The sequence below is a fragment of the Clostridium sp. C8-1-8 genome (genome assembly GCF_009928445.1).
Classification (GTDB): domain Bacteria; phylum Bacillota; class Clostridia; order Clostridiales; family Clostridiaceae; genus Clostridium_AR.
In genome coordinates this window covers 1-165,042 of record NZ_JAABNO010000012.1, presented here as the reverse complement: position 1 = coordinate 165,042, position 165,042 = coordinate 1, and the positions used below count along the sequence as shown (strand labels likewise).

General features: G+C 32.0%; 138 protein-coding genes, 3 pseudogenes and 1 riboswitch. Of the genes and pseudogenes, 109 read left to right on the top strand and 32 right to left on the bottom strand.

The genetic code is table 11. The features are described from left to right. Positions 1-304: 304 nt before the first annotated feature. The 3 genes from GXK57_RS14025 to GXK57_RS14015 all read left to right on the top strand — a co-directional run bounded on the left by GXK57_RS14025 (position 305) and on the right by GXK57_RS14015 (position 1,126). The gene (locus tag GXK57_RS14025; protein ID WP_160677493.1) at positions 305-643 is read left to right on the top strand and encodes a hypothetical protein; all 339 of its coding nucleotides are present in this window, start codon (positions 305-307) and stop codon (positions 641-643) included. 129 nt (positions 644-772) lie between these two features. Then, entirely contained in the window at positions 773-940 is a 168-nt protein-coding gene (locus GXK57_RS14020; RefSeq protein WP_160677490.1) for a hypothetical protein, read from the top strand. 30 nt (positions 941-970) lie between these two features. After that, positions 971-1,126, top strand: a complete 156-nt coding sequence (locus tag GXK57_RS14015; protein WP_160677487.1) for a hypothetical protein — start codon at positions 971-973, stop codon at positions 1,124-1,126. Positions 1,127-1,274: 148 nt separating this feature from the next. Here GXK57_RS14015 and GXK57_RS14010 read toward each other — a convergent pair whose 3' ends face one another. Beyond that, positions 1,275-1,658 (bottom strand): L,D-transpeptidase, encoded by a 384-nt coding sequence (locus GXK57_RS14010; RefSeq protein WP_160677484.1) that lies wholly within the window; start codon positions 1,656-1,658, stop codon positions 1,275-1,277. A gap of 455 nt (positions 1,659-2,113) precedes the next feature. Between GXK57_RS14010 and GXK57_RS14005 the strand changes: the two genes are divergently transcribed. The 18 genes from GXK57_RS14005 to GXK57_RS13920 all read left to right on the top strand — a co-directional run bounded on the left by GXK57_RS14005 (position 2,114) and on the right by GXK57_RS13920 (position 21,543). Further along, positions 2,114-4,267 carry a family 2 glycosyl transferase gene (locus GXK57_RS14005; RefSeq protein ID WP_160677481.1) on the top strand — a complete coding sequence of 718 codons (2,154 nt, stop codon included), beginning with the start codon at positions 2,114-2,116 and terminating at the stop codon, positions 4,265-4,267. A 109-nt stretch (positions 4,268-4,376) separates the two neighbouring features. Next, entirely contained in the window at positions 4,377-5,531 is a 1,155-nt protein-coding gene (locus GXK57_RS14000; RefSeq protein ID WP_160677478.1) for a HEAT repeat domain-containing protein, read from the top strand. After that, positions 5,528-6,961 carry a glycosyltransferase gene (locus GXK57_RS13995; protein WP_160677475.1) on the top strand — a complete coding sequence of 478 codons (1,434 nt, stop codon included), beginning with the start codon at positions 5,528-5,530 and terminating at the stop codon, positions 6,959-6,961. The genes GXK57_RS14000 and GXK57_RS13995 overlap by 4 nt, the downstream gene beginning before the upstream one ends. Before the next feature lie 308 nt (positions 6,962-7,269). Beyond that, a riboswitch (cyclic di-GMP riboswitch) is annotated at positions 7,270-7,356 on the top strand. Between the two features lie 43 nt (positions 7,357-7,399). Further along, positions 7,400-8,305: an amidase gene (locus GXK57_RS13990; RefSeq protein ID WP_160677472.1), complete on the top strand. Its 906-nt coding sequence runs from the start codon at positions 7,400-7,402 to the stop codon at positions 8,303-8,305. A 325-nt stretch (positions 8,306-8,630) separates the two neighbouring features. Continuing rightward, positions 8,631-8,963, top strand: coding sequence for a cupin domain-containing protein (locus tag GXK57_RS13985; RefSeq protein WP_160677466.1), 333 nt, complete (start codon positions 8,631-8,633; stop codon positions 8,961-8,963). Between the two features lie 777 nt (positions 8,964-9,740). Further along, positions 9,741-10,526, top strand: a complete 786-nt coding sequence (gene motA / locus GXK57_RS13980) for a flagellar motor stator protein MotA (RefSeq protein ID WP_160677463.1) — start codon at positions 9,741-9,743, stop codon at positions 10,524-10,526. 12 nt (positions 10,527-10,538) lie between these two features. Then, complete coding sequence (locus tag GXK57_RS13975) at positions 10,539-11,363, top strand: flagellar motor protein MotB (RefSeq protein ID WP_160677460.1); 825 nt, start codon at positions 10,539-10,541, stop codon at positions 11,361-11,363. 183 nt (positions 11,364-11,546) lie between these two features. Next, entirely contained in the window at positions 11,547-12,152 is a 606-nt protein-coding gene (locus GXK57_RS13970; RefSeq protein ID WP_160677457.1) for an FMN-dependent NADH-azoreductase, read from the top strand. 300 nt (positions 12,153-12,452) lie between these two features. Beyond that, positions 12,453-13,325 (top strand): hydrogenase small subunit, encoded by an 873-nt coding sequence (locus GXK57_RS13965; protein ID WP_160677454.1) that lies wholly within the window; start codon positions 12,453-12,455, stop codon positions 13,323-13,325. Further along, positions 13,322-14,722, top strand: a complete 1,401-nt coding sequence (locus GXK57_RS13960) for a nickel-dependent hydrogenase large subunit (protein WP_160677451.1) — start codon at positions 13,322-13,324, stop codon at positions 14,720-14,722. The genes GXK57_RS13965 and GXK57_RS13960 overlap by 4 nt, the downstream gene beginning before the upstream one ends. Next, positions 14,719-15,192, top strand: a complete 474-nt coding sequence (locus GXK57_RS13955) for a hydrogenase maturation protease (RefSeq protein ID WP_160677448.1) — start codon at positions 14,719-14,721, stop codon at positions 15,190-15,192. Before GXK57_RS13960 ends, GXK57_RS13955 begins: the two co-directional genes overlap by 4 nt. Continuing rightward, complete coding sequence (locus GXK57_RS13950; protein ID WP_160677445.1) at positions 15,185-15,427, top strand: hydrogenase maturation nickel metallochaperone HypA; 243 nt, start codon at positions 15,185-15,187, stop codon at positions 15,425-15,427. The genes GXK57_RS13955 and GXK57_RS13950 overlap by 8 nt, the downstream gene beginning before the upstream one ends. A gap of 15 nt (positions 15,428-15,442) precedes the next feature. Further along, positions 15,443-16,120 (top strand): hydrogenase nickel incorporation protein HypB, encoded by a 678-nt coding sequence (hypB, locus tag GXK57_RS13945; RefSeq protein ID WP_160677442.1) that lies wholly within the window; start codon positions 15,443-15,445, stop codon positions 16,118-16,120. Positions 16,121-16,149: 29 nt separating this feature from the next. After that, on the top strand, positions 16,150-18,438 hold the full coding sequence (gene hypF, locus GXK57_RS13940; protein WP_160677436.1) for a carbamoyltransferase HypF: 2,289 nt from the start codon (positions 16,150-16,152) through the stop codon (positions 18,436-18,438). Between the two features lie 3 nt (positions 18,439-18,441). Continuing rightward, positions 18,442-18,672 (top strand): HypC/HybG/HupF family hydrogenase formation chaperone, encoded by a 231-nt coding sequence (locus GXK57_RS13935; RefSeq protein WP_160677433.1) that lies wholly within the window; start codon positions 18,442-18,444, stop codon positions 18,670-18,672. After that, the gene (gene hypD / locus GXK57_RS13930; protein ID WP_160677430.1) at positions 18,669-19,706 is read left to right on the top strand and encodes a hydrogenase formation protein HypD; all 1,038 of its coding nucleotides are present in this window, start codon (positions 18,669-18,671) and stop codon (positions 19,704-19,706) included. The genes GXK57_RS13935 and hypD overlap by 4 nt, the downstream gene beginning before the upstream one ends. A gap of 133 nt (positions 19,707-19,839) precedes the next feature. Then, positions 19,840-20,844, top strand: a complete 1,005-nt coding sequence (hypE, locus tag GXK57_RS13925) for a hydrogenase expression/formation protein HypE (RefSeq protein ID WP_160677427.1) — start codon at positions 19,840-19,842, stop codon at positions 20,842-20,844. A gap of 111 nt (positions 20,845-20,955) precedes the next feature. Beyond that, positions 20,956-21,543 carry a nuclease-related domain-containing protein gene (locus GXK57_RS13920; RefSeq protein WP_160677424.1) on the top strand — a complete coding sequence of 196 codons (588 nt, stop codon included), beginning with the start codon at positions 20,956-20,958 and terminating at the stop codon, positions 21,541-21,543. A 121-nt stretch (positions 21,544-21,664) separates the two neighbouring features. On the opposite strand, the gene GXK57_RS13915 is transcribed toward GXK57_RS13920, so the two are convergent. After that, positions 21,665-23,215 (bottom strand): helix-turn-helix domain-containing protein, encoded by a 1,551-nt coding sequence (locus GXK57_RS13915; protein WP_243156435.1) that lies wholly within the window; start codon positions 23,213-23,215, stop codon positions 21,665-21,667. Positions 23,216-23,577: 362 nt separating this feature from the next. Between GXK57_RS13915 and GXK57_RS13910 the strand changes: the two genes are divergently transcribed. From GXK57_RS13910 to GXK57_RS13900, 3 genes are all read left to right on the top strand, one after another. Continuing rightward, positions 23,578-24,531 carry a flavodoxin family protein gene (locus GXK57_RS13910; protein WP_160677421.1) on the top strand — a complete coding sequence of 318 codons (954 nt, stop codon included), beginning with the start codon at positions 23,578-23,580 and terminating at the stop codon, positions 24,529-24,531. A 423-nt stretch (positions 24,532-24,954) separates the two neighbouring features. Further along, positions 24,955-26,079, top strand: a complete 1,125-nt coding sequence (locus GXK57_RS13905; protein WP_160677418.1) for a glycoside hydrolase family 5 protein — start codon at positions 24,955-24,957, stop codon at positions 26,077-26,079. 1,053 nt (positions 26,080-27,132) lie between these two features. Then, positions 27,133-28,485: a L,D-transpeptidase/peptidoglycan binding protein gene (locus GXK57_RS13900; protein WP_243156434.1), complete on the top strand. Its 1,353-nt coding sequence runs from the start codon at positions 27,133-27,135 to the stop codon at positions 28,483-28,485. Positions 28,486-29,041: 556 nt separating this feature from the next. Here the strand turns inward: GXK57_RS13900 and GXK57_RS13895 are convergent. Next, the gene (locus GXK57_RS13895) at positions 29,042-30,169 is read right to left on the bottom strand and encodes a glycoside hydrolase family 27 protein (protein ID WP_160677415.1); all 1,128 of its coding nucleotides are present in this window, start codon (positions 30,167-30,169) and stop codon (positions 29,042-29,044) included. 249 nt (positions 30,170-30,418) lie between these two features. Between GXK57_RS13895 and GXK57_RS13890 the strand changes: the two genes are divergently transcribed. The 9 genes from GXK57_RS13890 (at position 30,419) to GXK57_RS13850 (ending at position 41,295) form a co-directional block, all read left to right on the top strand. Further along, entirely contained in the window at positions 30,419-31,216 is a 798-nt protein-coding gene (locus GXK57_RS13890; protein ID WP_160677412.1) for an AraC family transcriptional regulator, read from the top strand. Between the two features lie 253 nt (positions 31,217-31,469). Continuing rightward, a complete protein-coding gene (locus GXK57_RS13885; RefSeq protein ID WP_160677409.1) occupies positions 31,470-33,368 on the top strand; it encodes an ABC transporter substrate-binding protein in 1,899 nt (632 codons plus the stop codon). A gap of 340 nt (positions 33,369-33,708) precedes the next feature. Beyond that, positions 33,709-35,607, top strand: coding sequence for an ABC transporter substrate-binding protein (locus tag GXK57_RS13880; protein ID WP_160677406.1), 1,899 nt, complete (start codon positions 33,709-33,711; stop codon positions 35,605-35,607). 154 nt (positions 35,608-35,761) lie between these two features. Further along, positions 35,762-36,736, top strand: a complete 975-nt coding sequence (locus tag GXK57_RS13875; protein WP_160677403.1) for an ABC transporter permease — start codon at positions 35,762-35,764, stop codon at positions 36,734-36,736. A gap of 2 nt (positions 36,737-36,738) precedes the next feature. Continuing rightward, on the top strand, positions 36,739-37,659 hold the full coding sequence (locus GXK57_RS13870) for an ABC transporter permease (protein WP_160677400.1): 921 nt from the start codon (positions 36,739-36,741) through the stop codon (positions 37,657-37,659). A gap of 13 nt (positions 37,660-37,672) precedes the next feature. Beyond that, positions 37,673-38,692, top strand: a complete 1,020-nt coding sequence (locus tag GXK57_RS13865) for an ABC transporter ATP-binding protein (protein ID WP_160677397.1) — start codon at positions 37,673-37,675, stop codon at positions 38,690-38,692. Position 38,693: 1 nt separating this feature from the next. Beyond that, on the top strand, positions 38,694-39,704 hold the full coding sequence (locus tag GXK57_RS13860) for an ABC transporter ATP-binding protein (protein WP_160677394.1): 1,011 nt from the start codon (positions 38,694-38,696) through the stop codon (positions 39,702-39,704). Further along, complete coding sequence (locus tag GXK57_RS13855) at positions 39,650-39,904, top strand: hypothetical protein (RefSeq protein ID WP_160677391.1); 255 nt, start codon at positions 39,650-39,652, stop codon at positions 39,902-39,904. Before GXK57_RS13860 ends, GXK57_RS13855 begins: the two co-directional genes overlap by 55 nt. 29 nt (positions 39,905-39,933) lie before the next feature. Then, positions 39,934-41,295 carry a glycosyl hydrolase gene (locus GXK57_RS13850; RefSeq protein WP_243156433.1) on the top strand — a complete coding sequence of 454 codons (1,362 nt, stop codon included), beginning with the start codon at positions 39,934-39,936 and terminating at the stop codon, positions 41,293-41,295. Between the two features lie 96 nt (positions 41,296-41,391). Here GXK57_RS13850 and GXK57_RS13845 read toward each other — a convergent pair whose 3' ends face one another. Next, positions 41,392-43,164, bottom strand: coding sequence for a sensor histidine kinase (locus tag GXK57_RS13845; protein WP_160677388.1), 1,773 nt, complete (start codon positions 43,162-43,164; stop codon positions 41,392-41,394). A 135-nt stretch (positions 43,165-43,299) separates the two neighbouring features. Between GXK57_RS13845 and GXK57_RS13840 the strand changes: the two genes are divergently transcribed. The 5 genes from GXK57_RS13840 to GXK57_RS13820 all read left to right on the top strand — a co-directional run bounded on the left by GXK57_RS13840 (position 43,300) and on the right by GXK57_RS13820 (position 48,577). Continuing rightward, positions 43,300-44,532 (top strand): helix-turn-helix domain-containing protein, encoded by a 1,233-nt coding sequence (locus GXK57_RS13840; protein WP_160677385.1) that lies wholly within the window; start codon positions 43,300-43,302, stop codon positions 44,530-44,532. A 63-nt stretch (positions 44,533-44,595) separates the two neighbouring features. Further along, a complete protein-coding gene (locus GXK57_RS13835; protein ID WP_160677382.1) occupies positions 44,596-45,906 on the top strand; it encodes an extracellular solute-binding protein in 1,311 nt (436 codons plus the stop codon). Between the two features lie 258 nt (positions 45,907-46,164). Next, entirely contained in the window at positions 46,165-46,542 is a 378-nt protein-coding gene (locus tag GXK57_RS13830) for a GntR family transcriptional regulator (RefSeq protein ID WP_160677379.1), read from the top strand. Positions 46,543-46,560: 18 nt separating this feature from the next. Then, complete coding sequence (locus tag GXK57_RS13825; protein ID WP_160677376.1) at positions 46,561-47,691, top strand: DUF5808 domain-containing protein; 1,131 nt, start codon at positions 46,561-46,563, stop codon at positions 47,689-47,691. Between the two features lie 112 nt (positions 47,692-47,803). Beyond that, the gene (locus tag GXK57_RS13820) at positions 47,804-48,577 is read left to right on the top strand and encodes a YhfC family glutamic-type intramembrane protease (protein ID WP_160677373.1); all 774 of its coding nucleotides are present in this window, start codon (positions 47,804-47,806) and stop codon (positions 48,575-48,577) included. Positions 48,578-48,763: 186 nt separating this feature from the next. On the opposite strand, the gene GXK57_RS13815 is transcribed toward GXK57_RS13820, so the two are convergent. Continuing rightward, positions 48,764-49,834, bottom strand: a complete 1,071-nt coding sequence (locus GXK57_RS13815) for a diguanylate cyclase (protein ID WP_160677370.1) — start codon at positions 49,832-49,834, stop codon at positions 48,764-48,766. 565 nt (positions 49,835-50,399) lie between these two features. On the opposite strand from GXK57_RS13815, the gene GXK57_RS13810 reads away from it, so the two are divergent. Next, positions 50,400-51,752: an MATE family efflux transporter gene (locus GXK57_RS13810; protein ID WP_160677367.1), complete on the top strand. Its 1,353-nt coding sequence runs from the start codon at positions 50,400-50,402 to the stop codon at positions 51,750-51,752. A gap of 122 nt (positions 51,753-51,874) precedes the next feature. Here GXK57_RS13810 and GXK57_RS13805 read toward each other — a convergent pair whose 3' ends face one another. Then, complete coding sequence (locus tag GXK57_RS13805; protein ID WP_160677364.1) at positions 51,875-53,041, bottom strand: serine hydrolase domain-containing protein; 1,167 nt, start codon at positions 53,039-53,041, stop codon at positions 51,875-51,877. A 357-nt stretch (positions 53,042-53,398) separates the two neighbouring features. Between GXK57_RS13805 and GXK57_RS13800 the strand changes: the two genes are divergently transcribed. Beyond that, positions 53,399-54,160 carry a DUF554 domain-containing protein gene (locus tag GXK57_RS13800; protein WP_160677361.1) on the top strand — a complete coding sequence of 254 codons (762 nt, stop codon included), beginning with the start codon at positions 53,399-53,401 and terminating at the stop codon, positions 54,158-54,160. Positions 54,161-54,342: 182 nt separating this feature from the next. On the opposite strand, the gene GXK57_RS13795 is transcribed toward GXK57_RS13800, so the two are convergent. Then, positions 54,343-55,233, bottom strand: a complete 891-nt coding sequence (locus GXK57_RS13795) for a copper oxidase (protein WP_160677358.1) — start codon at positions 55,231-55,233, stop codon at positions 54,343-54,345. A gap of 978 nt (positions 55,234-56,211) precedes the next feature. Here GXK57_RS13795 and GXK57_RS13790 point away from each other — a divergent pair. Then, positions 56,212-57,054, top strand: coding sequence for a PRD domain-containing protein (locus GXK57_RS13790; protein ID WP_160677355.1), 843 nt, complete (start codon positions 56,212-56,214; stop codon positions 57,052-57,054). After that, entirely contained in the window at positions 57,051-58,943 is a 1,893-nt protein-coding gene (locus tag GXK57_RS13785; protein WP_160677352.1) for a beta-glucoside-specific PTS transporter subunit IIABC, read from the top strand. Before GXK57_RS13790 ends, GXK57_RS13785 begins: the two co-directional genes overlap by 4 nt. Positions 58,944-59,058: 115 nt before the next feature. Here the strand turns inward: GXK57_RS13785 and GXK57_RS13780 are convergent, their stop codons facing one another. Further along, positions 59,059-59,880 carry an alpha/beta hydrolase gene (locus GXK57_RS13780; protein ID WP_160677517.1) on the bottom strand — a complete coding sequence of 274 codons (822 nt, stop codon included), beginning with the start codon at positions 59,878-59,880 and terminating at the stop codon, positions 59,059-59,061. Positions 59,881-60,317: 437 nt separating this feature from the next. Here GXK57_RS13780 and GXK57_RS13775 point away from each other — a divergent pair, with 437 nt between their 5' ends. Together GXK57_RS13775 and GXK57_RS13770 are read left to right on the top strand one after the other, a co-directional pair. After that, positions 60,318-60,887: a sigma-70 family RNA polymerase sigma factor gene (locus GXK57_RS13775; protein WP_160677349.1), complete on the top strand. Its 570-nt coding sequence runs from the start codon at positions 60,318-60,320 to the stop codon at positions 60,885-60,887. Continuing rightward, positions 60,887-62,362 carry a DUF4179 domain-containing protein gene (locus GXK57_RS13770; RefSeq protein ID WP_160677346.1) on the top strand — a complete coding sequence of 492 codons (1,476 nt, stop codon included), beginning with the start codon at positions 60,887-60,889 and terminating at the stop codon, positions 62,360-62,362. The genes GXK57_RS13775 and GXK57_RS13770 overlap by 1 nt, the downstream gene beginning before the upstream one ends. A gap of 68 nt (positions 62,363-62,430) precedes the next feature. On the opposite strand, the gene GXK57_RS13765 is transcribed toward GXK57_RS13770, so the two are convergent. Beyond that, complete coding sequence (locus GXK57_RS13765; RefSeq protein ID WP_160677343.1) at positions 62,431-63,138, bottom strand: YjgB family protein; 708 nt, start codon at positions 63,136-63,138, stop codon at positions 62,431-62,433. A 434-nt stretch (positions 63,139-63,572) separates the two neighbouring features. Continuing rightward, a complete protein-coding gene (locus GXK57_RS13760; RefSeq protein ID WP_160677340.1) occupies positions 63,573-64,052 on the bottom strand; it encodes an S-ribosylhomocysteine lyase in 480 nt (159 codons plus the stop codon). 331 nt (positions 64,053-64,383) lie between these two features. Here GXK57_RS13760 and pdxS point away from each other — a divergent pair, with 331 nt between their 5' ends. From pdxS to GXK57_RS13745, 3 genes are all read left to right on the top strand, one after another. Continuing rightward, positions 64,384-65,253, top strand: coding sequence for a pyridoxal 5'-phosphate synthase lyase subunit PdxS (gene pdxS / locus GXK57_RS13755; RefSeq protein WP_160677337.1), 870 nt, complete (start codon positions 64,384-64,386; stop codon positions 65,251-65,253). Between the two features lie 2 nt (positions 65,254-65,255). Next, entirely contained in the window at positions 65,256-65,837 is a 582-nt protein-coding gene (gene pdxT / locus GXK57_RS13750; protein WP_160677332.1) for a pyridoxal 5'-phosphate synthase glutaminase subunit PdxT, read from the top strand. Between the two features lie 343 nt (positions 65,838-66,180). Further along, positions 66,181-66,864 (top strand): pseudouridine synthase, encoded by a 684-nt coding sequence (locus tag GXK57_RS13745; protein ID WP_160677329.1) that lies wholly within the window; start codon positions 66,181-66,183, stop codon positions 66,862-66,864. A gap of 266 nt (positions 66,865-67,130) precedes the next feature. Here the strand turns inward: GXK57_RS13745 and GXK57_RS13740 are convergent, their stop codons facing one another. Together GXK57_RS13740 and GXK57_RS13735 are read right to left on the bottom strand one after the other, a co-directional pair. After that, complete coding sequence (locus tag GXK57_RS13740) at positions 67,131-68,096, bottom strand: methyl-accepting chemotaxis protein (RefSeq protein ID WP_160677326.1); 966 nt, start codon at positions 68,094-68,096, stop codon at positions 67,131-67,133. A 404-nt stretch (positions 68,097-68,500) separates the two neighbouring features. Then, a complete protein-coding gene (locus GXK57_RS13735) occupies positions 68,501-68,842 on the bottom strand; it encodes a cupin domain-containing protein (protein WP_160677323.1) in 342 nt (113 codons plus the stop codon). 351 nt (positions 68,843-69,193) lie between these two features. Between GXK57_RS13735 and GXK57_RS13730 the strand changes: the two genes are divergently transcribed. The 6 genes from GXK57_RS13730 to GXK57_RS13705 all read left to right on the top strand — a co-directional run bounded on the left by GXK57_RS13730 (position 69,194) and on the right by GXK57_RS13705 (position 74,575). Continuing rightward, entirely contained in the window at positions 69,194-70,159 is a 966-nt protein-coding gene (locus GXK57_RS13730; protein ID WP_160677320.1) for an NAD(P)H-dependent glycerol-3-phosphate dehydrogenase, read from the top strand. A 213-nt stretch (positions 70,160-70,372) separates the two neighbouring features. Further along, the gene (locus GXK57_RS13725) at positions 70,373-71,008 is read left to right on the top strand and encodes an accessory gene regulator B family protein (protein ID WP_160677317.1); all 636 of its coding nucleotides are present in this window, start codon (positions 70,373-70,375) and stop codon (positions 71,006-71,008) included. Beyond that, positions 70,980-71,135 carry a cyclic lactone autoinducer peptide gene (locus GXK57_RS13720; protein WP_160677314.1) on the top strand — a complete coding sequence of 52 codons (156 nt, stop codon included), beginning with the start codon at positions 70,980-70,982 and terminating at the stop codon, positions 71,133-71,135. The genes GXK57_RS13725 and GXK57_RS13720 overlap by 29 nt, the downstream gene beginning before the upstream one ends. A 420-nt stretch (positions 71,136-71,555) precedes the next feature. Then, on the top strand, positions 71,556-72,860 hold the full coding sequence (locus GXK57_RS13715) for an ATP-binding protein (RefSeq protein ID WP_160677311.1): 1,305 nt from the start codon (positions 71,556-71,558) through the stop codon (positions 72,858-72,860). Between the two features lie 52 nt (positions 72,861-72,912). Continuing rightward, positions 72,913-73,635, top strand: coding sequence for a LytTR family DNA-binding domain-containing protein (locus GXK57_RS13710; RefSeq protein WP_160677308.1), 723 nt, complete (start codon positions 72,913-72,915; stop codon positions 73,633-73,635). A 451-nt stretch (positions 73,636-74,086) separates the two neighbouring features. Continuing rightward, entirely contained in the window at positions 74,087-74,575 is a 489-nt protein-coding gene (locus tag GXK57_RS13705; RefSeq protein WP_160677305.1) for a hypothetical protein, read from the top strand. Between the two features lie 201 nt (positions 74,576-74,776). Here the strand turns inward: GXK57_RS13705 and GXK57_RS13700 are convergent, their stop codons facing one another. From GXK57_RS13700 to GXK57_RS13690, 3 genes are read right to left on the bottom strand one after another with little or no spacing between them, the layout of a single operon-like run. Next, positions 74,777-75,445: a DUF4829 domain-containing protein gene (locus tag GXK57_RS13700; RefSeq protein ID WP_160677302.1), complete on the bottom strand. Its 669-nt coding sequence runs from the start codon at positions 75,443-75,445 to the stop codon at positions 74,777-74,779. Positions 75,446-75,501: 56 nt separating this feature from the next. Continuing rightward, complete coding sequence (locus tag GXK57_RS13695; protein WP_160677299.1) at positions 75,502-76,884, bottom strand: HAMP domain-containing sensor histidine kinase; 1,383 nt, start codon at positions 76,882-76,884, stop codon at positions 75,502-75,504. Then, the gene (locus tag GXK57_RS13690; protein ID WP_160677296.1) at positions 76,868-77,539 is read right to left on the bottom strand and encodes a response regulator transcription factor; all 672 of its coding nucleotides are present in this window, start codon (positions 77,537-77,539) and stop codon (positions 76,868-76,870) included. Before GXK57_RS13690 ends, GXK57_RS13695 begins: the two co-directional genes overlap by 17 nt. A 283-nt stretch (positions 77,540-77,822) precedes the next feature. Between GXK57_RS13690 and GXK57_RS13685 the strand changes: the two genes are divergently transcribed. From GXK57_RS13685 to GXK57_RS13655, 7 genes are all read left to right on the top strand, one after another. Next, a complete protein-coding gene (locus GXK57_RS13685) occupies positions 77,823-78,629 on the top strand; it encodes a Cof-type HAD-IIB family hydrolase (RefSeq protein WP_160677293.1) in 807 nt (268 codons plus the stop codon). 98 nt (positions 78,630-78,727) lie between these two features. After that, a complete protein-coding gene (locus tag GXK57_RS13680) occupies positions 78,728-81,490 on the top strand; it encodes a sigma-54-dependent transcriptional regulator (protein WP_160677290.1) in 2,763 nt (920 codons plus the stop codon). A 482-nt stretch (positions 81,491-81,972) separates the two neighbouring features. Further along, positions 81,973-82,389, top strand: coding sequence for a mannose/fructose/sorbose PTS transporter subunit IIA (locus tag GXK57_RS13675; protein WP_160677287.1), 417 nt, complete (start codon positions 81,973-81,975; stop codon positions 82,387-82,389). Position 82,390: 1 nt separating this feature from the next. Further along, on the top strand, positions 82,391-82,885 hold the full coding sequence (locus tag GXK57_RS13670; RefSeq protein ID WP_128215123.1) for a mannose/fructose/sorbose PTS transporter subunit IIB: 495 nt from the start codon (positions 82,391-82,393) through the stop codon (positions 82,883-82,885). Positions 82,886-82,905: 20 nt separating this feature from the next. Beyond that, positions 82,906-83,676 (top strand): PTS mannose/fructose/sorbose transporter subunit IIC, encoded by a 771-nt coding sequence (locus GXK57_RS13665; RefSeq protein WP_160677284.1) that lies wholly within the window; start codon positions 82,906-82,908, stop codon positions 83,674-83,676. Between the two features lie 12 nt (positions 83,677-83,688). Next, a complete protein-coding gene (gene manZ, locus GXK57_RS13660; RefSeq protein WP_160677281.1) occupies positions 83,689-84,510 on the top strand; it encodes a PTS mannose transporter subunit IID in 822 nt (273 codons plus the stop codon). 532 nt (positions 84,511-85,042) lie between these two features. Continuing rightward, entirely contained in the window at positions 85,043-85,747 is a 705-nt protein-coding gene (locus GXK57_RS13655; protein WP_243156432.1) for a GDSL-type esterase/lipase family protein, read from the top strand. Between the two features lie 60 nt (positions 85,748-85,807). Here the strand turns inward: GXK57_RS13655 and GXK57_RS13650 are convergent, their stop codons facing one another. Continuing rightward, positions 85,808-86,449, bottom strand: a complete 642-nt coding sequence (locus GXK57_RS13650; RefSeq protein ID WP_160677278.1) for an MBL fold metallo-hydrolase — start codon at positions 86,447-86,449, stop codon at positions 85,808-85,810. Between the two features lie 210 nt (positions 86,450-86,659). Here GXK57_RS13650 and GXK57_RS13645 point away from each other — a divergent pair, with 210 nt between their 5' ends. Then, positions 86,660-87,001 (top strand): hypothetical protein, encoded by a 342-nt coding sequence (locus tag GXK57_RS13645; RefSeq protein WP_160677275.1) that lies wholly within the window; start codon positions 86,660-86,662, stop codon positions 86,999-87,001. Positions 87,002-87,363: 362 nt separating this feature from the next. After that, the gene (locus GXK57_RS13640) at positions 87,364-87,996 is read left to right on the top strand and encodes a nitroreductase family protein (protein ID WP_160677272.1); all 633 of its coding nucleotides are present in this window, start codon (positions 87,364-87,366) and stop codon (positions 87,994-87,996) included. Between the two features lie 67 nt (positions 87,997-88,063). Here GXK57_RS13640 and GXK57_RS13635 read toward each other — a convergent pair whose 3' ends face one another. The 3 genes from GXK57_RS13635 to GXK57_RS13625 all read right to left on the bottom strand — a co-directional run bounded on the left by GXK57_RS13635 (position 88,064) and on the right by GXK57_RS13625 (position 90,806). Beyond that, positions 88,064-88,660: a hypothetical protein gene (locus GXK57_RS13635; protein WP_202127727.1), complete on the bottom strand. Its 597-nt coding sequence runs from the start codon at positions 88,658-88,660 to the stop codon at positions 88,064-88,066. A gap of 278 nt (positions 88,661-88,938) precedes the next feature. Then, positions 88,939-89,364: a cytidine/deoxycytidylate deaminase family protein gene (locus GXK57_RS13630; protein ID WP_160677266.1), complete on the bottom strand. Its 426-nt coding sequence runs from the start codon at positions 89,362-89,364 to the stop codon at positions 88,939-88,941. Between the two features lie 110 nt (positions 89,365-89,474). Beyond that, on the bottom strand, positions 89,475-90,806 hold the full coding sequence (locus GXK57_RS13625) for a methyl-accepting chemotaxis protein (RefSeq protein ID WP_160677263.1): 1,332 nt from the start codon (positions 90,804-90,806) through the stop codon (positions 89,475-89,477). 336 nt (positions 90,807-91,142) lie between these two features. On the opposite strand from GXK57_RS13625, the gene GXK57_RS13620 reads away from it, so the two are divergent. The 5 genes from GXK57_RS13620 (at position 91,143) to GXK57_RS13600 (ending at position 98,600) form a co-directional block, all read left to right on the top strand. Next, positions 91,143-93,434, top strand: coding sequence for a formate C-acetyltransferase (locus GXK57_RS13620; RefSeq protein WP_160677261.1), 2,292 nt, complete (start codon positions 91,143-91,145; stop codon positions 93,432-93,434). Between the two features lie 11 nt (positions 93,435-93,445). After that, positions 93,446-94,288, top strand: coding sequence for a [formate-C-acetyltransferase]-activating enzyme (locus GXK57_RS13615; RefSeq protein WP_160677258.1), 843 nt, complete (start codon positions 93,446-93,448; stop codon positions 94,286-94,288). A gap of 225 nt (positions 94,289-94,513) precedes the next feature. Continuing rightward, positions 94,514-95,380, top strand: coding sequence for an NAD(P)-dependent oxidoreductase (locus tag GXK57_RS13610; RefSeq protein WP_160677255.1), 867 nt, complete (start codon positions 94,514-94,516; stop codon positions 95,378-95,380). Positions 95,381-95,705: 325 nt separating this feature from the next. Then, positions 95,706-96,158, top strand: coding sequence for a YhcH/YjgK/YiaL family protein (locus GXK57_RS13605; protein ID WP_160677252.1), 453 nt, complete (start codon positions 95,706-95,708; stop codon positions 96,156-96,158). 444 nt (positions 96,159-96,602) lie between these two features. Next, positions 96,603-98,600, top strand: coding sequence for a fructose-1,6-bisphosphatase (locus GXK57_RS13600; RefSeq protein WP_160677249.1), 1,998 nt, complete (start codon positions 96,603-96,605; stop codon positions 98,598-98,600). A 69-nt stretch (positions 98,601-98,669) separates the two neighbouring features. Here the strand turns inward: GXK57_RS13600 and GXK57_RS13595 are convergent, their stop codons facing one another. Continuing rightward, complete coding sequence (locus GXK57_RS13595; protein ID WP_160677246.1) at positions 98,670-99,443, bottom strand: MurR/RpiR family transcriptional regulator; 774 nt, start codon at positions 99,441-99,443, stop codon at positions 98,670-98,672. A gap of 305 nt (positions 99,444-99,748) precedes the next feature. Between GXK57_RS13595 and GXK57_RS13590 the strand changes: the two genes are divergently transcribed. The 6 genes from GXK57_RS13590 (at position 99,749) to GXK57_RS13565 (ending at position 106,916) form a co-directional block, all read left to right on the top strand. After that, complete coding sequence (locus GXK57_RS13590; protein WP_160677243.1) at positions 99,749-101,659, top strand: beta-glucoside-specific PTS transporter subunit IIABC; 1,911 nt, start codon at positions 99,749-99,751, stop codon at positions 101,657-101,659. 159 nt (positions 101,660-101,818) lie between these two features. Next, a complete protein-coding gene (locus GXK57_RS13585) occupies positions 101,819-103,297 on the top strand; it encodes a sulfatase-like hydrolase/transferase (protein ID WP_160677240.1) in 1,479 nt (492 codons plus the stop codon). After that, positions 103,297-104,076: a sulfite exporter TauE/SafE family protein gene (locus GXK57_RS13580; RefSeq protein ID WP_160677237.1), complete on the top strand. Its 780-nt coding sequence runs from the start codon at positions 103,297-103,299 to the stop codon at positions 104,074-104,076. Before GXK57_RS13585 ends, GXK57_RS13580 begins: the two co-directional genes overlap by 1 nt. Before the next feature lie 15 nt (positions 104,077-104,091). Beyond that, positions 104,092-105,219, top strand: coding sequence for an anaerobic sulfatase maturase (locus tag GXK57_RS13575; protein ID WP_160677234.1), 1,128 nt, complete (start codon positions 104,092-104,094; stop codon positions 105,217-105,219). 827 nt (positions 105,220-106,046) lie between these two features. Then, positions 106,047-106,259, top strand: a complete 213-nt coding sequence (locus GXK57_RS13570; RefSeq protein WP_160677231.1) for a hypothetical protein — start codon at positions 106,047-106,049, stop codon at positions 106,257-106,259. Positions 106,260-106,394: 135 nt separating this feature from the next. Continuing rightward, positions 106,395-106,916, top strand: coding sequence for a hypothetical protein (locus GXK57_RS13565; protein WP_160677228.1), 522 nt, complete (start codon positions 106,395-106,397; stop codon positions 106,914-106,916). A gap of 124 nt (positions 106,917-107,040) precedes the next feature. Here the strand turns inward: GXK57_RS13565 and GXK57_RS13560 are convergent, their stop codons facing one another. The 4 genes from GXK57_RS13560 to uxaC form a co-directional block, all read right to left on the bottom strand. Next, positions 107,041-107,694: a bifunctional 4-hydroxy-2-oxoglutarate aldolase/2-dehydro-3-deoxy-phosphogluconate aldolase gene (locus GXK57_RS13560; RefSeq protein WP_160677225.1), complete on the bottom strand. Its 654-nt coding sequence runs from the start codon at positions 107,692-107,694 to the stop codon at positions 107,041-107,043. A 139-nt stretch (positions 107,695-107,833) separates the two neighbouring features. Beyond that, a complete protein-coding gene (locus GXK57_RS13555; protein WP_160677223.1) occupies positions 107,834-108,691 on the bottom strand; it encodes an SDR family oxidoreductase in 858 nt (285 codons plus the stop codon). A gap of 1 nt (position 108,692) precedes the next feature. Further along, complete coding sequence (gene uxuA, locus GXK57_RS13550; RefSeq protein WP_160677220.1) at positions 108,693-109,748, bottom strand: mannonate dehydratase; 1,056 nt, start codon at positions 109,746-109,748, stop codon at positions 108,693-108,695. A 4-nt stretch (positions 109,749-109,752) separates the two neighbouring features. After that, positions 109,753-111,147 (bottom strand): glucuronate isomerase, encoded by a 1,395-nt coding sequence (gene uxaC / locus GXK57_RS13545; protein WP_160677217.1) that lies wholly within the window; start codon positions 111,145-111,147, stop codon positions 109,753-109,755. 365 nt (positions 111,148-111,512) lie between these two features. On the opposite strand from uxaC, the gene GXK57_RS13540 reads away from it, so the two are divergent. The 7 genes from GXK57_RS13540 (at position 111,513) to GXK57_RS13510 (ending at position 121,384) form a co-directional block, all read left to right on the top strand. Continuing rightward, complete coding sequence (locus GXK57_RS13540; RefSeq protein WP_160677214.1) at positions 111,513-112,373, top strand: AraC family transcriptional regulator; 861 nt, start codon at positions 111,513-111,515, stop codon at positions 112,371-112,373. Positions 112,374-112,587: 214 nt separating this feature from the next. After that, entirely contained in the window at positions 112,588-115,278 is a 2,691-nt protein-coding gene (locus GXK57_RS13535) for a sigma-54-dependent transcriptional regulator (protein WP_160677211.1), read from the top strand. Between the two features lie 209 nt (positions 115,279-115,487). Next, positions 115,488-115,805, top strand: a complete 318-nt coding sequence (locus GXK57_RS13530; protein ID WP_160677208.1) for a PTS lactose/cellobiose transporter subunit IIA — start codon at positions 115,488-115,490, stop codon at positions 115,803-115,805. A gap of 78 nt (positions 115,806-115,883) precedes the next feature. Continuing rightward, positions 115,884-116,189, top strand: a complete 306-nt coding sequence (locus tag GXK57_RS13525; RefSeq protein ID WP_160677206.1) for a PTS sugar transporter subunit IIB — start codon at positions 115,884-115,886, stop codon at positions 116,187-116,189. A 47-nt stretch (positions 116,190-116,236) separates the two neighbouring features. After that, complete coding sequence (locus GXK57_RS13520; RefSeq protein ID WP_160677203.1) at positions 116,237-117,526, top strand: PTS transporter subunit EIIC; 1,290 nt, start codon at positions 116,237-116,239, stop codon at positions 117,524-117,526. A 410-nt stretch (positions 117,527-117,936) separates the two neighbouring features. Further along, the gene (locus GXK57_RS13515; RefSeq protein ID WP_160677200.1) at positions 117,937-120,222 is read left to right on the top strand and encodes a glycoside hydrolase family 2 TIM barrel-domain containing protein; all 2,286 of its coding nucleotides are present in this window, start codon (positions 117,937-117,939) and stop codon (positions 120,220-120,222) included. A gap of 214 nt (positions 120,223-120,436) precedes the next feature. After that, positions 120,437-121,384, top strand: coding sequence for a sugar kinase (locus GXK57_RS13510; RefSeq protein ID WP_160677197.1), 948 nt, complete (start codon positions 120,437-120,439; stop codon positions 121,382-121,384). A 349-nt stretch (positions 121,385-121,733) separates the two neighbouring features. On the opposite strand, the gene GXK57_RS13505 is transcribed toward GXK57_RS13510, so the two are convergent. From GXK57_RS13505 to GXK57_RS13495, 3 genes are all read right to left on the bottom strand, one after another. Then, positions 121,734-122,690: an endo-1,4-beta-xylanase gene (locus GXK57_RS13505; RefSeq protein ID WP_160677195.1), complete on the bottom strand. Its 957-nt coding sequence runs from the start codon at positions 122,688-122,690 to the stop codon at positions 121,734-121,736. A 53-nt stretch (positions 122,691-122,743) separates the two neighbouring features. After that, the gene (locus GXK57_RS13500; RefSeq protein WP_279285505.1) at positions 122,744-124,429 is read right to left on the bottom strand and encodes a glycoside hydrolase family 43 protein; all 1,686 of its coding nucleotides are present in this window, start codon (positions 124,427-124,429) and stop codon (positions 122,744-122,746) included. Positions 124,430-124,907: 478 nt separating this feature from the next. Beyond that, the gene (locus GXK57_RS13495) at positions 124,908-127,988 is read right to left on the bottom strand and encodes an MMPL family transporter (RefSeq protein ID WP_160677192.1); all 3,081 of its coding nucleotides are present in this window, start codon (positions 127,986-127,988) and stop codon (positions 124,908-124,910) included. A gap of 347 nt (positions 127,989-128,335) precedes the next feature. On the opposite strand from GXK57_RS13495, the gene GXK57_RS13490 reads away from it, so the two are divergent. The 13 genes and pseudogenes from GXK57_RS13490 to GXK57_RS13430 all read left to right on the top strand — a co-directional run bounded on the left by GXK57_RS13490 (position 128,336) and on the right by GXK57_RS13430 (position 144,411). Beyond that, positions 128,336-129,541 carry a sensor histidine kinase gene (locus GXK57_RS13490; protein ID WP_243156431.1) on the top strand — a complete coding sequence of 402 codons (1,206 nt, stop codon included), beginning with the start codon at positions 128,336-128,338 and terminating at the stop codon, positions 129,539-129,541. Then, complete coding sequence (locus GXK57_RS13485; protein WP_243156430.1) at positions 129,531-130,187, top strand: response regulator transcription factor; 657 nt, start codon at positions 129,531-129,533, stop codon at positions 130,185-130,187. The genes GXK57_RS13490 and GXK57_RS13485 overlap by 11 nt, the downstream gene beginning before the upstream one ends. 302 nt (positions 130,188-130,489) lie before the next feature. Then, positions 130,490-131,605, top strand: coding sequence for an alpha/beta hydrolase (locus GXK57_RS13480; protein WP_160677183.1), 1,116 nt, complete (start codon positions 130,490-130,492; stop codon positions 131,603-131,605). Positions 131,606-131,805: 200 nt separating this feature from the next. Further along, complete coding sequence (locus GXK57_RS13475) at positions 131,806-132,654, top strand: polysaccharide deacetylase family protein (RefSeq protein ID WP_160677180.1); 849 nt, start codon at positions 131,806-131,808, stop codon at positions 132,652-132,654. Positions 132,655-132,922: 268 nt separating this feature from the next. Then, on the top strand, positions 132,923-133,642 hold the full coding sequence (locus GXK57_RS13470) for an MBL fold metallo-hydrolase (protein ID WP_160677177.1): 720 nt from the start codon (positions 132,923-132,925) through the stop codon (positions 133,640-133,642). A gap of 342 nt (positions 133,643-133,984) precedes the next feature. Beyond that, entirely contained in the window at positions 133,985-136,666 is a 2,682-nt protein-coding gene (locus tag GXK57_RS13465; RefSeq protein ID WP_160677174.1) for a sigma-54-dependent transcriptional regulator, read from the top strand. A 129-nt stretch (positions 136,667-136,795) separates the two neighbouring features. Next, positions 136,796-137,113: a PTS lactose/cellobiose transporter subunit IIA gene (locus GXK57_RS13460; protein WP_160677171.1), complete on the top strand. Its 318-nt coding sequence runs from the start codon at positions 136,796-136,798 to the stop codon at positions 137,111-137,113. A 167-nt stretch (positions 137,114-137,280) separates the two neighbouring features. Beyond that, entirely contained in the window at positions 137,281-137,583 is a 303-nt protein-coding gene (locus GXK57_RS13455) for a PTS sugar transporter subunit IIB (RefSeq protein ID WP_160677168.1), read from the top strand. Between the two features lie 39 nt (positions 137,584-137,622). Beyond that, positions 137,623-138,894, top strand: coding sequence for a PTS transporter subunit EIIC (locus tag GXK57_RS13450; RefSeq protein WP_202127726.1), 1,272 nt, complete (start codon positions 137,623-137,625; stop codon positions 138,892-138,894). Positions 138,895-138,976: 82 nt separating this feature from the next. Then, positions 138,977-141,181 carry a beta-glucosidase BglX gene (gene bglX, locus GXK57_RS13445; protein WP_160677165.1) on the top strand — a complete coding sequence of 735 codons (2,205 nt, stop codon included), beginning with the start codon at positions 138,977-138,979 and terminating at the stop codon, positions 141,179-141,181. Between the two features lie 109 nt (positions 141,182-141,290). Further along, positions 141,291-142,814 (top strand): glycoside hydrolase family 43 protein, encoded by a 1,524-nt coding sequence (locus tag GXK57_RS13440; protein WP_160677162.1) that lies wholly within the window; start codon positions 141,291-141,293, stop codon positions 142,812-142,814. Between the two features lie 151 nt (positions 142,815-142,965). Further along, a pseudogene (locus GXK57_RS13435) lies at positions 142,966-143,506 on the top strand (family 1 glycosylhydrolase); the annotation flags it as partial. 71 nt (positions 143,507-143,577) lie between these two features. Next, entirely contained in the window at positions 143,578-144,411 is an 834-nt protein-coding gene (locus tag GXK57_RS13430) for an alpha/beta hydrolase family protein (RefSeq protein ID WP_160677159.1), read from the top strand. Positions 144,412-144,622: 211 nt separating this feature from the next. On the opposite strand, the gene GXK57_RS13425 is transcribed toward GXK57_RS13430, so the two are convergent. Then, positions 144,623-145,165, bottom strand: coding sequence for a hypothetical protein (locus tag GXK57_RS13425; protein ID WP_160677156.1), 543 nt, complete (start codon positions 145,163-145,165; stop codon positions 144,623-144,625). A 326-nt stretch (positions 145,166-145,491) separates the two neighbouring features. Then, the gene (locus tag GXK57_RS13420; RefSeq protein WP_160677153.1) at positions 145,492-146,019 is read right to left on the bottom strand and encodes a hypothetical protein; all 528 of its coding nucleotides are present in this window, start codon (positions 146,017-146,019) and stop codon (positions 145,492-145,494) included. 310 nt (positions 146,020-146,329) lie between these two features. Here GXK57_RS13420 and GXK57_RS13415 point away from each other — a divergent pair, with 310 nt between their 5' ends. The 8 genes from GXK57_RS13415 (at position 146,330) to GXK57_RS13380 (ending at position 154,131) form a co-directional block, all read left to right on the top strand. After that, positions 146,330-147,034, top strand: a complete 705-nt coding sequence (locus tag GXK57_RS13415; protein WP_160677150.1) for a PHP domain-containing protein — start codon at positions 146,330-146,332, stop codon at positions 147,032-147,034. A gap of 215 nt (positions 147,035-147,249) precedes the next feature. Beyond that, positions 147,250-147,984 (top strand): chitin disaccharide deacetylase, encoded by a 735-nt coding sequence (chbG, locus tag GXK57_RS13410; RefSeq protein ID WP_160677147.1) that lies wholly within the window; start codon positions 147,250-147,252, stop codon positions 147,982-147,984. Between the two features lie 246 nt (positions 147,985-148,230). Next, positions 148,231-148,479: an acyl carrier protein gene (locus tag GXK57_RS13405; RefSeq protein ID WP_160677144.1), complete on the top strand. Its 249-nt coding sequence runs from the start codon at positions 148,231-148,233 to the stop codon at positions 148,477-148,479. Continuing rightward, the gene (locus GXK57_RS13400) at positions 148,476-149,816 is read left to right on the top strand and encodes a hypothetical protein (RefSeq protein WP_160677141.1); all 1,341 of its coding nucleotides are present in this window, start codon (positions 148,476-148,478) and stop codon (positions 149,814-149,816) included. The genes GXK57_RS13405 and GXK57_RS13400 overlap by 4 nt, the downstream gene beginning before the upstream one ends. A gap of 32 nt (positions 149,817-149,848) precedes the next feature. After that, positions 149,849-150,949, top strand: coding sequence for a UDP-glucuronosyltransferase (locus GXK57_RS13395; RefSeq protein ID WP_160677138.1), 1,101 nt, complete (start codon positions 149,849-149,851; stop codon positions 150,947-150,949). A 13-nt stretch (positions 150,950-150,962) separates the two neighbouring features. Beyond that, on the top strand, positions 150,963-152,129 hold the full coding sequence (locus GXK57_RS13390; RefSeq protein WP_160677135.1) for a radical SAM protein: 1,167 nt from the start codon (positions 150,963-150,965) through the stop codon (positions 152,127-152,129). 9 nt (positions 152,130-152,138) lie between these two features. Next, the gene (locus GXK57_RS13385; protein WP_160677132.1) at positions 152,139-153,152 is read left to right on the top strand and encodes a Gfo/Idh/MocA family oxidoreductase; all 1,014 of its coding nucleotides are present in this window, start codon (positions 152,139-152,141) and stop codon (positions 153,150-153,152) included. Continuing rightward, positions 153,145-154,131 (top strand): hypothetical protein, encoded by a 987-nt coding sequence (locus GXK57_RS13380; RefSeq protein ID WP_160677129.1) that lies wholly within the window; start codon positions 153,145-153,147, stop codon positions 154,129-154,131. Before GXK57_RS13385 ends, GXK57_RS13380 begins: the two co-directional genes overlap by 8 nt. Positions 154,132-154,352: 221 nt before the next feature. On the opposite strand, the gene pcp is transcribed toward GXK57_RS13380, so the two are convergent. Then, positions 154,353-154,994 carry a pyroglutamyl-peptidase I gene (gene pcp, locus GXK57_RS13375; RefSeq protein WP_160677126.1) on the bottom strand — a complete coding sequence of 214 codons (642 nt, stop codon included), beginning with the start codon at positions 154,992-154,994 and terminating at the stop codon, positions 154,353-154,355. 381 nt (positions 154,995-155,375) lie between these two features. Between pcp and GXK57_RS13370 the strand changes: the two genes are divergently transcribed. The 3 genes from GXK57_RS13370 (at position 155,376) to GXK57_RS13360 (ending at position 157,732) form a co-directional block, all read left to right on the top strand. Beyond that, positions 155,376-155,708 carry a PadR family transcriptional regulator gene (locus GXK57_RS13370; RefSeq protein WP_160677123.1) on the top strand — a complete coding sequence of 111 codons (333 nt, stop codon included), beginning with the start codon at positions 155,376-155,378 and terminating at the stop codon, positions 155,706-155,708. After that, the gene (locus GXK57_RS13365; protein WP_160677120.1) at positions 155,701-156,879 is read left to right on the top strand and encodes a DUF2812 domain-containing protein; all 1,179 of its coding nucleotides are present in this window, start codon (positions 155,701-155,703) and stop codon (positions 156,877-156,879) included. Before GXK57_RS13370 ends, GXK57_RS13365 begins: the two co-directional genes overlap by 8 nt. A gap of 256 nt (positions 156,880-157,135) precedes the next feature. After that, positions 157,136-157,732 (top strand): zinc dependent phospholipase C family protein, encoded by a 597-nt coding sequence (locus GXK57_RS13360; protein ID WP_160677117.1) that lies wholly within the window; start codon positions 157,136-157,138, stop codon positions 157,730-157,732. Positions 157,733-157,839: 107 nt separating this feature from the next. On the opposite strand, the gene GXK57_RS13355 is transcribed toward GXK57_RS13360, so the two are convergent. Together GXK57_RS13355 and GXK57_RS13350 are read right to left on the bottom strand one after the other, a co-directional pair. Beyond that, positions 157,840-159,450, bottom strand: coding sequence for an alpha-amylase family glycosyl hydrolase (locus GXK57_RS13355; protein ID WP_160677114.1), 1,611 nt, complete (start codon positions 159,448-159,450; stop codon positions 157,840-157,842). Between the two features lie 236 nt (positions 159,451-159,686). Continuing rightward, positions 159,687-160,583, bottom strand: a complete 897-nt coding sequence (locus tag GXK57_RS13350) for an AraC family transcriptional regulator (RefSeq protein ID WP_160677111.1) — start codon at positions 160,581-160,583, stop codon at positions 159,687-159,689. 248 nt (positions 160,584-160,831) lie between these two features. Between GXK57_RS13350 and GXK57_RS13345 the strand changes: the two genes are divergently transcribed. The 5 genes and pseudogenes from GXK57_RS13345 to GXK57_RS13325 form a co-directional block, all read left to right on the top strand. Beyond that, complete coding sequence (locus GXK57_RS13345; protein WP_160677108.1) at positions 160,832-162,097, top strand: glycoside hydrolase family 27 protein; 1,266 nt, start codon at positions 160,832-160,834, stop codon at positions 162,095-162,097. Positions 162,098-162,594: 497 nt separating this feature from the next. Then, a complete protein-coding gene (locus GXK57_RS13340; protein ID WP_160677105.1) occupies positions 162,595-163,353 on the top strand; it encodes a glucose 1-dehydrogenase in 759 nt (252 codons plus the stop codon). Positions 163,354-163,446: 93 nt separating this feature from the next. After that, positions 163,447-164,091, top strand: a complete 645-nt coding sequence (locus GXK57_RS13335) for an HAD family hydrolase (RefSeq protein ID WP_160677102.1) — start codon at positions 163,447-163,449, stop codon at positions 164,089-164,091. Positions 164,092-164,115: 24 nt separating this feature from the next. Next, positions 164,116-164,322, top strand: a pseudogene (locus tag GXK57_RS13330) (IMP dehydrogenase); the annotation flags it as partial. An 89-nt stretch (positions 164,323-164,411) separates the two neighbouring features. Further along, positions 164,412-165,042: pseudogene (locus GXK57_RS13325) on the top strand (M14 family zinc carboxypeptidase); the annotation flags it as partial.

Genomic DNA, 165,042 nt, shown 5'->3' with positions numbered 1-165,042 from the left:
AGGACGGGAAGTAGGAAAGATCGAAGGAATGGCTGAAGGAAAAGAGGAAGCTGCACGAAACTTTTTGAAATTAGGAATTAGTGAAGAAGTAATTGCACAGGGAACTGGCTTAAGTATTAATAAAATAAGAGAAATTAAGTCTAAATTAGAAAAATGATATGGAAAACTAATAATTGATAAAAATTAGTGGTAGCAGTCTTTTTTATTGCTACCACTAAAATTTTATAGCAAGACTTAATATTAATAGCCTAAATCCACAAACCTTGGTTTATGTGGGTAAAGGTATGATACCGAGACTGGATTAATGAAATGGACATACTTCGGTGAAAGATTAGGTATAGCATTGTTGATACCTGCATTAATTGGATTATTTTTCAGTAAAATCTTGGTAGGCGCAGTGATGTTAGGCGTTTCTTCTGCATTATCAATGATTATACTAAACATAGTAGGATTTGCTAAAAAAGAGGTGGATGTTAAAATATTTATTTTGGGTGATATAACTACTTTGCTTTTAGTTGCTATGTTGTTATCTATATATTATTTCAAGAGAGAAGATATAACAACATATATAGTTATAAGTATATTGGCTTTTATAGCTATTTTTAGCATTATTAATGCTATTCAGAAAAGAAGAAATAGTTAAAGATTGGCCCAATATTGACTGTTTTACATGTCGTATACCAAGCTAATAGATAATAGCTGCAAAGAGTAGATGAATTAGTGTTTACCAAAGTTTTTAGACGAAAAACCAGAACTCAATAACAGTTTAGATATGTGGCTTGCATTTTTAACTAAACCAGAAAAGTGTGTATGTGAAATGGTAGAACCAGCAATAAGAAAAGCGATAACTGTACTGGATATGCTAAGCAGAGATCCAGTAAAAGTAAGACTTTCTGAGCTTCGAATGAAGCAAATACTAGATGGAAAAAAGTATGGTTGAGGGAGCAAGGGAAGAAGGTAAGATTGAAGAATGACTGAAGGAAGAGCTGTAGGAAAGGCCGAGGGAATGAAAGAGATTGCAAAAAATGCTCTTCGTAAAGGAGCAGATATTTCTTTTATAGTTGAAATAACAGGATTGAAAGAAGAAGATGTAACTACATTAAAAGATGAAATGGATAATCAATAAAGATTCTTATGGTGGTAGCTAATTATAATAATAGCTACCACCATAATTTTAATCTTGAAATAAAATTGAGAGATTAAAACTAACAACCTTGCTTTATGAGAGGATAGGTATAATATCGAAACCAGACAGTTAAGGTTTTAGCTTATAACTACACTATCTTCACCACAGTCCCTATTGGTACCAAATTAAACAATTCAATAACATTATTATTGAACATACGAATGCACCCATTTGAGATGTTCTTTCCTATGGAGCTTGGATTGTTGGTTCCATGGATTCCGTAGTCTCCACTTGTAGCGTTAAGGCCCATCCATCTTGATCCAAAGGGGCCACCAGGATTTACGGCTTTATTAATTATCTTGAAAGTACCTTTTGGTGTTGGGGTTGATGCTTTACCTACGGCAACGGGGTAGCTCTTGAATACTATATCATTCTTGTAGAGGGTTAGCGTGTGATCAGCGGTATTGATTGTGATTCGATAGGTTGCTCTGTAATAGTCATAGTAGTCTTCTGAAAAACGGTATTCAGACATTGATGTGCTCCTAAAATAAAATTGATATATTATATAATATTTATATTAGAGGCTTTAAGTGAGTAAATAACAAGTCGCAACGGTAAAAAAGTACACATGGCATATTTAGGATTAATATTCTTAAATATGCCATGTTTTTTGCTGTAAATAACTAATTTTGAATAATAATAAGGTCTTTCATAATAAAAGTATAAAATGAAAGCGATGTCAATAATGATTATCAAATAAATATAATATATATAGCTAATTAGGAATTGATTATGATATTATAGATATATTAAGTAATAGTTATTATTATTTAATAATTATGGTATTATATGTTTTGATTTTATTTATAAGCTATGTTTAATTTCAACATGGTATTTTAACAGAGACTGTTTATATAACATTTATGAGCAGAGATTGTATCTATTAAAAGTTAGTAAGCATTTAGTTTGGCATCTGGGGGGAAGAACATGAAAAAGTTCATATTGTTTTCAATTGTTATGGTTTTAGCTATATTCTTAGGCTATAACTATTTATTTCTAGCTAGAAATAAAATTTCTACTTATACGAATGACGGAGTTTCCTATGTATCAAAGGTTGATAGTAAATCATTCTATGTGTATGGGTATGGTAAATGGGAGAAGTCTTTCATTAAAGGGGTAAATATAGGGGCTGCGAAACCAGGAACATTTCCGGGGGAATTAGCTATAACCAAAGATGAGTATTTAAGATGGTTTAAGGAAATAGCTGCTATGAATGCTGATTATATAAGAGTTTATACAATTCTTAAACCAGAGTTTTATGATGCTTTATATGAATACAATAGAACTGCTATTAAGCCAATGTACATATTTCAAGGGGTTTGGGTTAATGAAGAGGACATAGCAAAGTATAATGATGCCCATAACCCTGCTATAAAAAATGGATTTGAGGAAGATATAAAATCTCTTATAGATATAATTCATGGAAATGCAAAGCTGCCTGAGAAAAAAGGTCATGCTAGCGGTGCTTATACGAAAGATATTTCTCCTTATGTTGTGGGGTGGATCTTGGGAATAGAGTGGGATCCTAATTTAGTAGAGAACACAAATAAGGTTAATAAGAACTTAACTAGCTATAAGGGGAAATATCTATATACAGAAAATGCATCTCCTTTTGAGGTTTTTTTATGTGAAACTGGTGATTATACCATACAGTATGAGACTGAGAAGTATAATATGCAAAGACCTGTTAGTTTTACTAACTGGGTAACTACAGATACCTTAAAGCATCCAAATGAACCTCTGGATAAGGAAGATATGGCAGAGGTTAACACTGAACATATAAAAAGGTTAGAAAGCTTTAAACCAGGGCTTTTTGCTTCATATCATATTTATCCATATTATCCTGATTCCATGAATTATCAGCATGAATATGAATCTTTTAGGGACTCTAATGGTAAGGTAAATACATATAAGGCTTACTTAAAGGATTTAATTAAAGAGCATACAGTACCAGTTTTAGTTGCTGAATTTGGTATACCAGCCTCTAGAGGTATGGCACATAGGAGCATATATATGGGGTATAACCAAGGAAATGTTGATGAAAAAAGTCAAGGCTATATGGATGCCTCAATGCTTAGGGATATATATGATACAGGCTATGCCGGAGGGTTAGTATTTACTTGGCAAGATGAGTGGTTTAAGAGAACTTGGAATACTATGGATTTGGATATAGCAGATAGAAGAGCCTATTGGCCAAACACCCAAACCAATGAACAAGAGTTTGGATTAATGGCTTTTGAACCTGGAGAAAAGAAGAGTATTGTCTACGTAGATGGGGACGTATCAGAATGGAACAAAGATAGGCCATTAGTTAATGATAATAAGCTTAAATTATATGCTAAAAGTGATGAAAAGTATCTATATTTAATGGCACAGATTAAGGACTTCGATTTTAATAAAGACAAACTGCTTATACCTATAGATATAACACCTAAGTCTGGTAATGTAAAAGATTTAAATTACAGAGTAGAGTTTAAAAGACCAACAGATGTGTTAATACAGCTTGACAAAAATCAAGGTTCAAAAATAACAGTGGATTCATACTATGATTCATTTTATTATATGTATTCACACAAGGCTACAAAGTCAAATGGTGAACCTATGCTTGCTAGAAATTCTATTTATGAAAATAAGAATAGCAGAATATTTAATGCAATCTACTTATGCCTAAACAGAGAACTATTTTTACCACAAGATAAAAAGGAGCTTCCTTTAGAGAGCTATGAGACAGGTAAATTGGTAGAAGGAAACGGCAATCCAGATAGTAAAAACTTCAATTCCTTAACTGACTTTTCTATTAATAAGGATAATATAGAAATAAGAATACCTTGGCAATTACTAAATGTTATGGATCCTTCAACAAAGATGATAATGGATGATTTTTATGAAAAGGATAGTATAAGTCCTTTGAAGATAAGTGGCTTATATGCTGGAGGCATAGTAATAAGGGGAAATGCTGTGGTAGAGAACAGTGAAATGAAGCTTTATAGCTGGGAAAAGTGGGATAAACCTACATACCATGAAAGACTTAAGCCTTCATACTATATACTGCAGGATGAATTTAAGAAAATAGGAAACTGATATGATTTTCAACGTAACTTACTTCAATATACTAACCTTTTGGAGAAGTATGGGCGAATTACATTTAAAACAGATACTTAAGACGAAGATAACAAAGGAGAAATGGAAAATGGGACAATACGTATATGTGTCTATAATATTTTTTTCTACTATAATATTTTTTCTATATATTTATATATTATATGAAAAGACTATGCAGACCTATAAGGTGAAAAAGGTGAAAAAGTATTCCAAAGAAGTAATTCCTTCAGTAGATTCTGTAATTAGAGTAATAACACAGGAGGAAGGCTCTGTTGCTGGGCAAAGAAGTATTAAAGCTGTTTGTAAGAATAAAGTTAAAAGAGAAATTGTGGAGGAAAGGTTATTATTTCATCTGGGAAATGCAGATGTAAGTTCTAGATCTAATATCATAAACTTATCTGAGCGTATTGAAGTTATCAAATATGAGATTGAGAACTTGAACAATAACAATTACTTTAAGAAGGCCTATGCGGCAAAAAGATTAGGAGACTTTAGAAGTAAGTTAGCAGTGGAACCACTTCTTGCTGAAGTAGATACAAAGAATAGCGACGTAAAGTATAACATTCTATTAGCTCTTGCAAAGATTGGAGATGAAGAAGCTTTTATAAAGGCTTTTGAAGATATTGACTCAGCCATAATTTTAAGTGAGAGAAGTCTAATAGAGATAGTAGATAGCTTCGAAGGAAATAGGGACAAGATTTATAGACATATGATAAGTTCTAGTAATAGCTTTATAGCTTCCGTGTTTATAAAATCAGCAGGAAACTGTAAGTATACAGAATTAAGTAAAGAGATTTCTAATTACTTATATAGCTTGGATAAAGAGCTAAGGATAGCCTCATTAAAAGCTTTGGGAAATATGAGAAGTAAAGAATACTTAGTAGATATGATAAAGGCTTTGGAAGATAGTGAATGGGAAGTAAGAGCAGTAGCATCAAGGGCTCTTGGTAACTTTTCAGAGGAAGATGTATTACTTCCGTTAGCTAAATCACTTTCAGATCAGCAATGGTATGTAAGATATAATGCTGCAACAGCTATATTAAACCATAATAAGGGCATGAGTATAGTTTCTTATGTGTTCCAAGGAAATGATAGATTTGCTAAAGACATTATAATTTCTGCGATAGACAATTCTCCTAAGGGAATTCAGCTTTATGAAAGTTCTGAGAATCCGGAACAAATTGCTTTAGCTGCTGTTATAAATGATTATAGACAGATGAACGCTAGGGAGGAAATAGCATGACCTTAGAAATATTAAGACAAATAATCTTACATTTTAATAACTTCATACTTTATTATGTACTAGCTATTAATTCTATATATTTTATACAGCTTATATTGTCAGCCTTTAGCCTTTATGATTATATAAGAAAGATGAATTATTCTGACTATAAGAAATATACTACCTCGGACAACATGATTCCTATTTCAGTGCTAGTGCCTGCTTATAACGAAGAAAAGACCATAGTAGATAGTATTAAGTCTTTACTTGCACTTAACTATCCATCCTTCGAGGTTATAGTGATTAATGATGGTTCTAATGATGAAACCTTTAAAAGGATTATAGAGGCCTATGATCTGAAGGAGATAACTCAACCAGTTAGATATCTTATAAAAACAAAAAAAGTTAAAGGTATATATAAAAATTTGGACATACCTAATCTTACCTTAGTTGATAAAGATAATGGCGGAAAAGCAGATGCTTTAAATGCTGGTATAAATATATCTAAATATCCTGTATTTACATCTATAGATGCAGACTCAGTGCTTGAGGGAGATTCCTTAGTAAGAGTAATAATGCCTTTTATAGAGGATAAGGAAACTGTGGCTGTAGGTGGAATAGTAAGGATTGCTAACGGAAGTAATATAGAAAATGGAAAAGTACAGTCTATAGGACTTCCTAAGAATAGATTGGCAATGTTTCAAGTAATAGAGTATTTAAGAGCGTTCCTCAGTGGAAGAATGGGATGGAATGCTTTAGGATGTCTTCTTATTATATCTGGAGCTTTTGGAGCTTTTAAAAAAGATGTAGTTGTAGAAGCTGGTGGCTATGTAGATGATAGTATTGGTGAAGACATGGAGCTAGTGGTAAAGATCCATAAGAGTTTAAGAAAGAAAAAGATTAAATATAAGATAAAATTTATACCTGATCCTGTTTGCTGGACTCAAGCACCGGAAAAAGTAAAAGATTTGAGAAGTCAAAGAAGAAGATGGCAGATAGGTCTTATGGACAGTCTATTCCGTCATAAAGAATTGATACTAAATCCTAAGTATGGAGTTATTGGCATGTTTGGAGTACCATACTTTTGGATTTTTGAAATGATAGGACCTATAATAGAAGTTTTAGGATACATATTTATTCCTTTATCATACATATTCGGACTTTTGAATACTTCATATTTTATTCTATTCTTAGTTGCATCTATACTATATGGAGTTGTACTTTCTATCGGAGCGGTATTATTAGAAGAATATACTTTTAGTAAGTATCCTTCGGTAAAGCAATTACTTAAGCTTTCTTGGTATGGCGTGCTAGAGAACTTTGGATATAGGCAAATGACCACCTTCTTTAGAATGGATGCCATCATAAGATTTAAGAAATTCAAAAATGAATGGGGAAAAATAAAGAGAAATGAATTTAGTGAAAAAACCTCTGATAATACAGAACAATAGATAAATGATACTATATTACGGTATCTTATTAAAATTAAGTGATCAGTCATCATATGATTATATGAGCTTGCTCTAATTGCTCGCTCATATAGAATATCTTTCACAACTACTTGATTTTAATAATATTGCAAAGCATGGTAATTAATGTATAGAGTGTAATTTAAGTATTTTCAATCTATGGAACTATATGTAACTGCGCCCAGTGAAACACTAGTATATTCCTGCTTTTTTATCATGAAAGAGGCTTACGTAATTGATTTGTTTGTACGATAATAGAAATACCGCTGATATTAACAGCGGAATAAAATACTTGAAAAAGGCAAATTTGTCGAAAGGCAAAGACGCAAAGCTATGGGCCTAAACGATTATTATCGCATGGTTGCCAGGTTGCCAGGACTCCTTTTTGGACCATCCCGGCTTTCATAGGGAGGAATTTATATGTCATTGTCAAAGTTTTTCTTATCATTATTTGTAGCAGTAGCTTTAATTGTCCCAACAGAGGCAATAGCAGCAAATAAAAATAGTGGTAAGGTAACAACAAGTCCAGTTGTGAGCGCGCAAAATTCAACTTGGTTGTGGGATACTCAGCAGATAGTAACAAATGCAGATAATATCCTAAATTTTGCCGCTTCAAACAACGTAAAGAACATATATCTTCAAGTAAACTATAGCTTAAATTTTGATTACTATAAGGCTTTTATAAGAAAAGCTTCATTAAAGAATATTGGTGTACAAGCTCTAGATGGAGCTCCAGATTGGGCTTCAGATGGAATGTCTTACAAGCAACAGGCACTTTTTGATTGGGTAACCAAGTATCAAAATGCAGCTCTTGTAGGTGAGAAGTTTAATGGTGTACACTTAGATATCGAACCATATTTAAATTCACAATATAGTCAAAATATGAATGGCGTATTAGCTAACTACCAAAGTCTGTTATTAAGTGCTATTAATAATTGTAATGCTTTGGGCATTAGTTTAGCTGTAGATATGGCATTTTGGTTTGACGGAGTGACTTATAGCAATAAATATGGTACTGGTAACTTAGCTGAGTGGGTTATAAAGAACGTAAAGAGTGTAGTTATTATGGCTTACAGAGATACTGCTACTGCAATAACAAGTGCAGTTTCAAAAGAATTAAGCTTTGGTAAGTTATATGGAGCTACTGTTACAGTTGGAGTAGAAACTCAGAAATCAAGTGAAGGCGGTACTATAAGCTTTTATGAAGAAGGTCAAACTTATATGAATCAAGAATTGAGCAAAGTTTACACAAGCTGTAGTGGAAATCCTAGCTTCGGCGGGTTTGCAATTCATCACGTGATGAGTTGGATGGTTTTAAGGAAATAGTCCTAATGATAAAGCAGGCACCCTAATTATGGGGTGTCTGTTTTTAATTTATCCTTTATATGATTACATTTCAATATAAAAGACAGATGCCTCAAAAATCGATATTTTATTTGTAGGGAATAAATTCATATTACTTAGTAGTTACTGTCAAGTGAGACCTAGACTTTCAGTGTGATATAATTTTAGTGGATATAAAAATGTGTCACTGACTCAAATTAGAAATCTATTTTTGAATATCTTCTTGGGTTTTCTAGGAGAGATTGAAGATATAACTTTAAGTATAAAGTGGTACAGTTATAGAAAAGTGAAATGGAGGATAAAGAAAATGGACAAAGCTTTCGTTTATTCAGAGGATTGCAAGTTTGAACCTGCAGGTGAAGGAGTTAAGAGAAAAATATTAGCATATGGTGAGCAGCTTATGGCTGTGGAAGTGCACTTTGAAGAGGGGGCAGTTGGCTCGCTTCATAGTCACCCACATACACAACTTTCCTACGTTCTTCAAGGCGAGTTTGAGTTCGAGATAGATGGGGTAAAGAACATTGTAAAAAAGGGAGATACTCTGTATAAGCATCCTACTATAGTACATGGCTGCAAATGCCTTAAAAAGGGCGTATTGTTAGACGTATTTACTCCTTACAGAGAAGATTTTATAAAGTAGATATAAAAAAATATTAAGCTTAAGAACTCACTGAAGCAGCTACTTCAGTGAGTTTCTTTATTATAAATTAGGTATTCTTTTCAATTTAAGTTTTTTAGTAATTATCCGATATATTTAACTAGAAGCACAGTATTCCTGTGGCAAGATCCTACCATTTCATATTTCAATTTTGCTATGATTTAGAATGATTTTAAAGGGAGATATTAATAGCATGTAAAAGTTGTTTTTTAGAACTCAGAGAAATTAGGAAAGTAGTTTTGGTTTGAAATGGTATATTGTTAGAACTATTAATTTATATATGTTTAAATGTGAAATTATAAGTGTTTGATCTTTAGTGAGTTTAGCTTGAATTAGTGTAAATGTATTTTATATAAGCTAAACATTTATTTATAAAGCTAAAGAGATAAAGCAACTAATGACTAGCTACAATAGTTTTAACTAGTTGGGAAAAAAGAGCGTGAAAATGACTGGTTAAGATGATATAGTGGTTTTTAAATATTTATAAGTTAAGTTTCGACATAGGAAGACTAAAAGATGTAGAAGGTAAAGTTATTTTTATAGCTGATATTATTGATAAATTCTCTGATTTGTATTAATTCAGTAATTGGTTTTTCTATGGTTTCATTGGAAGATTGCTAAAGTTTATATTAAAAATTCCACTGAATTATTTGATAAAATCTAGTTTTAAATTAATATTTACTATGATATGATAACTTTATGAATAGTGCAAAAATACTAAATAATTGTCGAATATAAAGTAACAAGGGGGATGAAATTTTGGATATTTTTCTAATAATAGGTGTTATTACAGGGCTTCTTGCCATTGTTGTAGGTATGATAGTAAAAGGAGCAAACGTAGCAGTACTATTAAATCCAGCAGCAGCAATCATTATACTTGTAGGTACAGCAGCAGCAGTAATGAATTCCTTTCCAAAGAAAGAATTTTTAAATATTCCTAGATTGTTTGGAATTCTTTTTAAAGGGGAAGGAAAGGACGACCCTGCAGAAGTTATAAAGCAGATTGTAGAAATGGCTCAAACTACTCGTAAGAATGGTTTGTTAGCACTTGAAAGTACTGTGCAAACAATGGAAAACAAGTTTATGAAAAAAGGTCTTGAAATGGTCGTAGACGGTGTTGAACCGGATGATATAGTAGAAGCTCTAGAAATAGAAATTGATGGTACTGAAGAAAGACATAGATTAGGAGCATCCGTATTTACTACAGCAGGTGGTTCAGCTCCTACACTTGGAGTTCTTGGAGCCGTTGTTGGTCTTATAGGAGCTCTTGGTAATCTTAATGATACTGAAAAGCTAGGACACATGATAGCTGGAGCCTTCGTTGCTACGCTTTATGGTATATTCTTCGGATACGTTGTGTTCCATCCATTTGCATCTAGACTTAAGAGAAAATCACATGAGGAAATAAGTATGATGAAAATCATTCTTGAGGGGATACTAGCTATTCAAGCAGGAAAGAACCCTAAGAGTATTGAGGCTAGACTAGTAGGTATGCTAGAGCCTAAAGAGAGAGAAAAAGTAGTTGGTCAAAATGCTGAAAAATAAAGGAGATAAATGATGAAGAAGAAAAAAGAACATCATGAAGAGCATGTTGATGAAACTTGGCTTATTCCATATGCGGACATGCTTACGCTCCTATTAGCACTTTTTATAGTTATGTTTGCCATGAGTAAAGTAGATCAACAAAAGCTTCAAAGACTTAGTGCAGAGTTTAGCGTTATATTTTCTGGTGGTTCTTCAGTAATGGCAGAAGGTGGAACTAGCTCAACAGCAGTTGTCCAGTCCGAGGCGGCTAATGCTGGTACAGCCACTGAAAAGTCCAATAAGGAAAAAGAAGAAGACGCTATGAATGAAGTAAAGAAAAATCTAGAATCAGAAATTCAAAGTAAAGGATATTCTGACAAAGTAAAAATAGAGCTTAATAAAGAAGGATTAGAAATATCTATACAGGATGCAGTACTATTTAATTCTGGAGATGCACAGGTGCTTAAGACTGTAAATCCACTGCTAGTTGAGATATCAAAGATGATTAAAGGCTTAGATAATGAAATAAAAGTAGTTGGACATACTGACAATGTACCTATAACTACTAGTAAGTTTAGATCTAACTGGGATTTAAGTGCTATGCGTGCTATAAATGTAATGAACTTTATGGTTGGATCTGGAGGAGTAAGTACTGATAAGATTTCTATTCAAGCTTATGGAGAACACAGGCCTAAGTACAGTAATGATACTGCAGAAGGCAGAGCAAAGAATAGAAGAGTTGAAATATTTATAATCCGTAAATATGCTCAACAAGCTCAAACTACTACAACTAATCAAACTCAAACTAATACTACTAGTAAGACAAGTGAAACACAAACTACAACTTCACATGAATAATAGGAAATAGGCTAGCCCTTAATAGGTTAGCTTATTTTTTATATACATTTAAAAAAGTATACGTGCAAATAAATTACTGAGAATTTTTTATGAAATCTTTACGTAATTTATAACGACCAGTGTATTTATTTCAGAAAGGTACATCCTAATACAGTGAATACTATTAAAAAGGAGCTGAGTAACATGAGTAAAGTGTTGTATATTAAAGCAAATGCAAAGCCAGAAGGAGTATCGAGAACTTATAAGATTTCAGATAGTTTTATTGTGGAGTATATAAAAGCTCATCCAGATGATGAGGTAATAACCCTAGATTTATATAAGGAGGACATTAATTTTCTGTCAGCAGAAGATTTATCAGAGGTTTTTGGGCCTAAGACTGAAGAAAGTAGAAAAAATTCAGTTTTAAAGTATACATATCAGTTTGCTGAGGCTGATAAATATGTAATTGCTGCACCATTATGGAACTTAAGTATTCCAGCAATACTAAAAGCTTATATAGATTATATTAGTGTTACTGGAATAACCTTTAAGTATACTGAACAAGGGCCAGTTGGACTTTTACAGGGAAAGAAAGCAGTTCATATAGTTGGAAGAGGCGGTGCTTATTCCGAAGGTCCCGCAGCAGCTTTTGAAATGGGAGATAGATATCTAAGAACCATATTAGGCTTCCTTGGAATAACTGATTTTACTACTATAGCAGCTGAGATGCTTGATGTTATTGGGCAAGATGTTGATGCAATTGTAGGAGATGCAATAAACAAAGCAAAGGAATTAGCAAAGAACTTCTAAGTAGTGCAAATTTCTGAATATATTAAAAAGCAGCTAATTAATAGATTAAGTTTATTAATTAGTTGCTTTTTATATTTTTATCTCTATTGGTGATTATCCTCTAATTAATATGATTTCGAAGACAGGTAAGAGTTAAATTAAAAGCTGTTTTCAAGATAACTTTTCCTTGATAGATGAAATTCGACGGTACATATTTTCTGAGAAAAGGGATACCTTTATACATAAGTAGCTTTAAAAAAGTCTAAAAACTTAAAGTAAAGAATACAATTTATCAAGCAATTAATTGGATAAGAGGATAAAGTGTCTAAGAAAAGATGTCAAAGAGAACTTTTACAGGCTACTATAGATGGAATAAAGAATGATTCCATAAAAAAGACTAAACTTATTTGGCTAGAAGCTTGCGGATGCTCAGGTAATATAATCTCTCTTTTGGATGCAAATAACCCTGATGCTATATATTTTCTTAGTGAGATGGTAGAGATAACCTACAATAATAGTGTAATGGGGGCTGAAGGACAGAGAGCCTTTGAAAAATTTCTTGAAACTTTAGATACTGAGTTTATTTTAGTGGTAGAAGGTGCTGTAACCTCAAGAGACAATGGTTTTTATAATATTATAGCTGAATATAACGGAAAACTCATATCAGGAGCTGAGGCAGTGTCTTTGGCAGCTGGAAAAGCTAAGTATATACTTTCAGTAGGGACTTGCGCTTCTTATGGGGGACCATCAGCTGCTAGCCCCAATCCATCTCAAAGCAAGAGCGTACCTGACTTTTTATCAGATCAAAAGGTAAAAGTCATAAGGATTCCAGGATGTCCTGCTCATCCACAATGGGTGATAAGCACCATTGCACATTTAATTCTCTATGGTTTGCCAGATTTAGATACTGAAGGAAGACCTTTATTTCTATATGAAGCTACTATTCATACTTATTGTTCTAGAAGGTCATATTTTGATAAGAAGGTCTTTGCAAAAAAACTTGGAGACAAAGAGTGTATGTTTCAACTTGGATGCAGAGGTCCTATCACTAGATCGGATTGCCCTTTAAGAAAATGGAATGATAGGGTAAACTGGCCTGTTGAAGATAATACACCATGTATTGGATGTGTGAATAGTGGATTTCCAGATAGTATGGAACCCTTTATTAATTTTCAGTCTGGAGAAAAGCAATGAGTGAAAAAGTAGTAATCAATCCTATAACTAGAATAAGTGGTTTTATGCAGATAGAAGTGACCATAGATAAGAATGTAGTGGTGGATGCTAGGACAAATGGGCATTTATTTAGAGGCTTCGAAGAAATGATAAAGGGAAGATCACCTTTTGATGCAATATATTTCACAGAAAGAATATGTGGTATATGCTCCACAGCTCACGGGTTTGTATCTTCTATCGCAGTGGAGAACGCAATGGGAGTGGAGCCTGATAATAATGGCAATATAATAAGACAGATAATGCACGGCTGTGAGTTTTTACAAAACCATATAAGACATTTCTATCAATTCACTGTACCTGACTATGCTCAGATTGAGGTTAATCCGGCTAAGGATCAAAGAAAATATAAGATACCTAGAGAAGTAAATTCAAAAATAAACAATCATTATATAGAGGCTTTTAAATATAGCAGGGCGGCTCATAGGATGCTTGCTCTTTTGGGAGGAAAAGCTCCTCATACTCACGGAATTTTTGTAGGAGGAGTAACTGTCAATCTTGATGTATCAAAACTAATAGAGCTTAAGGCTACTTTAGCATCCATAAAGGATTTCATAAATAATATAATGTTTGAAGATATAGCTACGATTTCTAAGTATTATTCAGAAGATTTTAAAAATGGAGCGGGATATGGTAACTTCTTAAGCTATGGGGCATTTGATAGAGATTTTAATGGTTCTATGTTATATTGCAAAGCTGGAGCGATTATTGATAATAAAAAGCAAGCTTTTGACCCAGCAAAAATAAATGAAGATATAGTTCACTCCTATTACTCAGCCTCAAAAGAGCTTTTAAAGGAAGACGATGTAGCATGGCAGCCCAATATAACCAAAAAAGATGCATATTCTTGGGTTAAAGCTGCTAGATATAATGGTGTTCCTATGGAGGTTGGACCGCTAGCTAGACTTTGGATTAGTGGAAGATATAATAAAGGAATATCAACTCTTGATAGGGTTACAGCTAGAGTAATGGAAACTAAGATAGTTGCAGATATAATGGAGGATCTTTTAGAAAAAGTAAAACTCATACCTGCTGTACAAAACTCCTGGGAAATACCTGTGACTTCTAAAGGAGTAGGTCTTAGAGACACCACGAGAGGTGCTTTAGCACACTGGATAACCATCGAAGACAAAAAGATAAAGAACTACAACATAATAACACCATCTGGATGGAACATATCTCCTGAGGACTCTAATGGAAATAAAGGAGTTATAGAAAAAGCTTTAATTGGAACTTATATAGAAGATGTAAAAAATCCTTCAGAGCTAGGACGTATAGTGAGATCCTTTGATCCATGCGTTTCCTGTGCTACTCATATTATAAGTGATAAATCTGATGATTTTGTTATAAGGCTTGTATGAGATTTAAGGTGATTGCCATAGGAAACATACTTATGGGAGATGATGGGGTGGCTCTTAAGATAATTGATTCTATTGAAGAAAGATCGAAGCTGAGTTCATTTGATCTAACCTGTGTAAAAGCTGAGACTGATATTGACTTTGCTTTGGACCATATAGAAGATGGAGATTATGTATTTATTTTAGATAGCACATCCTTAGGTGAATATTATGGACAAATAACTTTGTTGTCTTTACAGCAGGCTAAGAACCATTGTGATGAATTATCATATATGCACAATTTCAGTTTAGTTAGTGTTATTAATAAAGCCAATTTGAACGTAGATGGAACTATAATAGGGATTAAAATAGCAAAGATTAGTTTCAACTTGGAGCTTTCAGAAGAGATTAAGAATAAGTTGGATGATATATGTAATGAAGTTTATAAGATAATTGAAGATAAATGTATGAAACTTGGTGAAAGCTATGCATGAAGCCTCCATAGCCTTTGAAATATATAAAATAGTTACTGATAATGTTAAAGCTTATAATTTGAAAAAGGTCGATGCGATATATATAAAGGTGGGGAGCTTCAATGGAATATTTGAAGACTCCCTTAGATTTGCCTTTAAAGCCATAAGTAAAGCTTCAGAATGTGAAGAAGCAGCTTTGATAATAGAGCATACTGAAGGCTTTGAACTATTAGTAAATAGAATAGAAGGACAGTAATTAAGGGAGAGAGTTATGAAGAATATAGTGATAGAAAAAAGAATTCTTCAAGCTAATGATGAGTTCGCAGAAGATAACCGAAGAAGGTTTGCAGCTAATAATATATTTGCAATAAATATTTTTGGTTCTCCTGGGGCTGGAAAGACCACACTTCTTGAAAAAACCTTAAGCTTGATTAAATATAATACATCTATTGGGGTAATAGAAGGAGATTTGTATACAACCAAGGATGCAGAGCGTATAGAGCAAGAAGGTATCAATGTAGTTCAAATAAACACCTGTGGAGCTTGTCACTTAGATGCCTCTATGATAGAAGAGGCTGTAAACGTAATGAAAATGGATGAACTTGAAACAAGGTTACCTAAGCTTATGTTTATAGAGAATGTTGGAAACCTAGTTTGTCCTGCTTCTTATGATTTAGGTGAAAATAGAAAGATTACGGTACTTAGTGTTACAGAGGGAAATGATAAACCGTTAAAATACCCCTTTATGTTTAAGATTTCTGACATAGTGGTATTGAATAAGCTTGACCTTATTAGCTTTACTGATTTTGATATAGAGGAATTTCGTGAAGATATATATTTACTAAATAAAAATGCTAAGATTTTTGAAGTTTCTTCTAGGACAGGAGAAGGAGTAGAAGACTTTGCGTCTTATTTAATAAAGCTTATTAATAACAAGGATAATTACTAAAAATAGTTTTATAAAACTAAGGTGATAGTGTGATAAGAAAATTGATTGTGGTAAGAGGATTAGTACAGGGAGTTGGGTTTAGGCCTTTTGTATATCTAGTAGCTAAAGCGCAGCAGTTAAGTGGTAAGGTTAAAAATACCAGCGAAGGTTTGCTGATTGATGTTGAAGGCAGTAAAGAAGCTATTGATAAGTTTATATATACTTTAGAAAATAATGCACCAAAGAATTCGAGAATAGATGAAATAATACAGCAAGATAAAAATATATGCAAATATGAAGGTTTTAAGATAGAGGCAAGTACATCACAGACAAATGGCTTTACATATATTTCACCAGATTTGGGTACTTGCAATGCATGCTATGAAGAGTTGTTTAATAAAGATAAGCGTAGATATAGCTATGGATTTACAAACTGCACGGATTGTGGCCCAAGATATTCGGTGATAGAAGCTATTCCTTATGAAAGAGCAGTTACTACTATGAGCAATTTTGAGCTTTGTAGTTCTTGTGCCTCTGAATACACAGCTGTTAAGGATAGAAGATTTAATGCAGAGACAAACTGTTGCCCTGAATGTGGACCACAGTTAGCATTAATAAATTCTATTACAGGACAGCTATATGAAGATGAGGTCATATCTAATTCTATAAAGTTAATTAAGGAGGGAAAAATTCTATCTGTTAAAGGTATAGGTGGCTTTAACCTAGTATGTGATGGAAGCAATGAAGAAGTTATCCTAAAGCTTAGACAAAGGAAGAATAGAAGAACCAAACCTTTTGCTTTAATGATGAAAGATATTGAAACTATAAAAAACTACTGTCAAGTATCATCTGAAGAGGAAGACGCTCTTAAAGGTAGCATAAGACCTATAGTTATACTAGACAAACGTCATAATAACCTTCCAGAAGCTATTGCTCCAGGAAATAATACACTAGGTGTTATGCTGCCATATACTCCACTTCACTATCTTCTATTTCAAGAAGGTGTTGAAATTCTTGTAATGACCAGTGGCAATATAAATGGCACTCCTATAATTTATACTAATAAAGGAGCTATTGAGCATTTATCTAAAGTAGCTGATTATCACTTGATTAATGATAGAGAAATATATAATTCTGTAGATGATTCAGTTATAAGATTTATTTTAGGTAAAGAAAGGGTTATTAGAAGGGGAAGAGGGTATGCTCCAACTTATTATAATAAATTAGGTTTTAAAGAAAGTATTAGCCTAGGCTCATATCTAAAGAATAGCTTCTGTTTTTATAAAGAAGAACATATTGGACTTAGTCAATATATAGGAGATATGGACAACACTGAAACCTTTACAAGGTATGAAGATACAATGAAAAAGTTAACTGACATTTATAACTTGGCACCTAAACTTATAGCTTATGACTTGCATCCTAACCACCCTTTTTATAAATACTTAGACAAACTACCTGGAAGGAAAATGGGAGTCTATCATCATCATGCACATATTGCAAGTGTACTTTTTGAAAATCAAGTTAGAGGAAAAGTTATTGGTGTAGCCTTTGATGGTTCTGGTTATGGGGAGGATGGCACTGTCTGGGGCGGAGAATTTCTGATAGCGGATTGTAAGGAGTTTAAAAGATGTGGACACTTGAACTTAGTTGCTATGCCAGGAGGGGATAAGGCTACCAAGGAGCCACTTAGAATGGCTGTAGCATATCTTTATAAGACTTATAAAGCAGAAGCAGAAGAGCAGCTGTTAAGTCTACCTCAAAGATATATAACATCTAAGGAGAAGCTACATATAAGAAACTATTTGGACATGATTAAGAAAGATATAAATTGCCCTAAGACTTCAAGCATGGGAAGGCTTTTTGATGCAGTTGCCTATATACTAGGGTTTAGTGGTGATATAAGCTTTGAAGGTGAGGCTGCTATTTTTTTGGAGAATGTAGCTTGTAGTATTACGAAAGCTGAAGCAGATGTAGCAGGCTATGCTTTTTATATAGACAAACAAGGTGAAGCTTATGTGGTTAATACAGATAATATGATTAAAGGCATTATTGAAGATGTAAAAGGTAATATAAGAAAAGGTATAATATCAAGAAAATTTCATAATACAGTGGCAGAGTTTACAGAGATTATATGCATAAGCTTATCAAAAGACTACGGTATTAAACAAGTAGCACTTAGCGGGGGAGTATTTCAAAATAAGCTATTACTAGAAGAGGTTCATGAAAGGTTAATTAGAGATGATTTTCAGGTTTATCTAAATAGTCAAATTCCTTGCAATGATGGAGGAATTTCAGTTGGACAGATAGTCATAGCAAATGAAAGGGAGATGGAATAATTTATGTGTATTGCAGTTCCTCTTGAAGTTATAGAGCTATATGAGGAAGAAGCCTTGGTATTGTACAAAGGGGTAAAAATGAAGGTTAATATATTTCTCTTAGAAGAGGTTGCAGTGGGAGATTATGTGCTTGTGCATGCAGGTTGTGCCATAGAAAAGCTAGATAGAAAGGAAGCAGAAGAAACTAAACTACTATTTGAACAAATACTTTCTGATGAGGTAGGAAAGCTATGAAAGCTATAAGCCTTGATAGAGATATTAGAATAATGGAGATTTGCGGAACTCATACTAGCTCTATTATGAAAAGTGGTATTAAGGGTGTACTGCCTAGCAAGGTAAAACTTGTTACTGGACCAGGATGTCCAGTATGCGTTACTCCTCAAGGATACATTGATGCAGCTATTGAACTAAGCCAAAGAACAGAAGTAATAATTACTACCTTTGGAGACATGATCAATGTGCCTGGGACTTATAGTTCCCTAAGGCTTCAAAAAGCTTTAGGCAAGGACATAAGAGTAATATATTCACCTTTGCAAGCCTTAAAAATAGCCTTAGACAATCCATCGAAGGAAATAGTGTTTCTTGGTATAGGTTTTGAAACCACGGCTCCAATAACTGCTCTTGCTATACATAAAGCTAGTATACAAGGAATAACAAATTTTAGTGTGTTTTGCACATTAAAAACTATGCCAGAGATCATAAAACATCTAGTAAATTCGGAAGATTTGAGACTAGATGGGATTTTATGTCCAGGACATGTTAGCACCATTATAGGTGAGAGATCCTTTAAGTTTATACCAGAGCAATTAGAACTTCCATCAGTGATAGCTGGATTTGAAGAGGAGGATGTTGTATCAGCGATATTTTTATTAATTGATATGATAATAAAGAAAGAAATCAGAATGGAGAATATCTACAAAAGATTCGTACAGTATGATGGAAACAGGAAGGCTAAAGAAATTATTAGTACTGTTTTTAAGAGTTGCGCTGCCAATTGGAGAGGACTTGGCAACATTGAAAATAGTGGATTAAAGATAAGAAATGAGTATGAAAGCTTTGATGCAGAAAAGAAGTTCAATATAAAAGTAGAAGAAAGATCTTTATCAAAAGGCTGCCTTTGCGAAAGTATACTAAGAGGAAATAAAACTCCAGAAGATTGTAGTTTTTTTGGAAAGCAATGTACTCCAAGTACTCCTATAGGAGTGTGTATGGTTTCAAGGGAAGGAAGCTGTGGGATACATTATAAATATAATGAATTTAGGCTATGATAAAGTACTGTGTTGAAATTAAGTGGTCAGTCATCCGATGCTTAGATGAGCTTGCTCATATATCAGCTAATTCATAACTACTTAATCTCAGTAATAGTATTAAAACTAGACTAAGATAAAAGAGGGGAGATATATGAATATAATTACTTTATATCATGGAAGTGGGGGAAAAGGTACTCATGAGCTTATAGATAACATTTTTTATAAGTACTTTCACAATGAGATACTTGATCAACAAGGAGACTCTAGTATTATAAATAACATAAATGGGAAAATTGCAATTACCACAGATTCATATGTAATAGAACCTATATTCTTTCCAGGAGGAGATATAGGTAAATTATCAATATGTGGAACAGTAAATGACCTAGCTGTAGTTGGATCAATCCCCTTATATCTAACTGCAGGATTCATAATAGAAGAAGGCTTTGATATCAATGCGCTAGAGAAGATTGCAATATCTATGGCTGAAGCTGCTAAAGAAGCTGGAGTAAAGATAATTGCGGGAGATACAAAGGTGGTTGAAAAAGGTAAAGGGGATAAAATATATATTAATACTACTGGAGTAGGTAGCTTAAGAAATGATGTGAATTTAGGTATTGCAAATATTGAAGTTGGTGATAAGATTATCGTCAGCGGAACCATGGGGGATCATGGCACCGCTATACTTTGTAAGAGACAAGATTTGAATTTTCAGACCGAAATAGAAAGTGATTGCAATGCTTTAAATGGTTTGGTTGAAGAAATATTAAATAGCAAATTACAAATTAGATTTATGAGGGATATAACAAGAGGTGGACTAGCTACTGTACTTAATGAGATAACTAACAATAGGGAACTAGGAATATTGTTAGATCAGTACTGTATTCCAGTAAGAGACGAGGTTAGTGGAGTTTGTGAAATTCTGGGGTTAGACCCTTTATATATAGCAAATGAAGGGAAAGTTTTAGTTGTAGTAGCTAGTGAACATGGTGAAAAAGTATTGGATATCATTAGAGATAACCCTTTAGGAAAAGAAGCTGCTATCATCGGAGAAGTTATAAAGGACAAGTATGGGAGGGTGCTATTACAAACCAATATAAGAGGAACTAGAATTTTGGATATGGCTGAAGCAGAGATCATTCCTAGAATATGTTGATAAAGAAGTACCCTTCATTCTGATTTCTATAGTTTACAATATAAGATGATTTATTGCATACAATTTGGTAATATATTATTAAAGCTACTTACAGAGGGAGAGTATACCTAAATGAATGCAGTAATAGAATTTATAACTAAGTTTTGGTACTTAATTGTTTTAATACTGGCAGCAGGTATTTTAGATCTTTTTATGCCTAAGATAAAAAGAATACTTGGTGAAAAGTCAGTAGAAGCTTATTTATCTAGTTTAGATGAAGAAAAGTATAAGGTGATAAATCATATTAGTTTTGAAATAAAAGGTAAAGCTATAGATATAGATCATGTTGTCGTATCCAATTATGGAATCTTTGTTATTAAGGATAATGACTATAAAGGAACCATTGTTGGGGATGAAGCTGATGGAAGTTGGAAGCAAAAACTTCCTACAAAAAGGGGAAGAATATCTAATCCTATACATGAAAACTATGAAAATATACAGTGGCTAAAACGAGTTACTAGTGAGTTTGGAGATTTAAGATATGTTTCAATAATAGACTTCACAACTAATGCAAGATTACAGGTGAAAGCTGAGAGTAAAGTTGTGTATACAATAAACTTAGTAAGTGAAATAAAGAAATATAATGATGAAGTAATAAGCAATATTCACAAGGAAAAAATTTATACTAGGCTCATGGAGTATGGTAAAAACCAGCAATAGAGCATTGACCATAACTAAATATTAAAATATAAATACCATGAATTAAGGTAAAGTGTTTTATTGTAATTCATGGTATTTGTTTTGTGTGATAATTAAATTATGTATTTTAATTAAAGTAATACTATCTTAAAGAGTTGATGTATTTATTAATTTTTAAAGATAATTCCAGTTTAAATAAGAGCTTACTGTCGCTAAAGGTACAACTAAGTAAGTTTTCTATTTTATGAAGCCTATAAAAAAAGGTACTTGGATGAACATTTAGTTTTTTTGATGAAAGAGCGGAGTTTCTATCACTTTCTAAATAACACTCTAAAGTATTTAGGAGTTCACTATTAGTTTTGGCATCATGCTCAATCAGCTTAGTTATAAATGGGTGAATTAGGGTTTTCAGTGTTATGGCTTCTTTCTTATATTCCTCTAGATTATAAAATAAGTAATATTCTATATAGTCTTCAAAATACAGCATGTTGTCGCTACTATTTAGCCTGTCTGACAGTGTTAAGCAATAATTTGATTGGTTATAGAAATCTTTTATGTGGTGTATATTGTTAAAAACTATACTTATACCGGCTTTTAATTTGTTTAATCTTAGTAAATCCTTGAATCTTGTTTTTTGCTCTAAAGAGATAACCGTATCTGAAGAACTGCTCAATAAGAAAATAATCTTACTGTCATAGTATGCGGCTATGCAATTGCCTAATATAAGCTTACAATTTTGAATTAATTGATTTAATCCAAAGTTATGTCTATAGTCAGCGTATTTTTTGTAGAAAGGCACTGTAATAATCAAAAAGTTAGCTTTAAGTTTAAAGTTAACAGCATTTAATCTTTCTTCTAAATAATTAATAGAATAAGAGTTAGTAATAAGCATATCTATAACATAATATTCTTCCTCTAGTCCAGAACTGCTTATAAATTGATCACTTTTTTCAATGAATATTGATAGTGTTTTTGATAACTCATTTATAATTTCTAAATCCATTTCTACAAAAGGTCTTAATTCTTGTAGTACACATATGTAGCCTACAGTAATATTATTAATACGAACTCCACAAAAAATAAGATTTTTATCTGCAAGATGAAAAAATGCTTTGTCTAAGTTATAAATATCATCTATACATTTATCTCTTTTCATAGTTTTTACTGTATCTAATACAAGATAACACTTGCCATCTTGCTTATCTAAGGATGAATCTTTGGATGAGGCAGCAAGATTAGACTGCCCTAATATGCGATAGCTTGTATCTAAGAGAAAAATAGGATTATTAATATATTGCTCTGATACATTAAGAATTTTATTTATATTATCACAATGATGAAGACTATTATTAATAGTATACTTTTTTTCGTATAAGCTATATTGATTCAATAGGAACTCCATTGAGAGTTTGTAAATTTCCTCTATACTTTTTTCTGTTAATAAATATAGTGTGGAGTTTTGAGCGTTTTCAAGAATGTCCTTTGATAATATTAACAGCTTACGGTTGTTTTCTAGTGTCAATTCATTTTGATAAGTAGTGTAATAAGCTAAATATAAAGTATTAGCCAAAGCCTCTTTTCTCATATCAAAAAAATCTATATTTTCAATATTATCCTCAGGATTAAAGCTTCCATAAATTTTACTGCCACACGTATTTTCCAAATGAATAAATAAATCTTTTAAGATAATCAAAATATAAACCTCATTTCAATGAAAAAAATTCTAAAAATACTATGATATTTTAGATTTTTTTCGTAAATTTATTGGATGTTTCTGCTGAAGCAGAATGTTAATATTAATGTGCTATGACTTAAAGATGTCCAGTTCCAGAAAAATAAATATTTTTGAAAAACAATCATATATGTGCGATAAAGATTGAATATACCTCTAATGCTAGAACTGGAATGCCTTTATAAGTCTATCAAATAAAAAAAAATTATGTAATATTTTTTTTAGTATCAATGAAGATATAATATGCTTAAGTTTTTGGAAACAGTTTTTAGAGTAGTATATTAAGCTATTTAAATTTTGTAAAGAAAAGAGGAGAGGTTATTATGGCTTTTAATGTGATGGGAGTTACTGCTGGAAGAAAAGATTCAAATTCTGAAATTCTACTAAAAGAAGCACTGTTAGCTTGTCAGGAGCAAGGTGCAGAAATTACTATGATTAATTTAAGAGATTATAATATTGTAGACTGTACAGGTTGCACAGCATGCACACATGGTATGACAAATGGTAAACATGTTGGATGTACTTTGGATAAGAAGGATGACAAGAAAGCTATTATGGAAGTCATGTTAAATCAAGATGCTGTTATTTTCTCAGCACCGACCTATGATTTAATGCCAACTGCTACTTTCTTGAAATTTATGCATAGAAACTTAAGTTATGAATCATCTTTCTTAGAAGCTATTGGTGCAGTTGAACATAAAGATAGAGTAGGAGCATTAATTGCAGTTGGTGGTTCTACTAGATCTTGGCAGTCTATGGCTTTAGAAGCTATGCAAGCAACATGTTTTACTAATGATTTCAAAATTATTGACATGTATCTTGCAAAACGTGTGCCAGCACCGAGACAATGTTTAATACATGATGACATGATTGAGAGAGCTCATAAAATTGGGGAAAATATAATGGAGTCTCTAAATACTTCAGCTGATAAGAGGAAATGGTTAGGAGATGAGGATATGGGATGGTGCCCTAATTGTCATTCCAATGCCTTAGTATTAGGAGAGGTGCAATGGGATGGACTTCATTTTCCAGTAGAATGCCAAGTGTGTGGAGCCGGTGGAGATTTAGAAAAGACTGAAGCTGGAAAGTGGAAATTTGTTATTGCTGAAGATGGCCTGTGTCGTGATAGAACAACTGTAGAAGGAAGAGAGCATCATTTAAGAGAAATAGGACATACTCAAGGTGGGTTCTATACTGATGAGAATATAGCTATAGTAAAAGAAAAAATCAATAAGTATAAAGATTTAAAATTTCCAACCATAAAAATAGAGAAATAGAATCTTTGTAAAAGAATCACTAATGAAATAACGTTAGTGATTTTTTCTTTGATTAAAATTAATCGGATGTTTTTACTATAAACTCAGATTAAAATTCTACTCTATAGAGAATTGATAATATCTTATAAGTATTTTTAGAGAAAAATATAAAAAAACTTATGGTAAATATATACATTTGGTAAATGGTGGTGTATAATATGTATCAGATCATATTAAAATGTGTTTATAAAGTAAATATATAATAACTAAGTGTAATAAATATGTTTACCTTGACTACAAATCTCGTGTTGCAGACTTTAATTAAAATTTTGACTTGAAGATACATTCTATAAATACTTATTAGAAGGAGGGGGATACTCAAATAATATATTTAGAATGTATATTAAAGTATATTAAAGTATTAATTTCTTAGGGGATGAGAATATGGGAAAAAGATTAAAATCTATAGTTAAAACTATTTGCTTGAGTGTAATCGTTTCGACCGCTGCTTTGGGTACAAATACAAATGCAAAAGCTTGTTCTACAACTTCATGTCTTAAAAACATAAGTTCCTTGCAGGTAGTAAAAGAAATGAAGATAGGATGGAATCTGGGTAACACTCTAGATGCAAGTCCTACTGAGACTAGCTGGGGAAATCCTGTTACTACAAAGGCTATGATAGATAAGATAAAGGCTGCTGGCTTTAATACTGTAAGAATACCAATAACTTGGAAAGATCATATAGGTGTAGCTCCAGAATATAAGATTGATAAAAATTGGCTTGATAGGGTCGAACAGGTGGCAGATTATGCTTTAGACAATAACATGTATGCAATAATTAACATTCACCATGAGGATACATGGTTAGTACCTACCTATGCAAAGGAAAAGGAGGTAACTAGTGAGCTTACTAAGCTGTGGAAACAAATAGCTGATAGATTTAAAAAATATGGAGACCATTTAATATTTGAAACAATGAATGAACCACGTTTAGTTGGATCGGATTCTGAATGGACAGGTGGAACTGCAGAAGGTAGGGATGTTGTTAATAGATATAATATTGCTGCAGTAAATACAATCAGAAATACTGGTGGAAATAATAAGTATAGGTTTATTATGATACCAACCTACGCAGCAGCAGCTCTTCCTGTAACTTATGACTCTCTTGTAATACCTAATAATGATAGCAGAGTGATTGTTTCACTCCATATGTATTCACCGTATTCATTTGCAATGGATATAAGTGGTACATCTTATTGGGGAAGTGACTCGGATAAAGCTCAGTTAGACTCTCAATTTGATGCAATATATAATAAGTTTGTGAAGAATGGAATAGCAGTAGTTTTAGGTGAATTTGGTTCTATAAATAAGAATAATCAGCAGTCTAGAGCGGCATTAGCTGAGTATTATGTTAGGGATGCTAAAAATAGAGGAATTACAACAATATGGTGGGATAATGGTATCTCCACAGCAGGGCAAGCTGATACCTATGGAATATTTGATAGGCAGAATTTGACTTGGTCATGCCCAGAGGTTAAAGATGCATTAATTAGAGGGACTTCAAACTAGTATCTAAATAAAGGAATAGTTTTCTGTAGAATATTGGTATAAAGTATGCCTATTCCTTTAAAGAGTTCCTACACCAACTTAATTTATACGTGATCCGAAATCGTTGGTCATAGGCATTATCGGAGATATATTAATTGATAGATGAGTTGGGAACTCTATAAAATAAGAACTCTTTAAGATAATATATAAATATGTTTATTATTTCGCCGATATAAAAGTTATTGGCGATTTTTTCTATGCTAAGTTATATTGATTATATAAAGTTCTACATTATATAATAAGTTTAGAAAAGCGCTTCAATAAACATTAATTATTTATCTAAAGATATTAAGTGAAAGTATTTATTTGCAAGATAGAGGAATGAAGTAGTGTATCTTTAATAGAGAAAAATAAAAATTGATATTAAATACAAAATATGGTAAAAATATTGTATAGGCATAAAATTATTAGTTTTAATTTTTTTCTATGTATAAGCAAAATTTCTATCTTTATGTTTAAAGAAATAATAATTTATATTTTTAGATATATTAGTTAAAAAAAAGTGTAAATTTCTGATATAATAGACGAGGACTATTTTATAATAATTTGAAATAGTGAAATCTAAAAATTAAAAAAAAGGTAGCAAATTTGAAGATTAAAACGTAATAATTATTGATCAATTAAATACTTCTAGATATCAGCTTAGATTCATACAAAAATATTATAAGATAGAGGGTTCAAAGAACTTGACTATATGGTATTTACCTAACTCTAAGTTGACCTTCAATAGGTTTTTTGAGAGTAGGTTATTTTTTTATGTTTAGAAATATTTATGATCACCACATACAATAATTGTTTTAAAAATTAATCCTAAAACATAGAATGAAATATACCTTTAGAAAGGAGGCATGAATTTAAACCTATAGTAAAATTTTGCTGCGATTATATTGATGTATCACTGGATTACTTTTCAGGCTATTTTAAAATAAGTTAAAAAATGCTTTTGAGATAAGTGCTACGTCTTCAAGAGGAGATGGTATTACGGATAAGAAGAAGAAAAAACGCAATAAAATTGTGATAGGTAGTATAAGTTCTGTTTCTGCTTTGCTTGTAATATATTTGGGTATGACAGCATACTTCACAAATCATTTCTATTTTGGTACTGAAATAAATAGTGTTAGTGTTTCAGGTAAAACTGTCAGTGAAGTAGAAAAAGAAATGCCAGCGAAGGTAGAAGCCTATAAGTTAGAGCTGGATGGAATTGATGGTAAGAAAGAGCAAATAACTGCGTCTGATATTGGATTAAAGTATAATTCAAACGGACAAGTTAAGAGTTTAAAAGATAAAGAAAATCCTTTTGGATGGATTACAGCAGTTTTTAAGTCCAAGGATTATAATGTTACAGCAGGGGTTTCTTTTGATAAGGAATTGTTAAAAAAGAAATTAGATAGCATATCCTTTTTTGATGGCAGCAAGGTAATTGAACCTAAAAATGCAAGCTTTAAATATGAAAATGGAAGCTATAGTATTGTAAATGAGGTTTATGGTAATAAGATTAATAAAGATGTCTTTGTTAACAAAGTTTCAGATGCAATTCTTAAAGGACAAGAAAAGATAAATTTAAAAGATGAAGATTGTTATGTGAAACCACAATATACTTCAACTTCTCAGCAAGTGACTGAGGCTAAAAAGGCTCTTGATAAATATGTAGCTTCAAAGATAACATATACTTTTGGAAAAAATACAGAAGTTCTAGATGGTTCAACAATAAGTACCTGGCTAAAAGTAGATGACAAACTACAAGTTACATTAGACGAGACAAAAGTAAAGCAATATTTAAATAAACTTTCAAGTACTTATGGTACTGTAGGAAAGACAAGAGATTTTACTACTACTTTAGGGAATAAGATAAAAATAAGTGGTGGAGATTATGGCTGGGCTATAAATAGTGCAAAAGAGTCTCAAAGCTTAATAGATGATATAAAAAATGGTAAGGTTGAAACTAAGGAACCTATATATGCACAAAAAGGTGCATCTTTAGATGGTAATGATATTGGAAATACTTTTGTAGAAGTAGATATGTCAAAACAACATTTATGGTATTATAAAAATGGATCTCTAGTAGTGGAAGGAGATGTAGTTACTGGTAATATAACTGCAAACCACTCAACTAGAGTAGGTGTTTATAGAGTCAAATATAAAGAGAGAAATACAAGCTTAAAAGGTGAAGATTATAATGTTCCAGTTAGCTATTGGATGCCTTTTGATCAGGGCATAGGACTTCATGATGCAACATGGAGAACTACATTTGGTGGTCAATACTACAAGACAACTGGCTCACATGGATGTGTAAATATGCCATTAGCTCTTGCTAAAACTATATACGAAAATATGGATGTAGGTACACCAGTTCTTTGCTATTATTAAGTTTTCATAAAGCAACTTTCAGTATTGTTTTTTACTGTCTAGGAAAGTGAAAAAGGTTCACTTCATCAACTTTTTTATTGTTATACAGGAATTTTTAGTTTATATTATATGGGATTATAAATTTATATGATATTGAGCTGTTTGATTATATACATTGTCAAGCAGCTTTTTACTTTATAGACAAGTAGTTAAAGTTTTTTTTAGCTGAGCCTACTAAATTTAAAGGCCTATAATAGCTAGTTATAACATAAAGAAAAAAGCCAAGGATTTGTAACTCCTTTGGCTCTTAGGTAATTTATATTAATTCTGAAAGGCAGATTTGCAAAAAAATCTCATAGAAGAAGGTCACTTCAGCGGTTTTTCTATTTGCAGAATAAAGTGCAGCCAATTTCTTTAAAATGTTCTATACGTTCTAGTATTAAAGTTCTAGTACACCTGAAATGTTTAGAGAGACAATCTATGCAAAGATACTTTGTAGCACCCCTGTTGACTAATCTGCGATAAATAGCTATCTCGTCTCCTTCAAGTTTCTTATTGCATTCAAAGCAACATTCGTTCATGGCTTAACTACTTTAGCTCTAAATACAGCACAGCTATGAGGTTCTAATTTTAAAGTATAGCTTTCAGTAAAGGTTCCAATATCTTCATGTTTCCAAAGATCTCTTAAGCTTAATCCAAAACCTGAGGAGGTTGGAAGTCCTATATCCCAAAATTGAAGTGACATTTCCCCTGAATTATCTCCAAAGTTAAAGAAGCCAATAGCATAGTCTCCGTTAGTTAAGGTCTTTATATATGCCATACAATTGGAATTGTTCCATTGAGGAATTGTGTAAGCTTGCCTTCCTTCTATATCTTGATTGATTTCTATAATTTCTTTATTTGTAAGTATATTTTTAGTAGCTTCGCTCATTTTTCTTATATCTGATCCTATCATGAGAGGAGAATCCATTAAAGCCCATAGGGAGAAATGAGTTTTGTATTCCTCATCAGTACATCCTCCTAATGCTACATTACCTTTTCCATACATTCCAACTACTAGCATATCAACATCATTGTAACAATAAGGCCCGCTATAACATTCTTTGTGCATTTGTTGAAGCGCTAGATTTTTTATTGATTCCCAATTGTCTTGTATATCTCCAGTAGATCTAAATATATGAGCGCCAGAAGCTCTCATCCAGTTAAAGGAGTCATCGTTGCCCCAGTTGCAGGCACTAAATAAGATATCCCGTCCGCAATTACGTAAGGCCATGGCCATTCTTTTGTAAAGTATATGCCCAGGGATACCATCTGGCTTATAACAATAGTCATACTTTAGGTAGTCTACTTCCCAGGAGGCAAAGGTTTCTGCATCAATAAACTCATGTTCAAAGCTTCCAGGGTAACCTGCACATGTCATTGTTCCAGCACAAGAATACATACCAAACTTTAAACCTTTACTATGGATATAGTCAGCTAAAGCCTTCATGCCACTTGGGAACTTTTCTTCATCTGGTACTAATCTACCGTCACTATCTCTTTGTTTTTTTGACCAGCAATCATCTATTACTATATATTCATAGCCTGCATCTTTTAGGTTTTGCTCAACAAAAACGTCAGCAATTCCTTTAATTAAATTTTCTGAGATCTGCCAGCCAAAGGTATTCCAGGAGTTCCAACCCATAGGTGGTGTCTTTCCTAACATTATAAAACCCTCTTTCACTTTAAAATATTGTATATTTATAATGTGTTTTTGTATTTGGTTAATACTTGAAATACTAAGGATAAGTAGTATTATTAGTATTAAAGTAATAGTAAAATGGCTACTACTCCAGTAAATAGTAACAATTTATTTCCTATATATCCATTGATAAATGAAAGGTTTATTTGTCATTTTGTAACTATTTATGATTTGAGTTTTTTATATTATTTGAAATGTAAGAGGTTTAAAAATATGAAAGAAGATATTATATTATTGAATCAAAACTTTAAGGAAATTAATCCACTGTTGTGTGGGGTTGAAGAATGCTACAGTGGTCATGGCTTTGGTCCAGCGTCTAGAGAGTATTATCTACTTCACTATATTGAAAAGGGAAAGGGGACATTTACCATTAAGGAAAAGTGCTATAGCCTAAGAAAGGGTAACATTTTTGTTATAAGACCTGAGGAGATAACTTATTATGAGGCTGATAAGAATGATCCTTGGAAGTATATTTGGATAGGCTTTCAGTGTAATACAGAAAGTAATTTATTCAAAAAAGCAACCTTTCTGAAAAAAGATATATTGTATTCACAAGCAGCAGAGTATATTTTTAAAGAAATGCTAGAGGCAAGTAAAATAGAGCAGACTAAAGAAATATTCTTAACTGCAAAGCTATATGAACTGTTTTCTTTGTTAATAGAAGCTGAGAATACTGAAGATGCAGTTGGATTTCCTAAGATATATGTTCTCAAGTCTGAAAGTTATATAATGGCAAATTATATGAATGATATAACAGTTGAAGATATATCAAAATATCTAGGTATAAATAGAGTTTATTTTTCAAATATATTTAAGAGATTTACAGGAAAATCTCCTAAACAATATATTATTGATGTAAGACTTGAAAAGGCGGCAAAACTTATTGTTAAGAATAACTTTACACCTAGTGAAGCTGCTAGAAGCTCAGGGTACAAGGATATATTCAATTTCTCTAAAATGTTTAAAAAGAAATATGGAGTAGCACCTCTTTATTATAAAAGCTCAATATAATGGTGATTAAATTCAATAAGAATATTAAGATGTATAACTTTATCCTAAAAGATAATTTGCATTGAAGTGGTACATCTTTAAATATAGTTTTTATAAAAGTAAGGTTATATATAGCAAAAGTATATACAATTATTACTAAATACAAACTATATTTCATGCGAATACCTATAAACGTTTACAGGTAAAATATCCCTTAATATAATCAAAACATGAAGACAATTTATTAAAATTTATGGATCATGGAGGGGGAAAAATGAAAAAAGCAAAGCTATTTAAGACCTTAGCTGTAACCATGGTATTATCCATGAGTACAGCTTTATTTGTGGGATGTGGAGGTGACTCTAGTAAGAGTGCATCCACTGACACTTCTTCAAAAAGCATAGAAGACAGTGTAACTAAAATCAAAACTAAATTGACAAATGCAAAATTGGATGGAGAGAAAGCACCTGTAGAAGGAACAGTATTTACTACAATGGTATCCTTTACTCCGCCACCAGCAGGACATGGTAATCCATCTGTAAATGGAGGACCAGACTGGTCAATGGAACCAATAATTTATGATTATTTATGTGACTATAGTTCACAACCTCAAAAAACCTTTAAACCATCATTACTTGAAAAGTATGAGTTTAAGGATAAGGTATTAACAATGACCTTAAAAAAGGATCTAAAATGGAGCGATGGAAGTCCTATTAATGCAGATGATTTAATCTGCAATACCTTTATAGATATGACAGTAAATAAGGTAGCATATTTTGCTGATAGCGTAACTAAAAAAGATGATTTGACAGTAGAAATAAAGTATAACAAGGATGCAAATTTGTTGCTTGACTATATATTAAAGTCTTCAGTAAAATATTCAGCTTCTGAATATGGAAAGTGGGCAGAACAGTTTAGAGTTGCTTTTGAAAAATATAGAGAGTTTGATGATAACAAAAATTATAAGTTTAATAAAGATGGGGATAAATTAGTGGCTGATACAACAAAGGAATTTAACAACTATCTTCCAGATATCCTTAAGATTAAGTGCTCAGGTGCATATGTACCAACTAAGGTAACCTCCTCAGAGATGATATTTGACAGAAATAAATACTTTAGGGCTCCAGTTCCAATAGAAAAGATAAGAGGGGTAAGACCAACAAGTACTGAATCAACCGCGATAGCTCTAATGAATAAAGAGTATGACGCTGAAGGTATGGGAGTTTCTCCTGATTTAGCTAAGAAGGTTGCAGAAAATAATAAAGATACAATAAGACAATTATTAGTACCTGAGTATGGATCTTTTGGATTTTGCTTTAACATTAATAAGGCTCCAACTGATGATGTGAAAGTAAGAAAGGCAATAGCTTACATTATAGATAAAGCTCAGATTGCGCCAGTGTCTGAACCAGGTATGAGGCTTGGAGATGAATATGGAGTGGCTCTTCCACCTTCAATTAGAGATAAATACTTATCAAAGGATTTTCTTAAAACTTTAGCTAACTATACTATGGACAAAGATAAGGCTACAAAATTACTAGAAGAAGCTGGTTGGTCCAAGAAAGGCGGAAAATGGGTTAATTCAAAGGGAGAATCTCCAGAAATAAAGATTGCAGGTGTTGGAGAATACCCTGCCTTTGTAGTTATGGGAGAAGCAGCTGCTAATATGTTAAAGGACTTCGGGTTAAATGCTACATTTACTCCTAAAGAAGCTGCGGCTTACAACGATTACTCTACATCAGGTGATGCTCATATGGTTGTAGATAGCTTTGGGGGCGCTGGAAATACTCAACACCCTTATGAAGCATATGATGGAATATGGTGGTATGGAAAGAAAATGAATATAAAGTTCCCTACAGCAGGAGGACTAGTATTTAAGGATGAAGTAACTGGTAAAGACTTTAAGTATTCAGAAAAAGAAATGGAGCTTTTCAGTGCTAAAGACGATAAAGAGATTTCTGCTAAAACAGAGGAATTTGCTAAGTTTTTTAATGATAATATGTGGTATCTCCCTATGACTGAAAAATACTATATATTCAGAATACACAATCCAAAGCTCTCAATGCCACAAGCTAACACCGGAGAAGAGCTAAAAGATTTCTATTGGTCAGGTACAATGGCTGCAGTAATTGGAAAATCTTTAAGATCAGGAGAGATGTATTATATAAAATAACTTAACAAAATAAAAAAATCATATATTTCATAAGTAATGGGGCAAAGAATTTTTGCAACATACTAAAATAAGGAGGTACAACTCTAAAACTCACTCTATGTGGAAGATATATCGAAATATCTAGATATAAGTAAGGGGTATTTTCCAATAGAGGAGTAGTCATTAATAAACCACTTTATATAAAGATAAGTCTATATATTTAAAAAGTATATACAATTATTACTAAATATAAACTATATTTCATATAAATACCTATAAACGTTTACAGGTAAAATATCCCTGAATATAATCAAAACATGAAGACAATTTATTAAAATTTGTGAATCATGGAGGGGGAAAAATGAAAAAAGCAAAGCTATTTAAGACCTTAGCTGTAACCATGGTATTAGCCATGAGTACATCTTTATTTGTGGGATGTGGAGACGATTCTAGCAAAAATGCATCTACAGACACTTCTGCAAAAAGCATTGAAGACAGTGTAACTCAAGTCAAAACCAAATTGACTAATGCAAAATTAGACGGAGAGAAAGCTCCGGTAGAAGGAACAGTATTAACTACAATGACATCCTTTACACCACCGCCAGCTGGACATGGTAATCCTGCTGTAAACGGAGGACCTGACTGGTCTGTAGAACCAATAATATATGATTATTTATGTGACTATAGTTCACAACCTCAAAAAACCTTTAAACCATCGTTGCTTGAAAAGTATGAGTTTAAGGATAAAGTATTAACAATGACCTTAAAAAAGGATCTAAAATGGAGCGATGGAACTCCTCTTAATGCAGATGATTTAATCTGTAATACCTTTATTGATATGACAGTAAACAAGATTGCATATTTTGCTGATAGCGTAACTAAAAAAGATGATTTGACAGTAGAAATAAAGTATAACAAGGATGCAAATTTGTTGCTTGACTATATATTAAAGTCCTCAGTAAAATATTCAGCTTCTGAATATGGAAAATGGGCAGAACAGTTTAGAGTTGCTTTTGAAAAATATAGAGAATTTGATGATAACAAAAATTATAAGTTTAATAAAGACGGAGATAAGTTAGTGGCTGATACAACAAAGGAATTTAACAACTATCTCCCAGATATCCTTAAGATTAAGTGCTCAGGTGCATATGTACCAACTAAGGTAACCTCCTCAGAGACAATATTCGAAAGAAATAAATATTTTAGGAATCCACCACTAATAGAAAAAATAAGAGGTCTAAGACCAACAACTACAGAATCTACAGCAATTGCCTTAATGAATAAAGAGTATGATGCTGAAGGTATGGGAATTTCTCCAGATTTGGCTAAAAAAGTTGCTGAGAACAATAAAGATACAATAAGACAATTATTAGTACCAGAATACAGTTCATTTGGTTTCTGCTTTAACATAAATAAAGCTCCAACTGATGACGTTAGGGTAAGAAAGGCTATAGCTTATATCGTAGATAAAGCTCAAATCGCACCAGTATCTGAACCAGGCATGAGACTTGGGGATGAATATGGAGTTGGACTTCCTCCTTCAGTTAGAGATAAATACTTATCAAAAGACTTTCTTAAAACTTTAGCTAACTATACTATGGACAAAGATAAGGCTACAAAGTTACTAGAAGAAGCTGGTTGGTCAAAGAAGGGCGGAAAATGGGTTAATTCAAAGGGAGAATCTCCAGAAATAAAGATTGCAGGTGTTGGAGAATACCCTGCCTTCGTAGTTATGGGAGAAGCAGCTGCTAATATGTTAAAGGACTTCGGGTTAAATGCTACATTTACTCCTAAAGAAGCTGCAGCTTACAATGATTACTCTACATCAGGTGATGCACATATGGTTGTAGATGGCTTTGGAAGCCCTACAAATACTCAACACCCTTACGAAGCTTATGATGGAATATGGTGGTATGGAAAGAAGATGAATATCAAGTTCCCTACATCAGGCGGATTGATATTTAAGGATGAAGTGACAGGTAAGGACTTTAAATACTCAGAAAAAGAAATGGAACTTTTCAGTGCTAAGGATGATAAGGAAGTTTCAGCTAAGACAGAAGAGTTTGCTAAATTCTTTAACGATAATATGTGGTATCTTCCTGTAACTGAAAAATACTATATATTCAGAATACACAATCCAAAGTTATCAATGCCAGAAGCTAAAACTGGTGAACAATTAAAGGATTTCTATTGGTCCGGTACAACTTCCGCAATACTTGGAAAGTCCTTAAGGTCTGGCCAAATGTACTATATAAAATAATTAAATAGAAAGTAATAATAGTATGCCTCAAAAGTAAATTCTTTGAGGCATACTCAAATACATAAGACATGAAAAATAGATAGTAAAAGTACATTCAATGTCTTATAGGGTGTAATGAAGAGCTTAATCCATAAATGAGGGAGGTAAATGAAGAATGAAAAAAATAATATCCTGTGTATTAACAATGCTAGCATCCCTATTATTAGTATTTTTCGTAATACAAGCAATGCCAGGAAATCCTGTAGATACATTGGCACAAGAATATATAAGGACTAGTCAGATGCCATATGATCAAGCTTTAAGTAAAGCAAAACTTGCTCTAAACTATGATCCAGATGTACCTGTAGTTAAAAGATTTGTAACTTATGTAAAGAATATATCTACAGGTAATTTAGGACAATCAATGTCCTATAAAGGTCAAGTTAGCTCCATAGTTTTAGGGGCGCTACCTTGGACTCTATTAGTATGTTCGGTATCATTATTATTATCTTTCTCTGTTGGAGTAATACTAGGAATTTATGTGGCGTGGAAGAGAAGTAATATATTAGACGGTGTTGTAACTGCATATCAAGCAATATTTGGTTCTATTCCAGACTATATAGTGGCTTATCTATTAATTGTGTTATTTTCAGTAGCTTTAGGCTTATTTCCATCTAAAGGAGCGTACAGCTCCACGGTAGAGGTAGGATTCAATGCACCTTTCATAATAGATGTTTTACACCATGCTGCTCTTCCTGTACTTGCATATTTTGTAACGACTCTTGCTGGATGGATTATGGGAATGAAGGCAAGCTGTATGTCTGTACTTGGAGAAGACTATATAAATTATGCAAGGGCTAGAGGTCTTTCTAATAAACGTATTGTTTTTAGCTATGTAGGAAGAAATGCTGTACTTCCTATGGTTACAAGCGTTGCCATTTCTTTTGGAATGATGTTTGGTGGTTCACCACTTATTGAAAATCTTTTTGTTTATCCAGGGGTTGGCTATTACTTATCTACAGCTATATCTAGAAGAGATTATCCATTGATGCAAGGTATGTTCTTAATGATTATTGTTATGGTTTTACTATCAGGCTTGGTAGCTGAATTTCTATATACAGTATTGAATCCAAGGTTAAGGGAGAAATAGATATGATGAATAGTATTAGAAAGAATGATAATGATGGATTACTAGATAGATATAGTAAAGAAGGTACTTTTATTAATTCACTTAAGGAATTTTTTCAGGTAATCTGGAAAAACAAAATGGCAAGAGTAGGTTTCTTGATATTAATTTTCTTTTTGATTCTATCAATATTTGGTCCTATGATAGTAAAAGCTCCGGTATCCAATTATTTTGATAGATTGAAGCCTCCTTCTTCGAGGCATTGGCTAGGAACTGATTATGCAGGAAGAGATATATTTTCTCAATTTATTACAGGGTCTAGGTCAGTTTTACTGGTTGCTTTTTATGCTGCACTTTTTTCAATAGTATTTGCTTGTACCATGGGAATACTTGCAGGACTTGTAGGTGGAAAGACTGATGAGGCTCTAATGATGATTACAAATATAATTTTGACAATGCCAAGCTTCCCTGTAACTATGGTTCTTTCCATGGTAATAAATGTTACTAATAATGTGCTATTTGGGTTAGTTTTAAGTCTTTGGTCTTGGGCAGGGCTTGCAAAAGCCATAAGATCTCAAGTTCTGGTTATAAGGCACAAAGATTTTATAGAAGTTAGCAGAATAATGGGTATAAGTACCTTTAATATAATAGTAAAAGACATTATCCCTAATATAACATCATTTATAGCTATAAACTTCATTGCCATTATGAAAGGTGCAATAATTACTTCAGTTGGACTTATGGTATTAGGATTAGTTCCATTTCAAGGTAGTCATTGGGGTATGATGATGCAGATGGCTATGTCTCAATCAGCAGTTTTATATGGTGGTCTTGGGCCAATAGTTTATTTCCTAACTCCTATAATGGGAATATTATTCTTCCAACTAGGCTGTTATCTATTTGCAAATGGCTTAGATGAAGCTATGAATCCAAGATTACGTAAATAGGAGGGAACAATAAATGAAACCATTGATAGAAGTAAACAACTTAACAATTGATTTTATGCTGAACAATGGAAAGCTAAGAGCTTGTGATAACGTATCTTTTACCATATATAAAGGGGAAATCTTAGGAATAATTGGTGAGAGTGGTAGTGGTAAGTCAACTCTTGCTTCTGGAATATTAAACTTAGTCAAAAACCCAGGAAAAATAACTTCAGGAGAAGTATATTATTATACTGAAAATGATGAAAAGGTAAACCTTTTAGAATTGAGTAAAGATGAATTTAGTGAATATAGATGGAGTGAAATAGCTACAGTATTTCAGGCGGCACAAAATGCATTGAATCCTGTACTAAAAATTAAAGAACATTTTATAGAAACTGTACATGCTCATGATGCTAATATGACAGAAGAGCAGATAATAACAAGATCTGGAGAGGTACTTCAATATGTAAGACTGGATAAAGGTGTTTTAGAATATTATCCACATCAGTTAAGTGGAGGCATGAAGCAAAGAGTACTAATAGCCTTAAGCCTTATATTAGATCCTAAGATAATCCTATTAGATGAGCCAACTACAGCGTTAGATGTAATAACTCAATGGTATATCTTAGACTTATTAAAGCAAATACATGATGATCTAGGAGTAACCTTAATATTCTTAACTCATGATATTTCTGTAATATCAGGTATAATAGATAGAATTGCAGTAATGTATGCTGGAGAAATTGTTGAGTATGGAGAGGTTGGAGATGTGTTCGAGGAGCCTTCTCATCCTTATACTAAAGGGCTTTTAAATGCTATTCCTACGTTAACTGATGATATAACCAAGCGTAAGGCTATTCCAGGGTCACCTCCAAATCTTATACAGGACTTTAAACAGTGTAAATTTGCCCCTAGATGTACTTTATACTTGAGTGGACAATGTGAAGGTGAGAAAGATAAGACAGAGCAATTGTACCTAGTAAATGATAATAAATGCAGTAGATGCTGCAAGTATGCAGATTTAATAAAGAATGCAGCAAAGGAAGGTGCATAAAATGAGTTTACTGAAGGTTGAAGATACCTCTATGTACTTTGATAATAGAGTAAATAGAAAACAAAAAGTATGTGTTTTATCAAAGATTAATCTTGAAATAGAAGAAGGTGAAATTATTGCTGTTGTTGGGGAGAGTGGCTGTGGTAAAACTACCTTAGGTAAAATGATTGTAGGTATTCATAAGCCAACCCTTGGGAAGATAGTTTATAAAGGAAAAGATATTTCTAAGTTAAGAAGAAGTGAATTCAGAGACTATAGGTTAGGAGTGCAGATGGTTCACCAAGATTCTTTTGCAGCTTTAAATCCTAATAGAACAATCTTTCAATCCTTATCGATGCCTTTATTACAGCATAAAATAGCAAGAAATAAACAAGAAGCTGAAACTATATTAAAGGAATATTTTGAAGAGGTAGGATTAGTTCCTCAGGAACAGTTTTTATATAAATATCCACATCAACTTAGCGGTGGACAAAGACAAAGAATACTCTTAGCAAGAGCTTTATCTGTAAAGCCAAAGCTAATTGTAGCGGATGAACCAGTGTCAATGGTTGACGTATCCTTAAGAATTTCTCTTATAGATTTAATGACTAAGATGAATAAGAAATATAATATTTCTTTTGTATATATAACTCATGACTTAGCTACAGCAAGGTATATAGCTAAGAATGGAAGACTGGTGGTTATGTATTTAGGAAAGGTGATAGAGCTTAATAATATTTATGATGCTATAGACAATCCTAAACATCCTTACTTCCATGCACTTTTAGCAGCAGTTCCACAAAGTATTGGAAAAAGAAGAGATGGTGGATCAAAAGGACTTCCTTTAAGAACCTTAGATATGCCAAGCATAATAAATCCACCTTCAGGCTGTAAGTTTCATACCAGATGTCCTTATTATACAGAAAAATGTGAAAAGGAAGAGCCTGAGTTAGTGGAATATAAGGGAGGATATGTAGCATGTCATTACGTGCAACAAATAGAAAAAAAGCGATTAGAAAGCAAGATAAAATAGAGCTGTCAGCTATACTAAAGTTTATAAGGTTTATTCAGGCAGTTTCTTGCGGAATGCTTGGAATATCGGTCATAGGACTTTTACTTACTAGAGATAATGAAGCTGCAAAAGTGGTTTATTGTATGGTAATTGTAGTTAATCTAATAATTATCCTTGGAGGTATAATCCCTATTAGATATTTAGCTAAGAAAAATATGTAGGATACTGTGTCTTATATAAAGGTGGAGAGATGATGAAAGAATTTAAGAATATAATATATGCAACTGATGCTAACTTTTCTAAAGGCGAAATGAACAACTTAATTAAAGGGTATAGAGGAAATTCCTATTTAAAGACCTTAGTGAGTGAAGGTGATTTTATAGACTTTCAGGTTCATATACCTCAAAGTGGGTTTTATAAAATACAAATCAGTTATGCTCTACCAGGAGAGCAGTCACTTCATAGGCTTTCTATAAATGATAAATGTTACGGTAGTCTGAAGTTCGATGCAGCGGAGAGTTTCACCATTGAGGAAATATCAAGTTTAAAGTTAGAAGAAGGTATGAATAGTATAAAGCTATCAAAACAATATGGTTATATAAATTTGGATTATATAGTTATACAAGAAGATAAAAATTATTGTGTGAGCAGGCCAGAATTTACACTTTCAAATCAAAATTCTACTGTTGAGTGTAAAAGCTTAATGAGTTTTTTCTCAAAGATATATGGAAAAGGAATATTAAGTGGACAACACTGCAATAAAGCTAGTGGCAGTGATCTGGAATATATAAAAAGAGTCACAGGAAGATTACCAGCAATATTAGGCTTTGACTTATTAAGTTACTCCTCAGCAACTGAAACTGAGAGTAGTGATTTTCAATGTATAGACGAAATTATAAATAATAGAGGTAGTGTGGAAACGGCTATTAACTGGGCAAGAAATACAGATGCAATAATAACTTTGTGCTGGCATTGGTTTTCGCCTATGAATGGTAGAGATAAGAGCTTTTATACTAAAAATACAGATTTTGATTTAAACAGAGCATTAATATCTGGAACAGATGAAAATATAATAATGATAAAAGATTTAGATCTAATAGCTGAACAGTTAAAGAGGTTTAGAGACAATAATATTCCTATATTGTGGAGACCACTGCATGAAGCCTGTGGAGGTTGGTTTTGGTGGGGAGCCCATGGAAAGGATGCATATATAAAGCTTTACAGGCTTATGTACGATAGATATGTACATCTCCATGAATTAAACAATTTAATATGGGTCTGGAACTCGCCAGATAAAGATTGGTACCCAGGAGATGATGTGGTGGATATAAATAGTATAGACTACTATGCACCGCTTGGAGACCATGGACCTCTAACTGTAGAATTTATTAATACTGCTAGAATGGCTAGTGCTTCCAAGCCTTTAGCTTTAGGTGAAAATGGACCTATTCCTAATCCGGGAATATTAAAAACTACAGAAACCAACTGGCTGTGGTTTATGACATGGAATAATGTTATTAACGAAGTTCAATGGAATACTAAAGAGGAACACATTGATTTTTTTAACCATCCATACATGATTAATTTGGAAGATATTAAAAAGTATAAATAAGCTAATTAATTTATAAAGGGGCTGTTGAACTAAAAGATTAGTGCAACAGCTTTTTTTATGAAAAATCAAGCAACAAATATGTTATTAGATTACATACTATTCTCTTGTAATATAAGGAAGTGTCAGTTCCATGGATGTACCTTTTCCAACCACACTGTATATTGTAAGTCCATATTCTTCACCATAATTAAGCTTTAATCTCTTATTTATATTTCTTAAAGCAATGCCTTTATAGTCGTTATTTTTATCATTTATATAATCATTTAGACTTTGAAGTTTTTCTTCTTCAATTCCTATACCATTGTCAGATATGGTCAATACTAAGTTATCCAAAAGATGTTCTCCTTGAATGATTATTTTGCCATTGCTACTGCATTCACTTAAACCGTGATAAATAGCATTCTCGATTAGAGGCTGAATTATCATTTTTATTATCTCACAGTTTAGAACTTCTGGAGATATTAAGTTTTCAATAGAGAATAATTGATCAAATCTAATTTTTTGAAGATAAATATAGTGCTCTATAACTCTTATTTCCTCTTTTAGAGTTACAATATTTATTTTTCTATTCATGCTGTAACGTATAATTGAACCAAAATATTGAGCCATTATTGAAGTATCTAAGTCATCATTTATCTCAGCCATCATATGTATTGATTCTAACGTATTGTATATAAAATGCGGATTGATCTGGTTTTGTAGTTGCTTAAGTTCCAAGTCTTTCTGTTCTAACTGATTCTTATAGTTAATATTAATAAGGTCATTTATTCTTCGCTTCATTTCATTGTATGACTTTATAAGTATTCCTACTTCATCTTTTTTGTTATAAGCAAAATCAGTAAGTAGGTTATTTTCTACATTCCTATTCATATTTGCAATTAATGATTTTAGTGGATTAAAGATTCTTCTGTTAAAAAACATGTATAACACTAAAAAAAGAATCATAAAAAATACTATGTTTATGATAAATACAACTATAAATAGACTGTTTATACGAGAAGCATCAAATTTGGCTACTGAGTTAACTAATGTCCAATTTGTGTTAGGGATAGCATTGTAGGAAATAAGATAAGGTTCATTATTTATATATTGTATTGTCGGCCTGTTTTTGTAATTTAATGTGTTTTTACCTTGTGTTTGTGTAAATTCACTGCTGTCGCTATTTAAGGTGGTAAGGATTACTAAGCCCTTTTTATCATAAATAGAAACTATCTGATCAGTAAAAGGGAGGTCTTTTTTTACTATGTTAAGCAACTCATCTTTAGATATAGTAATTAGAAGTAAGCCTGTAACTTGCTTAGTCTTAATATTTATTATTTTTCTACATAATGCTATTAGCTCACCATCATTTGAAGATGGTGATTGATATATGTTAGCAGTTATGATTTCAGGAAAGATAGAAGTATTATTGCTTGATTCCAGGGTGTCTATAAACCATTTCTCCGTAGCAGGATTTTTGAGCTTATCATTTGTATTATTTCTCGTAGAGCATACTCCACGACCTTTCAAATCATAGAGATAAGCTCCATTTATAGAGTCGTTTTGTATTAGGATCATATCACATAAGTACTTCAAGTAATTATATTGCTCGATATCATTGACTTTGTTGCTTAGAAGTATTTCGTGAAGTTTGTCTATGTCTGGAATGAGCAAAGGATACTTTGAGATATCAGAAAAGCTAGTGAGTTTATCTGATATCTGTTGGCTTAAACTTGTATCAAAGTTTTTTATGAGCTTTTCAGTTTTTTCAAACTCATACTTGGAATAGGAATAAAGACTTAAAGTGGTTATTATAAAAAATAAAATATGCATTACTAAAAATATCATCAGTGTCAATCGCTTAATAGAAGCATTATTTTTTTGTTTCATAAATTCACCTAACCTATATTGAAAAAATTGGTAGTAATATTAACAATAAAAAAAGTATATATTTTAAATGTACAAAATTTAATGTATAATTTTAATATATAGCAATTCTTAGAAATCTTCAACTGAGGAGGAGCAATGAAAATAATTGTTGTAGATGATGATAAGATAATTAGAATGGGACTTTCAAAGGTAATTAAAAGATTATTTGAACAACATGAGGTGGTCGCAGATTTTGCAAATGGAAATACTGCACTGGAGTACTTAAAAGAAAATTATTTGTCTATTGATCTTGTTGTAACAGATATAAAGATGCCAGTAATGTCGGGGATCGAGCTAATAAAAAGAGCTCATGAAATCTTAAAAAAGATTCCTCTATTTATAGTATTAAGTGGATATGATGAGTTTACTTATGTTAGGGATAGTATGAAAGCGGGGGCTTTTAACTACTTACTAAAACCTATTAGGTCTGAAGAACTGGCGGATATTATAAAAGAAGTAGAAGAAAAGATTGAAACTAATGAGAAAAACAATAAGGTATATAATAAATCTATTGAAGTCTTAAAAAGAGATTTTTTTAAAAATGTGTTATTTTCAAACAAAGATATTACTTCAATAAAAGAGAATTTATTAGTAGATAAAATTCAACTTGATGAAGATTATTTTTATAAGATGGTCATAGCTAAAAGAAATCAAGATGACGGTGAAATAATAAAGCGATTTATAGGAAGAGTTATAAGATACAATGATAAGTTTGAGTATTCATTCTTTAACTATAAGGAATTTATATACATAATTTTCTACTTTAAAAATGAAGAAAATAATGATATAGATTCAGTAATGAAGATTATAGATAGCGAAGCAGATTTATTTTTAGAAAATGAAAAAAGTGTATATATTACAGAAACCACAGATAAGGTTTGGAAGCTTAGAGAAAATGGCTGTTTGGCTAAGAAATTGATTGAAGAGTTTAATAATAAGAAGGTAAAAAAATATTTATTAAGTAATCAGGACAAGCTTGTAGAGGTTTTAGATAATACTAGTATTGGAAGCAATAGTTCAGCAATAACTTTGGCCATAAACTATATTAAAGATAATTATACTAAAAATATAACGTTAAAAGATGTAGCAGACGAAGTGTTCTTGAGTCAGAACTACTTTTCTGAATTGTTTAAGAGAGAAACTGGTGAGGGTTTTTATGATTTTCTGTCCAATCATAGGATAAAGAAAGCAAAAGAGTTACTAATAACTACAAATTTAAAGATATATGAAATAGCACAACTAGTTGGATATAATGATTCCATAACCTTTGGAAGAGCATTTAAGAAATTGACTGGGGTTACCCCAAACAACTACAGAGGTAAGGACTAAAATCAATAAGAAGGTTATGGGACAAAAGCTCCGTCCCCTAATAAAAAGGTAGGTGTGTATACCATGAAAATAAATAATATTAATTTAAAAACTATTATTTTAGTATTTGTATGTTTAAGTATCCCTTCCTTATTAATAATAAAATTTAGTACTAGTAAAGTAAATGCCTCTAATGTAAATGATTTCAAAAGCTCTAGATTAGAGGGCAATATAACTTTTGTAAGTAATAGAACTGACAAGTCTAGAGAATTGAAACAAATGATAGATAGCTTTGAAAAAGAGAATCCAAAGGTAAAGGTGAATTTGGAGTTAATTGGAGATACAGAAGAAATATTAAGAAGAAAAGCTTCGGTAGGGGAGTTGGCGGATATTACCATTGTACCTCAAGTTATAAATGCAAGCGACTTTAGCAACTATTTCCTTCCCATAGATGACCTGGGATTTAATGACTATAATATGTACAATTGTAGCACTAACGTGGAAGATAAGGGAAAGTTATACGAATTAACAACTTCTCTGGGGTGGCAAGGTGTTATATATAATAAACAGATATTTAACAAGGCCGGAATAACTAACTTGCCGAAAGATATTAATGAGTTTTTTGCTGCTTGTGATAAGATAAAGAAAATTGGACTAACACCAATGGCTTTATGTTATAAGGAACAATGGGGAATGGGACTGTGGCTAGATAGTATTCCTTATCTGATAGATAAGGATTTAGAGAGAAAGACTATTGCTCAGTCAATGCCGATACTAGGGGAAGAGAGCTCAGTTTATAAGTCTTTGGAGATGTTACGGCATATAGGAGATATGGGGTATTGCGAAGAGGATCTATTTGATTACGACTGGCAACAGTGTAAGAATGATTTAAAAGATGGAAAAGTGGCAATGTTTATATGGAATTCAGACTTTATACGTCAACTGGAGGATTTAGGAGCTGCTAAGGATCAGTTTGGTATGTTTCCTATTCCAGATAGTAAGTATATAAGTATTGGTGGGGATTGTAGGTATGCAGTTAGTAAAACAACAAAGTATCCTGAGGTAGCAAAAGCTTTTTTAAAATTTATGTTTGATGATGATAGATATGCCAAGGCTGTAAATATTAGATCTTCACTTAAGAATAATGAAGAAAATAAAAAGCTCTTAGATGAGTTGAAGAAGTTTGATATGCCTATAGTTATGGAGGGAGACGTCTACAAATTTCAAAGTAAAGAGAATATAAACTATCATAATAGATACTATGATCTTAGAAAAATTACTGAATTAGAGGGAAGGTTTGCTCAGCAGTATGTAATATCTAAAGATGTGGCCTCACTTAGGAAAGAAATTAATAAGAAGTGGGCTTTCTATAGAGATAATACTAGAGAAAATTAATATAGTAAAATACTGAGTTCAAAACAACTGCCGCCATTCTGGTGAGCAGTTATTTTATTATTTAGAAGAATACCGTGACATAATTATTGAATCTTTTAGATAGTATTAGAAAATAGAAGCTTATTAAGCTAAATTGCTTATGAAGGAGAAGATAGACTATAAAAAAAATCTATAGTTACATTGCTTTGTTATTATATTTGTTATATATTATATATAACAAATATAACTTATATAATAAAAGATGAAAGGAAGTGCAGAATGCTGATAAAGATTGATTTTCAAAGCGAGGTTCCTATATATCTTCAATTAAAAAATCAAATCATCCATGGAATAGCAAGCGGAGAACTTCAGCCTGAAGAAAGTTTGCCATCCGTTCGTCAAATGGCTGAAGATATTGGAATAAATCTTCATACTGTAAATAAAGGGTATAACCTTTTAAAGGATGAAGGATTTGTAACCATAGATAGACGTAAAGGAGCCATAGTTAATTCTATTCCAATAAGACAGAACGATAAAGCTGCTGATTCGCTAAAGGAAGAATTGAAAAATATTATTGCTCAAGCGTATTGCTTCGGAATTTCTAAAGACGATTTTATTGAAGAATGTAAAAGAATGTATTGTGAGTATGAAAAATAATATTAAGGAGATGGGTTTATGAGTGATGTACTCATTAGTAATGTTATGTCTATATTTGTTTTTTTATTGCTTTATGTATCTTTTCTACTTACTCCTAAGTTAACTAGAAAAGATTTGATTTTTGGGGTGTTTATACCTTTAGATAGAATTAAGGATGAGGAGATTAGAAAGGTTACTAAAACCTATTACAATCAACTGACTATATTTTCAATAGTTTTCATTACGTTATATATGGTGGCGTTAAATACTATATTTAAAAATTCTATTCTTTTGCTCATAGCAGTTTTAGTTGAGCTTGCAATATATTTTATTATATTCTTAAGTGCCAATAAAAAAATAAAAGAATATAAGTCTAAAAATAATCTTTTGAAGGATAAGAAGCAAATACTTTATGTAAATACAGAGATGTCTCAAAAGCTTAGAAATAAGGCTGTATTATCATCTTATTGGTTTGCAATTCCAATGGTAATAGCGATTGTTAATTTAGTTTTACCTATAACTAACTATGACAAACTTCCTGGTAAGATTGGTGTGCACTTTAATCTTTACGGAGTAGCAGATAGATTTGCAGAAAAATCCATAGGAACTCTTGTAGCTAATGGTGCTATGGAGATTATATTAGTGTTCATATTAGCCTTTGCTAATTATTCTATTGCCATTAGCAAGAATAAAATAGATGCCTCAAAACCATCTAATTCAGCAAACCAGCTATACAAGTTTAAAAAGTTTAATTCAATAATGATATATACTCTAGCAATAGTTATTACATGCTTTATAACTTTCTTTAATCTAAGTTCTTTGAATATAATTTCGGTAAACATGAGGTCAGCAGCGCCTATAATAATAACTATATTTCTTATAATAACAATTCTTCCAACGGTTTTGAGTCTTATGATAGGTCAAGGTGGAAGTAAGCTTAAGGAGACAGTTAATGAGGAAACTGATAATAGTGTAACAAATGTGGATGATGATGAATACTGGAAGCTAGGATCAATATATTACAATCCCAATGATCCATCAATTTTTGTAGAAAAGAGATTTGGCATTGGATGGACGTTAAATTTCGGTAATAAGACAGCCTTAGCTATAACCATAGGGTTTGTAATTCTTATGATAGCAGTGATTGTAGTTCCGATGATATTCTTTTAGTGATTTGTAACTATAGTTATAATGAGGCTTTAAGTCATATATTCTACTATTAAGTAGCATAACAAGGTTTAGCTTTAACAAAGTCAAATAATTAATTTTAGGGGAGATAAAAATGGTCAGTAATAATGTTATAGTAGCTTTAATAATTAATCTTATCTTTTGTATACTCTTTCCAATAGTATTATTAATAGTTTTTAAGATAAAATATAAATTCTCTATAAAGACGACTTTAATTGGTGCAGTGGTATTTATCTTATTCAGTCAAGTTTTGGAGCATTATATGCATTTAGCTGTTATTTCTAACAAACTGATTCCTATGAATACAGTAGCTTTCGCAATCTATGGAGCTCTTGCAGCAGGTGTTTTTGAGGAGGTTGGAAGATTTGTAGCTTTTAAAACTCTATTGAAAAAGGATACTGAATGGAAGGATGGACTAGGCTATGGAGTAGGTCATGGTGGAATTGAAGCTCTTTATTTGGGTGGACTAAGCATGTTAAACACTGTGATAATAGCTTTTGCCATAAAGAGTAACACTCTTGGAGTAATAGCTCAAGGCCAAGGTAAAGCTGCAATTGAGGCAATAAAGGATTCAATTATAAAATTAACAGTACCAGAAATAGCATTTAGTGGCTTTGAAAGACTACTTGCTTTTACAATTCAATTGGCGCTAAGCTTTGTTGTGCTATATGGTATAAGAAAGAGAAGAACGATATATCTTTTAATTGCTATATTAATGCACGCAATAGTGGACTTCCCAGCGGCCTTATATCAAATGAAGATAATAACAAGCTTGCCTTTAGTAGAGGTAATAACTTGTGCTTTTGCAGTAGCTGCACTTATTCTTGCAGTTAAAAGTAAAAAGATATTTTCTGAACTAAAGGAATAGACTATTTTAGATTCAAATAGGATTATTAGAATTTTAATATATAGAACCTAAATATAGGTACTTGAAATTAAAAGTAAGAGGCTTTTGCTTGTAGCAGTCTCTTACTTTTATTGTTCATAAAATATAACTTTATGTAAATGTGCAGCTTTATAAAATAAACATAACCTAACCTTTTTTCATAGAATATTAGCACACCTTATTTCTTCCACTACGTTTAGCTAGATATAAGGCATCATCAGCTTCAGATAATATATTGTTAATATTTTTTACTGAATCGGGATAGGAGCCTATACCTATAGAAACAGTTATATTTATATGCTTGTTGTTTTCTATAATGAAGGTATGCACTTCAACAGAACTTCTAATTTTCTCAGCTATTTGACTTGCGTGCTTACAATCGCAATCTAGCAATATAGCAGTAAATTCCTCACCGCCATTTCTAGAAATAACGTCAAAACTTCTGCAACAATCAACAAGTATTTTGCTTAGCTGCTTCAAAACAAGGTCTCCAGAAGGATGGCCATAGTTATCATTGATATTCTTAAAAAAATCTATATCGATCATCAGTATTGATAGAGACTCTTGTTTTTCTAAAGTGCTATTAACCAGCTTATTAATTATATTATCAAATTCCCTAACATTATTAAGTCCAGTTAGAAAATCTTTTGTTGACTCAACCTTAAGCCTTCTATAAAGTTGGTTGGTCTTTGATATGTAAACTAAAATGTAGTATACCAGGATTGACACAATCAAGGTAGCTATTATATAAGATGATAATATCTTAAAAAGTAAATGGCTTTTAAATAAAATAGTAGAATACACTATAATTCCATATAGAATATTTAGTAAAGACATAATACTAAACTTCTTAATAAAGTCTAATTTGAATTTGCATAGTGAAAAATAAAAAAGTAAAAGCACTATTAATCCTACAGATGCAATTGTTGATGGGATAGTTACTCCATAATAGCTCAACCTGAATAATGCAATCATTGATGTTGTTATAATACCGGAAATAGCTCCTCCGTAGATAACTGATACTATGATAGCTATGATTCTAAAATCTATATGGACAAGATTTGCTACATTAATCCCATAAAAAACTAATATACAGCCACCTAACCCGGAAAGTATACCAAGTAATAGTTGTCTTATTATATTAAAATCTATTTTAGAAATATTATTTTCAAAAAGCTGATTGCCTAAGTATAAAAAAGTAATTAAAATAGTGGCATTTATAAATAACAGGTTAATCATCTAGTTTTCCTCCTGCTGAGTTAGTATTAAAAATTATATCATAAAGTGTAAAATTGCTACCAATCTAGTAGATATGTTAACAATAAATTTTCGTTTGTTATTTTGTAAAGTTGATATTATGTAAATAGAATAAAGTGATGAAATTTTTTCTAATAGTCGATTTTTTATGAGGTCTATAAGAGATAGTATATCTTAGTTATTTGATAGAATTGTAGAGATGAATTCAGAAATCATCATAGCTATTAAAGAGAGTTTTATATAGGTTTCAACTGTATTAATACAATTTGTATAAAAAATGGCTATTTGTCTGTTCCTATATTGACAATAAGAGTTATAATGATAAAGTGATATTACTATTAGGAGAGGCGAAATAGGATTTACGATTAAGTAATAAATATTTATTATGAGGTATACAAATAAATATTTATTATTTATATTTCGTAAAAGGATATGCTGCTTCTATCTTGGCGCTGTTTTCAAAGAGCATCTAGTTTTTGAGCAAATCTTTGAGAACATAAACTAAACAATGAAGTAGAAAACTTACAGTATCCTATAAGGTGGCAAAATGAAACTTATACGTAAAGATGTTATAAGTATGACCCTACCCATACTTGCTGAGCAATTATTTGTTATGTCTATGGGGATGATAAATACAATGATGGCAGGGCATATAGGAAAAGAAGCTGTTTCAGCAATCGGTATGGTAGACTCAGTTAACAACATATTTATAGCCTTCTTTTCAGCTTTGGCTATTGGAGGCATGGTTGTAGTAGCTCAGTTTATTGGACAAGGAAATATAAAGAAGGCAAATGCAGCTACAAAGCAAGCTTTATACTCTGGAATATTCATAGCTTTTGTAATTACTATTTTTATGTTTCTATTTAAGGAACCTTTGATCAAAGTTCTTTTTGGTTCTGTAGATCATCTGGTTATGAGTTCAACGGATAGATATCTATCAATTACTCTTTTAACCTATCCATTTATAACCATAGATTTAATATGTAATGGAATTCTTAGAGGAGCTGGTGATACTAAAACGCCAATGAAAATTACTATATTTATGAATGTAATGAATGTAGTCTTTACCTTTACACTAATAAATGTTGTAAAACTTGGGGTAACAGGAGCAGCCCTAGGAATAGCTATGGCTAGAGTTATTGGTGGAATTATTGTATTAAGTGTGCTACTTAGAGGCTCTAAGATAATAAAATTGACTCAATTGAAGAAATTTAAGCTAGATAAAAGTCTGCTTAAACCTATATTTTCAATTGGACTTCCTGCCAGTGTAGAGTCGCTTGTATTTAATGGTGGAAAACTTATAACTCAGATATATATTGTAAATATGGGAACTTCGGCTATAGCAGCAAATTCTATAACTAGCTCCATTGCAGGGATGATTAATATACCTGGAAATGCACTTTGTGTTACGGCTACCGCTTTAGTTGGTCAGTATATGGGCCGAAATGATAGTGACGGGGCACAAAAAACCTTAGGATATATAATAAAGATTTCAACAACAGCATTGATAATAATGGCTATAGTATCCTTACCTTTTGCAAGGATTTTACCATCTTTATATACAGGGGACCAAGAGATAATTAATATTTCAGCTCATGTTATAAGATTAAATTCGTTATTTATTCCGGTATGGTCTATAGCGTTTGTGTTACCAGCAGGCTTGAAAGGCGCTGGTGATGCTAAGTATACTATGATAACTACCTTTATAGGAATGTGGGCCTTTAGAGTAACCTTAGGCTATTTTATAGGGGTATCCCTAAACATGGGCTTAGCTGGTGTATGGATGGGAATGTTCATAGACTGGGTAGTAAGAGGAATACTGTATTTTATTAGATTCTTAAAGGGTAAATGGAAGGGACATGTTGTTATAGGAAAGGATGTAGAACTTACATCAGCATAAAAAGTAAAAAATTTGAATATATAATCAGTCAGAACTTCTTAACGCACATTTGGGAGAGCTGGCATATGTACAAAAAAATTCACTGAAGAAAATAGCTTCAGTGAATTTTTATATTTAATATACTAAAGTGAACCATATATAACATTTCTCAGTCTTGGTTGGTGATAAGCTTCAAAGTTAGGGAACATCTGCTGCATATAGACTGCAGACAATTTTTCCTTAGGATCTATCATAACCCATGTACCTGCCATGCCACACCATCCAAATTCTCCAAGAGAACTGTTTGAGCCGCCTTTTGCTCTATCTATCATAACTCTCACACCTAATCCATAGCCATAGCCAGCTTGATAAGGCCAGTCAAAGTCTAATAACTGTGTTTCTGTAAGATGATTAGTAGTCATAAGTTCTATAGTTTTTTTACTTAATATTCTAGTGCCATTAAGTTCACCACCACAAGCAAGCATCTGTGCAAAAGTGCTATAATCCTTAAGAGTAGATAATAAACCAGCACCGCCGCTTTCAAATGTAGCATCAGGTCTATAGTCTCTGTCCATATTATTATTTTTTGTTAAGGTGCCATTTTCTGATCTATCATAGATGCTACATAGTCTATGAAGCTTTTCATCAGGAATTCTAAAGAAGGTATCATTCATTCCTAATGGATCAAAAATCTCATCCTTCAGAAAGTCACCGAATTTTTTATTAGATACAACTTCTATTAATGCGCCTAATACATCATGACTATAACCATACTGCCAATGAGAACCAGGATCAAAAGCTAAAGGGACTTTTGAAATTTCTTTCGAAAAGGTTCTTGCATCAAACTTTTCGCCTTCTTCGTATTTAGCATCAAGTTTGTCCATTGTTTTAGATAGACAGCGAGCAGTTTCAATATTATCTCCTGAATATGTAAGTCCTGAAGACATAGTGAATAGATCTCTTATGGTTATTGATCTAGAGGCTGGAGCAGTATATAGTGCTCCATATGGTGTATATCTATGGACTTTGGGATTTTTGAATTCAGGTAAGTAGTCTTCTAAGGGATCATTTAACAAGAATAATCCTCTTTCGTATAATATAAGTGCTGCAGTACAAGTTATAACCTTTGTCATGGAATAAATTCTAAAAATAGTATCTTCTTTAATAGGTGTTTTATTTTCTAAGTCTGCGAAACCTTCAAAGTTTTTATAAAGTTCTTCTCCGTTACGAGATACTGAACAAGAGCAGCCAGCAGGACCCTTTTCTACAAAACTTTTTAATAGTGGAGTAAGCCTTTCGAACTGATTCATAGTGATACCTCCTTATATATGTACTACTTTGTAGTAAAATTTATATTTTTAAATTCTTCTCTCAAAAACCAGAGGAGCTTTTAAAATAGATTTCATATTGAAGTGGTACATCTTTAAATAAACTACATAAAAATTATACTATTAACGTTTACATATCTCAATAAATCAGCTAAGTTAATTGGCTATTTTGTAAAAAACTATCATAGAAAATAACTTTATTTGTGATTAATTCAAATTAAACTATTGGGAAGTTAATACATGTAGTATTTGTATATAAAATGGTAGAGTGCTATAATTCAAGTCTATAGGCTTGAACAAGTTCTAAATATAATATTAGATGAAGAAAGGAAGATAGAAATGCCTATTGGAATAATAGTTAATTGTTTATCAGTACTAATTGGAGGGCTTCTAGGAGCTGTTTTGGGGCATAAGATACCAGAAAGATTAAAAGTAGGGCTTCCTTTAACTTTTGGAGTAGCATCCATGGCAATGGGAGTTAACTATATAGTAAAAATGAATACTTTACCAGCAGTTATATTGTCACTAGTAATAGGAAGTGCTATAGGTGAACTTATTAAGGTTGAGGCTGGTATAGAATGGTGTGCTGGAAAAGTAAAAGGTCCTATAGAAAGCCTATTTAAAGGAAATAAGAAAGACGAAGCTTATAAAGAAGTTGCTGTAACCTTAGAGTCTAATGAGAAGAATGAAATAGAGTTTATGGAGAAGTTTGTAGCAATAGTTATACTGTTCTGTGCTAGTGGAACAGGAATATTTGGTTCACTAAAGGAGGGAATGACTGGAGATCACACAGTTCTTTTAGCAAAATCAATCCTTGATTTCTTTACTGCAGGTATATTTGCAACAGCCTTAGGATACTTAGTAATGACGGTATGCATTCCACAATTTGCAATAATGATAGTGCTATATCTTAGTGCAAGTTTTATAATGCCTTTAACAACACCATCTATGATTAATGATTTTACTGCCTGTGGAGGAATTCTAATGCTTGCAACAGGTTTTAGAATTAGTGGGATAAAAAGCTTTCCAGTGGCTAATATGCTTCCTGCCTTAGTTTTGGTAATGCCTTTATCCCACCTGTGGACAAGTTTCTTTAAGTAGTTTATTTTGCCTAGATGGAAAATAGATCTTCGGGCACAGTTAAAATAATTTCTTGTATTTTTTGCCGTGTAACTAAGGTTGATATTCCTATAAATAGATATACTGTTTCATAATAAAATTTGTATATCAAAACTCTTCTCAAAACCAAGAGGAGTTTTGGTATATTTATAGATGCAAAGTAATTATAAGTAACTAACGGTGGTAAACATTCCACCTGTTCCTTTAGTCATATTATTTGACATATGATGAGGAATATGACAGTGAAGCGGCCAAGTACCGGGATTATCTGATTTAAATAATATATCCCATGTCTCACCAGTAGCTACATTTATTGTGTTTTTAAAGATGTAGTTATTATAAGGTATACTATTTCCATCTGAAGCAACTACTAAAAACTGGTGTCCGTGAAGGTGTATTGGATGAGCGTTCATTGAAATATTACCTAATCTTACACGAACAACCTTATTCAAGGCTGTAGTAAGTGGAGTGCTGTAAGGAAAACAACGACCATTCATAGTAAAAAAGTTGAATTCATGTGACATTGGATCAATATCATATATACCAGGCTTCACTTCGCCCATTTTTAGACCTTTTAATTTAAATTCTTGAAGCATTATAAAGTAGTCAAAGTCAATGCTTTTTTTGTCATTAGGGTTTTCAATAATAAATCCGCCTCCAAGTCCCATCATTTCTTGCTTACTAGTATTAACATGGGTGTGATACATGTGAGTTCCAGGTGGATTAGCTATTTTAAATTTATAGTCAAAAAAATCACCAGGCTGTATTTTGGGGGTTGGCTCTATATCAGGTACACCATCCATTTTGTTTGGAACATCTAGTCCATGCCAATGTATGCTAGTTGCCTCAGGAAGTTTATTATATACTCTTATGTTTACGGTATCTCCGGAATTAACAATTATTGTAGGACCAGGAGTACTTCCGTTATATCCCCATGCTTTTATAAAAACCTTAGGCAGTATTTCCTGCTTAACTGGTTCAGCAACTAATTCAAAATACTTGATACCGTCTTTTAATTTGAAAGGTAAAGTTTTAATATCTGTAGTAATTATCAAAAGAGGTCATCCTTTAATAGTATTATATGTAATATTATATATATGAGACTTGCAATTTGATACTAAGGAATAGTTACATGTTACGGTCATCTACAATTTTTTAAGAGATATTAGCATTCCAGGTTTCAAGTAATATTGATTAGAAGTGTTTAATAGTGTTTCTGCAAGATGATAGATTTGAGCATATATATATGAACTGTTTTCCTGCAGAGGAAAGGTATCGGTCTACCGTTCAATACAATTATTTTAATTTCATAGCTTCCTCTTTTTTAGAGTTCTTAACTCAACTAGTACTTTGTGAATGCCAGAACTCTACCAGATACAGCAGTTTTAGAACAATTGTAAAGTAAGTTTCTAAATACGAAGTTTTTATAATGTTTACGGTGTAAACATTAATTTAATTATAAAAAGATAGGTTTACAGTGACAATATAAATATAGGGTTTTTTATATTAATAGGAAATATATAATAATTAAATAGTTGAATAAACAATTGTAAGAAATGCTATAAATGATATATAATATTTGTAATATAATTAAATATATAATAAAATTATATTAATTCTTTTTGTAAGCATATCAGTATGATATAACCAACTACTATAAATATAAAGGGTTGGTTGTATTGACAAGGTTTACAAAATGTAATATAATTCCTTTGTAAATATGTAGGATTGTAACTGTTAAGCAGGCAAAACCTAGATTAGTATAAGAACTCAGAGGAATTTGGGGGCTTATATTAGTTTAGGTTTTTTTATTTTACATGAAATTATATGCTTAATTTCAACATAGCCTTTAAATAAAACTGAGGATAAGTAGAAGTAATATGATTAAATACTAATTCAAGTGAAAGAATAGAAAAGAAGGTTATGTAGCCTGTTATGACTTTTCCGCTACATCTAAAGGATTTGTATTTGTATATATAAGGACAACTTAAGAGAAAAGTGTCTATTTCATGCAATAAATAAGGGGGGTTAGGATGAAAGTTAAAAAGATCTTTAATAATAATATTATGCTAGCAGAGGATGAGAATTTATTGGAGATGGTGCTTTTAGGAAGAGGAGTTGCTTTTCAAAAGAAGCCAGGAGATGATGTTAGCCTTGATAAAGTTGAAAAGACCTTTGTTTTAAGTTCACCTGAACTAGCTAATAAGTTTGTTGAATTGATTAATGAAGTACCTCTAAACCATCTTGAATTGACAGACAAAATAATTGCTGAAGCCCAATCGGAATTAAACGTAAAATTTAATGATAGTATATACATAGCGTTAGCAGATCATATAAACTATGCCATAAGCAGATACAAACAAGGAATAAATATGAGAAATGCTCTGCTTTGGGAAATAAAGAAGTTCTATAAGAAAGAATTTAGTGTAGCCCTTAAATCACTTAAACTTATACAATACTATGAGGGCATAAGCTTGCCAGAAGATGAGGCTGGATTTATGGCTTTACACTTTGTAAATGCTCAACAAGGCGGAGAAGATATAAAGCAGACTATACTTGTTACTGAAATGGTAGACGATATATTAAAGATTGTTAAGTTTCATTACAATCTAAATATAGATGAGGGAAGCTTAAGTTATAGTAGATTTGTAACACATATAAGGTATTTTGCTAAAAGACTTATGGCGAAAGAGCTTTCAGCTAGTGACGAAGATTTTCTATATGAACAAATTAAAGAGAAGTATCCACAAGCCTATGAATGTGCCTTGAAAGTCAAAAATTACATACAGAAGAAGTTTGAGGTCACTATAAACAATGATGAGATGCTATACTTTATGCTTCATATAAATAGAGTGACTCAAAGGGAAGAGAAATGAATTACAACGAATTTGCAAAAGATATACTAGAAAAGGTAGGCGGTATATCTAATGTAAAGAGTGTTACTAATTGTGCTACACGTTTAAGGTTTAAGTTGAAAGATATTAAAAAGGTTGATATAGAAGGACTAAATAGTAATAAAGATATTATGGGAACTGCCAATAAAGCTGGGCAGTTTCAAATAATAATAGGTACGGATGTGGCGCATATTTGTAATGAGGTCAGAAAGATAGGCAATCTTGCAGAAGATGATATCAGTGAGCACGATGGCATAAAAGACATTGGTGCAACTATTTTAGATACTATATCAGGGGTATTCACGCCTATACTCCCTGCAATAACTGGAGCTGGTATGATAAAAGCTCTGATTGCTCTTTTAACAGCTTTTAATTTATTACCAAAGAGCAGTGATACCTACTATGTTTTGAGTTTCATAGGAGATGCGGGATTCTACTTTTTACCTATATTTTTAGCTTATACTTCTGCAGTTAAGTTTAAAGCGAATCCATTTTTGGCTATGAGCTTAGGTGCGATATTATTGCATCCAAACTTTACAGCGGTAGTTGAAGCTGGTAAATCTATAAGCTTTTTAGGGTTATCTATTACTCCAGCTATTTACTCATCATCTGTAATACCTATTATCTTAATAGTGTGGGCTATGTCATATATTGAGAGATTGGCAGATAAAATCTCACCAAAGCCTATTAAGTTCTTTTCAAAACCGCTAATAACTTTACTATTAGCAGCTCCGCTAGCATTAATTGTTATTGGGCCTTTAGGAACTATAATAGGTGATGGTTTAGCTAATATCATAAATTACACTAATACAAAAGCCGGTTGGTTGGTTCTAACGTTGCTATCAGGAATAATGCCTCTTCTTGTTATGACAGGAATGCATTATAGTGTAACGCCAATTGCAATGACAGCAATATCTAAATATGGCTTTGAGAGCTTGATTGTTCCTGCTATGCTTGCATCAAATGTGGCTCAAGGAGGAGCTTCTCTTGCAGTAGCTTTTAAAACAAAGAATAGATATACTAGACAACTAGCTAGTTCAGCAGGTATAACTGCGGTCTTAGGAATTACTGAGCCTGCTATGTATGGTGTCAATTTGAGATATAAAAGGCCTTTTATAGCTGTACTAGTAGGTGGAGCCTGCGGAGGTTTTTATTCTTCAATAGTAGGGCTAAAAGCTTATACCTTGGCTTCTCCTGGACTTGCAGCAATACCGATATTTTTAGGAGCAGGTTTTAATTTTATAAATGCTATTTTAGTTTGCGTGATATCTTTCGTGGTAGCGTTTATCTTAACTTTAATATTGGGCTTCGAAGATGTTGTAGAGCAGACAGAAGTAAAGAAAAGCATAGCTGAGGAGGTCAAGGAGCCTATAGTAGAAGTCGATAATAAGCATACTGTAGATAACAATATTCTTATAAAGAAGATTGTTATAAAAAGCCCGTTAAATGGAGAGGTTGTAGACTTATCTACAGTAAGTGATGATACTTTTGCTGAGGAAATCATGGGAAAGGGAATTGCCATTAAGCCAGAGGATGGTGTTGTGTATTCACCTGTAAATGGAACAGTGTCGATGCTTTTTCCTACGAAGCATGCTATCGGTATAACTTCTGAAGAAGGCGTTGAAATCCTAATACATATAGGAATTGACACGGTACAGCTAGAAGGAAGATATTTTGAAAGCTATATTAACACAGGTGATCTGGTTCAGGCTGGACATAGAATTATAGAGTTTGATCTTGAAGCAATACAAAAAGAAGGGTATGAAGTTGTTACTCCTATTATAGTTACTAACTCAAGCAAATACTTAGATATAGTAAGGACAAAAAGCAACTCTGTGAAAAATGGTGATGATTTGATGACTATACTATAGTCTTTACCTAAAGTACCCTGCTGAAGAATGTATATTATTACAGAAATTATTTGCTTTAAAATTAGGCTATGTTTAAGATTTTATATATAAACATAGCCTAAAATTATCATATACCTTATATATCACTGCATTCTATAAACTTAACCAGTTCACTATTAAATTTATCTTTTTCTTCCCAAAATAATCCGTGGCCACTATTCTCGAAGGGAACAAGTTTAGAGTTTTTAATTCCTTGTTTCATTGCTATTGCTAAAGGAAAAAGACATACTTTATCATGTATTCCATGAAGAATTAAAGTTGGTACTTCAATCTTTTTTAAATCAGCCAAAAGGTTATCATCTCTAAATGTTTCTGCAACCTTTGCAGTAGCCCAGCCAGAGGCCTCTAAACCAAGATGAAAGAACCATTCTGAAAATGCATCGCTTATGTTTTGAAAAAAGAACATATCCGAGAACTTTTTTAACATTTTAGGTCTATCAGCATATGTTCCATCTACAAGTGCGGTTATATCTTCTTTACTTACTCCTGCTGGAAAATCCGGTCTTCTAGTTACGCTTGGAGCCGCTGCCCCAAAAAGCGCTAGCTTTGATACACCATATCCTTTATGACGGGACATGTATTTAATAGATATGGCACCTCCAACTGAATGGCCTGCTAAAGTGAAATCCTTAAGCTTAAAGGTATTAACAACACATCTAACATCATCAGCCAATCTATTGTAATTGTAGCCTTCGTAAGGCTTATCTGACTTTCCAAAGCCTCTTATATCCATAGCGATACATCTATATCCTAACCTTGGAAGCTCATCTAATTGATATTCAAATAAATTATGGTTTGCTGGCCAACCATGTATAAATAATATAGTCTTATCTCCAGATGGATTAAGATCTTCTACATATATCTTTACATTATCCTCTGTTTTTACATAGTATCCCAATATAAATCTCTCCATATAAATTACTTCCTTATAGACTATTCAATATGTCTTATATAGGTACCATTTTGCACCGGATTAGTGGTGTAATTAAAATTATTAAAAAAAATTTTGAATTATTGAAACCTAAGTGATGGTTAATACGTCTTATATATGTGTATTAAAATGGAACCATAGTAAAGCTTTTGATATTCATGCATGGATATATAAATTAAAGTCTAAAAATTAAAATCTATTAAGGATTTACCACTTAGATGGTGAATTTATTTTCAAAGACCCTCTGGGGTGTTAGAGGATAACTTGAAGATATAAGTCTGATTGCAAAGCGATAAATATATAAAGCACTGGGAGAAATTTAAACAATAAGTAACCGATGCTTTAATTAACTTATTTAAATAATTAATATGATTGTGTTATAAAAAATAAAGAGGAGAAGTGCTATGTATTTTGATGAAGTAGGCAGTGGTATATTTAACTTAGATGATAAGACAGCAGTCTTTGAAAATAATATAACCTTAGCTAAAGACGGAGATAAAGAGGCATTTATAAGTATTATTGAAGAATATAAAGCTGATCTTTATAGGATGGCAAGAACCATTTTAGATAATGATGAGGATATTGGTGATGCTATGCAGGAAACTGTTCTTAAGGCATATAGAAGTCTAAAAAGCCTTAAAAATCTTCATAGTTTTAAGACTTGGCTAATCAAAATTATGGTCAATGAATGTAATAATATATTGAGAAATAAAAAAAGGTTGGTTTTCTTTAACAAAGGAATTGAGAAAGAAGAAACTTATACTGATAGCTATAACTTAGAAAAGCAGCCTGTACTTGAAGCAATAAAAGGCTTAGAGCTTAAATATAGAGAAACGGTACTTCTCTATTATTATGAAGATTTAAGTGTGAAAGAGATATCAAAGTGTTTAGGTATATCAGAGGGAACGGTAAAGTCTAGACTGGCAAGAGCTAGGTTTAAGCTATTTCATCTACTAAGGGAGGTAAGGGATTAATGGAAGAAAAGCTATTTAGCAAATTTATAGAAAGAGAAATAAGTTGTGAAGAGGAATTAAAGATTCCTGATACAATAAATTTTAAGTTAAACAGTGCTTATGAGGCCATAAGAAATGACAGTGAGATTGTGAAAAAGAAAAGTCATAAGAGGAAAAATATAGCGATTGCAGCATCCGTAGCCTTTTTAGTCATTACAACAGTTGTAGCTACACCAGCTCTAGCGGACAATATTCCTCAATTAAGAGAACTTTCAGAGCATCTTAAAAATATATATTCTTATAATGATAACTATGTATCCAATGCTGATCTTAAGAACATAAGTAAAACCTATGATGGTATAGAAATTTCTATGCAGGGAGTCATATATGATCAATCAAGCTTGAAGTTTATATATACAGTAACTAGTGATAAGAAGCTTCAGTGGGGTGTACAACTAAGAAAAAACAGCTTAAAGATAAATGGTAAAGACATATTAAATAAGGTTTACTCCAGTAGAATCAAAACTGAAGACACTAAGATATCAAAAGATGGAGATAAGTTAGAGAAATACGCAGTTATAACCACCTTTGACATATCAGACTTAAAGCTTGGGGATAAGATTAATATAGATTGGAATATAAATGAAATACACACTGAAAATTTCAAGTTTGCCCAAGGTGCCTGGGACTTTAAGGTAGAAACTTCAAAAGAACTATCAGATAAAAATTCTAAGGTTCTAAATGTAAATTATAGTAGAGATATAGAGGACCATAAGTTTGCAATAGATAAGATAATAATTACGCCAACAGAAACAAAGATAGTATCTGAATATGATTCTAAATTTAATGAAGAATATGCAAAGACAAGTGAAGAATATTTGAATAATGACAACAATAAAACCTTGCAGGATAAGCTAAATAAGCTGAAGTTTATACAATCTCAAATAACCGTTGATTTGATGAATATTACAGATGAACAGGGTAATAAGATAATTCCTTATGAGTCAAAGATAGAAGATGGAGTAATGACTTCAACCTTTTCTCCTTTTAAGCAAATGCCTAAAAAGATAATTATTACGCCTAGACCTGTTAATGATAATACAACAAAGCCTTATATACCAAGCAAGGATGAATATATACCACTTAACAGCTTAAAAGCTCCTATTACCTATAATCAGGGGGATAATATGACTGTCACAATTAACACAGTTGAGAGAAGTGCAGACAAAATAAAAATAAATGCTAGCTTTAACGGTGATTTTATAGCAGCAAGGGTAGCTGATGCTTTTAAAGTTATATCTAATGGCAGTAATTATCCAGATGGAGAGATAAGTCAGGATAGTAAAGATGAGGTTTGGAAGTATACGGAACTGGCCAACAATAAGAATAATACTTTTAGTTATAAGTATAATGTTAAAGCTGGTCAGGATTATAATATAATAATTTCAAAGTCTAATTTTATGAAAGATAAACAGATGATATTTGATGTGAAATAGTAAGTATGAAAAACAATAAGAGTGTGAACAAAGCTATTAAAGAAATAGGTTTGTTCACACTCTTATTGTTATCCAGCCATATTGTTCTTTGCATCAGCTGGGCTGTATACAGATATGTGATCAAGTGAAGGATTTTTATTGGTATCTGTTGGCTTTGGGAAGATTAGCATAAGCTGATAAGTTTTATTCACATCATAAATTAGTATATTTTCAGTATTAGTCTTATTTATAACTGAAGGTTTACCTAAAGTTTTTTCAACATCATTATATTTTATTATCTTCAGGTTATCTTTAAAGGATCTTACATCAAAAATCTGCTCACCTTTATTTACACCAAAGTGTATTTTTTTACTAGAATAAACTGCATAACGACCTTCACCAGCATAGTCCTGCTTATCAGGATTTCCCCATTTTTTAATAACATCGTCTAATATATTGGTCTTGCAGATAAACTCACATTCAGGAACCTTTCCTTCCTTTGAAAGTGCATAGATATTATTTAACAGTACTACGCTTTGGCTTGATACGTTATTTTGTCCCTGAGATTTATTGGTATTGTTTGTATTTGAATTAGAACTATTGTTATTTTTGGATGATGTATTTGAAGTAGATGAGTTTGAAGTATTTCCATCATTACTACTATTTTGATTATTATTATTTACTGCATTATTTGTATTGTTTTTGCTGCTTGAGGAATTTCCGCAGCCAACTAAAAGAGTGAGACATAAGAATACGACTAGAAAAACACAAAGTTTGCTCTTTGATCTTTTAATCATGGATATTCTCCTTATCGTTTGGTTTATTATATATTACTAGTGTATATTTAGCATAAATTATTATTTTTATGCTTTGAGCTACAGCAATAATAAGTGTAGATGGATTATATTTTAATGTAATGATTATTCCTACTATTTATAGATATACTACTTCAAAATAAATCTATTAAAATGAAAATTTATAAATTTTTCGAAAGCTTTATTTTGAGTCTAATAGTTGAACTATTATATGTGTATGGTATGACTCTATTATATATATATTCAATATATAAGTTATTGGTGAAGAGATAAATGACTTTTTAATAGCTGATAATATATCAAAAAAGCTTCTGTTCAAAACAAATAATAGTTTTGAACAGAAGCTTTTGATTTATTAAATCACTTTTAGATATTTACATGGATTCTAAACAGGCTTCTAATAAAAGTAATTTAGCTTAGTCTGGATAAACTAGGTTTTTATCAGTTATTACTAGTAATACTTCCTTTAAGAACTTATTCGCTAAGTACTTAGCCATTGGAAGATTCATATCTAAATAGTTTCCGCAATCTCTAGCTGATGCACCAGGAATTTCTCCTTCAAATTCAGCTACAAATTGATACATTTCTTTTAATAGTTCTACTATATCCTTTGACTCATAATCACCTTGAAGTATTAAATAAAAACCAGTTCTGCACCCCATAGGTCCAAAGTAAACAGTCTTAGAGGCAAAAGTCTTATGATTTCTTAAGAAAGTTGCACCTAAATGCTCAAAGGCATGGATCTCAGCAGTATTCATAACAGGTTCAAGGTTTGGTCTAGTCATTCTTATATCAAAGGTTGTAAGAACTACATCTTGAAACTTATCTTTTCTTGAAACATATACACCAGGAAGTAAATCCAAGTGATTCACTGTAAAGCTCGCGATTTTCTCCATTTATAATCACTCCTACTAATTTGCAATTAATTTAATTATAATACATTTTTAATCTTTAGAAAATTACATTCTACGTAAAAAATGTAGATTATCATATTGTTCATATCTTAGTATTCCGATAAGATTGATTTAATACTATCACCTTGAAAACTACAAGTCAATAGATTGATAAGTTGGCTTGTTGAATAAAAAGTAATTAATTGAATGTATCGGTACACTTGTAAAATAAATACACTTAATTATAATTTTATTTAAGTTATTATACAGTGACTCATGGAAAGTCAGTGATTAGTATCAAGATAACTTTTATAAAATAGTTAGGGGTGTAGATATGGGAAGATATGAACTAAATAAGAATCTTGCTCAGATGCTTAAGGGCGGAGTAATAATGGATGTAGTTAATGCTGAACAAGCTATAATTGCAGAAAGAGCTGGAGCTTGTGCTGTTATGGCACTTGAGAAAGTTCCAGCAGATATAAGAAAAGAGGGCGGAGTTGCTAGGATGTCTGATCCTAAGATGATAAAAGAAATACAAGCAGCTGTTTCCATACCTGTTATGGCCAAGGTGAGAATAGGTCATTTTGTGGAAGCTGAAGTTTTAGAGGCTATAGGAATTGACTTTATAGACGAAAGCGAAGTCTTGACTCCAGCAGATGATAAATATCATATAGACAAGTCTAGCTTTAAGGTTCCTTTTGTTTGTGGAGCTAGAAATTTAGGTGAGGCTTTAAGAAGAATTGGTGAAGGTGCAGCCATGATAAGGACTAAAGGAGAAGCAGGTACAGGAGATGTTGTTCAAGCTGTAACTCATATGAGATGCATAATGGAAGATATAAGAAGAGTGAAAAATTCCCCTAAGGATGAACTTATGACTTTAGCAAAGGAATTTGGAGCTCCTTTTGACCTAATAGAATACGTATGGGAAAATGGCAAACTACCAGTGGTAAACTTTGCTGCAGGTGGGGTTGCAACTCCTGCTGATGCTGCTCTGATGATGAAGCTTGGTGCAGAAGGTGTATTTGTTGGATCAGGTATATTTAAATCTGGAGATCCTGAAAAGAGAGCAAAGGCTATAGTAATGGCTACAACTTACTACAATGATCCTAAAATAATAGCTGAGGTTTCAGAAGATTTGGGAGAACCTATGGTAGGTATTAATTGTAAAGAACTGGTAAGTAAATTTGAAGAAAGAGGCTGGTAGTTGTGAGGATAGGAGTACTAGCCCTACAGGGAGGAGTAGCAGAACATATAAATCACTTAATTAAGTTAAATTGTGAAGCTGTTGAGGTAAGAAAAAAAGAAGAGCTTGAGGGTTTAGATGGTATAATTTTACCTGGTGGAGAGAGTACAACCATAGGAAAGCTTTTAAGAAAAATAGGAATTTATGATACCTTAAGACATAAGATACTGGAAGGATTGCCCGTTTGGGGAACCTGTGCAGGGATGATATTACTTGCTAAGGATATCGATAATGATAATGTAAGCCACTTAGCAACTATGGATATAACTGTAAGAAGAAATGCATACGGAAGTCAAATAGATAGCTTCCTAGCAGAAGAGGCCATAGAGGGAATATCTAGTGAAAAAATACCTTTAGTCTTTATAAGGGCTCCTTTCATCACTTCGGTAGGTGATAAGGTGGAGATTTTAGCTAAGATTGAAGATAAGGTGGTTGCAGCGAGACAGGAAAATATGCTTGTTACGTCTTTTCATCCAGAGCTTACAGATAATCTTGAGTTTCATAGATACTTTGTAGGTATTTGTGGTGAGTATACTAATTTATAAATTTATATATAATTAAGTGGTTCATCTGTTTTAGATGAACCACTTAATTATACGTACTAAAATTTTAGTATTACTAAATAGGTTTAGCAGAGTTTGGAGGTTCTTTTAATAACTGATTAGTTTTTCTTCAATATTACATAATAGATTCAAAAAAACATTATGTTGGATATACCTATAATAATAATAATAAAAGTATACTATAGACATACTACTTCAAAATCTTTAAACTTAAAATAAAGCTTTTGATGAATTTGAGAAGCTTTATCTTGATAGATTTCAATATTAAGTAGTATGTTTATATATGTATATAACTTTGAACTTTAAGGAGAGAAACTTTTAACATATGAGGATAAATAAACTTTTAAGTAACTTAGGTGTTTGCTCAAGGAGAGAAGCTAATAGAATTATTGAAGAGGGAAGAATAACTGTAAACGGAGAACTCTGTATTCCAGGTCAGTGGGTAGAGCTTGAGGACGAAATACTTATTGACGGGGAACAAATTAAAGAGAAGAAGAAGGTATATATACTACTAAACAAACCAGCTGGGATTACTTGCACTGCAGCGAAAGATGTTAAGGATAATATAATAGATTTTATTAATTATAAACAATATATTTTTCCTGTTGGAAGGTTGGACAAAGAATCTGAAGGGCTTATACTGCTTACAAATGACGGAGAACTGGCCAGTAGTATTCTTGAAGCTGACAACAGGCATGAGAAGGAATATGTAGTAACTGTAGATAAGCGCTTTGATGATAAGTTTCTTGAAGATATGTCTAAAGGAGTAGATATAGGTGGAGTTGTTACTAGGGAATGCAAGGTAGAAAGAATCAGTGAAGACACTTTTTCAATAATACTAACTCAAGGATTAAATAGGCAGATCAGGAAAATGAGTAAAGCTTGTGGTTACAGTGTAGTAAAACTTATTAGAATAAGAATATTAAATTTATGTATTAATGATTTAGCAAAAGGGGAATGTAGAGATATTGAGGATATTGAGCTAGAAGAACTTAGAAAACTATTGTAGTTGAAAATAAGGTTTGCTTATGGCTGTAAATATGTACCGCTTCGTAATAAAATGTATGCTTTCAAATTATCTTATGTGAGCAAAAGGATTTTTTGAAGATATATTTTTCAGCGAAGTGGTACATCTTTATTAGTGTTGAAAATAAAGTTATTGCTACAGAAGGCTATTTAATTATAAGCTATCAATTATTAAATGAGTATTTTTAGTGTGATTAATGACAAAGGCTCATTTTCAACATAATGACTTAGTGACACAATAATATGTTTTTATTTATTAGAGGCAGTAAATTTATCACTGTATGAAGAAAGAGTTCTTTCTGTTGCTGCTAGCTGCTCGTCCACAACACTTGCTTCTTCTATGTGATTTATTATAGTGGATACAGTTGTCTTCAAAACCTCATCAACAGTTTTTATTTCCTCATTTACTTGCTCTATATTTTTTCTTTGGGTAGATATAGTGTTTATAACTTCTTTTATTTCTTTTTCAACCACAGATATGGAAGATAAACTGTTTTCAATCTTTTCTATAGCCCTGCTTGATGCAGCTACCCCTTTGTTAATTACCGTATTAGAGTTATCAGCATTGCTAAGAACAACCTTAGTTTCACTTTCAATGCTTTCAATTAGATTAGATATGTCCGCAGTGCTTTGTTTAGTTATCTCTGCAAGTTTTCTAACTTCATCTGCAACAACTGCAAATCCTTTTCCTTGTTCCCCAGCTCTAGCTGCCTCTATAGCCGCATTTAATGCTAAAAGATTTGTTTGACTAGCAATGTTTGTTATAAGCTGAACTACCTCATTAACCTTGCTAAATTTTCTTGCTAGTTCATTTATACTTTCAGTGCTTTTATTATTTTCATTTTCTAAAGACTTTATTATTTCGTCCATTTCTTCAATTGCATGCTTACCTTCATTGGATTTTTGGACAGTTTCTTTAGTTATTTCTATTAGCTTATTACCTTCAAAGTTAAGATTATCAGTAGAGTCTATTGTTTTCCTAGATAGAGAAGAAATGTTGTCCATATGATTTTTAACTGTATCAGTAAGTTCTACTAAAACATTATGTTGATCATTTACAACTTTGTGCTGTCCAACGGTTTCACTCAATAATTTATTGGCAGATTCTATGAATTCAATAGTTTCTTCTCTGAAAACGGAATCATTTCTTTTTATTTCAACATTCTCAGGATTTGATGTAGCTATTTGTGCTTTGCTTTTGTTTTTTCCAAACATATTTAGTACTCCTTAATATTATGATAGTATTTCCAGCTAGATTAATATGATTATATATCGTATACAGCTTAAATAATCTTTAAATATATTTTCATAGGATTTGTCAATTTGGGGATTATATAAAAAAATATATAAGCATGTTGTGTAAGTTCATTAAGGTATACTGTGATTAACCACTTAATCTCAATTATGCAATTCAATATATGCACATTCATACATTGAAATTTAAGTTATTCTTGTTCGAAAATCTTGGCTTCTGAGGACTATATAATCTCAGATTCTGGAGACCATAAACCATGTATAAATTAATAGTCGAGTTATAAAACCTATAGTATAAAATTAAAAATAAAAATCCTTACAATTATTGCAAGGATTTTTAAAAATAATAAACTCTAAATTACATACTATATTTCCTTTGAGTATACTGCAGATGGATTTGGTGTCAATACTATGAATAATGACATATCTTTATCAGAAGTATTTTTTATGCTAAACACCTCTTTACCATAGCAATGAATTACATCCCCAGCAGTTATGTTGTTCAATTGACCATCTACAGTCATATCGCCATTACCTGATAGAACATGAACTAAAAGGTCACTTTGCTCGTGATTATGAGGTGGTACACCTTGCCCCGGTTTAAAATTAAGTACGAAGCTTAAAAGCTTATCCTCTTTAAAGATTATTTTCTTAGTAATTGAGCTTTCACTAAATGCTATTTTATCGGAAATTTTTTCTATTTTCATTGTAATCCTCCTAGATTTAAATTAGTTTATATTTATAGTTTGTATATATTTATTGATTTTATATGGAGTTACCGCTTCATTTTAAAATTTATATTTTTACACTGAAGTGGTAGAGTCTAAATCCTTTAGCGAATGATTAAATTATAAATAAAATAAAACTTAAATTCTGTGATTTAAATCAAATTATTTTAGAAAGTTCTTCTTGTATATTCCAGGAAATATACTATGCAAATATCAGGCCAATAGAAATTTTAAGAGACTATTTGGCATAGAAATGTATTTGTATAAATGTTAAAATTGGTATTGAAGGTGTTCTTTGTAATAGCATAAAATAGAAAAGAGTTGATTAGTATGAATATTTCAGTATTAGGTTGTGGAAGATGGGGAGCATTTTTAGCATGGTATGTAAGTCATATAGGTCATAAGGTTATGCTGTGGGGAAGAGCTAATTCGGACAACCTTAAAGAGTTAAGAATTAATAGATCAAACAAATATTTGAGGTTATCAAGTGATGTTGAATTAACCGATTCTCTAGAGGAAGCAATAAACTTCGGTGATATTATATTAATTTCTATTAGTGCACAAAGGCTAAGAGATTTTTCCAAAAGGTTAAAAGAAGTTGGTAATTTGGAAAATAAAAAGTACGTTTTATGTATGAAAGGTTTAGAAAGCTCAACAGGAAAGAGATTGTCTCAAGTATTTAAAGAGGAAATGGGATCAGGAATAAGATGTGCAGTGTGGCTTGGACCAGGGCATGTACAGGATTTCTTGAAAGGTATACCAAACTGTATGGTAATAGGTTCAGAAGACATTGAATTTACAAAAGTCTTAGTGAATACATTAAATAGCGATTTAATTAGGTTTTATTATGGACAAGATCTTATTGGTAATGAAGTGGGAGCAGCTACAAAAAATGTTATTGGTATAGCAGCGGGGATGCTAGATGGACTAGGGTATAGTAGCTTAAAAGGAGCTTTAATGGCCAGAGGCACTAGGGAAATATCTAAACTGGTAAGAGCTATGGGAGGAAATGACATAACTATTTATGGTTTAAGCCATCTTGGTGATTACGAAGCTACATTGTTTTCTCAAAATAGTCATAATAGGAAGTTTGGTGAAGATTTTGTAAAAAACATCAAGTTTGAAAAGCTTGCTGAAGGAGTATCCACAATAGAGGCCTTGATCATACTTGCTTCAAAGTACAATATTGAGCTGCCTATATGTAAGGCTTTATATGAAGTTATATTTAATAATAAAGATGCTGCTAAAGAGTTATTAGATCTATTTTTAAGACCAGTAAAGTTTGAGTTTATATAAAGCTCCACTGATTTAATTCTAAATTTGTTTTAGTATGAAGTGATAGATTAAAGTGTATATAGTTATCACATTATACGGTTAAGTCGTAGATAATAGCATTTACTGAAATAAAGGTAAAAATATCTGACGGTTAATGCTATAAAATCTCATCTTATGTCTATTTATAGAAATTTACTGAATATTTGTTATAATTTATTTAGAGGTGGTTCAAAGATGGAAGAAAACCTTTCCCACAAGATGACTCCTATGGAAAAAGTAGCTGATATTATAACTCTTAAGATAAATAAGGTAATCCAAAAAGAGGGTATTGAACTACAAAAAATTAGGTTAGGTATAGAAATATTTTTAATAAATATCTCAAAATTCATAATAATATTTTTGATATCTATAAAACTTAATTTGATATTTGAGACCACAATAATGACTATTGTTCTAGGTCTAGTTAGGAGTAAGGCATTTGGATTGCATGCAAAGAATAGTTTAGTATGTACTATCACTTCGTTAACTCTTTACGTGGCAGGGGGATATGTGAGTAAAACAGTTAGTATTGATAAGTATATTATACTTATGTTATTTTTATTTATTATTATAGCTTTATATATTTATGCACCAGCAGACACGGAGTATCACCCTTTAATAGGACAAGCACTAAGGCAAGATTTAAAAAAGAAAGCAGTTATAACTGGAATTATACTAATGGTTATAGCTTTAATAAGTCCTTATAGTGTTATAACAAATTTGATAACTTTAGCTTCATTCTATGAGGTTTTAAGTATATTACCAATAACATATAAAATTTTTAATAGGAGGTATAATAATTATGAACAGTATGAAAAATCAATTAGTTGAAAAGTTAGCTAACAAAATAGGTGAGGCATCAATTAAGATAAGTGATAAGGCTACTGGAAAGTGCATGATCGGATACTTCTACGAGCCAAAGGCTATGCTTGAAATAATAAAAGAACAAAATAAGTAAGCGCATAATGATCCATAAATAATAGGCTTTTCTTATTGGCATAAGTAAGAAAAGCTTATTATTTTTACTTTATACAGAATTGTAAAAAACACTTACTTATACATATTAGGAAATATAGATGTTGAAAGAAGGTCACTGAAGTAGGTTGCTTCAGTGACCTTTTTATGGTCTAGGAGATTGAAAATATCATCAAAGTCTAATAATATCAAGGCTTTGAAACAGCTTGCTAAAATAAACACTAAAAAGATTATAACTATTGTCAGAAGATCTCTATATAGGTAAGAAAGTCATATACGGAAAGAACTGGATTTTGGAATCTTTTTATAAATTAATCAAAAGAAAGTAAAAATACTTCTAAATAAATGTAAAAGGTAAAAAATGTGGTATAATTGGATTTGATGTTTGAATTAAGGGGGATTTATGGCTAACTTTTTTGATATAATAATAACTATTTTCCTTTTATTTATAGCTATAATAAATCTTAATACTATAAGATTTACTAAGAGAGAAGTTATCACAACAGTGCTTGCAACATCAATCATATCCATACCCTTTGGCTTTTATTTGCATTATATAAGCATAGTTCCTATAGATTTAATACTTATAATATTTATTTATAGAAAAGAGAAAAAGCTAACTATAAGTATTTTGATGCCTTTATTGGCAAACATAATAAGTATAATATCTGATTATATTGTAAGCTGTATTAATGTCTTTGTTTTTAACTTACATATAGTAAAATACTATGATAGCGGAACATACATACTATCTCTTATTGAAACAATAGCGATTATAGTTATAATAAGTAGATGGATTGGTTATCTGATAGAAAAAAAGTTTAAAATTTTTAATGTAGATTTTACTAATAAATTTAGCTTAATAATAATAATTAGTTTAACGATAACATTAATAGTATTTTATACCAATATAGTATTAGGTAGCAAACTTGGATTTACAGATGAAATATTAAAGTTAAATGGGGTTTTATTCTTTATATATTGTATTTTTCTTGGAATAACAATGAATATATTATTTAAGAGTGTTACTAAGGAACTAGAACTTAAAAATAAGCAAGCTCACTTTGAAAGCTTACAAAGATATACAGAAAATCTTGAGAATCTATACAGTGAAATGAGGGTTTTTAAGCATGATTATATAAATATAATTTCCTCTATGATCGGATATATGGAGGATAACGATATGGAAGGGTTAAAAACTCATTTTACTAAAAATATAATTCCATTAAGTGATGAGATAGGAAGAAGTAATTCACAAATTGATTTACTTAAGAATATAAAGGTACCGGAGATTAAGGGAATATTGTCTTCTAAGTTAATAAGAGCTCAAGAAATGGGGATAGATGTGAAAATAGATATAGTAGAGCCTATTAGTAGCATTCCTATGGGAATAATAGATATAGTTAGAGCCTTAGGCATATTACTAGATAATGCAATAGAGGGTGCAGAAAAATGTGAAACACCTATCTTAAGAGTAGGGTTCATAAAGAAAGAAAATTCATTAATTGTGATAATATTGAATAGCTGTCTAGAAGATGTTCCTCCAATATATAAGCTAAATAAAAAGGGCTTTTCAACAAAAGGAGAAAATCGTGGAGTTGGCCTTAGTAACTTAAAGATGATATTGGACAAGTATCAAAATGTCTTTCTAGATACAATTATTGAAAATAATACTTTTTTGCAAAAAGTAACTATAGAAAATAACTAAATATAGCTTAGTTTATTAGGCTGTTTAGATATTAAAGGTATGGGAGGAATTTATGCTTAAAGTATTTATATGTGAGGATAATGATAAGCATAGACAACATTACGAGAAAATCATAAGAAACACTATCTTGATGGAGAGCCTTGACATGGAAGTAGCATTGGTTACTAGTAAATCTAAAGATTTACTTGAATATTTAGGGGCCAATGATGTAAACGGATTATATTTTTTAGATGTGGATTTAAAGGAAGAGATGAGTGGAATAGCTCTGGCAGCAGAAATAAGAAAGCTTGATGCGAGAGGTTTTATTGTTTTTGTAACCACTCATAGTGAGATGAGTTATTTAACTTTTACATATAAAGTTGAAGCTTTGGACTACATAATAAAAGATAAATATAATGAAGTTGATAAGAGAATAAAAGATTGTGTATTGGAAGCCAACTCAAGGCATACAAATAAGAAGAAAGATGGAGAAATCTTTAGCATAAAGATTAATGAAAGAATAATAAACATGGAGCTTGACAAAATATTATTTTTTGAAACATCTAAGACTGTAAGAAAAGTTATTGCACACGCCACAGATAGACAAATAGAGTTTAATGGAAAACTAAGTGATATAGAAGAAAAACTGGATGATAGGTTTTATAGATGTCATAAATCCTATATAATAAATAAGAATAATATAAAGGAATTAGATGTTAAAAACAGAATAGCTTATATGGTAAATGGAGAGGAATGTATGATCTCCAGTAGGTATGTTAAAGGTCTTATTAAATGAAATAATCTATGGTTTTTGAAAAATTTACTGAAGAAGATAGCTTAATAGCATTAAATTAAGAAAAGAATTGCATCACAAGTATGTGGTGTTTTTTTTTGTGTGTTTTTTTAAAATGGAATGATGTAATTTTGAATTTTTGGAACATTTTGTAATAAATTCGGTTACTCAAGGGTTACATTTATAGTTTTAAAATTGCAAGCATATATCTGTAAGTGATAAATATATGCATAAATGATATTAAAAAAATCATTAAATATACGGTTATGATAAAAAAATAACAACTTATGTAGAACTTGACAAAAAATAATGGTTTGATGATACATTTATATTGTAGTAGGCGAATATATTTAGAAATATATGATTTGATGCTTTTAAATATTTTTTAATCTACAATGGAAAGGAGAAAGACAACACTAGCTAAACTATAAAGTATTGAGTGAGAGAAATAGAGATGTTGTCAAGATTTAAGATGAAGAGTATAAATGTATATAAAGAGGTAGCATTCAATAACCTAATAAAGATTTCCCTAAGTGGAGATAAAAATGAGATAATTACTACAGTAAAAAGTTTTTATGATTATTTAAGAGAAATGGGTATAAGTACTTATCCTCAGATAGCCGCCAATAATGATGTTAAAAATGTTAATAATGTAAAAGTAGAAGAAAGCGAGATATATGTAATCTCAAACCAAGAAAGTATAAAAAAGGTTGCAGGTATTTATGAAACCTACGATGAGATGGTTTGGGAGAATGTTGTTATGCTTGAATATACTGGAGTGCTTTTAGAATTTCAAAATGCTGTAAAAGAGATGAAGGAATATTTGGATAGAAATAAAATGAAACCCATTTCAGCATTTTACACCTATATACCTCATGAAATAAAGGGAACTGATATTTTTACAAGAAAAATAGAGATGAATTGCTTTGTGAGAATTGGGTAAAGTTAATAGGGCATATATGTTGAGATAAGGTGTTAATGGTAAAAATATTTGCGAACGAATCGTCGTTTGATACAATGTAAACCTATAAATCAATCAATAAGCTGAAAAAATAAGTGTTAGTATTGAGAGAAGATATATTTTATCATTTCTGTTGTAAACACAGTCTCTTAAAATACTAAGACTTATTTTTTTATTAAACACCTATTTAGAATGTTTATTTAAAAAATTAGTAATGTTCTGAGTAAAATCAAAATACTCATCAAATACTTTCCATGGGCTGTTACTGTCTTTCCTGATTAATACATAGAAAAAAGTATAGTTACCGCTAGGAAATTGGGCAACCATATCGGCCTGTTTAGTGAGCTGTTTATAGGTATCTACAGCAATTACTTTAATTTCGCTATAATTAACTGTTTTAAGCCTTTCCTGGTAAAGGTAGTAGAGAGTATTTTCATTATAACTTTCACCACTAGGACCCTTAGTCATTATTTGGTTTCTCCACTGACCTTCTCTTAGCTCCCACATCTTCAATATATCTTTTTCCACAGCAGCTTTCTCATTAGGATTCATATACATATCTATCTCAGACTTAGTGACTTCGGAAGGATAGTAAATACTAGTTAGTTTATTTTTGTTTTGATTTATCTGAGCAACTATAAGATCTTGTATGAGTTTTTCTTGATCGTTGTTTACGGTACACTTAAATACTAACTTTGTTTGATATTTCTCTTGATCTATTATATCTTTTTGAGCTGAAGTAGACTGAAGTTTTACATCTTCAGAGATAGGTATAGTTTTTTCTTTTATATTGTTACTGCAGCTTACTAATGAACTTAAGGAAATTATTATGATGATTATAGTTTTTTTCATGTTCAATCCTCCTTTACTTTGAATTAATAATATAAGATAGATATTTCAAAGTTGTTTCAAATCGAAGGTATTCTTATTTTAATAGAAAAAATTCCATTATTATTTTGAATAGTATAACTTCCATTAATTCGGTTGATTATGCTGTCCACAATAAAAAGACCTACGCCATTACTTGATATTGAAGTATTTATATTGTTTTCTATACTGTTTTTGATAGATATATTACAAAAGTTATCTTTGGTAAAAACCTTTATATAAATATTACTGTTTTCTTTACCGTATTTAATAGCGTTATCTACTAGGTTTATAAATAGCTGAATAATGTGATTTTTATATGCTCTTATTGATGAATCTTCAATATTGACTATTAAATCTATTCCTTTCCTAAGAGCCTGGAGTTTCATATCACTTACTATAGTTTCAATAATAGGTTTAATAGATAAATCACTTAAAATCAAATTTTTCTCAGAGGTAGTTCCTTTGGAGATATTCAATAAATCTTCTACCAGTATATAAAGCCTATCGCTTTCTGATTTTATCCTTACAGCAGCATTAGCTACAAACTTAGGATCACTGAAATCTTCCTCCAAAAGTTGAGCATATAGTTTTATTCCAGTAAGAGGGGTTTTTAACTCATGAGTAACATTGTTAAAGAACTGTCGTCTAAAACTTTCGAGCTCGTTTATTGTTTCTATATTTTCTCTTATTGTGTCTTGCATAGTGTTAAACTTAGCTGCTAAAGTACCAATCTCATCATTGCTTTTTATGATTATTTCACTAGAATAAGAACCTTTAGAAACTCTATCTGTAATCTCCATAAGCTTATATAATGGATTGATAATTTTATTGGTCATATAAGTTGTTATCACTGTTACTATGATTAATGTTAAGAGTAATACTATATTCAAATTATAAATTATAATGTTTTTTTCTTCATATAAGTATGTATAGTCATTCTTAAAGTTTATAATTGCAACAAACTTGTCATTAAAGTACAAAGGATAAGAGAAGGAGGCTATATATTTATTATTAATATTGCTGATTGTTGTATAGGCTTTATTTAATTTTGCGGACTCTAAATCTGAGGAGTCAGTAATGTAGATTTTATCTAGGCCCTTATTAATTGTAAAAATCTCTTGTAAGTTCTTATCCAAGATTCTTATATACTGTTGATTTGTAGTATTGATTACATTAATTAAGCTTCTCGCCTGATAGTCTATATTTGTTTCGTCTAGTGAAAAGTTTTTTAAATTTGCATATTCATATATTTGAGATCTAGAGGTTTTGTATAGAGAATCACAATCTTTTTTTATTTTTTCTATAGAGGATTTTTGTAGTAAAGAAGTGATAAGGGTATTCAGGAGCATAACTGTAAATAAGATTATTAGAAAGAAGGTAAATAAGAATTTTGATCTTATACTTTTAAAAACAATCTTCATATTTGTAACCTATTCCGAAAACAGTTGAAATGGGGCTCTTATTATCTAACTTTAGCTTTTTTCTAATTCTAGTGATATTGATATCAACAGTCCTATCATCACCATCAAAATCATAGCCCCATATTTTTTCAATTATCTTATCCCGGCTTAAAACAATACCTTTATTTTCAATAAGATATATCAATAATTCATATTCTTTTGGATTTAGTTTTGCAGGTTTTCCATCTATTAACACTTCTTTCCCTTCCAAGTTTACTAATGTTTTTTCATTAATCCTATGAAAACTATTCCTCTTATAGCTTCTTTTAAGAATTATTTCTATTCGAAGCAGAAGCTCTCTTAAATCAAAAGGTTTGGTTATGTAGTCATCAGCTCCGAGGCCTAAGCCTCTAAGTTTATCTTCGATACCACCTCTAGCCGTTAGAAAGATTATAGGGGATTTGTAGTTGTTTAGGTATTCTCTGGTGAAATAAAAGCCATCCTTGCATGGTAACATGATATCCATAATAATCAGGTCTAGCTTTAAGGTTGAAGTAGCCTCTAGAAAACTATATCCTTCTTGAAAACAATAGCAGGTATAGCCTTTTTTATTTAATGCATATTTTATTCCTTCTGATATGGTAATATCGTCCTCTACTATTCCTATATTAAACAAAAAATCACCTCATATTAAATAGGATATAAATTAATCATACTATGTTCCATATTATACCATGAACATCATATTAAAAAATAGTAAATTATCCTTGAATATGTAAATGATATCATATACAATAAAAACTAAATACTCATAAAAAATCACAAACAATCATATATGAGCATAAGACGATGCTTTAAATGAGAAAATAATTGTGTTAATATAAATGATACAATAATTGGCATGATATTTGCTTAAGTAATAGTTAGTATAATTCATTTAAATAATAGGGGGGATTTAGATGGTTAAATTTATATGTTTAGACATAGATGGTACACTGCTTAATTCAAAACATGAGATTAGCGAAAAGAATAAGTCTGTTATTAAAGAGGCTACAAAAGTTAGAAATATACCAGTAATTCTCGTGTCAGCAAGAATGCCTAAAGGAATTAATTTTCTCCAGGAGGAACTAGGCATACATGAACCTATAATTTGTTATAGCGGTTCTTTGATTCTAGATGAAGATAAAAACATTCTTTTTAGTGAATATATAAAGGATAACTATATAAAAGATATAGTGTGTGAAGCAAAAAAGCTTGATATCCATATAAGCCTATATAAAGATGATAATTGGTATGTAGAACAACTAGATTATTGGGCATTGCAAGAAAAAGAAATAACCAATATAGAGCCTAATGTGGTTGCGTATACAAATCTATTAACTCAGTGGAAATTAGATTCAATGGGATGTAATAAGCTATTGTGTATGGGAGCTCCAGAAAATATACAAAAACTTAGAGATATATTATTAAGAAGGTTTGATAAACAGTTAAATATTTATCTTTCTAAACCAACTTATTTAGAAATAATGCCAAAGAATGCATCAAAAACTTTAGCTATAAGGTTTCTTTTAGATAGGTACAATATAGATAAGTCAGAACTTATGACAGTGGGAGATAACTATAATGATATAGATATGATTGAATATGCTGAAGTGGGAATAGCTATGGGTAACGCACCTATTGAAGTTAAAAAAATTGCAAAGGATATAACCTTGACCAATGACCAAGATGGTGTGGCCTGGGCAATAGAAAAATATGTGCTTTAAGGTTGTGTAGAAGATGCTACAAAGGATAATTTAGTTGAACATAATATTCTGTTACCTATTAGCCTTAGTTAATTTGCAGATGATTATGGGGGGATAGAATGAAGAAGATAGATAAAATATATTGTTATCTAGAAGAGAATACTAGGAAGCTTTCGAAGGAAGATATATTAAATGATATAGGTTTTACGTCAGTTGATATAGCTGAAGAACTTGGAATGTTAAGGAATAATGTAAGTAGAGAGTTAAATGAACTTTTGAGACTGGGTAAGATAATAAAGATAAAGGAAAGACCGGTAAGATTTCTTCCTAAGTCTGTTTTAAAAGAAATATTAAATATTGAAATAGAAGATGCTATAGTTGAAGTTAAGAGTATAAAAGAATTAGTTAGCTCTAATAAGGATAAAGACCCCTTTAAATTGATTATTGGAGCTGAAAAAAGCTTGAAAAATCAAATTGAGCAAGCAAAAGCTGCAATACTATATCCTCCATCAGGGCTAAATACCTTAATAGTTGGACAAACCGGGGTGGGTAAAACTTTATTTGCTAAAATAATGTATAACTATGGAAGGTATGCAGGAAAGTTTAGTGAAAAATCGCCTTTTGTAGTGTTTAACTGTGCGGATTATTATAATAACTCCCAATTGCTTTTAGATCATATATTTGGACATATAAAAGGTGCTTTTACTGGAGCAGATACTGAAAAGCAGGGATTAGTTGAAAAAGCAAATGGAGGTATTTTATTCTTAGATGAAATTCATAGATTACCTCCCGAAGGTCAAGAGATGATTTTCTACTTTATGGACACTGGAGAATACGGTAAGTTAGGAGAAACCGAAAGGAATAGAAAATCTAGCGTACTTATAATTAGTGCAACCACTGAGGAATCTGATTCTTATATGTTAAAAACCTTTATGAGAAGAATTCCTATAACCATAACCATTCCATCTCTACAGGAAAGAGATAACGAAGAAAAAGTACAGATGATAAGATATTTATTGCTAAATGAAGCTAGTAGAGTAAATAAGCCAATAAAAGCATCTGCGGAAGTAGTTAAGGCTTTGATAGGAAGTGCTACCTATGGAAACATAGGACAATTAAAATCAAATATTCAGCTGACCTGTGCAAAAGGCTTTTTAGATAGTATAAATAATGAAAGTGACTATATAGAGCTAGATTTTAAAACTCTAGCACCTAATATAAAAGATGGATTCTTTGAAATAGGAAGAGATAGACGGGAATTTCAACAATTAGATGCTATCTTGAACTCACCAATTTTTATAAGTCCAGACGGATACAAAAATGTTGTGGATTCTTCCGATTCCTATGAGCCTCCTTTTAATTTGTATAAGCTTATTGAAGATAAACTGTCCTTGCTGAAGGAAGAAGGCATGGATGATGATTATATAAATAAGTTTATAACTACAGATGTGAACATACACATTAAAAGCTTTTATAATAAATTTACTAAAAATAATGAAAATAAGGATAGGATATTAAAAATAGTAGATAGGGAAATTCTTGAATTTGCCGAAGAAGTTAAGCTCATAGCTGAAAAAGAATTAGGGAGAAAATATAGTGATAGGTTCACCTATGCCTTAAGTCTTCATATGAGCGCATTTTTCAAAAGAATAAAAGAAAAAAAGGGATATAACAGAAAGAAATATAGCACAGTAAATAGCAACGACAAAGAATATGATGTAGCTTTAAAAATAAAAAATATATTAAGCGAAAAGTTTAGTGTTTATGTACCAGAGGTAGAAGTTACCTATATAGCTATTCTGTTAAAATCAACGGAGGAAGAGTACAGAGGTGATGTTGGTATCATAGTAGCAGCTCATGGAAACTCTACTGCGAGTAGTATGGTAAGCGTAGTTAAAGGACTTCTAGGAAATTCAAACATAAGTGCCGTTGATATGCCTCTAGATGTTAGTCCTAAAACTATTTTAGAGTTAGTTATAGAAAGAGTCCGTGAGATGGATAATGGTCGGGGAGTGCTATTACTTGTAGATATGGGATCACTAGTAAAGTTTGAGACAACTATCATTGAGAGAACTGGGATTCCAGTGAAAAGCATAGATATGGTTTCCACTCCATTAATATTAGAAGCTGTTAGAAGAGCAAGCATATTAGATATGAGTCTTATAGATATTTATAATTCCTTAAAAGACTTTAGAGGATATAATAATGACTTAGTTGAGAAGACTTATCTGGAGGACAAAGTCATAGTTACTGTATGCAGTTCTGGCAAAGGTACAGCTGAAAAGTTAAAAGAAATGGTTGAGAAAGTGGTTTTAAATCTAACAGGTGAAAAGATAAAGATTGTACCTGTTGGTATTAGAGAACTAGATAAAAAGATTAATGAACTTCAAAAGCAACATACAGTTTTAGCTGTAATCGGTGTAAAGAGACCAAAGGAAGATTTGCCTTTCATATCTTTAGAAAAGCTTATTGATGGTAATGGAGAAAATATACTTAGAGAGCTACTAAGAAATAATAATCTTTCAATAACCAATAATAAAGATGTAGTTATAAAGGACATATGTGAAAATAGTCTAGAGGAGTTCTTAACTTATCTGAATCCAAAGAAGATAATAGGAACTTTGATGGAGTTTGTAGGTAACCTAGAGAAAGAGCTAGGTGTAGTTATGAACAATACTACTAAGATAAGCATAATAAGCCATGTAGCTTATGCTTTAGAAAGAATGATAACCAATGAAGGTTTAAAGTATACTGATGATAAGAAAGCTATAGATATAAATATAGTTAAGGCAGTAGACAGCAGTTGTGAGATATTTAAGAGGTATCTAAGATTACAGCTTACTGAAGATGAGAAGTATTTTATATGTCAGATGCTGGTGTAATAATAGTTGATTAAGGTTCTCCTAATTTAAAAGGAGAACCTTTTTTTATCTGTTGTTAATTGTAAAAATGTGTTCTAACTTAATCTAGCACAATGACAAGGCTTTAGAATAGATAGTTAGTTTAAACATGGAAAAATAAAATTATGTCGCCTTCCAGATTTGAAACAAATACGTTGGGAAAGGTGAATTCGTAAAAAAATAACTAAAAAAACTCATCAACGTATTTTTTACTGGCTAGATAATGAAAAATCCTTCATGTATCAAAAATTATTGCTTAAATTATCAGTTGTATCAAATAGTACCAACTTTGTATCAAAATAAGATGATAATAATGAAAAGGAGCCGAATTATTACTTTTTTACCGTAGCAAATAATCATAAACATAATAAATTTATGAATAAAACGAGCAGAAATCTTCATACAAAGTTTTGGCATGATAATTGCTTTAATATAAATGTGAATATAAGCAGGAGGTGAATGTAATGGTAGCAGTAATAGTTGGAACACATGGAGAGTTTTCTAGAGAGATAGTAAAGTCTTCTGAAATGATATTTGGAAAGCAGGAAAATATAAAATATATAACTTTCAATCCTGGTGAAGGCTCAGAGGATCTTGTAGCAAAGTATGAAGCAGCCATTAAAGAATTGGATTGTGAAGATGGACTTATGGTTATGGTAGATCTCTTTGGAGGAAGTCCATATAACGCTGCAAGCAGAGTCGTAGTTAATATGGATAAGGCTGATATAGTTACAGGGGTCAATCTGCCAATGCTGTTAGAGGTATTTGCTCTTAGAGATTCTATGAATGTAAACGAATTAATAAAAATAGCTGAAGAAGCTGGAAGTACTGGAATAAAGTCATTTAGATCAAACTTTAATGATATTGAGGAGGAATTATAAAATGGAAATAAGTTTTGTAAGAATAGATGATAGGTTAATACATGGACAAGTAGCTACAGTTTGGGTAAAGGAGTCAAAATGTAATAAGATAATTGCTTGCAGTGACGAAGTTGCAAAGGATCAATTAAGAAAGACTTTATTATTGCAAGTAGCTCCAGCAGATGTAAAAGCATATGTTTTGCCTATTGATAAGGCAATAGAAGCATATAAAAATCCAAAGTATAACGACTTTAAAACAATGTTCTTATTTACTAATCCAAGTGATGCTTTAAGAATGATTGAAGGAGGTGTGGATATCAAGTCTATAAATGTAGGGGGAATGTGCTACAAAGAAGGGAAAACTCAAATTACTGGTGCAGTATCTGTAAACGATAAAGACATTGAAGCTTTTAAAAAGATTCATGAAAAAGGAATTGAGCTTGAAGTAAGGCAAATAGCAAGTAATCCAAAGGTTGATTTAATGGAAAAGTTAAAAGCAAGTGGCTTGATAGATTAATAATTTAGGGGGGAAATAATATGAATACTATTCAAATTATACTAGTTGTGCTCATTGCCGCTATCTGCGGTATGGGTAGCGTACTGGATGAAGCACAGACACACAGACCTTTAGTTGCATGTACATTAATTGGATTAGTTTTAGGTGATTTAAAAACAGGAATTATATTAGGTGGTACTCTTGAAATGATGGCTTTAGGATGGATGAATGTTGGGGCAGCAATGGCTCCAGACTCAGCATTAGCAAGTATAATAGCATCTATCCTTGTAATCGTAGGAAAACAATCAATAGGAGCTGGTATAGCTATAGCAATTCCTATAGCAGCAGCTGGACAAGTTCTTACTATATTTGTTAGAACTATTACAGTTTTCTTTCAGCATGCAGCAGATAGATATGCAGACGATGCTAACTTTAAGGCAATAGAAATGTGCCATTTTGTAGCTTTATTACTACAAGGTGTTCGTGTAGCTATTCCAGCAGCTCTAGTTGCAGCAGTAGCAGGCACTAGCATAGTAAATAGTATGCTAGCTGCTATACCAGAGGTTGTAACAAGAGGTTTACAAATATCTGGTGGATTTATAGTTGTAGTAGGATATGCAATGGTAATAAACATGATGGAAGCTAAATACTTAATGCCTTTCTTCTTCTTAGGATTTGTTATAGCAGCCTTCTTAGGCATCAATTTAGTTGGTTTCGGTATTATTGGAACTGTTCTTGCAATAATCTATATACAACTTGATCCTAAGTTTAATCAAAAAGTTCAAGTAGTCGATGAGCTCGACGAGCTATAGGGGGAATAATTAATGGAAAAGAAGCTAAGTAAAAAAGATCTTACAAGTATGTTTATTCGTTCATGTTTCTTACTTGGATCCTTTAACTTTGAAAGAATGCAATCAGTGGGATTTTGCGTAACTATGATTCCTGCTATTAAGAAATTATATGATAAAAAGGAAGATCAAAGAGCAGCCTTAAAGAGACATCTAGAATTCTTTAACACTCAACCCTTCATAGCTGCACCTATAATGGGAGTAACTGCTGCAATGGAAGAGCAAAAAGCTGATGGGGCTCCAATTGATGATGCATCAATAAGCGGTGTTAAGGTTGGTCTTATGGGACCATTAGCTGGAGTTGGTGATCCTGTATTCTGGGGAACACTAAGACCAGTAACAGCAGCTTTAGGAGCATCAATTGCTTTGAGTGGAAGCATACTTGGACCATTAATGTTCTTTGTAATCTTCAACGTTATAAGACTTGCAACAAAGTGGTACGGATTGAAATATGGATACAGCAAAGGTACAGAAATAGTTGCTGATATGGCTGGAAATAGATTGAAGAAGCTAACTGTTGGAGCCTCAATTCTTGGTTTGTTTGTAATGGGAGCATTGGTATCTAAATGGACTACTATTAATGTACCATTGGTATTATCTCAATATAAGGGACAAGATGGAAAGATGGTAGTAACAACTGTACAAAGTATATTAGATCAGTTATTACCAGGATTATTGCCACTATTATTGACATTTGCCTGCATGAAGCTTTTAAAGAAAAAGGTAAATCCAATGCTAATAATTTTCGGATTATTTGCAGTAGGTATCATAGGATATGCTTTAGGAGTATTAAAATAGGGTTTAATTAATGACTCTGTTAAAGTGCCGTGTTGAAATTAAGTGGTCAGTCATCCGATGCTTTAATGAGCTTGCGCTAATAGCTCGCTCATAGAGCATCTCCTTCAAGACAGCTTAATTTCAATAATATTCTTAAACATACCATAATTAATAAGTGAAATATCCAAAACTTCAAGTTTTCTAAGTTGATTTAGAGAGCTTGGAGTTTTTTACTGTCTAGATTAGTATAAAGTTTTTTTAGATAAACCTAATAATATCAAGGAATTAGAATGGTTATTAAGAGGAAACAGTAAAAAAAATTAAGTCGCCTAATAAATTTTCCTCATGTACGCGGGGAAAGGCAGATGCTCAAAGAATCAATTAAATAAGGGGACGTTAGTGGATTAAACAGTGTAAAAGAATATAGAAGATATATTTTTTAACTCAATACATTGGTATATAATTACAGTGTGTGGAGGTAGAATATACTAAGAATTAACATGAACAAAGTATTCTATCTCCATGTATAGTAAATAAAATGGGGGAGAGTAAAATGGAACTAAAAGAAATTATGGAAATGGCAGAAGTAAAAAAAGCCATAGATTATGTATTTGCAGGTCTTATGGAAGATGAGAAAAAAACAAAATTAAAGAGGTATAAGCACCTAAATCAATGTGCAAAGAAGGGGCAAGTTTTATTTGTAGGTTCTTCTTTGATGGAGCAGTTTCCAGTCAATGAATTGCAGCAGACCTTTGATAAAAACTATGTTATTTATAATAGAGGAATCAGCGGCTATGTAACATCTGAGCTATTAAGTTCTATGGAAGAATGTATTTTTGAGTTAGAGCCTTCAAAGATATTTATTAACATAGGTACCAATGATATAAGCCTAGAAGATTATAAAAAAGAAAAACTAATTGCTAATTATGATAAAATACTGACTTTGATTGGAAAGAGACTACCTAGTTGCAAGGTTTACGTAATGGCCTACTATCCCGTAAATCCTAAAGTTGATTTTCCAGGAATAGATAAAGAACAAAAAGAAATGATGTTTAAATATAGAACCAATACTGCTATTTTAGAAGCAAATGAAGCAGTAGAGGAATTGGCGAAAAAACATGACTATGAATTTATTAATGTAAACGAAGGCTTAACAGATGAGGAAGGAAATCTTAAAGAGAAGTTTTCTATAGAGGGACTTCATATGTGGCCTAATGCATACGAGGTTATTCTTAAAAATATTAGACAGTATCTGTAAAATATAAGGTTCTGTTGAAAATCTATTTAAATTTTCTTGAACAGAACCTTAAGTTTTATTTTATATAGTTATATATGGCCCATGACCACAAGCTATGCACTTAATATCTAAAGCTGAAAGTGTATTCTTAATTTCCTCTAGAGCTTCTGGTGATGGTATTTGCTGTAAGCTTATATTATTTATCTCCGTTTCAATGGTAGAATGCAAAGCTTTTTCTTTCATTGCATCCCAATGAATAAATAAATCACTGCTAAATAGAATATTTCTTGAGGTATCTATAGCTAAGATACCTTCCCATAAATGCATTTCTGAAGGGTATTTAATAAACCTTAAAGTTAGATCTTCCACTTCAAGAACTTCTTCTGGTTTCTTAACTAAAGTCTTTGTGTTAAAGCCAAATCCCTTAAATTGCATGTTTGTTGTACTGGAACAAATAACTTCAGCTTCAGGAAAGGCTTCTGTTATCAAGTTTATTCCTCCACATTCATCGCTTTCAAAGTGGGAAACAAATATGTAATCTAGTGATTTGTTACCTAGTAGCTTCTTTAATTCTGGTATCAGATTTTTTACCATAATAACATTGCCTGTATGGGCAAGCAAAGTTTTCTTACCTAAAACTAAATATTGGTTGAAGTTTATAGCTACATTAGGGATAGAATGATTGAACTTATATACGTTTTCTAAAATTTTTGTAATTTCCATTTTTAGACCTCCTCAGGTTGTCCACTGCTTTGAATATAAAAATCAACTTATAACAGTTTAATAAAATAATACTATACTAAAATTATATGAAAAACAAATTATAATTAATGAATCTTAGTGTATGTGCTAAAATATAAGAAGGTTTTAAAACTAACATTTGTGATGAGTTATTACAATTAACCAATATATATTAGAAAAGGATTTGATTAAATGAAAAATAATATAAAAATAGAAGAACTAGCTAAGAAGACAGGATTAGTAATAAGAATAGTTACCTCGGTTAAGAGTTTCGATACATATAATAGTTTTTTCAATATATATGATTCTTTTGATGAGCCATGTAGAAGAATAGTTGTACTGACTAAGTATAAAGACCTAGAGGAAGTTTATGATGAAAATCCAGATGAGCCAATAGTTATAGGTAAATGTATGGGAGGAAACTACTGGCTGAAGGAGTATCCGCTTACAACTAACCCTAATAATATTTTGCTGGAAGAGATATCAGTTCCTCAGGAAGTTTCCGATAATATATTAAAGGAATTAGAAAACTAGAAGTATATTTTAACCTTGATTGCTTCAAGATGCTAAATAAAGCATCTTTTTTAATTAATAAAAGGTAGCATATATATAGTAGGTTTTATAAAGTATAGATAAAATAAAAAATTACTTGAAAAAGTAAGTTACTTATTGTATTATACTTACATAAAGTAAGTTGAGCGAAAAAGTTTAATAGAAGCAATTATTTCATTATCAGTATATGTTAAAGGGTAAAGTTGAAGTTCATTAGTTAAACAGTAGCTTGATAACTAATTGGCATTTATATGGTGGTTTGGCATTGACTAATTTTAAACTTTGTGTGAGTGTATAGCAAATTTTTCATTATTAAAAAGAGAATAGAAGATGAGGTGTAATAAATGACAGATTTAAAAACATTAATTGAAGAAAGACATTCGGCAAACAATTTTATTGAAGGAATAAAAATACCAAAAGAAGATTTTGAGGAAATATTTGATTTGTTAAAGCTAGCTCCATCTTGCTTTAATATCCAGCATGCAAACTATTTGGTTATAACTGATGAAAATAAGAAAGAAGCTTTAAGAGAGGCCGCTTTTAATCAATATAAAATACATACAGCTTCTGCTGCAATACTAGTTCTTGGTGATAAGGAAGCATACAAAAAGGTAGATTCAATATACTCAGGAATGTTAAATCTAAAAATGCTATCAAAGATTGATTACGATAAGATGATGAGTGACGTAACAAACTTATATGAAGGCAGAGGGGAAGAATTTCAAAGAGATGAAGCAATAAGAAATGCTTCTTTATCTGCAATGATGTTCATGCTTATAGCTAAGGATAAGGGATGGGATACTTGTCCCATGATAGGTTTTGACAGTGAAAGAGTGTCCGAGCTGTTCGATATACCTGACAACCTTGAACCAGTTCTTCTGATAACTATGGGGAAAGAAGATACAAATAAAAGAAGACTAAGAGGATACAGAAAACCTATAGGAGAGTTTGTTACTTTTGAAGGTTTTGAAAAATAGCTTGATGTAGATTTTGTATGAAAAAGACTCACTAAAGAAAGATGCTTTAGTGAGTCTTTTTGTTATCCTACAGTTTTACATTCTCTAAGTTATTTCTTCTATTGTCCAGTGGGTTTAAGTTGATATGATGAACCTTCTCATCTTCAGTAGGATTCATGATTAACTTATCTAAGTGAACTCTTCCGCCTGGAGTGTTTGCTATAACTGAAAGATCATCATTAGTCTTATGTAAAACCCAGCTATAAGTGTCAGTTACTACGTTACTCAAGTCCTCTTTAGAAATAAGTGCTTTTGAAATCACTTTACCATATTTATCTTTTAAAAGTATAGCAATTGTGCTTTCATCAACTACTTCATAATCATTTTTTAGATTTCTTTCAACTATTTCAAGATTTGCTTTTCTATTATCTAAAGTATCTCCGTTTTTATGGCTTATAGGAGCTTTAGGGTTAACATCTAAGACAATGCTTTGTAAGCTTTGTTTTAATGGTTTCCCTTGTTTATTTCTTTTTGTAGCACTTATATTCTCAACTACATAGTTGTTAAGATCTTTATTCCATTCAGCAAACCAAACGCCACATTGCTTAACTTTATCTATATCTGAAGTATCTATAATAGCTGAAACTTTTTCCCCATTCTTTTTTAACAGGGAAATCGTAGCCATATCTCCATTTACGTCATATTCATTTTGAAAATTTTTGTAATTAGTATTTATAAGAAACACCTCTTTCATATTTTTAGTACGACAATCAGTATAGCACTTTTTTACCCTAAAAGAAAATGTAAAGTTTTTTGATACACAAACCTAGTGAGTTCAAGGGTTATGATTAAATTTTATAATATCTATATTAATTGATAGTTTTACTAGCCATGTAGTTATAATATTGACAATAATTGCTTATTTAAATACTTAATAAGGAAAAAAAGATGTTTAAGTGAAATTTATACTTGCTCAAGTTCAATGCCGCTTCTTTTAAAGATCTCTAATGAATATTCGTCCATGCGATAAGCATTTCTGTAGTATATTTTTTTGATGCCAGAAGCTGCTAATGCAAACGAACAGTTTAGGCATGGAAAGTGAGTAACATAAGCTACACAATCTTTCAAGGCAATACCTTCTTTAGCACAGTAAGTTATGGCATTTACTTCAGCATGTACTGTAGCTATACAGTGTCCATCTCTCATAGTGTGACCAACATCATTACAATGAGGGTGACCAGATAAAGAGGCGTTGTATCCTGTAGAGCAAATACGCTTATCTTTATTTACTATAACGCACCCTACATTAGCTCTATCACAGGTAGAACGGGTGGCTACTTTTTCTGCGATATCCATAAAATAATTATCCCAAGATTGTCTCTCTTCCAAAAGACTACACCTCCATTGTTTTTATTAATTCATTTGTAATGTAATTTATAATATACAGATTTAGATAAAAAACTTCAACCTAGATAGTAAATTGAAGTTTTATTGTCGTATTATAAAGTGAATCTATTAGTTGATTTCTCCAGACTGTTTGACAGGTCAACTTGATGTTCGATAGAGCTATTAGCTTCCTCCATTATGGTGTTAATCTTAGATAGACTTTGATTAATTTCCTTAGTAGATTGAGAAGTCTTGTCTGACATATCAACAACTACATCGATAACCTTGCTTATCTTATCAATAGAAGAATTCATCATTTTTGCAGATGAGGTTAATTCTGATGATATGTGATTTATAAGCTTAGCATCATTTTCATATTGATCACCAGTTTGAAGCAGTAACACATAATCATCTTTAACATTAGTGTTTAGATAGTGTAATACATCTTGGGAGCTAATAGATAAATTGCTAAATACTTCTCTTACCTGAGTAACTAACTCTTCAATGTTAGAAATAGCATCAGTAGACTGCTCAGCTAGCTTTTTTATTTCCTCAGCAACAACTCCGAAGCCTCTACCTTGTTCGCCAGCTCTTGAAGCTTCAATTGAGGCATTTAATGCAAGTAAGTTAGTTTGATCAGATATTTCTTTTATGGTATCAGACATCACTTTTATTTCCTCAACAATTTTACCTGCTTCTATGGCTTTTAAAATCTTTTCTTGTTTTTCTTTATAAGTTATACCTGCCTGTTCTAGAGAATAAGAAACTTTTTTCTTCATCTCTGAAGCCCTATTGTCCATTTCTTTAGAGGCATTGAAGGCTTCTTTTACCTTATCTAAAAGGAAATTAGTAGTCCTTAGTATTTCCTGAAGAGATAAATTTGCTTTTTCAGTAGCATTCATCAATCCTAAAGCTTCATCAGAAAGCACTGCAGAGGTTGAATTAATACTGTCTATGCTATTAGCAGAACTTTCAGTAGAAGCTAGCAATTCATAACTTGAGGTATTTATAGTATTTGAAATCTTAGTTATATCAGATATCAAGGATTTTATATTGGAGTTGGCTTTGTTCAATGAGTTGCCAAGTCTAGTTATTTCATCCTTGCCAGTAAACTTTAATTCATCAGATAAATCACCATTGCCTAGTTTTTCTGTAAAAGCTAGTACCTTTTTTAATCTTTTTAGAACCAATCTGTCGTAGATAAACACTATGATAAAGACAGTAACAATAATGCTCAAGATAGAAGCCACTAATACACCTATGGTTCCATCGAAGACTCTTGTATCTACACCAATACCTTCTAGAGCATGTCTACTGCTGGATATACCAATATTAATTGCTTGTCCTATTTGAGAGCTTAGAATTTGTACTATTACCACAGCAAGAATTAGTTTGAATTTGATAGAGTATATTGTGGAATTTAAAATCTTTTCTTTAGTACTCATAAATATCCTCCGTAAATTACGTTTTTTATGTAAATTATATCGTATTCCTTAGTCAAAGTATAGTGTTCTAAGAGCTGTATTTGTAAGCAGTTAAGTAGTATTGCTGCTAATAGACTAATTAAATGTAAACAGTGAGAATAACAAGCTTATATGTGGCAAACTGGAAGATTGAAATTCTTTATACTTTTCTGAACATATAAACTAATTAGTTATTGATTTATGTATTATTTTGCAGTAAATGTTATTGAAAACAATATTTATATAGCATATAATAATACTAAACAATAACAAATAATAATAAATAAGAATAAAAACAATACTTTAGGGGAGGATAAAATGCTTAGTGAGAGAATTCAATTTTTAAAGGATGAGCTTTTTAGAGAAAATAGACAAGTTTCCCTTGAAAGAGCAAAACTTTATACTGAGAGTTATAAAGAAACAGAAGGCGAGCCTGTAATAATAAGAAGAGCGAAAGCGCTAGCACATATTTTAGATAATGTAGAGATAGAGATAAAAAAAGGCGAACTAATTGTTGGAGATAGGACTGTTAAGCCTAGGGCAGGAGTAATATCACCTGAAATGTCACCTTACTGGATATTGGACGAATTAGAAGAGTTTTCGACTAGAGCTCAAGACAAATTTGAAATAAGTGAAGAAGACAAGGAGTACTTCAAAACAGAATTATTTCCTTATTGGAAAGGCAAGTCCTTGAAGGATTACTGTGAAGAACATATTCCTCAAAATATAAAAGAGGTAACAGAAACAAAAATAGTAGCTTTAAATCAGACTGATAAGGGTCAAGGTCATATTATACCAAATTATGAGGTTGTATTAGAAAAAGGGTTAGGGTATATGATAAGGCAGATTGAAGATAAGGTGAAGAGTTACCAAGAGAATGATTTTTATAAGGCATCATTTATTGTATTAACTTCGGCTAGAGACTATATACTTCGTCATGAAGCCTTGGCTAAAAAGATGGCAGGAGAAGAAATTAATCTAGAAAGAAAAATTGAGCTTGAAGACATAGCAAGAATAGCAAGAAAAATATCTTTAGAAAAACCTGATAGTTTTTATGAAGCAGTGCAATTATTTTGGTATATAAGTGTTGTATTTCAGCACGAATCCAATGCCAGCTCTATTTCTCCAGGAAGATTTGATCAATATATGTATCAGTTCTATAAAAAGTCCATTGAAGCTGGAGAAGATAAAGAATTCTTAAAAGAGGTACTAAGAGCACTTTATATAAAGTTTAACACCATAGTTGCTTTAAGAAGTACAGAAAGTGCCAGATATTTTGCTGGTTTTCCTATAGGCTATACCATAGTTCTTGGTGGACTAGATGAAAGTGGTAATGATGCAACAAATGAGCTATCCTATCTTATGTTAGAGATAATGGGGGACATAAGGCTACCACAACCCAATTTAAGTATTCGTGTAGGGGAAAAGTCTCCAAGAGATTTTCTTATGAAGGCTGCTGAAGCAATAAGAATAGGTACAGGAATGCCTCAGGTATTTAATGATGAGACCAATATATTAGCTTATGTCAACAGAGCTGTAAGCTTAAAAGATGCAAGGGACTATGCAGTGGTAGGTTGCGTTGAGCTTTCTATTCCTAAGAAGACTTATGGACTTCATGATATAGCTTTATTTAATCTATTGAAGACTATGGAGATAACTTTACAGGAGAATAGAAGAGGCTTTGATAGCTTTGAAGATTTAATTTTTGCAGTTAAACATAATATATCAATCTATGTGAAGGATATGATTGATGGTTCAAATATAGTAGATAGAGCTCATAGAGAATGTGCACCAACTCCATTTTTATCAAATTTCATTTGTGGCTGCTTAGAAAGTGGCAAAGACATAACTGAGGGCGGAGCAGTATACAACTTTTCAGGTGTTCAAGGAATTGGAGGACCAAACCTAAGTGATTCCTTATATTCAATAAAGAAGCTGGTTTTTGATGAAAATGAAATGACTTTAGAAGAACTTATAGATATATTAGATAATAACTGGGAAGGAAATGAACCTCTAAGACAAAGGATTATAAACAAATATTATAAGTATGGCAATGATATAGACGAGGTAGACTATTTAGGCTCGGAAATACTTTCCTACTACTGCCAAGAAGTTGAAAAATATAAGAATATAAGAGGTGGTATGTTCCAACCAGGTTCATATACAGTTTCGGCTCATATTCCTTTAGGGGAGGCAGTGGGAGCAACACCAGATGGAAGAAAAGCAAAAGAGCAGCTAGCAGATGGCGGTTTGTCTCCTATGGTAGGAAGAGATAGAAATGGACCAACCGCAAGTCTTAAGAGTGTAAGCAAGCTTGACAACTATCTAACCTCTAATGGAAGTTTACTAAATGTTAAGTTTTCACCTGGGGTTTTAGAAGGACAGGAAGGCTTAAAAAAACTAGTAGCATTTATACAAGCTTTTAGCAGATTAAAAATACAGCACGTCCAGTTTAATGTGGTTTCAGCTGAGACTCTAAGAGATGCACAAAATCACCCTGAAAAATATCAAAGTTTAGTGGTGAGGGTAGCAGGCTATAGCGCAATATTTGTTGAGCTTGATACTGGTATTCAAAATGACATCATAAATAGAACAGAGCATGTATTATAGGAGTGGTTACTTTGGAAAAAGCCATAATATTTAATATACAAAGGTACAGTCTTCACGATGGTGGAGGAATAAGAACGGTGATCTTTTTAAAAGGCTGTCCGCTTAGATGTCCTTGGTGCTGTAACCCTGAATCTCAAAGCTTTGATATAGATATAATGAAGAAGCCTAATCTGTGCATTAAATGCAGTAGTGACAGCTTTGATATGTGCAATATTAAGCCGGAAAGATGTCCAACAGGTGCCTTAGAATATATAGGTAAGGAATATACTGTAGAAGATGTTTTGAAGGAGATAAAAAAAGATATTATTTTTTATGACACCTCTGAGGGAGGAGTTACCTTATCTGGAGGAGAGGTGCTAGCGCAGCATGGATTTGCATTGGAATTACTTAAGAAATTGAAAGAACTTTCAATAAATGCTGCTATTGAAACCTCAGGTTTTGGAAATACTAAAGGATTATTGGAACTAGCTAAATTTTTAGATTTGATTCTATTTGATCTTAAAATAATGGATAGAGATAGAGCAAAAAAAGTATTAGGCGCTGATATAGATTTGATAAAGAGAAATATGAAAGCTTTGGTTGAAAATAATAATAAGGTGATACCTAGGATACCATTAATTCCTGGATATACAATGGAGGAAAAAAACATAGATAAGATAATAGCCTTTGTTGAGGAATTAGGATTAAAGGAAATTCATATACTTCCATTTCATCAATATGGCAGTAAAAAATATGAATATCTAAGAAAAGATTATGATTTGTTGGATATAAAGCCTCCAACAGATGAACAGGTAGAGGCTATAAAGCAGAAAATGGAGCAACAAGGACTAACTGTCTTTGTTGGAGGTAGGTAGCTAAATATAAGCACTGTTAAAATCAGTGTTGAAATTAAGTGGTTAGTCATCCAATGCTTAGATGAGCTTGCGCAAAGAATTAATCTGAAAAAATCATTTAATTCTAATAGCTCGCTCATATAGCATCTCCTTCATAACCACTTGATTTCAATAGTATTCTTGAACGTACTCTAAATATAGGCACTGGATAAAGTGTACAATAGCAATAAGAATGGAGAGGATAAAATGAAAAAGATTTTATTAACAGGTGGAAATGGATTTTTTGGAACAAGGTTAGCAGACTATTATAGTGAAAGATATAAGGTGATTATAACTGATAAAGAGGATTTAGATATAGTAAATGATGAAGAGGTTTTAAGAGCTTTTCAAGAAATTAAACCTGATTATGTGATTCATGCTGCAGCTATTGCAGTTACAGATTTCTGTGATAAGAATCCGGAAATCGCTTATAAGATAAATGTTCAAGGGGCTGTTAATGTAGCTAAAGCTTGTAAAGATGTAGGGGCTAAGATGGTGTTTATAAGCTCAGAACAAGTTTTTAATGGCAATTCTAACAGAGGACCATTTAGTGAAGAAAATATACCAGTGCCTAATACTATATATGGTGAAAATAAGCTTGAAGCTGAAAAGCTAATAAAGGATATTTTAGAAGAAGTATGGATATTAAGATTTACTTGGCAGTTTGGACTTCCACAAAGAGGATTCAATATGGCTTCCAATATTCTATGGGACACAATGACAGCTATAATGAAAGGCGAAAGAATAAAGGCTCCTACAAATGAATTTAGAGGAATGACCTATGTATATGAACTAATAGAACAATTTGATAAGATATTTGAGATACCTTACGACACTTATCATGTAGGAAGCCAAAATGATCTAAGCAGATATGAAGTTGTAAAATTCATAATAAAACAGCTTGGACTTGATTACAGAATGGATGAACTTTTACAAGCAGACATAGATAAATATAGCGATAGTCCTAGAGATATAAGACTTGATACCAGCAAGATTGCAGAGTATGGAATAAAGTTTGACACTACAGAAAAAGGTATAATTAGATGTTTAAATGAATTTAGAATTAGAGTATAAGCTAAAACAGGATTTTTGCCTCTTAAATTATTAATTTCAATGAATCTAAGGCTTTTATATTACTAAGGAGTTGTAATAAATGTTTTTTCTCAATCAAATGTGCAACTTTTGCAATTTTAATAGCAAGAATAGCATATTTTTAAATCTAACGTTCCTTTATAATTAATTTATTAACAGCATAAAAGCGTATATTAGGTATTCAACTTCAACTATTAATTTATGCATGCCCGATGATCCCCAGAAGCCGGGATTATCGAACATGTATAAATTAAGTTTTCGTAAAGGATACCTATAAGTTAATAAACAATTTAAGAGGTGACTATAAGTGATTATTGATAAATTAGATAATGGAAATAATTATTATGGATTGGGAGCAAGAATAAGAAAAGCACTGGATTATTTGAAAAATACAGATTTAGCTGAGTTACAGCCAGGAAGATATCAAATCGAAGATGATGAGATTTATGCAATGGTTTCAGAATATGATACTAAATCAGTAGAGGGTGTATTATGGGAAGCTCATAAGAAATATATAGATATTCAATATGTTATAAATGGTTCAGAAAAGATGGGGTATATTAATGTAGATAATATAAAAATTACTTCTCAGTATGATGAAGAAAAAGATATTATGTTCGGTACAGCATATGGAGATTTTGTCACAGTAGAAGCAGGAATGTTTATTATTTTCAATCCACAAGATGGACATATGCCATCTATAATACTTGAAAGGCCAGAAAGAGTAAAGAAAGTGGTTGTTAAGGTTCTTGTTGAATAGAATTGGTACCAACTACTAGATTTTTATTTTATATAGCTGGAAAGGCACAGACTCAAAAAATTACTGAAGAAGATTACTTCAGTAATTTTTTGCTTTATAGGAAAGTATAAAGTTTTTGAATATCTAGACTTAGCAATATTAATGCTCTGAAGTAGATATTTATGGTAAACAGTAAAAAATTAAAATTATGCAGCCTTCCAGAATTTCTTTACATAGGTTTATAAAAGGCAGATGCGAAAAGATGCTGGCTAAACCTAATAAATTTTAAGGAGCATAGCTGCTATATAGGGAAACAATAAAAAAAAGAAACCATAGTATTTTTGTTAAAAAATATACAAAATTGATGCTTTAGTTAATCTATATTATACTTTATATATTAGAGGAAATATTTACAACATGCTAACTTAAGATTAAAATTAGCCGATGATTTTAGGAGGAACTGTAATGTCATATATTGAAGAGGATTCAAGTCAAGAATTTCAGGATAAACTGAAATATCTAAAACTCCTATCTAATAATTACCCAACTATAGCAGATGCTTGTACTGAAATTATTAACCTACAAGCTATTTTAAACCTTCCAAAAGGAACGGAGCATTTTCTATCAGATATACATGGAGAGTATGAACCTTTCATTCATGTATTAAATAATGCATCTGGGGTTATAAAACGTAAGGTTGATGATATTTTTAAAAACATACTAAGTCAAAAGGAAAGAAAAAGCCTTGCAACCCTAATATATTATCCAGAACAAAAAATAGAGTTAGAGCTTAAAGGTCAGCAGAACATTGAAGATTGGTATAAGATAACTTTATATAGACTTATTGATATGTGCAGATACACATCTTCAAAATACACTCGTTCCAAGGTAAGAAAAGCACTGCCAGTGGATTTTGCATATATCATAGAAGAGCTTCTTCATGAGCAGCCGGATAGATTGGATAAAGAAAAATATTATGAGGAAATAGTAAAGACTATCATTAGAGTTGGAAGAGCCAAAGAGTTTATAGTTGCCCTTTCAAAGCTGATTCAAAGGCTTGTAATAGATAGACTTCATATAATCGGAGATATATTTGATAGAGGACCAGGTCCAGATATCATAATGGATACACTTATAAATTATCATTCAATAGATATTCAGTGGGGAAATCACGACATAGTTTGGATGGGGGCAGCGGCAGGCAGCGAGGCCTGCATTGCAACAGTACTTAGAACTAGTGCAAGATATGGCAATTTAAGCACTATAGAAGATGGATACGGAATAAATCTTCTTCCACTAGCTACCTTTGCTATAGAGTTTTATAGTGAAGACAAATGTGAAATCTTCAAACCGAAAGTTGAAACTGAGAGAGCTTGTAGTGAGAAGGATGCGGAACTTATAGCTAAGATGCACAAAGCCATAACAGTAATTCAGTTTAAGCTAGAAGGAGAGATAATTAAAAGACGACCTTATTTCAGAATGAATGAAAGATTAGTATTAGAAAAGATAGATTATGAGGAAGGTACCTTTAATATAGATGATAAAATATATAAGCTAAAGGATTGTAACTTTCCAACTATAAATCCAGATGATCCATATGAATTAACACCTGAAGAGTTAGAACTTATAGAAAGGCTTAAATCTTCATTTCTAAATAGTGAAAAGCTTCAGAACCATGTTGGCTTTCTTTTTGCAAAGGGAAGCATGTACTTAAAATACAATTCTAACTTGTTATTTCATGGCTGTATTCCACTTAATGAAGATGGAAGCTTTAGAAAGGTAAGCATAGGGGCTTCTGGCAGAGAGTATAGCGGAAAAGCTTACTTAGATAGATTAGAGATTTTAGTTAGGGAGGGGTATTTTTATAAGAATAATCCTGAGGCTAAGCTCTATGGTATGGACATAATTTGGTACTTATGGAATGGTGCAGATTCACCGCTTTTCGGTAAGGATAAGATGACCACCTTTGAAAGATACTTCATAGAAAATAAGGAAGCCCATATTGAGAAGAAAAACTATTACTTTGAGTTAGAGGATGATGAAAAGGCATGTAATATGATCTTTGAAGAGTTTGGATTGGATCCAAAGACATCACACATAATTAATGGTCATGTGCCTGTTAAGATAAAAAAAGGAGAAAGTCCAATAAAGGCCAATGGAAAACTGCTTGTCATAGATGGAGGCTTCTCCAGAGCATATCAACCGGAGACAGGAATAGCAGGTTATACTTTAATATATAATTCCTATGGGTTATTACTAGTATCTCATGAACCCTTTGAGTCAACTCAAAAGGCCATTGAAGAAGAAAAAGATATCTTATCAACTACTACAGTGTTAGAGCAGGAAGTTGATAGAAAGAGAGTTGGAGATACTGATATAGGAGAGGAGCTTAGGTTACAAATACAGGATTTAGAGTGGCTTCTTGATGCCTATAGGAAGGGTTTAATAAAGGAACAAAGGTAGTAAATAAATATAATCCTTAATGAAATATAATTTATTTCATTAAGGATTATATTCTTTTTGTTATGTAAGTTACTGCTGTTTTGTCAAGCTTGCAAGCTCTGATAAAAGAATCTCAATAAAAACAAAGAAAATGGCCTGATCATCTAAGAACTTTATTGCAGATAATTTTGATATATATGGCAAGTGTATAACTTGATTAAAGTAACTTTCTATCGGTGCATTTTGAGTCATTGTTATAAGTGTCGTTTTACAGTTGTTTTCTTTTAGAATTTTAACGCAATCTAAGTAGGCTTCTTTTGAACCTTTGATGGAGAAGATTATACATAAATCTTCCTTTTTCAAATTACTTGCGGCATCTTGCATTAATACTGTATCTGTAATGGATTCGGCGTCAAATCCTATCTTTGACAATCTATAACGAAATTGATTTGCTGAAAAACCAGTTCTATTTATTCCAAATATTTTTACTTTACTTGAGCTAAGCATATATTGAGATAATTTTTTAACATCATCTATAGTTAAAGTTTCACTGATTTTATTAATGTAATCTGCATAGCTTGAGGTAATTGTAGTTATTGTGTTATTACTTTCTGTATTATCAGCAGTTTGATTATTAGATATAAGATATCTTGATAAATCAAACTTAAATTCAGAAAAACCATCATATCCAATCTTTTGGCAAAGTCTAATTATAGCACTTTTTGAAGTGTTGCTTCTCTTGGCAATCTCGATTATTGGCAATTGAATAATATCTAATGGCTTACTAATAATATAATTCATAATTTGACTCTCTGATTTAGTAAAAGAGTCCTCATAAAATTTTAGCTTCTCTATTGGGTCCATACTTAAGCCTCCTTTTTTATAGTATAGCATAAGTAAGAAATACAGGCTATAAAAATAAACAAAAGTCCAAAATAGGTAAAAGGTCCAAAATAAATGAAAAATAATTGAGAAAAAGTCCAAAAACATGTTGCAAACTTTTACATGTGCATATATAATGAGTTTATAGTAATGCCGGCTTATTAAAAAACTATTTTGTAAGAATTATATTAATTAGATTTTGGACAAAGGTCCAAAAAGTGATGCGATTAACAAAGAAATAATTTTACTTTATACCATAAGTTTATTAAATAAAGGGGAGCATTGATATGAAGTATGAAAAGTTAGCAAAAGATATCATTGAAAATATTGGGGGAAAAGAAAATATTATTAGTTTAGCCCATTGTATGACTAGATTGCGTTTTAAATTGAAAGATGAAAAGAAGGCTAAGACAGATATACTTAAAAACATGAATGGTGTATTAACTGTTATTCAAAGTGGTGGACAGTACCAAGTAGTAATAGGAAATCATGTGTCTGAAGTTTACAAAGATGTTGTAGATATCGCAGGCATATCATCAAGTGCGAGTACAGATGAGGTTGAAGAAGGAAAGGGTGGAATATTTAATAAGTTTATAGATATAGTTGCAGGGGTTTTTACACCAATAATTGGTGCCTTAGCAGCAACAGGTTTAATAAAAGGTGTAACTGTTTTACTTTCAGTTTTGGGGGTTATTTCTAATACCTCGGCAACTTATAGAGTTTTATATGCTATTGGAGATTGTTTGCTTTATTTCTTCCCAATCTATTTAGGGTATACTGCAGCGACTAAGTTTAAGATGAAACCATTCATAGGAATGACAATCGGAGCTGCTTTGGTTTATCCGGATATAGTAAAGATGGCCACAGAGAAGCCTATGTATACTATGTTCGCAGGAACAATATTTAAATCAAATGTACTTGGAACATTTTGTGATATACCTCTAATTATGATGAACTATAAGTCAAGTGTAATTCCAATAATTATAGCAACATTCTTTGCTTCAAAGCTTGAAAAGAAGCTAAATGATATTGTACCTTCAGTTGTAAAGAGCGTTATAGTTCCAACTGTAACATTACTTGTTATAGTTCCGTTAACCTTTATAATAATAGGACCTGTATCTACTTGGCTTAGCAGCATATTAAGTGCTTTTTCTATGATGATTTATCAATTAAGTCCAGTGCTTGCAGGTTTATTCATAGGAGCATTCTGGCAGATATTTATACTTTTTGGACTACATTGGGGATTTGTTCCTATAGCTATGAATAATATAACAACTCTTGGATATGACAGCGTAGTAATGTTAGGAATGTCTGTACCTTTTGCAACTTCAGGGGTATTACTAGCTATCTTATTTAAGACTAAAAATAAAAATCTAAAAGCTATTGTAGCACCGGCTTTAGCATCAAGTATATTTGGTATAACAGAGCCTGCTTTATATGGAGTTACCTTACCACGTAAAAAGCCTTTTATAATTACTATAATAGCTAATGCAATAGCTGGTGGCTTGCTAGGCTTATTTGGTACAAAGATATACATGATGGGAGCATCAGGCGCATTTGCAATTCCAAGTTATATCAATCCTAAAGGTGGGATGGATAGAGGCTTTTATGGATATATAATCGCTATAAGTACAGCAGCAGTTATTGGATTTGTTTTAACATGGCTTTTTGGATTCAAGGATGAGAAAGAGACTGCTATTCAAGAAGTAAAAACAGAGGCTGAATTAGCTAATAACGGAGTGGAAGACGAGGTTATATTTACACCAGTTGAAGGCGAAGTAAGACCTTTAAGTGAACTAAAGGATGAAGCTTTTGCTTCAGGTGTAATGGGAAAAGGTGTGGCTATTTATCCTAAGTCAGGAAAAATAATTGCACCGACCGATGGAGTTATAACAACATTGTTCCCAACGAAACATGCTATAGGAATCACCACAGACAATGGAGCAGAAATACTAATTCATGTAGGTATGGATACAGTTGAGTTAAACGGAAAACACTTTACTGCTAAAATCAAGCAAGGTGATAGAGTGAAAAAAGGTGATTTACTAATTGAATTTGATATAAAATCCATAGAAAATCAGGGGTATTCTTTAATAACTCCAGTAATAGTAACAAACTCTGGGGATTATACAGAAGTTATTGAGACAAACTCCAATGATGTAATTAATGGGGATAAGTTGTTAACAGCAGTAAAATAAAAAATTCATAAAAGTAGAAATATATTTAAAAATGTTTCTACTTTTATGTTTTAGTCTGTATATTACATGAAAACTCTAGGTTATAAACAGAGTTATAAAAATAAATTATATTATTACTTAAGTTTAAATGCTGTAATTTCGAAAGGAGACAAGTAAGAAATGAAACAACCTAATATAATAATGTTCGTAGCAGATCAGATGAGAAGTGATTCACTAGCTCATTTAGGAAATCCAGCATCAATCACACCAAATCTTGACTCAATGGTAGAAGAGGGAGTGTCCTTTAAAAATGCTTACTGCCAGAATCCAGTCTGTGTTCCATCAAGATGTAGTTTTTTAAGCGGCTTGTATGCCCATACTACAGGACATAGAACAATGCATTATTTACAAAAAGAAGATGAACCTAATATACTTAAGACAATGAAAAAGAATGGGTATGACGTTATATGGATTGGAAGAAATGATGTTGTTCCTGCTGATCGACCAAAGACTGAGTATTGCGATGAATACTATGATGGAGTGAATGAAGGTAATCTAAGAGATGCAGTTGGCGTTACTATGGATTATAAAAAATATATGAAAAATCTATCCATACCTGATAAGGATAGTGATGAATTTTATTCCTTCTATAGCGGTAAACTTGCAGATGGTGAAGGATATGGAAAAGCCGATTGGAACTGTGTTGAAAGAGCAATAGAAGTTATAGAAAGAAAAAGCAAAGAGAATAGTGAAAAACCATTTCTGATATACTGCACGCTTTCGTTCCCACATCCTCCATATGGCTGTGAAGATCCTTGGTATTCTAGTATAGACAGAAGTAAGCTTACACAAAGACGCCCTAATATATCAACTCTAAAAGATAAAGCGAGCATGCTTTATGGAATAAATTCTAAACAAAAGTTAAATGATTGGACAGAAGAACGTTTTGATGAGCTGAGAGCAACTTATCTAGCGATGGTATCAAGATTTGATCATCAGTTTGGAATGGTAGTTAACAAATTAAAGGAAACTAATCTTTATGATGATTCTAGTATATTTGTATTTAGTGATCACGGAGATTATACAGGAGATTATACTATAACTGAAAAGGTTCAAAATTGTTTTGAGGATCCAATTTCTAATGTGCCTTTAATAGTTAAACCTGCAAAAAGCTTTAAGGTGAAGCCAAGAGTGTCAGAAGCTTTAGTTGAATTACTTGATATACCTGTAACAATAAGTGAAATGGCAGGCATTAAGCTAGATTACACTCAATTTGGAAAATCCTTGTTAGAGTCAATAGCTGGTGATGAGGTTCATAAGGATGCAGTATTCTGTGAAGGTGGGCGTATTCACGGTGAAGAGCATGCAATGGAAAAAGGACATGGTCCAGAATCAACCTACTGGCCAAGATTGGACACTCAGTCAAGTGAAGGTCCAGAGCATACAAAAGCTTGTATGATTCGTATGGGAGATATAAAATACACAATGAGATTATATGAAAAGGACGAACTTTACAACTTAACTGAGGATCCTATGGAATTGAATAATCTTATAGATAACCCAGCTTATAAAGAAATACGTTTAGATATGAAAGAAAGACTGCTTAAATACTATATGGAAACTACTGATTTTGTACCTAATAAGAGGGACAAGAGATAATGATTTTGCTATACTTTATAGTAGCCCTAGGGGCTACTATAATTGGCGCTATGGCTGGACTTGGTGGAGGAGTTATAATAAAACCAGTATTAGACTTCCTGGGAGGTTATAGCGTCTCAGCAATAGGAGTAATTTCAGCATGTACTGTATTTAGTATGTCAGTAGTTTCTATAATTAAGCAGGTTAAATATAAATTTAAAATAGAAGTAAGAAAGACAATATTTATAGGAATAGGTTCTATTATAGGAGGCCCGCTAGGAGAAAAATTACTTAAAGATATACTTAAAGTGTTTCCTCATAATGTGGTTACTATTTACCAGAACACCATACTAGCAGTCTTTTTAATTTTAATATTTATTTATATGAGAAAAAAAGATAAGTTAAGAAGTTTTAAAATCAATAGTAGTATAGTATGCGTTTTGATAGGATTATTTTTAGGAATAATGTCCTCATTTTTAAGTATAGGTGGTGGGCCAATAAATATTTGCGTTCTAACCATATTTTTTTCTATGAGCCCAAAGGAAGCAGCTGTAAACTCTATAATAACTATTTTATTTTCTCAAGGTTCACAACTTATATCAATAGTAAGCACTAGAGGGGTTGAGGCTTTTCAAATACCAATAATACCAATAATGGTTGTAGGTGGAGTTATAGGCGGAATAGTAGGTTCCAAGCTTAATAAAATCTGTGACGATAAGGTTGTATTAAGGGTATTTAACGTGCTGCTTATACTTTTGATAATACTCAATGTATACAATATAACTAAGTCAATAGCATAATCGGAGGCAAGGACTGTGAAAAGAAACTTAAGTATAATGTTAAAACCGTCATCAAGTAAATGTAACTTAAATTGTAAGTATTGTTTTTATAATTCTATTTCCAAAGCCAGAGAAGTAAAGGACTATGGATTTATGAAGGAAGAGGCATTAAAGGAAGTAGTGGAAAAGGCAAAAAACTATTGCAATGGTGGACAATGTACCATTGGATTCCAAGGAGGAGAGCCATTATTAAGAGGTGTGGACTTCTATGAGAAGTTGATCAAATATGTAGATGAAAATAATAATGGTACCACTTTTAGTTATTCAATACAAACAAATGGCACTTTAATAACTGAGGAATGGGCAAGCTTTTTTAAGGAACACAACATTTTAGTTGGAATTTCTATAGATGGTTCTAAAGATATCCATAATATGAATCGGTCAGATTACCTAGGAAAAGATAGTTTTAATGATGTTGTTAGAGGTATGAAGTTACTTCAAAAGTATGATGTGGATTTTAATGTTTTAACAGTAGTTACTCCAGTACTTGCTAAGAAGATAGAAAGTTGCTATAACTTTTATAAAAAAAGTGGCCTAAGATACCTTCAATTTATACCTTGTTTAGAATCCTTGGAGAATGAGGAACAAGGTATAACAAATAAGTATTCTCTTACCTCAAAAGAATATAGCAAGTTTTTAATAAAGCTATTTGACTTATGGTATGAAGATGTTAATAATAATGATTTTGTAAGTATAAGGTACTTCGATAATATATTAGGGTTATTTTTAGGGCATAATTATGAAGCTTGCGATATGAATGGAAGATGTTCGTGTCAGCATATCATAGAAAGTGATGGTTCTATGTATCCCTGCGATTTTTATGCCTATGAAAAGCATTCTATAGGAAACATCTTGAATGAAACCTTTGATGAGATTCATGATAAGGACAAAACTAGAGGATTTATATTAGATTCCATAAATATAAATGATAAGTGTAAGAAGTGTAAGTTTTATACTGTATGTAGAGGTGGGTGCAAAAGATATAGAGAAGGACAAAAAGAAAATTTAAATTATCTATGCTCAGCATATTATGAATTCTTTGAGCATTCTTTAGATAAATTCAAGAGAATTGCCTCCATGATAAGGATTAATAATAGCCGATAATTAGGCTATAAACGACAATTAACAATCACAATGAATTATACTACAGGAGATTTAGAAAGTTTGTTGAAATAGAACATCCGAAATAAAGATTTAAAATAGAGCTGATGAAAATGAGTTAAAACAGTACATTTTCATCAGCTCATCTTTTATGTGGATTTTTATCTGAATAATGTGGGGTATTATTAAAATAAAGTGAGTAAAAAAATGTAATTTGTGGATAACTTTCTTATTTTATAAATGGTCTAATAGGTTACATTTTATTTGAAGCAAATATCTCTCTAGCGACTCTAACTTCATCAACAAATTTAGCTTCGGTTTACAGCTGGTTTAATAAAGGAATATATTAATTTTGGTTGTTAAATTTATATAAAAAGTCGACAATTTATTACCAGATATTTATAAGTTTTTTAATTAAACTGATAAATTGTAGGAAAATAATATTACTTGTAGTTGCAAGTTAAGGCGATATTATAAAAGCTATTCTAGACAGAGTGTAAAGGAAATAGGAATAATTAAGGAGTTAGATTAATTCAATATAATGTGTATTAATAAAAGGAAGGAAAAACAGATAATTATGCATGTAGAGTTGGAAAAAAGTATGTCGAAAATATTATATAGACAAAGTAATAAGATAAAGTTACTATGAAAATGTAAATTAATTGTTGGTAAAAAATGTAGATGAATGCAAAAAAATCTATAATGAAAGATAAGCCTTTTATGTTTCTAAATATTATTGGGATTTATAGGTAGAATATATAAATACATAAAAAAGAACTATTTAAGGGAAAACTTTATAGTTCTTTTCTAATATTAATTATGGAGGTATTATGATTAAAAAAGTAAAAATATTGTTGATAATGAATGTTATAAGTTATTTGTTTATGTCAGTTATAGCAATATTAATATTCAGTGGTAAATTTGAAGGACTAGATAGTAAATATAAGTTCATTATAGGCATACTTCCACAAGTTGCGGTTGTTTGTACTTCATATGTACTTGCTTTTGATAGATTTGTTGATTTTAGAGTTGTTAGAATATAGGCTATTATTGATTGGGGTTTAAGAATAATAGCATTTGTTATAACCATAGGGTATTCAAAGAAGTTTAACAGCTTGTTCTTACTTTTATCATTTATTGCTGGGGCATTCGTATTAAATAGTATTTTGGAGAATAGGATGAACACTAAACTAAAAGGTATAAAAGATATGATATATAATGATGAGAATGACATTATATCATACGAAGAAAAGTGTAATTTAAGGCATATGGTAAAGGCAGTTAATTCGGGTATGTTTTTAATAATAATTTTTGCAATGTTCTCATTATCTGTTTCTCTCAATAAAAATATGGAGGGAACAGGTTCGATTTGGTATTTCCCTGTAATTTTGTCTATAGTAATCTGTATACTATTTACAATGACTGCTTACAACAATTACATGGGATTTTATTTAGATAAGATATATGCAAAAAATGTATATTTAAGAGATATAATCCTTGCTGTAGTAGGTTATATAATTTGCTTAATCTCATCTTTTATTAATATGAGTTATGACATTTATTCTTTTATTTTTGTTGCAGCGCTAATATTGCTATTGCCTATGATAAGTACTATAAGAAGTATGTCTATTAGAGTAAGAAAAATCAAAAAAAGTTTAGATAGAGAATCTTTTCGCCGTTTTATGATGATGAAAGATTAATTGCTAATTTAGCCTGTGGGGAGATTTAAGTTGTCTATATTGATTAAAGAATAAAGTCATAAAAACACCCTCAAGTCAATTTAGGAACTGAGGGTGTTTTTATGACTTTATTGGCTCTTTTTAATTAGCTATTAGTATATCTTGCTTCATTTACTGCATCAACAAATTTGGCTGCAGTTTCTGTAACTAACTCATAATTGCCGGTACTAGCACTTTTAGTTAAATCACTGCCTGTACCAACTGCAATGGCGCCAGCCTTGATCCAGTCCTTTACATTGTCAAGATTTACTCCGCCTGTTGGCATAAAGTTACCTTGTGGTATAGGTCCTTTGAATGAACTTATTATGGATGGACCATAAGCATTGCCAGGGAATACTTTTATGATCTCAACTCCCAGTTCAAGAGCTTCTACAGCTTCCTTAACCGTCATGATGCCAGTGATTATGGCAATCCTATATCTATTACAAAGCCTCACTGTTTCTGGATTTAAACTAGGGCTTACTATGTATTTCGCTCCTGCTAAAATACAAGCTCTTGCAGTTTCAGGATCAAGTACAGTTCCAGCTCCTATAAGTATTTCCTTATCATCTTTATAAATCTCAGATAGTTCTTTTATTATATCTAAAGCACCTGGAACTGTCATAGTTATTTCCAAAGCTTTAATTCCACCTTTTTTTACAGCCTCAACAATCTTTATACCTTCTTCTTTTGAGTTAGCTCTTATAACAGCTACAAGTCCATATTCACTTAACTTCTTTATAGTTTCTAATCTTTGCATTTTACACCTCTTAGAGTTTTTAGTATTAGATTTTGTTTTATGGCATTGTATAAATTAAGGCGTTGCTACAGAAGCTCATTAAATCATTGGAGGAGCGAAACCTTAATTTATACACAGTACTTAAGATTACCTAGGAGTACTACACCCCTGAGTAAGCGGAGAAGCCACCATCTATTGGGATTACTATACCATTAACAAAGCTTGAAGCTTCTTCATTTACCAAGAATAGAAGTGCACCTATAAGCTCTTCAGCTTCTCCAAATCTACCCATTGGAGTGCTGTTTAGTATCTTATGGGAACGTTCAGTGTAGCTTCCATCAGCATTCTTAAGTAATGATTCATTTTGCTTAGTTACGAAGAAGCCTGGTGCTATAGCGTTTACTCTTATGCCAACCTTTGAAAAGTGAACTGCAAGCCATTGAGTAAAGTTTGATATAGCAGCTTTCGCTCCTGAATATGCAGGGATCTTTGTAAGTGGAGTAAAGGCATTCATTGATGAAATGTTTATAATGTTGCAGCCTTTTCTTCCTATCATATCCTTTGCAAATTCTTGAGTTGGAAGCAGTGTTCCAAGGAAGTTTAGGTCAAATACAAATCTTACTCCATTTTCATCAAGATCAAAGAAGGTTATAAGGTCTTCATGTTCTTCTTGTAAATCTTCTTCATATAAGTATTCTTTAGTTGTTGTACCCTTTGGATTATTTCCACCAGCACCGTTTATAAGTATGTCACAAGGACCAAACTTCTCTAATACTACTTCATGAGCTTTTTTAAGACTAGCTTTATTAAGCACATTAGCTTCAACACCAATGGCCATTTTACCATTTGCTACAACCTCAGCAGCTTTTTTTTCAGCATTTTCTAGGCTAAGATCAAGTATTGCTACCTTTGCTCCACATTCAGCAAGAGCATCGGTCCAGGAACTTCCAAGGACTCCAGCTCCGCCTGTTATTACTACAACTTTGTCTCTCAAATCTATATTAAAAGGTAATTTCATATTAGTTATCTCCTTTATTTGTTTTTTCTAGAGCTTCCCATATGCCAGTTATATACATAGCGCCTAATGCACGATCATATAAACCATAGCCAGGTCTACCGGTTTCACCCCATATCATTCTTCCGTGGTCAGGGCGAAGATACCCATCAAAATTGTTTTTATGAAGTACTTTCATGATCTCAACTATATCTAAAGAACCGCAAGGTGAGTAGTGAGCACTTTCTTCAAAGCTTCCATCCTCAAGAAGCTTTACATTTCTAACGTGAATGAAATGAATACGGCCTTGGCTAGAATATTTATCTACCATTTTTACGATATCATTGAAGCTTGCTGAACCAAGAGAGCCTGTACAGAAAGTAAGACCATTATATTTGCTATCTACAAGCTTTAAGAATCTATCAAGATTTTTTTCATTAGTTATAATTCTTGGAAGACCAAAAATATTGTAAGGAGGATCATCTGGGTGTATAGCCATCTTTATATCACATTGTTCTGCCACAGGGATGATTTGCTTTAAGAAGTATTCTAAGTTGGTCCATAAGGCTTCCTCATCAACCTTTGAGTACTTTTCAAATAAGTCAGCTAGTTGATCCTTAGTGTAGCTGGAATCCCAACCAGGAAGTGATAGTTCACCAGTTAGAGGATCCATTTTTTCTAATTGCGCCTTGTAGTAAACAAGTGCAGTTGAGCCATCCTCTAATACCTTATCAAGCTGAGTTCTTGTCCAGTCAAATACTGGCATGAAGTTATAACATATTACCTTAACGCCTGCTTTTGCAAGGCTTCTTATATTTTCTTTATAGTTTTCTATATATCGATCTCTTGATGGAAGTCCAAGTTTTATATCCTCATGTACTGGAACGCTTTCTATAACATCGAACTTTAAGTTAGCAGCTTCGACTTCAGCTTTTAGCTTAAGAATACTTTCCATGCTCCACTTTTCTCCTACAGGAACATCGTAAACAGCAGTTACAATACTGTACATACTTGGGATTTGTCTAATATATTGAAGCGTAACAGCATCGTCAGCCCCGTACCATCTAAATGATAATTTCATAATATTAATCCTCCAATTCTAAATAATTTTTTATATTTTTAAAGCATATTCCTTCAATAATTTCTTTTAATATTTCAGCATCATCTTCGAACTCTTCATCATCTACTAGAGAGCCTATATAACTACATAAAATTCTTCTAAAATAATCATGTCTTGCATAGGATAAAAAGCTTCTTGAGTCTGTAAGCATACCAACAAAGTAAGCTAAGGTACCTTGACTTGAAAGACCCCTTAAGTGATCATAAATTCCTTCTTTGTGATCGTTAAACCACCAAGCAGCACCAAATTGAATCTTTCCTTGAATGCCATCTTGTCCAAAGCAGTGAGGAAGTGATGAAAGCACAAGGTTATCCTTTGAATTTAAAGTGTATATTATTGTTTTAGGTAGAGCAGATTCTTTATCCATTGAAGCTATTAATTTCGATAAGTGAGGTGCTATGTTAAAGTCGTTCATGATATCAAAACCAGCATCAGCGCCAAGTTTTTTAAACATTAGCTCATTGTTGTTTCTCATTGCACCTATGTGAAGCTGCATTACCCAGTTATTTTTAGCATATTCCGCAGCTAGGATTTTAAGCGTGAAACATTTGAATTTTTCGATTTCTTCGAAGGATAAGTTGTTTTCAAATAACTTTTTCCTAAATATTGCTGATACTTCATTTTCATCAGTATCATAGTAGTGTAAACTTTCGAGAGAGTGATCAGAAAGCTTGCAACCAGCTTGAACAAAATGTTTTATACGCTTTTTCAATGCAGTTATTAAAGTTTGATAGTCATAAATTTCTACAGAACAACTATTGGATAGGTCCTTTAAATAATCGAGGTAATCATCCTTTGATATATTAAGAGCCTTATCTGGTCTGAAGGTTGGAAGTACCTTAAATTCTAGTTGTTTCTTACTTAGTAGTTTATGATACTCTAAGTTATCAATAGGATCATCAGTGGTGCAGATTAATTTTACTCTAGAGTTATTTATAAATTTCACGGGAGATAAAGCTTCTTCTGATATTTTATTATTGCAGTATTCATAAATCTTTTCAGCATTGCTTTCCTTTAGAATTTCTTTTACATCAAAGAAGCTTTTAAGCTCCATGTTAGTCCAATGGTATAATGGACTTCCAATTAATCTTTCACAGGTTCTTGCCCACATTTTAAATTTATCAAAATCACTTGAATCACCAGTTATATAGGCTTCAGGTACTCCAGCATATCTCATGGCTCTCCACTTATAGTGATCGAATTCAAGAAAAATCTTAGAGATATTACTAAATACTTTATCATCATATATTTCTTTTGCTGATAGGTGGCAGTGATAGTCATATATTGGAGCATTTTTTGCAATGTTATCATAAAGTAATTTTGCTGTTTTTCCTTTTAACATAAAATTGTTATCTAACAAGTAATCACCTCATTTTTATACCTTTATCTGACATTATAAACATAATTAGAATGCCGTTGAAAACAAATACATCTAACTTGCCTTAATTATAAGCTTTATGGCTGATATTAAATATGTTATTATTGCTATATAACTTGCAAAAATTGCTCAGGTAAAATAATATTATTTTTAAATTGTTCATTGAAGTTAAGTGGACAGAGGTCTTATGCTTTAGGCTAAAATAACTCGGGCATATAGCAGCTCCTTAAGGACTACTTAATTTTAATAAAACATTACTTACAGTAAGTTAATATAGATAAAAGATAATATATGTAATTTGAAGTGCTAGAAGTTAGGAATAAAGAGAAGTTAGGAGGTGGGGCATAGTGAAGAAAAGAACTCATGAGTATCAAACTCGTCAGTATATGCTATCTAGTGATTATGAGATATATCATTATTTGAATAGTGACATAAGAAATATAAATATACACCACCATGATTTTTATGAAATCTATTTCTTTATAGCAGGAGATGTTACTTATTTAATTGAAGGTAAAGCTTATAAATTAGAAGCTGGAAATCTAGTCTTGATTAATTCCAAGGAACTACACCAAGCGGTGATAAATTCTGAAGAAGCATACTATGAAAGGATCGTTCTTTGGATAAATAGAGGCTTTTTAAAAAGTCTTTCAAATGAGGAAATAGATCTTTCTCTTTGTTTTGAAGGAATAAATAAGAAAAATGTACTAAGTGCAGACTTTGAGCAACAAAAAAATATAAGGTTTATACTTAATAAGTTAGTAGATCTTGAAAACTATAAGGGTTTTGGTTATGAACTTCTTTATAAGGCTTATATTACTGAGCTTATGGTGCATATAAATAATCTTACCTTTAAGGAAGATACAGAGTTAGGTGTAGATATAAAGAAAAGTAATCTTATAGATGGAATAATAGAGTACATAAATAATCATATAGAGGAAGATATAACTGTTGATGAAATAGCTGAACAGTTTTACTTAAGTAAGTTCCATTTGTCTAGAGAGTTTAAAAAATATACAGGTACTACAATTCATAGATATATAGTTCAGAAAAAACTCATAGAGGCTAAGGAATTGATTCTCAAGGAGATTCCTATAATTGATGTATATAAACAATGTGGGTTTGGAGATTATTCTAATTTCTTTAGAGCTTTTAAAAATGAGTATGGTATTACACCAAAACAGTATTATGAGGCAATGGTAAAGTAAATTATAGTTGTATTAAAGTATAGAATAATGTACTAAAATATTTATCTATATTTCACAAAGTACGCAGTGATTCATTATATAGATGTATAACTCTTTAATAAAGTTTATATTTTCAAAACTTCTATGAAAACACAGAGGAGTTTTGAAGAAAGATTTTAGGTGTAATTTGTACATCATTAACAAAAGTAAAGGGAACAGTGAGGTGAATTGATGAATGAAAAGAATTGATTTGATTCTTAATAAGCTTAAAGAGATAAAGGTTTCAAAGCCTAATGGAGTATCAGCTTCAGAGCTTGCCGAGGAATTGGGCCTTATGAGAGGCAACGTAAGTAATGATTTGAATATATTAGCTACCGCAGGAAAAGCAGTTAAGATAAAAGGAAAACCAACCTTATTTATAGCAGTGGATGAAGAAAAGGTTGAGACTAATACATCAATAATTAATAATTTTTCAGAAGTTAACCCTAGTCTTTATACTGCTCTAGAACAGGCTAAGGCTGCTATACTTTATCCTCCTAATGGAATGAATATATTGCTTCTTGGAGAAACTGGGGTAGGTAAGTCAACCTTTGCTGGCTTAATATATAAATACGCCACAGAGATGGGGGTAAGGTTTAAAGAAAGCCCATTTATAACCTTTAACTGTGCAGATTATGCCAACAATCCTCAGCTTCTATTAGGACAGCTTTTCGGTGTGAAAAAGGGAGCTTACACTGGTGCAGATTTTGATAAGATTGGGCTATTAGAGAAAGCAGATGGTGGAATTTTATTTCTAGATGAAGTACATAGATTACCAGCAGAAGGGCAAGAGATGTTTTTTACCTTTATGGATAGAGGTTTGTACAGAAGACTTGGAGAAACCGAAAGTGAGAGAAGTGCAAAGGTACTTATTATAGCGGCTACCACTGAGAATCCTGACACAACTTTGCTTCAGACCTTTACAAGAAGAATACCTATGGTAATAACTATACCAGCCTTAAGAAATAGAGGAATAGAAGAACGATTTAATCTTATAAAGCAGTTTATGTTAGAGGAATCAGGAAGGCTTGGAAAGAGCATAAAGGTATCAATAAACTCAATAAAGGCATTTTTATTTTATGAATGCAAAAGCAATGTGGGGCAGCTTAAGTCAGATATTCAGCTTGCTTGTGCTAGAGCCTATGCGGATTTTTTATCCAATAGAAAAGATGAAATCAGCATAAGCAGTTTGGATTTGCCAAGCTATATAAGAGAAGGTCTATATAAGGAGATAGAGCACAGACAGTTATGGAACAAGCTGGTTGACATAAATAAGCGATATTGTATTTTTGATAAAGATGAAGAAAAGATGATTTTTGAAGATAATAGTTATGATGAGAACATCTATGAAATGCTTGAGATGAAAACAAGGGATCTTAAAGCAAAAGGCATAAGAGGCACAGAATTTGAGAAAGAAATTGAAAATAACATAGAAGATTATTTTAAAAAATATATTAATAAATTTAACTACAAGGTAGATACAGCTAACTTGGAGACAATAGTAGAGCCTCATATAATTAAGGTTGTAGAAAAAGTAATCAATTTCTGTGAAGAAGAGCTAGAAAGAAAATTAGACAAACAAATATATTATGGACTAGCTGTTCATATAAACAATGCTGTGGACAGAATAAGAAGAAATAAGAAGATAGAAAACCTGGAGCTTAATAATATTAGAAAACAGCATAGCAAAGAGTTCAATGTAGCCATAGATGTTCTAAAAATACTAGAGCAATCTCTAGATATTGAGATACCTGTGGACGAGGCTGGATTTATAACAATGTTTTTAACTTACCACAATGAGGCACTTAAAAAATCTTACAATAACGTTAAAATCATTATTATAGCACATGGAGAAACCACAGCTACCTCTATGGCTGATGCAGTGAATGGTCTACTAGGAGCTAATTATTCTAGAGGAATAAATGCTCCAATAGATGAGAAACCACAGATAACCTTGGAAAAGATTAAGGAATACATCAAGCAGAACAATATAGATAAAGAGATATTATTCTTAGTAGACATGGGATCACTTGCTACCTTTGGCAGAGAGATAGAAAAGGAGTTTAAAATAAAGACGAGAACTATTCCTTTGGTAAGTACCCTGCATTGCATTGAAGCTACTAGAAAAGCAATGCTTGGTTATTCTTTAGATGACATATATAGAGAAACCTTAGAGGTAAATAATTTATATGATAATAGTTCATTAGATTATATACCAGAAGGCAGCGAGGAGAAGAAGCTTGCTATAGTAACAATCTGTACTACAGGAGAAGGTAGTGCAAAAGCTATGAAGGGAATATTAGAAAGAACTCTTAAGTTTGATAGCAGTCTTCTTGATATAGTTCCAGTGAATTTTATAGGAAAAGAGAATATATATGATAGACTAGAAAAGTTATCAAATAATTATGAGATATTATGCATAGTAAGTCCATTTGATCTAGAGGCTGATTATGTACAGTTTAAACTAGACCATATTATAGAGGGCGGGGCATCAGGCAATATACAAGATTTAATAGATCGAGAAAAAGTTTATATAAAAATGGAAGAAACCTTAGAACATCAATTAAGAAATATCGATGGGAAAGCTATTGTTAAGGATATAAAAAGATTCTGTAAGAATGTGACAAAGGCAATAAATATAAAGCTTACGTCAAATGCATTGATAGGAATAACTCTTCATATGGCAGTTATGGTAGATAGATTAAGTGGCAATGAAGTTATTGAAACTTATAGAAATAAAGAAAGTTATATAAGAGAAAACTTAGAATTGTATAGATTAATTAAAAGCGAATGTGCATTGCTCAATACTAAATATACAATTCTTATTTCAGAAGACGAGATTTGTTATCTTATGAACTTATTTACTATGAAAAATAGAGCAAAATAAAGCACATCTTTAATGTGCTTTGAAAAGTTTTCGAAAAGTAAAGCACATCAATACTTTTTGAAAGCTTTTTTATTTTACGTTTAAAGGCTTATGAATGAAGGAACAAGAGGTTTTATTGAGATAAATTTATATAATTTCTGCTTTGGCACGGGTCTTGCTTTATATATAAGCGTAAGACAAATAAAAAATGTTGATTAGAAGGTGAAGCAATGGAAACAGTAGATAAAGAACAAATAGTCATGGAACTTATAGTAAATGGTGGTGATGCGAGAAGTAAAGCAATGCATGCTATAAAGCTAGCTAAAAAGGGTGAATTGGAAGCCGCAAAGGATAAGATAAAGGAAGCAAACGAAGCTTTAAATAAAGCTCACAACTTCCAAACTAGATTAATACAAAGCGAATCTGCAGGAGATAAGGTTGAAATAAGTTTACTTATGATTCATGCACAAGATCACTTGATGAATGCAATCACTGTACGTGATCTGGCACAAGAAATGATTTCTATGTATGAGGAATTTAGAAAATAAGATATTTAGTAGTTAACAAAACAAGCTTGTTTAAAAATATAATCAAAAAATAATGTGAATTTTTAGGAGGAAATAGTTATGAAATATATTACATTGGTTTGTGCAGCAGGAATGTCAACAAGTATTCTAATGGGTAAGATGCAAGAAAGTGCAAAGAAAAAGGGAATTGAAGCGAAGATAATAGCTATGTCAGAGTCAAAATTCGAAGAGTATGAAGAGCCAACAGAAGTTTTGCTTTTAGGACCTCAAATATCTTATCTAGAAGATGAGATAAGAGAAAAATACGAGCCAAAGGGAATTAAGGTTGCAGTAATAGATATGATGGACTATGGTACTTTAAATGGTGAAAACGTATTAAATGATGCACTTAAATTATTAGGTTAATTTTATAGAAAAACTCATTAAGGCTAAATTCTAAAGGGGGATTTATAATGGCTAAGTTTGATTCAAAGGCTATTAATAAAAAAATTGCACCAATACTAAACAAGGTTCAAAAAAGTAAGTTGGCAAATGGAATCACAGGCGGAATGATGGTAGCAATGCCAGTAACACTTTTAGGTGCATTTGCTTCACTATTTTTAAATCTGCAAATACCTGCATATAAAAGCTTTATTGCTAGCTCTGGAATAGCAGCAGTTTTAAATACATCTATTCAATTCACAACTAACTTCTTAGCAGTGGTGTTTTTAATTACTATAGCAGGTAGTTATGCAAAACAGTATAAAGAGGATCCGATTTTACCATCCTTATTAGCAGCAGTGTGCTTCTTTGTAGTGACTCCGCTTTCTGTAACTAAAGTGAATAATGCTACAATTACGTCAATACCTATGGATTGGCTAGGTGCGAAGGGAATATTCTCAGCAATTATTATAAGTTTGGTAGCCACAAGATTATATATCTATATTAAACAAAAAGGTTGGACTATTAAGATGCCAGCTAGTGTACCACCAGTAGTATCCAGCAGTTTCAGTAGTTTAATACCAGGTTTTGCTGTTGCAATCCTATTCTTAATTATATCAGGTGTTTTTGCAGCAACTCCATATAAGACTATGCATGCATTTATATATGCTTTTATTCAAACTCCACTTCAAGGTGTTGGTGGAAATATAGTTTCAGTTATACTTTTATGGACATTTGCTCAAGTGTTATGGTTCTTTGGTATTCATGGAACTTTGGTTATTTACTCAGTGGTTCTTCCAATATTTACAGCAATGGATGCAGCCCAATTAACTGCTTATTCAGCAGGTCAAGCTCTTCCAAATATAACAGGACGTGCATTTGTTAGTACTTATACTGTTAGTGCCAGTGCAATAGGGTTTGCTCTACTTATGTTATTATTCGCAAAGAGTAAACAATACAAAACCTTAGGTAAATTATCAACGCTACCATCACTTTTCGGTATAAGCGAACCCTTGGTTTTTGGTACACCTTTAGTCTTCAATGTAAGATTTGCTGTACCATTTATATTCATGAATGCAATCAATCTAATTATTGCTTATGGATTAACTGTTATAGGTATAGTTCCAAGAGTAGCTGGAATGGCTCCAATGAGTGGTATGCCAATAATCTTCAGTGGACTTATGGAAGGAAGCTGGAAGATAGCTGTGCTTCAAGTTGTACTTGTAATTCTAGAAATGGCAGTTTGGTATCCATTCTTTAGAAAAGCAGATAGAGAAGCTTATGCTTTAGAGCAACAAACAGCAGTAGAAGAAGTAAAGTAATATAGATTTAAGTTCACCTTTAAAGGGTTCCTATATCGAAACTTAAGTTATACTTGTTCGATAATCGCGGCTTCTGGGGAATATCGGGCACGTATAACTTAATAGTTGAGTTAGGAACCCTATAAAGATGCATCACTTCTAACTGAAATCTATTTTTAAAACTCTCACGGTATTTGGTGAGAGGATTTAAAAAAATGGCTTACTACGAAGTGGTGCATCCATATAATTAGGTGAACTTATCTTTTAAATTAAGATACTCTTGAAGTAAAGTGGTAAATATATTCTAGATTGGTAGGGATAAATTATAGTTATGCAATTTATCAATGAAAAATAAAGTTAGTATAGTTTGTATTTTGAACCAAATCACAGAGCTAATCTGTAAATTAGATTATAAAAGTAGGTGAATATAAATGAGGATAATGGATTTAAATGATAAATGGAGCTTTACAAAAGAAAATAACGAAATTTATATAGAAAAAGAAATAGAGGAAGCTGAATTAGTGAATTTACCTCACTGCTTTAATGCAATTGATGGACAAAGTGGAGAGGGAATGTTTAAAGGCCAATGCTTTTATCAAAGAAAGCTTGATGTTAGTGCTGAAGAGTTAGCTAAGTATATATTTTTAGAAATAGGGTCAGCTTCTTTAATCTCTAAGGTTTATGTTAATGGTAAGTTGGCTGGTGGCAGCAGATGTGGCTTCTCAATGTATAGAGTGTTTTTGACTCCTTTTTTGAGAGCAGGAGAAAATCTAATATCAATAATTGTAGATAACAGCAGTCATAAAGATGTGTACCCACTAATGGCTGATTTCTCCTTTTATGGAGGAATATATCGTGAGGTGAAATTAATTGTTTCAGAGGCACTTCACTTTGATCTTATGGACAATGGAAGAGACGGCATATACTTAAGTCAAAGAAATATAGTGGATGGAATCTTTGAGCTTGAAATAAGAGGGGCAGTAGTAAACGAGTTAACTGAAGCAAAGACTGGTAGGTTAAATTTTAGACTATTAGATAAAGAGGATAATATAGTACTTGATAAAACTGTTGAAGCTGATATTCATAAGGAATTTAAATTCCACTTGGTTGAGAGAATCAATAATCCTGAGCTTTGGCAAGGTATAGAAAGTCCTTATCTTTATAGATTAGAGGCTGAGATATACTCAGAAGATATGCTTTGTGATAAAAAGATAATTGAGATTGGGTTTAGAACTGTAGAGATAACTCCAGAAAAAGGTGTATTTTTGAACGGCAAGCCTATTAAGCTAAACGGTGTTAGCAGACATCAAGACTTTGCTAAGATTGGTAATGCCTTAACCAAAGAACATATGGAATTGGATATGTCAATCATAAAGGAAGTAGGTGCTAACAGCATTAGACTTTCTCACTACCAGCACGATGATTATTTCTATACCCTTTGTGACCGTGAAGGTATGCTAATATGGGCAGAAATTCCTTTTATCAGTATACCAACTACAGTTGATAAAGAAAATAGAAATGCTAAAGAACAGCTTGAATGTTTAATAAAACAGGCCTATAACCACACCTCAATTTACTGCTGGGGAGTTCAAAATGAAATAACTATAGCAGTAGAAAATGAAAATACCTATAAGATGGTGGAAGAGCTAGTTTCTACTGCTAAAAGTTTAGATTCAACAAGATTTATAGCTCAGGCCAACATTCATACTGTGGCTAATGAAAGTCCATTAAATGATTTAACAGATTTTGTTGGATATAACCTTTATTATGGCTGGTACTACAAGGAAATTAAAGATTTAGGAATTAGGTTAGATGATTTTCATGCTACAAGACCTAACAAACCAGTTATGGTTACTGAATATGGAGTAGATACTAACCCAAGGCTTCATTCTTATGAACCTACAGTAAAAGACTATACTGAAGAGTACCAATTGCTATTCCAGGACAATGCGCTTAGAACCTTTAGAGAGAGAGACTTTGTTCTAGGTGGATATGTATGGGCAATGTTTGATTTCGGTAGTGAAATTAGAAATGAAGGCGGAGAAAAAGGAAGAAACCAAAAGGGGCTCGTAACTATAGACAGAAAAGTAAAGAAGGACGCCTTTTATTTATGTAAGGCCTACTGGTCAAAGGAACCTTTTGTGAAGCTAGCTGGTAGCAGATTTGTTAATAGACATAAGGAACTAAACGATATTATAGTGCTTTCTAACTTGTCCAATATTAAGCTATATGTAAATGATAAGCTTGCTGCTGAAATCAGCCATAGTGAACCAATGAAATCATTTAAGAATGTGAAACTAGCCTCAGGAGAAAATTCTATTAGAATTGAAGGCTTTGATGAAAAAAATAATAGTTACACAGATGAGATGCTGTTAAACAGAGTTGATAAAATAGATGAAAGCTATATACTTCCAAAGCAAGAAGAAAAGAAACATGTAACTAACTGGTTTGAGAAGTTTGATTTGTCTGAAGTTAAAGAGATAGTTGTTAAGGATGGATATTATTCAATATACGATTCTGTAGAAAAGCTTTATGAAGATGAACAGGCAAAAGCAGTATTTAAAAAGTTCTTTGGAGAAACTGCTGAAGAGCCTAGATTCAAAGTAATGATGGGACTTATTTCAATAGAAGGTATGTCTAAAAGATCTATGTTTAGAATACCAAAGGAACTTTTAGGTGTAATCAACGATGAGCTAAATGTTATTCCTAAGAAATAAAGATGTACCACTTAAATACTAAATCTATTTTTAAAACTCTTATGGATTCTGAGAGTAGAATTTGAAAAAATAGATTTTAATGTGAAGTCGTACATATATAGATAGGGCTGTGGACTCAGTACGCTGATTTTTCTATGGTGCTAAGCTTCAGCAACTTCACTAGAATAAAAATATATAATTAAAAAACTGAACTAAGAGTAGGTGGATATATAACATGGACGTATTAACCTTTGGAGAAACTATGGTGCTTTTTAATCCACAGTCAAATGGACCGCTAAGGTATGTTAGTAGCTTTAATAAATCTATAGCTGGAGCAGAATCTAATGTGGCTATAGCACTTTCAAGACTTGGACATGAAGCAGCCTGGTTCTCAAAATTAGGAGAAGATGAGTTTGGAAGGTATATTAGAAATGCTATAAGATCAGAGGGTGTAGATACCTCTAGAACGAAATTTACCAATGAAAAAAGCAGTGCTATTCTTTTTAAAGAAAGATTTGGTGGAGAAAATCCTAATGTTTATTATTATAGACAAAACTCAGCAGCCACTACATTAACAGTAGAAGAATTAGATTTAGAATATATTAAACAAGCTGAAATAATTCATATCACTGGCATAACTCCAGCACTGTCTGATGGCTTGAAAAAGGTTGTATTTGAAGTCTTGAGGATAGCAAGGGAGAATAATATAAGAATATCCTTTGATCCTAATATAAGATTGAAGTTATGGGATATAGAAGAAGCTAAACCTATATTGTTAGATATAGCAAGAAGTTCGGATATAGTTTTACCAGGTATTTCAGAAGGAGAGATGCTTCTAGGAACTAGGGATGAAAAACAAATAGCTAATAAGTTCCTTGACCTAGGCTGTAAGCTAGTAGCTGTGAAGCTTGGTGAGAAAGGCTGCTATGTTGCTAATAGTTCTGGTGGAACTTATGTAGGCGGCTATGAGATTAAGAACCCTGTAGATACTGTTGGAGCTGGTGATGGCTTTGCGGCAGGATTTTTATCTGGAATATTAAGAAACTTAAGTTTAGAAGAGTGTGGACAACTAGGCAACGGAGTAGGGGCTATGGCCACTCTTGTACAGGGAGATATGGAAGGCTATCCATATTTTGAGCAGCTTTTAACCTTTATGGGAAAGCGAAAAAGTGTAGATAGATAATTAAAAGATCTGGCAAATGAGCCTAGAATAAGAGTTTCTTTGAGAATATAGTTATATAACTTCAACTATTAATTTATCTATGCTCTATAATCCTCAGAAGTCAATATTATTGAACCTGTATAAATTAAGTTTGTATATAGTAAACTTTTCTAATAAGCCATGCATTGAAAACTATTAGGTTTGTCGATGCATGGCTTTCATAAATATTGTCAACATTTTATAAGTTTCAGATTCAAGTAATTATTCAACATAACGTAAACTTAGTGAGAATTGGTGAGTGTAATACTTTGACACATTAATACAAAGTATTTTTGTAAAGCCTAGTTAATGGTCAAAAATCTTTGACTTATTAATGAGTTGAAAGATAGCTTTTTAACCATTTAAGTGCAGGTCTTTCTGTACCTGATGAAGTAACTAAATAGGTGTCAGGTTTCCAAGTCTGGTTTTGTATATATCCCCATAAGGTAACACCCTTAACATTAGGATTCTCCCATAGTACTGGAAACTTTTGTTGGTATCTTGCAAGTTGAGTTGAATCATCCCCGCTAATATCAAGCTCTGATACATATATAGGTAAGCCTGTTGAGGATAAGGTGTTTAAAACTGTTTTCATTGTAGCCACAGAAACGGTGTCCATATTGAATTGATGACATTGTATGCCGATTCCATCTATAAGCCCTTTAGATTTAAGGATATTTGCGATTTTTATATAGTTATTAGCAGCATTAGGGTCACCGATTATACCATATTCATTTAGTAGTAGTTTAGAATTTGGGAAGGCTTTTCTAGCTTGTTCAAAGGACCATACAACCCAGTCCCATCCGGTAGTACCATCTCCACCTATAGCATTTTTGAAAGAAGGCTTAGTGTGAAGGGGTTCATTTACTACATCTACAAAGGCTGCTCCAGAATATCTCTTACCGGCTGCTTGAATCCATTCAGATACTTCAGCCTTTTGGTCAGCGGCTGAGAGTTTGGAGATCCAATCTGGTTCCTGAGAGCCCCAAACTAGAGTATGAAACTTGAATTGGAAGTTTTTACTTTTAGCGTAATTATAAGCAAGGTCTGCACCGCTCCAATTCATATTGCCACGATTTGCTTCAACAGAACCCCATTTTGTAGCATTTTCTGGAGTTACTTGATTCCAATAAGTGTCGAAGTTAGAAGGGATATTGTATGATATTATATTACCTAAGAATTTACTATGGGACATAGCTGCATTTGTATTTTTTGTTGTTGACAATGACACTAGTAGAGTTAAGGAAAGAGCTATAGTACAAAATTTTATAATCTTTGTTTTTAACATAATAAACACTCCTTTATATATGGTGTACTTGAATGTACCCAGATTGATTTCATTTATTTTAGGAATTGCCAATAATCAATATTGAATAAGTTATTTGTGCCGTTACCTACAAATTTAAAGAAAACATTGTGAACTCCAGTAATATTGGATACTGTGCACTGCATTTCTTTCCATTGTTGTGGACCACCTGTAGAGCCTACATTTAGAGTACCTACTAAAGCACCATCTACAGTATCTAAATGTATTTCTATCTTTCCACCAACAGAGGAGGCAATGTTAGCCTTAAAAGTCTTAGCGGCAACTTGTCCAAAGTCAGCCTTTGATACTGCTATCCAGTCACCATTATTTATGTTTGTAACATCCAGATTAATTCCTCCTGATGCTTGGCATATCTCTGTTGAGATACCTCCATTCCATCCAATAGTCTCAGCTTCATTGCGTATATATGGATTAAGATTAGTAGTTTGAGGAACTCCAATCATATCAGCATTGACGTTTTGAATCTTTCCATCACTGGAATATTGAAGTTTGTTAATATGAGGTGAGCGGTATCCTTTAGTAATTCCCATAGCTTTTCCTAGAGTTTGTGCATGGTAGGTTATATACCATTGGTTATTAAATTGAAAAATAGAATGATGGTTGTTACCACCAACACCGAAAAAGCTTCCTGGGTTTTTTAGAATAGTACCTTGATAGGTAAATGGTCCCATAGGATTGTTGCTGACCATGTAAGCAATTTCTCCTTGGGCTGGAGAGCCAGCTGGGTGTGTACCAGAGAAATTTGAACAATAGGAATAGTAGTATTTACCATTGTATTTGTGTATACCTGAATCTTCAAACATGAAAGGAGCGTCTATTAAAGAGGCACTTCCATCAGTATGAATCATATCACTGCTTAGTTTTATAACTCTACTTGATTTTGGGTTTGCAATTTGACTTTGAGTAGGTGTATTTCCCCCAGGGATTCCTCCTCCAAAATATAGATAAGCTGATCCATCATCATCAACGAATACTGCAGGATCAAAAAGCCACACAACTCCATTAACTCCAGGAGTGCTATTAGTGATAATAGGTTTACCAATTGGATCAGTCCATGGACCTATTGGAGAATCTGAGGTAAGTACTCCTATACTTGAGGCATCATTAGCAAAATAAAGGAAGAACTTATCTTTGCCATTTATTTTTTTACAGGCTGCTGTAGGAGCCCAAGAGTGATTTGCCCACTTTGCAGAGCCATTAGAACCAGCTACTTGAACTTCACCATGATCAGTCCAGTTAACCATATCATTAGATGAAATAATGGTTATTTTCTGTATTTTATTATAGGTGTTATCAACTACATTTCCATTGTTATCGTATTCAAATTGATCACTTGTCATATAAACGTAAACTCTGCCATTATATACCATAGCACATGGATCGGCTCCAAACTTATGAGTAATAAGAGGATTGGAGTATCCCGGAACTTTGGCAAGTGCATTGGTAGTAGTTGTAGAATTAGCTAAAATAGATTTATCAGAAAGTAGTTTGTTATTTATAGAGGTATCTTTAGTATTATCAGAATTTAATAAAGGTCTAGTTGTGGTTTGATGATTTTTTTCTAGATTGATATTGTTTGCAGCTGTACTCATTGAAAAGCTAAATATTAAAGACATTGTTAATAAAAAAAGTTTAGAGTGGTTTAACATTTCATAATCATCCTCTTTCTTATTAAATATCAATAAATTTTTCTGACTCATTACCAAGATATACTCTTGAATTAAAAACATTAGCATATACTCTAAATTCTATATATCACCTCCTACTAAAGTAGTTTAATACTCTTATTATTACTATTTATGAAAGAGTGACTTATGGATTAAAAAGTACTAATTTGTAATTCAGATAACTGGTTTTATAAGTGTTGGGAAGATTATTAAAACTAATGATTGAATATTTGAAGTTTATATGCTGAAATTTCTACTTCTCAATTGCAGCGAAAAAGAAATGTATATGTTAGTTTATAACAAAAATGGTAAAATAACAGTATATATAATATATTAATACAAAGATTATATATTGTAAACATATTTTTTGTGACGCGGTTACAAAAAACTGCATAACAACTATGTCAAATTGCTATGCAGCTAATTTAAAATATTGGCTAATTTGAAAACTGTACTTTAATAGAGTCCAAATATTTAAATAATAAAGTAATATATCCTTATTATTTAATAATTAAGCAACTCTTTTATCTTTATCTAGATCTGATTTGTTTTTTGACAATATATTATTTAAAGCACTTGGAAGTGCAATCATTGCTGGCAAGAATATAGGAAGAAGTATAAAGCAAAGCACTATAAGTCCTGCAATTACAGCTACTGCTAGTTCTGCTAAAAGCACTAAGCCTGAAGGCATAAGTGTAGCAAAGGTACCTCCAAGGATTATTACCGCTGACATTACAACTCCACCAATGTGCTTAGAAGCTAAAACTATGGCTTCTTTGTGAGACATATTTGGATATTCTTTGAAACGCATCATAACGAATATACTATAGTCAACTCCCAAGGCTACTATTATTATAAAGGAGAAGAACGGAACGAAGGACGAAATTCCCTCTAGGCCTTTTAGATTTATGAAGATTAAGTTTAGTATATACATTGCTGCATAATATGCTCCTAAAAGTGATGCTGTTATTACAGCTGGCTCCCAGAAGGAACGTATGACAAGAAGTAATACTAGGAAAACACCTATAATTACTACAACTGTTGTTTTATTTAGATCTCTACTTAACACATTATTCATATCATTTGTAGTAGAACTTGGACCTGACACTCCGGCTTTAGCATCAGAAAGTACTGAAGCTTTAAGAGTAGCTGAGGTAACAGTGTTTATTTTTTCAACGATATCACATGCTTTTTGTGAATATGGATCAGCATCTAAAACAACTGTCAATTTTGTTATATTTCTATCTTTAGACATAAACATATCTAAGGCTTTCTTAAAGTCAGCATTAGTTAAGGCTTCCTTTGGGATGTAGAAGGTTTTATTGCTATTAAGCTGTGTTAAGAAACCATTTGTCTTATCCAAGCCATCAGATATTTGACTTAACCCTCCGTTAACATCGGATAGCTTTTGTCCAAAAGTACTGAAGCCATTAAGACCTTCAACTAATTTCTGTTGTCCTGTTTTCATTTGGCCTAGTCCATTAGCTACACTATTCATGTTTGTAACTATTGTACCTATTCCTGAAGCTGTCTTTCCAAGACCTTCTTGTAGTTTCTTTAAACCATCAGACATTTGACCTAAACCAGTGCTCATTTGTGAAAGAGCTTTATTTGCGGTACCAAAGCCTTCTGTTGCAGCATTATAGTTAGCATTTAAGGTTTGGATTCCCTCAGGAGTAATTTGGCTTAGTGATGCTGATAGCTTTTCTATAGTTTGCTTTAATCCTATATAATTAGGATCAGTACTAGAGTTTTGATAGTTATTACCTAAAGCATTTACCATAGTTTGCATTTGAGCTAAGGCGCTCTTGACACCAAGAAGAGCTTGAGCAGCACCTTGGTAGTGAGTTCCCATCTCTTTATAACCTGACTGCATCTTTGTAAAGTTATCTGATAGTTGAGCTAATCCGCTGCTCATCTTTGTAAGATTGCTCTGGATAGTCTCTATACCACTGCTTATACTTTGTGATCCATTTGAACCGCCATCTAGACCTTTTTGAATTTGAGTAAGTCCGTTTCCTAGAGCCACAACGCCATCTTGAAGCTTTGCAGTTCCATCAACCATTTGACTGACCTGGGAGAAGTCTGCAGAGGTTAGCTTTTCAGAAGCTAGCTTTAAGCCATCATTTATTTGATCAACACCATCTTTGGTTTTAGACATCCCGTCGGTTACTGAAGGCATTTGACCGCTAATGTAGAAACCATCTATTTTCTTACCTTCAGGTTGAGTAACAGAAGAAACCTTGCTTACACCTTTAATATCCTTTATTCTTTCTGTCAAGTTATCTATTGCAGCAAAAGACTCGTTGTTATCTAAAGCTTTATCATATTCAATTGCCACAGTGGCAGGCATAGCCTGACCTTTACCGAAATGAGTGGCTATAAGATTGAAGCCTTTAGAAGAAGGTTGTGAATCTCCAAGTTCTCCTACAGTATCAAAGTTAAGCTTTTGTTGGTGAAAATATACTGTTGGTAATATCATTAAAAGTACAATTAGAACTGATATAACTGGGTGTTTTGTTGCAAATGTAGAAGTCTTACCCCAAAACTTATTTTCACCATGAACACTTATCTTTTTAGATGGCCAGAATAGCTTGTTACCAAACAGCTTCATCATAAAAGGAGTTAAAGTCAAGATCTCAAGTAACAGTATGGTAACGCCTATGACTACAACAACACCGGATTGATATGTTGGTGATTCGGCAAACATCAAGCTAAGGAAAGCTATAAATACAGTAAGTATACTGAAAGCAATTGTTTTAACTGCAGTTTTGTAGGTGTTTACTATAGCATCATCTATAGAGTAGCCATGGGATAGCTCTTCCTTAAATCTGTTGAAGAGAAGGATGTTGTAGTCAGTTCCTATACCGAACAATATAAGTATAAGTAGCATCTGAGTAAGACTTGTTACTGGAAAATTAGCTTTATCAATTAGCTGGGCAGCAATTCCCATAGAACACAAATAAGAGAAAGCTACTGCTATCAAGGAGATCAGAGGTGTTACTACTGATCTGAACATTATTACAAGCACTAGTAAAATAAATATAACTGTTAACGAAGCACTTTTTTCCACTCCTGATTCCGCGGATCTTTGATAATCATCGTTTATAAAATCTTCACCGCTAAGATAGTATTCAGACTTCACATTAGTCAGTTTGTTATCTAATTGCTTCTTGATTTCAGATACCTCTCTTGATTTTTTATCCAGCTTAAAGCTTACCATTAGAGTTGTACCATCTTTTGATATTAAGGAATCCTTTGCTTCTGGCATACTAAAAGGATCAATCATGCTGTTAATACCCAGTTCATCGCTGCTATTAGTTAGAGCTTTTACGGCATCACCGATTTGATTGATTTCAATATCAGAAAGTTTATTTTTATCGTAAAAAACTATTAAGTCATTGCTTCCTTTAGTGGTATCCATCTTACTAACTATGGAATCAGCAATTACTGAAGGACTATCATTGCTTAGTACTTTTTGCCCCCTTACTCTAAGTATAGCGTTGATATCAGGCTGAAAGGCTGCTAGAAGAATAGTTGCTACTAGCCAAATAGTAAATATAAAGTAACGTCCTTTTATTATTTTTCGCATTGTTTATTCCCCCTATTAAAATATAAAACTCAAAATATCCTCCTTTCCATAAATAATTTTTATTATGATACGACATATTACATATTAATCATAGGACTTCCATAAAACTGTAACAATTGTACCTTAGGGCAGAAGATAATGTACTTTTAGGCAGAGCATAAATATTGGCAATAAATTTAGGTATTTATAGAGGTGAATATATAGAGGACAATAAGAAACATAGAGTATTGCCCAAAGGTACAATTGTTATAAATACATGTTTGATATAAGATATAGATAATAAATAATGATATGAAAATATAGAGTTGTACATATAATTAAAAAGGCAGGTGCCAACATTGCGAAACATGTTTAAGTCAACATTTATGCCAGATACAGTTGGTGATATATTTCCTAAATCACCAGCAGTATTGGGAGTTATTTTACTTTATCTCGCTACAATATTTATGCCTAATTCAGGTAAAATAGATTCTCGTGGAACCATAGGTATAACAATAGTAATGATACTTCAAATGGTATTATATTTGTTTTTCGATAAAATATTCAAAAATAAATACTGGATTTATTTTGTGATACAAGGAATAATAACCTTTGATTATGCAGTTATAGCACCTAAAGCATATCATACCTTATTGCTTGGATTAATACCGCTTTTCATTATTCAAAGTATGATAGCTTATAACAATGCTATGAATGTGATTGCTACAGCTTGCTATTTTTATAGTATTTTCAGTGTTACCATATTTATAATTAATGGAAGTAAAGAGCTGCTTCAATCAATGCCATTGCTTATAATAATAACTATAGCTATGCGTATATATTCAATCATATTTTTTAATCAGGTAAAGCTTCGTATCCAAAGCCAAAAGATATATCAGGAGTTAGCTTTAGCTTATGAAAAAGTAGAAGAATTGACGTTGATTAATGAGAGACAAAGAGTAGCTCGGGATCTACATGATACACTATCCCAAGGTATTGCTGGAACTATAATGCAATTAGATGCAGTAAATGCAAACTTGAATAATAACAACACAAAGCGTGCTCAAGAAATAGTTGTAAGAGCAATGGAGCATGCCAGAAAAACCTTGGCTGATTCTAGGCTTGTTATTGATGACTTGAGAACTAAGACTAATAAAAGAACAGACTTTTCAGAAGCATTGAAAAATGAGATATCAATGTTTAGAGGTGTATCAGATATATCTGTAGCATCAAACATAAGAGTGGATTCAGACATATCCTCCAGTACCTCAAAACATATTTTATATATTGTAAGAGAAGCTCTAAATAACATCGCAAAGCATTCCAAGGCAGAAAATGCTGAGATTGAAGTTGTAGAAAATGATGATTCAATAAATATAAATATTGTAGACGATGGGATAGGTTTCGATGTTAGGTTAATAGATAGAATGTTCGGCCATTATGGAATAGTAGGAATGACAGAGCGGGTAAAAATGATAAATGGAAAGATAAAGATAAACAGTAAAAAAAGAAAAGGTACAAGTGTAAACATCATTATACCAATTGAGAAAGGAATAGATGATGATGGTGAATAAAAGAAGAATATTGGTGGTAGATGATCATCTAATAGTTAGAGAAGGATTAAAGCTAATATTTGAGACTGAAGAAAACTATGAAGTTGTAGGAGAGGCTGAAAATGGAGAAAAAGCATTAGTACTAATTGAAGAGCTAAAGCCTGATGTGGTATTAATGGATTTGAACATGCCAAAGAAAAGCGGTTTAGAGGTGATAAGGATATTAAAAGAAAAGAATAACCTGATACCTATTATTATATTGACAACTTTTAATGATGATAAATTGATTAGAGAAGGACTTTTTCTTGGAGCTAAGGGGTACCTATTAAAGGACAGTACTCGCGAAGAGCTTATAAGAACTGTGGAGTCTGGCATAAGAGGAGAAATATTATTGCAGCCAGAGATTAGTAGAAGCATATTGGGTATAAAAGCTGAACCAGAAGAAGGAAGCAATAAAATAAATGATTCAATCACAGAAAGAGAACGATTTGTCTTACAAGCTGTCGCAAGAGGTTGCACAAGTAAAGAAATAGCCTTTGACATGGGAATATCAGAAAGAACTGTAAAAGCACATTTAACAAACATATATAGTAAACTTAATGTTGAATCTAGATCCAAGGCAGTTGCTGTAGCAATAGAAAGTGGAATCATTCATGTTGAAAAGTAACCTGAAAGCCCCATGTTTCCAATAAATTCTTAACTTCTTATATTGTTATAAATATATATTTATAACAATATAAGAAGTTTTTGCTTTATGGAAAAGCAAAGCAATATTTCTTATTGAACCTATTAATATGAAAGGCTTTGCACATTATATTAGATGTAAGGAAAATATGGATATATTTTATAAATAAAAGCATAACCATTTATATGCTTAAGTATTTGTGATAACATTTACAGTAAAGGGTGAAATATAAAACTCAGTACTTATATAAAGTAAAGAGTTCAAAGTAATATGGAGGGACATATATGAGAAAGTATGATGAAAGTGAAATCAAAAAGCTTCAAGAGGAAAGTTGTACAATTGAAAATAAAGGATTAAAGGTTATACTTAAACCAAGTCCAAAAGAAGACAGGCCAGGGTATATAGATCCAGTGGAATTAGGATTTATACAAGCTGCCAATCAAAATAATGAAAGTAGCAGCAATCCGGAAAAGATTCCTTCAATGGAAGAATTAATTCCTATAATAAGAGAGAGTATGGGATTTCCTAATTATAACTTGAATACTGTGGAGATTCACACAAAGTATGAAGAGCTTACAGGCAGTGGAAATACGGTAGGCTTATGGCGTTATTATACAAGAAAGTCTCAAGGTAATAAGAAGAGACCAGCCCTTGTATTTTTCCATGGAGGCGGTTGGATTGGAGGAAGCACATATACTGTAGAGAATTTTTGCAAGCTAATAGCTGAACTAGCAGATGCAGTGGTATTTAATGTTGATTACTCCTTGGCACCTGAAAAACCATATCCAAATGGCTTGAATGATAATTATTATGCAGTAAAACACATATATGACAACGCAGAGGCTTATGGTATTGATTCTGATAAGATTTGTGTTGGTGGAGATAGTGCTGGAGGTAACTATGCAGCAGCAGTTTGCCTAAAGTCAAGGGACTTAGGTGATACAAAGCTAGCTATGCAAGTACTTATCTATCCAGCAGTTGCTATAGGTGACGCAAAGGCTCCAGGTTATGAATGGAATGAAAAATTATTTGATATATCAGAAGAACAAAGTCAGATTATTAAAAATCAATGCCTTGTACTTGGTAAGCCATCAAAGGTTGAAGATGACCTTATGGCAGGTTGCTATATTACCAATGCGGAAGATATTTATACTCCATATGTTAGTCCTATTGTTGCAAAGTCCTTTGAAGGCTTGCCAAAAGCTATAATAGCTGGTGCAGAGTTTGATGGCTTAAGGCTTCAAGGAGAGTTCTATGGTAAGCTGCTTTCTGAGGCTGGAGTTGATACAACTTGCTATCGATATAAAGGAATGACTCATGCTTTCATAGATAAATTAGGTCATGTTCCTCAAGCAGAAGATTTATGTATTGAAATTGCTGAGGCTATGAAAAGTTTATAAATAGTTTAAAGCTAATTACCTATAAAATAGAAATTTAGTTTTATATTAGCTGTTATATTACAGTGTTGAACATAGTACTAAAATTAAGTTTCGTTATAAAATCGGGTAATGAGCTTAGGCAAGAAAGATATGCTTTATATAAAGCTGTGGATAAATAAAATATTATTATTTTAATATGATATTAAGGGGAGTGAGGATTTATGGCAGGAATATTTCTAAGGTTTCCTGAAGGGAGAACTAAAGCTCTTACTCTAAGCTACGATGATGGAGTGGAACAGGATGTTAAGCTTATCGAAATCATGAATAAGTATGGATTAAAGGGAACCTTTAACTTAAATAGTGGACTGTATGCGCCAGAGGGAACAATTTATCCTAATGGACAGATTCACCGTAGGATGGCTGAAAAGAAAGTTACTGAAGTGTATAAGAATTCTGGTCAAGAAGTTGCTGTACATGCGTTGACACATCCATCGCTTATAGATATACCTACGCCAATGGTTGCTAATGAGGTTATAAAAGACAGAGAAAATCTTGAGAAGCAATTTGGTCTTATAGTTCGTGGGATGGCATACCCCTATGGAACCTTCAATGACGATGTTGTTAAAGTACTTGAAAACTGCGGCATAGTATATGCAAGGACAGTAATATCAACTAATGATTTTAGAATACCTAAAGATTGGCTTAGACTAACAGCTACCTGTCATCATAACTCACCAGAGCTTATGAAACTAGCTAAAAGTTTTATGGAAGACGACATAGCTGACCAACCATACTTATTCTATTTATGGGGCCATAGTTATGAATTCGAAGCAGATGATAATTGGAAGGTAATAGAGGAGTTTGCTCAATATGTAGGAAATAATAAAGATGTTTGGTACGGGACCAATATAGAAATATATGAATATATTGAAGCTTTTAATAAATTGATATTTAGTGTAGATGGTACTAGAGTGCAGAATCCTTCAAGTAAAAAACTTTGGTTCAAGCATTTATCTGGACAGCTTGTGGAGGTTGAAGCTGGGGAAACAGTTGAAATTAAGGATAAGTAATAAAGAAGGAATTAATGTAGTAAGTAATAAAGATAACATAGTTAGTGAAACATAGATAAAGGTACATTATTAACTATTGTAGTTAATAATGTACCTTTATTACCGTAAAAAACTCCACAATTAAAGAAAAAATCCTCGCAAAGGTATAATTGAAAAGAATATACTTTTAAAACATTGGAACTATTTAAAGAAAGTATTTAATGGTAAAATCATTATAGATTAAAAGCCTGATACACTTGTTTAAGTCATATAAAAGGAGGAATATAGAATGAAGATATCTGAAGGCTTAAGCGTACTGGAATTAGGAATTACAGAACGTCAAATGCATCCTACACTTATTTTTGATGAAGATGATGTGATACTTATAGATGCAGGTTTGCCTGGGCAGTTTGAAGATATTTCTGAGGAAATAGGTAAGGCTGGGGTGTCAATTGACAAAATTACTAGGATAATAATAACCAATCACGACCTAGATCATATTGGTAGCTTAGCTAGTATTGTCAATAGGTCCAAAACTAAGGTAGAAGTTTTATCACATGCTGGTGAAAAGCCATATATTGAGGGTGCTAAAATGCCAATTAAGATGACTGAGGAACGCCTTAACTCTATGCCAGAAGATGAAAAGAATGAAACTATAGAAAAACTTAAAAAATTAATAGTTAAGGTTGATAGGACTATAGAAGATGGACAACAGCTTCCTTATTGTGGGGGAATAGAGGTTGTATATACTCCAGGACATACTCCAGGGCATACCTGTCTTTATCTAAAGAAATACAAAACTTTAGTGGCTGGTGATGCTATGAACGTTAAGGAGGGAGTGCTTGTAGGGCCTAATCCAGTATTTACTTTTGATATGAAGCAAGCAACAGAATCCCTTAAAAAGCTTTCTAGGTATGATATTCAAACAGTTATCTGCTATCATGGTGGAGTATTCAAAGATAATCCAAACGAAAGGATTGCTGAGATAGCTAATATAAAAATAATATAGTTTAATTATTTGGAAGGACCCTATAAAATAGAATCAATAACTAGTATTTATTACTTTGTTTTGTGATGTATATTTTATAGGGTATATTTATTTTAATAAAACCAAACTTTTTGCTAGTTTGTTACTCTATATAATTTCTGAGAGTTCATAAAGACATCATTGTAAGCAGTTAGTCTTACCTTTGTGAGTCCAAGTTTATGTAATACTTCATAAGAATACTTACTTGTTCTGCTATCACAAGTATGAACAAAACTTGATATGTTACTTTAAGTTTGATAAATTAACTGTAAACGTATATAATAAATTTTAATTATTTAGATGCATCTGGTAGGGGGGGATCTTTTGAGAAGAATTGATGAAGTTTATAAAAAACTCAATGAACTTTATAATGGAGAAGGTGTAACTGCAGGAGAAATTGCCACTTCTTTAGGGCTTGATAGAGCAAATGTAAGTGCTGATTTAAATAAATTAAGTGAAGCTGGAAAAGTAGCAAAGATTAAAGGGAAACCAGTTCTATTTGTACCCCAGGAAAGCAAATTTGAGGAAAATACCCTTGAGAGATTTCTTAGGAAAAATAGTAGCCTTTACTCTGCTGTGGAGCAAGCAAAGGCAGCAGTTTTATATCCACCTAAAGGAATGAATATGCTTATACTAGGGGATACTGGTGTTGGTAAATCAATGTTTGCTGGACTTATACATAAATATTCTATGGAAATGGAAATGGTGAAAGAGGACGCGCCTTTTATTACATTTAACTGCGCCGATTATGCAAATAATCCTCAACTTTTACTTGGACAACTTTTTGGAACTGCAAAGGGAGCATATACTGGTGCTGATTCTGACAAGATTGGTTTAATTGAAAAGGCAAACGGAGGTATTCTTTTCTTAGATGAAGTTCACAGGCTTCCGCCAGAGGGGCAAGAAATATTCTTTACTTTCATGGACAAGGGGATTTTTAGAAGATTAGGTGAAACAGATGTTGAAAGATCATCAAAGGTACTAATAGTTTCTGCAACTACAGAAAATCCAGAATCAACACTTTTAAAAACCTTTACTAGAAGAATACCTATGATTATAAGAATTCCAAGCCTTAATGAAAGAACTCTGGAAGAAAGGTTTAATTTAGTAAGTGACTTTATGAGAGAGGAATCTGCAAGACTTAGAAAGACAATAAAAGTATCTGTAAATACAATGAGGTCTCTTCTAAGTTATAGCTGTCCAAACAATGTTGGGCAACTTAAGACAGATATTCAGTTATTATGTGCAAAGTCATATGCGGATTTTATAGCTCACAAAAAAGAAGAGATAGTTATAAGTAGTTTAGATATACCGCCTTATATAAGAGAAGGATTATATATGGGAACTGAGCATCGTCAGATATGGAATAAGTTGATAGGTATAAATAATAGATATTGTATTTTTGATACTAGTGAAGAAAATATGCTCTTTGAGGAATATGACAATAAAGAAAGTATTTATGAGATGATAGACATAAGGTTCCATGAATTAAAGACGAAAGGTGTATCTGAGGAAGAACTAGATAAAGAAATGGAAAAAGACATAGAAGACTATTTTGACAACTACATCCACGATGTAAGTAGTAAAGTAGATATGTCTAAGCTAGAAAATATAATTGAGCCTAAAGTTATAAGGGTTATTGAGGAAGTGATCAGCTTAGGTGAAGAAATACTTGGTAGAAAGTTAAGTAAAAAGGTTTATTATGGCATGGCTGTGCATATATCAAACTCTATAGAGAGAGTAAGAAAAAATAGAAAAATAGTAAACCCTCAGCTAAATTCTATTAGGACTCAATATAAAAAAGAGTTTAATTTGGCGCTAGATTTTTTAAAAATAATAGATAGAACATTAGATATATCAATGCCTATTGATGAAGCTGGATTTTTAGCACTTTTCTTAATTTATGATTATAGAGCTGTTGAAGAACACAATAAGGATGTAAAAGTCATTGTAATAGCTCATGGACCTGCAACAGCAAGTTCAATGGTTGAAACAGCTAACAAGCTTTTAGGAGTAAATTACGCAATAGGTATAAATGCCCCAATAGAAGAAAAACCTAAAACTATACTTTCTAATATAAAGAATTATATTAAAGAGTCAAAAATAGATTCTGACGTGTTATTCCTTGTAGATATGGGGTCTTTCACAACCTTTGGTGCAGAGCTACAAAAGGAATTCGGAATAAGAAGCAAAACAATTCCACTTGTAAGCACACTTCATGTGCTAGAGGCTACAAGGAAAGCTATGATGGGATATATGCTGGAAGAAGTTTATAAAGATACCTTAAGTGTTAATGTTTTGATGGAAGCTCATGAAGAATATATTGCAGAAGAGGATGAGATAGGTGAAAAACTAGCTATTATAACTATTTGCACTACAGGTGAAGGTAGTGCAATAACACTTAAGAATATGCTTCATAGAGAACTTAATTTTGACAGCAACCTTTTGGAGGTTATTCCTATCAATCTTGTGGGAAAAGGCAGCGTATATAAAAGAATAAATGAAATAGAGAAAGATCATACTGTTGTATGCACTGTAAGTTCTTTTAGTTTAGATACTAAAATTCCTCAATTTGGACTTGAAGATATGTTTAATCCAGAAGCTATAAAACTAATGCAAAGGTATATAGATCTTCAGACAACTTATATTAAAATGGGAGATACCTTAGAAGCTCAGCTGAAGAATATAAGTGGAAAAGCAGCATTGATTGATATAAGAAAATTTAATAGTATGGTTGAAGAAAGACTTGATATAAAGCTAGATACAAATTTTTTGATTGGTATATCCTTTCACATGGCCAGCATGATAGATAGGCTTAAAGAAGGAAATTATATTGATCAGTTTGAAGAAAAAGAAAAATATATTAAAGATAATCCAGAATTATATAGTGTAGTTAAAAATACTGCAGAGTTTTTAAATAAAAAATACTCGATAGAAATTACAGATGATGAGATATGTTATATAATGAGATTTTTTGATTACAGGAACTATATGAAAAAGAGATAAGTATTAATCCTACAATTCATTAAAGGATGGGTTGTAGGATTTTTTTGTTTGATGTGTGTTGGCATAAAAATTGCTTTAATAATAAGTATAACAAACATAATACTTTAAACGTAGAGAGGATGTTACATTATGGAAGAAATGATATTTGGAATAATAGTTAATGGAGGAGATGCAAGAAGCAGAGCAATGAATGCTATAAGAGAAGCTAAAAGTGGAAATATAGATAAGGCTAAAGAACTGATAGAAGAAGCTAATACTTTCTTAAGCAAAGCCCATGATGTTCAAACAGAATTAATCCAGAATGAGGCTGCCGGAAATAAGACTGAGATGTCTCTACTTATGGTTCATGCTCAGGATCATCTTATGAATGCAATTACAGTAAGAGATATGGCAATAGAATTTATCAATATGTACTGTGAGATGCAAGAGCTAAAAAATAATAAGTAGAACACATATAACACAGATACAACACACTTTTAACACACATTTAAAATTAAATATGAAATAATGGACCATGAGTGAAATAATGTGTGTTGGCACGTAAATTGCTTTATAAAAAGGTGTGAATCATAAACTGTAAATTATAAATAAAACAATTTGAGGAGGAATTATATATGTTACAAATTACTTTAATATGTGCGGGTGGAATGTCAACAAGTATGCTAGTAGCAAAAATGCAAAAGTCAGCAAAGGATAAAGGTGTAGAAGTAGAAATAAGAGCTACTGCTGAAGGAAAGTTTAAGAAGGAATATAGTGATAAGACAGATGTATTACTATTAGGGCCACAAGTAGGTTTTATGCTTAATGATTTTAAGAAGGAATATGAACCAAAAGGGATGAAGGTCGATGTAATAGATAGTATAGACTATGGGATGATGAATGGTGAAAAAGTTTTAAACAAAGCTTTAAGTCTATAGAATTTAAACATTTAAGAAAATATATGAGGGGGATAAAAAATGAGTATAAATATTCAAGGAATGCAAAGAAAGGTTCAGCCTGCAATAAATAAAATATCTAGTAATAGATACTTAAAAGCTATTATGGGAGGTATGATGACTGCATTCCCAGCAACTATGGTAGGAGCATTAGCATCACTTTTGAAATCATTCCCAGTTGCAGCCTATCAAGAATTTATAACTTCTCATGGAATAAGTAAACTTTTACAATTGCCAATTACATTTACTACAAATTTTTTAGCTGTAATTTTTGTGTTTTGTATTGCTAGTAGTTTAGCTGAAAACTTTGATGAGAAGGGAACTATTCCAGGAGTATTGGCATTAATCTCTTTCTTAATGCTTACTCCAACACAAGCAACTAAATCTATCATGGGAGAGGCTCAAATTATACCTATGGATTGGTTAGGTGCGACAGGAATATTTTCAGCAATAATTGTTGCGTTATTAACAGCTAGATTGTATGTATTTGTAGTTCGAAGAGGATGGACAATTAAGATGCCTGACTCTGTACCACCTTTTATAAAAGAATCCTTTGCTAGTCTAGTTCCAGGATTAATTATAGTTCCTATATTTATAGTTATAGCTGGTATATTCTCCAATACAACTTATGGAAGTGTTCATCAATTTATTTATGCTTTCCTACAAACACCATTACAACACTTAGGTGGAAATATTGGTGCACTGATAGCCGTAGCAATAATATCACAGCTATTATGGGTTTTTGGTATACATGGTACAATGGTTGCTTTTTCAGTTATGATGCCTATATGGTCTGCTTTAGATGCAGCTCAACTTAGTGCATATTCTTCAGGAAAACCTTTACCTAACATTGTTGGATTATCATTTTTCATGGTTTATACTTTTGGAGGAACTGCTCTGGGCTTAAACATATTGATGCTTAAGGCTAAGAGCCAAAGATTTAAGACTCTAGGTAAGTTGGCGATAGTCCCAGGTATATTTGGAATAACAGAACCAATCATATTTGGTACTCCATTAATTTTAAATCCAGTATTTGCAATACCATTTATTTTTGGCAATGTAATTTCTCTAATATTAGGTTATATAGCAACAGTAATTCATATAGTTCCAGCACCAGCAGGAGTAGGGGTTACCGGCATGCCTATATTTGTACAAGGACTCTTACAAGGAAGTTGGAGGATTGGAGTACTACAATTAGTACTAGTGCTTTTATGGATAGTTATATGGTATCCATTCTTTAAAATGGCTGATAATAAAGCTTTTGCAGAAGAAACAGAAGTGGTACAGCAATAGTAAATAATGATAGTCTCTCTGCTTAAATTTTAAGAGAGACTATTTACTTTAACAGAAATAACTTAAAGCGATGGAGGATATTATGGAACAAAGTAAGGTTTTAGAATTACTTAATTCATTAACAATAGAAGAAAAGATATATCAACTTGTTCAGCTCGACGGGTCACTTTATAGTGAGAATGCTGCTGTTACTGGGCCGAAGGCTAAACTGGGAATAAGTGATGACGTGATAAATAATATAGGATCAGTATACAACGTTTTTGGAGCAGAGAGATTAAAAAAAATACAAGATGATTATCTAAGTAAGAGTAGACATAAGATTCCACTGTTATTTTGTGCAGACGTAATTTATGGATATAAAACGGTTCTACCAATACCACTAGCTTTCGCATGTTCTTGGAGTCCAGATAAGGTTAAAGAGGCAATGGAGATGGTAGCAAAGGAAACTGCGGCCACTGGTATTCATGGAGTTTTTTCTCCTATGGTGGATTTAGTGCGTGATCCTAGGTGGGGGCGTGTTATGGAATCAACTGGAGAAGATACTTATTTAAATAGTATATATGCAAAGGCTGAAGTAGAAGGTTTTCAAGGTAATCTAGATAATAGCCATGTTGCATCTTGTGTAAAGCACTTTGCAGCCTATGGAGCTCCAGAGGCTGGAAGAGAATATAATACAGTTGATATGTCAGAAAGAAAACTTAGACAAGAGTATCTTCCTTCATATAAGGCGGCGGTAGATGCAGGCTGCAAGATGGTTATGACATCTTTTAATACAGTAGATGGAGTTCCAGCATCAGGAAATAAGTGGCTGATGAGAGATGTATTAAGGCAAGAATGGAGATTTGATGGAGTAGTTGTATCCGACTACGCAGCTATTAAAGAATTAATATATCATGGAGTAGCGGAAGATGAGTACGGGGCTGCAAAGCTTGGGATTGAAGCTGGAGTAGATTTCGATATGAAAACACCAATCTATGCTAACCATCTTAAAGAATTAGTAGAAAGAGAAGAAGTTGATATAAAGCTTATCGACGAAGCAGTTTTAAGAATATTAAATTTAAAAAATGAGTTAGGTTTGTTTGAAGATCCTTATAGAGGAGCAGATATTAACCTCGAAAAAGAAGTTTTAAATTGTGAAGAAAATAAAGAATTATCACGTTCACTAGCTGAAGAATCAATAGTCCTTTTAAAGAATGACAATAATATCTTACCTTTGGATAAGAAAAAAAAGATAGCACTAATTGGTCCGTATGCAAATGAGAAGTCACTGCTAGGAGCATGGTCTTTCTTTGCAGATCAAGATAAAATAATTACTTTAAAAGAAGCTATGGAAAAGAAAATAAGTAAGAATCTATCATATGCTTATGGTTGTGAGGTGGCTGATGATTTTTCCTTTTTGGGAGAATTTGGATTTATGATTCAAAAGAAATTAGAAAAGAGAGATGCTGAAAAAGATTTAGAAGAAGCTCAAAAAGTTGCAGCTGAAGCAGATATAATTGTACTAGCAGTAGGTGAACATATTCTACAAAGTGGAGAAGCCTCAAGCCGTACAGATTTATCCTTAAATAAGGTACAAGTAGAATTGTTAGAAAAGTTACATCAGCTAAATAAACCGATAGTAGCAGTTTTATTTAATGGAAGACCATTGATATTGGATAACATAGTAGATAAAGTTGATGGATTAGTAGAGGCTTGGTTCCCAGGATCAGAGGGGGCTTTAGCATTAACAGACATACTCTTTGGTGATGTAAATCCTTCTGGTAAGCTAACTATGAGTTTTCCAGTAAATTCTGGACAAATTCCGGTTTACTACAATGAGTTCAAAACAGGTAGACCATTAGTTGGTTCAGGACATGTTGGTAAATTTGTATCTAAGTATCTAGACTGCCCTAATGAACCTGCTTATCCATTTGGCTATGGACTATCCTATACTAAATTTGAATATGGCGATATCAAACTAGATAAGAATATCTTAAAAGATAATGGTGAAATCAAAGCTATTATCACTATTGAAAATATTGGATATGTAAAAGGAAGAGAAACTGTTCAGATGTATATTCAAGATATAACTGGAAGTGTAGTAAGACCGGTTAAGGAGTTAAAAGGCTTTAGAAAGATTGAACTTGAACCAAATAAAAGTGTAGAGGTAGAGTTTCAAATTAATGTGAATGACTTGAAATTCTTTACAAAAGATATGAAGTATGAAGCTGAAAAAGGTAAGTTTAAATTATTTATTGGAGCAAATAGTAGAGATTTAAAAGAAGCTTTATTTGAATACGTAGGATAAAGTTTCAATATGGTGCTTTAAGTGTGACAAAAAAATAGTAATTGATAAGTGGCTGCTTTTAGGACTAGTTTATATGCAGCCATTAATTTTTCTAAAGGGGATGTTTTCTTTGAAATATAAGAATCCGATTATTAGAGGCTTTCATCCAGATCCATCAATATGTAAAGCTGAAGAAGGTTATTTCTTAGTAACTTCAAGCTTTGAATACTTACCAGGAGTGCCATTATTTTATAGTATGGATTTAATAAATTGGAATCAGATTGGGCATTGTTTGACTAGACCATCTCAAATAGATTTGAAGAATTCTAGATGCTCAGGTGGTATTTTTGCACCAACTATCCGTTATAATGAAGGAACCTTCTATATGATTACTACAAACATAGCAAAGGGAAACTTTATAGTAACTACAAAGAATCCTTTTGGACAGTGGTCAGATCCTATTTGGATTAATAGAATGGGGATTGATCCATCCTTGTACTGGGAAGATGGAAGAACCTATATGCAGCTTGCAACAAGGGATAATGAAGGCTTTAATGTCATTGAACAGTTTGAGATTGACATTGTAACTGGACAAATTATTGGAGAATGTAGGATTATTAGCATAGGTTGCGGAGGAAGAGATGTAGAAGGACCTCATATGTATAAGATAAATAATACATATTATCTTATGGTTGCAGAAGGTGGAACTAGGGAAGGGCATATGGTTACCATTATGAAAAGTGATTCCTTATGGGGGCCTTTTGAACCATGTCCGTATAATCCTATTTTATCTAATCGTGATTATGGGCGTGAAGCACTTCAATCTGTAGGGCATGGAGATTTAATTGAGGATAGTAATGGTAATTGGTGGATGGTTGCTTTAGCTACAAGGCCAGTAAAACATAAACACGTTCTTGGGAGAGAAACTATTTTGATGCCAGTTATATGGACAGAAGACGGATGGCCAATGGTAAAGGATAGATGTGCATTATCTGAGGTTGAAGTAGAAGAATTAAATGGGGGAGTTTCTGAAACCGATAATTACTTAAAGGATGATTTTGAAGCTGCTTCATTATCTCCAAACTATAGTATTATGAGAGAGTTTATAAATGATAAATATTCTCTCAAAGAAAGAAAAGGCTGGCTTTGTCTAAAAGGGGACAAATACACCTTAAATGACTTAGAAGCAGTTGCTTTTATAGGAATACGACAAGAAGAATATGATTTTGTTGCAGAGACCAAAATTGATTTTAAGCCAACAGCGCCAAATGAGGAAGCTGGTCTAGTGGTTTATTTGGATAACGAGCATCATATGGAACTAGTTGTTACAGTTAGAAATGGAGAAAAAGCTATAATTCTCCGTAAAAATGTGGCTGACATAAAGCTAGAAACTGAGCCAGTTAAGTTAGAGGAGGAAGCAGGAGAAGTCTACCTCTGCATTAAAGGGGACAAAAGAGAATATCACTTCTATTGTGGAATAGACAGAGAGAATATGAAATTAGTTGGTAGCACAAGGGTGAAGCATTTATCCATAGAGGGAGCTAATTCGGCTTTCACAGGAACCTTTATAGGCATGTATGCTAGTGGAAATGGTAGAGATATGGACAAAAAAGCATATTTTGATTACTTAGCAATAGAAAATAAATATATTTAGGTGTAAGTCAAATTAAGGGTTAAAAGGCTTCATTGGAGAAAATATAACACAGAATATGAAAAAATAGGTTGTATAGGAAGAAAAGCTGTGAATAAGGGATTACCAGAAGGATTTTTATGGGGAGGAGCTACTGCTGCAAATCAGCGTTAAGGCAACAAAGATAGCTCATGAAATAAATCCAGAGTTTAAGATAGGGTGTATGCTAGCAGCTGGGAATACCTATGCTAATACCTGTGGACCTGAAGATGTGTGGAGGTCCATGGAAAAGGACAGGGAAAACTACTTCTTTATAGATGTTCAATCTAGAGGTCAATATCCAAATTACGCAAAGAAGTTTTTTGAAAGAAATAATATTTATGGTAGAAAATGGATTAGGAGATGTGGATACTTCAGACGAAAATGGTTATGTAGAAGATGATTATCGTATAGAATATCTAAGGGAGCATGTAAAAGCTATGATAGATGCAGTTAACGATGATGGAGTGGAGCTTATGGGTTATACTCCTTGGGGGTGTATAGATCTAATTAGTGCATCTACTGGAGAGATGAAAAAAAGATATGGCTTTATATATGTAGACGAAGACAACGAAGCTAATGGTACCTTAAAGCGTTCAAAGAAGAAGAGTTTTTACTGGTATAAAAATGTTATTGAGAGCAATGGAAAAAACTTTAGAATCAAGAAAAATAATTAATAAGTAATGTTGGCTAAGGCTTTTTAAAGTAAATATAATAATTTTAAGCAACGTAAGTAAGGAGTTTTGATATGGCACTTATTCAAGTAAATTTTATGTCAAAAGCATTATTTAGAAATGTTACTATGAATGTAATATTACCAGTAGATAAACTGACATTTCCGGGGAGACCTGTAAGAGAGGATAAACCGTATAAGACACTATATCTTCTTCATGGAGTATTTGGTAACTACACTGATTGGGTATCAGGAACTAATATTCAAAGATGGGCGGAGAAAAATGATCTTGTAGTGGTAATGCCATCTGGTGATAATTCTTTTTATGTTGATAATGTAGAAGCTCAAAATAACTATGGAGAGTTTATTGGAAAGGAAATGGTGGAGATTACAAGAAAGATGTTCCATTTATCCCATAAGAGAGAAGATACTTATATAGCAGGTCTTTCAATGGGGGGATATGGAGCTATTAGAAATGGGTTGAAGTATAATGATACCTTTGGATATATAGCAGGACTATCCTCAGCTTTAATAACTGATAACATTGATAAAAGAACCAATGATGTAAGATTTTTCTTAGAAAGCCGAAGTTTTTCCGAATCTTGCTTTGGGGATCTTTCTAAAGTAGCAGAAAGTGATAAGAATCCAAAATGGCTTGCAGAAAAATTAGTAGGAGAAAATAAAGATATACCTAAAATTTTTATGGCTTGTGGAGATAAAGATTCTCTACTCGAAGCCAATGTAGAATTTAAGAATCATTTGGAAGGGGTAGGCATTAAAGTTACTTTTGAAATAGGTTCTGGAGGGCATGACTGGGATTTTTGGAATAGATACATTGCTAGAGTCTTAGAGTGGCTACCTTTAGAAAATAATGGAGCAGGTATTAATAGTGGAAATATAGGGATTTAGAAAACCTTTATTAGCATTAGTTTATTACAAGTAGTAGTTATATTATAATAAAGATATTACATAGTATAACTACTATTATAATTACGAAGTTACAAAATTTATATATGCTTTCCATCAAAATTAAGCCCTACTTAAATAAGGTTAATAAAATGCCTTTTAAGTAGGGATTTTTATAAGAATTTATAATTAATTGTTTTGAAGCAGAGATTTATTACATTACATCTTCAAGTTTACTCACATGAATATATTTTTTGTCAAGATATTGACCTAGATAACCACCAATAACTCCTAGTATAAAAGCTCCAAGGCCTCCAGCAATGTAAAGTATAGATAGTTTGTCACTTGGTAATTTTGCTGTAAATCTAGAAACAAAGAATAGTGAGGTTATTAATGAAAATAAAGGGTAGAAAGCTACGCTTACAATTAATTTCTTTCCGGAGCCATACCCCTTAAATATTAAATAGCTTGATAAATCTGATAGTATTCCTGTAAAAACTATAGCTAGGGTCATAATAGGGCTAAAAACAGATAAGATCACGCCAAGCACAACAGACAGCATGGTTAAGGTACCAAGCTTTGGAGATCTCAATAGTAGTAGATATAGAAGTATAGTAAAGTAAAGAGACATAAGTATTATTTTTAATACTTGGGAGTTACCTAGTAAATAGCTAGTGGCATATATGAAACCTCCACCTACTATTAATAATGCTACCGTTACTGCAATTAATGTAAGTCTAGCGGCATAAATCTTCATGCTTCCTCCTAAATGATAATAATTATTATTTAATAGTGTTATGTATTATATCATATAGAAACTTGAGTATTATGTCAAAGCCTTTATTTTAATTTTATAGAGGTATAAATTAGTAATAGAATTTATATTTTTAAAAGCTCATCTAGGTACATATATTGACCTTGAAAATAGATTTAGGATTACAGAGGCACATGTTTTACTTTATATTAAATATACAGCTTTTATATAAAAGCTGTATATTTATTGTTACTATAAATTAAGAAAACCGCAGATAACGTAAATTACTGTACGTCATCTGCGGTTATTAAATCCAATGAAGTTGTATACTATATAACTTTCTCTAGTTTATCTACATGTATATACTTACTATCTAAGTAAGAACCAAAAAATCCACCTAAGATTCCAATTGCAAAGGAACCTATAGAAAAAAATAGTGAATTATTATTTATGAAATGAGCTGCTGACTTAGATAATAAAAATGCAACTATTACAGTCAGTAAAGGATAAAAGGCAACAGTTATTATAAGCATTCTTCCAGGTCCATATCCCCTGAATATAATATAATTTACTATGTCAAATACTACACCTGTCATGGTCATAATAAGTAGTAAGTCAGTATTGAAAACTGATAAAATTACTCCAAGTATTAGGGAAATCACACTTGTAGTTCCTACATGAGGGCATCTTACAAGTAGCAAATATAAAAGTGTACTAAAATATAAAGAAATTAATGTTATTTCAAGTATCTGAGAACTGCCTAGTATATAACTAGCGGTATATATAAAACCTCCACCTACTATCAGTAATGCGGTTATAATGGCTATTGATGTAAGTCTGCTAGAATAATCTCTCATATTTCCTCCATAAATTCACCTATAGGTATATAGCTTCTAAATTTTTATAGAAGTAGTATACCCTTAATACTTATTATTAAATAATTATATAATTCAATATATTCCTATGTCAAAGGCTTTGTGTGCCATGTAAGAACATTCACATTATACTAAATAGTGGTATATCCATTGCGCTTCAATTATCAATAGATATTAACATCTAAGTTTACTTATATAGAAGTAAAAGTAATGTTTATGGAGAGTTTTATTGGTAACTAATAATAAGTTGTTGGATATTATATATAAGGATTAATTTGCGAGGAAGAGAGAAATGTATACTAAAGGTGACTTCCACATGCACAGTATTGCGTCTGATGGAGATTGTAAACCCTACGAACTTGTAATTATGGCAAAAGAAAAAGGTTTAGACATAATTGCTATAACAGATCATAATTCTACAGAAAGTATTGAAGAAGCACAAAAAATCGGTGAGATTCTTGGGGTTAAGGTTTTAGCTGGAGTAGAGTTATCAACAAGATACAAAGGTAGAAAAGTTCATGTCTTAAGCTATTTTGATAATGAGGCTTATAAGAATGTTCTATTTCAAAAGGCCCTAAGACATGTAAGAAAACATCAGATAGAAGCTCTAAAATTACTTATGGGCTCTCATATAAACATAGGTAAAGATAGTGTAAAGGATAGGGTTGATACTAAAACTGGAATTGATATTCTGAGATATTTTGGAGGTTGTGTAGTACTAGCTCATCCAGTAAAAGTACGCCAGGAAATAATAGATGATATACTAAAGTTAGATTTTGATGGAATAGAAGCGATTTACTCTAGAAACACAGAAGAAGATACGGAAAAGTATAAGAAGATAGCTGAGGAAAAAGGCTGGTTTTACACAGCTGGCTCAGACTTTCATACGGATAAAAGAATTGATACAAGGCATGGAGACATAGGTCAAGTATCTCTAAGTGAGGAAGAGATAAAAATATTTCTTTCAAAGTTACAAAATATATCATCCTATAATTAATTATATATGTATCACTTCGTAGTAAAATCTTAAATTCTCCTATAGGAAACTAGAGTAGTTTTTAAAATTGATTTTGAATCGAAGTGGTACATTTTTGTATAAAAACTGAAAATTAAAATAATTTAGCAAGTTATATTGAATGGAATATATTGTAAGATTATACTTATAAATAGATGCTTCTATAGGCATAATAATAAGTTAAAGGGGTTTTTGGGATGAAACTAGTAGTAAATGCAGATGATTTTGGCTTCACTAGAGGAGTAAATTTGGGAGTTTTAGAAGCTTTTAGAGAGGGGATTGTCACATCTACCTCTATGATGGTAAATGGGCCAGGCTTTGAACATGGTGTACAGCTTATGAAGGAACATAAGTGGTTGAAGGTAGGATTACATTTAGTTTTAACTGCTGGAAGACCTATAAGTAAAGGTTTAAAGACCATAGTAAATGAAAAGGGTGATTTTGAAAAAGATTTCAATAGAATAGAGAACGGTGACGAAGAGGAAATAAGAAAAGAATATAAAGCACAAATTGATAAGTTCTTGAACACAGGCCTTAAGCCAACTCATATAGATTTTCATCATGGAGCTACTAAAAAAGGTTTAGCTATAGCGGTGGAGCTTGCGAAAGAGCTTGGGGTTCCTATGAGAGGACTTACAGAAGAAGCAGAAAAATATATGGATTCAATGGGAGTAATACATTCTCATAATTTCAATAGTAGCTTTTATAATAAGAGTGCAAATGAAGAAGAACTGATAAGTATATTAGATAAAAATAAATATCTTACAGAGATGGAGTTAATGACACATCCTGCTTATGTTGATAAAGACTTACTTACTTTAAGCAGTTATAACATACAGAGAGCAAACGAACTAGCAGTGTTAAAGAGTGAGAGCTTAATAAAATATATAGAAAGAAATAATATAAAGCTTATTGACTTTACAGATATATAATTGTTAGATAATGTTACAGTTAGGTTGACATTTATAAATTATAAAAAGTGTCATATTATAAAGTATAAAATTTACAATTTGTTAAAAGAAGGTAAAGAAAACGGTATGATTTTGTTTCTTTATCTTATTTTTTTACTATAAAAAAGTAATTTCCATATATTGACATAAAATCTTGTTGTGATATATTAAGTAATATGATAACAAATATAAATAAGAAATGTTTATTTGATATGGAGGAAGATACTTATGAATGAGAAAATTGCAAATATAATATGTGAAATTAAAGAGGACAACCTTTTAAAAGAAAGAATTTTTGCATCTAATGATCTGCTAAATGATCTGGATATAGATTCTTTACAGCTTATAAACATTATCCTGCAAGTTGAAGATGAGTTTGATATACAAATAGATTTTGACGAGTTTGATATGAATTGCTTAAAAAACTTAGATAGTTTTGGTAAATATATATGCCTACAGAAGGGTGGAGTTAGATGAGTAAGTGCATTTACTATGGAGAGTTCAATGCAGAAAAGTATTGGAGAGATTCGAAGTTAGCGAAGCTTCCACAAATACCAGATCGCAAAGCAGATAATATAGTAAGGGCAATGGATGAACTGCTTTTTATACTATGTGATTCAGAAGACACCGTTTTAACAAGATATAAGATGGACTCTAATCATATAAGTTATTTAAGAGAATTAGGAATTAAATTTCAATGTAATGACTTTAATCTTAGTGAGGATATATCTAAAGAGCAGTTAGATAAAAATATATGTCAGTTGCTTATAGATAATCATGGAACAGAAATAAATAAAATCTTTTCTACAAATACAAATCTCGAAACATTTGCAATAATTCCTGAAGCTTATAGAGTAAGCGAGCTATATGGAAAATCGGTTGATTATCCTAAAATAGAGGTTGTTAAAAAGGTAAATTCTAAAATATATTCTTCTAATCTAAATCTTAAATTGGCTACAAATAATGAAATTAAGTTAGTATACTCCTCAGTAGAGCTTTATGAGGAGGGAAAAAAATATCTAAATAAAGGCAGCATAATAATAAAAGATTCCTTCGGAGTATCAGGAAAAGGAAACCAAATCATTACCAGTGAAGGAATGTTGAAGAGAATTGTTTCTTATATAGAAGTTCAAGAAAAGAAAGGAAAGAAGGTAGAGCTTATTGTTGAGCCTTTACTAGATAAAATCAAGGATTTCTCTTGCCAATTCAAAATCTATAAAGATGGAGACTTTGAAATATTATCTATTCAGGAAGTAAGAAATACAGGACTAGCATACCTTGGTTCCTATACTCCTGATAAGGAGTTTGTTGATTTTATTGATAAAAGAGGTTATTTTCAGGTAATGGCAAGGGTGGCAGAAGAGTTATATAAGGATGGATATTATGGTGATGTATGTATAGACTCCATGGTACTTAAGGACCAAACTATATGTCCCATTGTTGAAATAAATGCTAGAAGATCAATGAGTCTTATTAAGCATAATGTGGATTTATATGCTCAAAAAATAGGGTTAGGTTGTGGATTTACATCTATAAACGTATCCTTTAATAAAAAGACTGAATATTCAGATATTCTTGAGGCGCTTTCAAGAAAGAATATACTTTTTAGATCTTACTCAGATAGCGGTGTAATGCCTTTAAGTAGTAACACAGTATTCATAAATAGAAATCTTGATGCTGATAGAGCTTTGAGTACCTATAAAGGAAGGTTATATTTTTCTACGTTCTTCAAAGATATAAGTATGTCGGAAGTATTAAGAGGAAAGCTTATTGATTCATTAAAAGAAGTTGGAATAAATAGTAGTAACAATTGATTCAGTTATTTTTAGAATGAGAAGGTGAGAGTATGAATAAGAAAGTTATGATATTATGTTCAGGTTTTGGACTAGGATTTTATGTTCCAGGATTATTAATGAATTATGGTTTTAATAGTAAGGATGTTGAGTCGGAAGTTTTAGTTTTTGAAAACTATGTGGTTAAAGAGAAAAGAGATAATATATTATCCAGTAAAGCTGCATATCATGAAAACTTTAAGGCTGCACTGTTAGCCCAAAGGATGCCATGGGATATAAGAAAAAGCTTAGATATGGAAAAGGTGGACAAACTGTTGAACTCATGGAAAGAAAAAGGTATCGATGATTTTATAGTTTTATCAGGGCATTGGATATTCTTATTAGAAGAGTATAAGAGAAGAAATCCTTCTACACTAATAAATGCTCAAATTATCTATATAGACTGTGAGCCATCTCCATCTTGGAAGTCTTTAAAGAAGTATATTTCAAATTATTCAAAAGATTATTGTGAGATGTTTTTATTTAACTATGATGAGAAGAGAATACAGTACAACATAGGCATTGAAAATAATGACATTGTTACTTTCGATGATAGAGAGAATAGACTTATGCTTCATGGTGGCGGTTGGGGAATGGGTAATTATAGAGATAAGATTCCTGAACTTAAAGAAAAGGATTTTCAATTAGATATTATTGCTTACAGAGAAGATGAAGCTGATTATAGTGGATTTGGTAATAGATACTTTATGATGGATCCTAAATGGACTGCCTGGGGGGAGGAAGGTAGGAAAGCTGTATTCCCTCCATTTGGGCAACTTAAAGCTAATGAAGAAACGATGTTTCTTACTAAGGAACAATACCATCCTTCTTTTGATTTAGTAAGAAAATGTAAGGCTATGATAAGTAAGCCAGGTGGAGGAACCCTTATAGATTCTTTAAATGCATGTACTCCTATAATACTTTTAGAGCCCTTTGGCGATCATGAAAAGAAAAATATGGAGTTGTGGGAAGAACTGGGCTTTGGAATTAGCTATGAGAATTGGAAGAAAACTGATTTTGACTTGGAAGTATTAAGGAAACTTCATGTAAAGCTAGCACTTCAGAGACTTTCAAATAAGGACTACATTACAGAATATATAAAAAGGAGAGGTTAAAGGAGGGAAAATAATGCAACCAAAAACAAAAGTCCATTATGATGAAAAATCCTTGGAAACCCTACGAAGGACGCTAAAAAATATATCAGATCCATTAAGAAATAGAAAGGATAATCCATGTTATGCAACAGAATTGCCGGAGGTTATAGGTGTAAAGCTTACTAATAGGTGCAATTTAAGATGTAAGCATTGCTATGAGTGGAATGAGAAGGGCTTTCATAGGAATATGGATGAGATAAAACAGAAAAGTGATCTTTCTTTAGATATATTTAAAAAAGTTTTAGAGGATACTAAGAAGGTTAAGTCAAGACTGTATTTGTGGGGAGGAGAACCTCTTTTGTACAAGCACTTTAATGAATTAGCAGAGCTTTTAGAAGCTGATTCTAGAGAGGTTGCTATGTGTACCAATGGACTATTAATACCTGAAAGGCTTGAGTCAATAATTAAGATATCAGACAATCTAGAGCTTTTGATTCCGATAGAAGGCTTTGAAGAGAATAATGATTTAATAAGAGGGAAGGGTAATTTTAATAAGGTAATAGAAAGTTTAAAGCTCTTATTAGATTTGAAGAAAAAGTGCATATATAAGGGGAAAATCTCTATTCATACGGTAATCAACGATAGCGTTATACCTAGGCTATTTGAATTGGTGGAATTCTTTGAAGAAATGGGTGTTGATATGTTGATGCTTTGCTATCCTTGGTATATAGCAGAGGATACAGCTTGTAATATGGACAGCTATTTTGATGAAAACTTTTCGTGGATAGAACAAAGTAATAAAGAAAAAAGCTGGCATTCTTTTACCTACAAGGTTTCACCTGAGAAGCTAGATATACTTAAACAGCAGATAGAAAAGATAAATAATAAGGTATGGAATATAAGGGTAAGATTTCAACCAGATTTAGATATTAAGGATGTACAAACTTTCATACTTGGTGAAGAAGTAGAGGATTTACAGAAAAAAAGTTGTCTTGCAGTATCTACTAGAATGGACATTTATCCAGATGGCGCAGTATCTTCCTGTAAATTCTTTTCTGAATTTACTATAGGAAATTTAAATAATTCAAGCGTTTATGATATATGGCATAGTGAAGAATACAATAAGGTTAGAGAACTAATAAGTAAAAGGCTCACCCCTGTTTGTTCTAAATGTAATCTACTGCATCTTCATGGAAACTAGGAGGCTACTATGATAAAGCTTGGAATTATAGGTTGCTCTAGTATTGTACCTAGAGCCATAATAAAACCTTCAAAGGAAGTATCAGGATTAGAACTTTATGGCATTGCAAGCAGAAAAGCTGAAAATGCTAAAAGATATGCAGAAGAATATGGGATAAAAGTTGCATTTGATACCTATGAGGATTTGCTTCAGTGCAAGGATATAAATTGTGTATATATAGCACTTCCAAATGACCTTCATAAGGAATGGATAATAAGGTCTATTAGAGCTGGAAAGAATATATTAGTTGAAAAGCCTATTTGTTTAAATAAAGCTGATTTTGATGAAATAATATTTGAGTTATCAAAAAGAGATGTACAGCTTGTAGAAGGCGTTATGACAAAGCATCATCAATGGCAGCAAGCTATAAAAAATATTATTTTGTCTGAAAGCTATGGAAGACTAAAAAAAATAACTACCTATACATGTATTGTACCAAAGGGTAATAATAAAAATAGCTATAGGAACTTCCCAGAAAGAGGGGGAGGGGCTTTCTATGATTTAAGCTGCTACTGGCTACAATTTTTACAGGAGGTAGTTGGTATAAATCCTAAGTACTATATAGGACATTCTAGCTTTAGTGGTCCTAATGGTATTGATTCTACTTTCTCTGCTCATATGGAGTACGAAGATGGATTTGAGACAGAGCTTTTGGCATCTTTTGAGCTTCCCTATAAAGTAGAACAGCATTTAGAGTTTGAGAAAGCAAAGATTGTTGTAAAAGATTTTTTTAGAGCATGTCTTGGAAAGTTTAAAATAAATCTTGTAATAGAAGAAAAAGAAACGGAAAGTAGTGAAAGAGTTCAATTTGAAGCTTCTAACTACTATATAAATCAACTTGATTTTTTAGTCAATGTATTTGAAGGTAGAAGAAAAAATATACCTATACAAGAAGCTTATGAAAGAATAGTGCTTATGGAAAGCATATATAATTCAGCAAAGAATAAAGTTAAAGAAAGCAAGCAAGAGGTGTATAATGGCTAAAATATTGTATTCGGATTATTATATCCCTGATAAGCTGGTTCCAGCGGAAGAGATACTTTATAAATCAGAGCAGTTCAAGAAGGCAATCGATAATGATAATTTAGAGAATAGTATTAAAAAATATGTTAAAGCTACAGGTTTGCAGCATATTGCTGTTGGTGATAAGAAAGATATAATAGATGTTTTATCTAAGCTGATGGATAAGATGTTCCAGAGTAAAGATTTTAGTAAAGAAAAAATTAAAAATATATTTTATACCAGCTACGAAGAATATAACTATGGTGGCAATGTTAGTGTACCACACTATCTTCAAGAAAAGTTTAAACTTACAGAGGCAACAGTTGTTGTAATCAATCAAGATTGTTCAAGTACAATTCAGGCAATAAGAATGGCAAGTGCTTTAAATTCCATAGAAGGAGAATTGTCTCTGATAATTTCTCCATACTTCTTAGATGAGAATGAAGAGAGGTATATCGATTTTACCATATTAGGTGATGGTGCTGGAATAATGGTAGTTGGAGATGATATAAAAAATAAAGGGTTTAATATAATGAAGACAAGCTCTACTTCAAATGGTCGTATGAGTGTAGCAGCTTTTAATTTTGAGAAAAACAAAGAAGCTGATGACCCTTATTATAATTACTTAAAAAATAAACTTGGTACCTTTGAAGCAATTAGGAGAGTATTTTCAAAATTAATAGGAGAGAATGAGGAAATATTAAAAAATGCAAATAAAATCATAATTCAAAATATTGCTGAGAATTTCTTCGATACCTATTATAAGATGTATAAGATGGAAAAAGAAAGTTTTTATAGGAACTATATCGGAGGACATGTAGGTGATGTAGATATCATAAGAAACTTTAAAGACTTTACAGAAAATAATAGATTTAAGATAGGTGATGAAATTGTTTTACTTGCCATAGGTTCAGATTTTATGGGGGTCAATTGTGGGGCTACTTTGTTAAAATATTTTTAATTGGCTATAGCTAATATTAGAATGTTTATATATAAGGTACAGATAAGTTATTATAATTATCTGCACCTTATATTATTTTTGGCTGTATTTAATAATATTGTTTAAATTGAGTGGTTATGAAGGAGAGGCTATATTAATTCTTTGCGCAAGCGCATTAAAGCATCGGATGGCTGACCACTTAATTTCAACATAGTACTTTAACATAGCCTTATTTTTAGCTTTTAACATATAGTTCCCATAGCAGTTTTTATATCTTTATCATTTTCAACTGCTGCCTTAATAGCTAGGCTAAGAGCTCTTGTTATTAAAGGCAGATCCATGGATGGAGCATTATATTTACCTATTGTTTGCTGAGGTATGAAGGGGACGTGGATAAAGGTTCCTTTTACAGTAGGATACTTTTTTTCTATAAGATAAAGCAAACCATACATTAAGTGATTACATACAAAGGTTCCAGCGGAGTTTGATACTGAAGCTGGGATGCCTGAAAGCTTTATTTCTTCCACCATTGCTTTAATAGGAAGATTGGAAAAATAAGCAGAAGCACCATCCTTAAATATAGGCTCATCTATAGGCTGATTGCCTTTATTGTCAGCAATTCTTGCATCATCTACATTGATGGCAACTCTTTCTATTGTTATATCAAATCTACCACCAGCTTGTCCTACACAAATAACCACATCTGGTTTATTACTCTCAATAGCCTCATCTAAAAGTTTTATTGATTCATGAAACACTGTAGGTACTTCAAGTTTAGTTACTTCAGCAGCAGCTATAATATGTTCCAAACCTTTTACTGCTTCAAAAGAGGGGTTTATTGCTTCTCCTCCAAAAGGAGTGAAACCAGTTATTAAAACCTTCAAATTCAAAACCTCCTAAATCTTTTATAATGTTAAATTAATTTTATAATAGCATTTTTTAGGTATATTTCATACCAATATTTACTGTGAAAGAAGTATTAATGAAGGGGATTTGTAAGTTAAGTTAGGCTTTTATTTGGATCTAAGCATCAAGATACTTAACTAGACGTAACTCTTGCAATGGATAAATTGCTATATATGGAATAAATTTCTTGATGAGTATGTCATGACGTGATATAGTATAGTTATGATATGTCACATCGTGATATAGTTGGAAATATGCAAGGTCAATAACAAAATCATATATTAACGGAGCTAAAGGTTAAGTATAAAGTGACGCATTTATAATTGTATAAATCCAACCCAATCTTTTAAGGAGAAAAAATGGATAAAGAGAAAGTTCTAAATAAATATCTGCCTATGACAGAAACTGCTTTTTATATATTGTTATCTTTATATGAGCCCAAGCATGGCTATGGAATAATTAAAGAAGTAGAAATGCTTACAGACAAAAGGATAATACTAGGCTCTGGTACAGTTTATGGTACCTTAAGTAAGATGCAGAAGGATGGAATAGTTGTTGTTTACTCAAATGAAGAAAGAAAAACTATATATGAAATCACTGATTTAGGTAGGAAACTTATTACACTTGAGATTAAAAGATTACAAGAATTGAATAATAATGCAAAAAGGCTAGGTGGGAGATTTGATGTATAAAAAGGTACTAAGACCCTTATGGAGTTATGACATCAAAAACACAGAAGATTGGCTCACTGATATGAGCTTAAGAGGATATAAGTTGGAGCATATCAATTTCAAAAGTAGATGTTTTTATTTCATTAATGCTGATAAGAAAAAGTTAATGTATAGATTTAGCTATGAGAGAAATGAGAATACAGGCATATCTAAGAGTTTGTTAAAAGACAAATGGCAAGTTGTCACTAGCTTTAAAAGGTGGAGCTTGTTGGTCAATGAACCGGAGAATATTGAAATAATGCCAAGCAGAAACAGCATAATTGATAGGAACGATAGATTAGTTAGATATACAAGGATGATACTGTTAGCTTTAACGTTATTATTAATTTTTGGAGCTATGCCTGGAGTTGTTTTTATAATGCTTTTAGGATTACCAGTGCAGAGTTCCTTTGGAGTAGTCCAATTATACATTTACTTGATATATATAGGTATATGGATATTTTCTCTCTATAGTCTTATTAAAATAAACTCTTCAAATAAAAGAATGCTTCAGCTAGAGGACTTGGAACCAGAAGTTAGCTCTATTGGTGAGAAAAATATAGAGGATGAGATCTATCTTGGAAAAATACCTAAGGCAGTGGTTAAAGTTAAGCTAGGAGGATTTTATTCTCCAGATAAGCTAGAGCTGTGGCTAAAAGAAATGAGCAGAAAAGGCTTGAAACTATTTAAGGTAAGTAAAAATGGTAATAAATTTTATTTTCTTAAAGAAGGTAAAACTACTAGAAAGTACGTTGTGGATTTTAAAAAGAATGTTTCAAGTGAGTATTATGAGATCAACAAAGAAGCAGGCTGGAAGCTATATTTTACCTCCAAGGAAAGAAGTTACAACTGGAGTATATGGGCCATGGACTATACAGAAGATGAAACTGAGCCTGTTATGTATAGCGATAAGGAAGATATAGTAGAACATGCAAGGAAGGTTGTAATTTCTTATTCGATTTTATATGCTCCAGTTATAGTAATGTATCTTATAGTTTTAGGTTTAACTTCATATGTTAACTTTGTAGTTAGAAAACAAATTGATTCTACAAATATACTGATGTTTTTAGTTTTCACCTTAGCCATAGCAGTGTATGGTATCTTTTTATTTAGAAGTGTTTTCTATTATTTAAGAGTTAAGAAAACTTATTAAAAGCTCTTTTTATACCAAAGTCGGGGCACTTTGATAATAGATTTACTTTTAAGATATCTAAAGTTTTAGAGATGGATTTTTGGCAACAAATACTTTAGGATATATTCAATGGCTATAAGGGAGATGCTATATGAGGCATATTTCTAAGCTAACAAAAGTTTACATTGCTTCATACAAACTTAACTTTAGCAGCAACACAGATTTAAAGTATGGGAGTTAATATTAATTAAAGAATAATTAGTGTGAGGGATTAATTATGATAATAAACTCCCATTTAGTTTTTTCTAGAATAATATATAGGCACTGTGTTAAAAAGCTTAATTTTAAGTTGAATAAAAGAAAATTTATGTACGGCAATGTAAAACCGGATTTTGAGTGCAATGCTTCAAATCAGCATCATACTATGGAAGAAACCATTGAAGATGTAAAAAACTATTGCCATAGGCTACTAAATGATAATTTGAGTAAAGAAGAATTTTCGATAACCTTAGGTATGGTGTGTCATTTCATATGTGACTATTTTTGTTTATATCATAGAGAAGAATATAAGGATAAAAGCTTTGTATCTCACTTACTATATGAAATTTTTCTGCATATAAATTTGAGATTCATGTTAATTTTAGGTTCCTTGAATATCTTTGGACAAGATGAACTATATATACACAATCCTATAACAAGCTTAATGGAGCTTCAGGACAGTTATCTTAGCTCCAAGAATTCGGTAAAGAAGGATATAAAATATGCCATATTGGCCTCGAAACTGATTAGCTGTTCCATTATAGCTTTTAGTATAAATACAGAAAAAGAAGATTTTACGGATAAATTATTAATTTCTAGGGAGTTTTTGGTTTAGAAATTATAGTAGAAAATCGCCAATGAATAAGTCATTAGCGATTTTTTTGATTTTAGCTAAATTTAATAACATTATTTAAATTAAGTGGTTACGAAGGAGATGCTATATCAATTATTCTTTATTATAAGAATCTCACATTTTTTTAGCTTTAAAGTGCCATTTGTATCAAGTTCTCCACTTAAATTTTCTGAAGAATATAATACTTTGCCTTTAATATCTGAAATATTTACTGATTGTTCAGCTTTATTTCCATTTATAAATACACTTAGGGTTTCAGAATTATATTTTCTATTAAATGCTAATACATCTGGATTGCTTGTATTGATTGGTTCAAAGTTTCCGTATCTTAAAGTAGGATTATCATTTCTAAGCTTTATAAAGGTTCTATAGAAGTTTAAAAGTGAATTTTTATCCTTATCTTCTAGTCTTACTGCTATTTTTTTATTATCATTGCTTACTGTAGTCCAACTTGTATTTTTACTCTTGTCTTTATCGTCCCATATAAATGGTTCTCTTATCCTTTCATCTGGCTTTACTCCAGTCATTCCAGTCTCTTCTCCATAGTACACATATGGTGTTCCTGGCAGAGTAAATAGGATAGAAGCTGCTGTTTTACATTTTTCCACTGAGCCCAAAGTACTCATTACTCTGTTCATATCATGGTTGGTTAAGAAGGTACTATCTAGATAATCCTTATTTTTAGATTGGGCAATCGTTTGCATAGAGGAGTATGAGGAAGCCAAATATTTAAAGTTATTATCCTTTACTGCATTTAAAATGTCTGTGCCTAAATCAAAATTAAAACATGAATCAAGTGAGGTCAGATAGTTGGAAACAACATCAGTCTTATCAGAAACCTCTCCAACGAGAATAGTATTTTTGTTTACGGATTTTACATAGCTGCTAAATTCCTTCCACCATTGAAGGTTTTTGTCCAGTTCACCGTCATAGATATGTTTTGCAGCATCTAAGCGGAAACCATCAATACCCATATCAAGATAGTACTTTGCGATTTTTTTTACTTCATCTCTAACTTCAGTATTGTCAAAGTTTAAGTCTGGCATATCATCTCCAAATACTCCATAGTAGATGTTATCTTTGCTCTTAGCATGCCAAGCTCTGGTATTTATAGTTGAAAACTTTTCAAGATTACTTTGATCTTTAGTCCAGCTATAATAGTCTCTATATTTACTGGTTGGGTTGTTTAGAGCTTCAACAAACCATGGATTTTGATCACTGGTATGGTTTACTACTAGATCCATAACAACAGCAATATCCCTTTTATGAGCTTCGTTTATAAGTGAATATAAATCCTCTAAACTTCCATATTTTTTTCTCACATCATAATAATCAGAAACATCGTACCCATGGTAGCTTGGACTTTCGTTCACAGGCATAAGCCATATGCCAGATACGCCTAAGCTTTGTAAATAATCTAGTTTTTGTTCAACCCCTTTCAGGTCACCACCACCGTCGCCATTGCTATCATTGAAAGAGGCTACAAATATTTCGTAAAATACCCTGTCTTTATAGCTCTTATTTGATGAATAAGCCACTGGTGTAAAGCTTTTATGAGTCTTATTCAAAAGAGCCTCATTAGCCTTACTGTCATATTTGGTTTTCGTAGTCCTTGGAAGAAATACTATCACTACTAAACCGATTACAATGACAGCAGCAAATATCCAAGGTAGTTGCCGCAATTTTTTTAGTTGTCCCATTTACATTCCCCCTTTTATTTACAGAATATAAAATTATTATAATTCATAGCAACTATTTCTTCAATTAAAATTAGGGCTATTTTAAAGTACTGTATTGAAATTAAGTGGGCAGTAATCCTATGCTTAAATGAGCTTGTACAAAGAATTAATATGATTTTATCACACTGAAAAAGTCACTTAATTTCAACAGTATTATTAAACAAAGGCAAAATTAAAACGTAAAGTTAATTACCAGGCTAGAGTTTAAGTGAGTAATTACTAGCTTTGAAGTGCTCTTCACGAAATCTTCCTGGCGAAGTACCAAGGTATTTGCGAAAAACCTTGCTAAAATAATTTTCTCCTGAAAATCCAACCTTTTTAGCTATTATGTCTATGGAGGAATCTTCTCTTAGCATAAGTTCTACTGCTTTTTCTAGCCTGATTTTAGTAAGGTAATTCCAAGGCGTAGTTCCAATTAAGTTATTGAAGGTTCGGTTAAAGTGAAACTTGGACATCTGAGCAGCTTCTGATAGTTGATCGAGAGTGAGTTCTTTCGAGTAATTATCTTCAATAAAACCTATCACTGTATCTATATTTTGAGTATGTTTCTTACTTGTATTATCTTCTAGGTTCTGCTTGCTTCTATAAAGCTCCATTATAAAATTATAAGCAAAAGAAGAGGTTTGATATCCGTCCTTTATATTTTGGTTTACGGCTTCCCAATATATTTTCCAAAGATAAATTATAACTGAGGAATTAGATGAAAATCTCAATATATTTCCGTAAGAATTTAACAAGCTGTCACACTCCTTTATGGAGCCCTCTCCATATAAATGTATGTATATAAATTCCCATTTTTCACTGCTTTCAGGCAAGTAGTAATGGTGGTCATCGGGTATTTTTACTAAGAAAGCGTCTCCCTTTTTTAGCGAGTATATCTTATCCTTTATTCTTATTTCTCCGCAGCCTGATAAGGTGTATTGGAAGATGCAGTGTTCATTGTCTTCTTGTCTTTTCATACCATCCCAGCTATAGCTTTTAGATTGTCTAAGTTCCCAACCAATTGACTTTAGTTGGTAGGGAGCATTTTTAGGGGAATTTAGAAAGTGAAGCCCAAAGGAATTTAGATATTTTGTAGAATTATCCTGTAGCAATATTTTACCCTCCTAAAGCATTATATTACAATTGTTACTTAAATATATCAATGATAACATAAAGTTAAGACAAGATGTATACCATTTCTTTTTATTAGATTTCTTGTCTATATTTTAAGCAATATTGTACCTTTAATCAATATATGAATAGTTTTTAGCATTAAATTATATAAACTAAATTGATTGGTGATTGTATAGTTTATGAAAAGGATATTTAAGCTGAAAACTCTAAAAAGGAGAGAGTATAAATGGGTAAAAAGTTAGCCTTGACACCTCCAATGGGATGGAACAGCTGGGATTGTTATGGTGCCAGTGTAAGAGAAGAAGAAGTAATAGGAAATGCAGATTACATGGAAAAGCATCTAAAGAAATATGGCTGGGAATATGTAGTTGTTGATATACAATGGTATGAGCCTACTGCAGATTCAACAGAGTATCATCCTTATGCACCACTAGAAATGGACGAGTATGGAAGGCTTATTCCAGCGGTAAATAGATTCCCAAGTGCTAAGGACGGAAGAGGCTTTAAGTCTTTAGGAGAGTATATCCATAGTAAGGGGTTAAAGTTTGGAATTCATATTCTTAGAGGAATCCCAAAGCAAGCTGTAAAAGCAAATACGCCTATTCTAGGTACTAACAAATTTGCTCAAGATATAGCAGATACAAACTCTATATGTCCTTGGAATACTGATATGTATGGGATTGATGCAACAAAGGAAGGTGCACAAGAATACTATAATTCTATAATAAATATGTATGCTGATTGGGGCATAGATTTTATAAAGGTTGATGATTTATCTTTCCCTTATGCAAAAGGTGAAGTGGAATTATTGAAGAATGCCTTAGATAACTGTGGAAGAGATGTAGTATTTAGCTTATCACCAGGACCAGCTCCTTTAGAAGAAGCTCAGCATCTTATAGACCATGCAAATATGTGGAGAATATCCGGAGACTTCTGGGATAACTGGGAACAGCTTTACAAGCAATTCGATTTATTAGGAAACTGGAACAAACATATGGCACCTTCACATTGGCCAGATGCAGATATGCTTCCATTTGGGCATATATGCTTAAGAGAACACCAATTTGAAGGAAAAGGAAAGTGGACTAACTTCACAAGAAGAGAACAAAGAACATTGATGACCTTATGGTGCCTTGCTAGATCACCACTTATGTTCGGTGGAGAAATGACTCATAATGACCAATGGACTTTAGAACTCATAACAAACGAAGAAGTTCTAGAGGTATTAAAAAGCTCCAGTGACAATAAAGAACTATACCGTGACGAGGCTAAAGCTATTTGGACTGCAAAGGGAAAAGACGGAGAAACTTATGTAGGTTTATTCAATCTCTCTGAAGAGGACAAAGTTATTGAGGTAAACTTAAAGGATTTAGGTGTTGAAGGAAGCGTAAAACTTAGAGATTTGTGGGAGCATGAAGACTTAGATACTGTCACTGACTCTATAAGTAATATTATAAAATCTCATGGAGCTAAGTTTTATAGTCTTAAGTAATCGAATGTAGTTTATAACCTATAATGAAATCCTTAGTGATGTTAAAATATAAACATTAAAATATTAACATAAGATCAGCGGAGCTTATACAGTTAGTGTAGGCTCAGGCTGATTTTTTTTATAATAGGTAAGTGGTTGTAATATAAAGGAATCAGACAACATTTGAATAAGATTAAGTTTAAGTTTAAGAGAATAAATAGCCATAGGACTAGAAAAAACAAATTTAATAAGATTCCTTCATGACCACTTAATTTCAACAATACTATTAAACATAGATTAGAGTATTAATTATAAACTAAACCTTCAGTAAGGTTTTATTTTTTTTATTACTGCCTTAAAGTACAGCTATTGCTTCCCTAAGGTACAGTTGTTGTAGCTATATATTAGAGGTAAGATGAATGTATAGTAATTAATAACAAATAAATACAAAAGGTTAATAAAGTTTTAAGATACTTATGAATTTATGAAGATTAAGCGATTATGAAGGAGGAATAGTGATGAAACTTAATGGAAAAGTTGCAATTGTAACGGGAGCGGCTTCAGGGATGGGAAAAGCCATTGCCATGTTATATGCACAAGAAGGAGCCAAGGTAGTAGTATCAGATATTAATCTTGAAGGAGCAAAGGCAACTGCTGCTGAGATTATAGGAAAGGGTGGAACTGCTATCGCACTATTGACTAATGTAGCAGTAGAAGAAGATATTCAACAATTGATTGATACTTCCGTTGAAACTTATGGTACAGTGGATATATTGGTGAATAACGCAGGTATTATGGACAATATGGCTGCTGTTGGAGATATCACAGACGAATTGTGGTATAGATTAATAGAAGTTAATGCTACTTCAGTTATGAGAAGCAGCAGAAAAGTAATCCCCATTTTCTTAGAAAAGGGTAAGGGAGTAATTATAAATATAGCTTCTGTAGGAGGTATCCATGGAGGTGCAGCTGGAGCTGCTTATACTGCTTCAAAGCATGCAGTAGTTGGTTTAACCAAAAGTACAGGGTTCCAATATGCGAAAGAAGGAATACGCTGCAATGCCATTGCTCCTGGACCAATAATGACTAATATTAGTGAAACAATGACTAATATTGATAAACGTGGAGAAGCAAATTGCAGGACATCCATGAGTACCATTAAAAGATTTGGTGCACCGGAAGAAGTAGCAAAAGTCGCTTTATTCTTAGCTTCTGACGATTCAAGTTTTATTAACGGACAAGTTATTGCTGCTGATGGTGGTTGGACAGCATCTTAAAGACTTATATGAAGTAATAAAGATCAGTAAAACTATTTGTTTTATTGGTCTTTATTAATTTATAATTATAGTAATATTATAGGGAGGTGTAAGATGAATTTTGAAACTATAATCTTAGATTTTGATGGAACACTTGCAGATACTAGGTATAGCATAATAGTAACAATTCAAGAAACCTTGAAATACTTTAATATTCCTCTAGCTAACGAAGATGAAATAAAAAAACGTATAGGGCTTCCTCTAAAAAATACATTTCATGATATTGCATGTTTGGAAGGTAAAGAACTTGAAGATGCAATGAAAGAGTATCGTATGAGATATGATAAGATTTCTTTTGAAACAGTAGAACTTTTTCCTAAAGTTGAAGATACTTTGAAGGCTTTATATGATAAAGGGATAAAGCTGGGAGTAGCATCAAGCAAAGGAAGAGACTCTTTAAGGTTGCTTTTAGAGCATTTGAAAATTGGTTCATTCGTTTCTTTTATAGGTGGAGAACAAGATGTAATGAATAAAAAACCTTCACCGGATATTGTCAACTTGGCAATTAAAGAATTACGGTCCGATAGTTCTAAGGTATTAGTTGTTGGTGATACTATATACGACATACAAATGGGAAAAAGTGCATCATGTTCTACCTGCGCAGTGACATATGGTAATAACAGTCTTGAAGAACTTAGTGAATACGCACCTGACTATATAATTGATAAATTTTCAGATTTATTAGATATTGCTGATTAGAAACAATTAAGAGGGGAAGGGAGAATTAATAAGGCTTATTATTATAAAGAACCATCAAGAACATTTTCTGAATATCTACTAATACCAAATCTAACTAAAAAAGATTGTATCCCAATGAATATTAGTCTAAAAACACCTATTGTTAAATTAAAAAAAAATGAAAAGCCATCTATTGAAATAAACATACCGTTTGCTTCGGCTATTATGCAAGCTGTTTCAGATCATAATATTATAATCACAGATAAGGAACATGAGTATAAGGAAGAAGTCTTAATGTATATAGAGTAGGAAATGGCAAAAATGCTTTAGTAGCAGTATTTGCTATTCATGGTTTCGAAGATGCTTGGGCCTCTGATGGTCTAGAATTAGTTAAGATAGCAGCAAATCTTATCTCTAATGTAGCTGGTTACTCAGCAGCCAATGGAGGTTTGGATGGTTGGTCTGTATATATAGTGCCTTGTGCTAATCCAGATGGAGTTATAGATGGTATAACAAAAGACGGGCCAGGAAGAACAACTATAAAAGAAGGAATAGATTTAAATAGAGACTTCCCAGATGGGTTTAGTGTGTTTACTAATCCAAGGAACAAGACTGGTAATACTAGCTTAATACCATCGGAAGCTAAAGCTCTATCAAGTTTAGTAAGCGGTATTAAGAGTCAGTCCAATGAAATGATAGTAGCGGACATGCATGGTTGGGAAAATACAACCATAGGAAATAGTGAAATTGGTGGATATTTTGATAGAGAATTTGGATTTTCCCATAAAGGTGGATTAAATGGACAAGGATATTTTTCTTCTTGGGCACAGTCTATAGGAGCAAAGGCTACTTTAGTAGAATTGCCTTGGCCAAATAGCAGTCAAGATATCATTAACAGAGCATATTCTCAAAAGGTGACAAATGCTTTCCTAAATATATTGAAAAATAAAAAGGTTACTGATACAATGACTG

Coding starts and splice junctions, on each gene's coding strand:
- GXK57_RS14025 (WP_160677493.1), top strand. CDS start 305: ATGAAATGGACATACTTCGGTGAAAGATTAGGTATAGCATTGTTGATA.
- GXK57_RS14020 (WP_160677490.1), top strand. CDS start 773: ATGTGGCTTGCATTTTTAACTAAACCAGAAAAGTGTGTATGTGAAATG.
- GXK57_RS14015 (WP_160677487.1), top strand. CDS start 971: ATGACTGAAGGAAGAGCTGTAGGAAAGGCCGAGGGAATGAAAGAGATT.
- GXK57_RS14010 (WP_160677484.1), bottom strand. CDS start 1,658: ATGTCTGAATACCGTTTTTCAGAAGACTACTATGACTATTACAGAGCA.
- GXK57_RS14005 (WP_160677481.1), top strand. CDS start 2,114: ATGAAAAAGTTCATATTGTTTTCAATTGTTATGGTTTTAGCTATATTC.
- GXK57_RS14000 (WP_160677478.1), top strand. CDS start 4,377: ATGGGACAATACGTATATGTGTCTATAATATTTTTTTCTACTATAATA.
- GXK57_RS13995 (WP_160677475.1), top strand. CDS start 5,528: ATGACCTTAGAAATATTAAGACAAATAATCTTACATTTTAATAACTTC.
- GXK57_RS13990 (WP_160677472.1), top strand. CDS start 7,400: ATGTCATTGTCAAAGTTTTTCTTATCATTATTTGTAGCAGTAGCTTTA.
- GXK57_RS13985 (WP_160677466.1), top strand. CDS start 8,631: ATGGACAAAGCTTTCGTTTATTCAGAGGATTGCAAGTTTGAACCTGCA.
- GXK57_RS13975 (WP_160677460.1), top strand. CDS start 10,539: ATGAAGAAGAAAAAAGAACATCATGAAGAGCATGTTGATGAAACTTGG.
- GXK57_RS13970 (WP_160677457.1), top strand. CDS start 11,547: ATGAGTAAAGTGTTGTATATTAAAGCAAATGCAAAGCCAGAAGGAGTA.
- GXK57_RS13960 (WP_160677451.1), top strand. CDS start 13,322: ATGAGTGAAAAAGTAGTAATCAATCCTATAACTAGAATAAGTGGTTTT.
- GXK57_RS13955 (WP_160677448.1), top strand. CDS start 14,719: ATGAGATTTAAGGTGATTGCCATAGGAAACATACTTATGGGAGATGAT.
- GXK57_RS13950 (WP_160677445.1), top strand. CDS start 15,185: ATGCATGAAGCCTCCATAGCCTTTGAAATATATAAAATAGTTACTGAT.
- hypB (WP_160677442.1), top strand. CDS start 15,443: ATGAAGAATATAGTGATAGAAAAAAGAATTCTTCAAGCTAATGATGAG.
- GXK57_RS13935 (WP_160677433.1), top strand. CDS start 18,442: ATGTGTATTGCAGTTCCTCTTGAAGTTATAGAGCTATATGAGGAAGAA.
- hypD (WP_160677430.1), top strand. CDS start 18,669: ATGAAAGCTATAAGCCTTGATAGAGATATTAGAATAATGGAGATTTGC.
- hypE (WP_160677427.1), top strand. CDS start 19,840: ATGAATATAATTACTTTATATCATGGAAGTGGGGGAAAAGGTACTCAT.
- GXK57_RS13920 (WP_160677424.1), top strand. CDS start 20,956: ATGAATGCAGTAATAGAATTTATAACTAAGTTTTGGTACTTAATTGTT.
- GXK57_RS13910 (WP_160677421.1), top strand. CDS start 23,578: ATGGCTTTTAATGTGATGGGAGTTACTGCTGGAAGAAAAGATTCAAAT.
- GXK57_RS13905 (WP_160677418.1), top strand. CDS start 24,955: ATGGGAAAAAGATTAAAATCTATAGTTAAAACTATTTGCTTGAGTGTA.
- GXK57_RS13895 (WP_160677415.1), bottom strand. CDS start 30,169: ATGTTAGGAAAGACACCACCTATGGGTTGGAACTCCTGGAATACCTTT.
- GXK57_RS13890 (WP_160677412.1), top strand. CDS start 30,419: ATGAAAGAAGATATTATATTATTGAATCAAAACTTTAAGGAAATTAAT.
- GXK57_RS13885 (WP_160677409.1), top strand. CDS start 31,470: ATGAAAAAAGCAAAGCTATTTAAGACCTTAGCTGTAACCATGGTATTA.
- GXK57_RS13880 (WP_160677406.1), top strand. CDS start 33,709: ATGAAAAAAGCAAAGCTATTTAAGACCTTAGCTGTAACCATGGTATTA.
- GXK57_RS13875 (WP_160677403.1), top strand. CDS start 35,762: ATGAAAAAAATAATATCCTGTGTATTAACAATGCTAGCATCCCTATTA.
- GXK57_RS13870 (WP_160677400.1), top strand. CDS start 36,739: ATGATGAATAGTATTAGAAAGAATGATAATGATGGATTACTAGATAGA.
- GXK57_RS13865 (WP_160677397.1), top strand. CDS start 37,673: ATGAAACCATTGATAGAAGTAAACAACTTAACAATTGATTTTATGCTG.
- GXK57_RS13860 (WP_160677394.1), top strand. CDS start 38,694: ATGAGTTTACTGAAGGTTGAAGATACCTCTATGTACTTTGATAATAGA.
- GXK57_RS13855 (WP_160677391.1), top strand. CDS start 39,650: ATGTCATTACGTGCAACAAATAGAAAAAAAGCGATTAGAAAGCAAGAT.
- GXK57_RS13850 (WP_243156433.1), top strand. CDS start 39,934: ATGATGAAAGAATTTAAGAATATAATATATGCAACTGATGCTAACTTT.
- GXK57_RS13845 (WP_160677388.1), bottom strand. CDS start 43,164: ATGAAACAAAAAAATAATGCTTCTATTAAGCGATTGACACTGATGATA.
- GXK57_RS13840 (WP_160677385.1), top strand. CDS start 43,300: ATGAAAATAATTGTTGTAGATGATGATAAGATAATTAGAATGGGACTT.
- GXK57_RS13835 (WP_160677382.1), top strand. CDS start 44,596: ATGAAAATAAATAATATTAATTTAAAAACTATTATTTTAGTATTTGTA.
- GXK57_RS13830 (WP_160677379.1), top strand. CDS start 46,165: ATGCTGATAAAGATTGATTTTCAAAGCGAGGTTCCTATATATCTTCAA.
- GXK57_RS13825 (WP_160677376.1), top strand. CDS start 46,561: ATGAGTGATGTACTCATTAGTAATGTTATGTCTATATTTGTTTTTTTA.
- GXK57_RS13820 (WP_160677373.1), top strand. CDS start 47,804: ATGGTCAGTAATAATGTTATAGTAGCTTTAATAATTAATCTTATCTTT.
- GXK57_RS13815 (WP_160677370.1), bottom strand. CDS start 49,834: ATGATTAACCTGTTATTTATAAATGCCACTATTTTAATTACTTTTTTA.
- GXK57_RS13810 (WP_160677367.1), top strand. CDS start 50,400: ATGAAACTTATACGTAAAGATGTTATAAGTATGACCCTACCCATACTT.
- GXK57_RS13805 (WP_160677364.1), bottom strand. CDS start 53,041: ATGAATCAGTTCGAAAGGCTTACTCCACTATTAAAAAGTTTTGTAGAA.
- GXK57_RS13800 (WP_160677361.1), top strand. CDS start 53,399: ATGCCTATTGGAATAATAGTTAATTGTTTATCAGTACTAATTGGAGGG.
- GXK57_RS13790 (WP_160677355.1), top strand. CDS start 56,212: ATGAAAGTTAAAAAGATCTTTAATAATAATATTATGCTAGCAGAGGAT.
- GXK57_RS13785 (WP_160677352.1), top strand. CDS start 57,051: ATGAATTACAACGAATTTGCAAAAGATATACTAGAAAAGGTAGGCGGT.
- GXK57_RS13775 (WP_160677349.1), top strand. CDS start 60,318: ATGTATTTTGATGAAGTAGGCAGTGGTATATTTAACTTAGATGATAAG.
- GXK57_RS13770 (WP_160677346.1), top strand. CDS start 60,887: ATGGAAGAAAAGCTATTTAGCAAATTTATAGAAAGAGAAATAAGTTGT.
- GXK57_RS13765 (WP_160677343.1), bottom strand. CDS start 63,138: ATGATTAAAAGATCAAAGAGCAAACTTTGTGTTTTTCTAGTCGTATTC.
- GXK57_RS13760 (WP_160677340.1), bottom strand. CDS start 64,052: ATGGAGAAAATCGCGAGCTTTACAGTGAATCACTTGGATTTACTTCCT.
- pdxS (WP_160677337.1), top strand. CDS start 64,384: ATGGGAAGATATGAACTAAATAAGAATCTTGCTCAGATGCTTAAGGGC.
- GXK57_RS13745 (WP_160677329.1), top strand. CDS start 66,181: ATGAGGATAAATAAACTTTTAAGTAACTTAGGTGTTTGCTCAAGGAGA.
- GXK57_RS13740 (WP_160677326.1), bottom strand. CDS start 68,096: ATGTTTGGAAAAAACAAAAGCAAAGCACAAATAGCTACATCAAATCCT.
- GXK57_RS13735 (WP_160677323.1), bottom strand. CDS start 68,842: ATGAAAATAGAAAAAATTTCCGATAAAATAGCATTTAGTGAAAGCTCA.
- GXK57_RS13730 (WP_160677320.1), top strand. CDS start 69,194: ATGAATATTTCAGTATTAGGTTGTGGAAGATGGGGAGCATTTTTAGCA.
- GXK57_RS13725 (WP_160677317.1), top strand. CDS start 70,373: ATGGAAGAAAACCTTTCCCACAAGATGACTCCTATGGAAAAAGTAGCT.
- GXK57_RS13720 (WP_160677314.1), top strand. CDS start 70,980: ATGAACAGTATGAAAAATCAATTAGTTGAAAAGTTAGCTAACAAAATA.
- GXK57_RS13715 (WP_160677311.1), top strand. CDS start 71,556: ATGGCTAACTTTTTTGATATAATAATAACTATTTTCCTTTTATTTATA.
- GXK57_RS13710 (WP_160677308.1), top strand. CDS start 72,913: ATGCTTAAAGTATTTATATGTGAGGATAATGATAAGCATAGACAACAT.
- GXK57_RS13705 (WP_160677305.1), top strand. CDS start 74,087: ATGTTGTCAAGATTTAAGATGAAGAGTATAAATGTATATAAAGAGGTA.
- GXK57_RS13700 (WP_160677302.1), bottom strand. CDS start 75,445: ATGAAAAAAACTATAATCATCATAATAATTTCCTTAAGTTCATTAGTA.
- GXK57_RS13695 (WP_160677299.1), bottom strand. CDS start 76,884: ATGAAGATTGTTTTTAAAAGTATAAGATCAAAATTCTTATTTACCTTC.
- GXK57_RS13685 (WP_160677293.1), top strand. CDS start 77,823: ATGGTTAAATTTATATGTTTAGACATAGATGGTACACTGCTTAATTCA.
- GXK57_RS13680 (WP_160677290.1), top strand. CDS start 78,728: ATGAAGAAGATAGATAAAATATATTGTTATCTAGAAGAGAATACTAGG.
- GXK57_RS13675 (WP_160677287.1), top strand. CDS start 81,973: ATGGTAGCAGTAATAGTTGGAACACATGGAGAGTTTTCTAGAGAGATA.
- GXK57_RS13670 (WP_128215123.1), top strand. CDS start 82,391: ATGGAAATAAGTTTTGTAAGAATAGATGATAGGTTAATACATGGACAA.
- GXK57_RS13665 (WP_160677284.1), top strand. CDS start 82,906: ATGAATACTATTCAAATTATACTAGTTGTGCTCATTGCCGCTATCTGC.
- manZ (WP_160677281.1), top strand. CDS start 83,689: ATGGAAAAGAAGCTAAGTAAAAAAGATCTTACAAGTATGTTTATTCGT.
- GXK57_RS13655 (WP_243156432.1), top strand. CDS start 85,043: ATGGAACTAAAAGAAATTATGGAAATGGCAGAAGTAAAAAAAGCCATA.
- GXK57_RS13650 (WP_160677278.1), bottom strand. CDS start 86,449: ATGGAAATTACAAAAATTTTAGAAAACGTATATAAGTTCAATCATTCT.
- GXK57_RS13645 (WP_160677275.1), top strand. CDS start 86,660: ATGAAAAATAATATAAAAATAGAAGAACTAGCTAAGAAGACAGGATTA.
- GXK57_RS13640 (WP_160677272.1), top strand. CDS start 87,364: ATGACAGATTTAAAAACATTAATTGAAGAAAGACATTCGGCAAACAAT.
- GXK57_RS13635 (WP_202127727.1), bottom strand. CDS start 88,660: ATGGCTACGATTTCCCTGTTAAAAAAGAATGGGGAAAAAGTTTCAGCT.
- GXK57_RS13625 (WP_160677263.1), bottom strand. CDS start 90,806: ATGAGTACTAAAGAAAAGATTTTAAATTCCACAATATACTCTATCAAA.
- GXK57_RS13620 (WP_160677261.1), top strand. CDS start 91,143: ATGCTTAGTGAGAGAATTCAATTTTTAAAGGATGAGCTTTTTAGAGAA.
- GXK57_RS13610 (WP_160677255.1), top strand. CDS start 94,514: ATGAAAAAGATTTTATTAACAGGTGGAAATGGATTTTTTGGAACAAGG.
- GXK57_RS13600 (WP_160677249.1), top strand. CDS start 96,603: ATGTCATATATTGAAGAGGATTCAAGTCAAGAATTTCAGGATAAACTG.
- GXK57_RS13595 (WP_160677246.1), bottom strand. CDS start 99,443: ATGGACCCAATAGAGAAGCTAAAATTTTATGAGGACTCTTTTACTAAA.
- GXK57_RS13590 (WP_160677243.1), top strand. CDS start 99,749: ATGAAGTATGAAAAGTTAGCAAAAGATATCATTGAAAATATTGGGGGA.
- GXK57_RS13585 (WP_160677240.1), top strand. CDS start 101,819: ATGAAACAACCTAATATAATAATGTTCGTAGCAGATCAGATGAGAAGT.
- GXK57_RS13580 (WP_160677237.1), top strand. CDS start 103,297: ATGATTTTGCTATACTTTATAGTAGCCCTAGGGGCTACTATAATTGGC.
- GXK57_RS13570 (WP_160677231.1), top strand. CDS start 106,047: ATGATTAAAAAAGTAAAAATATTGTTGATAATGAATGTTATAAGTTAT.
- GXK57_RS13565 (WP_160677228.1), top strand. CDS start 106,395: ATGAACACTAAACTAAAAGGTATAAAAGATATGATATATAATGATGAG.
- GXK57_RS13560 (WP_160677225.1), bottom strand. CDS start 107,694: ATGCAAAGATTAGAAACTATAAAGAAGTTAAGTGAATATGGACTTGTA.
- GXK57_RS13555 (WP_160677223.1), bottom strand. CDS start 108,691: ATGAAATTACCTTTTAATATAGATTTGAGAGACAAAGTTGTAGTAATA.
- uxuA (WP_160677220.1), bottom strand. CDS start 109,748: ATGAAATTATCATTTAGATGGTACGGGGCTGACGATGCTGTTACGCTT.
- GXK57_RS13535 (WP_160677211.1), top strand. CDS start 112,588: ATGAAAAGAATTGATTTGATTCTTAATAAGCTTAAAGAGATAAAGGTT.
- GXK57_RS13530 (WP_160677208.1), top strand. CDS start 115,488: ATGGAAACAGTAGATAAAGAACAAATAGTCATGGAACTTATAGTAAAT.
- GXK57_RS13525 (WP_160677206.1), top strand. CDS start 115,884: ATGAAATATATTACATTGGTTTGTGCAGCAGGAATGTCAACAAGTATT.
- GXK57_RS13520 (WP_160677203.1), top strand. CDS start 116,237: ATGGCTAAGTTTGATTCAAAGGCTATTAATAAAAAAATTGCACCAATA.
- GXK57_RS13515 (WP_160677200.1), top strand. CDS start 117,937: ATGAGGATAATGGATTTAAATGATAAATGGAGCTTTACAAAAGAAAAT.
- GXK57_RS13510 (WP_160677197.1), top strand. CDS start 120,437: ATGGACGTATTAACCTTTGGAGAAACTATGGTGCTTTTTAATCCACAG.
- GXK57_RS13505 (WP_160677195.1), bottom strand. CDS start 122,690: ATGTTAAAAACAAAGATTATAAAATTTTGTACTATAGCTCTTTCCTTA.
- GXK57_RS13500 (WP_279285505.1), bottom strand. CDS start 124,429: ATGAGTCAGAAAAATTTATTGATATTTAATAAGAAAGAGGATGATTAT.
- GXK57_RS13495 (WP_160677192.1), bottom strand. CDS start 127,988: ATGCGAAAAATAATAAAAGGACGTTACTTTATATTTACTATTTGGCTA.
- GXK57_RS13490 (WP_243156431.1), top strand. CDS start 128,336: ATGTTTAAGTCAACATTTATGCCAGATACAGTTGGTGATATATTTCCT.
- GXK57_RS13485 (WP_243156430.1), top strand. CDS start 129,531: ATGGTGAATAAAAGAAGAATATTGGTGGTAGATGATCATCTAATAGTT.
- GXK57_RS13480 (WP_160677183.1), top strand. CDS start 130,490: ATGAGAAAGTATGATGAAAGTGAAATCAAAAAGCTTCAAGAGGAAAGT.
- GXK57_RS13475 (WP_160677180.1), top strand. CDS start 131,806: ATGGCAGGAATATTTCTAAGGTTTCCTGAAGGGAGAACTAAAGCTCTT.
- GXK57_RS13470 (WP_160677177.1), top strand. CDS start 132,923: ATGAAGATATCTGAAGGCTTAAGCGTACTGGAATTAGGAATTACAGAA.
- GXK57_RS13460 (WP_160677171.1), top strand. CDS start 136,796: ATGGAAGAAATGATATTTGGAATAATAGTTAATGGAGGAGATGCAAGA.
- GXK57_RS13455 (WP_160677168.1), top strand. CDS start 137,281: ATGTTACAAATTACTTTAATATGTGCGGGTGGAATGTCAACAAGTATG.
- GXK57_RS13450 (WP_202127726.1), top strand. CDS start 137,623: ATGAGTATAAATATTCAAGGAATGCAAAGAAAGGTTCAGCCTGCAATA.
- bglX (WP_160677165.1), top strand. CDS start 138,977: ATGGAACAAAGTAAGGTTTTAGAATTACTTAATTCATTAACAATAGAA.
- GXK57_RS13430 (WP_160677159.1), top strand. CDS start 143,578: ATGGCACTTATTCAAGTAAATTTTATGTCAAAAGCATTATTTAGAAAT.
- GXK57_RS13425 (WP_160677156.1), bottom strand. CDS start 145,165: ATGAAGATTTATGCCGCTAGACTTACATTAATTGCAGTAACGGTAGCA.
- GXK57_RS13420 (WP_160677153.1), bottom strand. CDS start 146,019: ATGAGAGATTATTCTAGCAGACTTACATCAATAGCCATTATAACCGCA.
- GXK57_RS13415 (WP_160677150.1), top strand. CDS start 146,330: ATGTATACTAAAGGTGACTTCCACATGCACAGTATTGCGTCTGATGGA.
- chbG (WP_160677147.1), top strand. CDS start 147,250: ATGAAACTAGTAGTAAATGCAGATGATTTTGGCTTCACTAGAGGAGTA.
- GXK57_RS13405 (WP_160677144.1), top strand. CDS start 148,231: ATGAATGAGAAAATTGCAAATATAATATGTGAAATTAAAGAGGACAAC.
- GXK57_RS13400 (WP_160677141.1), top strand. CDS start 148,476: ATGAGTAAGTGCATTTACTATGGAGAGTTCAATGCAGAAAAGTATTGG.
- GXK57_RS13395 (WP_160677138.1), top strand. CDS start 149,849: ATGAATAAGAAAGTTATGATATTATGTTCAGGTTTTGGACTAGGATTT.
- GXK57_RS13390 (WP_160677135.1), top strand. CDS start 150,963: ATGCAACCAAAAACAAAAGTCCATTATGATGAAAAATCCTTGGAAACC.
- GXK57_RS13385 (WP_160677132.1), top strand. CDS start 152,139: ATGATAAAGCTTGGAATTATAGGTTGCTCTAGTATTGTACCTAGAGCC.
- GXK57_RS13380 (WP_160677129.1), top strand. CDS start 153,145: ATGGCTAAAATATTGTATTCGGATTATTATATCCCTGATAAGCTGGTT.
- GXK57_RS13370 (WP_160677123.1), top strand. CDS start 155,376: ATGGATAAAGAGAAAGTTCTAAATAAATATCTGCCTATGACAGAAACT.
- GXK57_RS13365 (WP_160677120.1), top strand. CDS start 155,701: ATGTATAAAAAGGTACTAAGACCCTTATGGAGTTATGACATCAAAAAC.
- GXK57_RS13360 (WP_160677117.1), top strand. CDS start 157,136: ATGATAATAAACTCCCATTTAGTTTTTTCTAGAATAATATATAGGCAC.
- GXK57_RS13355 (WP_160677114.1), bottom strand. CDS start 159,450: ATGGGACAACTAAAAAAATTGCGGCAACTACCTTGGATATTTGCTGCT.
- GXK57_RS13345 (WP_160677108.1), top strand. CDS start 160,832: ATGGGTAAAAAGTTAGCCTTGACACCTCCAATGGGATGGAACAGCTGG.
- GXK57_RS13340 (WP_160677105.1), top strand. CDS start 162,595: ATGAAACTTAATGGAAAAGTTGCAATTGTAACGGGAGCGGCTTCAGGG.
- GXK57_RS13335 (WP_160677102.1), top strand. CDS start 163,447: ATGAATTTTGAAACTATAATCTTAGATTTTGATGGAACACTTGCAGAT.